The organism is Microbacterium sp. NPDC057659 (assembly GCF_042799915.1).
GTDB lineage: Bacteria > Actinomycetota > Actinomycetes > Actinomycetales > Microbacteriaceae > Microbacterium.
Map to the genome: position 1 here is coordinate 298904 of NZ_JBHVHU010000001.1, position 226401 is coordinate 525304.

A 226401-nucleotide genomic window follows, 5' to 3' on the forward strand; every position below is an offset into this window, starting at 1 on the left:
CGCGCGGGGGCTGCGGGGTGGTGTTTGGGGGCTGGGTGTTGGGGGGGGGTATTGCGGGGGTGCCGGGGGCGCCGGGCGCCCCCGGGGGGGGGGGCCGACCTCCTTCTGTTCCGGCTCAGCGAGCGGATGCCGCGCCCACGGACGCGGTGGGGGAGTCCTCCTCGACCGGTGCGGTGACGTCCGAGGTCTCCTCGAGGTCCGTCGCGTCGACGACGGGTGACTCCTGCTGCGCGGTCCAGTCGATCGGCTCGACGGTCTCGGGCTTCGGCTGAGGGATGAGGGCCTTGGCGGCGGCGAGGGCCAGAGCCAGCAGCAGGCCGATCACGCCTGCGCCGAGCACGACCGCGCCGAGCATGACCCAGCTCTGCCCGGCGTAGACCTCGACGCCCGTGGCGGTGCCGTCCAGCAGTGCGGAGGTCATCGCACCGATCTGGCGGGTGGACAGCCAGCCCCCGACGCCGATCCCGGCGAGCGAGAGCAGCACCAGAAGGAGATAGGGGACGGAACGGAACAGGCTTGTCTTCTTCATGTCCGGAACTCTTCCGGACCGCCTGATGCGCGGCTTATGCGCCGACTATGCGTGACCTGCGTGCTCGGCGAGGGTCGGGGTCTCGTAGGCCGAGGCCGGGCGCTTCAGCTTGAGCACGACCACGGTGTAGGCGGCTGCCGAGAGCGAGGCGAGCATCATGTGGATGCCGACCAGTACCGGCGGTAGGCCGTGCCGAGCCTGCAGCACGCCCACCAGAACCTGCACGAGCACGGCGGCGGCCAGCACGATCAGCCAGTTGCGCGGCGGCAGGCGCAGCACGAAGGCACTGATCAGGAGCACGACGATCAGTGCGGCGAGCAGGTAACCCGGCCAGGAGTGCACGTGCGCCAGCCAGGTGGCGTCGAACCCGTTGCGCTGGATGTTCGCGTCGCCGGAGTGCGGACCGGAGCCGGTGGTGAGCACGCCGAACAGGATGGTGAGGGCCAGGGCGAGCCCGGTGACGTGGGTGAGGACGGCGAACCAGCGCGGCACGGCCGCCTTCCGCGGCCCCGGAGTCGCGTTCATCCGCACGAGGAACGCGGCCGTGACGCACACGAGCAGCAGCGAGGAGGCGTAGTGGAAGCCGACGATGAAGGCGTTGAGCTCGGTCAGCACGGCGAACCCGCCGACGACGGCCTGGGCCATCACGCCCGCCAGGGTGATCCACGCCAGCAGCGCCAGATCGCGACGTCGCGCGGTGCGGCGCAGTGAGTCGATCGCGCCCGCGAGCACCGAGATCAGCAGTGCTGCGGACATCAGCGCCGCCGAGTAGACGACGCCGGCTCCCGCGGCGATCGCGTACACGGCGACGGCCAGCACCACTCCGCCGAGTGCGAACCAGAGCGCGCGGAAGACGAGCGAGCGCCCGCCGACGGCGTGCACGGTGAGCAGGACCACCGCCAGCGCGACCAGGCCGACGACACCCGTCATGGTCCTGTTGCCGAACTCGATGATGCCGTGGATGCCCTGCTCGGGCAGCGGGATCAGGGACTCGGGCGTGCACAGCGGCCAGTCGGAGCATCCGAGGCCTGAGCCGGTGAGACGCACCGCGCCACCGGTGCCGATGATGATCACCTCGGCCAGGAACGAGAGCCAGGCGAACACCCGCAGCGGGCGGGTGACGGCGACGACCCGCGTCTCGGCGGCAGACGTGACGGAACTGGCGTGCATGGCACCTCCGGCCCGCAGGCATCCGGGAAGAACGGCTCGGATGTCGGCGAAACCTGTAGAATCGGATTGTTGCGATGCGCGCGCGGAGCGCGAGACGCATCAGCAACAGTTTAGGCGCGATGAATGCGTCGCTGATGAGGGCCCCACAGCGGTATCCCAGTCCCCGTTCACTCGACGGGGGTCGGGCATGCCGGGGCGGATGACACCGTTTGCGGCCTGTAGAGGAGAGTGTGTATGTCGGATGTGCTGATCGACCGCCCCGAGCTCGATGGTCTGGGGGTGTACGAGTTCGGCTGGCACGATGAGGACGTCGCCGGCGCCAGCGCGAAGCGCGGCCTGAGCGAAGCCGTCGTGCGCGACATCTCCGGGCTCAAGAACGAGCCGGAGTGGATGCTGAAGACCCGTCTGAAGGGTCTCTCGCTGTTCGGTCGCAAGCCGATGCCGACCTGGGGCGCCGACCTCAGCGAGATCGACTTCGACAACATCAAGTACTTCGTCCGCTCCACCGAGAAGCAGGCGCAGTCGTGGGAGGAACTCCCCGACGACATCAAGAACACCTACGAGCGCCTCGGCATCCCCGAGGCCGAGCGCCAGCGCCTGGTCGCCGGTGTCGCCGCCCAGTACGAGTCCGAGGTCGTGTACCACCAGATCCGCGAGGACCTGGAGGAGCAGGGCGTCATCTTCATGGACACCGACACCGCGCTGCGCGAGCACCCGGAGTTCTTCGAGGAGTACTTCGGCACCGTCATCCCCCCTGGGGACAACAAGTTCGCCGCGCTGAACACCGCGGTGTGGTCCGGCGGCTCGTTCGTCTACGTCCCGAAGGGCGTGCACGTCGAGATCCCGCTGCAGGCCTACTTCCGGATCAACACCGAGAACATGGGCCAGTTCGAGCGCACGCTGATCATCGCCGACGAGGACAGCTACGTGCACTACATCGAGGGCTGCACCGCCCCGATCTACAAGTCCGACTCGCTGCACTCGGCCGTGGTCGAGATCATCGTGAAGAAGAACGCCCGCGTTCGCTACACGACGATCCAGAACTGGTCGAACAACGTCTACAACCTGGTCACCAAGCGCGCCGTGGCGCACGAGGGAGCGACCATGGAGTGGGTCGACGGCAACATCGGCTCCAAGGTGACGATGAAGTACCCGTCGATCTATCTGATGGGCGAGCACGCCAAGGGCGAGACCCTATCGGTCGCGTTCGCCGGCCCCGGCCAGCACCAGGACGCCGGCGCGAAGATGATCCACATGGCGCCGTACACGCAGTCGTCGATCGTCTCGAAGTCGATCGCCCGCGGCGGCGGCCGCGCCGGATACCGTGGCGAGGTGCGGGTGGACCCCGCCGCGCACCACTCCGCGAACACCGTGCGCTGCGACGCACTGCTGGTCGACACGCAGTCCCGCTCCGACACCTACCCGGCGATCGACATCCGCGTCGACGACGTGCAGCTCGGCCACGAGGCCACGGTCTCGAAGGTCAGCGAGGAGCAGCTGTTCTACCTGCAGTCCCGCGGCATGCCCGAGGACGAGGCGATGGCGATGGTCGTGCGCGGCTTCATCGAGCCGATCGCGCGTGAGCTGCCGATGGAGTACGCGATGGAGCTGAACAAGCTCATCGAGATGGGCATGGAAGGTTCGGTGGGCTGACCCGTGACAACCGCATACATCGAGGTCGAGCCTGCCTTCGTGCCGGTGCAGACCCGTTCAGAGCGGCCGCACTCGTTCGAGCCGGACGACTTCGGCGCTCCGAACGGCCGTGAGGTCAACTGGAAGCACACGCCCGTCGAGAAGCTGCGCGCCCTGTTCGAGGTCGCGGCGCAGAACGACGGCGTGACCTACGAGGTCAGCTCCGATGAGTACGTGGGCGCTCCGCTGGAGGCCGGCACCGCGCCGCGCGGCGAGTTCTTCCGTCCCGAGGACGTCGTCTCCGCCGTGGCCTGGAAGGGCTCGGCTGAGGCGCTGCACATCGACATCCCGCAGGATGCCGAGGTCGCCGAGCCGATCGTCGTGACCGTCACCGGTCAGGGCGCCGAGCGCCGTGCCGACGGTCACATCGTGATCGAGGCCGGCGTCAACAGCTCCGCCACCGTGCTGCTGCGTCACGTGGGTTCGGCCCAGTACGCGCAGAATGTCGAGATCCTGGTCCGCGACGGCGCGAAGCTCACCGTGGTCAGTGTGCAGCAGTGGCAGGACGACGCCGTGCACGCGGCGTCCCACCAGGTGCAGGTCGGCCGTGACGCGGCCCTCACCCACTCGATCGTCAGCTTCGGCGGCGGCCTGGTGCGCGTGAACCCGAACGTCGAGCTCGCCGGCAACGGCGCGCAGGGACGCCTGTACGGCCTGTCCTACGCCGACGCCGGGCAGCACCTGGAGTCGCAGGTGTACCTGTATCACAAGGGTGCGCACACCGTCGGCGACGTGCTCTACAAGGGTGCGCTGCAGGGCGAGAGCGCGCACAGCGTCTGGATCGGCGACGTGCTGATCGGTGCCGACGCCGTCGGCACCGACTCCTACGAGGCGAACCGCAACCTGGTGCTCACCGAGGGCGCACGCGCCGACTCGATCCCGAACCTCGAGATCGAGACCGGCGACATCGTCGGCGCGGGCCACGCCAGCGCCACCGGGCGCTTCGACGACGAGCAGCTGTTCTACCTGCAGGCGCGCGGCATCGATGAGGAGCAGGCGCGACGTCTGGTCGTGCTCGGCTTCCTCAGCGACATCGTCCAGCGTCTGGGCATCCCGTCGCTGGAGGAGGAGCTCATGGCCGCCATCGAGGCCGAACTCGCCGAGGTGAACGCGTGACCGCGGTGCGTGCCTGCGCACTCAGCGAGCTCGAGCAGGACACGCCGCTGCGCGTGGTGCTCGACGGCAAGCCGATGGCGGTGGTGCGCGACTCGAACGATGTCGTGCACGCGATCGGCGACACCTGCACCCACGGCGACATCTCGCTGTCCGAGGGCTTCGTCGAGGGTGAGACGCTGGAGTGCTGGGCCCACGGCTCGGCGTTCTCGCTCGTCACCGGCAAGCCTCTCAACCTCCCTGCTTTCGAGCCCGTCCCGGTCTACACCGTCACGATCGACGGAGACGACGTGCTCATCGACCCGAGTGCGACGGTCGCGGCCTGAGCCGCCCTCGCACGAGAAACGAAGGAAATCTGAATGTCTGTTCTTGAGATCCGCGACCTGCACGTGACGGTCGAGACGGATGCCGGAACCACCCCGATCCTCAACGGCATCGACCTGACCATCAAGACCGGCGAGACGCACGCCATCATGGGCCCGAACGGCTCTGGCAAGTCGACCCTCGCCTACACGATCGCCGGTCACCCGAAGTACACCGTCACTCAGGGCTCCATCACCTTCGACGGTGAGGACGTCCTCGCGATGAGCGTCGACGAGCGCGCCCGTGCCGGCCTGTTCCTGGCCATGCAGTACCCGGTCGAGATCCCCGGCGTCACCGTGACCAACTTCCTGCGCACGGCGAAGACCGCGCTCGACGGCGAGGCTCCTTCCATCCGACAGTGGACCAAGGACGTCAAGGCGTCGATGGCGAACCTGCGCATGGACCCGAAGTTCGCTCAGCGCAACGTCAACGAGGGCTTCTCCGGCGGCGAGAAGAAGCGCCACGAGATCCTGCAGCTCGAGGTGCTGAAGCCGAAGTTCGCCGTGCTCGACGAGACCGACTCCGGCCTCGACGTCGACGCGCTGAAGATCGTCTCGGAGGGCGTGAACCGCGCCAAGGAGCAGACGAACCTCGGCGTGCTGCTGATCACCCACTACACCCGCATCCTGCGCTACATCCGTCCGCAGTTCGTGCACGTGGTGGTCGCGGGCAAGATCGTCGAGGAGGGCGGCCCGGAGCTGGCCGACCGTCTCGAGGACGAGGGCTACGACCGGTTCCTCGACCCCTCCGCTCCCATCGAAGCGTAGGCTGAGGCCATGACCGCAACGCTGACCGACGAGAAGTACGACGAGGTCACCGAGGCTCTGAAGGACGTCATGGATCCCGAGCTCGGGATCAACGTCGTCGATCTGGGACTGATCTACGATCTCGCCTGGGACGACGAGAACGACGCGCTCGTCATCCACATGACCCTGACCAGCGCCGGATGCCCGCTCACCGACGTGCTCGAGGAGCAGACCGCGCAGGCGCTGGACAGCGTCGTCGACCGGTTCCGCATCAACTGGGTCTGGATGCCGCCGTGGGGTCCTGAGCGGATCACCGACGACGGACGCGACATGATGCGCGCCCTCGGCTTCGCGATCTGACACTCCTCCGAAAGTGCACGGCCGCATGACGGCCGTGCCCTTTCGCATCGGTTCCCGAGCCGGCGGGGCCGGACGCACGATCCCATCGATAGGCTCTTCCCATGACCGCCACCCCCCTTCGCGCCCTTCCTCTCGACGTCCTGCGCCGGCGGTCGAGTGAGAAGTGGCGGGAGTACCCGGCGGAGATCCTGCCGCTGTTCGTCGCAGAGACGGACTTCCCTCTCGCGCCGGCGATCAGTGCCGCGCTCGAGCGCGCCGTGCGCATCGGCGACACCGGCTACGTCGCCTCGCAGACGCCGCTTCCCGAGGCCTACGCGGCCTTCGCCGAGCGTCGGTTCGGCTGGCGGCCGGATCCCGCCCGCATCCGCACCACGGCGGACGTGAGCATGGGTGTGGTGGAGATCCTGCGTCGTGAGATCGCGCCGGGGGAGCGCGTCGTCGTGACACCGCCGGTGTACCCGCCGTTCTTCGATCTGGTCGACGAGGCGGGCGGGGTCGTCGAGCGCGTGCCGCTGCGCGACACCGGTTCGGGCTGGGAGCTCGACCTCGACGGCATCGAGGCCGCTCTCACCGCCGGCGCCCGCGCGGTGCTGCTGTGCAACCCGCACAACCCGACCGGCTCGGTGCACACCCTCGAATCGCTCGCGGGTCTCGCCGAGATCGCAGAGCGGCACGGCGCCGTCGTGGTCTCGGACGAGATCCACGCGCCGCTCGTGCAGCCGGATGCCGGGTTCACACCCTTCCTCGCGGCGTCGGATGCGGCGGCGCGCGTCGGCTTCGCCGTGACGAGCGCCAGCAAGGCGTTCAACCTCGCCGGCCTGAAGTGCGCACTGATGATCGCGGCCTCCGACGAGAAGACGGCGATCCTGCGCGGCCTGCCGGTCGAGGTGGAGTGGCGCACGGGTCAGTTCGGGGTGCTGGCGGCCGTCGCCGCCTTCTCTCCCGAGAGCGACGCGTGGCTGGACGGACTGCTCGCCGCCCTGGACGAGAACCGTCGCCTGCTGGGCGACCTGCTCACCGAACACCTGCCCGGATCCCGCTACCGGATGCCGGATGCCGGCTATCTCGCCTGGATCGATCTGAGCGATCTGGGCTGGGGCGACAACCCGGCGAAGCGCATCCTCCGCGAGGCGAAGGTGGCGCTGCACTTCGGCCCCGCGTTCGGTGCCGAGGGGCGCGGGCATGTGCGACTGAACTTCGGGACCAGTCCCGAGATCATCCGCGAGGCCGTGCAGCGGATCGTGCCGCTGGTCGGCGCGTGAGCGCCCCGGCATCCGCGCCGACGATCTGGGACGGACCGCGACTGGGCATCACCGTCGGCTCGGTCGTCCTGATCTTCCTGGCGGCGATCGAGGCGCTGGCGGTCACCACGGTGATGCCCCTCGTCGCCTCGGACCTGCACGGTGAGGCGCTGTACGCCGTCGCGTTCGCGGGTACCCTGGCGACCGGCGTGATCGGGATGGTCGCGGCAGGCGCCTGGAGCGATCGGGCGGGTCCGCGTGCGCCGCTGTACACCGCGATCGCCCTCTTCACGGTCGGGCTGCTGATCGCTGGGCTGGCTACCGATATGTACACCCTGGTGCTGGGACGCCTCATCCAGGGCCTCGGCGGCGGTGGGCAGACGGTCGCACTGTACGTCGTCGTGGCGCGGGTGTATCCGCCGCAGCTGCACGGAAGGATCTTCGCCGCCTATGCCGCAGCCTGGGTGGTGCCGTCGATGGTCGGCCCGTTCCTGGCCGGAGCGGTGGCGCAGTACCTGCACTGGCGGTGGGCGTTCCTCGGCGTCGCCGTGCTCACGGCACTCGCCTTCGTACTGGTCGCTGTGCGCCTGCGCGGGGTCGACCTGAACGCGCATCCGGGCGATGCCGGGACTCCTCCCGCCGAGGGGACGCCCGTCGGTGTCCGCATCGGCGTGCGCATCCTGCTCGCAGTGGTCGTCGCGATCGCAGCGGTGGCGGTCGGATTCACGGCGGATCTCGCGCCGGCGGCGGGGTGGCCGCTCGCCGCGGCATCCGTCGTCGTGATCGCGTTCGCGATCCGCGCACTGCTTCCGATGGGCACGCTGCGGGCCGCCCCGCGGCTGCCGAGCGTCGTGCTGATGCGCGGGTTGGCAGCCGGAGCGTTCTTCGCGGCCGAGGCCTACGTGCCCAAGATGCTCATGGAGCGGTTCGACTTCAGCCCGACGATCGCCGGCCTGGCGCTCACGGTCTCAGCACTGGCGTGGTCGGGCGGTTCGGCGGTACAGGGCAGATACGGCGAACGGCTCGGCAGCCGCCGGATGGTGGCGATCAGCACCGTGCTGATGCTGATCGGCTTCGGGGGCGTGCTGGCGGTCTCGCTGCTGCACGCAGCTCCGTGGGCGGTCGTCGTGCTCTGGGGATTCGCCGGCGGGGGCATGGGGCTGCTCTACCCGCGACTCACCGTGCTCACGCTCGCGTACTCGACGCCGGCTGACGAGGGGTTCAACTCCTCGGCGCTGTCGATCTCGGACTCCACCGGGTCGGCGGTGACTATCGCCGTCGCCGGACTGCTGTTCGTCAGCCTGCCCCTCGCCGGCTCCGGGTTCCCGGTGGTGTTCGCTCTGGCCGTGGCGGTCCTGCTGATCGCCGCGGTTCCCGGCTTCCGGGTCGGGGACGGCCCGGCTGCGCGGGCTGTCAGCTCCGCTGATCCGGCACAGCGCTGACCGCAGCGAACGCGCGGATGCCTGCCAGGAACACCGCGTCGAGATCCTCGGTCGGATCATGTGCGATATCCGTCGCGGCCCCGATGCTCTGCGCGTGCATGCGCTGCTGCACGAGGGTCGAGTGTCCGAGGATGAACTCGAACAGGGCGTCGGCGGACGCGCTGTCGCCGACCACCGTCTGCAGTGCGTCCTGCGCGCGACGTGCGCCCAGCCGCAGCGCATAGGTCGACATCACGACCTCTGCACCGTCGCGATAGGCGAGCAGCGCATCCCGGATGCCGACGGCGATCTCGGCGATGCCGGTGCCGGGCTCCGGCTGCGGGATGCGGGAGAGGATGCGGTCGGCGACGGCTGCCAGCAGCTCCTGCTTGTTGGCGAAGTGCCAGTACAGGGCGCTCGGCTGAACCTCGAGCTCGGCGGCGAGGCGCCGCATGGACAGGTCGGGCAGGCCCACGCGATCGAGGAGGTCGAGGGCGAGCGTCGTCACGGAGTCGCGGTCGTGTCGTCCGGATGCCATGACGTCAGTATACTGAACGACGTTCAGGTGAACAGTGTTCAGGAGGCTTTGATGTCCACTTCCACTCGTCCGCTCGGTGCCGACATCGCGCGCATCGCCGTCTTCGCGGCGCTCATCGTCGTGCTCGGCATGGTCGTCGTACCGCTGCCCGGGGGCGTGCCGATCACCGCCCAGACGCTGGGCGTGATGCTCGCAGGGCTCGTGCTCGGCGCGCGCCGAGGTGCGCTGTCGGTGCTGCTCGTGCTGGCCCTCGCCGCGATCGGGCTCCCCGTGCTGGCCGGCGGACGCGGGGGACTGGGGGTCTTCGTCGGACCGTCTGCGGGTTACCTGCTGGGCTGGGTGGTCGGCGCCGTAGTGATCGGATTCATCGCCCACCACGGTCGATTCACCTGGTGGCGGGCCGGTCTCGCCGCGGGGATCGGCGGCATCCTGGTCGTCTACCTGTTCGGCATCCCGGTACAGGCGCTGGTCACCGGCGTGCCGGTGGGTCCGACGGCACTGTCCAGCCTCGCGTTTCTGCCCGGTGACCTGCTGAAGGCCGTCGCCGCGACCGTGCTCGCCGTGGCCCTGCATCGGGCGTACCCGCGGGCGTTCGAGAACCGGGCACCGGCCGCGGTCCATGCGGCCTGAGACACCTGCGGCTGATGTGATCGCGTTCGATCGGGTCGGCGTCGAGGCGGAGGGCCGCCCGATCCTGTCGGACGTGAGCGTGCAGCTGACCGCACGACGCACCGCGGTGATCGGCGGCAACGGCACGGGCAAGTCCACTTTCGCCCGCCTGCTGAACGGTCTGCGGATGCCGAGCTCCGGTCGCATCAGCGTGCTCGGCCTCGACCCCGCTGTGGAGGCGAAGGAACTGCGGCGGAGGGTGGGCTTCGTCTTCACGAACCCGGAGGCGCAGATCCTGATGCCCACGGCGGCCGAGGACCTCGCGCTGTCGCTGCGCGGGGTGCCGCGGCACGAGATCCCTGCTCGTATCGAGCAGGTGCTCGCCGAGTACGGACTGGCGGGTCTCGGCAATGTCCCTGCATCGGGGCTCTCCGGGGGTCAGCGACAGCTGCTGGCTCTGGCAGCCGTGCTGGTGACAGGCCCCGAGCTCGTCGTCGCCGACGAGCCGACCACGCTGCTCGATCTGCGCAACGCGCGCCGCGTCGGCGACCTGCTCCTGGGACTGGAGTCGCGCTTGGTTCTGGTCACGCACGACCTCGAGCTCGCGGCGCGCTGCGACGAGGCGGTGCTGTTCGAGGGCGGGCGGGTGCGGGCGCAGGGCGAGTCCGCCGAGGTGATCGACGAATACCGGGTGAGTTGCTCGTGATCTCGCTCTACAGTCCCGGAGACGGGCTGCTGCACAGGGTGCCGGCGAGCGCGAAGCTCGCCGGACTCGTGCTCTGCGCGCTGGTGCTGTCGCTGTGGCGGCCGGTTCCGCTCGGAACGCTCGTCGTGCTTCTCGCGGTGTCGGCGGCGTATCCGCTGGCCGGCCTTCCGCCGACGATGCTCGGCGAGGCGTGGTGGCGGCTGCGCTGGGTGGTGCTGGTGCTCGGCGGGCTGCTCTGGTTGTTCGTCGGATGGGAGCCGGCCGTCGTGAACACCGGTCGCGTCGTCGCCCTTGTGCTCCTCGCCGACCTGGTGACCAGGACGACCAGGATGGGCGACCTGCTGGCCGTCCTGGAGGCGGCGCTCCGGCCGTTCCGCCGGCTAGGTGTCGATCCTGAGGCGGTCGCCCTCACGATCTCGCTCGCCATCGCGATGGTCCCGGTGATCGCCGGTCTCGCCGAGCAGGTGCGCGATGCGCAGCGCGCTCGTGGGGTGCGTCTCGGCATCCGCGCGGCGCTGCCGCTGCTAGTGCTGACGATGAAGCACGCGGATGACGTCGGCGACGCGCTGGTGGCTCGCGGCGTCGTCCGATGATCCTGGTCGGCGGGCGAACAGTGCGCGGTGCCGTCATCGATGCGCAGACGCGGTGTGCTCACTACCGCACGCCGCTGGACGTGGTCGCGATGCGGTTCCACTGCTGCGGGGAGTGGTATCCCTGCGTGCACTGCCACGATGACGCGGCGGACCACCCTCGTACGGTGTGGCCCGCCGCGCTCAGCACCGCGGAGGCTGCGCTATGCGGGGTGTGCGGCCGCGGCCTGAGCATCGAGCAGTACCGGGCGGCCGCCGAGTGCCCCGGATGCGGGGCGCCCTTCAATCCGCGCTGTGCGCTGCACCATCCGCTGTACTTCGAGTGACGGCACCGGTGTGACGATCGCCAGCGCGGCGGTCAGCGCGGTGAGTGCCGCGATCACCGTGGTCGTGGACGTCCCTCGTACCAGCAGAAGCACGACGGCCGCGGTGCCGAGCGTCGCGGCGAAGGCGACGGAGGCTGCGCGGGCGGTACGCCGCGGCAGACGGAGCGCCTCGATGCGCGACAGCGGGATGCTGATCAGGGCGGTGATCCCGAGGGCGAGTGCCAGCCAGACCGGGCGGCCCAGCCACCACTCGGGCGATGCCGGCGCGGGCAGGTCGAGCATTCCCGCCGTCGCCAGCAGCGCTGAACCGCCGGCGAGGACCAGCAGCACCGACATGTGCCAGAGGTAGATCGTCATCGCCCGCTGCGAGACGAATCCGGTGAAGGCGCGTGCGCGCTGTCGTTCGGCGAAGGCTGTGATCGGCGCGCGCAGCAGCGAGAACGCGGCGGTGTGCACGACGCCCACGAGGATCAGCGCCGCCGTCGGCGGATTGATGTTGGCGATGAGGTCCGGCGAGTAGATGCCGGTGATGAAGGTCGTGGCGAGCGCTACCAGGGCCGCGGAGCCGATCGTGACCCGCATGCGGCGTGACAGCGCGTCGATGCATCCATCGGCCAGCAGGAAGCCGAGTTGCTGCATGGTCAGCCAGACGAAGCCGAGATTCAGGAATCCGATCGCGTCGACGCCCGTCGCTGCGCGGACGATGTCGACGGTCACGGCACCTCCGGCGAGCGCGCCGAGAGCGACGAACGGCGCGGCGCGGTGCGCGCGGACAAGCAGAGGCAGCAGCGCCTGCGCCAGCAGGAACACGGCGAGGAACCACAGCGGCTGACCGAAACGGAAGCCGGCGACCTCGACGAGCTCCGCCGGCACCCCGGCCAGCGTGAGGGCGGCCAGACCGACCCCGGCGGTCCCGATCACGGCGACCGCCGGCAGAACGAGTCGATGCAGACGCCCGGTGACGAACGCGGTGGCCGAGCCCTCCGGCATCCGCTCGTACGCACGCAACCCGGCGAACCCGCCGATGACGAAGAACAGCGGCATCACCTGCAGCAGCCAGCTGACCGGTACGAGCCACCAGCCGGCATCACCGGCATTGGCGAACACGGGGCCGTCGGGTGTGACGGTGACGCCGACCATCAGGCTGTGCAGCACGACGACCGCTGTCACGCACAGGGCGCGGATCAGGTCGATCGCATGGTCGCGCCCGGTTCGGGCGGCGGGGGAGAGGGGCAGCGGAGCTTGCGGCGAACGTGGCATGTCCGGAGGCTATTTCCGGGGTATGCCGCGTCACATCGGTCCCTGGTCCCGGAATGCCCCCTACCGGGGTATCAGGCCGGCTCGACCAGCCCGTTGTCGTAGGCGTAGATGACGGCGTGCACGCGGTCGCGCAGCCCGAGCTTCGCGAACACCTTGCCGACATGCGTCTTCACGGTCTGCTCGGCGATGAACAGCTCCCCGGCGATCTCGGTGTTGGAGCGTCCCTGCGCGATCAGCACGAGCACCTCGCGCTCGCGATCGGTCAGTTCCGCGAAGGCCGGGTCGGCACGACGCGCATGCGGCCGGCGTGAGGAGAAGTGCTCGATCATGCGCCTGGTCACCCGCGGCGAGAGCAGGGCGTCGCCGGCGGCGATCACCCGCACGGCCTGTACGAGGTCGTCGGGCAGTGCGTCCTTGAGCAGGAAGCCGCTCGCTCCGGCCTCGAGCGCGTCGTAGACGTAGTCGTCGATGTCGAAGGTGGTCAGCATCAGGATGCGAGGCAGGTGGGCCGAGGGGTACGACGGGCCGAGGATGCGCCGCGTCGCGGCGATGCCGTCCAACTCCGGCATCCGCACGTCCATCAGGATGACGTCGGGATCGAGGCGCGCGGACAGCCGCACCGCCTCCTCGCCATCGGCGGCCTGACCTGCCACCGAGATGCCGTCCTGAGCTTCGAGCAGTGCCGCGAAACCCGCACGCACCATGCCCTGGTCGTCGGCCACGAGCACGCGGATCGTCATGCGGTTCCCTTCTCGGCGGCGCCGGATGCCGGATGCCGGGGCAGCCGTGCGGACACCACCCATCCTCCCGCGGCGTCGGGGCCCGCCTGCACCGAACCGCCGAGGAGCTCTGCGCGCTCCGTCATGCCGCGGACACCGTGGCCGCCGCCCCACGTGTGAGCGACCGGCTCGGTGGAGGTGCCGTTGGCGATCCACGCGGAGATGTGCTCCTCGGTGCTGGAGAGGGCCACGGAGATCGCCGCACCGGGGGCATGCCGGACCGCGTTGCTCAGCGCCTCCTGCGTGATGCGGTAAAGCGCGATCTGCGCGGAGGCATCGACGTCGCCCTTCACACGTCCGGAGAGCGACACGTCGGCACCGGCACGGCGGGTGGTCTCGACCAGCGCCGCGAGCTGGTCGATGCCGCGCTGCGGCGCGAGTTCCGCGGTGTGGTCCTCGGTGCGGAGCACACCGAGGATGCGGCGCATCTCGCCGAGAGAGGTGCGGGCGGTGGCGGCGATGGCGTCGAACTCGGATGCCGCGTCATCCGGTATGTCGGGAAGCCGGTATCGGGCCGTCGAGGCCTGGACCTGGATCAACGACATGCTGTGCGCGACCACGTCGTGCAGTTCCCGGGCGATGCGCGTGCGCTCCTCGATCAGCTCGCGGCGGGCCAGTTCCTGGGCCGACTGCGCGCGTTCCCTGACGAGTTCATCGGTGATGCGCAGCTGCCCGGCCACCAGAACGGCGATCAGATATGCGGCGGAGGCGACCGATGCCGTGACGATGAGGTCGGCGATCAGGCCGCCGGACGCCGAGATGTCCGGAATCACTCCGGCCGGCAGCATCACGAGCGCGATACCGGCGACCAGTACGAACAGGCCGTATCGCCAGCCGTGCTGCAGCGTGATCGCCATGAGGAACACGACGAAGGCGATGATCATCGGCACGGACCAGGGCCACGGCACAGCGATCGCAGCCTCGGGCAGGATCGCCATCCACGGGAGCAGCACCGCGGCGACGAGAAACAGCGCGACGGCTGTGCGCGGGCGGTGCCTGCTGATCAGCGGTGCGGTGACCGCTGCTGCGCCGAGGAACATCGCCACGGGCAGATAGGTCCCGTAGAGCTGCGCGTGCACCGGCACGAGGATCGGGTAGAGCGCGATGGCGATGACCGAGAGCACGACGACCTGAGCGGTCTGGCGGTCGCGCAGGCGCCGGAACATCACGATGATGCGAGAGGGATTCTCCCGCCGCGCGGCCCGCTTCTCGGCCTTCGCCGCCTTCCGCTGGGATGCCTCCTCGGCCTTCGCCGCCTTGGCAGCGGCGTCGCGCTCGGCCTTCTCCGCTCTGCGCGTGGATCTGCGCTTCGCCGTCCTCCGCATAGGTGTCATCCTGCCATCCGGGCGGGCTCCTGCTGTGCGTCGCATCCGGTCGCGGCGTCGTCGGCGGTGTCATCGCCGGCACTTGCGGCGCGACGACGCCGGCGAGCAGCGCCGATGCGGTCGACGACGATGCCGACGGAGACGGCGATGACCACACCGAGCACGGCGGCGAGGAACGGCTGGTTCGCGAGCCAGCTACCGGCGAGGATGCCGATCGCCGCTCCGTACAGTCCCCAGGTCGCTCCGGCGATGAGGCTGATCGGCAGGAAGCGGCGCCACGGGTAACCGAGCGCGCCGGCGGAGATGTTCACCGCGACGCGGCCGACCGGGATGTAGCGCGCGCCGATGATGAGCGTGGCGCCTCGGCGGGCGAGAGCCTGCTGCGCGTGCTCGAACGCCGCCTCGATGCGCGGCCGGCGCATCCAGCGGAACCTGCTCGTGCCGATCGCCCGGCCGAGCGCGTAGGCGAGGTTGTCACCGAGCATCGCGCCGAGCGCTGCGGCGACGACGAGGGCGAGGATCGTGGGCCACCCTCCGGACGAAGCCGCTGCGGCGGCGCCCGCGACCAGGACCGTCTCGCTCGGCACAGGCGGGAACACCGCGTCGACCGCGGCGACGGCGAACATGACGAGCAGCAGCCACGGTGATGCCGCTGCGGCGAGGATGAAGTCGTTGATGGCGTCCACGATCACAACGCTAGAAAGGCAGGGAGGGGCCGCACATCAACCCACGGGTGTAGTCGCGTCATACCTCGGTACCGTTCTCACTCAGGCGGGCCACGTATACTGATCAGCTGGCCATTCGGCCGTCTCCCTCACCCTTCGAAGATCGGATGCTGCTGTGCTCGCCGTGCACGACCTCGAGATCCGCGTCGGCGCCCGTGTGCTGATGTCGGGCGTGTCCTTCCGCGTCGCCGATGGCGACAAGATCGGACTGGTCGGCCGCAACGGCGCGGGCAAGACCACGCTGACGAAGGTGCTCGCCGGAGACCTGCTGCCCTCGGACGGCAAGGTGACGAAGTCGGGCGAGCTCGGCTACCTGCCGCAGGACCCGCGCTCGGGTGACCCGGAGATGCTCGCGCGCACCCGCATCCTGGACGCGCGCGGCCTGGGCACGCTGCAGCTCGGCATCGCGACCGCGTCGCACGAGATGGCCTCGGACGACCCGAAGGTCGCCGACAAGGCGATGCGACGGTTCGCGAACCTCACGGAGCGGTTCGAGGCGATGGGCGGCTACGCCGCCGAGGCCGAGGCCGCGTCGATCGCGCACAACCTGTCGCTGCCGGACCGCATCCTCGACCAGCCTCTGAAGACTCTCTCCGGCGGTCAGCGCCGGCGCATCGAGCTGGCCCGCATCCTGTTCTCGGATGCCGGCACCATGATCCTCGACGAGCCCACCAACCACCTCGACGCGGACAGCGTCGTGTGGCTGCGCGAGTTCCTGAAGGGCTACAAGGGCGGGCTGATCGTGATCAGCCACGATGTCGAGCTGGTCGGTGAGACCGTGAACCGGGTGTTCTACCTGGACGCCAATCGCCAGATCATCGACATCTACAACATGAACTGGAAGAACTACCAGCGTCAGCGGGTGGCCGACGAGGAGCGCCGCAAGAAGGAGCGCGCCAACGCCGAGAAGAAGGCCACCCAGCTGCAGCTGCAGGCGGCGCGCTTCGGTGCGAAGGCCTCGAAGGCCGCGGCCGCGCACCAGATGGTCGCGCGCGCCGAGAAGCTGCTCTCCGGGCTGGAGGAGGTGCGCCAGGTCGACCGCGTCGCCAAGCTGCGCTTCCCGAAGCCTGCGCCCTGCGGCAAGACGCCGCTCATGGCGACCGGCCTGTCGAAGTCCTACGGCTCGTTGGAGATCTTCACCGACGTCGACCTCGCCATCGACCGCGGTTCGAAGGTCGTCGTGCTGGGGCTCAACGGTGCCGGCAAGACGACGCTGCTGCGGATCCTCGCGGGTGTGGACAAGTCCGACACCGGGCAGCTCGAGCCGGGCCATGGCCTGAAGATCGGGTACTACGCGCAGGAGCACGAGAACCTCGATGTCGGTCGCTCGGTGCTGGAGAACATGATGTCGGCGGCGCCAGACATCAACGAGACCGAGGCGCGGAAGGTGCTCGGCTCGTTCCTGTTCACCGGTGACGACGTGCTCAAGCCGGCCGGCGTGCTCTCCGGTGGTGAGAAGACCCGCCTGTCGCTCGCGACCCTTGTGGTCTCGTCCGCGAACATGCTGCTGCTCGACGAGCCGACCAACAACCTCGACCCCGCCTCGCGCGAGGAGATCCTCGGTGCCCTTGCACACTACGAAGGTGCCGTGGTGCTGGTCTCGCACGACCCCGGCGCTGTCGAGTCGCTGAATCCCGAGCGCGTGCTGATCCTGCCCGACGGTGTCGAGGACATCTGGAGCAAGGAGTACCAGGACCTCATCGAGCTCGCGTAGGCCGTCGGAGGCTTCGGCACGGCAGGCTCCTGGGGCGCCCCGGGCATCCCCTCCCCGTAGTATGCCGGGGTGGGCATACGCGCGATCTGCTGGGACTGGAACGGGACGCTGCTCGACGATGCGGAGATCTGCCGCCAGGTGATGAACCGCGTGCTGACAGCCCACGACTGCGAGCCGTTCGCCGACCTTGCGGCCTACCGCGCGACGTTCCGCTTTCCGATCAGGGAGTTCTACGCGGATGTCGGGATCGGCGACGATCGCTTCCTGCACGCAGCAGAGCAGTATCTCGCATGGCTCGAGGAGCGCACCGGAGAGGCACCGCTGCACGCCCGCGCCGACCAGACACTGGCCGCGCTGACCGATGACGGCATGACTCAGGTACTCGCCTCCGCGACGCTGCCGGACCTGCTCGCGCGTCAACTCCAGCCGCACGGTGTCGGACACCGCTTCGATCAGGTCCTCTCGATCTCCGACGCCTACCACCCGTCGAAGCACGACGTGATCGCCGGCTGGCTGCAGACGTCGCCGTTCGCTGCCGACGAGGTGCTCATGATCGGCGACACGAACCACGACCGGGAGATCGCCGCCGACCTCGGTACCCGCTTCGTGCATTTCGACGGTGGCCATCAGGTCGCGCCGCCGGGCGTGCCCAGCATCCGCGCACTGGACCGGATCGTCGACCTGTTCTGAGGCGTGGGTCAGACCTGCGCGTCGAGCAGCGCGTCCTCGGTCTCGGCGTCCCTGTCCCGTCGGCGTCGGGGAGCGCGGGGCGGACGCCCCGCGGCGTCCTCCCTCGCCTTGGTGACCTCGGTGCGGATGATGTAGCCGATGAAGATGAAGCCCATCACGGCGAACAGGATCCACTGGATCGCGTAGGAAAGGTGCGGGCCCGGGTCTTCGGTCGGCTTCTCGAAGCCTCCCAGCGCCTCAGCAGACGGGTCCTCGGACACCAGCTGCCCGTAGGCCGAGGTGATCACGTCATCCAGCCCGGTCTGCTCGGCGATCAGAGCCAGGTTGATGGTGGGCACCTGCCCTTCCGGCGCGCCCCGCCCCGACGGCGGAACCTGTTCGCCCGGACGCAGCCGCGCGATCACGGTCACCTCACCGGACGGGGGAGCGGGGACCGCCGACGGGCTGGAGTCCTCCGCGGGCGGCACCCAGCCGCGGTCGACGATGAAGACGCGGCCGTCCTCATCACGGAACGGCACCAGCACCTCGAACGCACTCGTCCCGCCGTGAGGCCGGTTGCGGGCGAGCAGCTGCTGATCGGCGAGATAGGTGCCGCGCAGTTCGACGGGCAGCCATTCATCGGACGACGCGAGCTTGCCGTCCGTGCCGATCGCGTCCGCGAGCGGCACGGGGGCGGCGTCGTAGTTCTTTTCGACGAGGGCGATCTGCCGAGCCTTCTCCTCGTTCCTGTCGAACTGCCAGTGCGACAGGAAGACGCAGACCACGGCGAACAGCGCCGCCACCAGAACGTAGACGCCCCAGCGCACCAGACGATTGTTCACTCCGGAAGGCCCTCTCGTACTTCGACGGGGAACTCCCGCGACCGCAGGTACTCGCTCAGGAAGCCGACATGCTCATCACACGCCAGCCAGACCTTCGTGCGGTCCTCGGCATGGATGCGCGGATTGCGCCACAGGATGTGATGAGTGGCCGGCAGCCGGCATCCGGCCCGGGAGCACTCCAGGTCTTCGGTCACCGCGCGTCATCCCGCTTCTCGTCGATCGTGACGACGGTCGGATGCTCCGCAGCATCGTCCACGGGCGCGGCGGGCGCTTCGAGCTGCAGCTCGGGCGACTCGGCCAGCACTTCGTTGCTGTCGCTGCCCGCGTTGGCGAACACGACAGCGATGTACGGCAGGATCGCGGCGCCGACCCCGAACGCCCAGGTCCACCAGCCGTACGGCTGCACGAGCACCATCAGGACGAAGCACACCGTGCGGATGCCCATGGTGAGCGCGTATCGGCGCACACGGTGGCTCGCCTCGTCATTCGGCGCCTGCGGAAGAGAGGTGACTGAGGGTGCGGTTCGGGTGTGCTTCACGGTGCCTCCAGCCTACGCCGAGCACACGCTCTCGGATCGCGCGCCGGTCGATAGGATGGCCAGCGACCTCGAAGAACTGGAGCACCCATGAGCGCTGACCGCGTCGTCCTCGTCACCGGCGGAAACCGCGGCATCGGCCGCGCGATCGCCGAACGCTTCGTCCGTGACGGATACCGTGTCGCGGTGACCGCGCGCAGCGGCGAGGGCCCGGAGGGCACGCTCACCGTCCGCGCCGACGTGACCGATGCTGCGGCGGTCGACGCCGCGTTCACCGAGGTCGAGCAGAAGCTCGGTCCGATCGAGATCCTCGTGGCGAACGCCGGCATCACGAAGGACACCTTGCTCATGCGCATGAGCGAGGACGACTTCGACAGCGTGGTCTCCACCAATCTCGGCGGGACGTTCCGTGTCGTCAAGCGTGCGTCGAAGGGGATGCTGCGTGCCCGCTTCGGCCGGGTGGTCCTGATCTCCAGCGTCGTCGGCCTGCTCGGCTCCGCAGGGCAGGTCAACTACGCGGCTTCGAAGAGCGCCCTGGTCGGCTTCGCCCGCTCGCTCACCCGCGAGCTCGGTGCCCGTGGCATCACGACCAATGTGGTGGCCCCCGGCTTCATCGAGACCGACATGACCGCGGAATTGCCCGAGGAGACGCAGAAGCAGTACAAGGCCAGCATCCCGGCCGGTCGCTTCGCCACCGCAGACGAGGTCGCCGGCGTGGTCACGTGGCTCGCCTCGGACGATGCCGCCTACATCTCGGGCGCGGTCATCCCCGTCGACGGCGGCCTCGGCATGGGGCACTGAGCCTCAGCGTGATGAACGACGCGCTGAGCGGCGCGGCGGGCGGAACGGGCCGCACATCGGTACGAGAAGCCGATGCCGAAGACTTCGATGCGATCGTCGGCCTCTACCGGCAGCTGCAGCCGAACGACCCTGTGCTCGCGCACGGGGAGGACCGTGTCGTGTTCGACGCGATCCTCAGTGCGCCGTGGCTGACACTGTTCGTACTCGAACAGGACGGAGCCGTCCTCGCGACGACCTACCTGAATGTCGTGCCGAACCTGAGTCGTGGCGCCTCACCATACGCCGTGATCGAGAATGTGGTCGTCGATGAGGATCATCGGGGGACCGGCCTGGGCAAGGCCATCTTGACGGCGACGCTGGACGCCGCCTGGGCGGCCGGATGCTACAAGGCGATGCTCCTCACCAGCTCGAAGTCGGCTGCGACGCACGCCTTCTATCGCACCTGCGGCTTCTCACCCGACGAGAAGACCGCCTACCTGGCCCGTCCTCCGGCGCGTCCCTAAGCCGCGGCTGTCAGGGCTTAGGGACGCCCTCCCGATCAGCGGTCGACGGCGGCGACCAGGAGCTCGGAGAGACGCTCCGGCGCGGAGAACTGCGGCCAGTGCCCCGAGCCGATCTTCACGACCTCGGTGTCGGCGATCGACTTGTACTCCTCGCCGTACGGACCCCACTCGCCGATCTGAGCCTCGAACTCGTCCTGATCGAGGCCGCCCATCAGCAGCGTGACCGGCACGCCGTGCCTGCTCTCCCTGGTGAGATCGATCGGATCGGTCGGCACACGAGCAGGCACGCTCCGGGTGAGTGGTGCGGTGCGCGCCCTCGTCTCGGCGTCGAGGTCGTACACGTCCTCGTCCGGGAAGAAGTCCCAGCCCGGGAACGGCACGACGCCTTCGACGAGCGGGAACTCACTGATCGAGCCGCCAGGATACGGCGGCACGGTGTCGACGAAGACGACGCGGCGGACCCGCTCGGGGCGGGCGTCGGCAGCGCCCCACACGACGTTGCCGCCGCCGGAGTGGCCGACCAGCACGACGGGCTCCTCCGCCTCATCGATGCGGGCGACGACGGCGTCGACCCAGTCGGCCATGCCGATCTCCGAGGACTCGGATGCTGGGGCTCCGACACCGGGCATCGTCATGGCGAAGGGGCGATGGCCGGCGGTCTTCAGCGCGTGCAGCACCGGGTCCCATGAGGAGGCGTCGAGCCAGAGGCCGGGTACGAGGATGATGTCCATGACCCGACGCTAACGTCGACGACCGACATCGGCTAGGGGAGCAGCGGAATGACCTGCGACAGGTCCTGCGAGCCGACCACCAGCGAGGCTGCGGCACGCACCGCCGGCTTCGCATTGAACGCCAGACCGAGGCCCGCGACCGCCATCATCCGCAGATCGTTCGCACCGTCGCCGATCGCGACGGTGCGGGATGCCGGAACGCCGAGTTCGGCGGCCCAGGCGAGCAGGGACGAGGCCTTGGCCTCGGCGTCGACGATCTCGCCGTCGACCCCGCCGCTGAGCGCTCCGTCGGCGACGATCAGGCGGTTCGCCCGCCAGCGATCCACGCCAAGACCGGGGGCGACGCCATCCAGGATCTCGTGGAAGCCACCGGAGACGACGCCGACGACTCCGCCGCGCTCGTGCACGGCGGCCGTCAGCTCGCGCACACCGGGCGTGGGCCGCACCCGCGCCAGTACCCGGTCGAACGAGGTCGTGGGCACACCGGCCAGGGCCGCCACCCGCGAGCGCAGGCTGGTCGCGAAATCGACCTCGCCGCGCATCGCCGCCTCGGTCGCCGACTGCACCTCGGCGCGGCGACCGGCCTCCTCGGCGAGCAGCTCGATCACCTCATCCTGGATCAGGGTGGAATCGGCATCGAGGACGACGAGGAAGCGCGCAGCGGTCACCGTCCGAGCGTAGCGGTCAGCGGGGGATGCGAAGTCCCTTGCCGACGACGGTGAGACCGGACTCGGTGACGGTGAACCCGCGCTCGATGTCGCGCTCGCGGTCGACGCCGACGGTCGCACCGTCCTCGAGGACGACGTTCTTGTCCAGCACGGCACGGTGCACCCTGGCACCCTGCCCGACGTGCACGTTGTCGAACAGCACCGAATCGGTGATGGTCGATCCGCCGGAGGCGAGGGTCCCCGGTCCGACGACGCTGCGCTCCAGATGCGTGCCGGAGAGCACGGAACCCTGCGACACGATCGAATCGATCGCGTTGCCGATGCGACCCACCGCGTCACGCACGAACTTCGCAGGCGGGGCGTTCACCGACTGGGTGCGGATCGGCCACGCGGTGTTGTACAGGTTGAACACCGGCAGGGTCGAGATCAGATCCATGTGCGCGTCGAAGAACGAGTCGATCGTGCCCACGTCCCGCCAGTAGGCGCGGTCGCGCGGCGACGACCCGGGCACGTCGTTCTGCTTCATGTCGTAGTAGCCGGCCTCGCCCCGCGAGACGAAGTACGGCACGATGTCGCCGCCCATGTCGTGACCCGAGGTGGCCAGTTCGCCGTCGGCCTCGACCGCGGCCACCAGCGCGTCCGCGTCGAAGACGTAGTTGCCCATCGACGCGAGCACCTCGTTCGGCGAATCGTCCAGTCCCGTGGCATCCGTCGGCTTCTCGAGGAACTGCCGGATGCGCCCGGTCTCGGCGTCGGCGTCGATGACGCCGAACTGCGAGGCGAGTGCGAGCGGCTGACGGATGCCGGCGACCGTGGCGGCCGCACCTGAGGCGATGTGCGCGTCCACCATCTGCTGGAAGTCCATCCGGTAGACGTGGTCGGCGCCGATGACGACGACGATGTCGGGGCGCTCGTCGTTGATGAGATTCAGGCTCTGCAGGATCGCATCGGCCGAGCCGGAGAACCAGCGCTTGCCGAGCCGCTGCTGGGCGGGCACCGAGGTGATGTAGGAATCCAGCAGGGCGGACATCCGCCAGGTCTGGGTGATGTGCCGGTCGAGACTGTGCGACTTGTACTGCGTGAGCACGACGATCTGTCGCAGCCCGGAGTTGATGAGGTTCGAGACGGCGAAATCGATGAGTCGGTACTGTCCGCCGAAGGGCACCGCCGGTTTGGCGCGATCGGCCGTCAGAGGCATCAGCCGCTTGCCCTCGCCGCCGGCGAGGATGATCCCGAAAACCTTCTTGGGTGCCGACATGGCTCCACCATAGAGGGCGGAAGACGAGATGTACTAGCGTTCCGACTATGCGAGTCGATGTCGTGACGAAGGAGTACCCGCCGGAGATCTACGGGGGTGCAGGCGTGCATGTCGCGGAGCTCGTGGCGGCTCTCCGACGGAGCATCGACGTGGAGGTGCGGGCCTTCGGCGCGAACCGTGAGGAGCCGGGGACGACGGCATATCGGACGCCCGTCGAGCTGGCCGGCGCGAACCCCGCGCTGCAGACGCTCGGCACCGATCTGGCCATGGTCGGAGACATCGCGGGCGCCGACGTCGTGCACAGTCACACCTGGTACGCGAACTTCGCGGGACATCTCGCCTCGCAGCTGCACGGCATCCCGCACGTGCTCACCGCGCACAGCCTCGAGCCGCTGCGCCCGTGGAAGGCCGAGCAGCTCGGCGGCGGCTACGCCGTCTCGAGCGGCGTGGAGAAGCTCGCCTATGAGAACGCCGCCGCGATCATCGCGGTCAGCGCAGGAATGCGCAGCGACATCCTGCGGAGCTATCCGCAGGTCGACCCGGCGCGTGTCCGCGTGATCCACAACGGCATCGACGTGGAGCGATGGCGGCCGGTGGAGGACGACGCGTTCCTGCAGAGCGTCGGCATGGACGTGGCCCGCCCGTCGGTCGTGTTCGTCGGACGGATCACCAGGCAGAAGGGTCTGCCCTATCTGCTGCGCGCTGCTGCGGAGCTTCCGCCCGACGTGCAGCTCGTGCTGTGCGCGGGTGCACCGGACACCCCGGAGATCATGTCGGAGGTGCAGGATCTCGTCCGCCTGCTGCAGCACACGAGGGAGGGCGTCATCTGGATCGATCGGATGCTGCCCCGCGACGAGCTCTCGGCGATCCTCACCGCCGCGACCACCTTCGTGTGCCCGTCGATCTACGAGCCCCTCGGCATCGTGAACCTCGAAGCGATGGCGTGCGGCGCTGCGGTCGTCGGAACAGCGACCGGCGGCATCCCGGAAGTCGTCGACGACGGTGTCACCGGCCGGCTGGTGCCGATCGATCAGGCGCAGGACGGTACAGGCACGCCCGTGGATCCGGAGCGGTACGTCGCCGATCTCGCCGCCGTGCTCACGGAGGTCGTCTCCGATCCCGCACGCGCGCGCGAGTACGGCGAGGCAGGGCGCGAGCGCGCCCGCGCGCAGTTCAGTTGGGGTGCGATCGCCGACACGACCCGGGCGCTGTACGCGGAGCTGCTCGGCTGAGCCGATAGGCTGGCCCCATGCCGAGTGCTCTGGAATTCACCGATGTCGTCGTGCGCCGCGAAGGGCGCAACATCGTCGATCACGTGACCTGGGAGGTCTCGGACGATCAGCGCTGGGTGGTGCTCGGCCCGAACGGTGCCGGCAAGACCACCCTGCTGCAGCTCGCCGACACGCTGCTGCATCCGACTTCGGGCACCGTGGACATCCTGGGGGAGACCCTCGGACGCACGGACGTGTTCGAACTGCGCCCCAGGATCGGTTTCGCATCCAGCGCGATGGCTCGTCGCGTGCCCCGCGACGAGACCGTGCTGAACGCCGTGCTCACGGCCGCCTACTCGGTGCTCGGCCGCTGGAACGAGGAGTACGAGGACATCGACGAGCGCCAGGCGATGCGCGTGCTCGCCGAATGGCATCTCGACCACCTTGCCGACCGCCTGTTCGGCACTCTCAGCGATGGCGAGCAGAAGCGTGTCCAGATCGCTCGCGCGATCATGACCGACCCCGAGCTGCTGCTGCTCGACGAGCCGACCTCGAGCCTCGACCTCGGTTCGCGCGAGGAGCTGCTGGGCCTGCTCAGCGGCTACGCCTCATCGCCGACGACGCCGGCGATGATCATGGTCACCCACCACGTCGAGGAGATCCCGGTCGGATTCACCCACGTGCTGCTCCTGCGCGATGGCGGGGTCGTCGCCGCCGGACCGATCGCGGAGACCCTGACCGCGGAGAACCTCAGCACCGCATTCGGAATGCCGATCGTGCTGACGGCTGACGGCGGGCGATACGCCGCACGCGCAGCATCCTGACGGCCGTCTGCTAGAATCGATCCTTGGTGCATTCGCACCGCAGACTTCCCTCGCCCCTGGCAGAATCCAGGGCACCACGTAAGGAATCCCATGAAGACTGACATCCACCCCGACTACCAGGCCGTCGTGTTCCGCGACCTCGGCTCGGGCGAGACCTTCCTCACCCGCTCCACCGTCACCAGCGACAAGACCATCGAGCTCGACGGTGTGGAGTACCCGGTGATCGACGTCGAGATCTCCTCGGCCTCGCACCCCTTCTACACGGGCAAGCAGCGCATCATGGACTCGGCCGGTCGCGTCGAGAAGTTCAACCAGCGCTTCAAGAACTTCGGCGGTTCCGCCAAGTAAGGCGAATCTCCACGGAAGGCCCCGCCTCGGCGGGGCCTTCTTCGTATCCGGGCGCCGGTGGTCAGACGTCGATGCGGATGCGTCCGTCGCCGATCGTCCAGGGCGGGTCACCGGGCGCCGGTGCCGGCGCAGTGCGCTGGGTCTGACGGTCGCGCTCCATCCCCGCCTCGTAGGCGGTGGGGGAGAAGACGGCGTCGAGACCGCCGGCGAACCCGCCCCCACCGTTCTCGTACTTGTCCTCGACGGGCTTGGTCGAGAGGATCCAACGGAACGCCAGAGCGACTGCGACGACAGGCATCGTCAGCCACACTGCGATGACCGCCCAGCCGATCACGTCGTCCATCTGCCCAGGCTAGGCCTGCCAGGAGGCCTCGGACATCCCCCTTCAGGCGGACTTCTCGGCGTCGGCGGCCTCCCGCACGGGCCAGGTGCCGTCGAGCTTCTCCTCGGGTTCGATGCGGCCGATCTTCACGAAGTACTCCGTGAGACTCGCCGCCTGCGCACGGGCCCAGCCGATCTGCTGGGTGTGCAGCTCTCCGGCGGTCTCGGGCAGGGCGAACTCCCGTGCGAGCGCCTGGGCCACACGTCCTGCGGCGATCGCGTCGGCCGATGCCTCGTGCGCACCGTCCAGCGGCACGGCGTAGTGCGCGGCGACGACCTCGAGCGTGCGCTTGCCTGGACGGTACCGGTCGTAAGCCTTGTCGATCACGAGCGGGTCGATCACCGGTCCGGGCTGTTCGAGTGGCGAGATGCCGTGCCTTCGAGCCTCATGCGCGAGCAGGGAGAAGTCGTAGGAGGCGTTGTACGCGACCACCGGCACACCCTGCGCGAACAGCGACCGCAGCGCACGGGTGATCTGCTCGACCACCTCGGCGACGGGGCGGCCGTGCGCGCGGGCGTGCTCGGTCGTGATGCCGTGGACGGCGGTCGCGCCCTCGGGGATGAGGACTCCGGGATCGGCGAGCCAGGTGCGCGCTGCGATCTCGCGGCCTCGGGCGTCGAGGACGCCGACATGCGCGGTGACGATCCGATCGGACTCGACGTCGACACCGGTGGTCTCGAGGTCGAACACACCGACTCGGGTCAGCCACTGGGGGAGAAGCTGTTCGGGTGCCATGGCTCCACGGTAGGGAAGGGATCGGACATTCCCGGGACGGCATGCCCAGGAGCGGTGATGTCGGGCGGCCACCATAGACTCGAAGCATGCCCGCATCCCCATACGCCGCACGCCTGAGCAGCATCCCGGTCGAGCGCCGAGAGGCGCAGGTCGCCGGGGGCGCGACGGCGTACTGGGTGTACGGGCCGGAGCACGCGGCGACGACGATCATCGCCGTGCACGGCTTCCGCGGTGAGCACCATGGCCTCGAGCCCGTGGTCGCCTTCCTGCCCGACGTGCGGGTCATCTCGCCCGACCTGCCCGGCTTCGGCGAGACCGCGCCGCTCCCGGGAAAGGACCACGACCTGGGGGCGTACGCCGGCTGGCTGACCGAGTTCGCGAGGGCGGTCGCACCGGGCGCGGTCATCCTCGGGCACTCGTTCGGCTCGATCGTGGCGTCCGCAGCGGTGGCCGGCGGCCTGGAGACGCCGCGCCTGATCCTGATCAACCCGATCGGCGCGCCGGCCCTCGCCGGGCCCAAGGGCGTGATGACGCGCCTGGCCGTGATGTACTACGCGCTCGGCGCGAGGCTTCCGGAGCGCATCGGCACCGCGCTGCTGCGCAACGGCTTGATCGTGCGAGTGATGAGCCTGACCATGGCGAAGACATCGGATCCCGGACTTCGGCGCTTCATCCACGATCAGCACGACACCTACTTCTCGCGCTTCGCCGATCGCGACGTGCTGCACGACGCATTCGTCACGAGCGTCTCGCACGACGTCCGCGCGTTCGCGCCGGTCATCGAGGTGCCGACCCTCCTGGTCGCCGCGCAGCGCGATGACATCACGCCGATCGAGGACGAGCGTCGACTGGCGACGATGTTCCCCGACGCCGAGCTCGTCGAGATCGCCGAGGTCGGCCACCTGATCCACTACGAGACCCCGGCCGAGGCCGCCGGTGCGATCCGCAGGTTCCTGAGACTGCCCGCCGGATCGCGCGCCTGATCAGGCCTCCCGTCGCGCGAGCCCGATCAGCCCCGCCGCGCGGAACGGGATGACTTCGCCCATTGCGAGCGACGTCTCGGTGCGCTCGACTCCCTCGATCGACAAGATGCGCGCATCCGTGTCGAAGAGGTGGCGGGCGTCGCGGCACGCGACCCTGGCGAGCAGGTCGATCGATCCGCTCAGCCCGTGAGCCTGAACCACCTCTGGGATCCGTGCCAGTTCGGCCGTGATCCTCGGCAGCTCGGTCTGGCGCACGCCGATGCTGATGAAGGCCTGCAGGGGGAAGCCGAGCACCTCGGTCGAGAACGACCGCTCGTAGGACTGGAAGACGCCCGACTCGTCCAACCGCGCCATCCGCGCCTGGATGGTGTTGCGGGACAGACCGAGCTTCTCCGCGAGCGCCACGATGGTCACACGGGGGTCCTCCGCGAGGGCGGAGAGCAGATCGAGGTCGATTCGGTCGAGTCCAGGCATAGTGTCACACTATAGCAGGAACCTGACCGTGCTCATTGGGCAACATGCTCAGCGCCATCCAGAATGCTTGAGCGACGTGTGAAACGGACGTACCCTTCAGAAAGAGGCCGACACCGCCGTCGCGCCCCGTGAAAGCCCCACAAGGGCACCCACGTCAGGAGGACACCGATGTCATCGCACACCACGCCACTCGTCGAATCAGATCTTGATCTCGCCGAGCGCATCCTCGCTCCGGACGGTACTCGCGTGCCGAATCCGCAGCTCGACCCCTATGTCGCCGAGGTGGACGCCGCGCAGCTGCGCGCGCTGTATCGCGACATGATCGTCCTCCGCCGCGTCGACTCGGAAGGCGTGGCTCTGCAGCGCCAGGGACAGCTGGGTCTGTGGGCGCCCTGTCAGGGGCAGGAGGCCGCGCAGATCGGCACGGCCCGCGCGCTGGCCCCGCAGGACTTCGTGTTCCCCAGCTACCGCGAGCACGGCGTGCTGCTGGCCCGCGGCGCTCAGCCCGGCGACTACGTGCGCATGTGGCGGGGTGAGGAGGGGTCTGCCTTCGACCCGGCCGACCTGAACGTCGCTCCGCTGCAGATCATCATCGGCGCGCAGACCCTGCACGCCGTCGGCTACGCGCTCGGCATCCAGCACGACGGCACCGATGAGGTGGCGATCACCTACTTCGGGGACGGCGCGACCAGCCAAGGCGACGTGAACGAGGCGATGGTCTTCGCCGCGTCGTACCACGTGCCCGTCGTCTTCGTCTGCCAGAACAACCACTGGGCGATCTCCGAGCCGGTCGGGCTGCAGTCGCAGTTCCCGCTCGCCGGGCGCGCTCCGGGGTTCGGCATCCCCAGCATGCGGGTCGATGGCAATGACGTGCTGGCCTGCCTTGCGGCGATGCGCTGGGCGCTCGAGCACGCCCGCTCCGGCAAGGGGCCTGCGTACATCGAGACGGTGACCTACCGGATGGGTCCGCACACGACCGCCGACGACCCGAAGCGCTACCGTGACGATGCGGAACTGGAGAGCTGGCGCCGCCGCGACCCGATCACGCGCGTCGAGGCGCACCTGCGTGCAGCAGGCGAGCTCTCGGACGAGCAGGCCGCCGAGGCGCAGGCCGACGCCGACGTGCTCGCCCGGGACATGCGCGCTGCGTGCCTGGGCATGGTGACCCGTCCGGCGCTGTCCGTGTTCGACGGCGTGTACGCCGAGCCGCACACCGGCCTGGAGCGTGAGCGCGACGAGTACGCTGCGTACCTCGCGAGCTTCGAGGGGGCCTGAGATGTCGGAGATCACACTGGGCAAGGCGCTGAACGCCGGCCTGCGTCAGGCCATGAAGAACGATGAGAAGGTCGTCCTGCTCGGCGAGGACATCGGCACCCTTGGTGGCGTGTTCCGGATCACCGACGGACTGAAGGACGAGTTCGGCGCGAAGCGCGTGATCGACACCCCGCTCGCCGAGTCCGGCATCATCGGCACGGCTGTCGGGCTCGCCTTCCGCGGATACCGGCCTGTGGTCGAGATCCAGTTCGACGGCTTCGTGTACCCCGGCTTCGACCAGATCGTCTCGCAGGTCGCGAAGCTGCACTACCGCACCCAGGGCCGCGTGAAGATGCCGATCACGATCCGCATCCCGTGGGCCGGTGGTATCGGCGCTGCCGAGCACCACTCCGAGTCGCCCGAGGCGTACTTCGTGCACACGGCGGGACTGCGGGTTATCGCGGTCTCCAACCCTCAGGACGCCTATCGCTGCCTGCAGCAGGCGATCGCCAGCGACGATCCCGTCATCTTCTTCGAGCCGAAGCGGCTGTACCACCACAAGGGCGAGGTCGATCTGGAGGCTCCGATCGCGGACGCTCCGCCGATGGGCCTGGCGAAGGTGGTCCGGCCAGGCACGGATGCCACGATCATCACCTACGGTGCGATGGTGCAGACCGCGCTCGACGCTGCTGAGGCGGCTGCCGATGAGGGCACCTCTCTCGAGGTCATCGACCTGCGCGCGCTGTCGCCGATCGACTACGACACCGTGGATGCCGCCGTGCGGCGCACCGGCCGCGTGGTCGTCGCCCACGAGGCATCCCGCGAGGCGGGGCTGGCGGCCGAGGTGATCGCGAGCATCACCGAGCACTGCTTCGAGTACCTGGAGTCCGCCCCGCTGCGGGTCACCGGGCACGACATCCCCTACCCGCCCGCCAAGCTCGAGAAGTTCCACCTGCCAGACCTGGATCGCATCCTGGATGCGGTAGACCGGGTGATGGATCGTCCGAACAGCCTCACCGGAGCGATGGGGGAGCAGGCATGATCGCGGAGTTCCGTCTTCCCGACCTCGGTGAGGGGCTCACCGAGGCCGAAGTGGTGCAGTGGATGGTGCAGCCCGGGGACACCGTCGCGCTCAATCAGACGCTGGCTGAGGTCGAGACGGCCAAGGCCGTCGTCGAGCTGCCCTCGCCCTATGAGGGCACGGTGTCGTCGCTGCACGCAGACGCCGGCGAGACGATCGCCGTCGGTGCGCCCCTGATCGCCTTCGAGGTGGAGGGGGCCGAGGATGCCGCGCCCGAGGCGCCGTCCGAGGAGAAGGCGCAGCCGAACCTCGTCGGCTACGGGGCCGCTCCCGCGGCCTCCGGTCGCCCTGCGCGTCGGACACGTCGCTCCGGCGCTGTTCCCGCTGTCGTCGCCGATGCCGCGGTGATCGAAGCAGCGCCGCACGACGTGCTGCCCGAGGCGCCTTCGGAGCCGGTGGTGGGGGAGCGCCCGCGATCGACCCCGCCGGTCCGTGCGCACGCCAAGCGACTCGGCGTCGACCTGACGCTCGTTGCCGCGGAGCTCGGCGACAGGGTGATCACGCGCGCCGATGTGGATGCCTACGCTGAGCGCGTCGGCGCCGCGCCGGTCGCAACCACTGCGCCGGCCTCAGCCCCGTCCGCCGAGGCGTCGGCCCTCGCGGACGGCGCTCGCGAGACCCGCATCCCGATCCGCGGCGTGCGCAAGCACACGGCGGCGGCGATGGTGCAGAGCGCGTTCACGGCTCCGCACGTGACCTGCTTCCACACGGTGGACGTCACGGCGATGATGGACCTGATCGCCGAGCTGAAGGCCGACCGCAGCCTCTCGGACCACAGGATCGGCCCGCTGGTGCTGATCGCGAAGGCGGTCTGCCTTGCGCTGCAGCGCAACCCCTCGCTCAATGCGCATTGGGATGAGGCTGCCGGCGAGATCGTGCAGTACCACTACGTGGATCTCGGCATCGCAGCGGCCACCGAGCGGGGCCTGATCGTGCCGAACATCCGCAATGCGGAGCGTCTCGGGCTCGCGGGCATCGCCGATGCGCTGCAGGCGCTGACGGCGACCGCGCGCTCAGGGAAGACCAGCCCGGCGGAGCTCGCGGGCGGCACGTTCTCCATCACCAACATCGGCGTGTTCGGCATCGACGCGGGAACGCCGATCCTGCCTCCTGGCCAGTCCGGCATCCTCGCCGTCGGCGCCGTACGCCGGCAGCCGTGGGAGTACCGGGGTGAGATCGCGCTGCGTCAGATGATGACGCTGAGCGTGTCCTTCGACCATCGTCTGGTGGATGGCGCCGAGGGGGCGAGGTTCCTGAAGGACGTCGCGGACATCCTCGAGCAGCCCGGCCGCGCGATGCTCTACTGAGCGCGACGGTCAGTCGACGGTGCTGTCGGCGAGGAGTGCGGAGAGCGCCATCGCCGACAGCACCCGCGCCGTCTCGGCGTGCGCACGCGCGGACGACCGGGTCGAGTGCGGCGTGGAGTTGATCAGGCCGAAGCATGCCTGCACCCGCAGTCGCTGGTCCTCAGGGCTGCCCTCGCGCAACTGGGTGAGAGCGTCGATCCAGAGGTCGATGTAGGTGCGCTGCAGACGACGCACCTCGGCGCGGTCGGCATCGGCCAGGTGAGCGACGTCCCGATCCTGAACGCGGATGACGTCTGCGTTGCCGAGGGCGAACTCGACGTGGAAGCCGATGAGGGCACGCATCCGGCTCGGGGCGTCCGCGGCCTCTTCGGCGACACGGGTGCCGCCGCTGACGAGATCGGCGCTCACCTGTGTGAGAACCGCGCCCAGCAGCGCCTGCTTGCCCGGGAAGTGCCGGTACACGGCGGGCCCGGAGATGCCCACGGCCGCGCCGATCTCCTCCAGGCTCACGCCGGAGTAGCCGCGCGCCGCGAACAGCCTCGCCGCCGCCTCCAGGAGCGCATCCGTGCGCTCGGCCTTGGCGCGGTCACGCGCCGTGCTCGTGCTCGTCATCGCAGCAGGTCCTCGCAGTTCGGGTTAGTGAACACTAACCGAATTCGCGGGGCCGTCACGAGAATGTGACGGAGCCGTGATGCTCAGGCGGGCACGGCGTCGAGCAGACGCAGCCCTCCGCCATCCATCGCGAACGTGTACGCGGAGCCATTCGCGATCCGCTCGCCCGGGGCGGGCAGCGCCCCGCCGGAGGTGTGCTCGAGCAGAGCCCTGATCACTCCTCCGTGCGTGCAGACGAGCACCGACTCACCACGCGGAGCCGAGCGACGCCGGGCCGCACGGTCGATACGGGCGAGCGAGTCCAGCGCCCGAGTCGTGAGCTGCTGCGCCGTCTCGGCCCCGGGGATGTCGTCGCGACTGCCGGGAAAGCGCTCCTTGTACTGCTCCCAGAGCAGCCCTTCCGCCTCGCCGAACTCGTGCTCGCGCATGCCGCGGGTGAGCACCGGCGACGGCAGGCCCAGCTGTTCCGCGATGATCGAGGCGGTCTCCTGCGCGCGCGTCAGAGGGCTGGCGTAGACATGGTCGAAGCGCAGCCCCGAGAGTTGCGCGGCCGCGCGCCGTGCCTGTGCTCGCCCAGTGTCGTTCAGCGGGATGTCGGTGGACCCCTGAATGCGGCCCTCCAGGTTCCAGTCGGTCTGGCCGTGGCGCACAAGAGTCAGAAGGGTCACCCGGCGAGCCTAGCGGCGAGACCTGAGAGGACCTCGCTCGTGCCGCCGCGCACGACCGCGTCGGCCCAGGCATCCGCCCTCGTCGGCTCCTGGTTCACCAGGACGATCGGCAAGCCGCGCCGGCGGGCGCGCTCGATCACGCGGATGCCGGAGTTCACCGTGAGCGAGGTGCCCGCGACCAGGAGGGCATCCGATGCGTGCACGAGCGACTCCGAGATGCGGAATCGGTCGGCGGGTACGTACTCGCCGAAGAAGACGACATCGGGTTTCAGCATGCCTCCGCAGACCGTGCACGGCGGGATGACGAAGCCATCCGTGCTCTCCGGAGCGACGTCACCGTCAGGATTCATGACGATGTTCTCGGGAACCGTGATCCAGGGATTGAGCTCTTCGATGCGCATCCCGACATCGCGACGGTCGAAGATCTGACGGCAGTCCAGGCACAGCACGCGGCGCATCGTGCCGTGGATCTCGACCACGCGCGTGCTGCCCGCACCGAGGTGCAGGCCGTCGACGTTCTGCGTGACGACGCCGGTCACCGCGCCGGCGCGTTCCATCGTCGCGAGCGCGCGGTGCCCGGAGTTCGGCTGCACGGAGGTGAACGTGCGCCAGCCGAGGTGACCGCCCACCCAGTACCGGCGGCGAGCAGCCTCGTCGCCGAGGTAGGTCTGGATCGTCATCGGGTTCGCCCTCGTACGCGCCCCGGCCCCGCGATAGGCCGGGATGCCGGAATCCGTGGAGATCCCCGCTCCGGTGAGCACCGCGGTGCGGCGCCCCTCCAATACCGCTGCGGCCCCGTCTATCTGCTCTTCGCTCGCCCCCGTGTCCACTCAGCGAGTCTAGGGTCACGTCCCTGTGGCGGGAAGATGGTCGTATGCATCTCATCGCCGTCGACGACCCCGACGACCCGCGGCTCGACGACTACCGCTCCCTCACGGATGTCGCGCTACGGCGAGCGCAGGAGACCGAGCGCGGGCTCTACATGGCTGAATCGCCGAAGGTGATCGAGCGCGCGCTGGCGGCCGGGCACCGACCGCGATCGGTTCTGGTGCAGCAGAAATGGGTCGATCAGGTGCGCGTGATGGTTCCGGACGGGACCACGGTCTTCGTCGTTCCTGATGCCGTGTCGGAGGCTCTCACCGGGTTCGCGGTGCATCGCGGGGCGCTGGCGGCCATGCACAGGCCGGAACTGCCGTCCGTGTCTCGACTGGTCGAGGGTTTGCCGGTGCGTTCCCGCGTGGCCGTGCTGGAGGGGCTGACGGATCACGCCAACGTGAGGTATTCCAAAACACCACAAGCCAAGAATCGATCTCGCATCGCGATCTTGGAAGACGTGACCGATCATACGAACGTCGGGGCTCTGTTCAGATCTGCCGCTGCGCTGGGCGTGAATGCAGTCCTCGTCACGCCCGACTGCGCCGACCCCCTCTATCGCCGCTCCGTCCGGGTCTCGATGGGCACCGTGTTCCAGGTTCCATGGACGCGCATCCCTGAATGGCCCTCAGGCATGGACGTTCTCAAGGACGCCGGCTACGTGGTCGCCGGGATGACGTTGGGAGAGGGTGCGATCACGTTGGATGAGCTCGTCGCTGAGGACCACGAGAGGCTCGCTCTTGTGTTCGGCTCCGAGGGATTCGGGATCACCGCTCGCACCGATGCGCTGCTCGATCGCCGCGTGACGATTCCGATGATGGGCGGCGTGGACTCGCTGAACGTCGCGGCTGCTTCGGCTGTCACGTTCTATGCGACCAAGTGATTCCGACACGTCCACGAGTCAGTCCTGATCGATGCCCTGACCCGGCACTGGGACGTGGCGTCGTATGCGACGCGCTCAGAATGCTCTTCTCGCAGGACCTGAAGGAAGTGCATTGTCGACGCTTCTCATTCCGCGAGCTCCTTGACCCGCCTGTAGAGCTCCCGAAGGGCCGTGTCCGAGAGGTCGATGATCGGTTCGTACATGAACGAGTTCACGTGGATGTTCTCTGGGGTCATGAGCACCACGTCGTCGAGAGCGCGGAGAGAGTCCGCGGTGCCGTGCTCACGGCTCTTGAAAGCCTGGAACAAGGCGTGGGTCTGGTTCCCCGTGATTCCATCGGTGAAGGCGAGGTCCGCCAGCTCCTCCACCATGTGCTTCTCCGCAACCATGCGTGTGGCGATCGAGAGCACGATCTTGTTTTCGAAGTTGATGCCCTCCGCAGCGCCGAGCGCCGCTTCGGCCTGCTCGAGCAGAAGGTCGATCACCGGTCTGTCACCGGTATTCCACGACTTCTTCTCGCTCACCTGGAACGTCTCGTTGAAGATCCGGTCGAGCTCGGCGTTGTCGATGGACGCGGAATCTGCCTTCCAATGCAGCAGCGAGGTCAGCGTCAGGTAGTCGGGGTCGTCCTCGCCCCTCGTGTACTCGAGGATGTTGCGAACGAAAGGGATCGAGGCGATGCGCTGCATGCCGTCGTCGAAGAAATTCTGCTTGAAGCCGTTGATAAACGGGTTCCTAACGTGGCTGGCCTGGGCGAGCGTGACCTTACCCTCGCCCTTCTGCGCCATGAAACACTTGTTGTAACCGACGACGCCGCGGCTGAGCAGAGTGCGGAAGAAGTCGAAGTTGTGCGTCAGAAGAATCAGCTTGAAGTTGGCGTGATCAGACATCTCCTTCAAGTACTGGATGATGGCGTACTTGTTCTTGTAGTCGAAAGAGTCGGCGAGGTCGTCGATGACGAAGATTGTCTCTCGCCCCGACGCCTTGCGCGCCTCCATCTCGAAGAGAACGTTGAGGATGTAGAGCGCCTTCTTCTCCCCGTTGCTCAGCACTGATAGCAGTTCGTCCCGTTCGACGCCTGCGGATTCGTTGCCGTCGTTGAACTCGAAGACCAGCTTGAGCATGGTCTCCTGTCCGAGCGCGACGCGGTGCTTGTTCTCCGCCCGGAGGGTGAAGGGCACGAAAAATCGCTCGTTGAAGATCCGAATGACGTTGTCCCACTGGGTGCTCTCGGTCGCCGCCTGCCGCTCGATCTCCTTGCGGCGCACCTCTGTCTCCTTGTAGCACTCCACGACTCGCTTGAAGGCCTCTTCGTGTGCCTTGAGGTACGACTTCCACACGTCCTGGTGGAAGTTCTCGACGTTGGCGAACTCCGGAAGGAGATCTTCCCGATTGGCGATGAACTCGAAGAACTTCCTCGTGTCCTCGTTGCGCTGGACGGCGCGCTCGACGCCGTCCAGCTTCTTGCGCAGTGCGGCGTCGTCACTGATCCGCGCCTTTTCTTCCGTGATGAGCGCCTGCAGGTCGGCATCACTTGTGATCCGGCGCGGCTCGTCCTCGCCGTGCAGCAGCAACGAGTGCTGCGCCTGGAAGAAGCCGTTGGCTCCGAGGCTCTTGGTCACGTTGGTCGCGTTGTAGTACGAGAATGAAGTGCGGTTGAAAAAGGTCGACTCGTCCAATAGCTGATTGAGCCTGGTCACGTAGTCCGCGAGTTGCGCCTGAACACCGGCACCCTTGAGCGCCGTGGCCACCTTGTCGTTGAAGAGGAGGTCGTGCGGCAGATCGGCGAACCGCGCGTCATCGAGCTGTTCGATCTCGTACTCGACGCGAATGAGTGCGTCGAAGAATTTGTCCTCGTTCTGCGTGAAGACGCGGGAGACAGTCGCGATGACGTCCTGCTTCGTCCCCGCCTGGGTGGCCAGTGCAACTACCAGAGCGTCCCTGGCGTCGAGCAGAGACTCCTGGAGCGCCTCGTACTCCTTGCGCAGCGCCGGATTGACGAGCAGCGTCGACGTGGATTCCGTCGGCCCCAGTTCCTCGTCATAGGAGAGAACGACAGCAACGTCATCCGGGTCGGGCGACTGACCGTACTCATCGGTGATGGAGCGTGAGGATGCGCGGTCAGGGAACACATGGTCGACGGTTTCCTCGCCCTTGGCAAAGTCCTTGAAAGTACGGGCGAACGACGTCTTCATCGTGCCGTTGGGTGCGTAAATCGCAACCGCGTTCTTGCCGCCAAAGTCCAGCTTCGCGTCGAGCGATCGGATCCCGTGGCAGTTGGTCAGCTCAACCTTCAGCGTCTTCATGCCATCAGCGTATTGGCACTCACAGACTTCTTGCCGGATACGCCGGCTGTGTGAATGAAAGCAGCCAGCGACCTTACCGACAGGCTACGCGACAAGGCCCGCGGATCATGCGCGAGCACTGCCATGCCGCGTGGCGAACGGCGCTGTCGTCAGTCATCGGTACCTGCTCATCACCGGCACGCGCGACGGCCGTCACTACGTCGGCAAGGCCGACGGGGCCGAGAACATGCGCCAACGCTGGAACGCCTACGCGACAAACTGCCACGGCAGCAACGTCGAGTTACGTGGTCTTCGACGCATCGACGTTCCGCTTCTCGTCGCTGCTCTGAGAGAGCGTCATCCGTATGTTAGATGTCGTATTCCTTGCTCTGTGGTTCACCGTTCTCCATCCACTTCAGACGGACGCGTGGCACTCCGCCGCCCATGTGGAGCCAGTACGCTGCGGTCTGCTTCTGCCCGGCGTGCACTGTTCTTGGCTGCTCCCATCCCGGAAGCAGCATCCCGTCGCTCGCCGCTTCCATCACGACGTCGGTCACATCATCGGACCCTCGGTTTGTGATTTCGACCCAGCGGCGGGTTTCATACCGGACGCGGCCCTTGCCATCCACCTTGGGCTCACGTTCCCTCTGGCCCTGGATGAGGAACCGCTCACTTGGCGGAGCGGGCCGTGAGGGGGTCGTGTGGAGCGGCTGGATGATGTCTCGAAGGTCCATCTCGACCGCGCTCCAGACCTTCGTCAGGAGTTCGTCCTCGTTCTCGAAACTCCCGTACAGGCCCCTCTCCTGCAGCGCAGCGCGGAAGTCCCTCAGCGCCTGGAGCTGGGCCAGGTCGACATCGGCGGGATGGGGTGCTTCGGAGAAGTAGAGGTGCACTGGCTTCCCGTTCGCGACAGCGCCTTCGATCTCTTCGACGGTGCCGGAGATGCTGTTCGGCGTCTCGCTCCCGACGCGACTCCCGAAAAGTGCGATGACGATATCGGCTTTGGCGAGGAGCTGCTCATTGAGGATGGCTTGCGGGTGGTGCCCGAGCATCGGCACGGAGTCGGTCTCCCAGCGAAGTGGGTGCAGAACGAACCCGCGGCCAGGCGTGTTGGTGCTGTTCCAACTCCGTAGCGCCCGATCGACGGCGTCTCGTGCGGCGGGGATGTCCGATGGGGAGGCGATCATCACGTTCACGACAGTTGCGAGTTGGGTCACACAGACACTCTAGGAAGCGGTTCGGACATTGAACGTCGGAGGCACCGGCTAAGACGGAAGCATGGATGAGAAGGGCGACGCGGCACGGGAGTTCACAGTGACGCTTGAACATGTCGGAGAAAGCCAGGTGCTCAACTTGGCATTGGGTCTTCTGATTGACAGGTACAACCTTCTCGGCGAGATCGCGACCCAGATTCTTGCGTTGATGCCCGATCCCAGCCGCTGGCGACTGATTCTGACAGGCGATCTGAGCGCCACTGTAAACGCACTGGATCATCGATCTCAGCAGTTTGGGTACACGACGACCCGCGGCGCGGGTTACGTCGGCGGCCTCACATTGCCTCAGGGAGATGGAACCTTCCTTTTCATCCTCGACGCGAGCAACCTGGCCTTCCCGCCCATCGAGTCGGACTCACTTGAAGAGGTGGTCGAACATGCCCTTGCCACCGCAAGGCATCTCGGGCGACATGAAGCTGGTCACGCGCTTCTCATGACTCGAGGCGAGAACGCCGAGGTGTATCGTGAGCTCGCTGACCTCGACCCCTCAGCGGCGGGGTGGTCGCACATCGTGGCTCGCGACATCGATGATTTTCGCATTGAGCGACATGTGCGTCAGAACATCCTCTCGCCGTACTCTCATGTTGAAGGTCTGCCAGGCGCACTCGATCACCTGTCATCCGCGCTGGCGGCCGCAAGCAGAGGTTGGCGTGCAGACATTGCCAAACACGCGGAGGCGAGCGATCATGCCGTCAGCGCGTTCATACGGGTCATCGCGTACCTGTCTGCGGAAGTCGGGCTGGATGACGCCGCCGCTCCGGTGGTTCCTCGACTGGTTCCTGACAAGTGGGACCGATACCTGGCGGATCATTGGGCGAAATGGAGCGCGGCCTTTCATCGGTTGAGTCCAGTCGATCAACCCATGACGTTGGATCAGCTTGCGTCCACGACCGGCGAGCTCTGCGAGATCGCCGTCGGGTGGATGTCGGCTATCGGCTATCGAAGGGGCATTACGGATGCCGGCGAGCTGTATGCCTACTGGACTGCAGGCAGCTACTGACGTGGGTCGCCTCGCGGGCGAGCGACTCCTGAACTTCATCTACGGATCGATGCGTCCCCTGATTTGACGTTGACGCATGCGAAGGCGCGGTCTGAGGGCTGATTGAGGTCGGCGGAGCGTTGCCAACGTCTCTTCGCCCAAGTTGAAGGTTCGGGGCGTCGCGTTCCTGATGCGCTCCAGCTTCTCGCCCACGACCTGAATGTCTTTCCCGATGCGAATCAGCGGGTCCACCGGGAGCTCTATGCGCTTCTCGACGTCCAGATCCAAGATGAACGTGTCGTGGAAAGGTTTGTCCGATATCGTGCCGGTGTACTCCGCCTCGACGGTCCAGCGACGGGGAATGTGCGCAGATTCTTCGAAGAGCTCGGGTGCGCGTCCCAGGAACCAGATGTAAGAGTTCCCCGGGTTCAGCGTCGGAAAGGCAGTTTCGCCGTTGAACACCCGGTTCACTTCCTCGAAGTGCTGGCCCATCATTCCGGGCTTGAAGAAGGTCTCCAAGGACGTGAACGGAGGCGACACGCGCAGCTTCACGTTAATCGCGGGGCTCACGCCGATGTTGCGCACGGCGATGTACAGAGTCCCCGTGACGGGACCGCCTCGCTCTTTCAAGACGGTCCGGTCAGCGCGAAGCGCAACCTGAACGCGCGGTCTGACTGCTTCTACGTTCACGTGCTGGGAATGTTCGTTGGAGGCGATCAGGGCCTTGTTGGATTGATCGACCTGGCGGATCTGGTACCAAGCGAACCCGAGAGCGATCAGCGCGGTCGCGCCGAAGAGCGCCGACCATTCTTCGGCGGTTGGCATTCCTGGAAATCGCCACCAGGATCCCCATAGCAGCACGCTCATGCAGAAGAGAGCAAAGGCAACAATGGCAGCGATCACTGTCCATGCGGCTCGTCGGTTCACGATTCGATCCTAGGGAACGCTAGCGGTCGGCCAATCCTGAGTCCCGCCGAGCCGTGCTCGGCTATTCTGCCGGCCTCGGGTATTGGGATCCGGGAGTCGTGGACGACCGGTCGCGTGCTGCATCTGCATGAGTTGGCCGATGCTGAAATCGACGGCTTGTCCACCCTGGGAGGATGAAGGCATGACGAGCACCCGTGTGAGCCTCGGACCCATCCATGTCGCGCTCGTCGCGTCCCGTCGCGAGACCCGTGCGACGCTCCGCGTGTGGACTCTGCGCCGGGAACGTCGTCGCGGCGCGTGGCTGCTCGCTCGGCTGCGTCCGTTCCGGATCGCGGCAGGTCGGGATGCGACCGTCCAGCAGGTGGGCTGACTCTGATGTGAAGACATGCCCTGACGTGCTCGTCGCTAGGCATTGGCTACGACGGCGTGAACGGTGCCCACGGAGACGCCGACGTTCCGCGCGATCGAGCGAAGTGACGTTCCTTCGTGCCGATGGGACAGAATCGCCAACCGGACTTCCTCGTCCACAACTCGCGGACGGCCGATCACGGAGCCGCGCTGTCGAGCGTCCTCCATACCGCGCTTGATGTCGTCGCTCCGCATCTTCGCCTCCATCCGCGTGATCTCTCGCGCATTGGCGCTGAACTCAGATTCCGCCCTGTAACTGCCGGCGTCACTTCCCTCTAGCACTCGAACTGGCGTGCCTTGTCGAAGCAGGTCGAGCAGGACGCGCCACCCGTCGACGAAGTTCTGCGCGAGGTGCTTGACGCGCACGATCACGAGTACGTCGTCGGTCCCGAGTGCGCCCACAGCAGCTTGAAGCCCAGGGCGCGAACGGATCAGCAACCGCCTACTCGCCTCTTCCTCGAAGACCTGCGCGCAGACGGAAAACAGCGTCGCCCGCTGATGCTCGACCTCATCCGCGACGTTCGTCACTCGAACCAGGCCGACGAACCTCACCATCGAGAACAACTTGAAGAGTTGAAGAGGTCGCTGACGGCATACCCTTATTGAACACGTCTTCTCCGGCATCCCGATCACAGTCATTCGAAACGGGTCGCTGACCTGGGGAACGACCGACGAACGGTGGTCCTGCCAGCGCTTCGACCCCGAGTCGGTGCACCAATATTCGCGTTAGAACGAATTACGACCCTTCTCAACGTCGGGGCGCTGTTCCGGTCAGCGGCGGCACTCGGCATCGATGCTGTGCTGGTGTCGCCGGCGTGTGCGGATCCGCTGTACCGGCGGTCTGTGCGGGTCTCCATGGGGACGGTCTTCCAGGTGCCGTGGACCAGGGTCGACGACTGGGCGCGTGGCATCGAAGAGCTGAAGGATGCCGGATACCTGCTCGCGGGGATGACGCTGGGCGAGGGCGCGGTCCCCCTCGACGACCTGGTCGCCGAGGGACCGGCGCGGCTCGCGCTGATGTTCGGGAACGAGGGCGACGGACTCACCGGAGCGACCGAGGCGATGCTCGATCGGCGCGTCATCATCCCGATGATGAGCGGCGTGGACTCGCTGAACGTGGCCGCGGCATCCGCGGTCGCGTTCTACGCGACGCGCTGAGTCAGCGGTAACGGCCCGGTCGGATCCGTGCCGGGGATGCGATTCTCATGACTCGCGCGTCCTCTGCTTCGGCGACGGGAGCTGGCCGGCGAGCATCGCCGTGAGAGCGATCGCGAAGCCGAGCAGCTGGATCGGGGTGAGAGCTTCGCCGGCGATCACCGCGCCGAGCGTCGCCGCGACAAGCGGGGAGAGAAGCCCGAGCAGTGCGGTCGCGGTGACGGGGAGGCGGCGGATGCCGTTGAACCAGATCGTGTACGTCAGAAGGGCGCCGACGAGGCCGAGCCAGGCATAGCCGAGCCAAGCTGCGCCGTCGAGCTCGTCGGGCACGCCGTCGATGAGCAGGGCGGGCACCAGGAGCACCAGGCCGCCGGCGGTGAGCTGCCACCCCGCCAGCCCGACGGCTGACACGCCTTCGGGGCGGCCCCACTTCTTGGTGAGCACGACACCGGTGCCCATCGACATCGCTCCAGCGAGGCCCGCGAGGACGCCCAGCGGCGACAGAGCCGCATCGGGACCGAGTACGACGAAGGCGACGCCGACCATGCCGAGCACACCCCAGGCGACTCGCCAGCGCGAGAGCCTCTCGTGCAGGATCGCGACGGCGAGGAAGGCGATCACGATGGGCTGCGCCGCGCCGAGGGTGGCGGCGACGCCTCCGGGCAGCTGCTGGGCGGTCAGGAAGAGGAGCGGGAAGAACGCGCCCATGTTCAGGGTTCCGAGCACCAGGCTCTTCCACCACCACGACCCGCGCGGCAACTGACGTGCGATCAGCAGGGCGATGAGCCCTGCGGGGAGCGCGCGCATCATGGCGGCGAAGAGGGGGTGCCCCTCCGGCAGCAGGTGCGTGGTCACGATGTAGGTCGTGCCCCACACTGCGGGGGCCAGTGCGGTCAGCGCCGTCCAGCCCACCCGGTCGTGCGTCGTCGGGGTCTTGGCACCGAGAGGGACGAGGGAGGTGGTGGTTTCGGACATGACTCCATCGTCGGCTCGGGTGTGGGATGAGTCCAACACATTGTTGCGACCTTAGCTATGAATGGCAATCATGGATGTATGGAGTTCCAGCAGATGCGATATGTCATCGCTGTGGCCGAGGAGCGCAGCTTCACGAGGGCGGCGGAACGCTGCCTCGTGGTGCAGTCGGCATTGAGTCATCAGATCAAGGCGCTCGAGCGCGAGCTCGGCGTGCGGCTGTTCGCGCGCACCAGTCGCAGGGTCGAGATCACCGCAGCCGGGGAAGCGTTCCTCGTGCAGGCGCGCGCAAGCCTTGCCGCAGCCGAACGCGCGATGTCCGAGGCCGCGGCGGCCGGCGGGCGGATCAGCGGCACCCTGACTGTCGGCGTGATCCCCACGGTCACGGCCATCGACATCCCGTCCGTGCTGGGCCGATTCCACCGCGCTCACCCGGACGTTCGGATCAGACTCCGCGGCGGCGGAAGTGACGAATTCATCGCGGCGATCGTCGCAGGCAGCATGGATGTCGCCGTGCTCGGGCTCCCCGACAGCATCCCGCCGAAGGGCGTGAACGCCCGGGTGCTGGCGCGAGAGCAGTTGGTCGCCGTCGTCGCGGCAGAGCATCTGCTGGCGGGGCGACGCCGACTGAGTCTGGAGGAGCTGGCGGGGGAGGCGTTCGTGGACTTCCCCGAGGGGACGCCCGGTCGCGTCCAGTCCGACCTGGCGTTCGAAGCCGCCGGCGTCCATCGCGAGGTCATGTTCGAGGCCATGAACACCGATCTCATCCTGGACCTGATCCGGCAGGGACTCGTCATCTCGCTCCTCCCGCCCGCCCTGCTCTCTTCGGGGGTCGACGGTCTGCGAACCGTCCCGGTCGCGGACGGTCCGAGCCGTGTCGAATACCTCGCCTGGAGCAGCTTCAACCCGGCGCCCGCGGCACAGGCGTTCCTCGACGGGCTGGCATGACTTCGGAGACGCTGACGGGGCTAGAGTGTCCGGATGACCGACATTGCCGACCATCTCACTCGTCTTGGCCAGGCCATCAAGTGGACCGGTGCGGGTGCGGCGACTGCGCTGGCAGCACTCCTGGTCATGTTGGGGGCCTGGGGGCTGGAGGGATCCACCCCGCGCGCGGACAACGTCGGAGAGACGGGCATCGCCTTGGCCATGGGCATCTTCGGTCTCGTGCTCTCACTCGTCGTATCGATCCCCGCTGGACTGATCCTGGCGCGCGGAACGGAGCGCAAGGAATGGCTGCGCGCCCTGCCGCTGCTGGTCAGCGTGGCGTGGCTCGGGCTGGTGGTGCTGCTCCTCTACACCGGCGCGAGTTCCGCGATCGTTGAAGCCGCCTGGCGCTCGTCGGGGATCGGCGCCTTGTCGCCGTTGTTCGTGTTCTCCGTCTACACCGCAGGGGCGATCCCCATTGGCGTCGGGCTGCTCATCGCGTGGTTCGTGCTGGTCATCGTGCGTGCGTCGAAGAGGCCGGTCTCGCATTCGGAAGCTCCGCTTCCTCACATGAACGCCACCGGCAGTTCCGGCGTCCCGGTACGGGGAAGTGCCGCCGTGCTCACGCCCGGACCTCGGCGATCTGATCCAGCAGATCCCGTGTGACGCCGCGGATGCCGGGCATCCGCAGGAACGGCAGCGCGACGGAGAAGAGCCGCAGTGCCGTGTCGAGCAGCCGCTGCGTGCGGCGGTGGTCCTGGCGGTCGTCGTACGTCCAGCGCAGCACGAGGCCGAGGTAGAGCACGAAGAGAGCATCCGGCATCCGGCTCGCGATGTCATCGGGGATGCGATGCTCGGCGCCGTCGATCGCGCGCCGGATCAGGCCGACGGTCAGGTCGCGCGATGGCGAGGACTCCCTCGACAGCGGGTTGATGGGGGATTCCGGCGCGATCATCGCGCTGAGGAATCCCGGCGCAACCTTACGGTACGGCTCCAGGTCGGCCAGGCCCGTCTCGAACACGATGCGGAGCCGATCGATCAGTCCCGTTACCCCCTCGAGCTGCGGCACGGCGATGCGCGCGTGATCGCTCTGCACCTGTTCGTACAGTTCCTGCACCAGATGAGTCTTCGAGGGGAAGTAGTAATACGCGTTCCCGACCGACACACCGGCCTCGGTGGCGATCAGCCTGATCGTCGTGTCGGGATAGCCGCGCTCGATGAACGAGGCGATCGCCGCATCCCTGATCCTGCTTCGCGTCTGCTGCGCCTTCGGCGTGAGCTCGGAACTGAACATGTTCAAATACTAGCCCGCAAGAGCCGCCATCGATACCCCCGGCTCAGTTCAGCGCGTGCAGTGCGGCCGCGGCCTCCGGTGCGCGGTCCGTCGAGCGAAGCGCCTCGGCCATCAGATACCCGTCGGTGAGTGCGTCGCCGGTGATCATCACCCGCACGAGCTCGACACCGCAGGCATTCCGGATCTCGTCCGCGCAGGCGTCCAGCACGCGCGTGTTGACCTCGTCGTTGTGCGGCAGGTCCTCACCGTCGATCCGCCGGACGGCGTCGCGCAGTGCGGCGCTGACCAGGTTCGACGCGCGTTCTTTCACGTTCACGACATCGAGCTCGAAGACACGCAGATCGTGTCCCGAGGGGATCGGCCGCCACTCGAACGACGCATGCACCCGGTGCTGGTGCCCGTTCGCACCCGTGAGCTCGCGCACCGGGAGGTCGGTCGCGCGACAGCGCACGTCCACGAGCTTGTACCAGTAGAACAGCGGGAACGCGCCGTGGGAACCGGGCCGGAGCACCACGACCTCACCTGTGCCGTCCGGTGCGCCCTTCGGCTTGCGGATGATCGGCTTCCCGTTGCGCGTGCGGATCGCGGCCCACCCTTCCTCGACAGTCACGATGAAGAGCTTCAGCAGAGCCGGGACGACGAGCAGGACCGTCAGGAACATGGTGCCCGTCTTCAGCAGGCTCATCGTCCCCTTGGCGCTCATCATGGTCAGGAGCATGTCCATGCCCCCACTGTGCCCGTCGCCGCGGTCCCCGGAACGCAAAAGGTACCAGGATCGGGAGCTGTTCAGCCCGCGTTCTCCGAGAGTTCCGCCAGCGTCCGGGCGACAAGCTCGGTCACGGGTTCGAGCACCTTCGATTGTTCCTCTGGCACCAGCCCGACGCGTGATCGGCGGTCCAGCACATCATCCGCCGTGAGTGCCAGCTCGGTCCTAACGGCCGCGACCACGTCGCCCCGCGTCAGGGACAGCCCTTCCACCAGCGGCTCCGACGGCGCGACCGCGGCGTCCACCAGGCGAAGCGACGCCGTGCGACTCGGACGCTGCGGCAGGCCGCGCAGCTGCGCGACGAGATCCACCGCGTCCTCCGCCATCCGCCGGTACGTCGTCAGCTTGCCGCCGAGCACCGAGACGAAACCCGCTTCGGATGCCGCGACGAGATGCTTCCGCGAGACGTCGGCCGAGGAGCCTTCCCCACTGTCCACGAGCGGGCGGAGCCCTGCGAACGCACCGCGAACCCGGTCGCGCCCGATCGGCGCCGCGAGCACCCGGTTCACGCTCTCGAGCAGGAAGCCGATCTCGGCCTCGGTGGGCTCCGCCACCCGCGGCACCGGCCCCGGGGCGTCCTCGTCGGTCAGGCCCACGTAGACGCGACCGTTCGGCTGCGGCAGCGCGAAGACGTACCGGCTGATCGAGCCCGGATGCGGGATGGTCAGCGCGGCCGCGGGATGCCCGAGATCCGCGGCATCCAGCACGATGTGCGTTCCGCGGCTGGGACGCACGGTGATAGCAGGGTCGAGCGCGCCCGCCCACACTCCGGTGGCGTTGACCACGGCCCGGGCGCGGATCTCGAGCCGCTCGCCGGTGAGCACGTCCTCGAGGGTCGCTCCGTCGCCGCGCACCGTGACCGCACGCACGCGGGTGAGGATGCGTGCTCCGAGGCACGCCGCCGTGCGTGCGACGGTGACGACGAGGCGTGCGTCGTCGACGAGCTGACCGTCGTAGGAGAGCATGCCGCCGCGCAGGCCCCGGGTGGCGAGCGCGGGAACCAGCCGCTGCGCAGTGCGCGCCGACACCGCCCTCGGGCCGGGCAGGGTCTTCCGAGGCGTGTGCGCCCGCATCCGCAGCAGATCGCCCATCAGCATCCCCACGGCGCCCGCCGACCGTTGCGAGAACGTGACGCCGGGCGCGAACGGCAGCAACTGGGGGAGCGGATGGATCAGATGCGGCGCGATCGCGGTCATCAGCAGGTGCCGCTCGAGTGCGCTCTCCTTGGCCGTGGCGACGTCTCCGGTGGCGAGGTAGCGCAGGCCGCCGTGCACGAGCTTCGAGCTGAACCGGCTGGTGCCGAACGCGAGGTCCTCGGCCTCGACGAGAACGACGCTCAGACCTCGGGATGCGGCATCCAGCGCGGTGCCGACGCCGGTGATGCCGCCGCCGACGACGAGGACGTCGACCGTCTCCTCGGCCGCGCGTTCAAGATCGCTCCGGCGCCGCTCGGCGTTGAGATCGGCGGATGCGGCGGTCATGGTCGCAGCAGCCCGTCCAGTGCTGCGCGCAGCTCGCGCTCCCAGGCGTCCTCGTCGATGAGCTCGGCGACCGTGCCGTGTGAGAGCACGGCCGACTGGGCGATCAGCAGCAGCATCACCGCGACCTCCTGCGGAGGAGCCTCGCGCACTGTGCCGCCCCGCTGCGCGGCGGCGATCGCCTGCGCCAGCCAGCCGATGATCATGCGCTGGCTCGAACCGACCCGCTGCAGCGTGTAGCGCGTGAACGCCTCAGGCTCCTCGGCGAGGAGCTGTCCGTACACGTCGTCGCCGCGGAAGAGGCGGATGAAGCGCAGCACGTCCTCGACGACGTCATCGCGGTCGCGGTCGCGTGCGGGGAAACGGGCGAGGATGCCGGCGGTGCGACGCAGCAGCGCCGTGCGGACGACGTCGTCGGAATCGTTCCAGCTGCGATAGATCGTGGGGCGGCTGACCTCGGCGCGGCGAGCCAGCTCGGCGATGGTCACGTCGTGCACGCCGCGGCGCACCATGACCTCGTCGGCTGCGTCCAGGACTCTGCTCTGCGTGGCATCCCAGGTCGGCAACACCGCGGCCGGAGTGATCTCTTCGAGTTGACGTTCTTCCACAATGTGTCACACTGTAACGCATGATCGACGAAGACGGCAGAGTTGCCGAAGACGCGCCGATGCGCTGGAACGGCTGGGGCGACCCGGCCAAGGAGAAAGATCTCCCGCGCGCCGTGCGCACACTGCTGCCTCTGCTGCTGGGGCGGATCCGCCGTCCGGAGTCCGCTGTGCCGCTCCCGGAGGTCGTGCTTCCGGCATCCGGTCTCACGGCGGATGACCTCGCCGCCTTCAGTGCCGTCGTCGGCGCCGAGCATGTCGACGTCTCGCTCGAATCGCGCGTTCAGCACGCCGGCGGCAGATCGACCCCCGACCTGCTGCGCCGCCGGATGCCGCGCCAGGACGCTCCGGATGCGGTCGTGCGCGCCGGCAGCCACGCCGACGTCGTCGCCTGCCTGACCGTCGCCGCTGCGCACGACCTCGCCGTCATCCCGTTCGGTGGCGGCACCAGTGTCGTCGGCGCGCTCGACCCGGAGCGCGGACGCCACCGCGGCGTCGTCAGCCTCGATCTGCGGCGGATGTCGGGGCTGATCGCCCTGGACGAGATCAGCGGCGAGGCGACGCTGGCGGCCGGCACGACGGGTCCCGAGGCCGAGGCGCTTCTCGCCGCGCGCGGGTACGAGCTCGGACACTACCCGCAGAGCTTCCGCTACGCGACCGTCGGCGGCTTTGCGGCTGCGCGGTCGTCCGGGCAGAACTCGGCCGGCTACGGCCGGTTCGAGACCATGGTCACCGGCATCCGCGTCGCGACGCCCACCGGAGACATCGACCTCGGCCGGTCGCCGGGGTCGGCGGCCGGGCCTGATCTCGTGCGCGTCTTCCTCGGCTCCGAGGGCATCTTCGGCGTCATCACCGAGGTGCGCGTACGGGTCCATCCGGTGCCGAGCGAGCGAGTCTTCGAGGCGTGGACGTTCCGCGACTTCGCCTCCGGCGCCGACGGCCTGCGCCGCGTCGCTCAGCACGGCGGCGGCCCGACCGTCATCCGGCTCTCCGATGAGGCTGAGACCGCAGTGAGCCTGGCACAGGTGGGCAAGATCGGCAAGCTCCTCGCCAAGGGGGCGAGCGTCATCACCGTGTACGAGGGCGTCGACATCGCCGGCCGCCGTGCACGCACTGCGGAACTGCTCGCGCAGGCGGGCGGCACGTCGACCGGCCAGGGCGCAGCCGAGGACTGGCTCGAAGGCCGCTTCGACGGACCGTACCTGCGCGACTCCCTCCTCGACGCCGGCGTGTTCTGCGAGACGCTCGAGACGGCGACCACCTGGGCGAACCTGCAGAGCCTCCGCGATGCGGTCGAGAGCGCGCTGCGTGACAGGTTCGCCGCCGAGGGCGCGAAGAGCTACATCATGTGCCACGTCTCGCACATCTACCCGACCGGGGCGTCGCTGTACTTCACGGTGCTCGCCGGCCTGCGCACCGAGCCGTTGGAAGCCTGGCAGCGGGTGAAAGCCGCCGTGAACGACGCGATCATCGCCAGCGGCGGCACGATCAGCCATCACCACGCCGTCGGGCGCGATCACGCCCCCTGGCTCGAGCAGGAGATCGGCGAGACCGGGGTGCGCATCCTGCGCGCCATCAAGCGTGAGCTCGACCCCACCGGCATCCTCAACCCCGGAGCCGTGATCTCCGAGCGGGACGCCTGAGTTGGGCGACCACATCGCGCTGCTGGCCAATCCGGACTCCGGCAAGGGACGCGGGCGCGACACTGCGGATGCTGCGCTCGCGCACCTGCGCGCACGCGGTGCGGAGGTGCTGACCTATGCCGGGCGATCCGCGAGGGAGATGGCGGCGCTGGCCGCCCAGGCTGTCGCTGAGCAACCCCGTGTGCTGGTCGTGGTCGGTGGGGACGGTACGCTCTCCGGCATCCTCGACGCGGTTCGCGGCACGGATGTGCCGATCGCGCTCGTCCCGGCGGGCACGGGCAACGACCTGGCCCGCGCACTCGGCCTCCCACGACACGATGCGGCCGCCGCTGCCGAACTCGCGCTCACCGGCGTCGCGCGGAGGATCGACGTCGGCGAGATCCGCACACGCGCGCGCAGCGCCCCGTTCCTCACCGTCGCGGCGCTCGGCTTCGACGCCAAGGTCAGCGACCGCACCAATCAGCTGCGTTGGCCGCGCGGCAGACTGCGCTACTACCTCGCGATCATCGGCGAGCTGGTGCGGCTGCGGCCGATGGACTTCACGCTCTCCGCAGATGGCGAGGAGGCCGCGCGCCGTCCAGGGACGCTGATCGCCGTCGCGAACACGGCGAGCTACGGCGGCGGGATGCCGGTGGCCGCGGGCGCCGTGCCTGATGACGCGCTGCTGGATGTCGTGCACGTCGCGCCGCTCGGACGACTCCGGCTGGCGATGCTGTTCCCGCTGCTGCTCCGAGGACGGCATCTGGGGCGGCCGGAGGTGACGCATCGGCATGCGCGTTCGGTGAGCGTGCGCGCGCCGGGGCTCGTCGTCTACGCGGACGGCGAGAGGATCGGCGAGGACGAGTGCACGATCACCGTGCATCCGGCAGCGCTGACCGTGATGGTTCCTGGAGAGGAGAGGCATGGTTGACTTCGACGAGGATGTCGTCGTCATCGGATCGGGATTCGGCGGCTCCGTCGCCGCACTTCGACTGGCCGAGAAGGGCTACCGGGTGCGGGTCTACGAGGCGGGCCGCCGCTTCGAGGACGATGACTTCGCCAAGACGTCGTGGGACGTGCGCAGGTATCTGTGGGCGCCGGCGATCGGATGCCGCGGTGTGCAGCGCATCCACCGGCTGCCTGACGTGATGATCCTGGCCGGCGCCGGTGTCGGCGGCGGTTCGCTGAACTACGCGAACACCCTGTACCAGCCCGGCTCGCCGTTCTTCACCGACCGGCAATGGGCCGATATCACCGACTGGCAGACCGAACTCGAGCCGCACTACGCGACGGCGAAGCGGATGCTGGGCGTCGTCGAGCACTACCCGCACACCGGACCGGTGGAGCGGATCATGGCGGGAGCCGCGGAGGATCTCGGTGTGGGCGGCACGTTCCGGCGCGCGCCCGTCGGCGTCTTCCTCGGCACACCGGGCGTCCGCGTGCCCGATCCGTTCTTCGACGGCGAGGGACCGGAGCGCACCGGATGCACGCTGTGCGGCAACTGCATGGTCGGTTGCCGCGTGGGCGCGAAGAACACCCTCATGAAGAACTACCTCGCCCTGGCGGAACGACGCGGCGTGATCATCGAGGCGCTCCGGACTGTCACCGACGTGCGGGCGCTGCGCGGCGGTGGATTCGCCGTCACGACGCAGAACAGCGGCGCATGGCTGCGGCACGGCCGCCGCACGGTCACCGCGAAGCAGGTGGTGCTCGCCGCGGGCACCTGGGGCACGCAGCAGCTGCTGCACCGGATGAAGGCATCCGGTGCTCTGCCCCACCTGTCGGATGCTCTCGGTCGTCTCACCCGCACCAACTCCGAGGCGCTCGACGGCGCGATCGCCACGCGGGTTCCGGAGTCGCTGGAGTTCACCCGTGGTGTCGCGATCACGACCTCGTTCCATGTCGATGACCGCACCCACGTCGAGAACGTGCGCTACGGGCCAGGTTCCAACCTCATGGGCGCGCTGGCGACGATCCTCGTCCCCGGCGACGTGCCGTTGCACCGGCGTCTCGGCCATCTGATCGGCCGCGCACTGCGGCATCCGGTGCGGCAGCTGCGACTGGGCTCGCTGCGCCGCTGGAGCGACCGCGGGATCATCGCCCTGGTGATGCAGACCGCCGACAACTCCCTGACGCTGTCGCTGCGCCGTCGCTTCGGCCGCCTGGCGATGACGAGCAGGCAGGGACACGGCGAGCCCAACCCCAGCCACCTGCCGCAAGCGCACCGCGCCGCGGAGGCGATCGCCGCGCGAATCGAGCGTGACGGGGGAGTGCCGGCCGAGGCCAGGGGCTCCTGGCCCGAGGTGTTCGGCATCCCGCTGACCGCGCACTTCCTGGGCGGTGCCGTGGTCTCGCGGAGCCCGGAGGAAGGCGTCATCGACGAGTATCACCGCGTGTGGGGGCATCCGGATCTGCATGTGGTGGACGGCTCCGCGGTGCCGGCGAACCCCGGCGTGAACCCCTCGCTCACGATCACCGCACTCGCGGAGCGCGCACTGTCGTACTGGCCCTCGGTGGGAGAGACGGACACCAGGCCCACGCAGTAACCGGAACGACGAAGGGGCGGGAGAGGATGAACCTCTCCCGCCCCTTCGTCGTGCTCGGATCAGGCGATGCCGCGGATCACCGGGGTGTGGAAGGTGCCGCCGAAGACGCGCTCCGAGGCTCCCTCACGGTCCAGGTACGGCGACGCGCCACCGTCGATGAACGGCCAGCCCGCACCGAGGATCAGGCAGAGGTCGATGTCCTCGACCTCGGGCACGACACCCTCGTCCAGCATGAGACGGATCTCCTGCGCGAGGCCGTCCTGCACGCGCCGCAGGATCTCGTCGGCGGATGCCGGGGAGTTGCCCGCAGCCTGCTTGACGAGCTTGTCCGCAGCCTTGGTGAACCCGGTCACGCGACCGCCCTTGTCCTTCTCGACCACCTGGTCGAGGTCGGCGAGGGCGTGGAAGTTCTCGTTCGCGTAGAACCGCTCCGGGAAGTGCGCCACCATCGTGTCCTGCACGTGCGCGGCGACCTTCCAGCCGACCAGGTCGATCAGCTGGAACGGGCCCATCGGCAGTCCGAGCGGACCGAACGCCTTCTCCACCTCGGCCACCGGGGTGCCCTCGTAGACGGCGCGCGCGGCCTCGCCCATGACCTTGGCCAGCAGGCGGTTCACCACGAAGCCGGGGGCGTCGGCAGTGAGCACGGCGTTCTTGCCGAGGCCCTTCGCCACGACGAACGCGGTCGACAGTGCGGCCTCCGTGGTCGAGGAGGTCTTCACGATCTCGATCAGCGGCATGACGGCGACGGGGTTGAAGAAGTGGAAGCCGACCAGACGCTCGGGGTGCTCGAGCTTCGAGCCGATCTCCTCGACCGACAGCGAGGAGGTGTTGGTGGCGAGGATCGCGTCCTCGGCGATGATCTTCTCGATCTCACCGAAAACGGCCTGCTTGACACCGACCTCCTCGAACACGGCCTCGATCACGAAGTCGCAGTCCGCGTACAGCGACTTGTCGGTCGTGCCGGTCACCAGGCCGCGCAGCTTGTTGGCGGTGTCGCCGTCCAGGCGGCCCTTCGCCTCGAGCTTGCCGATCTCCTCGTGGATGTACGCGACGCCCTTGTCGACGCGCGCCTGGTCGAGGTCGGTGATCAGCACCGGAACCTGCAGCTTGCGCACGAACAGCAGCGCGAACTGGCTGGCCATCAGACCCGCACCGATGATGCCGACCTTGGTGACCTTCTTCGCCAGCGCCTTGTCGGGCGCGCCGACCGGACGCTTGGCGCGCTTCTGCACCAGGTCGAAGGCGTACATCGACGCAGCGAACTGATCACCGGTGACGAGCTCGGCGAGAGCCTCGTCCTCACGGGCGAACCCCTCGGCCTTGGTGCCGCTGCGCGCCTTGTCGAGCAGCTCGAGGGCCGCGTAGGGCGACTTCGGCACGGTGCCGATCTTCGACTCCAGCATCCCGCGGGCCATCTTGATCGCGACCGGCCACTTGACGGTGCGCTCGATCTTGCCCGGTGCGTTCTTCCGCTCGACCTTCTTGCCGCCGAGGACCTCGTCGGCCCAGCGCAGCGAGTTCTCGAGGAAGTTCGAGGCGGGGTAGATCTCGTCGAAGATGCCGAGCTCGTACGCCTGTTGCGGCTTGAGCATGCGGTTCTGCTTCAGCGGATTCGAGATGACCACCTCGAGGGCGTTCTCGATGCCGATCAGGTTCGGCAGCAGGTAGGCGCCGCCCCAGCCGGGGATGATGCCGAGGAACACCTCGGGCAGCGCGAGCGCCGCGGCCGAGGCATCCACCGTGCGGTAGGTGGAGTTCAGCGCGATCTCCATGCCGCCGCCCAGTGCGAGACCGTTCACGAAGGCGAAGCTGGGCACGCCGAGGTCGCTCAGCGAGCCGATCACCTTGTGGCCGAGCTGTGCGATGAGACGGGCGTTGTCCTTCGAGCCCACCTTGCTGATGTCGGACAGGTCGGCGCCGGCGGCGAGGATGTACTGCTTGCCGGTGATGCCGACCGCCTGGATCTCACCCGCGGCGGCGCGCGCCTTGAGGCCGGCGAGCGTCTCGCCGAGCTCGGTCAGCGTGGCGGGGCCGAGGGTGTTCGGACGGGTGTGGTCACGGCCGTTGTCGAGAGTGATCAGTGCGAGCACCTTGCCCGAGGCGAGGCGCACGTCGCGCACGGGGGAGTGCGTGATGACCTCGCCCTCGGTGAGGGCCATGATCGGCGAGAAATCGATGTCGTCGTAGTTCGTCATGGTGCGTGCCCTTACTTGCGCTTCTTCTTGCCGTCGAAGAACGGGTTCTCCCAGATGACGGAGCCGCCCTGGCCGAGGCCGACGCACATGGCGGTGAGGCCGTACTGCACGTCAGGACGCTCGGCGAACTGCGCCGCGAGCTGGATCATCAGCCGGACGCCGGTCGCGGCGAGCGGGTGGCCCACCGCGATCGCGCCGCCCCACTGGTTCACGCGCGGATCGTCGTCGGCGATGCCGAAGTGGTCGAGCAGCGAGATGACCTGGATGGCGAACGCCTCGTTCAGCTCGAACAGGCCGATGTCGTCGATCGTGAGACCGGCCTTCTTGAGGGCCTTCTCGGTCGAGGGGATCGGGCCGATGCCCATGATCTCGGGCTGCACGCCGGCGAACGCGAACGAGACCATCCGCATCTTCGGAGTGAGGCCGAACTCCTTGACCGCCCCGCCGCCGGCGAGCAGCGACATCGTCGCACCGTCGGTGAGCGGCGAAGAGGTGCCTGCAGTGACGCGCCCGTGCGGACGGAACGGCGTCTTCAGACTCGCGAGGTCCTCCATCGTGGTCTGCGGGCGGCGGCCCTCGTCCTCGGTGGCAAGGCCCCAGGCGCCGTCGGCGCCCTTGGTGGCGACGGTGACCAGGTCGGGCTGGATCTTTCCGGCGTCGTACGCGGCCTGCACCTTGTGCTGGCTGAGCATGCCGAAGCGGTCCGACCGCTCCTTGGTCAGGTGCGGGAAGCGGTCGAAGATGCGCTCCGCGGTCACCCCCATGTTCAGGGCACCGGGGTCGACCATCCGCTCCGCGACGAAGCGCGGGTTCGGGTCGGCGTTGCTGCCGATCGGGTGGTGACCCATGTGCTCGACGCCGCCGGCGAGGGCGAAGTCGTACATGCCGATGCCGATCGATGCGCCCATGGTGGTGACGCTGGTCATGGCGCCGGCGCACATGCGCTCGACCGCGAGACCGGGAACGGTGTGCGGGAGACCGGCCAGAATCGCGACGGAGCGTCCGAGGGTCAGGCCCTGGTCTCCGGTCTGGCTGGTCGCGGCGATGGCGACGTCGTCGATACGGTCCGCGGGGACGCCGGGATTGCGTTCCATCAGTCCGATGGTCGCCTTGACGGCGAGGTCATCCGCGCGGGTGTTCCAGTACATGCCCTTCTCGCCGGCGCGCCCGAAAGGTGTGCGCATTCCGTCGACGAAGAAGACGTCCGAGATCTCGGCCACTCTGCCTCCAGTGTTGTGGGATGTTCCCAGCCTAGGAAGGCGAGGCGAGCCGGCGGAATCGGTTGGATCGAATCTACGATTCCTCGGCCGCGGCCTCTTCCGCCGATTGCCCTGCTTCTACAAAGGCATCCGCGATCTTCTGTGCGGTCCGCTCAATCTGCCAGTTCCTGGCGCCGAGTGCGCCGAGCGCCGCGCCCACCTGTTCGGCGGTCGGCGTCGGTGCCGGCGGATGCCACGCCACGCGGCGCAGATAGTCCGGCGTCAGAAGGTTCTCGGTGGGCATGTGCAGCTCTTCCGCGGTCGCCTCCACCACAGGGCGGGCGGCTTTGAGCCTGGCATCCGCCTCGGGGTTGCGATCGGCCCACGCGCGCGGCGGGGGCAGCGCATCGCTGGGCACCCGCTCGCGCGGCAGATCGGTCGCAGCGCGGCCGCGCTCGATCGCGTTCCACCAGCGGTCGAGCTGCGTCCTGCTCGCGCGCCCGTTGAACTCCTTGAGGCCCGCCAGCGCCTGCTTGCTGGACGGGTTGGCCAGCAGCGCGGCGAGCAGTGCGCGGTCCGGCACCAGTCGGCCGGGGGAGACGTCGATCTCCTTCGCGTACTCCTCGCGGGCCGTCCACAGTTCGCGGGCGACGGCGAGGTTGCGGGCGCCGCGCACCTTGTGCAGGCCGCTGAGCCGACGCCAGGGGTCCTCACGCGGGGGTTTGGGTGCACGCGACAGCGTGGCGGCGAACTCCTCACCGGCGATCTCGGTCTTACCCGCTTCGGCGAGCTCGACCCGGAGCGCGTCCTCCACATCGATGAGGTGCAGCACGTCCAGCGCGGCGTACTCCAGCCACGGGTCGGGGAGCGGCCTGGTGGACCAGTCCGCAGCCGAGTGCTCCTTCTTCAGCGTGATCCCGAGAGTGTCCTCGACGACAGCGGCCAGGCCGACGCGCTCGTGGCCGAGCAGCCGCGAGGCGAGCTCGGTGTCGAAGACGGATGCCGGTTCCAGCTGCAGCTCGCGCAGCGACGGCAGGTCCTGGCTCGCGGCGTGGAAGACCCACTCCGCATCGCCGATCGCCTCCTGCAGCGGGGCGAAGTCGCCGATGGCCGGCGGGTCGAAGAGGAACACCCCGGCCTCCCTCCGGAAGACCTGCACCAGGTACGCGCGCTGGGAGTAGCGGAACCCGGACGCTCGTTCGACGTCGACAGCGACCGGTCCGTCCGCCTCGGCGAGCTGTGCCGCCGCCTTCTCGAAGGCCTTGCGATCGGAGATCACTTCATAGTCAGCCACGGCCGCCCTTTCTCGCGCCGAACACGGCGACGTTCTCAGAGCCGGGCGGCAACCCTGCAAGCATACCGACCAGCTCCGCCCAGGCCTCGGCGTGCGGTCGGACCGGTCCCTCAGGGGTCCAGGAGGCGCGCAGTTCGATCTGCGCGCCGTCTCCCTGCTCGGAGAGCCCTCCGAAGCCCTTCGAGAGGGTCTTCGTCGAGGTTCCGGATGCGGAGTGGTACACGGCGTCGCGGGACTCGAGCGCATCGACCAGCCATGACCAGGTGACGTCGGCGAGCAGCGGGTCGGTGCCGATCTCGGGCTCCAGCGGCGCCTGCGCGAAGGCGACGATGCGCCAGGGGCCGCCCCAGGCTGCCGGCTCCTCGGGATCGTGGAGCAGCACGAAGCGCCCTGTCCCGTAGATCGAGTCGCCGTGATCATCGGGTCGCACATCGGCGGCGAGGGCCAGCGAGAAGGGCGCGAGGCCCGTTGGCGAGGGGATCTCCCGGACGACGATGTCCGAGCGGAAAGCGATCTCGCGCAGCTGCGTCGCAGCGGCGTCGAAGAGCGCAGCGGATTCCGAGGGGGCGGTCACGGCAACAGGCTAGAGTCAGGAGGCGATGAAGAGTCTCAGGCACGCCGTAGCGGTCGCCGTACCCGCGCTCGTCGCGATCGCCGCGGCAGGAGCTGTCGCAACCGTGTTCGCCACCGCACGACGCGTCGTCACCCCCAGCGCCCGCAGCATGGACACCGAGATCCTCGCCGTCGACACCGGAGCGCAGACGATCGAGCTGCGCCGCACGCCCGACACGGAGCTGCCGGGGCGCTACGGCCTGTTCACGACCGGCACCTACGGGTATGTCAAGCTCGGCGCGGTGCTCAGCGCCGACCAGCGCAAGGTGCGGCGCAAGCTGCTCACCCAGATCGACATCGGAGCCAAGGTCGACCGCGGTGCCGCGTTCAGCGGCTGGTACTACTCGACCCCTGCCGAGCTGCACCTGCCCTATGAGACCGTGCTGATCGGCTCGCCCGCCGGTCCGTGCCCGGCATGGCTGTTCCCCGCAGCTCCGGATGCCGGAGCGTCCGACTCCCCGGCGGCCAAGACGTGGGTGATCCAGGTGCACGGCCGCGGGACCACGCGCGCGGAGTGCCTGCGCGCCGTGCCGGTGTTCCACTCGCTCGGCATGCCGACGCTCGTCGTCTCCTACCGCAACGACGGCGAGGCGCCGCGCAGCCGAGGCGGCTCGTACGCACTGGGGGCGTCCGAGTGGCTCGACGTCGACGCCGCCATCGGGCACGCGCTGCGGCACGGCGCGGAGCGCATCGTGCTGATGGGCTGGTCCATGGGCGGGGCGATCGTGCTGCAGGCATCCGTCAACTCGGCGCACCGCGACGCCATCGTCGGGATGGTGCTCGACTCACCTGTCGTGGACTGGCGCACCGTGCTGCGCTTCCAGGCGCGCGAGGCCGGTCTCCGCGAGCCGCTGCCCGCGCTCGCGATGGAGGCGCTGTCTACGCCGTGGTCGGCCCGTCTCGGCGGTGCCGAGCAGGCCATCCCCTTCGACAGTCTGGACATGGTCGCCCGGGCATCGGAACTGTCGGTGACGATCCTGATCCTGCACAGCGACGACGACGGGTTCGTGCCGTCCGACGCATCGCACGCCCTCGCCGCCGAGCGGCCAGACCTGGTCACCATGCCGACGTTCACCGTCGCACGGCACACCAAGCTGTGGAACTACGACCAGACGTCATGGACGACGGCCATCACCGACTGGATGTCAGAGCACATCAGCCGCTGAGCGCCCTTCGTCTCGGTCTCGCCAGCGCCCGAGGCGCAGGTCTCAGCGCTTCTGCGCGACCTGGTTCTTCGCGCGCATCAGCATGCCCGTCATCCCGCCGATGCGCAGCGGCGAGACCAGCTTGGTCAGGCCGAGGCTCTGCGGGTAGTCGTTCGGGATCGCGAGCACCTCGTCGGCCGTGAGCCCGTCGATGCCCTGCACCAGGATGCTGGCGAAGCCGCGCGTCGTCGGCGCCTCCCTCGGTGCGGTCGCGTGCATGTGCACGACGTCTTCCTTCACGTCGAGGTGGATGAACACGGGGGATTGGCACTCCGCGACGCGCTCGTACATCTCGGGGTGGTCGGCCAGTTCAGCGGGGACCTCCGGCAGTTCGTTCGCGAACTCGAGCAGCAGCGAGAGCCGGTCGCTCTCAGGCAGGTCGAGGAAGTCGTCGCGGAACTCGGCGAGGGTGTCAGGGACGTGCTCAGTCATCCCTGACATCCTCCCACGCTCAGAGCGAGCCGGGCTCGGCGCCGGTGGTGATCGGCACGCGCACGGCGCTGCCCCACTCGGTCCAGGAGCCGTCGTAATTGCGCACGTTCTCGAAGCCGAGCAGGTGCTGCAGCACGAACCAGGTGTGACTGGATCGCTCGCCGATGCGGCAGTAAGCGACGATCGCGTCGCCGTCCTTCAGCCCCGCGCCGTCGCGGTAGATCGCCTCGAGCTCGGCTCGGGTCTTGAAGCCGCCGTCCTCGGCGACGGCCTTGCCCCACGGCACGCTCTGCGCAGTGGGGATGTGGCCGGCGCGCAGCGCGCCCTCCTCCGGGTACGCGGGGGCAGAAGTGCGCTCACCGCTGTACTCCTCGGGCGAGCGAACGTCGATCAGCGGGCCCTGGCCGATGAAGGCGACGACGTCGTCCTTGTAGGCGCGCAGCACGGAGTCGTCGCGCTGCACCACCGGGTACTCGGTGCGCGCACGGTCGGCCGGGGCAGTGGTGATCTCGCGTCCCTCGGAGATCCAGCGGTCGCGGCCGCCGTCCAGCAGGCGCACGTCCTCGTGACCGAAGAGCGAGAAGACCCACAGTGCGTAGGCGGCCCACCAGTTGTTCTTGTCGCCGTAGATCACGACCGTGTCTTCGCGAGAGATGCCTTTGCGGCTGAGCAGTTCGGCGAAGCCGGCGCCGTCGACGTAATCGCGCACGACAGGGTCGTTGAGCTCGGTGTGCCAGTCCACCTTCACCGCTCCGGGGATGTGCCCTGTCTCGTACAGCAGCACGTCCTCGTCGGATTCGACGACCACGAGCCCGGGCTCGCCGAGGTGCGCTGCGAGCCAGTCCGTGGTGACGAGCCGGCCGGGCTCGGCGTACTCGGCGAACTTGGCGGAACTGGTGTCGAACTCGATGGGCACGGAGGTCTCCTGTGGTCGGGCGAACGGGTGGTTCGGGCAGACGGCGTAATGTGGAGCCGTCCCTTTGACGATAAGCCTCCCCGCGGCAGTGCGCATGCGGATTACGAAAGACGTCTACACGCGAATGACCCAGGCGACCAGCACCGGAATCGTCCACATCACCGATCGGATGCCGGTGGTCACCGGCAGCGAGATGCTGGCCAGCCTCGTGCCTCCGCCTCAGTTCGACGGGGCGACCTTCGAGAGCTACCGGGCCGATGCCGCCTACCCCTCGCAGGAGGAGTCCAAGGAGAAGCTGATGCGCTTCGCCGGAGGGGCTGCCCAGCCGGTGAAGCGGGGCGGACTGTTCCGCCGGGCGCCGAAGGAGCCCGAGACCAAGCCCGGCGTGTACCTCGACGGCGGCTTCGGCGTCGGCAAGACGCACCTGCTCGCCGCGATCTACCACGCGATGCCCGCACGCCGGAAGTACTTCGGATCGTTCATCGAGTACACCGCACTCGTCGGAGCCCTCGGCTACAAGAACACGGTGGAGCTGCTGCGCGGATCCGATCTGCTCTGCATCGACGAGTTCGAGCTCGACGATCCGGGCGACACCATGGTCATGACCAGGCTGCTCGGCGAGCTCGTGGCCTCCGGCACCAAACTGGCAGCCACCTCGAACACGCCGCCGAACGCCCTCGGCGAGGGGCGCTTCGCCGCGCAGGACTTCCTCCGTGAGATCCAGGCGATGTCCGACAGCTTCGAGACGCTGCGCATCGACGGCGTCGACTACCGTCAGCGCGCGATCGACGGGCACTCCGTCACGCTCGACGACGCGGCGTTCGCCGTCGCGATCGAGCAGGGGGCGGCCGGCGCCGTCGCATCCGACGACGAGTTCGGCGAGGTCATCAGGCATCTTGCCCAGGTGCATCCGTCCCGCTACATCCGCCTGATCGACGGGTTGAGCCTGATCGGCCTCCGCGACGTGCACGTGTTGACGGACCAGTCCGAGGCGCTGCGCTTCGTCGCCTTCGTCGATCGCGTCTACGACGCGCAGATCCCTGTCGTCGCCACCGGAACCCCTCTCGACGAGGTGTTCTCCGAGGAGATGCTCGGCGGCGGCTACCGCAAGAAGTACCTGCGGGCGATCTCGCGTCTGAACGCGCTCACCCACTCCGCCGCGTAACACGACGTTCACACGGGGGAGCAGCCCGTAACACGTCCGCAACACGGCGAACGATCAGCGGAAACGCGACAGTTCCACACTGAACCTCAACTTCTTCTCCCGAAAGTGAGGTTCGACATGGATGCACCGGGGAACATCTCCTGGGCCGTGACCGCGACGGCGCTGGTACTGCTGATGACGCCGGGCGTGGCGTTCTTCTACGGTGGTCTGGTCAAGGCGAAGAGCGTCATCAGCATGATGATGATGAGCTTCGGCGCGATCGGGCTCATCGCCGTGCTGTGGATGCTCTACGGCTACTCGATGAGCACCGTCGAGAACCCTCTGCAGTTCGCGGGCAACCCCTTCGCGGACTTCGGCCTCGCGGAGTCGGCGTCGGAGCCGGGCGCGAACGTCGGTCTGCTGAGCGTCGCCTATGGCGCGACGTTCGCGATCATCACCGTCGCGCTGATCTCCGGGGCGATCGCCGACCGGGCGAAGTTCGGGCCCTGGCTGATCTTCGTAGGCGTCTTCGGCACCATCGGCTACTTCCCGATCGCGGCCTGGGTCTGGGGCGGTGGCTGGATCATGAACCTCGGCTCGTGGCTGTTCGGTGAGGACAGCGGTATCGCGGTGATCGACTACGCGGGTGGCACCGCGGTGCACATCAACGCCGGTGCGGCCGCACTCGCGCTGTCGCTCGTGCTCGGCAAGCGCATCGGGTTCCACAAGGGCATGCAGAAGCCGCACAACGTGCCGCTGACCCTGCTCGGCGCCGCGCTGCTGTGGTTCGGCTGGTTCGGATTCAACGCCGGAGCGGAGTGGCTCGCCGAGGACATGGGCAAGGTCGGTCTGATCGCGATCAACACCATGGGCGCCGCCGCAGCGGGCATCCTGGGGTGGATCCTGATCGAGAAGATCAAGGACGGCAAGCCCACTTCCGTCGGCGCGGTCTCCGGCGCGGTGGCCGGCCTCGTCGCGATCACTCCCGCGTGCGCGAACCTCGCACCGGGGTGGGCGCTGCTGCTCGGCGCGCTGTCGGGCGTCGCCTGCGCCGTGGCGGTCGAGGTGAAGTACCGACTGGGCTTCGACGACTCGCTCGACGTGGTCGGACTGCACCTGGTCGGCGGCCTGCTGGGTACCGTCTACCTCGGGTTCTTCGCAACCGGTCAGGGACTGTTCACCGGAGGCGACCTGCGACTGCTGGCGGTGCAGGTGCTGGCATCCGGCGGCGTGATGATCTACTCCTTCGTCGTCGCCCTGGTGATCGGATTCGCGATCGAGAAGACGATCGGATTCCGGGTCACCAGCGACGAGGAGATCGCGGGCGTGGACCTCGCGGTGCACGGCGAAGCGGGCTACGCGCTGGACGAGCCGGTCGCCGCGCACTGAGCGGAGATGCGGAAGAGGCGGGGATCCCGGTGGATCCCCGCCTCTTCGCCGTGTCTGTGATGCTCAGGACTCCTCGGAGCCCTCTTCGCCCTCGGCGGCGTTCTCGGCGGACTCGTCCTCGTCGGACGCGTCCGCAGGAGCGGCATCCTCATCCGACGCCTCGACCTTGACCGCGGAGATCTCGAACTCGAGCGTGATCTTCTCGGAGACGAGCACACCGCCGGAGTCCAGGGGAGTGTTCCACTCCAGGCCGAAGTCGCGGCGGTTCAGACGGCGGGTGCCCTCGAAGCCGGCGCGGAGTTCGCCGTAGGCGCCGGTCTCGAGACCGATCAGCGCGAGCGGGATCATGACCTGCTTGGTGACGTCGCGGATGGTCAGATCGCCGGTCACCGAGAACGCACGGTCGTCGACCTCTTCGATGTGGGTGCTGACGAACGTGATCTCCGGCCACTTCTCGGCATCGAAGAAGTCGCTGCTGCGCAGGTGATCGTCGCGCTGCTGCACGCGGGTGTCGACGCTGCCGACCTGCATGGTGACCTTCGCCCAGGACTGGTCCGGGTTCTCGGTGTCGACGTGCAGGTGGCCGGTGATCTCGTTGAAGGCGCCGCGGACGGTGGTCACCATGGCGTGCTTGGCAGAGAACCCGATGCGGGTGTGCGTCGGGTCGAATTCCCAGTCGCCGTTGACTTTCTCGAGATCGATCACGCGTGTCTCCTATATTCGTTCTCGCTCGGGATGACGAGAGATCCGTCTGAGCATAGCAATCAGTCCTGTGCGCGATCCTCTGCCGCTCATCTATGTTGGGCGAGTGAGTTCGACCAACGGCATCCTGTCCACTCTGCTCGACATCCTGCAGAAGATCCTGCGCAAGGAGGCGACCGTCTCCCCGGTCGCACCGCGGCGTCCCGATCACTCCGGCATGGCGGAGGAGGCAGGTCGGATGCCGGGGAGCGAGACGATCCGTGTCGATCCCGACCGCATCCGAGATCTGCGCGTCTCCTATGCCCCGCAGCGCGACGGCGCCCCCGATGCGGGTGAGGTGATCTGGACGTGGGTGCCCTATGAGGAGAACGACGGACGCGGCAAGGACCGCCCCGTGCTGGTGATCGGCCGGCATTCGACGGATCGCGTCTACGCGGTGCGGATGACGAGCAAGCCGCACGATGGCGACCGCGACTACCTGTCCATCGGCTCCGGCGGATGGGACGGTCAGGGGCGCCAGTCGTGGGTCGACATCGAGCAGCTCTACAGCGTGCACGACCGCGGGATGCGTCGTGAGGCGGCGGTCCTCGACAGAGAGAGGTACAAGCACGTCGTGGCGGCGCTGATGCGCCGGTACGGCTGGGCTCGGGAGAGCTGACGCGACGGGCAGGGCGTGCGGATCCGCTGTCGGATCGCGCACGCCCTGTCGTCAGCGGCTACCGATCGCCGCCCTTGGAGGCGAAGCCGACCGACATGAGCACGCGCTGCTCGACCCCGTGGATCACGAGCCGGTTGCCCTTGAGAGTGAACGATCCTGCTCCCGAGAGCGTCACCCTCGCGTTCTGACTCTTGTACCCCTTGGACGGCTTCAGACGCAGGCTCAGATCGCCCTGCGCGTCCACGACGCCTTCAGCAGGGGTGACCGTTCCGTTCTCGGCTGTGACCGCATAGGTGTAGCGCCGGGGCTGCGACTCGAACGCGGCGACGGCCGACTTCAGTCCGTCGTACGCGGTGCGGATCTCGGCGCGAGTCGCGTCTGCGGTGGCGAGAGTCTCGTCACCCGTGGCGATGGCGGCCCTGAGCGTCTTCGAGAGACCGCTGTCGAAGACCCTCCCGTTCTCCGCCTCCACAGCGGACGAAGCCAGCAGTTCGTTCGCGTACTCGACGGCCCCGCTGAGCGACTCCCGAGGCCGTGACGTGTCTGAAGCCGCGAACAGGCTCGCGATCTCGTCGGGTGAGAGCGGGCTCGCCCACATCTTCAGGTCGTCCATGTCGAGGCCTGTCGGGTAGGAACGGCTGCCGTCGACACCGATGAGCATCTCCAGGCCGCTGGTGAGGCTGCCCACCGATGCGATGTCGCTCTCCTTCACGAGTGCGCCGTCGAAATACGTTCGTGCCGTGTCGGCGGTGCGGTCGATCGTGAAGCTCATCATGTGCCAGGAGCCGCGGTAGTTCGGCACGTCGCCGGTCACGTACACGCCCTTGGAATCGTCACCCAGAGTCAGCTCGAGCTTCCCCGTGTCGGCCCCTTCCGGTGCGAGATTGACACCCGAACGGTAGTAGTTCGACCAGTTCTTGTTGCTGATGATCGATCCGTACCCACCGACCGCAGTGAGCTTGGTCCAGAAGTTCACCGTCAGGTCCTTGTCTGTGCCGAGGTCGAACTCGGAGCGCCTGCCGAGCGAGACGTAGCTGCCGGGGTCCGCGCCGATGCGCACGGCCTTGCCCGCGGCGCCGGGACGGTCGTCGTCGACGAACGACACTGCTCCGGTCGCGGTCGCGGGGACCGCGCGGCCGGCCTCGTCGGCGAGGTCGCCCTCGAACTGCATGTCGAGGAACTCGTCGCCGGGGATCGGGGTGGTCCGGTCGGGGAAACCAGGGAACGTGAGCGTCCCCGCAGTGCGGAAGCTGCCCTCGAGAGCCGTCGACCTGTTCTGGAAGTCGTCGAAGGCGTAGACGCGGACGTTGTACGTCTTCGCCGGCTTGAGCCCGGCGATGTCGAAGGACATCGTGTTCGGCGTCATGAAGAATCGCGAGTACGCCTTGAAGGAGCCGGTGAACGACTTCGGCTTGTTCTTGCCGAAGTCCGGAACCTGGTTCGCCGTGAACGCGACAGGATCTCCTACCCTGTCGGTGATCTCCACCTGGTAGAAGTTCACCAGCTCGTCGTCGACCGCCTGGTCGAATCCGAGCGTGAGGGATGTCTCGGTGACCTTGTCGGTCGAGACGGCGGCGGCATCCCACCACGGGGCGGTCGTGCTGCGGTCAGCGTCCTCGTAGGCGAATCCGGTCCTGCCCTTCGCGGTGTCGACCACCCATGGCATACCCATCCACCGCTGGCGCGTCACGTCGAAGCGACGGATGATCGTGCGGCCGTCATCGAGCACGCTGATGAAGTTCGCGGCCTTCTGGTTCCAGCCGTTCGCCGGGTCGCCCTGGTTGCCCTCGAAGTACCCGCCGCCGAGGAAGTCTCCCGGCACGTCCTGGTAGATGTAGTTCATCGAGGCGTTCTCGTAGACCGTGAAGTCCCTCTGGTAGATGCTCGTCGCGGGGTTCGACGAGAAGTGGGTGTGCGCCGAACCGAGCATCGCTTGCGGGTACGCCGCCAGAATGGTCTGCAGATCGGGGCCGGCGAGGTCGTAGTCGCCGTGGAACGGGCCGCCGAGGGACGTGCCCGCGTATCCGCTGTGGATGTTGACGAAGATCGGCTTGGCGGGGTCGTAGTCGGGTGCGGCGCTGATCCCGGCGAGCGTGCTGCGGAGGAACTCCTGGTAGCCGGTCCGCTGTCCGCTGTAGCCGAACGTGCTCTTGCCGTTGTAGTCCAGACCGATGAAGTCGTATCCGTTGACCTTCCGGTGGAAGTTGCCGACGTACTCGTCGGCGGCCTTCGGGTAGGACCAGTCCGGATCACCGGCGTGCTTCTCGTCGAAGGTCTTCCCCATCAGATCGGCGATGTCGTGGTTGCCCTGCGTGAACATCTTCTGGGCGTCGGGGAAGTTCTCCGTCATGACTCGCTCGACCGCGCGGTACCAGCCGGCGGTCTTCTCACTCCTGCCGGCGAGGTGGTCGTTGTACTCGGGTTCGTTCGCGCCGACGACGTCGCCGTTGTCCACGACGGCTTCGACGGAGAAGCCGTTCTTGTCCGCCCAGGTGCGGATCCGCTCGAAACCCGCACGGGAGTTCTCATAGGCGACCTGCTCGGAGGTCTTGTCCGCGGTCGCGGCACCGCCGAGCTCGGTGTCGGACATCGTGATGAACTCGAGCCTCGTCCCGACCTCGTTGTACGCGTCGTTCGCCGCGTCTATGCGCTGCTGCGTCATCGCTTCGGGGGTGAGTGCTTCTGAGGCCTCGGCGCCGACGGCAAGGCCCGACAGCGCGATCGCGGAGACGACGGCCGCTGCGGTGATCACGCTGCTGCGGGCGAATCCTGTTGCTCGAAGGCGTCGGCACCGGGGCGACGACGATCCGTGGACGTTCTGCATCTCTGATCTCCAAGATCGGTGAGGGGAGGGGAGGGGAGATCGGAGACGGTAAGGCGGTCAGATGACCGAGACGTGGCGCGACGATGAACGCGGCGACGGGGAGGGCGCAGCGGGGTGGTGAACAACGGGTGTCGTCCTGCACTCCGCGGACACGAAGAAGCCCGGGATCGGAACGATCCCGGGCTTCTGACGTGGAGCGGATGACGAGACTCGAACTCGCGACCCTCACCTTGGCAAGGTGATGCGCTACCAACTGCGCTACATCCGCGTGGGCGATGCCGGACTCGAACCGACGACCTCTTCCGTGTGAAGGAAGCGCGCTACCAACTGCGCCAATCGCCCCTGTGTAGTTGTCGTGTGCATTGCGGCACGAATGAAAAGCATACCTGATGCCGGGGGCGCTTCAGGCATCGGGGCCCGCGCCGGGCGTGGCGTGTGCTCAGTGATCTTCTGGACACGCCCGGTGGCGTCATCCGGTTTGGTGAACCTCCGATCCTGAGCTAATGTATTTCGAGTGCCCGGTACGCCGGACAACATGAAAACTGAAGAGTATGCGGATGTAGCGCAGTTGGTAGCGCATCACCTTGCCAAGGTGAGGGTCGCGAGTTCGAGTCTCGTCATCCGCTCGAGTGCAGGTGCCCCAGCCAGGGGCGCTGGCATGTGGGTTCGAATCCACCTCGCGGTGGCGTGGCCGAGCGGCTAGGCACCGGCCTGCAAAGCCGTTTACACGGGTTCGAATCCCGTCGCCACCTCTCGTATAACTGAACAGCCCATTGGGCGCGATTGGCGCAGCGGTAGCGCGCTTCCCTGACACGGAAGAGGTCACTGGTTCGATCCCAGTATCGCGCACAACAGAAAACCCCCGGATTTCCGGGGGTTTTCGCATTTCCGACGCTCTTTGCGGGCTCCGGCGCCTCATCGGCCCGATTACCGTGGCATCATGACGACGTTCGTCCTCATCCACGGGGGCGGGGACACCGGCTCGTCCTTCGGCCTCGTGGCGAAGCAGCTCGAGGCTCGCGGGCACGAAGTGCTCGCCCCCGATCTTCCCGCCAGCGATGACGCGCTCAGGCTCGAGGACTATGCGGACGCCGTCGTCGCTCTCGTCGGCTCTCGGCGCGATGTGGTCGTTCTCGGCCACTCGTTCGGTGGATTCACCGCACCACTGGCTGCCGCACGGCTTCCCGCGACTGCTCTCGTGCTTCTCGCCGGGATGGTCCCGTTGCCGGGCGAGAGCCCGGAGCGATGGTGGGCAGCGACGGGGTACGCGGAGGCCGTGGCTGCGCAGGCGGCGCGCGACGGCGGACTCACCGGCAACGAGGATCCGTATGTGAGCTACTACCACGACGTGCCGCGGGCACTCGCGGCGGAGGCGCTGCGCCGCGAGCGAGACCATCCGTCGATGACCGCCTACGCCGAGCCCTGGCCGGCCGAGGCCTGGCCCGACGTGCCCACGCACTTCCTGCTCTGCACCGAGGACCGCATCTTTCCCCCCGATCTGTTCCGGCGCATCGTGCCGGAGCGGCTGGGCATCGTCCCGGATGAGATGCCCGGCGGCCACTGCGTCTTCCTCAGTCGCCCGGTTGAACTCGCGGATCGGCTGGTGCGCTACCTCGGGTGAGCGACACTGATCCCATGTCGTGGACGGGAGCGGCGATCATCATCCTCGCGCCCACGGCCGCGGCACGCACCGACTGAACCGGGTCACTCAGGTCAGCGCATCGAGTTGTGGCGCATCCAGTCGTCCCAGCTCATCGACGCTCCGACGTCCACCGGGTCGGTGATCGAGGCGCGCAGGCCGCGCAGGTAGTACTCGAGATGGCGCAGATTCAGCGCGCGGTCCTCATCAGGATCATCGGATGCCGACGGTCGCAGGTGCACGATCGCGGCCATGACATCTCCGGGGCCGAAGCCTTCGGGCACGAGTCCGCGCTCGGCGTCCAGAGCGACGAGCGCGCTCAGCGCATCGTGGAGTTCCTCGGAGAGTCGCTCGATCTCGGGGGTCATCGGCGTGCTGCGGTTCAGCAGCGTGGGGAGATGTCCGCCTGCCTGTCCGAGATGTGTGCGCAGGAAGAGCGCGACCGCGCCATCAGGCCCGCCATCCGTCGCACTGGAGCGTGCTGTCTGCACGATGTCCTCGAGTGAGCTGCGGCGCAGCTCGCGGATCAGATCGTCCTTGCTCGCGTACCGACGGTAGATGCCGCCGACGCCGATGCCGGCCCGCTCGGCGATCAGCGACATCGGGGCGTCGTAGCCACGTTCGGCGAACACGTCGCGCGCGGCGCGGAAGAGCGCGGCGTCGTTCGCACGGGCTTCGCGGACCCGCCCGGGAGCGGCTGCGGGATCGACGGGCATTTGGCCACGGTAGCAGAGGGGAGCTAGGATCAAGCGGCTGAACGGAACATTCCGTTCCGATTGGAGTTCCGATGACGACCGACTCGCTGCCCGTCGTGGCATCCGCTTCTCGAGACCGGGAGCCGAGGCCGCGCAGGTGGTTCGTGCTCGCCCTCGCAGTGGCGGTGCTGACCTACTCGATGATGCAGACGATGCTGCTGCCGGTGCTGCCCGCGCTGCAGGGCGCCCTGCACACCGACGGCATCGGCGTGAGCTGGATCCTCACCGCCTACCTGCTCAGCGGTGCCGTCGCCGCTCCTGTGCTCGGCTCCTTCGGCGATCGATTCGGGCACCGCAGGATGCTCCTCATCGCCATGGGCGTCTTCGTGGCAGGCAGCATCATCGCGGCGGTCGCGCCGAACCTCACCGTCATCCTTGTCGGTCGGGTGCTGCAGGGCGCATCGACGGCATCGTTCCCCCTGGCTCTCGCGATCGTCGGCACGCACCTGACCGACGGCACCAGGCGATCGGCCACGGGCTGGCTCAGCGGCACCGTCGGCCTCGGCGCGGGACTCGCGCTCGTCATCGGCGGCATCATCGCCAGCCTGGCTCCCTGGCAGGTGCTCTTCTGGGTGGGTGCGATCTTCGGCGTGGTGTCGATGCTCCTCGTCGCCGCGTCGGTGCCGGCGCACGCCGTGCACGGACAGGCGCGCGTCGACTTCGTCGGCATCGGGCTGCTCGCCGCGCTCCTCGTCGGCATCCTGCTCGTCGTCTCGCAGGCGTCCAGCTGGGGGATCACCTCGCCGGGCATCATCGCCTCGGCCGTCGTCGCCGTGCTGGCCGGTGTCGCGCTGCTGATCGTGGAGCGGCGGGTCGCGGCACCCCTGCTCGACCTCCCGGTGCTGTGGCGACCGACGATCGCGATCGGCAATGTGCTGGCCGTGCTGCTCGGCTTCGTGCCGTACCTCTTCTACGTGGGCATGCCGCTGCTGCTGCAGACTCCGCAGCCCGTGGGCGCAGGCATGGGCACGCAGGCCACCGGGTGGATCATGTTCCCCGGCACCATCGTCGCGTTCATCGGCGGAAGGTTCGCCTCGGTCCTCATGCGCTGGATGCGCTCTGCCTGGGTCTCGGCGATCGCGATGGCACTGATCGCCGTCGGGGCGGTCGGCATCGCGCTGTGGCCGCACGACCTCATCGCGAACATCGTCTTCTACGCGGTGATGGGCCTCGGCGCCGGCATCGGCACGACCGTCGTGGCGGATCTCATCGCGCAGGGGGCGGAGCCGCACGAGCTCGGTGGGCTGCTCGGCGTCAACGGCGTGCTCCGCACGGTCGGCTCGTCCTTCGGGGCCCCGATCGCGATGCTGATCATCGCCGGCGCGACGGGCGTCCACGGGTTCGTGGCACTGTTCCTGATCGCGGCTCTGGTCAGCGTGGTGGGCGTCGTGCTGTCGATGTGCCTGCGGTCCGGGGCGCGCACGCGGGGCGAGTAATCTGGGTACGACCCCTGGATGGAGATTGTCTGTGTCTGAGAACGCCCAGCCGAACGCCGAGAAGCGCGATGGCTTCGCCCTGTTCACCGACCGTTCTGTCGTCGCGATGCGCGTCAACGGTGTCCTGAAGGACCTCGCCGCGACGGTGACGGAGAGTGACGTCGTCGAGCCCGTCACCATCGACAGCCCGGCCGGCCTCGACATCCTGCGCCACTCCACGGCACACGTGCTCGCCCAGGCGGTGCAGCGCATCCGCCCCGAGGCGAACCTCGGCATCGGCCCGTTCATCACCGACGGCTTCTACTACGACTTCGGCGTCGAGACGCCGTTCACCCCCGAGGACGTCAAGGCGATCTCGAAGGAGATGCAGCGCATCGTCCGCGAGGGGCAGCGCTTCACCCGCCGCGTCGTCACCGAGGACGAGGCGCGCGCCGAGCTCGCGAACGAGCCGTTCAAGCTCGAGCTCATCGACCTGGCCGGCGGCCCCGGCTCCGGAGCGGATGCCGCAGAAGGAGCTTCCGTCGAGGTAGGCGCCGGCGAGCTGACGATCTACGACAACGTCACGAAGGACGGCGAGGTCGCCTGGAAGGACCTCTGCCGCGGGCCGCACCTGCCCAGCACACGCATGATCGGCAACGGCTGGGACCTCACCCGCATCGCCGCCGCCTACTGGCGCGGCAGTGAGAAGAACCCGCAGCTGCAGCGCATCTACGGCACCGCCTGGCCGACCAAGGACGAGCTGCGCGCGTACCAGGAGCGCCTCGCCGAGGCCGAGCGCCGCGATCACCGCAAGCTCGGCGTCGAGATGGACCTGTTCTCGTTCCCCGACGAGATCGGCTCGGGCCTCGCGGTCTTCCATCCCAAGGGCGGGATCATCCGCTACGAGATCGAGGAGAACCTGCGCAAGCACCTCCTGCGCAACGGATACGACCTCGTCAACAGCCCGCACATCACCAAGAAGGATCTGTTCCAGACCTCAGGGCACCTCCAGACCTACGCCGACGGCATGTTCCCCCCGATGCACCTCGACGAGATCGTCGACGACGAGGGCAACGTCACCCGGCAGGGCCAGGACTACTACCTGAAGCCCATGAACTGCCCGTTCCACAACCTGATCTTCCGCTCGCGCGGTCGCTCGTACCGAGAGCTGCCGCTGCGCCTCGCGGAGTTCGGCACCGTGTACAGGTACGAGAAGAGCGGCACGCTCTCGGGTCTGACCCGCGTGCGCGGGCTGACCCAGGACGACGCGCACATCTACGTCACCCAGGACCAGGTGCGCGAGGAGCTCACCACCAACCTGAACCTGGTGCTCGAGCTGCTGCGCGACTACGGCCTGAACGACTTCTACCTCGAGCTCTCCACCAACGAGGAGGGCAACCCGAAGTTCCTCGGAGAGCCCGAGCAGTGGAGCACCGCCATCGACACGCTCCGCGAGGTCGCGCTCGAGTCCGGCCTCGAACTGGTGGCCGACCCGGGCGGGGCGGCGTTCTACGGCCCGAAGATCTCGGTGCAGGCGCGCGACGCGATCGGCCGCACCTGGCAGATGTCCACCATCCAGCTGGACTTCAACCAGCCGGAGCGCTTCGAGCTGGAGTACACCGGCCCGGACGGGCAGAAGCACCGCCCGGTCATGGTGCACCGCGCGCTGCTCGGTTCGATCGAGCGCTTCTTCGCCATCCTGCTCGAGCACTACGCCGGTGACTTCCCGCTCTGGCTCGCGCCGGTGCAGGCGGTGGGCGTGCCCGTCGCCGAGGAGTACGCCGAGTATCTCGACGGCGTCATCGGCCAGCTGAAGGCCGAGGGGCTGCGCGCCGAGGTCGACCACTCGGACGACCGCATGCAGAAGAAGATCCGCAACCACACCACCGCGAAGGTGCCGCTCATCCTGATCGCGGGCGAGCAGGACCGCTCCGCGGGCACCGTCTCGTTCCGGTTCCGCGACGGCACGCAGGAGAACGGCGTGCCGGTGGCGGACGCCGTGAACCGCATCCGCGCGGCCGTCGCCGCGCACGCCAGGGTGATGGCGGCCGAGGACCTGGCGTGAACCTTCGTCACTTCGTCTCGCTGCGCTCGTTCAGTACGGCGCTCGCTTCGCTCGCTCAGGAGCCGGGCAATGACTGACGTCGAGGACGCCGCGCATCTCGCCGGGGTCCCCGACGAGTTCCAGCGGCTGTGGACTCCGCACCGCATGGCGTACATCCAGGCTGGGCCCGAGCCGCTGCGCGAGGAATGCCCGTTCTGCGAGGCCCCCAAGCATGCGGACGCCGACCGTCTGATCGTCGCCCGCGGCGAGACCGCGTACGTGCTGCTGAACCTCTTCCCGTACAACTCGGGCCACCTGCTGGTCTGCCCGTACCGGCACATCGCCACGTACGACCAGGCGACGCCCGAAGAGGTGGCCGAGATCGGTGCGCTCACGCAGACCGCGATGCGGGTGCTGCGTGAGGTCTCGAACTGCGACGGCTTCAACCTCGGCATGAACCAGGGCGCGGTCGCCGGGGCGGGCGTCGACGCCCACCTGCACCAGCACATCGTGCCGCGGTGGCGCTCCGATGCGAACTTCTTCCCGATCATCGCGAAGACCAAGGCGCTGCCGCAGCTGCTCGGCGAGGTCCGCGAAGCGGTCGCCCACGCCTGGCCTGTGGACAACTGATCTGCAGACTTTCCCGCCTGGCAGACTGAGGCGACACGTTCTCAGGGGGGAAACATGATCAGGACATCTGTGCGCGCCGGAGGCGCGATCGCCGCGTCACTCGTCGGGCTGCTGCTTCTGGCCGGGTGCTCCGGCGCGCCGGCCGCGCCCGACGCCGAGCGCAGTCAGAAGCCGTCGGCCTCCGCGAAGCCTTCGCCGAAGTCTTCGAGCGACCCGGCCGACGGCCTTCAGGACGCCTTCGCCGAGCGGGACGCGTTCTTCGCCGAGCAGAAGTTCCCCACCGACGGAACTCCGCCGCGTGCGACCACCCCGGCGCAGCAGGAGCTCGTCAAGAAGCAGAGCGACTGGGTCAAGAGCCAGGGCGGCACCTGGAGCGACAAGGACGAGAGCATCCTGCTGGCGATGGCCTCGGACACCTGTGAGACCGGCATCCTGAACGGTCACAAGATCGACGGGGCGCTGCTGAAGCAGACCATCGTCGGCTCGCCGATGCTGCCGAAGAACGGCACGCCGGAGCAGAAAGCCGCGCTCGAGAAGAACTTCGCCGACGTGTCGGTGTTCGGCGCGACCTATCTCTGCCCCGAGGACGGCAAGGCGTGGATCGCAGCCTTCGGCGAGGCCTACGGCAAGTGAGCGCTCAGCGCACCTGGTGCGCGGTGAACTGCAGCCGCGGGTTCGCGTAGTACTCCTGCGACTCCACCAGCTGCAGCTCGCGCTCGCCCGACTCGAGCGTCGCCTTGAGCAGGTCGAACACGCTGGACACGGTGCGCTCCAGCGCGACCTTCGCGTCGCCGGTCTCGACGTAGTGCGCGGTGAACAGCGCCGCCGTCACGTCGCCCGAGCCGTTCGCCTTCAACGGCAGATGCGGGGTGGCCACGAGCCAGGCGCCCTTGTCGTCGACGGCGAGCATCTCGATGGTGCCCTCCTCGCGATCCGGGCGCTCCACGCTGGTCACCAGCACGACGGACGGGCCCATCGCCCTGGCGAGGTCGACCGAGGCCAGCGTCTCGTCGAGTGTGGCCGGCTCGGTTCGCGTCAGGTAGCCGAGCTCGAACTGGTTCGGCGTGATGATGTCGGCGACCGGCACGACCCGTTCACGCAGCAGTTCGGGGATGGCCGGCGCCACGAAGCATCCGGACTTGGCGTTGCCCATCACGGGGTCGCACGCGTACACGGCGTCCGGCTTGGCGGCCTTCACCCGCGCGACGGCGTCGATGATCACGTCGCCGATGCCCTCGCCGCCCTGGTAGCCGCTGAGCACGGCGTCGATCTGCGGCAGCACGCCGCGCTCCTCGATGCCGGTGATGACCTCGCGCACGTCGGCGGGGTCGATCAGCGGTCCGCGCCACGCGCCGTAACCGGTGTGGTTCGAGAAGTTGACCGTGTAGACCGGCAGCACCTCGACCCCGATCCGCTGCAGCGGGAAGACGGCGGCTGAGTTGCCGACGTGACCGTAGGCGACAGCGGACTGGATCGAGAGGATCTTCATCCCGCCATCCTCTCACCCCGCCGGGGCGTCATCGGCGCACGGCGGCCGCGAGGTCGTCCAGCAGAGCCGTGGTCTCGTCCGCGTCGAGGTCGTGCACGGTCAGGCGCAGATGGTGCGAGGGCGCGGTCGCCTCGTCGGGACGGAACTCGTCACCGGTGCGGGCGAGCCAACCGCGGCGCATCAGGTGCTCGGCGGCGCTGCGTGCCGGCACCGGCAGCTCCACCCAGAGGTTCAGCCCGTCGCCCGGCTCGCACGGGATGCCGCGTGCGGTGAGCCCCTCGGCGAACGCACGGTTCCTGGTCGCGTAGTGCTCGGACGCCGCGTCGAACAGCGCCCGCACCGAGTCATCCTGCAGCTGTGCCAGTGCGAGGCGCTGCAGCAGGTGGCTCACCCAGGTCGTGCCGGGACTGAGCCGCATCGCGAGCCGCTCGGCCGTCATGGGATCGGTGGCTGCCACCGCCAGGCACATGTCCGGCCCCAGGAACTTGGACACCGAACGCACGAGTGCGAAGCGCCGGTGCTCCGGACCGATCAGTGACTCGTACGGACGGTGCGAGAGGACGGAGAAGTGATCGTCCTCGATGACCAGCACATAGGGATGCTCGACGAGAAGTTCGCGCAGAGCCGCAGCACGGGCGGGGGAGAGCGAGGTGCCGGTGGGGTTCTGTGCGCGCGGTGTGCACACGACCGCCCGGACGCCCGCATCCAGTGCTGCGCGCAGACCGTCGACGGTCATCCCCTCGGCATCCACCGGCACGGGGATCGTGCGGTAGCCGCCCAGGCGTGCGGTGTGGATGCTGGCGAGGAAGCACGGGTCCTCGAGGGCCACGGCGTCGTCGCGCATCAGCGCCTGAGCGAGGAGGCGCTCCACCGCATCCACCGCGCCGCTGGTGATCGTGATGCGCAGATCGTCGCGCCGCAGGTCGGTGGCGACCCATTCCCGGGCCCACGCGTCGAGCGCGGGGTCGATGACGGGCTCGCCGTAGAGCACCGGGCGCCCGACGATCCGCTGCAGTGCGGGTGTCGGGTCCGGGATGAACGCCGGGTCGGGATTGCCTGAGCCGATGTCGCGCAGCACGGTGTTCGCCGCGAGTCCCTCCTGCGCGACGGTCTCGCCTCCGGTGATGACTGTGCCCGCGCGACCGCGGGAGAGCACGAGGCCGGCCTGAGCGAGCTGCCGGTACGCGGAGACCGCGGTGTTCCGGTTGACGTTGAGCGACGCGGCCAGTTCACGCACCGGGGGAAGCGCGTCGCCGGGGGACAGGAGCCCGCGCTCGCGGAGCGCGCGGATGCTGTCGGCGATCTCGGCCGCGGTGGAACCCGTTATCTGGTGCATCGCTTCGAGTCTACGGTGCTATCGTTTGGCATAGGCCAATAGATGTCTTTGTCCCGAGAGGATCTCCATGTCTGAGCAGACCACCGGATCGGCCCGCGTCAAGCGCGGCCTCGCCGAGATGCTGAAGGGCGGCGTCATCATGGACGTCGTCACCGCCGAGCAGGCGAAGATCGCCGAGGATGCCGGCGCCGTCGCCGTCATGGCGCTCGAGCGCGTCCCCGCCGACATCCGCGCCCAGGGCGGCGTCTCCCGTATGAGCGACCCCGACATGATCGACAGCATCATCGATGCCGTCTCGATCCCGGTGATGGCGAAGGCCCGCATCGGTCACTTCGTCGAGGCGCAGGTACTGCAGGAGCTCGGGGTCGACTACATCGACGAGTCCGAGGTGCTCTCGCCGGCCGACTACGTGAACCACATCGACAAGTACGACTTCACCGTGCCGTTCGTCTGCGGCGCCACGAACCTCGGAGAGGCGCTGCGTCGCATCAATGAAGGGGCGGCGATGATCCGCTCCAAGGGTGAGGCCGGCACCGGCGACGTCTCCGAGGCGATGAAGCACATCCGCAAGATCCGCGGCGAGATCGCGGCCCTCGGCGCGCTGTCGAAGGATGAGCTGTACGTCGCGGCCAAGGAGCTGCAGGCGCCCTACGAGCTGGTCGCCGAGATCGCCGAGACCGGCACGCTCCCCGTCGTGCTCTTCGTCGCCGGCGGCGTCGCGACCCCGGCGGACGCCGCGATGATGATGCAGCTCGGAGCGGACGGCGTGTTCGTCGGCTCGGGCATCTTCAAGTCGGGCAATCCGGCCGAGCGCGCGAAGGCGATCGTCAAGGCCACGACCTTCTACGACGACCCGAAGGTGATCGCCGAGGTGTCCCGCGGTCTCGGCGAGGCGATGGTCGGCATCAACGTGTCCGACCTGCCCGCGCCGCACCGCCTCGCCGAGCGCGGATGGTGACCACTCCGCGGGTCGGCGTCCTCGCGCTGCAGGGCGACGTGCGCGAGCACGCCGCCCTGCTCGCGGATCTCGGTGCCGAGGTCGTGCTGGTGCGGCGACCTGAGGAGCTGGCCACGGTCGCGGGGCTCGTGATCCCCGGCGGCGAGTCGACCGTGATCGACAAGCTCTCGCGCATCTTCGGCCTGCAGGAGCCGATCCGCGCGGCCATCGCCGACGGGATGCCGGTGCTCGGCACCTGCGCCGGGCTCATCATGATCTCGAATGAGCTGGTGGACGGAATCGAAGGCCAGCAGACCTTCGGCGGCCTGGACGTGCGCACCCGCCGCAACGCCTTCGGCCGTCAGACCGAGTCCTTCGAGGCCGAGCTGCACGTGCCCGAGCTCGGCGATGCTCCTGTGCATGCCGCATTCATCCGCGGACCGGTGGTCGAGTCCGTCGGGCGCTCAGCCGCGACACTCGCCTCGCTGCCCGACGGACGTGTGGTGGCGGTCGAGCAGGGCAGCCTGCTCGGCATCAGCTTCCACCCCGAGATCTCCGGGGAGCCGCGCTTCCACCAGCGCTTCCTCGACCGGGTCGCTGCGCGCGGCTGAGCCCGCCAGGGTCAGAGCAGCTCATCGAGCCAGCGCAGGAGCGGGTCGGCCTGGGCACGCTGGAACGCCCGCAGCCCGGGCAGCTCGGGGATGTCCGGCTGCGCCTGGTTCCACCACAGGAACGACGTGAACGCGGAGATGACGGGCAGCAGCTCGGTCGCGTGCGGCGCGCCATGATCGCGAAGCACTCGCCAGGCCTCTGCGCAGGTCGGGCCGCCGGACGCCTCGATCGAGGGCACCAGCAGCGGCCCGTCCAGCCATGGCACGCCCCGTCGCGCGTGCGGCCAGTCGATGAAGCGCGCACGGTCGCCGTCGATGAGGATGTTGTCGGCGCGGAGGTCGCCGTGCGCGAGCGCGGTGCCCGCAAGCGCAGCCGGCAGGGACACCTGCAGGGTCAGCAGCTGCGGCATCCGTCTCTGCAGGCTGCGGGGCAGCGACGCCGCGAGCATCGTGTCGCCCGCGATCTGCTCCCAGCGTGCGAAGTGGGGGAGCATCGAGTGCTCCGCAGGCGGGATCGCATCTGCGGCGGTGACGGCGGTGAGCCGTGCGATCTCGGCGGCGATCGCGTGCAGCTGCGCGTCGGTCCACGGCTCGCCCGGATGCCTGCCGGGAACGACCTCGATGACCAGCGCTGTGCCGGCATCATCATCGATGTCGTGCAGCACACGCGGGGCGAGTCCGACGGGCGCAGCCCGCAGCATCCGGATCTCGCGACGCAGGAATGTGCGCGAGTCGGCATGACCGTCGGCGGCGATGGCCTTGACGAACACCGCACGGTCGGCGGAGCGGACGATCCCGGCGTAGCCGGCGCTGAAACCCCCGTGCGCGGGGGAGTCGGACGCGTGGCCACCACCGAGGACCGTCTCGACCTGCGCGCGCAGTGCGGGCGGCAGCGACGACCAGTCCGGTCGCAGTCGGTCGGCCCCCGCCTTCATGTCGACGAAGCTAGCAGTCGCGACGTGAGGTCATGCGGCGTCTTCTGCCGAAGGCTGACGGCGGAACGTTGACGATTCGTTAGAATGGACGATGCCCTGGAGGCGACTCCGGGAGACGAGACGAGCGGAGACTTATGTCCGGGCATTCCAAGTGGGCCACGACCAAGCACAAGAAGGCGGTCATCGACTCGCGCCGTGCCAAGTCGTGGGCCAAGCTCATCAAGAACATCGAGGTCGCGGCGAAGCTGGGCGGCCCCGACCTCGCAGGCAACCCGACGCTGTTCGACGCGGTGCAGAAGGCGAAGAAGACCTCTGTCCCCAAGGACAACATCGATCGCGCCGTCAAGCGCGGTGCCGGCATCGGCGGCGAGTCCGTCGAGTACTCCTCGATCATGTACGAGGGCTACGGCCCGAACGGCGTCGCGCTGATGATCGAGTGTCTGACCGACAACAAGAACCGTGCGGCGGCCGAGGTGCGCACCGCGCTGTCCCGCAACGGCGGTACTCTCGCCGACCCCGGTAGCGTGGCCTACAACTTCACCCGCAAGGGCGTGATCGTGGTCAGCTCCGAGGGCACCACCGAGGACGACGTCATGATGGCGGCGCTCGAGGCGGGTGCGGAGGAGATCGAGCCGCACGCTCAGGGCTTCGAGGTCATCACCGAGGCCACCGACCTTGTGGCAGTGCGTTCCGCACTGCAGGAGGCCGGTATCGACTACGAGTCGGCGGACGTGGAGTTCGTGCCGAACCTCAAGGTCGAGATCGACGCCGAAGCGGCACGCAAGATCTTCCGCCTCATCGACGCCCTCGAGGACAGCGACGACGTGCAGAACGTCTTCAGCAACTTCGACCTCCCCGCCGAGGTGCAGGCGGAGCTCGAGAACGACGACGAGTGACCTGAGCGACGCTGATCGACAGAACCCCCTGGCGCGCCTGCGTCCGGGGGTTCTTCGTCATAACTAGCCTGGGGGAGTGACCTCCCTGCGCGTGCTCGGCATCGATCCCGGCCTGACCCGGTGCGGCGTCGGCGTCGTCGACGTCGACCGCGCGCGCCGCGGCACGCTCGTGCACGTCGGGGTCATCCGCACGCCGATCGACGCACCGATCGGCGAGCGTCTCGCGGCCGTCGCCGCAGGCATCCGCGAGGTCCTCGAGACGCATAGGCCTGACGCCGTCGCGGTGGAGCGCGTGTTCGCGCAGCAGAACAGCCACACCGTCATGGGGACGGCGCAGGCGAGCGGCGTCGCCCTGCTGCTGGCGGCCGAGGCCGGCCTGCCGGCAGCGACGCACACGCCCAGCGAGGTGAAGGCCGCCGTGACGGGCTACGGCTCGGCGGACAAGAAGCAGGTGCAGTCGATGATCGCCCGCATCCTGCGTCTCGACGCGCCTCCGCAGCCCGCGGATGCTGCGGACGCGCTCGCGATCGCGCTCTGCCACGCCTGGCGACGGGATGCCGCGGACCCGGGATCCGGGGGCGGTCTGACGCCGGCACAGCGGGCCTGGGCCGATGCGGAGCGTGTCGCTCGAACATACGTACGATCAGCCCGATAGGGTGGACGCATGATCTCCTCCCTGCACGGCGTCGTCCTGCACGCCGACTCGGGCCACGTCGTCATCGAGACCGGGGGAGTCGGCTTCGCCGTCTTCGTCCCCGCCGACGTCGCGCACACCGCGGTGGCGGGGGAGCGGATGCTGCTGCACACCAGCCTCATCGTTAGGGAGGACGCCCTCACGCTGTACGGCTTCGCCGACCGCGACGAGCTGGAGATCTTCGGGCAGCTGATCAGCGTCACCGGAGTCGGCCCGAAGTCCGCGCTGGGCGTGCTCTCGCACCTGACCGTCGACCAGATCGCCGCGGCGGTCGGTGACGAGGACGACGCGCCGTTCCGGCGCGTGTCCGGGATCGGGCCGAAGACCGCGAAGCTCATCGTCGTGCAGCTCGCCGGCAAGGTGAGGCCGCGGGTGGCGGCCGCCCCTGCCGGCGTCGCTGCGCCCGGTGTCACCGACCAGGTCGCAGCCGCGCTGGTCGGACTCGGGTGGTCGGAGAAGGTCGCTGCGGAGGCGGCCGAGCAGACCGCGGCCGACGCCACCGACGCCGAGCGCGAGTCCGTCGCCGCGCTGCTGCGCCGCACGCTCGCCGCCCTCGGCCCCGGAGCAGGCCGTGGCTGAGCCCAGGGACGCCGCCGAGGCGCTCGACGAGACCGAGCTGGCGATCGAGGGGGCGCTGCGCCCGTCGAGCCTGGACGAGTTCGTCGGGCAGCCCAAGGTTCGAGGGCAGCTGCAGCTGCTGCTGCAGGCCGCGCGGATCCAGGAGCGCCCCGCCGACCACATTCTGCTTGCCGGCCCTCCCGGACTCGGCAAGACCACCCTCGCGATGATCGTCGCCCACGAGAGTGAGCGGCCGCTGCGCCTGTCCAGCGGACCTGCCATCCAGCACGCCGGCGATCTCGCGGCTCTGCTGAGCAGTCTCATGCCCGGTGAGGTCCTGTTCATCGACGAGATCCACCGCATGGCGCGCTCCGCGGAAGAGATGCTCTACCTCGCGATGGAGGACTTCCGGATCGACATCATGGTGGGCAAGGGCGCCGGCGCGACCAGCATCCCGCTGGAGCTCGCGCCGTTCACTCTCGTCGGCGCGACCACGCGCTCCGGCCTGCTGCCCAACCCGCTGCGCGACAGGTTCGGGTTCACCGGGCACCTGGAGTTCTACGGCGAGGACGAGCTCGAGCAGGTCATCGCGCGCTCGGCCGCGGTGCTCGGCGTGCGGCTGCCCGCGGACGCGCTCTCCGAGATCGCCCGGCGCTCGAGGGGCACGCCCCGCATCGCCAACCGGCTGCTGCGCCGCGTGCGCGACTACGCGCTGGTGCACGGCGAAGCCCACACCGCGTCGATCGGCGACGTGCGGGCCGCTCTCGAGCTGTACGACGTCGACGCGATCGGGCTGGACCGGCTGGACAGGGCCGTGCTCGACGCGCTCGTGCGCCGGTTCGGCGGGGGTCCCGTCGGCCTCAGCACGCTCGCCGTCGCAGTCGGAGAAGAGGCCGAGACCGTCGAGAGCGTGGTCGAGCCCTATCTCGTGCGCATCGGCTTCCTCGGCCGCACGCCCCGCGGCCGGATCGCGATGCCGGAGGCCTACGCGCACCTCGGCATGGCCCGCCCCGGCGGGGGCGCATTGTTCGATGACCTATAATCGCTGAAGACTTCGCATCCCCCTATAGCGCGCCCCATCGTCGGCGTGCGCGCGTCGGAAAGGCCCTACCCGTCATGGAAATCATCCTCTTCGGACTGCTTGCGCTTCTGCTCGTCTTCATGTTCTTCAACACGCGCAAGCGGCAGAAGCAGATGAAGGCCGAGCAGGAGGAGAAGGCGACCAAGACCGTCCCCGGCGCCAAGGTGCTCCTGCAGGGTGGCCTCTACGGCACGATCGTCTCCTTCGATCCGGAGAACCTCGACAAGCCCGCACAGGTCGAGATCGCCCCCGGAACCGTGATCGAGGTGCACAGCCAGGCGATCCTTCGCATCGTCGACCCGACCGAGGACGCACCGGCTGACGAGGTCGAGGCCGAGGAAGCTCCCGCCGTGGACACCGTCGCCGACTCCGAGCTCCCCGACCCGAACCACGTCGAGACCCCGGAGGAGACCCGCGCGCGCCTCGAGCGCAATGAGCGCGGCGACTCCGACAACTGACCCGCGGCTTCACAGCGCACGAGAAAGCGGCAATTCGTGGCATCCACCTCTCCGACCCGCCACGCGTGGCGGGTCCTCCTCGGTCTGCTCATCGTCACGGCGGTGCTGTTCAGCATCAACGCCGTCGGCGTGTTCCTCGGCAAGAGCTCGTGGGCTCCCGAGCTCGCGCTCGACCTGCAGGGCGGCACCCAGATCATCCTGAGCGCTCAGACCGCCGACGGCTCGGACCCGACGCAGGAGCAGCTCGACCAGGCAGCCGCCATCATCCGCCAGCGCGTCGATGCGTCGGGCGTCGGTGAGACCGACATCACGACCGAGGGCGGCCGCAACATCGTCGTCCAGATTCCCGGTGTCGCCGACGACGCGACCCGCGAGCGCATCGCCGCGAGCGCGCAGCTCGAGCTGCGCGCGGTGCTCGCGACGACCGACCCCGCGACCGACTTCGTCGGCGAGGACGGCAAGAGCACGCCGTACCCGACGCCGGATGCCACGATGAACGCGACGCCGACGGCCAAGCCGACCGACGGCAGCGATCTGTCCTGGATCACCGACAAGCTGAAGGCGGAGTTCCTCAGCTACGACTGCGCGAACCCGAAGAACGACCCGGCGACCGCGCCGAAGGACCAGCCGCTGATCGCGTGCAGCGTCGACGGCCAGGTCAAGTACCTGCTCGGCCCGACCGAGCTCACCGGCACGGCGATCACCGAGGCTCAGGCGGGCCGCGACCCGCAGTCCGGCCAGTGGCTCGTGCAGCTGGAGATGGACTCGAAGGGCACCAAGACCTTCGCCGACGTCAGCCAGCGCCTGAACCAGAACCGGATCGACAACCAGAGTCCGCGCGACCAGTTCGCGTTCGTCCTCGACGGCAAGGTCATCTCCGCCCCGCAGATGCAGGCGGTCATCGCCAACGGCAAGCCGTCGATCTCGGGCAGCTTCACGCAGGAGTCCGCGAAGACCCTCGCCGACCAGCTGCGCTACGGCGCGCTGCCGCTGAGCTTCAAGGTGGAGAGCAACCAGTCCATCTCGGCGACCCTGGGTTCCCAGCAGCTCCAGATCGGTCTGATCACCGGTCTCATCGGCCTCGGCCTGGTGGCGATCTACTCGCTGCTCAGTTACCGTGCGCTCGGCTGGGTGATCATGGCGTCCATCGGCGTGATGGGCGTGCTGACCTACATCATCATCTGCATCCTGGGCTGGCGAATGGGCTTCCGCCTGTCACTGGCCGGCGTCGCGGGTCTGATCGTGTCGATCGGATTCACCGCCGACTCGTTCATCGTCTACTTCGAGCGAATACGAGACGAGCTGCGAGACGGCAAGTCCATCACCGGCGCGGTGGAGGACGGCTGGGCCCGCGCGAAGCGCACGATCTACATCTCGAAGTCGATCAACATCCTCGCGGCCGTCGTGCTGTACATCCTGGCGGATGCCACGGTGAAGGGCTTCGCGTTCACGCTGGGTCTGACCACGCTGATCGACGTCTTCATCTTCGTGATCTTCACGCACCCGGTGATGCAGCTGCTCGCCCGCACGAAGTTCTTCGGCGGCGGACACCCGCTGTCCGGGCTCAACCCCGAGGAGCTCGGTGCGGTCTACCGCGACCGGACGGAGTTCCGTCAGGTGCAGACCGCCTCGAGCGGCAAGGCTGCCCGCACCAAGGCGTCGCGCGGCGAGGCCGAGCGTCGTCAGACCATCGCCGAACGCAAGCGCGCTGAGGCCGTCGCCGGAGCGCCCGACGGCGGAGCCTCCGCAGAGTCCGGAAAGGACGGGGACGCCTGATGTTCTCCTTCAACGAGTTCGGCAACAAGCTCTACTCCGGGAAGCTGTCCTTCCCGTTCGTCCAGAAGCGCAAGCTGTGGTTCATCATCGCCATCGTGCTGGTGGTCGGATCGATCCTGGTGCCGCTGTTCCGCCCGATCCAGTTCTCGATCGAGTTCACCGGCGGCTCGCAGTTCGTCGTGACGGCGCCCGCCAGCACGAATCAGGATCTCGCGACCGAAGCAGTGCAGTCGGTCGTGCCGGATGCCACGGCCAAGGTCGTGGTGGTCGACGGCAAGAACGTCCGTGTTCAGACCTCGCAGATGTCCGCGAAGGAGACCAATCACGTCGCCGACGCGCTGGCCGAGGCCTACGACGTGCCCGTCGACCAGGTGAGCAAGTCGTTCATCGGCCCGGCATGGGGTGAGGGTGTGACCCGCCAGTCCCTGTGGGGCCTCGCGATCTTCCTCGCGCTGACCTTCCTGATCCTCGGCATCTACTTCCGCACCTGGAAGATGTCGGCCGCGTCGATCGTGGGCCTGCTGGATGTGCTCATCATCACGGTGGGTGTCTACGCCCTTGCGGGCTTCCAGATCTCGCCCGCGGCGGTGATCGGATTCCTGACGATCCTCGCGTACTCGCTGTACGACACCACCGTCGTGTTCGACAAGGTGCGTGAGAACACGACGGAGGACGGCGAGACGCTGGCACGCACGTTCGGCGAGTCCGTGAACCTCGCAGTGAACCAGACTCTCGTGCGCTCGATCAACACCGCGATCATCGCCGCACTGCCGGTCGGTGCGATCCTGTTCATCGGTGCGTTCTGGCTCGGCGCCGAGACGCTGACCGACATCTCGCTGTCGATCTTCGTCGGCATCATCGTGGCCACGTACTCGACGCTGTTCGTCGCGGCCCCGCTGTATGCGTTCTTCCGCCAGAACGAGTCCGGCATCCTCGCCCATGACAAGAAGGTCATGAAGGCACGCGAGCGCGCCGTGCAGGCAGCCTGAGCATCGCCTCTCGAGTGACGGGGTCGCGGAGTCTCTCCGCGGTCCCGTCACGCGTAGGATGAACTGACCCGGAGGTGTGAGCGTATGGCCGATCCGCAGACGACGACGCAGACTTCGAGCCTGCGCAGGCTCGTGCCGCGGATCTTCTCGCGCGCTCCGCGGAACAACGACCTCGACAACCTCATCCGCACGGTGCGGGTCAACCATCCCCGCGGCGACCTGCCCATCATCGAGCGGGCGTACAACGTCGCGAAGGAGAAGCACGAGGGGCAGCTGCGGCAGAGCGGTGAGCCCTACATCACGCATCCGCTGGCCGTCGCGCAGATCCTCGCCGAACTCGGGCTCGGTCCGCGCGCGGTCGCAGCGGCCCTGCTGCACGACACGGTCGAGGACACCGGCTACCCGCTGAACGAGCTGCAGGAGACGTTCGGCGACGAGGTCGCCATGCTCGTCGACGGCGTGACGAAGCTCGACAAGGTCAAGTACGGCGAGAGCGCACAGGCCGAGACCGTTCGCAAGATGATCGTCGCGATGTCCAAGGACATCCGCGTGCTGCTCATCAAGCTCGCCGACCGGCTCCACAACGCGCGGACCTGGGGCTTCGTGCCGCCCGAGAAGGCGGCGAGGAAGGCGAAGGAAACCCTCGAGATCTACGCGCCGCTCGCGCACCGCCTGGGTATCCAGACGATCAAGAGCGAGCTGGAGGATCTCTCCTTCGCGGTACTGCATCCGAAGATCTACGCCGAGATCTCCAGCCTGATCGCGCAGCGCACCCCGCAGCGCGAGAAGTACCTGCAGCAGGTCATCGAAGCGATCGACGAGGATCTGCGCGACCTCCGCATCCGCGGCAAGGTCGTCGGCCGTCCGAAGCAGCTGTACTCCGTCTATCAGAAGATGGTCGTGCGGGGGCGCGAGTTCGACGACATCTACGACCTCATCGGCATCCGCGTGCTCGTCGGCTCGGTGCGCGACTGCTACGCCGTGCTCGGCGCCATCCACGCGCGCTGGACGCCGCTGCCCGGCCGCTTCAAGGACTACATCGCCACCCCGAAGTTCAACCTCTACCAGTCGCTGCACACCACGGTGATCGGCCCCAGCGGGCGCACGGTGGAGATCCAGATCCGCACGCATGAGATGCACCAGCAGGCGGAGTTCGGCGTCGCCGCGCACTGGATGTACAAGGAGCGGATGAACGGCGGCAGGGCCGATGGCAAGCCGATGGACACCGAGATGGCCTGGCTCGCCCACATCTCGGACTGGCAGGCCGAGACCGCCGACCCGAGCGAGTTCCTCGATTCGCTGCGGTTCGAGATCGGCGCCAAGGAGGTGTACGTCTTCACCCCGAAGGGACGGGTGATCGGCCTACCCGCCGGCGGCACCCCCGTGGACTTCGCGTACGCCGTGCACACCGAGATCGGCCACCGCACCATGGGCGCGAAGGTCAACGGCCGCCTGGTGCCGCTGGAGACCGAGCTGCACAGCGGCGACGTGGTCGAGGTGTTCACCTCGAAGAACCCGGATGCCGGGCCGAGCCAGGACTGGCTGACGTTCGTCAAGAGCACCCGGGCGCGCAACAAGATCCGCGGATGGTTCACGAAGGAGCGCCGCGAGGAGGCGATCGAACAGGGCAAGGAGGCCATCGCGCGTGCGATGCGGAAGCAGAACCTTCCGCTGCAGCGACTGATGAGCCAGGACTCCTTCGCCCAGGTCGCCCAGCAGCTGCGCTACGAGGATGTCTCAGCGCTGTACGCGGCCGTCGGCGAGGGGCACATCTCCACCCAGCACGTGCTGGAGAAGGTCACCGCCCTGGTCGGCCCGGAAGACACGTCGACCGGTGCGATCGATCTGCCGGGTCGAGTCGCGACGAAGGAGCCGCGCGGCGGCGACTCCGGCGTGCTGGTGCGCGGGGCCAACGACATCCTGGTGAAACTCGCCCGCTGCTGCACTCCGGTGCCCGGCGACCCGATCGTCGGCTTCGTCACGCGCGGGAGCGGTGTGTCCGTCCACCGCGCGGACTGCGTGAACGTGAAGGCGCTCAGCGCCGATCCTGCGCGGTTCGTCGACGTCGAGTGGGCGCCCACCACCAAGAGCGTGTTCCGGGTGCAGATCCAGGTCGAGGCGCTGGACCGGTCGGGGCTGCTGTCGGATGTCACCCGGGTGCTCAGCGAGCATCACGTGAACATCCTCTCGGCCACGGTGACGACCACCGATGAGCGCCTGGCGCTGAGCCGCTTCGTGTTCGAGATGGGTGACGCCGTGCATCTGGACCGGGTGCTGAACGCGGTCCGCCGCATCGACGCCGTGTACGACGTCTACCGCGTCACGACGTCCTGATCGACCAGTCGCCCCAGCAGCTCGACAGCGGCGCGCTTGCCCGGTGCGCGTGATCGTGCGCGGATGGTGTCACGGGTGCGAGCCGCCAGAGCGGGGAAGACCTCGAGGAGGGCGCGCAGCCAGCGCGCGCTCTCGTCATCCCGGCCGGCAGCGAACGCCAGCGACATCGCGACGACCTCGACCGTCGCCACCGGGACTCCTGCCACGCTGACGACCTGGTCCGGCTCCAGCGCCGCCTCGTGCGTCACGATCCGTGCCCCGGGCCGCAGTCGCCTGCCCGAGGGGTCCGCACGGCAGACGTGATGACGGGCCGGTGGCTGATCGCCTGCGCCGTGCACCCAGGCGGCGGTCGGCCCGCACAGTGCACCGCCCGGCGGGATCAGAGCCGTGAGCGACAGCGCACGCGCCTCGGGACCCTCGACGATGTCGGCGGGCAGGTACGCCTCGCCGACCTCCACCACGTGCCCGTCCAGGCGTGCGGCGCCCAGCTCGGTCAGGCTGAGCCGGTCACCGGGGGAGTAGATGAGGATCGGATGCACCCTGACAGTCTGATGCCGGCGCCCCCGTGGCGGGGACACCGGCATCAGACTGTGGATAAGCTCTGCGGGCTCAGCCGCCGAGGGCGTTCAGCCAGGCGCGACGGGCCTCGAGAGCGTCCTTCGCGTCCTTCGCCGCCTTGGCGTCGCCGGCCGCCTCTGCGGCGGCGAGCTCGGCCTCGAGCTTCTCGATCGCCTCGACGAGCTGCGAGCTCATGTCGTTGGCGCGAGCCTTCGTCTCGGGGTTGTTGCGCTTCCAGTCCACGTCCTCGCGGCCCTTGAGAGCCTGCTCGATGCTGCGCATCCTGTCGTCCAGCGCCCGCTCCTTGTCGCGCGGGAAGATCCGGCCGACCTCGTCCCACTGCCGCTGGATGCGGGTGAGCAGCGCACGCGCCTTCTTGATGTCGGATTCGTCGGCGACAGCCTTGGCCTCGACGAGCAGGGCCTCGCGCGCCTCGATCTTCGGAGCGGAGTCGGCCTCTTCGGCGGCGGCCTGCTCGGCACGCGCCTGGTACAGCGCGTCACCGGCGGCCTTGAACTTCGCCCAGAGGGCGTCGTCGGCCTTGCGGCCTGCGCGACCGGCGGCCTTCCACTCGTCGAGCAGCCCGCGGTACGCGGGAATGCCGTCGACGCCACGCGGGGCGAGAGCCTCAGCGCGCTCGACCAGACGGGTCTTGGCATCGCGAGCGGTGCGGTGCGTGTCATCCAGCTCGGAGAAGTAGGCGCGGCGGGCCTTGTCGACCGTGGAGCGAGCATCGCGGAATCGCTTCCAGAGCTGCTGGGCCGTGCCCTTCGGCAGCCGCGGACCGGTCTGCTGATGCGCCTGCCACTGGTCGAACAGCGCCGCCATGTCTGCGGTGATCTGCTTCCACTGCACCTTCGAGAGGTCGAGAGCGGCGATCCGCTCCGCCTCGTCGACGATGGCGGTGCGCTCGACGATCGCGGCGTCGACGGCCTCCTTGGCGGCCTGCGCCTCCTGCGCGGATGCCTCGGAGAGCGACTCGAGCAGAGCGTCGACACGGGCGCGGAGCCCGGCGAGATCGCCCACGGCCGCGGCATCCGTCAGCTCGCCGACGATGTGCTTCGCCTGCTTGGAGAGATCGGCTGCGGATGCCTCGCCGGTCTGCACGCGGTTCTCGAGCGTGGTCACCTTCACGGCGATGTCGTCGTACTTGCGTGCGAAGTAGGCGAGCGCCTCGTCGGCGGTGCCGTCGGGGTACTGGCCGACGGCGCGCCAGGTGTCGCCTTCACGCACCTCGACGGTGCCGTCCTCGACGACACGACCCCACTCGGCGGCATCGGACGAGACCGGTGCGGCGGGGGCGACGGGCTTCGCCACCAGCTTCGGCGGCGTCGGCATCGGGACGCGAGGGGGTGCGGGGACAGGGGGAGTCGGCTTCGACGGCTCGGACACGGTGATCTCCTTGCGCGGCTTCCCGCGGGAGTGGAAAAGGACGATGACCAGCCTAGTATGCGCGGTCACGGCGATCGCAGTCCTCCCTCGCGACCGCTCACATCGCCGTTACCGATTTGTGAGCGGAACGTTCGACGGGCGTAACGTGCGACCGCCTCCGCAGGAAACACCGCCGACCTACCGTCAGGACCATCGGACAGAGGAGGGGTCATGACGGATCGATCGGACATGCCGGCGGACCTGCTGCTGCCGCACGCGGAGCCGGCCATGGAGTCCACCGCGTGACGGCGTCGCGCGGGAACGACGCCGTGCTGCGCGGCTGCACCATCGTGGTCGCTGCGGATCGCCGCTCCGGAGATCTCGCGAGCACGCTCGCGAGCCACGGTGCGAGGGTCCTCCGCGCGCCGGCGGTGGCCATGCGCCCGAACGCCGAGGATGAACTCCTTATCGAGCACACGCGTCGCATCATCGCCCGCCCTCCGGACATAGTCGTCGTGACGACGGGGGTCGGGTTCCGTGGCTGGATGGATGCCGCGCATGAGAACGGACTCGCTGATGACCTCACGCGTGCGCTGCGTCGCGCGCGTTTCGTCGCTCGGGGGCCCAAGGCCCACGGCGCGATCCAGGAGGCGGGGTTCTCCGCGGACTGGGTGGCGAGGTCGGAGACGGCCTCGGAGGTGGGCGAGTACCTGGTGCGCAGTGGTGTGGCGGGTGCGCGAGTGGTCGTGCAGCATCACGGCACGGGCGATGACGGCCTCGATGCACTGGCCACCACCTACGGCGCCGACGCGCTGGGCATCACCGTGTATCGCTGCGGCCCTGCTCCTGATCCCGATCTCGTGGCCCGTACCGCGGTGCAGGCTGCCACAGGAGGCGCGGACGCCGTGCTCTTCACATCGGCCAGGGGAGCAGCGGAGTGGCTCAGGCTCGCGGAGCGGACCGGACGACTGCCGCTGATCGGGGAGCGGGCTTCGAAGGGCCGACTTCTGATCGCGGCGGTGGGGCCGAACACGGCGGCGCCGTTCGTGGAGGCCGGGATCCACACGAGGGTCGCCGCACGGAGCCGTCTCGGGTCCCTCGTGCACTGCGTCGTGGATCACTACGCCTCAGGTCGCCACGCGCGACTGCGCACTGCCGAGGGTGTTCTCGAGGTGCGCAGCGGCGGGGCGCTCCTGGATGGCGGGTTCATCCCGCTGTCGCGCGCATCGGCCGACGTGCTGGGCGCGCTGTTCGATGCCGGAGGAAACGTCCTGACGCGTGAGGAGCTGAGCCGAGTGCTCCCTCGGCCCGGACGGAACAGCCACGCCGCCGAGATGGCGATCGCCCGGCTGCGGGAGGCGCTGGGCGCGCCCGATCTGGTGAAGACCGTCATCAAGCGCGGCTACCGACTCGCGGTCTCCGAGTAGTAGGTGAAGCGTGAGGAGGGCGAGACGCTTTCGCCCTCCTCGCTGGATCACTCCGAGGGGGTCTGAGAGGCCGTCGGCGTAGGCGTGGGCGCCGGGGTGGACGTGCTCGTCGGCGTCGTCTTCGGCTTCGGCGCGGGAGCCTCGGCCTGCGCGAGCATCACCTGGCTGAACACCGCGCCGACGACGATCACTCCGCCGACCACCGACGCGACGATGTTGTCGCGGGTCCGGCGCCGTGCGCGGCCCTCGTGCCAGGCCGTCCGTGCGGCATAGCGGCGGGCGCGCTCCGCCTGCTGTCGTGCGTGCTGCGCGTCGTTCTTGCCGCGTCCGGCCATGCGGTCCTCCCGGGGATGAGAACAGGTCTGCAGCGAGCCTACCGGTGAGGCGACGGACGGCCGTGTCGGCCGCCCGCATTAGCCTGGAGGCATGAGTTCACCCGCATCCCTGATGTCCGGCCGGACGCCCCTGGCCGTGCGGATGCGGCCTGTGTCGCTCGACGAGGTCGCCGGCCAGCAGCATCTGCTGCGCCCGGGGTCGCCGATCGTCGCGCTGGCGGATCCGGATGCCGCGGCGCCCGGCGCCGTGTCGATCATCCTCTGGGGCCCGCCGGGCACCGGCAAGACCACTCTCGCGCAGGCGATCGCCCGTTCCTCCGGGCGCCGGTTCGTGGAGCTCTCCGCGATCACCGCGGGCGTCAAGGACGTCCGAGAGGTCATGCAGGAGGCCGTGACCCAGCGAGACCTCTACGGACAGACCACCATCCTGTTCCTCGACGAGATCCACCGCTTCACAAAGGCCCAGCAGGACGCCCTGCTCCCCGGAGTCGAGAACGGATGGGTGATCCTGATCGCGGCGACCACTGAGAACCCGTCGTTCTCGGTGATCTCGCCGCTGCTCTCGCGATCGCTGCTCCTCACACTGCAGCCCCTCACCGACGACGACATCGGCGTGCTGATCGACAGGGCGGTGACGGATGCCCGCGGCTTGAACGATGCGGTGGCGATGCAACCCGCCGCCCGTGCTGCTCTGATCCGGCTGGCATCCGGCGATGGCCGCCGAGCGCTCACCGGGCTCGAGGCGGCGTCCGCCGTTGCGCTGTCGAACGCCGATGAGAGTGTTGTTCCGGAGATCACCGACGACGACGTCGCGCAGGCGGTCGACAAGGCGCTGCTCCGCTACGACCGGCAGGGCGACGAGCACTACGACGTCATCAGTGCGTTCATCAAATCGATCCGCGGCTCGGACCCCGACGCCGCCCTGCACTATCTCGCCCGCATGATCGAGGCTGGGGAGGACCCCCGCTTCATCGCCCGGCGCCTGGTCATCTCGGCCGCCGAGGACGTCGGTCTCGCCGACCCGCAGGGGCTGGTGATCGCGACCGCGGCCGCCGATGCCGTCGCCTTCATCGGGATGCCGGAGGGACGCATCCCGCTCGCTGAAGCCACCGTCTACCTGGCGACGACGGCCAAGTCGAACGCGGCGTACCTCGGCATCGATCAGGCCATCGCCGACGTCCGCTCCGGCGGGTTCGGGCGCGTTCCGCTGCATCTGCGCGACGCGCACTACCCGGGCGCCAAGCGGCTCGGGCACGGCAAGGGCTACCGGTATCCGCACGACGCCGATGCCGGTGTGCTGCCGCAGCAGTACCTGCCGGACGAGCTGGACGGGCGCCGCTATTACGAGCCCAAGCCACTCGGGGCGGAGCGCGAGATCGCCGCCAGGCTGGAGCGCATCCGCCGCATCCTCGGCGACCGCTGACCGGCGCGGCGGCTGAAGTGGGCGATCCGGTCCCATCTGATACGATGGATCGGCTCGAAACCGAGTTTTCGGGCATCCCTCCGCTCCTGCATCACTCTCCGCTGCGCCCCGGCGTGCGCTCCGGTGAGGGGGAATCGAGGCGATACGTCCGCGGGCCGTGAAAGACACGGCCGCGTCATCGGAAGGAATGCTTCGTGGTCACGAAGTCCCAGGACCGCCGCAAGGTCCGTCTCAGCCGTGCGCTGGGAATCCCGCTCACCCCGAAGGCCGCCCGCTACCTCGAGAAGCGTCCCTACGCTCCGGGTGAGCACGGTCGCACCAAGCGCAAGGCCGACAGCGACTACGCCGTCCGTCTGCGTGAGAAGCAGCGTCTGCGCGAGCAGTACGGCATCCGCGAGAAGCAGCTGCGCATCGCGTTCAACGAGGCTCGCCGCAAGGACGGCCTGACCGGTGAGAACCTGGTCGAGCTGCTCGAGATGCGTCTCGACGCCCTCGTGCTGCGTGCCGGCTTCGCCCGCACCACCGCGCAGGCCCGTCAGCTGGTCGTGCACCGCCACATCCTGGTCGACGGCCAGATCGTGGACCGCCCGTCGTTCCGCGTGAAGCCGGGTCAGCTCATCCACGTCAAGGCCAAGTCCGAGGCTCTCGAGCCGTTCCAGGTCGCAGCCGCCGGCGGTCACGCCGAGGTCCTGCCCCCGGTTCCGGGCTACATCGAGGTCGAGCTCGACAAGCTGCAGGCGCGTCTCGTGCGCCGCCCGAAGCGTGCCGAGGTTCCCGTGACCTGTGAGGTCCAGCTGGTCGTCGAGTACTACGCGGCTCGCTGATACACAGCACACGTGCGAGAGGCGTCGGGGGATTCCCCGGCGCCTCTCGTCATAGGATGGCGGAATGAAGAATCTGCTGTGGCTCCTGATCGGCGTGATCGGCGGGTTCGTCGCTGCGCACTTCATGAACAAGGACCCGCGCGGCCACGACGTCCTCGCCGACCTCGACTCGCGCATCACCGAGTTCACCAACATCGTCGGCGACGCGTACCGCGCCGAGGCGGCCCGGCTCACCGAGCCCGGCGCGGACGCCTGACCCGACCCTTCCTGCGCGCCTGACGGGCGCGCGTCGTTCCCACGCAAGGACACCGAACACCCCCATGAAAACTGCGGAGATCGCGCAGCGCTACCTGAACTACTTCGAGAAGAACGACCACCTGATCGTTCCCTCGGCATCGCTGGTCAGCGAGGATCCCTCGCTGCTGTTCACGGTCGCCGGCATGGTGCCGATGATCCCGTACCTCACGGGAGTCGTCCCGGCGCCGCATCCCCGCATCGCCGATCTGCAGAAGTGCATCCGCACCAACGACATCGAAGAAGTCGGCCGCACCGCACGCCACGGCACCTTCTTCCAGATGCTCGGCAACTGGTCGTTCGGCGACTACTTCAAGGAAGGCGCGATCCGGTACGCCTGGGAGCTGCTGACCTCGTCCGAGGCCGACGGCGGTCTCGGATTCGACGAGAAGGACCTCTGGGTCACGGTCTACGAGACCGATGACGAGGCGGAGTCGATCTGGCGCGACATCATCGGTCTGAAGCCGGAGCGCATCCAGCGCCTCGGTCGCGCGGACAACTACTGGAACACCGGCCAGCCCGGCCCCGGCGGCCCCGACTCGGAGATCTTCTTCGACCGCGGTCCGGCGTACGGCAAGGACGGCGGCCCGGCGGTCGACGACTCGCGCTTCCTGGAGATCTGGAACCTCGTGTTCATGCAGGACTTCATCGAGAACATCCGCAGCAAGACCGAGTTCGACATCGTCGGCGAACTGCCGCAGAAGAACATCGACACCGGCATGGGCCTGGAGCGCGTCGCGTTCCTCAAGCAGGGCGTCGAGAACATGTACGAGACCGATCAGGTGCGTCCCGTGCTCGATCGCGCGGTGGAGCTGTCCGGTCGCACCTATGGCGCCGTGCACGAGGACGACGTCCGCTTCCGCGTCATCGCGGATCACGTGCGCTCGTCCCTGATGCTGCTCTCCGACGGCGTGCGTCCGTCGAACGAGGGCCGCGGCTACATCCTGCGCCGCCTGATGCGCCGCACCGTGCGTGCGATGCGCCTGCTGGGCGTGGACGCGCCGAGCTTCCCCGAACTGTTCGAGGTGTCGAAGGACGCCATGAAGTCGGCCTACCCGATTCTCGAGACCGACTGGTCGGTGCTGTCCTCGGCCGCCTTCGCCGAGGAGGAGACGTTCCGGCGCACGCTCGCCTCGGGATCCACCATCCTCGACCTCGCCCTGAGCGACACGAAGAAGGCCGGCGGGACGACCCTGAGCGGCTCCGAGGCGTTCCTGCTGCACGACACCTACGGGTTCCCGATCGACCTCACTCTCGAGGTCGCCGAGGAGGCCGGACTCGATGTCGACCGCCCCGCCTTCGACGAGCTCATGCAGGGCCAGCGCGACCGCGCCAAGGCCGACGCGCGCAACCGCAAGCGCCAGCTCGCCGACGTCTCGGTGTACCGCGAGTTCCGTGCCGCGGGCGAGACCGTGTTCGCGGGTTACACCGACCTCGAGACCGAGTCGCGCGTGCTCGGCATCATCGTCGACGGCGTGCCCGTGCCCTCGGCATCCGAGGGCCAGGTCGCCGAAGTGATCCTCGCCGAGACCGCGCTGTACGCGGAATCGGGCGGCCAGGTCGCCGACAAGGGCCTGATCGTCGGCCCCGGCTTCGAGCTGGACGTCCTCGACGTGCAGAAGCCGGTGCCCGGCCTGATCAGCCACACGGTGCAGGTCGACTCCGGCGTCGTCGCCGTCGACGACCGTGCACGCTCCGTGGTGGATGCCGCGAACCGTCGTGCCGCCCGCCAGGCGCACTCCGCGACGCACCTCGTGCACGCCGCGCTGCGCGACACGCTCGGCAAGACCGCCACGCAGGCCGGTTCGCTGAACCGCGCCGGATACATGCGCTTCGACTTCGCCTGGTCGCAGCCGCTGTCGCTCGAGACACGCTCCGAGATCGAGGAGATCACCAACCGTGCGGTCAATGACGCGCTCGAGGTGACCACCCGCATCGTCTCGCTCGACGAGGCGAAGGAGGCGGGCGCCATGGCGCTGTTCGGCGAGAAGTACGGCTCGGTCGTGCGGATGGTCGACATCGGCGGGCCCTGGTCGCGCGAGCTCTGCGCCGGCACACACGTGTCGTCCAGCTCCGAGATCGGTCTGGTCAGCGTGGTCGGCGAGTCGTCGGTCGGCGCATCCAACCGCCGCATCGAGGCCCTGGTCGGCCAGGACGCCTTCCGCGAACTGGCCGCCGAGCGCACCGTGGTCTCGCAGCTGTCGGCCGCGCTGAAGGCGCCGCGCGACCAGCTGTCCACGCGCATCGAGGAGCTGCAGGCGAACCTCAAGGCCGCCGAGAAGCGCATCGCCCAGTTCGAGGCCAAGGAGCGCGAGGGTCGCGTGCCCGCGCTGGCCGAGTCGGCCGCGCCTGCAGGTCCGCACCACGTCGTGGCTGCGTCGCTGGGTGAGGTCGGCTCCGCCGACGACGTGCGCACCCTCGCCCTGAGCGTGCGCGAGCGCCTCGGATCGGATGCCGCCGTCGTCGCCCTCGGTGGTGTAGCGAACGGCCGTCCGATCGTCGTGATCGCCACGAACGACGCCGCGCGCGCCGCGGGCGCCAAGGCCGGCGCACTCGTCCGCATCGCGGCCGGCGTCCTCGGGGGCGGCGGTGGCGGCAAGGACGACGTCGCACAGGGCGGCGGCACGGATGCGTCGGCACTGGACTCCGCACTGGACGCCGTGGTCACGGAGCTGAAGCGCGCGTGACCGGCTTCCGACGCGGCATCCGTCTCGGCATCGATGTCGGGAAAGCGCGGGTCGGTGTGGCGCGCTGCGATCCCGACGGGATGCTGGCGGTGCCGGTCGAGACCGTGCCGCGCTCCGAGACCTCGGTCGATCGGATCGCTGAGCTGTGCGCGGAATGGGAGCCGATCGAGCTGGTCGTCGGGCTGCCGGTGAACATGCGGGGCGAGGAGACCCTCTCCACGACGGATGCCAGGGAGTTCGCGGCCGCGCTGGGGGAGCGCACCGGACTGCCGGTGCGGATGGTCGACGAACGCCTCAGCACCGTGTCCGCACACTCCGCGCTGCGCTCCTCTGGAAGATCTCAGAAGAAGTCTCGTAGCATTGTGGATCAGGTCGCCGCAGTAGTGCTGCTGCAGCATGCGATCGACACCGAGAAGAGCACCGGTACCCCCGCCGGCGCGATCATCGACCCACCCGAGGAGCAATCCTGACCATGCCCGACCCTGGCAGGCAGAACGAGAGCCACCCCCCGAGGCTCAGCGATCTCTTCGACAATCTGCCGACCGCCGGTTCGCAGTTGCCGCAGCCCGATCGCACGCCACCACCCGCCGGCTCCCGCCGCGCTGCGCGTCAGGCGCGCCAGGCCTCGGGGGCGATCCCTGTCGTCTCCGAGCAGGCGGCGCAGGAGGCCGCGGCCCAGCAGGCTGCGCACCAGCAGTTCCTGGCGCAGCAAGAGGCTGCCGCCGCGCGGTTCGCTGAGCAGCAGCGGGCGGCCGCGGAACAGTTCGCTGCGCAGCAGCGCGCTGCGCAGGAGGCGGCGGCGCAGCTCGCCGCACAGCAGCAGGTAGCGCAGCAACAGCCGACATCGGCGCCGCAGCAGGCGGCACCGCAGCCGGCGGCGCCAGTGCCCGATAGCGCTGTGCAGCCACGCCCTGCGGCGGTCGAGCAGCCGCAGCCCGTCGTGCCGCTGTCCGCCTCCGAGCCCGCCCGGCGTGCGCCCGAGGCTCCGTCGATCACGGGCCCCTTCGCGATCACGGTGACGGGCTCGCAGGCCATCGTCGAACAGCAGACCGCGTCGTATCCGATCATGGCCGTACCCGCCTTCCAGGCCGCGGCAGCGTCCGACCCCGCACCCGAGCCCGAGCAGCAGCCGACCGCTCGGACCGCGGCGTTCGAGCCAGAACCCGCGCGGCGTCCGGCGCCGCAGGAGCGTGCTGCGCGGGCCCCGGACCCGGCGCCCGCGGAGAGCGATCCCTTCGGCGGCGGAGGCTCAGACGGTCCGAACGAGTTCGATTCGCTCTTCGCGGCCGAGGCGGATCACGAGCCTGCGAAGAAGAAGCGCGGCAAGGGCTGTCTGATCTCGCTGATCGTGCTGCTCGCGATCCTCGGCGGCATCGCCGGTGCGGGGGCCTGGGTCTACAACACTTATAGCGACAAGATCAACGAGGTCATGGGCTGGGGGCCGTCGAAGGACTACGAGCCGGGTCAGGCGACCGGCGAGGCGTTCGTGACGATCAAGGACGGCGACACCGGTCAGCCGATCTCGACGGCACTGAACGCGGCCGGCGTGACCAAGACTCCTTCGGTCTTCTACGACATGCTCGTCCAGAAGGGCGTCTCGCCCACGTTCTATCCCGGTGTCTACAAGCTGCAGAAGAAGATGACGGCGGATGCCGCGCTCAAGGCGCTCCAGGACGACGCCAACCGCATGGAGAACACCGCCTCGGTTCCGGAGGGCGGTCAGATCAAGAACTTCCTGCCGACGGTCGCAGAGTCGCTGGACATGCCGCTGGCCGATCTCCAGGCGGCCGTCAAGAACCCGGCGGACTACGGCGTGAAGGCGACGAGTCTCGAAGGCTGGCTGTTCCCCGCGGTCTACACGTTCGATCCGGGTTCGACGGCGAAGGACGTCATCCAGAAGATGGTCGACCGCACCCGCACGTCGCTCGCGGATGCCGGTGTCGCGGCCGGTGACGAGGAGCGCGTGCTCACGATCGCGTCGATCGTGCAGCGCGAGGGGCACACCGCGGACTTCGGGAAGGTGTCGCGAGTGATCGACAACCGGCTCCAGCCCGGCAACACCGAGACGCACGGCAAGCTCGAGATGGACTCGACGGCGCAGTACGGGTACGGCCTGACGCACGACGGAGCCGTGTCGTCCTGGCCGTGGAAGGCGGTCAAGGCCGACCAGAACCCGTGGAACACGTACGCGCACCAGGGACTTCCGTCCACGCCCATCTCGAGCCCGAACGATGCAGCGATCAAGGCGGCGCAGAACCCTGAGCCCGGCTCCTGGTACTACTTCGTCACGGTGAACCTGGACACCGGCGAGACCGTGTTCTCGTCGACGTACAAGGAGCAGCAGGCCGCGGAGGAGAAGTACAAGGCATGGTGCAAGGCCAATCCTGACGGCGGCTGCTACTGATGCCGGAGCGCACCAGGCTCGCCGTCTGGGGCGATCCGATCGACCACAGCCGTTCGCCGCAGCTGCACACCGCGGCGTACCGACGGCTCGGCCTGGACTGGACGTACGACCGCCGCCGGGTGGGCGCCGCCGGCTTCGCCGACGCGTTCGCCGGCCTGGATGCCACATGGCGTGGCCTGTCGCTCACGATGCCGCTCAAGGAGCAGGCGTTCCGCGCCGCAACCGTGCGCGATCGCCACGCCGAGCTCACCGGCGCGGTGAACACGCTGCTCCTCAGTGATGCGGTGCACGGGTTCAACACAGATGTCGGCGGACTCGTCGACGCGTTCACCGAGGCGGGCGTCACCGGAATCCGCCATGCGCGGATCCTCGGGGCGGGCGCGACGGCGGCATCTGCCCTCGTCGCCGCTGCGGAACTCGGTGCCGAGCGCATCGAGGTCCGTGCACGCCGGCCCGAGGCCGCGATGCACCTGGTCGCGCTCGGGGAGCGGGTCGGGGTGCCGACCTCGGTAGAGGCCTTCACCGAGCCGGCATCCGTCGTCGACCTCACGATAGCGACGCTGCCCAGTGGCACAGCGCTCGATGAATCGGTCGCCGACGCACTGGCGGCGACCGGCGGCGCACTGCTCGATGCGGCCTACGCGCCGTGGCCCTCGGCCCTGGCGTCCCGCTGGACCGGGCCGACGATCCTCTCCGGGCTGGAGATGCTGCTGCACCAGGCCGTGCGGCAGATCCGGATCTTCCGATCCGGCACCCAGGACACCGCTCTTCCGGACGAGACAGCGATCATCGGGGTAATGCGCGAAGCACTGTCCTGAAGGCATGGGAGACTGGAGCAATGCTCCGCGTGCTCACGGCCGGCGAATCGCACGGCCCCGAACTCATCGCCGTCATGGAGGGCCTTCCCTCCGGCGTGCCCATCTCGGCCGAGGGAATCCAGGCCGACCTGCAGCGACGCAAGCTCGGCTATGGCCGCGGCTCGCGGATGAAGTTCGAGCAGGACGAGCTCACGATCTCCGGCGGTGTGCGCCATGGCCTCTCGCTGGGCAGCCCCGTCGCGCTGCGCATCGGCAACACCGAGTGGCCGAAGTGGACCGAGGTCATGAACCCGGCTCCGGTCGACCTCACCGACATGTCGCGCGGCCGCGGCGCTGCGCTGACCCGCCCGCGCCCGGGACACGCCGATCTCGTGGGCATGCAGAAGTACGACTTCGACGAGGCTCGTCCGATCCTCGAGCGCGCCAGTGCCCGTGAGACCGCGGCGCGCGTGGCACTCGGCGCGATCGCGCGTGCCTTCCTCGCTGAGCTCGGCATCCGTCTGGTCAGTCACACGCTCTCGATCGGCCCCGTCCAGGTGCCGGAGGGCTCGGCGCTGCCGACGCCCGACGACGTGGACGCGCTCGACGCCGATCCACTGCGCTGCTTCGACGCCGCGACCTCCGCGCTGATGGTGGCCGAGGTCGACGCGGCCCGGAAGGACGGCGACACGCTGGGCGGCATCGTCGAGGTGCTCGCCTACGGACTGCCGCCGGGACTCGGCTCGCACGTGCACTGGGACCGCCGCCTGGACGGACGTCTCGCACAGGCGCTGATGAGCATCCAGGCCATCAAGGGCGTCGAGGTCGGCGACGGCTTCGAGACCACGCGCCGTCGCGGCTCGGCCGCGCATGACGAGCTCTTCGAGGCGGAGGACGGCATCACCCGCGGCTCCGACCGCGCAGGCGGAACCGAGGGTGGCATGTCCACGGGCACCGTGCTGCGCGTGCGCGCGGGGATGAAGCCGATCGCGACCGTGCCGCACGCGCTGCGCACGATCGACGTCGCCACCGGCGAGCAGGCCACAGCGCACCACCAGCGCTCCGATGTGTGCGCCGTGCCCGCGGCCGGCGTCGTCGCCGAGGCGATGGTCGCGATCGAGCTGGTGAACTCGGTGCTGGAGAAGTTCGGCGGCGACAGCGTCGGCGAGACCCGCCGCAACCTGAACTCGTACCTCGAGGCGATCCCGGAGTCGCTGCGCACGGCGCCGGCATCCGAGGCCGCGCTGATCGCGCAGGAAGAGGCCTGATCGGCGATGGCGGGCTCGGCTGAGCATCCGCTCACGCTGGTGGTGGTCGGACCGATGGCAGCGGGCAAGACCAGCGTCGGGCGTCGCGTGGCGCGCACGCTCGAGGTGCCGTTCATCGACACCGACAAGCGCATCGCCGCCGCGCACGGGCCGATCCCCGAACTGTTCGAGGCGCACGGCGAGGCGCATTTCCGTGAGCTGGAGCGCGAGGCGGTCGCCGGTGCGCTGGCCGAGGGTGGCGTCGTGTCGCTCGGTGGCGGAGCGGTGACGGATGCAGGAACCCGGACGCTGCTGTCCGGGCATCCGGTCGTGTACTTGACGGTGACCGCCGCGGCCGTGGCCGCGCGGATCACCGGCGGCGGGCGACCGCTGCTGGCAGGAGAAGACCCTGTCGCGCGCTGGGAGGAGATCTTCCAGGCGCGGCGCGGTCTGTACGAGGAGGTGGCCGACCTGACGGTCGACACCTCGAAGCGTCCGATGCGGAAGATCGCGGACGAGATCGCCCAATGGCGGAAGGAACAGGAATGAGCACGACCACGATCGGTGTCACGGGGCACGAGAACTACGAGATCACCGTGGGTCGCGACATCCTCGACCAGGTCGTCGAAGCGCTCGACCCCGCCGTCCGCAAGGTGCTCGTCGTGCACCCGCCGACGCTGTCGGCGCGAGCCGCGCAGCTGCGCGAGCGCCTGATGTCGAGCGGGTCGCTCGAGGTGCTGCTCGCCGAGATCCCGGACGCCGAGCAGGGCAAGCGCATCGAGGTCGCGGCGTTCTGCTGGCAGATCATGGGCCAGTCCGACTTCACCCGCACCGATGCGGTGATCGGCTACGGCGGCGGATCGGTGACGGATGTCGCCGGCTTCGTCGCCGCCACCTGGCTTCGCGGCGTGCAGGTCGTGCAGGTGCCGACGACGGTGCTCGGACTGGTGGATGCCGCGGTCGGCGGCAAGACCGGCATCAACACCAATGAGGGCAAGAACATGGTCGGCGCGTTCTGGGCTCCGCGCGCGGTGATCGGCGACCTCGACGAACTGACCAGCCTCAGCGCCAACGAGGCGACCGCCGGCTACGCCGAGGTCGTGAAGGCCGGTTTCATCTGGGCGCCGGAGATCCTCGACATCGTCGAGGCCGCGCCGGAGCGCGCGATCGACCCGGCGACAGACGAGTTCCGCCGCACGATCGAACTCGCCATCGACATGAAGGCCAAGGTCGTCTCGGACGACTTCCGTGAGGCAGGGCTCCGCGAGATCCTCAACTACGGACACACCCTCGGGCATGCGATCGAGCACGCAGAGCGCTACCAGTGGCGTCACGGCGCCGCGATCTCGGTCGGCATGATGTATGCCGCGGAGCTGTCGCGTCTGGCCGGGCGCCTGTCTGACGAGGCTGTAGACCGGCACCGGTCGATCCTGGAGACGCTGGGCCTGCCCACGACCTATCGCGCGGGCGCCTGGCCCCAGCTGCTCGCGACGATGCAGCGCGACAAGAAGGCGCGAGGCGGGATGCTGCGGTTCATCGTGCTCGACGACATCGCCAAGCCGACGGTGCTGCAGGCGCCGGACGAGTCGCTGATGTTCGCGGCGTATCAGGAGGTCGGTGCGTGAGCATCGAGATCCGGCGGATCGCGCCGGGGGAGTGGGAGCAGGTCAGGGCGCTGCGCCTTCGTGCGCTGGGCGATCCTGTCGCGCATCTCGCGTTCCTGGACACGGTCGAGCATGCATCGGCGCAGCCCGACGAGTTCTGGCGGGACCGGACCGAGAACGCCGCGGTCGGCGATCGGGCTGCGCAGTTCGTCGCGATCGCGGAGGACGGCGAGTGGTTCGGGTCGGCGACAGTGATCGAGAACCGCGATCACCCGGGCGCGGGGCTGGTCGTCGGCGTGTACGTCGCTGAGGGGCACCGCGGCACCGGCGCGATCGAGGCGCTCTTCGATGCGGCGGCATCCTGGGCGCGGCAGACCGGGCGGTCCGCGCTCTATCTCGAGGTGCACGTCGACAACCTGCGCGCGCAGCGCGCCTACGAGCGCTGGGGCTTCGTGCGCACCGGCGAGCTCACGCGCCAGCACAACGGCGACGAGTACGTCATGGTCCACGCGCTCGGCGCCGCTGATAGCGTGGGCGCGTGAACCAGCCCCGCCGTCTGCTGCTCGTGAACGGGCCGAACCTGAACTTGCTCGGCACCCGCGAGCCGGGGATCTACGGCACTGAGACACTCGCCGATGTCGAGCGGCTCGCCACGGACGCGGCGTCGGCCCTCGGCTACGAGATGCGTGCCGTGCAGAGCAATCACGAGGGCGTGCTGATCGATGCGATCCACGCGGCGCGGGCTGACTGCGCGGGCATCGTGATCAATCCCGGTGGCCTGACGCACACCTCGGTGTCGTTGCGCGACGCGCTCACCGGCATCGGCCTGCCGTTCGCCGAGGTGCACATCTCGGATGTCTACAAGCGCGAGGAGTTCCGGCACTTCTCGTACCTGTCGGATGTCGCCGCTGTGCGCGTCGTCGGCCACGGCGTGCAGGGCTACGCGGAGGCCGTGCGCGAGCTCGTGGCGCTGCTCTAGCCCGGCATACTTGACGGATGGACCTCCACGCCGAACTCGACCGCATCGTCGCCGCCCGGGCCCGGGACGACATGCAGCCCACGATCGACGCGCTGCTGCCGTATCTCGAGACCCACCCCGGCGATGCCAGGGTGCTGTACGAGGTCGGTGGCGCCTACGACACCGCGGGGGAGGAGGCCACAGCGCGCGGGTACTACGAGCGGGCGCTCGACGCCGGGCTGGAGGGCGACATCCTGCGTCGCTGCCACCTGCAGTACGGCTCCACGTTGAGGAACCTCGGCGAGCTGGAGCGGTCGCTCGAGGTCTTCGACGAGGGACTGCGCGCCTTCCCCGGCTCGCCGTCCCTGGCGGTGTTCCGGACGCTCACGCTCCACGCCGCAGGACGGAAGGACGCGGCGATGGCCGGCCTTCTGGAGGTCATCGCCGACGAGGCGGCATCGTCCGAGCTCGACCGCTACCGTCCCGCCATCCGTGGGAACGCCGAGTACCTCGGGTCGCTGGAAGGCTAGGTGGGGACGCCGGCGGCATCCAGCGCACGACCGATGATCTCGCGCAGGACCCGCTGCTTGCGTGCGTTGTACTCGTCGACGGTCTCGTGCGCGGTCGTCGCGGCGACAGCGGACTCGAGCTTGATCGCCGCATAGCGGTCGCGGTCGGCGGCGTCACCGCGCAGGTGGTCACGCAGAATGATGTGCCGCCACGGTTCGGGGGAGTCCGGGCCGAACACGTGCAGGTTCACGCGAGGCTCCACGAACTTCAGCATCCGATGCCCGTGCCACCAGGGCTCGCGCACGGTGTGCACCCAGCCGGAGCCGGTGAGGACGGGGACGTAGCGGGTCTCGTCACCGGGATCGGCGACGGTCAGATCGATGTCGATGATCGGCTTCGCGCTAAGACCGGGCACGGAGGTGGAGCCGACGTGCTCGACGCGCAGCGCACGCGGGCCGAGCACGTCGCGGATGCCGGTAGCGACACGCGCGAACAGCCTCGGCCAGGCATCGTCGTAGGGCACGACCGCGATCGGAGCGCGACTCGGAGGCACGAGGTAGGCGGACTCGCCTTCCGGAGGCGAGTCGTCGGAGAACGCGCGGAGATCGACGGCGGTGGGCATTCCGAGAGCTTATCGAGGGCCGATTTGCCCGCATCCCGTAGGATGGGTGGTCGGCCGCGTTCTGCGCGCATCCGCGCCCGGCCACTCACGTCAACACACGAACGGACTTCCACCAGCATGGCATCCACCGCAGACATCAAGAACGGCGTCGTCCTGTCGATCGACGGGCAGCTCTGGAGCGTCATCGAGTTCCAGCACGTCAAGCCGGGCAAGGGCGGTGCGTTCGTGCGCACCAAGCTGAAGAACGTCGTCAGCGGCAAGGTCGTCGACCGCACCTACAACGCCGGCGCGAAGATCGACATCGAGAACGTCGACCGCCGCGACTTCACGTACCTCTACACCGACGGAGACGGCTTCGTCTTCATGGACGTCGAGGACTACGACCAGATCACCGTCGGAGCGGCCACCGTCGGCGACGCGAAGAACTTCATGCTCGAGAACCAGCAGGTGCAGATCGCGCTGAACAACGGCAACCCGCTGTACATCGAGCTTCCCGCCTCTGTCGTGCTCGAGGTCACCTACACGGAGCCCGGCCTGCAGGGCGATCGCTCGTCGGCCGGCACCAAGCCCGCCACGGTCGAGACCGGCTACGAGCTTCAGGTGCCGCTGTTCCTCGAGACCGGAACCAAGATCAAGGTCGACACCCGCACCGGCGGCTACCTCGGCCGCATCAACGACTGACCTTGAGCGCACGGAGCAAGGCGCGCAAGCGCGCCCTAGACATCCTCTTCGCCGCCGACGTGCGCGGTGAGGACATCGCGACCACCCTCGCTTCCGAAGCCAAGCGCGCGGCCAGTGAGCCGGCCCGCGAGGCCTCCTGGCTGTACGCTCGCGAGATCGTCGACGGCGTCGTGGACCACCGCGACGACATCGACGAGCAGATCACGACCCACAGCCGCGACTGGAGGCTCGAGCGCATGCCGGCCGTCGACCGTGCCGTGCTGCGCATCGCCGCCTGGGAGATCCTGTACAACGACGAGGTGCCGACCGCCGTCGCCATCGACGAGGCTGTGGAGCTCGCCAAGGAGCTCTCCACCGACGAGTCCGGCGCGTTCGTGCACGGCGTGCTCGCACGCCTCGCCCGCGCCGCCTGACCCAGTCCTCCCGACGCGCCGCGCTGAATCAGCGCGGCGCGTCGTGCTGTACCGGGGGCTCCACGGGCGCGCCTTCGGGCGCCGTCTCCGCGACGGCCACCGGAACGGATGCCGCCCCGCGCCTCCGTACGAGCCACAGCACGACCAGGGCGATCACCGCGAGTACGACCAGCCAGGGCAGCAGGAACGCGAGCGCGATGCCCAGGGCCGACCAGAAGCCGACGAACGCCGTCCATCCGGCAGCCATGGCCTCCAGCGGATTCTGCGGCGCGTGCTGCGGCGGCACGTACACCGAGGCGAACGTCACGGTGACGGTGGCCATCGCGACCCGGTCGTCGAGATCACGCTTCTGGGCGGTGAGCGACTCCAGTTCGCCCTGACGCTCCGAGATCGCCTGCTCCAGTTCGATGAGGTCCGAGGTCTTCTGCGCGGTGCCGAGCCATTCGGTGTACCGCGCGATCGAGGTGCGCAGCGTCGTGATGCGGGCGTCCAGATCCCGCTGCGTCGCACCGACCTCCTCGGCCGAGAACGACGTCTCCTCCAGATCGCCGAGCTTCTTCAGGGCGACACGGGCGTCCTCCAGGTCGTCCGCGGGGATGCGCAGCACGATCTCGGCCCGAGCAGCGGCCCCGCTGCCGCCGGCGTCGTCGTTCCGCGAGTCGACCCGCCCGCCCGCGTCGACGGCGATCTTCGTCGCCTCATCCGCGGCGTCCAGCGGGTCGTCGGCCGTGAACAGCATCCGTCCGGTGGTCACCACCTCGGCGTCCTTCGCCTCTCCGCCGGATGCCTGCTCCGAGGTCGAGCCCCCCGCATCCTGCGCTGACTGCCCGTCGCTCCTCGCCGTGTCACCGGACGAACCACCCATCGCGGTGCACCCCGCGGCGCCCAGCATCAGCGCCGAGAGGAAGACGACCGCCACCAGACCTCGCCGCATCCTGTTCATAGCCACAGGCTAGGTGCGACTGCGTGAGCGTGGGATCACGATCCGGGAAGGTTTGGATAACGGCGCGGCAACGGGAGCGCGATCGGTGTCGACGGCGACTGGCAGGATTGCTCCATGCCCTTCCCGCACATCGACGACGTGACTCTCAACCGCCACGTCGGCACCATGACGCTGCAGCGGGCGAGGGACTACCTCAGAACCGGAATGGTGCTCTCCACGCGCTGGGACGAGGAGAGCTCGGTGCTCACGGCGACGGTCAGGGGCAGCAGCATCGGCGACTACGCGTGCGTCATCCGAGTGGATGCCACGGCCGAGGTGCCGCGCATCATGTCGTCCCGCTGCACCTGCCCGATGGCGTCGGCCTGCAAGCACGTCGCCGCCGCCGTGCTCAAGGCCGACCGCGACACCGTCGTGCGTGCGGCGGTCGCGGCCCCGGCGCCCGCCAAGGCGGAGCCGTGGCGGCGGCTCATCCCCGAGACGCGCATGCCGGTGAGGCGGACGCCGCTGGCACTCGGCTTCGAGCTCCGGGTGCACGAGCCGAATGCGAACCCCTGGTCCACCAAGCGCACCGCACCGGCCGATCCGCGAGCTCTGGCGAAGGGCGAGGCGGACGTGCGTCTCGCGATGCGGCCGTACACGGCGAGCCCGCGCACCGGTGCCTGGATCAAGGGCGAGGTCGGCTGGGAGTCGTTCCGGCGCGCATCGCCCTCGTATCCGGTCGGCCAGCACCGATGGTTCGGCGACCTGCTCGCGCTGGCGCGCGACTCGCTGCTCTCCGGCACGGCAGGCGAGTGGATCCTGGTCGACCACATCGAGTCCGACGTCTTCCTCGATCACCTGGCCAGGGCGGAGGCCGCGGGTGTGCCGCTCATCGCCGTGCACAAGCACACGGATCTGCGCCTGGCCCGCACCGCCTCCTCGCAGGTGCGCGTGGAGCGCGGCGAGCAGGGTCTCGATCTGAGGCTGGCCGCGCAGGTCGACGGCGCGGACGCCGAGAACGTACGCCCCATCGGGCGCTCGGGCTTCTACACGTGGAGTGTCGTGAATCGGCGGATCGAGGTCGTCATCGCCGCCAGCCCCCTGGACGAGCCGTCGCGGATGCTGCTCGCCGAGGGCGGCTCGCTGTCCGTGCCGGCCGCGGATGAAGAGGCGTTCTTCACCGAGGCGTATCCGTCGCTTCGCAGGACGACGACGCTGGAGGCCGGTGCGGGAGTCTCTCTGCCCGAGGTGCACCCGCCGACGCCGGTGCTGTCGATCACGTTCCGAGGCGGGCACACCGCCGACCATCGGCTCACCTGGCGCTACGGCGGTCGCGGCGGCTTCCCGGTGACGCCGACGGGCGACGCGATCCGAGATGCGGAGGACGAGATCACGGAGTTGCGGGCCTTCGAGAGTCTCTGGTCCTCCGCATCCGATCTGCCGTTCGCGGCGGCCGGAACGGTTCGCGAGCTCGACACGGCGCGACTGATGGGCGAGGTGGTGCCGGCATTGGAGGAAGCCGGGATCGAGGTGATCATCTCCGGTGATCGCCCCGTCTATCGGGAACTCGCCGGCGAACCGGAGATCACGGTCACCACGGTGGAGAGCACCGACCCCGACTGGTTCGACCTCGGCTTCCTGGTGAAGATCGACGGGCGCACGATCCCGTTCGAGCCGCTGTTCACCGCCTTGGCGCTTCGGCGGAAGAACCTGCTTCTCGTCGACGGCAGCTACTTCTCGCTCGCACACCCCGCGCTCGATCGGCTCCGCGAGCTGATCGACGAGGCCGCGACGCTGAACGAGTGGGAGACCGGCCCGCGGATCAGCCGCTATCAGACCGCCCTCTGGGACGACTTCGAAGACCTCGCGGACCAGTCCGAGTCGGCCGTCTCCTGGCGCGCGACCGTCGAGGCGCTCCGCAGCGAGAGCGGTGTGCCCGCGGTCCCGGCGCCGGCCGGGCTGCGCGCAGATCTCCGCCCCTACCAGCAGGCCGGGTTCGAGTGGTTGGCGTTCCTGCGCCAGCACCGGCTCGGCGGCATCCTCGCCGACGACATGGGCCTCGGCAAGACACTCCAGCTCCTCGCGCTCGTGCAGCACGCGCGCGAAGCGGGGGAGGCTCGCCCCTTCCTGGTGGTCGCGCCGACCAGCGTGCTCCCCGCCTGGCGCGACGAGGCGGCGCGGTTCACACCCGACCTGCGGGTGCGCGTCGTGGAGACGTCGAAGGCGTCCGACATCCGAGAGGCCGCTGCGTCCGCCGACCTCGTCGTCGCGTCCTACGCCGTCGTGCGTCTGGCCGAGCACACGTTCCGCGATCGGGAATGGGCAGGTCTCATTCTGGACGAGGCGCAGTTCGTGAAGAATCCGTCCTCGCAGCAGCACCAGGCGGTCGCCGCGATCACCGCCGACGTGACCTTTGCCGTGACGGGCACGCCGCTGGAGAACAGCCTGATGGATCTGTGGGCGCTGTTCCACCTGACCGCGCCGGGGCTGTTCCCGTCCAAGCGGCGGTTCCGCGAGGACTACGTGCAGCCCATCGAGAAGGGCAAGGTGCCCGAGAACGCCGAGGGCGCGGACTTCCGGGCCGGACGCATTGCGCGCCTGCGGCGCCGCATCCGGCCACTCATGCTGCGTCGCACCAAGGATCTGGTGGCGTCGGAACTGCCTCCCAAACAGGAGCAGATCCTGCACGTCGAGCCGAGCCCCGCGCACCGCGCCGTCTACGACACGGTGCTGCAGCGCGAGCGGCAGAAGATCCTCGGGCTGCTCAGGGACCTCGACAAGAACCGGTTCATCGTGTTCCGCTCGCTGACCATGCTGCGCATGCTCGCGCTCGCGCCCGGGCTCGTCGACCCCGAAGACACCGGTCTCGGCTCGCGGAAGCTCGACGCCCTCGTCGAGCGCGCCGAGGAGCTGCGCGCCGAGGGACACCGGACACTCGTGTTCAGTCAGTTCACCTCGTACCTCGACATGGCCGAGCAGCGGCTGAAGGATGCCGGTGTGGCGTACAGCCGCCTGGACGGCACGACCCGCAAGCGGGGCGAGGTCGTGGGCGACTTCCGCGACGGCGAGCAGACGGTGTTCCTGATCAGCCTCAAGGCCGGCGGCTTCGGCCTGACCCTCACCGAGGCCGACTACGTGTTCCTGCTGGATCCGTGGTGGAATCCGGCTGCCGAGGCGCAGGCGATCGACCGCACCCACCGGATCGGGCAGCGTGAGCAGGTGTTCGTCTACCGCATGATCTCGACCGGCACGATCGAGGAGAAGGTCCTCGCGCTGCAGCAGCGAAAGGCACGGCTGTTCACCGCGGTGATGGACGACGACGAGCTGTTCGCGAAGTCGCTCACCGCCGACGACATCCGTGCGCTCTTCGAGGATTGAGCGGAGACTGTCGGTATGACGCCCCACGTACTGACGAAGGACGAGGCGCGGCGGGTCATCGTGCGCGCCGCGCTGCTGGATGCGGACCGACCCGGTGACGTCGTCGAGGTGGCCGAGCAGATCGGTTACGTCAAGATCGACCCGACCGCGACGATCGCTCCTTGCGAGCACACGATGCTCTGGTCCAGGATCGGCTGGTCCTACGAGCCCGGGCAGCTGAAGAAGGCGACAGAGGACGACAGACAGCTGTTCGAATACAACGGCGCATTCCTGCCGATCTCGCTGCTCCCCGCGATGCTCCCCAGCATGACCGAGGCCTCGCTGCGCGGCAGCGCCAGATCCTGGCTTGCAGCGAACGAGGGGTTCCGGCGCGACGTGCTGGCGCGGCTGCGCACCGAAGGGCCGCTGCTGGCGAGCGAGATCCCCGACACCGCTCAGGTCACCAAGTCTCCGGACGGGTGGACCGGGTCGAACCAGGTGCCCATCATGCTCGACGTGCTCTCCCAGACGGCGGAAGTCGCCGTGGTCGGCCGTGAAGGGCGGTCCCGACGCTGGGACCTCGCGGAGTGCGTCTACCCGCAGGACGGCCCGGTGCTCTCCGAGGAAGAGGGCGCAGAGGTGTGGTCGTCCCGTCTGCTGCAGGCCGCCGGGCTCGCGCGGCCGTACAACTGGTGGAACGGCGTCTCGAAGACCGCCGGCGAAGCGGCATCCGTCGAGGGGAGCACCGTGCGCTTCCGCATCGATCCCGATGCCCTGGCGGCCCTCGAGGAGCCGGATCGCGGAGGGCGTGTCGCCTTCCTCAACCCGTACGACAGCCTCCTGTTCGACCGGAAGCGCCTTGAGGAGGTGTTCGGCTTCGCTTACGTGCTCGAGCAGTTCAAGCCGAAGGCGCAGCGCAGGTACGGGTACTTCGCGCATCCGATCCTGTTCGGCGACCGTTTCATCGGCATGCTCGACGCCGAGCACGACCGCGAGCGCGAGGTGCTCCGCGTGAACGCCGTGCACGAGTTCTTCGATTGGGACGCGGACGAGCACGAGATGGTGCGCGCCGAGATCCAGGAGCTCGCGGACTGGCTGGGCGTGCCGGTCATCGGGCTGGCCTGACCGGTTACCCACGGCTCGTCGGAACACGCCCCCAGGACCCCGCCGGTAGAATCGACGGGTCCAAGCAGGAGGAGAGACATGCGGATCACGGGACTCGGCCACGCCGGAATGCTCATCGAGACGGCGGGCGGGAACATCATCTGCGACCCGGTTCTCGGGCCCTCGTTCTTCGGCTCGTGGTTCCCGTTCCCCGACAACAGGGGGCTGGACTGGGAGGAGATCGGCAAGAAGGCCGACTTCCTGTACATCTCGCACCGGCATCGCGACCACTTCGACGGGCGCCTGCTGGAGAAGTACATTCGCAAGGACATCGAGGTGCTGCTGCCCGAGTACGTCACCGACGATCTCGAGGTCGACATCCGCGCCCTCGGTTACGACAACATCACGTACGCCCCGGCGGGCGGAGTGATCGAGCGCGGTGACCTGAAGATCATGATCACGCCGCTGCGCGCGCCCAGCGACGGCCCGATCGGCGACTCGTCGCTGAGCGTGGACGACGGCACCGCGTCGATCCTGAACCAGAACGACTCGCACCCTCTCGACCTCGAGAAGCTGCTCAGCTTCGGCAAGCCGGAGGCGTACTTCACGCAGGTCTCCGGTGCGATCTGGTGGCCGATGGTCTACGACCTGCCGCAGGACGCCAAGCAGAACTTCGCGAAGCTCAAGCGCGACGCGCAGAACAAGCGCGCGATGTACTACATCGAGAAGGTCGATGCTCCGCACGTCTTCCCGATGGCCGGCCCGCCGATGTTCCTGCGCGACGAGCTGTTCAAGTACAACGGCACCGGACAGGACGACGACTCGATCTTCACCGATCAGAAGGAGTTCCTCGCACACCTGAAGGAGCTCGCCCCGCAGTACGACGGGCAGCTCTTCATCCCCGGCACGGTCGTCGAGATGAACCACGGCGAGATGTCGGTGACCCAGAGTCTGTACTCCGAGGCGGAGATCGCGCACATCTTCGACGAGAAGTGGGACTACCTCGAGGAGCAGCGCGCCTCGCGTCAGCAGGAGATCCGTGACGAGGAGGCGCGACGCGCACCGGTGCTGTCTTCCGAGGAGATCCTCGCCGAGCTCAAGGTGTGGTGGGAGCCGCTGCTGAAGAAGTCGCGCACCATCCGCAACGGCGTCGGCGGCAACGTCCGCTTCCGGATCGGCGACCTCGACATGGTCGTCGACTTCCCGCGCGCGAAGGTGCGCGAGTACGCCGGCGAGGAGTGCATCTACTGGTACACGATCCCCGCGGACCTCGTCTCGACGAACATCCGGGACCACGAGATCGACTGGTCGAACTCGATCTTCCTGTCGATGCAGTTCTCGGTCGGTCGCAGCGGCAAGTTCAACGAGTTCCTCACGACGTTCCTGAAGTGCCTCTCGGTCGACCGCATCGAGTACGTCGAGAACTGGTACTCCGAGCAGACCGACCAGACCGAGGACGCCCAGATCGGCGACTGGGTCGTGCAGCGTCGCTGCCCGCACCTGCGCGCCGACCTGACGCGCACCGGCAAGATCGAGGACGGCGTGCTCACCTGCTCGATGCACGACTGGAAGTGGGACCTCAAGACCGGCAAGTGCCTCTCGACCGCCGGCCACGAGATCCGTGCCGAGCGCTGCCCGGTCACCGACGAGGCGCTCCGCGCGGGCTGAGAGGGAGATCGAGCTCGATCACCTCGGGAAATCGAAGCGCCGCCCAGAACTCGACGGCGGCATCACCCGGCTCGATCAGGCCCTGCGCGGTCATCCAGGCCGTGAGCGCCATGCCGTGGGTTCCGACGACCAGGTGTTCGGCGGAGTGCGCCATCAGTCCGTCGTGGAAGCGCTGCGAGACGGCATCCTGCGTCTCCCAGCCCGAGTGCCGCTCGTCGAGCGATCCTGAGACCCAGGCGCGGCGAGCGTCGCGGAAGTCGTCATGCACCGGCTCGTCGCGATCCACCTCGCGGAAGCGGGCGTCCTGGGCGACCGCTTCCGGCAGCACCCGGGTCGCGAGCGCCGTCGTCTGCAGCGCCTTCAGCTCGGGACTCGACACTGCTGCGCCCTCGAGGAGCAGGGCCGCTGCCGCCGCCGCACCGTCAGCGCTGAGCCGCCAGGAGCTCGGTGCTGACGACGCGTCGACCTCCGGCATCGCGTGGCGGAGGAGAGTGATCTTGCGCAGCACTCCGCCAGCGTAACCGCCCGTTGGTATACCACCGGCGGAGGGGCCGAATCGTTAGAATCGAACCATCACCCATCCTTTAACCCCGTCCTGTGAGGCGGAGAAGGGAGAGGCAGATGGCCGCACGCACCGTGCTGCAAGAAGCCGACATCGCGCGCGCTCTGACGCGCATCGCCCATGAGATCCTCGAGTCCAATCGGGGAGCGGACGGTCTCGTCCTGCTGGGCATCCCGACCCGCGGCGTGACCCTCGCCGAGCGGCTCGGCCCGATCATCTCCGAGATCGCCGACGCCGAGATCCCGGTCGGATCGCTGGACGTCACGCTCTTCCGCGACGACCTGGCGAAGCACCCGACCCGCACGCCGAAGCGCACCGAGATCCCTGACGAGGGCATCGACGGCAAGACCGTGGTCCTTGTCGACGATGTGCTGTTCTCCGGTCGCAGCATCCGCGCGGCGCTCGATGCGATCCAGTCGATCGGCCGCCCCTCCGTCATCCGGCTGGCGATCCTCGTCGACCGCGGCCACCGCGAGGTGCCGATCCGTCCCGACTTCGTCGGCAAGAACATCCCGTCCTCACGGCAGGAGCGCGTGAACGTGCACCTGCGTGAGCTGGACGGCTCCGACGAGGTGACGATCGAAGCATGAGGCACCTGCTCGACACCCGCACCCTCGATCGCGAGACAGCCCTGCGCATCCTCGACGTCGCTGAAGACATGGCCGAGACCCAGTCCCGCCAGGTCAAGAAGCTGCCGACGCTGCTCGGAAAGACCGTGGTCAACCTCTTCTTCGAGGACTCCACCCGCACCCGCATCTCGTTCGAGGCCGCCGCGAAGCGCCTGTCCGCGGACGTGATCAACTTCGCCGCCAAGGGCTCCAGCGTCTCGAAGGGCGAGAGCCTGAAGGACACCGCCCAGACCCTGCAGGCCATGGGTGCCGACGCGGTCGTCGTGCGGCACTCCGCCTCCGGCGCGCCGCAGACCCTCGCGACCAGCGGCTGGATCTCGGCCGGGGTCGTCAACGCCGGCGACGGCACGCACGAGCACCCGACCCAGGCGCTGCTCGACGCGTTCACGATCCGCAAGCGCCATTTCGGCGCCGACAGCCGCGGCCGCGACCTCAGCGGGCTGCGCATCGTCATCGTCGGCGACGTGCTGCACTCGCGCGTCGCCCGCTCGAACGTCTGGCTGCTGACGACGCTGGGAGCGCACGTGACCCTGGTCACGCCGCCCACGCTCATCCCGCAGAACGTCACGCTGTGGCCGGTCACGGTGCGCTACGACCTCGACCAGGCCCTCGCAGAGGGACCGGATGCCGTGATGATGCTGCGCATCCAGATGGAGCGCATGCACGCCGCGTTCTTCCCGAACGAGCGTGAGTACACCCGTCTCTGGGGCCTCGACGCCGTGCGTGTCGCAGGCCTCCCCGAGACGAGCATCGTGATGCATCCCGGTCCGATGAATCGGGGACTCGAGATCTCGAGCGAGGCCGCGGACTCCGCCGCCTCGACCGTGCTGGAACAGGTCGCCAACGGCGTGTCGATCAGAATGGCCGTGCTCTACCTGCTGCTGGCGGGGGAGCGCAACGACGAAGCAGGAGAAGCACTGTGAGCGAGACCATCGTCATCACCGGCGCCGCGCTGAACGGGGCGGATGCCGCGGACATCGTGATCGAGGACGGCCGCATCGCCGAGATCGGCAGCGGCCTGAGCCGCGCCGGCGCCCGAGTCGTGGACGCCGCCGGGCTGATCGCGCTGCCCGGACTCGTCGACCTGCACACCCACCTCCGCGAGCCCGGATTCGAGGCGTCCGAGACCGTGCTCACTGGTACGCGCGCCGCCGCGGCCGGAGGGTTCACCGCCGTCTTCGCGATGCCGAACACGTCGCCGGTCGCCGACACCGCAGGCGTGGTGGAGCAGGAGCTCGCCCTCGGCGAGGCTGCGGGCTACGCCACCGTGCAGCCGATCGGCGCCGTCACCGTCGGGCAGAAGGGCGAGCGACTCGCCGAGCTGGGCGCCATGGCCACCTCCCGAGCGAAGGTCCGTGTCTTCAGCGACGACGGCTTCTGCGTCTGGGACCCGCTGATCATGCGCCGCGCGCTGGAGTACGTGAAGTCGTTCGACGGCGTCATCGCGCAGCACGCCCAGGATCCGAGGCTCACCGAGGGCGCCCAGATGAACGAGGGCACCGTCTCCGCCGAGCTCGGCCTGGCCGGTTGGCCGGCCGTCGCCGAGGAGTCGATCATCGCCCGCGACATCCTGCTCGCCGAGCATGTCGGCTCGCGCCTGCACGTCTGCCACCTCTCCACGGCCGGTTCGGTCGATCTGATCCGGTGGGCGAAGAAGCGCGGCGTCGCGGTGACCGCCGAGGTCACTCCGCACCACCTGCTGCTCACCGACGAACTGGTGCGCGGCTACGACGCCCGATACAAGGTCAACCCCCCGCTGCGTCGTGAGGAGGACGTTCTTGCCGTGCGCGAGGGCCTCGCCGACGGCACCATCGACATCGTCGCGACCGACCACGCGCCGCATCCGTCCGAGAACAAGGCCTGCGAGTGGCAGGCCGCGGCGAACGGAATGGTCGGGCTGGAGAGCGCCCTGCGGGTCGTGCACCAGTCCATGGTCGAGACCGGCCTGCTCGACTGGGCGGACGTCGCCCGCGTGATGAGCAAGGCCCCGGCGACGATCGGGCAGCTGGACGGCTTCGGATCGCTCGAGGTCGGAGCGCCCGCGCACGTCACCCTCTACGATCCCCGGGTCGCAGGAGTCTTCACCGAGGCCGACCTGCACGGCCGCAGCCGCAACTCGCCGTATCTCGGTCGCGACCTGCCCGGGCAGGTGCAGTGGACGATCCACGGTGGCCGCGTCACGGTGGCCGACGGCGTGCTTGTGGAGGAGCTGAACGCATGACTCGCGATCTCGCGGTCCTCCTGACCGTCCTGCTCGCGATCGTCATCATCGCGGCGATCCTGTTCGCGTGGCGCGCACGACTGCGACGCGACTCCGGGATCACCGCACCCCTGGGCGTGCCCGAGCACGCCGAGGTGACCGAGCGGGTCGAGGTGCTGTACGTCGCCACCACGCGGCACGACCAGCCCCTCGAGCGTGTCGCGGTCAAACCACTGGAGTATCGCGCCCGCGGTGAACTGGTGCTCACCGATCGTGGTGCGGCCCTCAGCCTGGACGGTTCGCCCACGGTCTTCCTCGCCTCCGAGCGGCTCGTCGCCGCCGATCTCGCCACAGTCGCCATCGACCGCGTGGTGGAGCCGAACGGACTGGTCCGCGTCGTCTGGCGCGAGTCCTCCGGCATTCTTCTCGATTCCTTCCTGCGCGTCGCCAACGGCGGCCCGCAGCACGTCCTCACCGAGCTGCAGCGCCTGTGCGCCGCGCCGGAGACAGGAGCAACCTCGTGACCCTGAACACCGACCCCGCCGTCCTCGTCCTGGAGGACGGCTCCCGCTACCCGGGACGCGCCTACGGCGCCCGTGGCACCACCCTCGGGGAAGTCGTCTTCGCGACCGGCATGTCCGGCTACCAGGAGACGCTCACCGACCCCTCCTACGCGGGTCAGATCGTGCTGCAGACCGCGCCGCACATCGGCAACACCGGCATGAACGACGAGGACCCGGAGTCCCGCCGCATCTGGGTCGCCGGCTACATCGTGCGGGACCCCTCGCGCGTCGTCTCGAACTGGCGCGCGAACGCCTCGCTCGACGACATCCTCGTCCGCGACGGCATCGTCGGCATCAGCGGCATCGACACCCGCTCGATCACCCGCCACATCCGCTCGGCCGGCTCCATGCGCGGCGGCATCTTCTCCGGGGCGGACGCCGCGCTGGACGCCGACGAGCAGCTGCGCCGGGTCACCGAGGCGCCCGAGATGGCCGGACAGAACCTGTCCGCGGCCGTGTCGGTCACCCAGACGCAGGTGACGAAGGCGACGGGGGAGCGGATCGGCAATCTCGCCGTGCTCGACCTCGGCGTCAAGCAGGCCACCCTCGACAACCTCGCCGCGCGCGGATTCGACGTGCACGTGCTGCCGCAGTCCTCGACCTTCACCGACATCATGGCGATCGACCCCGTCGCGGTCTTCTACTCGAACGGACCCGGCGACCCCGCCGCATCCGACGGCCAGGTGGCCGTGCTGCGCGAAGTGCTCGACGCGAAGCTGCCCTACTTCGGCATCTGCTTCGGCAACCAGCTGTTCGGCCGAGCCCTCGGCCTCGGCACCTACAAGCTCACCTTCGGCCACCGCGGCATCAACCAGCCGGTGCTGGACAAGACCACGGGCCGGGTCGAGATCACCGCGCACAACCACGGCTTCGCCGTCGAAGCGCCGCTGGACGGCGCGTTCGAGAGCCCCAACGGCTACGGGCAGGTCGAGGTCAGCCACATCGGCCTGAACGATCAGGTCGTCGAGGGACTGAAGGCCCTCGACATCCCCGCGTTCTCGGTCCAGTACCATCCCGAGGCCGCGGCAGGCCCGCACGACGCCAACTACCTCTTCGACCGCTTCCGCGACCTGGTCGTCGCCAACCTGAACGGAACCAAGTAATGCCCAAGCGCGACGACATCAAGAGCGTCCTGGTCATCGGGTCCGGACCGATCATCATCGGCCAGGCCGTCGAGTTCGACTACTCGGGAACGCAGGCCTGCCGGGTGCTGCGCGAGGAGGGCGTCCGCGTCATCCTCGTCAACTCGAACCCCGCGACGATCATGACCGACCCCGACTTCGCCGACGCGACCTACATCGAGCCGATCACCCCCGAGGTCATCGAGACGATCATCGCCAAGGAGAAGCCCGACGCCATCCTGCCCACCCTGGGCGGCCAGACCGCACTGAACGCGGCCATGGCACTGCACGAGCGCGGCATCCTCGAGAAGTACGACGTCGAGCTCATCGGCGCCAAGGTGGACGCCATCCGCAAGGGCGAGGACCGGCAGATCTTCAAGCAGCTCGTGCTCGACGCCGGCGCGGATGTCGCGAAGTCGGTCATCTGCCACACGATGGACGAGCTCCTCGCCGGCGCCGAGCAGCTCGGCTACCCGCTCGTCGTGCGTCCCAGCTTCACCATGGGCGGGCTCGGCTCGGGCTTCGCCTACGACGAGGAGGACCTGCGCCGCATCGGCGGTGCCGGCCTGCACGACTCGCCCACCAACGAGGTGCTCCTGGAGGAGTCGATCCTCGGCTGGAAGGAGTACGAGCTCGAGCTCATGCGCGACACGGCCGACAACACGGTCGTGGTCTGCTCGATCGAGAACGTCGACCCGGTGGGCGTGCACACCGGCGACTCGATCACCGTCGCCCCTGCGCTCACGCTCACCGACCGCGAGTACCAGAAGCTCCGCGACATCTCGATCGACATCATCCGCGCCGTGGGCGTGGACACCGGAGGCTGCAACATCCAGTTCGCGGTGGACCCGACCAACGGGCGCATCATCGTCATCGAGATGAACCCGCGCGTCTCGCGCTCGTCGGCGCTGGCGTCGAAGGCGACCGGGTTCCCGATCGCGAAGCTGGCCGCGAAGCTCGCGCTCGGCTACCGTCTCGACGAGGTCCCCAACGACATCACCGGCGTGACCCCGGCGAGCTTCGAGCCCACGCTCGACTACATCGTGGTCAAGGTACCCCGGTTCGCGTTCGAGAAGTTCCCGGCCGCCGACGCCACCCTCACCACCACCATGAAGTCGGTGGGCGAGGCGATGGCGATCGGCCGCAACTTCACGACTGCCCTGCAGAAGTCGCTGCGGTCTCTCGAGAAGCGCGGCTCCAGCTTCCACTGGGGCGCCGAGGACCGCAGCGTCGAGGAGCTCCTGGAGATCTCGAAGACCCCGACCGACGGCCGCATCGTGGTGCTGCAGCAGGCGCTGCGCAAGGGCGCGACGATCGAGCAGGCCTTCGACGCCACGGCGATCGATCCCTGGTTCCTCGACCAGATCGTGCTCATCAACGAGGTGGCAGAGGCCGTCCGCACGGCGCCCGAGTTCGACGCAGACGCCATCCGGCACGCGAAGGAGCACGGCTTCTCGGACGCCCAGCTCGCCGAGCTGCGCGGCATCTCCGAGGCCGAGGTCCGCGGCATCCGCCACGGTCTCGGCGTCCGGCCGGTGTACAAGACGGTGGACACCTGCGCGGGCGAGTTCCCGGCGCTCACGCCGTACCACTACTCGAGCTACGACTTCGAGACCGAGGTCGCACCCTCGGATCGCACCAAGATCGTCATCATCGGCTCCGGCCCGAACCGCATCGGCCAGGGCGTCGAGTTCGACTACTCCTGCGTGCACGCGTCCTTCGCGCTGTCGGATGCCGGGTACGAGACCGTCATGGTCAACTGCAACCCCGAGACCGTGTCGACCGACTACGACACCTCCGACCGCCTGTACTTCGAGCCGCTGACGCTCGAGGACGTGCTGGAGGTGCTCGACGCCGAAGCGGCGAGCGGGACGATCCTCGGCGTGGTCTGCCAGCTCGGCGGCCAGACGCCGCTGGGCCTGGCGAAGGGCATCGAGGCAGCCGGCTACACCGTGCTCGGCACAAGCCCTGAGGCGATCGACCTCGCCGAGGAGCGCGAGCTGTTCTCGCAGCTGCTCGACCGCGCGGGGCTGGTCGCCCCGCGCAACGGCACCGCGATCGATGTCGAGGGCGCGGTGCAGATCGCCGAGGAGATCGGCTACCCGGTGCTGGTGCGCCCGAGCTTCGTGCTCGGTGGCCGCGGCATGGAGATCGTCTACAGCTCCGAGGACCTGCGGGACTACTTCGTGCGCACGGCAGGCGAGGTGATCATCGAGGAGGGCAAGCCTCTGCTGGTGGATCGCTTCCTCGACGACGCGATCGAGCTCGATGTCGACGCGCTCTACGACGGGACCGACCTGTTCATCGGCGGCGTCATGGAGCACCTCGAAGAGGCCGGCATCCACTCGGGCGACTCCAGCTGCACGCTTCCGCCGATCTCCCTCGGCCGCACCGAGATCGACCGGGTGCGCTCCGCGACCCTGGCGATCGCGGAGGGTGTGGGCGTCCGGGGCCTGCTCAACGTGCAGTTCGCCGTCAGCGCCGGGGTGCTCTACGTCATCGAGGCGAACCCGCGTGCGAGCCGCACGGTGCCGTTCGTCTCGAAGGCACTCGGGATCCCGCTCGCCAAGGCCGCCAGCCGCATCATGGCCGGCGCCACCATCGCCGAGCTGAAGGACGAGGGTCTGCTCCCCGAACAGGACGGCTCCCGCATCCCGCTGGACGCACCGGTCGCGGTCAAGGAGGCCGTGCTGCCGTTCAAGCGCTTCCGCACCAAGGAGGGTCGCACGGTCGATTCCGTGCTCGGCCCGGAGATGCGCTCGACCGGCGAGGTCATGGGCATCGACAAGGACTTCCCGACCGCCTTCGCGAAGAGCCAAGCCGCGGCATACGGCGGCACCCCGACCTCGGGCACCGTGTTCATCTCGGTCGCCGACTCGGACAAGCGTGCGGTGATCCTCCCGGCGCACCGGCTCAGCCAGCTGGGCTTCCGCATCCTCGCGACCGAGGGCACCGGCGAGATCCTCTCGCGCAACGGCATCCCAGTCGATGTCGTGCAGAAGGTCGGCGAGACGCAGCAGTCCGGTGCAACGAACATCGTCGACCTCATCAACGAGGGCGCTGTCGACATCGTGGTGAACGTGCCGGACGGGGGAGCGGCGCGTGCGGACGGGTACGAGATCCGCGCGGCGGCCGTGGCGGCCGACAAGGCGCTGTTCACCACCATCGCGACCCTGGGCGCCGCGGTGAGCGGCATGGATGCGACCGGCGACGGCTTCGACGTGCGCAGCCTCCAGGAGTACGCGCTCGACCGGAAGGTGTCGGCATGACCGAGTCGTTCGGTGCCCGGCTGCGGACCGCGCTCGATGCGCACGGCCCGCTCTGCGTCGGCATCGACCCCCATGCGTCGCTGCTCGACGCGTGGGGGCTCGGGCAGGATGCCGCAGGCGTGCGCGAGTTCGGCCTGCGCGTTGTGGATGCCGCGGCCGGCCGGGTCGGCGCACTGAAGCCGCAGGTGTCGTTCTTCGAGCGCTTCGGCTCGCGCGGCTTCGCCGCCCTCGAGGACGTGCTCGCCGCTGCCCGCGCCGCGGGCATGCTGGTGGTCGCCGACGCGAAGCGCGGCGACATCGGCTCCACGAACGAGGGATACGCGGATGCCTGGCTCCAGTCCGGCTCGCCTCTGGAAGCGGATGCGGTGACGCTGAGTCCCTACCTGGGCGTGGGCGCGCTCGGCGCGGTGCTCGACCGGGCCAGGAGCGCGGGCAAGGGCGTGTTCGTCCTCGCGGCGACGAGCAACCCCGAGGCGGCGGCTCTGCAGTCCGCGACCACCGGTGAGGGCGCCCGCGTGGCCGCGATGGTCGCGCAGGAGGCCACGACGGGCGACTCAGGCGCGGCGCTCGGATCGATCGGTCTCGTCATCGGCGCCACCGTGGACCGCGCAGAGTTCGGCCTGGACGACGACCTGCTGCGCACCGTGCCGGTGCTCGCCCCGGGCTTCGGCGCCCAGGGCGCCACGCCAGAGGACCTCACCGGACGCTTCGGGGCGCTCGCCCGCAACGTGCTCGCGAGCGAGAGTCGCAGCATCCTGGGTGCGGGACCGGACGGAATCGCTGTCAGAATGGAGGAGACCGCGCGACGCTACCAGGAGGTGCTGGGTGCCTGAAACCCGTTCGATGCCCGAGGTCGATCGGAGTGCGGCCGCACGCCGCGCCGTCGAACGACGCCGGGCACGTGCATCCTTGAAGCGTGATCTCGCCATGCGTGTGGTGACGCCGCAGGAGGTGCTGCGCCGTGCGCTGGACGATGCCGCATCCGTCGCAGGCTCGCTCCGGATCACCGACTTCCTGATCGCGCTGCCCGCCATCGGCGCAGGCAAGCGCGACCAGATCCTGGCAGACCTGCACATCGCGCCGGTCAAACGGCTCGGCGGGCTCGGCGTGCGTCAGGTCGCGGATCTCACCCGCTGGCTCGACGCCCGGTTCCCCGTGCACGTCCCGCGCGAGGGGCGCAGCAGACTGCTGGTGCTCGCGGGTCCCACGGCGGTGGGCAAGGGCACCGTGGCCGCGCACATCCGCGCCCACTATCCGCAGATCCACCTGTCGGTCTCTGCGACGACCCGAGCGCCGCGCCCGGGTGAGGTCGACGGGGTGCACTACTTCTTCGTCGACGATGCCGAGTTCGACCGGCTGATCGCCGAGGACCAGCTGCTGGAGCACGCCACGGTGCACAACAAGTACCGGTACGGGACTCCGCGCGGGCCGGTGGACGCGGCGCTGGCCGAGGGACGCACGGTGCTGCTCGAGATCGACCTGCAGGGTGCGCGCCAGGTGCGTGCCGCGGAGCCCTCGGCGACGCTGGTGTTCCTGTTGCCGCCGTCCTGGGACGAACTGGTGAACAGGCTGGTCGGTCGCGGCACCGAGGATGCCGAGGAGCGGGCGCGCCGGCTGCGTACTGCGAAGGCCGAACTGGCCGCCCAGAACGAGTTCGATTACCGCGTCGTGAACGAGGACGTCGCCACCGCGGCCCAGGAGGTCGTAGACTTGACTGCGGCATTCGCGCGCTGAGCGCTTGAGCGCGCCCGCCCATCAACTTCGCGACACGTCGCATCCACGACATCGTCGCCCGATCAGGAGGTCCCACCGTGGCCGGTAACAACCAGGGCATCATCGATCCCCCCATCGACAATCTGCTGGATCGTGTCGACTCCAAGTACGAGCTGGTCATCTACGCGTCCAAGCGTGCTCGCCAGATCAACGACTACTACTCCGACCTGCACGAGGGGAACCTGTTCGACAACGTCGGTCCGCTCGTCGACTCGTCGGTCGAGGACAAGCCCCTCACGATCGCGCTGCACGAGATCAACGAGGACAAGCTCCGCATCCGTCACGCCGAGTGAACTGACAGGAGAGCCGCCGTCATCCCGTCGTGGGGTGTCGGCGGCTCCCTGCATACTGGCCTGAAACCGCCGAAACCGTTGGAGCACCGATGAGCGCGCTGCGCCTGTTCACGTCCGAGTCCGTCACCGAGGGGCACCCCGACAAGATCTGCGATCAGATCTCGGACAGCATCCTCGACGGCCTGATCGCCGTCGACCGCGACTCGCGCGTCGCCGTCGAGACGTTGGTCACCACGGGTCTCGTGCACGTTGCCGGTGAGATCCGCACCGAGGGCTACGTCGACATCCCGACCATCGTGCGCGACGTGGTCAACGGCATCGGCTACACCTCGAGCGACACGGGCTTCGACGGCTCGTCCTGCGGGGTGAGCGTCTCCGTCGGCGAGCAGTCCACCGACATCGCCCACGGCGTCGACCAGGCCGCGGAGTCGCGCGACGGCGGCTCCGTCGACCCGCGCGACGCGCTCGGCGCCGGCGACCAGGGCATCATGTTCGGCTTCGCGACGAACGAGACCCCGCAGCTCATGCCGATGGCGGCATGGACCGCGCACCGCATCGCGGAGCGGCTGTCCGAGGTCCGCCGCTCTGGAGAGGTGCCCTTCCTGCGCCCCGACGGCAAGACCCAGGTCACGCTCGGCTACGAGGGCTTCACGCCGAAGACCGTCGACGCGGTGGTGCTCTCCACCCAGCACCTGCCCGGCATCACGCAGGACGAGCTCAAGGCCGCGGTGCGCGAGCAGGTCATCGACCCGGTCCTGGCGCAGACCGGGCTCGACCTCGCGACCGATCTGAAGTACTACATCAACCCGGCCGGACCGTTCGTCATCGGCGGACCGAAGGGCGATGCAGGACTCACCGGCCGCAAGATCATCATCGACACCTACGGCGGTGCGGCCAGGCACGGCGGCGGCGCCTTCAGCGGCAAGGACCCGTCAAAGGTCGACCGCTCGGCCGCCTACGCGATGCGCTGGGTGGCGAAGAACGCGGTGGCTGCCGGCCTCGCAGACCGCCTCGAGGTGCAGGTCGCCTATGCGATCGGGGTGGCACGCCCGGTGGGGCTGTACGTCGAGACGTTCGGCACCGGCAAGGTGTCGGACGACGCGATCACGCGCGCCATCACCGACGTGTTCGACCTGCGCCCGCAGGCGATCATCGAGGAGCTCGACCTGCTGCGTCCGATCTACGCGCAGACCGCAGCCTACGGCCACTTCGGCCGCGAACTGCCCGACTTCACCTGGGAGCGCACCGACCGCGCAGAAGCTCTGCGCCGCGCCGCCGGGCTCTGATGTCCCAGGCCGCGCGGCGCATCGCGCGGGTGCTGATCGACTCGCCGCTCCCGCAACTCGACCGGCTGTTCGACTACTCGCTGCCGGCCGAGTTCGGCGACGTGCCGATCGGCGTCCGGGTGAAGGTCCCGTTGCGGACGGCTGGCCGCGTGATGGACGGCTACATCGTCGAGCTGGGGGTGGAGCAGGACATCTCCCGCGCTCTCGCCGAGGTGGAGAGCGTCGTCTCCGAGGTGGTCGTGCTGCCGGAGCGGCTGCACCGGCTGGCGCGCCGCGTCGCGGATCGCGCCGCGGGTGCGGCATCCGATGTGCTTCGTCTCGCGATACCCAAGCGGCAGGTGCGGGTCGAGAAGGCGTGGGATGCCGATGTGTCCGCCCCGGAGGTCGCGGCGGAGGCGATCCAGCGCGCCGACACGGTGATCGCGCGGTACGACGGTCTCGACGAAGTGCTCGGCGGCGACAGCCGCGCCGCCGTCGAGGTGGTCGCAGAAATAGAGGGGATGCTGCCGCACTCTGCGCGCCTGCTCGCGGCCGTGGCGACCTCGGTTCTGGCATCCGGACGCTCGGCGATCCTGGTCGCACCCGACAAGCGCGACGAGGACCGCCTGCTCGAGGCTCTCGCCGAGCTGCTTCCCGAGGACGCCGTCGTGCGACTCGATGCGCGTCAGACGAACCCGGATCGGTACCGGGCCTTCCTCCGAACCCTCGCCGACGCGCCCTGTGTCGTGGTGGGCAACCGCTCGGCGGTGTATGCGCCGGTCCGTGCCGGTGTCGTCGTCATCTGGGACGACGGCGATCCGCTGCTCGCCGAGCCGCTCGCGCCGTACGCGCATGCCCGCGACGCCGCACTGGTGCGCCAGGAGCAGGAGGGCAGCGCCCTGCTGTTCGCCGGGCACACGCGCACCACCGACGTTGAGCGCCTCGTGCACGGCGGGTGGATGACCGAGGTGCGAGCGACCCGCCGCTCCTCACCGCGCGTGGTGCTGAGCCCCCCTCAGGAGCTCGAGCAGGGCGGCCAGCGCATGCCGTCCAGCGCGTTCCTCGCCGCGCGGACGGCGACGGCCGACGGCCCGGTGCTCGTGCAGGTCGCCCGTCCCGGCTTCGCGCCGTCGCTGGTCTGCGGTCAGTGCCGTGCACCCGCCCGCTGCGCGCACTGCGGTGGTCCGTTGGGCGCCCGGCGCCGGGGCGCGGTGCCGGTGTGCGGCTGGTGCGGCAGGTCCGCCAACGGCTGGCACTGCCCCGTGTGTCAGGCGACGCAGGTGCGCCTGGCGTCCTCCGGCAGCGAGCGCACCGCCGATGAGCTGGGCCGCGCCTTCCCCGGGGTGCAGGTCATCGTCTCCGACGGCACCCATCCTGTCGAGCGCGTGTCCGCGAAGCCCGCACTGGTCATCGCCACGCGCGGCGCGGAGCCGGTGGCCGACGGAGGCTACCGTGCGGTGGTGCTGCTGGACGGGTCGCGGATGCTGCAGGCGCCCGAGCTGCGGATCGGCGAGTCCTGCCTGCGCTGGTGGTCGAACGCCGCGGCTCTCGCCGCGCCGGGAGCACCGGTGCACCTGGTCGGCGTGGACGGCCCGGTGGCCCGAGCCCTCGCGACCTGGACCCAACCCGCCTACGCCCGCTCCGAACTCGAGGCACGCGCGCCGCTGCGGATGCCGCCGATGTATCGCGTCGCGCAGCTCGACGGTCTTCCGGCGGTCGTGCGTCCGGCACTCGAGCAGGTGCGAGCCCTGGGCCTGCCGGCCGATGCGGTGCTCGGCCCGGTCCCCGTCGGCGAAGACGGTCGGGTGCGCGCGCTGGTGCGATTCGGCTACGCGGCCGGCGCCGAGGTCGCCGTGACGCTCCGCGCCGCCGTGGTCGGCGATGCCACCCGCAATCGGAGGGCACGGGGCAAGGCCGGACTGAGCCTGCACCTCGATATCCTCGAACCAGACCTCTGACGCCCTCACCCTCCGGAGCACCTTCATGCGCCTCGTCTTCGCCGGCACCCCCGATGCGGCGGTCCCCACACTGCGGGCACTCGCACCGCTGCACGACATCCTGGCCGTCATCACGCGTCCCGACGCGCCTCTGGGCCGCAAGCGCGTGCTCACGCCGTCGCCGGTCGCGCAGGCGGCCGTCGAGCTCGGCATCCCCGTGATCAAAGCGGCCAGGCTCGACGCCGAAGCGACCGAGGCGATCACCGCGCTGCGTCCCGAGCTCGGCGTGATCGTCGCATACGGCGGCCTGGTCCGCGAGCCGCTGCTGTCCGCGCCCGACCACGGCTGGATCAACCTGCACTTCTCGCTGCTGCCGCTGTGGCGCGGCGCCGCACCCGTGCAGCGCGCGCTGCTCGCCGGCGACGCGCAGATCGGCGTGAGCGTGTTCCGCCTCGTCCCCGAGCTGGATGCCGGTGACGTCTACGCCATGCGGCCCGTGGATCTGCCCGCGGAGGCCACGGCGGCCACCGCGCTGGAGATCCTCGCTGTCGACGGCGCCGCGCTCACGGCGGATGTCGTCGAAGGGATCGCCGCGGGCACCGCTCAGGCCGTTCCGCAGACCGGAGAGCCGACCTTCGCGCCGAAGCTCGTCCTCGACGACGGCCTGCTGGACTGGTCGCTCCCGTGCGAGCACGTCTACGCGCGATTCCGGGGCGTCACCCCGGAGCCCGGTGCGCACACCGAGGTCGCCGGCGCCAGGCTCAAGGTGCTCGAGGCCGCACCTGCGCCCGACGCCGAGCAGCTCCAACCCGGCCGGATCGTGGGCGAGAAGCGACGCATCCTGATCGGGACCGGCACGACGCCGCTCGCCGTCACCCGGGTGCAGCCGGCCGGCAAGGGTGCCATGCCCGCCGCCGACTGGTGGCGTGGCCAGCGCGACGACACGCTGCGAGCGGGCGCATGAGCGGCCAGGAGCGCCGCCCCCAGCGGGGACGCCGACCGCAGCGGTCCAGCAGCGGCCGTGGACCGGATCGGGCCGTGCAGCCGGCCCGCGCCGTCGCCTACGGCGTGCTGAGGGCCGTCACCGAGGATGACGCCTATGCCAACCTCCTGCTGCCCGCCAGCATCGCCGAGGCAGGGCTCGACCAGAAGGACGCCGCCCTCGCCACCGAGCTCACCTACGGCACTCTGCGCAAGCGGGGCACCTATGACGCGATCGTCGCCGCGGCCGCAGGCCGACCGGCGTCCGAGATCGACCCGGCCGTGCTCGACGCCCTGCGTCTCGGCGCGCACCAGCTGCTGTCCACCCGGGTGGCCGGGCATGCGGCCGTGAACGAGTCGGTCAATCTCGTCGCGACGGCGCAGGGCAGGGGAGCGGCGGGCTTCGCCAACGCCGTGCTGCGACGCATCGGACGCGAGACACCCGGGGCCTGGCAGCGCACCATCGAGGAGGGCGCGCGCTCCGACGACGAGCGGCTCTCGCTGCGCACCGCGCATCCGGTGTGGATCATCCGCGCCATGCGTCGCGCGCTGGCCGCAGAGGGGCGTGAGGACGAGCTCGACGCGCTGCTGTCCGCCGACAACGCCTCGCCCGAGGTCACGCTCGTCGCCCTGCCCGGGCTCGCCGAGCCCGGCGAACCTCGCCGCCCGTATGCACCGACCGCGTTCGGGTCGCCCGGCGGGGACCCGCACCGCGTCGTGGCGGATGCCGCGGGCACGGTGCGCGTGCAGGACGAGGGTTCGCAGCTGGTGGCGCTGGCCCTGGCCGGAGTGCGCCCGATCGCTGGGGGCGAGCAGTGGCTCGACCTCTGCGCCGGCCCCGGTGGCAAGACCGCGCTGCTCGCCGCCATCGCCCGCGAGAACGGCGCGGTCCTGGAGGCGAACGAGGTGGTCCCCGCGCGTGCCGGACTGGTGCGCAACGCGCTGCGCGCGGTGCCGGGTGATGTGGTCGTGCACGAGGAGGACGGGCGTGCACTCGCGGCATCCCGCCCGGGCGCGTTCGATCGCATCCTCGTCGATGCGCCGTGTACCGGGCTGGGCGCGCTGCGCCGGCGGCCGGAGGCGCGCTGGCGGAAGACCCCGGCGGATGTCGCCGAGCTGGTCGCGCTGCAGACCGAGCTGCTCACCGCGGCGGTGGACGCCCTCGCGCCCGGCGGCGTCGTGGCGTACGTCACCTGCTCGCCGCACCTCGCGGAGACCACGGGGGTGGTCTCGGAGGTGCTCCGCGACAGGGACGACCTGACCGAGCTCGATGCCCGTGCCGTGCTGTCCGAGGTGGTGCGGTCGCCGATCGACCTCGCGGACGACGGCACCGGTCGGGTGCAGCTGTGGCCGCACCGGCACGGCACCGACGCCATGTTCCTCGCGCTGCTGCAGCGCGCTCCCGAAGGAGAGAAGTGATGAACCCGCGCATCAACCCCAGCATCCTCGCTGCCGACTTCGTGAACATGCAGGCCGAACTCGCCCGCATCGCCAGCGCGGACTTCGCGCACGTGGACGTCATGGACAACCACTTCGTGCCGAACCTCACGTTCGGTCCGCAGATGGTGGAGCGCATCCAGGCCACCAGCCCGATCCCGCTCGACGTGCATCTGATGATCACCGACCCGGACCGCTGGGCCCCGGGCTATGCGGAACTCGGTGCGGCGAGCGTCACCTTCCACCTCGAGGCGGCGTCCGACCCGGTGGCGCTCGCGCGCCGGCTGCGCGCCATCGGCGCCCGCGCCGGCGTCGCGATCAAGCCGGGCACGGCGGGCGAGCCACTGTACGACATCCTCGACGAGTTCGATCAGGTGCTCGTGATGACCGTCGAACCCGGCTTCGGCGGTCAGGGTTTCATGCCCGAGACGATGCCGAAGCTCCGTGCGCTGCGGGACGAGGCCCGCCGCCGAGGGGCCGACGTCTGGCTGCAGGTCGACGGCGGCATCTCCTTCGACACGATCGCGCAGGCCGCGGAAGCCGGTGCCGACACCTTCGTCGCCGGCTCGGCGGTCTACGGCGCGGAAGACGTCGAGGCGGCCGTCACAGGTCTTCGCGACCGCGCGCGAGCCGCTAGCCTTGAAGCGTGAAGACATTCGACGAGCTGTTCGCCGAGCTGACCGAGACGGCGAAGACCCGTCCTGACGGATCAGGGACGGTCGCGCAGCTCGACCGCGGCGTGCATGCGATCGGCAAGAAGGTCGTCGAAGAGGCGGCCGAGGTCTGGATGGCTGCCGAGTACGAGTCCAAGGACGAGGCGGCCGAGGAGATCTCGCAGCTGCTGTACCACCTGCAGGTCATGATGCTCGCGAAGGGCCTGAGCCTCGAGGATGTCTACCGACATCTCTGAGCGCGTCCCGTACAGACCGTTCGACTCGAAGGATCCCCATGCTCCGCATCGCCGTTCCGAACAAGGGCTCGCTGTCAGAGACAGCGGCCGAGATGCTCGCGGAGGCCGGCTACACCGGTCGTCGTGACCCCAAGACCCTGCACGTCATCGACGCCGACAGCGACGTCGAGTTCTTCTACCTGCGTCCGCGAGACATCGCCACCTATGTGGCATCCGGCGCCCTCGACGTGGGCATCACCGGACGCGACCTGCTGCGCGACGTGCGCCAGGAGGACGCCCGCGAGATCGAGCAGCTCGGATTCGCCCGCTCGACCTTCCGCTTCGCCGCGCCTCCTGGCAGGTACTCCACCATCCAGGACCTGGAGGGCGTCCGTGTGGCGTCCGCCTACCCGGGTCTCGTCGACGACTTCCTGCGCGAGAACGGCGTGAACGCCGTGCTGGTGCCGCTGGACGGTGCCGTCGAGTCGGCGGTGCGGCTCGGCGTCGCGGACGTGATCGCCGACGTCGTCGAGACCGGCACCACGCTGCGACAGGCCGGGCTGGAGATCTTCGGACCGGTCATCATCGAGTCGGAGGCCGTGCTCATCAGTCGCCCCGGCGACGCGGACGGCACCGACCGCCTGCTGCGGCGCCTTCGCGGCGTGATGGTGGCACGGCGCTACGTACTGCTGGACTACGACCTGCCGGCAGGGCTCGTAGACCAGGCCACGGCCATCGCCGGCGGCCGTGAGTCGCCGACGATCTCGCCGCTGCGCGATCCGGAGTGGGTGGCGGTGCGAGTGATGATCCCGCGCAAGGGCATGAACCAGGTGATGGACGACCTGTACGCCCTCGGTGCGCGCGCGATCCTGGTCACCGCGATCCACGCCGCGAGGCTCTGATGTCGCTCGCTTCGCGCGTCATCCCGTGCCTCGACGTGGCCGCCGGTCGCGTCGTGAAGGGCGTCAACTTCCAGAACCTGCGCGACATGGGCGATCCGGTCGAGCTGGCTGCGCACTACGCCGCGCAGGGCGCGGACGAGATCACCTTCCTCGACGTCACCGCAACGGTGGATGCCAGGGCCACGACCTACGACGTGGTGCAGCGAACCGCCGAGCAGGTCTTCGTGCCGCTCACCGTCGGGGGAGGGGTGCGCTCCACGGAGGACGTCGCGCGTCTGCTCGGCGTGGGCGCCGACAAGGTCGGCGTGAACTCCGCGGCGATCGCCCGCCCCGATCTGATCGACGAGATCGCGGACCGCTTCGGCGCGCAGGTGCTCGTGCTGTCGCTCGACGTGAAGCGCGCCGATGGCGTGCCGTCCGGATTCGTCGTCACCACGCATGGCGGTCGCACCGAGACGACACTGGATGCCGCGGTCTGGGCCCGTGAGGCCACGGAGCGAGGTGCGGGTGAGCTGCTCGTGAACTCGATCGACGCAGACGGAACCAAGGACGGCTTCGACCTGGAGCTGGTCCGGCTGATGCGTGAGGTCGCTTCGGTGCCGGTGATAGCCTCTGGCGGCGCCGGTCGCGTCTCAGATTTCCCGCCGGCGATCGCCGCGGGCGCGGATGCCGTGCTCGCGGCAAGCGTGTTCCACAGTGGCCAGCTCACCGTGGGTCAGGTCAAGGACGCGCTCCGCGAAGAGGGCGTGGTCGTCCGATGCGGTGTGCTGAGCGAGCGAAGCGAGTAGAAGTGAGCGTCGAAGAGCAGATCGCCGCGGTGGCGTGGAACGCCGACGGGCTCGCACCGGTCATCGTGCAGCAGTGGGACACCCGCGAGGTGCTGATGCTCGCATGGGTGGATGCCGAGGCGCTGCGCCGCACCCTGACCACGGGCCGGGCCACGTACTGGTCCCGATCCCGCCAGGAGTACTGGCGCAAGGGCGACACCTCCGGCAACATCCAGATCGTGCGCGGCGCGCAGCACGACTGCGACGGTGACACGATCCTGCTGCAGGTCGACCAGACCGGCGCGGCCTGCCACACCGGCACCCGGACCTGCTTCGACGGCAGGGATCTGGACGCCGTGATCGGGGACACGAACGAATGAGTGCCCGCGGTCGCCTCATCGCCGTGCTGGGCTTCCTGCTCGCCGGCGGCATCGGCGTGATCTCCGCCACCCAGACCTGGCTGACGGTCACCCGCCTCGACGGTTCGGAGCCGATCCTGGTCGCCGGATCGGATGCGGTCCCGCTGCTGGCACCGCTGTCGCTCGCGGCGCTCGCGCTCGGTGCCGCGCTCTCGATCACAGGACTGGTGCTGCGCTACATCTTCGCCGCGCTTGCGGCCGGTGCCGCTGTCGTCCTCGGTGTCGCCACCGCTCCGCTGGTGGCGGCACCTCCGCTGAGCGTGGTGGCGGGCGTCGTGGCCGAGAAGACCGGCCTCGCCGGCGATGCCGCGATGCATGAGATCGTCGCGGCGATCACGCCCACCGCGTGGCCCGTGATCGCGATGTGCTGCTGGGTGCTGATGCTCGCCGCCGCGGTGTTCACCGCGGTGACCGCGCGGGGCTGGAAGAGCGGCGGCCGACGCTATCGCACCGACGACGCCCACCACGACGCGCATCAGCGTCCCCTCGACGCCGTCGATTCCTGGGACGACCTGTCGCGTGGCACCGATCCGACCCGCTGATCCCGATAGACTGACCGTACGCCGACCACCCCGGAGGAAGAACATGAGCAACTCGATCGCAGACCCTGGACACGGACACTCGCCTGCCGCGTGGACCGCGGTCGTGATCATGCTGGCCGGCGTCGGATTGGCCACGCTGTTCTTCTGCCTCGAGCAGCCGCCCCTGGTGTGGGCGTCCGTCGTCGTCATCGTCATCGGACCCATCGTCGGCTGGATCATGGCGAAGGCCGGCTACGGGGTGAACGGCCCCAAGTACTCGCCGAAGGCTCACTGATGGTCCTCGCCGACCTCACGGCCGGCGCAGTCGAGGATGCTGAACGTCGCGCGCTGACCCGGTCGCTTGCCGAGGTGGAGCGCGATGCACTCGCGCGCCCCGCCGCTCGTGACGCGGTCGCCGCGCTGGCTCCCGCCGAGCGGGTCAAGATCATCGCAGAGGTCAAGCGCGCGAGCCCGTCCCGCGGTGCTCTCGCCGAGATCCCCGACCCCGCGCATCAAGCCGCGCTCTACGAGCAGGGCGGTGCATCCGCGATCAGCGTGCTGACCGAGGAGCGTCGCTTCGGCGGTTCCCTCGCCGACCTCGAGGCCGTCACGGCCCGAGTCTCGCTCCCGGTGCTGCGCAAGGACTTCATCGCCACGCCGTATCAGGTGCTCGAGGCCCGTGCCGCGGGCGCCGACCTGGCGCTGCTGATCGTCGCCGGCATCCCGGTGAAGACGCTGCACGAGCTCTACGCGCTGATCATCGAGTTGGGGATGACCCCGCTCGTCGAGACGCACGACGCGGATGAGCTCGAGGTGGCGATCGACCTCGGTGCGAAGCTGATCGGCATCAACGCCCGCAACCTGAAGACGCTCGAGCTCGATCGCGATCTGTTCGGTCGACTGGCCGACCGCATCCCGTCGACCTCGATCAAGATCGCCGAGTCCGCGGTGCTCGAGCCCGCCGACGTGGCGCGCTACCGTCAGGCCGGCGCCGACGTCGTGCTGATCGGCGAGGCTCTCGTCACCGGCGACCCCGTCGCCACCCTGAACAGCTTCCTGGAGGTCGGATGCGACGTACTGAGCGAGCGGAGCGAGACGAAGTGAGCCTGCGCGACCAGCCCGGTCCCTTCTTCGGGGACTTCGGCGGGCGGTACATGCCCGAGTCCCTGATCGCCGCGATCGACGAGCTGACCGAGGCGTACCACGCCGCGATCGTCGATCCGGAGTTCCGCGCCGAACTGGCTCAGCTCCTCGGCTCGTATGCCGGGCGTCCGTCCGCGCTCACCGAGGTGCCCCGCTTCGCGGAGCACGCCGGCGGTGCTCGGGTGTTCCTCAAGCGGGAAGACCTGAACCACACCGGTTCGCACAAGATCAACAACGTGCTCGGCCAGGCTCTGCTCACCAAGCGCCTCGGCAAGACCCGAGTGATCGCCGAGACCGGCGCCGGCCAGCACGGGGTCGCCACGGCGACCGCCGCCGCGTTGTTCGGCCTGGACTGCACGATCTACATGGGTGAGGTCGACACCGAGCGCCAGGCCCTCAACGTCGCCAGGATGCGACTGCTCGGCGCCGAGGTCGTCCCGGTGACCACGGGCTCCCGCACACTGAAGGACGCGATCAACGACGCGTACCGCGACTGGGTCGCGACCGTCGAGACCACCAACTACATCTTCGGCACGGCGGCCGGTCCGCATCCGTTCCCGGCGATGGTGCGCGACTTCCAGAAGATCATCGGCGAAGAGGCGCGGGAGCAGCTGCTGGCGGATGCCGGGCGGCTGCCCGACGCGGTCGTCGCCTGCGTCGGCGGTGGGTCGAACGCGATCGGCATGTTCGATGCTTTCCTCGACGACACGGACGTGAAGCTCTACGGCGTGGAGGCCGCCGGTGACGGCGTCGACACGGAGCAGCACGCGGCCTCGATCGAGCGAGGCCGCCCCGGCGTGCTGCACGGCGCGAAGACCTATGTGCTGCAGGACGAGGACGGGCAGACGATCGAGTCGCACTCGATCTCGGCAGGACTCGACTACCCGGGCGTCGGCCCCGAGCACGCCTGGCTCGCCGACATCGGTCGCGCGGAGTACATCCCCGCCACCGACGACGAGGCCATGCAGGCGCTGCGTCTGCTGAGCCGCACCGAGGGGATCATCCCCGCGATCGAGTCCGCGCACGCCCTCGCCGGTGCGATGCGCATCGGCCGGGAGCTCGGCCCTGACGGCATCGTCGCGATCTGCCTCTCCGGCCGCGGCGACAAGGACATGGACACTGCGGCGCGGTACTTCCACCTCTACGACGAAGGGGCCGCGGAATGAGCCGCGTCGAGGACGCCATCGCCAAAGCGCACAACGAGGGCCGCGGTGCCTTCGTGGGCTATCTGCCCGTCGGCTACCCCGACCTGCAGACCAGCATCCAGGCCGCGATCACTCTCGCGCGCAACGGGGTCGATGTGATCGAGCTCGGCCCGCCGTACAGCGACCCGGTCATGGACGGACTCGTGATCCAGGAGGCCACGCAGCATGCGCTGGCGGCCGGCTTCAAGATGCGCGACCTGTTCACCGCGGTGGGGGCCATCACGGCCGAGGTCGACGTTCCCGTGCTGGTGATGACGTACTGGAACCCCGTGCTGCAGTACGGCGTCGATCGCTACGCCGACGATCTGCTCGCCGCGGGCGGGGCGGGTCTGATCACCCCCGACATCACGCCGGAGGCGGCAGGGGAGTGGATCGCCGCGAGCGAGCGCACCGGCCTCGACCGCGTCTTCCTCGCCGCGCCGACCTCGACCGATGAGCGTCTGGACCTCGTCGTCTCATCCTCGACCGGTTTCGTGTACACCGTGTCGACCATGGGCATCACGGGTGAGCGCGCCGAGCTCGACCGCGCCGCGCGGGTGCTCGTCGAGCGTCTGAAGGCGCACGGCGTGGGCAATGCCTGCGTCGGCATCGGCATCTCCAACGCTGAGCAGGTGAACGGCGTCACCGAGTACGCCGACGGCGCCATCGTCGGCACGGCTCTGGTGCGTGCCCTCCGCGACGGCGGCCTCGACCGCCTCGCCGAGGTCACCCGCTCCCTCGTCGCGGGCACGCCGTCCGCACAGTTCTCGCTCGACAATTAGAATCGGTCTCATGTCCCTCAGCACCTTCTCCGGCGTGCTCGCCAGCATCCCGAGCCCTCCGAACAACTCCTTCACGCTCGGACCGCTCACGATCCACTACTACGCGCTGTGCATCATCGCGGGAATCGTCGCGGCGGTGCTGCTGACCAACTACCGCCTGACCAGGCGTGGTGCTGAGAAGTGGGTCGTCATCGACATCGCGATCCTCGCGGTGCCGCTCGCGATCATCGGCGCACGCATCTTCCACGTTCTCACCCACCCGAACTTCTACTTCGGCCCGGGCAAGAACACCTGGAACCCGTTCGAGCCCGGTTCGGTGTGGGCGATCTGGGAGGGCGGCATCGCCATCTTCGGTGCGCTCATCGGCGGCGCCGTCGGTGCTTACCTCGGCTGCAAGTGGACCGGGATCCGGTTCTGGACCTTCGCCGACGCCCTCGCGCCGGGCCTGCTGTTGGCGCAGGCCATGGGACGGTTCGGAAACTGGTTCAACCACGAGCTGTTCGGTCTGCCCACCGACCTGCCCTGGGGGCTGGAGATCGAGTCGACCAACCCCGCCTTCCCGCCGGGACTGGCCGACGGCACGCTGTTCCACCCCACGTTCCTCTACGAGGTGATCTGGAACGGTCTCGGCGTCATCTTCCTGCTGTGGGCGGGCAAGGCGCTGCGCCTGCAGTGGGGCAAGCTCTTCGCGGTCTACCTGATCTGGTACAGCGCCGGACGAATCCTCTGGGAGTCGATCCGGATCGACCCGAGCGAGATCATCCTCGGCCTGCGCAGCAACGTCTGGGCCGCGATCATCGGCGTCGTCGTCGGCACCGTGATCATCATCGTGCAGACCCGTCGCCACCCCGGCGTCGAGCCTTCGCCGTACCAGCCGGGGCGCGAGCCCAAGGCTGCGGTACAATCGGACAACCCCGATTCCTTCGTCGATGTGAGTGAGCCTCCCGCCGAAGCGATCACCAACGGAGCCACCGCCACCAGCACCGCTCCGAGCGTCGAAGAATCCGCCCGATAAGGCCGCTTCGCCCCAAGGGGAACATCGCACTGAAAGCGGGCCAACGTCGTCCCCGGTCTCATCCGAGAGCAGTGTCAACTGAGATACGAGGACGGTGACTGGTGTACTTCCAGCCTCCCTACGGCGCCTCCGGCGCTTACCCCCCGAAGCAGGGGATGTACGATCCGGCGTTCGAGAAGGACGCGTGCGGGCTGGCGATGGTGGCCACGCTGCGCGGAACACCGGGCCACGACATCATCGCCCTGGCGCTGGAAGCGCTGCGAAACCTGGAGCATCGCGGTGCGATCGGCTCCGACGCGGGAACCGGTGACGGCGCCGGAATCCTCACACAGATGCCCGACGCCTTCCTCCGCGCGGCCTGTGACTTCCCGCTCCCTCCGGTCGGCGAGTACGCCGCAGGCCTCGCGTTCCTCCCTCGGGAGTCGAGCGCCCGCCGCGAGCAGAAGGCCGGCATCGAGCGCATCGCTCGTGACGAGGGCCTGACCGTGCTCGGCTGGCGCGTGGTGCCCACCGCCAACGAGAACCTCGGCAAGCTGGCCGACGAGGCGCGTCCCGCCTTCGAGCAGCTCTTCGTCGCGGGCGCCGGGGTCTCCGGCATCGCCCTCGACCGGATCGCGTACCGGCTGCGCAAGCGGGCCGGGCACGAGCTCGGCGCCTACTTCGTGACTCTGTCCGCCCGCACGCTCGGGTACAAGGGCATGGTGACCACCCTGCAGCTCGAGCCGTTCTACCCCGATCTTCAGGACGAGCGGTTCGCCTCTGAGCTGGCGGTCGTGCACTCCCGCTACTCGACCAACACGTTCCCCTCGTGGCCGCTCGCGCAGCCCCTGCGGATGCTGGCCCACAACGGCGAGATCAACACCGTCGGCGGCAACCGCAACTGGATGCGGGCCAGGCAGTCTCAGCTCGAGTCCGAGCTGCTCGGCGACATCCGTCCGCTGCTGCCGATCTGCACCCCCGGCGCCAGCGACTCCGCCTCGTTCGACGAGGTCCTCGAGCTGCTGACGCTCACCGGGCGCAGCCTGCCGCACGCGATCATGATGATGGTGCCGGAGGCCTGGGAGAAGCAGCCGGGCCTCGACCCCGATCTGCGCGCGTTCTACGAGTACCACTCGCACCAGATGGAGCCATGGGACGGCCCGGCCGCGCTGATCTTCACCGACGGCACGCTGGTCGGCGCGACGCTGGATCGCAACGGTCTGCGCCCCGGGCGCTGGACCGAGACCACAGACGGCCTGGTCGTCATCGGCTCGGAGACCGGCGTGCTCGAGTTCGAGCCGGAGCGCATCAAGCGCCGCGGCCGGCTTCGCCCCGGCCGGATGTTCGTGGTCGACACTGCGCAGCATCGCATCGTCGAGGACGAGGAGATCAAGCACGATCTCGCCACCCTGCATCCGTGGCGCGAATGGCTGGACGACGGCGCCATCCGGCTGCCTGATCTGCCTGATCGCGAGCACATCATCCATCCGGCCGCCTCGATCGTGCGTCGTCAGCGCACCTTCGGGTACACCGAGGAGGAGGTGCGGATCCTGCTGACCCCGATGGGTCAGACCGGTGCCGAGCCGATCGGAGCGATGGGCTCCGACACCCCGATCGCCGTGCTCAGCGAGCGACCCCGGCTGCTGTTCGACTACTTCACGCAGCAGTTCGCGCAGGTCACGAACCCGCCGCTGGACGCGATCCGTGAAGAGGTCGTCACCAGTCTGCGCCTCGGCCTGGGCCGGGAGCGCAACCTGCTGACCTGGGGTCCGGAGCACGCGCAGAGCGTGACTCTCGACTTCCCGGTGATCGACAACGACGAGCTCGCCAAGATCCGCCACATCGACCGGGTCGTCCCCGGCCGCTGGACGGCGACGATCAAGGGTCTGTACCATTTCGACGCCGGCCCTCACGCTCTCGCCGAGCGTCTCGAGCAGATGTGCGCCGAGGCGGACGCCGCGATCGAGGCCGGTGCGGAGTTCCTGATCCTGTCGGATCGCGACTCGAACAAGGACCTCACCCCGGTGCCGTCCCTGCTGATGGTCGCGGCCGTGCACCACCACCTGATCCGGCGCGAGAACCGGATGAAAGTCGGACTGATCGTCGAGGCGGGTGACGTCCGCGAGGTGCACCACGTCGCCACGCTGATCGGCTACGGCGCATCCGCCGTGAACCCGTACCTCGCGATGGAGACGGTGGAGCATCTGGTGCGCACCGGCTTCATCACCGATCTCGAGCCCGAGCAGGCCGTGCACAACCTCATCCACGCCCTCGGCAAGGGCGTGCTGAAGATCATGTCCAAGATGGGCATCTCGACGGTGTCGTCCTATGCGGGCGCGCAGGTGTTCGAGGCGGTCGGTCTCAGCCAGGAGCTCGTGGACGCCTACTTCACAGGAACCACGACCCGCCTCGGCGGGATCGGCATTGAGGACGTGTTCGCCGAGAACCAGGCCCGTCACGACTACGCCTACCCGGAGGACGCGGCGGCCACCGCGCACGAGCGCCTCTGGACCGGTGGCGAGTACCAGTGGCGCCGGGACGGTTCGCCGCACCTGTTCAGCCCCGAGACCGTGTTCCGTCTGCAGCACTCGACGCGGACGCGCCGCTACGACGTCTTCCGCGAGTACACGCACCTGGTGGACGACCAGGCGAAGTCGCTGAAGACCCTGCGCGGCCTGTTCGAGCTGCGCACGGGGGAGCGGCCCCCGGTGCCGATCGACGAGGTCGAGCCGGTGTCCGAGATCGTCAAGCGCTTCTCCACCGGGGCGATGAGCTACGGCTCGATCTCCCGGGAGGCGCACGAGACCCTCGCGATCGCGATGAACCGCCTCGGCGGCAAGTCCAACACCGGTGAGGGCGGCGAGGATCCCGACCGGCTGGTCGACCCCGAGCGCCGCAGTGCGATCAAGCAGGTCGCGTCCGGCCGGTTCGGCGTCACGAGCCAGTACCTCACTCAGGCCGACGACATCCAGATCAAGCTCGCCCAGGGCGCCAAGCCCGGTGAGGGCGGACAGCTGCCGCCCGGCAAGGTGTACCCGTGGGTGGCGCGCACCCGCCACGCGACGCCCGGCGTCGGGCTGATCTCCCCGCCGCCGCACCACGACATCTACTCGATCGAGGATCTCAAGCAGCTGATCTTCGACCTGAAGCGGGCCAACCCGCAGGCGCGCATCCACACGAAGCTGGTCAGCCAGTCCGGCATCGGCGCGGTCGCGGCCGGCGTCGCGAAGGCGCTGAGCGATGTGGTGCTGGTCTCGGGTCACGACGGCGGCACGGGCGCGAGCCCGCTGAACTCGCTCAAGCACGCCGGCACGCCGTGGGAGCTGGGCCTCGCCGAGACCCAGCAGACGCTGATGCTGAACGGCATGCGCGATCGCGTCGTGGTGCAGGTCGACGGGCAGCTGAAGACCGGCCGCGACGTCGTCATCGGCGCGCTGCTCGGTGCGGAGGAGTTCGGCTTCGCCACGGCACCGCTCGTGGTGAGCGGCTGCATCATGATGCGGGTCTGCCACCTCGACACCTGCCCGGTGGGAGTGGCGACCCAGAACCCGGTGCTGCGCGAGCGCTTCACGGGCAAGCCGGAGTTCGTCGTCAACTTCATGGAGTTCATCGCGGAGGAGGTGCGCGAACTGCTCGCCGAGCTGGGCTTCCGCTCGATCGAGGAGATCGTCGGCCGCTCCGACCTGCTGCGCACGGATGCCGCCATCCGGCACTGGAAGGCCGACGGCCTCGACCTCGCGCCGATCCTGGAGGGTCCGGCGTTCCCGGCCGATGAGCCGCGCCGCAGCGGTCGCTCGCAGGATCACGAGCTGGCGAAGCACTTCGACGTCGAACTGATCCGGATGTCGCACGACGCCCTGCAGTACGGCGACCCCGTGCTCATCGAGCTGCCGATCCGCAACACCGAGCGCGCCGTCGGCACCATGCTCGGTCACGAGGTGACCAGCAGATACGGTGCCGCGGGCCTCGCGAAGGAGACCATCGACATCACCCTGCACGGAACAGCCGGACAGTCGCTCGGCGCGTTCCTGCCCGCAGGCATCGCGCTTCGCCTGGAGGGCGACGCGAACGACTACGTGGGCAAGGGCCTCTCTGGCGGTGACATCAGCATCCGTCCGCCGCGCGAAGCGCCCTTCGAGCCCGAGCACAACGTCATCGCCGGCAACGTGATCGGCTACGGCGCGACCGCCGGCGAGATGTTCATCTCGGGCGTGGTCGGGGAGCGGTTCCTGGTGCGCAACTCCGGAGCGACCGCCGTCGTCGAGGGCGTCGGCGACCACGCACTGGAATACATGACCGGCGGAACGGCCGTCATCCTCGGTCCCACGGGCCGCAACCTCGGCGCCGGAATGTCGGGGGGCGTGGCCTACGTGCACCGCCTGGACACGGCTCAGGTGAACGCGCAGTCGCTGCAGAGCGGCGAGCTGCGCCTCGAGCCGCTCGACCGCGCGGATCTGGAGCTGCTTCGCGGGCTTCTGGTGCAGCACGTGGAGCGCACGGCGTCGCCGATCGCGCAGCGCATCCTCGACGGCTTCGATGCCGCCGCGGATGACTTCATCAAGGTGCTTCCGCGCGACTTCGCGGCGGTGCAGAACGTACGCCAGGAGGCGGAGCAGTCGGGCATCGATCCTGACGGCGACGTCGTCTGGCACCGGATCCTGGAGGTGACCGGTGGCTGATCCCAAGGGCTTTCTCAAGGTGACCGAGCGGGAGCTGCCCGCGCGGCGCCCCGTCCCGGTGCGCATCATGGACTGGAAAGAGGTCTATGAGAAGGGTGACAGCGCCGTGCTGCGCCGGCAGGCGGGCCGCTGCATGGACTGCGGCGTGCCGTTCTGCCACTCGGGATGCCCGTTGGGCAACCTCATCCCGGAGTGGAACGACCTGACCTGGCGCGGCGAGGACCGCTCCGCGATCGAGCGGCTGCACGCGACGAACAACTTCCCGGAGTGGACGGGGCGACTCTGCCCCGCGCCCTGCGAGAGCGCCTGCGTGTTGGGCATCAACCAGCCCGCCGTGACGATCAAGCGAGTCGAGCAGTCCATCGCCGATCAGGCCTTCGACAGCGGCTGGGTGCACCCGCAGCCGCCGGAGCGCCTCACCGGGAAGACCGTCGCCGTGATCGGCTCCGGTCCCGCCGGGCTCGCCGCCGCACAGCAGCTCACCCGCGCCGGTCACACGGTCGTCGTGTACGAGCGAGACGATCGCATCGGCGGTCTGCTGCGCTACGGCATCCCGGACTTCAAGATGGAGAAGCAGCACGTCGACGCCCGTCTCCGTCAGATGGAGGAGGAGGGCACCCGGTTCCGCGCCGGTGTCGACGTCGGCACCGACATCGGATGGGACGAACTGCGCGCCCGCTACGACGCTGTGCTCGTCGCGACCGGCTCCACGGTGCCGCGCGACCTGCCGATCCCCGGGCGCGACGCCGACGGCGTGCACTTCGCGATGGACTACCTCGTGCAGTCGAACAAGGCGACCGCGGGGGATGAGGTCGCCGACCAGATCACCGCCGAGGGCAGGCATGTCATCGTCATCGGCGGCGGCGACACCGGTGCGGACTGCATCGGCACCGCGCACCGTCAGGGCGCGCTGAGCGTCACGAACCTCGCGATCGGGCGCCAGCCCGGGGAGGAGCGACCCGACCACCAGCCCTGGCCGATGATGCCGACGGTGTTCGAGGTCTCGTCCGCGCACGAGGAGGGCGGCGAGCGGGTGTTCCTCGCCTCGACCGTGGAGTTCCTCACGGACGACGAGGGCCGGGTGCGCGCGCTGCGCGTGGCGGAGACCGAGTACGTCGACGGCCGGCGCATCCCGCGAAGCGGCACGGAGCGGGAGATCCCCGCAGACCTGGTGCTCATCGCCATGGGCTTCACCGGACCCGAGACCGACACATTCGAGGGGGGTGCCTCGCCGGTGCAGACCGAACGCGGTACCCTTCGACGGGACGCCGACTACCAGTCGACCGTTCCCGGCGTGTTCGTCGCTGGAGACGCCGGACGCGGACAGTCGCTGATCGTCTGGGCCATCGCCGAGGGCCGCGCAGCGGCCGCGGCGATGGATCGTCATCTGATGGGCTCGACGGTGCTGCCCGCGCCGGTGGCGCCGACGGATGTCGCGATCGGTGTGCAGCCCGCGTAGGCTGGCGACGGCAACGTCGCCGAATCAGATACCCCCTCTACCCTGGAGATGCCGTTGAGACGCGCGAAGATCGTCGCCACACTGGGCCCCGCAACATCCACCTATGAGACCGTGCGCGCGCTGATCGACGCCGGTGTGGATGTCGCCCGGCTGAACCTCAGCCACGGTGACTACACCGTGCACGACGCGAACTACGCGAACGTCCGCCGTGCCGCCGAGGACTCCGGCCGTGCGGTCGCCGTGCTCGTCGACCTGCAGGGTCCGAAGATCCGCCTCGGCAGGTTCGAGGACGGCCCGTACGAGCTCGCGGTGGGCGACATCTTCAAGATCACCACCGAGGACATCGTCGGCAACCGCGAGATCTGCGGCACGACCTTCAAGGGCCTGCCGCAGGACGTCAAGCCCGGTGACTTCCTGCTGATCGACGACGGCAAGGTCCGTGTCGAGGTCGTCGAGACCGACGGCGTCACCGTGACCACGCGCGTCGTGGTCGCCGGTGCCGTGTCCAACAACAAGGGCATCAACCTGCCCGGCGTCGCCGTCAACGTCCCCGCGCTGAGCGAGAAGGACGAGGACGACCTGCGCTGGGGTCTGCGCACCGGGGCCGACATCATCGCGCTGTCGTTCGTGCGGGATGCCGCCGACGTGACCCGCGTGCACGAGATCATGGCCGAAGAGGGCGTCAAGGTCCCCGTCATCGCCAAGGTCGAGAAGCCGCAGGCCGTCGACAACCTCGAGGAGATCGTCGACGCGTTCGACGGAATCATGGTGGCGCGCGGTGACCTGGGCGTCGAGCTGCCGCTCGAGGCCGTGCCGATCGTGCAGAAGCGCGCGGTCGAGCTCGCACGAGCCATGGCCAAGCCGGTCATCGTCGCCACCCAGATGCTGGAGTCGATGATCTCGAGCCCGGTCCCGACCCGGGCCGAGACCTCGGATGTCGCCAACGCGGTGCTCGACGGTGCCGATGCAGTGATGCTCTCCGGCGAGACGAGCGTGGGGGATTACCCCGTCGTCGTCGTGGAGACCATGGCGCGCATCATCGAGTCGACCGAGGAGCACGGCCTGGAGCGCATCCAGCCGCTGCGCAACAAACCGCGCACCCAGGGTGGCATCATCACGCTGGCCGGCGAGGAGGTCGCGGAGTTCGTCGAGGCGAAGTTCATCTGCGTCTTCACGCAGTCCGGCGACTCGGCTCGTCGCATGTCGCGTCTGCGTCCGCGCATCCCCATGCTCGCGTTCACGCCCGAGCCCGGAATCCGCCGCCGCCTGGCGGTCTCCTGGGGCATCAGCGCAGCCCTCGTCGACGTCGTGGAGCACACCGACCTGATGTTCCACCAGGTCGACGAGTACCTGCTGGGCAACAAGCTCGCCGTCGAAGGCGACAAGGTCGTCGTGATCTCGGGTTCCCCTCCCGGGATCATCGGCTCGACCAACGACATCCGCGTCCACCAGGTCGGGGATGCGGTCGGCGGAGCGGCGCCGGTCTACAAGTCCAAGAACTGATCGCTCGAGAAGGGCGGGGCCGCCGGTCCCGCCCTTCTCCGTGCGATAAAGTCGGTCAGGGCCGGCGTGGCGGAATGGCAGACGCGGAGCACTCAAAATGCTTTGTCGAAAGACGTGTGGGTTCGAGTCCCACCGCCGGCACATGTGGGATCCGGGGCGCCCGGAGGGTGTCCCGGATCCCGCATACGAACAGCAGAGCGGGACTCGAACCAGCGGGCGAAGCCCGCGTGGGTTCCGGTTCCGCGTCGCGGGAGGCTCGGCGCAGCGCGAAGCGATGCGGTGAGTCGCGACGTGGCCCCACCGCCGGCACAAGTACAACAGATAGGATTTTCCCCGTGACTGAAGAGCAGCAGCCTGAGCAGCCCACGGCATCCGCCCCGCGACGCGTCGTCGTCGCCGAGGACGAGTCGCTGATCCGCCTCGACATCGTGGAAATCCTCCGCGACAACGGCTTCGACGTCGTCGGCGAGGCCGGCGACGGTGAGACCGCCGTGGCGCTGGCGACCGAACTGCGCCCCGACCTCGTGGTCATGGACGTCAAGATGCCCCAGCTCGACGGCATCAGCGCCGCCGAGAAGCTGCACAAGAACAACATCGCTCCCGTCGTGCTGCTGACCGCGTTCAGCCAGAAGGAGCTCGTCGAGCGCGCCAGCGAGGCCGGCGCCCTCGCCTACGTCGTCAAGCCGTTCACCCCGAACGACCTGCTGCCCGCGATCGAGATCGCGCTGGCCCGCCACGAGCAGATCATCACGCTCGAGGCCGAGGTCGCCGACATGGTCGAGCGCTTCGAGACCCGCAAGCTCGTCGACCGCGCCAAGGGCCTGCTGAACGAGAAGATGGGCCTGAGCGAGCCCGAGGCGTTCCGCTGGATCCAGAAGGCGTCCATGGACCGCCGCCTCACGATGCAGGACGTCGCCAAGGCGATCATCGAGCAGCTCGCTCCCAAGAAGTGAGGCGATGCCCGCCGGCGCGGCGCGTCAGGCGGGCAGATCCTTGATCATGTTCGTGATCCGGATCGTCGAGCACCGGCGACCCTGATCATCGCTGACGACGATCTCGTGCACGGTGATGCTGCGCCCCAGGTGGATCGGGGTGCACACGCCCGTCACGACACCGCTCGTCGCGGACCGCGTGTGCGTGGCGTTGATGTCCACGCCGACGGCCAGCTTCCCGGGGCCCGCGTGCAGATTCGCGGCCATCGAGCCGAGCGACTCGCCGAGTACCACGTAGGCCCCGCCGTGCACGAGCCCGACCGGCTGGGTGTTCCCCTCCACGGGCATGGTGCCGACGCTGCGCTCGACCGAGAACTCGGTGAACTCGATCCCCATCTTCTCGGCCAGCGCCCCCATGCCGCGCTGCGTGGCCCATGCCAGACCGTCGGTCGTGCTCGTGTCGCTCACTCGTCCTCCTCGGCGCATGTCCGTCGCCCTCGTTAGGCTGACAGGGTGACGGACTCCGCAAAGCCTACCCTCATGGTCGTCGACGGCCATTCGCTCGCCTACCGTGCGTTCTTCGCCCTTCCGGTCGAGAACTTCACCACTCGCGACAACCAGCACACGAACGCCATCTACGGCTTCCTGTCGATGTTCGTGAACCTGATCAAGGCCGAGCAGCCGACGCACCTGGCGGTCGCGTTCGACACCTCGCGCCATTCGTTCCGCACAGACGAGTACCCTGAGTACAAGGCCACGCGCTCCGAGACGCCGAGCGAGTTCCGCGGTCAGATCCCGCTGCTGCAGGACTGCCTCGCCGCGATGTCGGTGCCGGTGCTGACCAAGGAGGGCATCGAGGCCGACGACATCCTCGCAACGCTGTCCGCGCAGGGCTCCGCGCAGGGCTACGACGTGCTCGTCGTCTCCGGTGACCGCGACACGATCCAGCTGGTCAATGACGAGGTGACCCTGCTGTACCCGTCGGTGCAGGGCGTCTCGCAGCTCAAGCGCTACGACCCGGCCACCGTGCAGGAGCGTTACGGCGTGCGCCCCGAGCAGTACCCCGACATCGCGGCCCTGGTCGGCGAGACCAGCGACAACCTGCCCGGCGTGCCCAAGGTCGGTGAGAAGACCGCGGTCAAGTGGCTGACGCAGTTCGGCACCCTCGACGAGCTGCTGGAGCGCTCCGGCGAGATCAAGGGCGTGGTGGGCGGCAACCTGCGCGACCACATCGACGACGTGCGCCGCAACCGCAAGCTGAACCGCCTGCTCACCGACGTCGAGCTGCCGCTCGGCCCTGCCGACCTCGCGGTCGCACCGATCGACGCTCAGGCCGTGCGCGACATCTTCGCGCGCCTCGAGTTCCGCACCCTGCTGCCGCGCGTCTTCGACGCCGTCGGCGCGCACGACGAGGATGCCGAGACTGCGGCCACCGTCCAGCTGCCCGAGGCCGTGCAGGCGAGCGCATCCGAGATCGCGACCTGGCTGGCCGCGCAGGAGGGCGAGGTCGCAGTGACGCTCGTGCCCGGTGCGCGTCCGACCCGCATCGGCGTGGCGACGACGACCGAGCTGCGCGAGGGCGACTGGGACGACACTGCGGCCGCGGCGCTGCGCGAGTGGCTGGAGTCCGACGCTCCGAAGGCGCTGCACGACGCCAAGCCGCAGGTGAAGGCGCTGACCGCCGCCGGCATCCGTCTGGGCGGTCTCGCGTACGACACCAGCCTGGCGGGCTGGCTGCTGCGACCGAGCTTCCCCGACAAGACCCTCGGCGATCTCGTCGAGCGCTATCTCGGCGAGAAGCTGCCCGAGTCCGACCCCTCGCAGCTGGTGCCCGAGACCGACGGTGCGACCCCGTCGCAGGAGGCCTGGTTCACGCTGCGCACCGCGATCGCGCTGCGCGACGAACTGCCCGAGTCCGTCGCATCCGTCCTCACCGACCTCGAGCTGCCCACGCTGCTGACGCTGGCCGACATGGAGGTCGCGGGTGTCGCGGTCTCGCACGACGTGCTCTCCACGTTCTCGGCCGAGCTCGGCGCCCGCGCCGAAGGCATCGCACAGGACGCGTACGTCACGATCGGACGCGAGGTGAACCTCGGCTCTCCGAAGCAGCTGCAGGAGGTACTGTTCGAAGAGCTCCAGCTGCCGAAGACCCGCAAGACCAAGACCGGGTACTCGACGGATGCCGCGTCGCTGGCCGACATCCAGGAGAAGAACCCGCACATCTTCCTCGAGCAGCTCTCGCAGCACCGTGAGGCGACGAAGCTGCGGCAGATCATCGAGTCGCTCGACAGCGCGATCCGCGACGACCACCGCATCCACACCACCTACGTGCAGACCGGCAGCCAGACCGGCCGGCTGTCCAGCACCGACCCGAACCTGCAGAACATCCCGGTGCGCACCGAGGAGTCCCGCCGCATCCGCAGCGCGTTCCAGGTGGGCGAGGGGTACGAGACGCTGCTGACCGCCGACTACTCGCAGATCGAGATGCGCATCATGGCGCATCTCTCCGGCGACGAAGGACTGATCGAGGCCTTCAACTCCGGCGAGGACCTGCACCGCTTCGTCGGTGCGCGGGTGTTCGGCGTCGACCCGTCCGAGGTCACCTCGCAGATGCGCACCAAGGTGAAGGCGATGTCGTACGGACTGGTCTACGGGCTCAGCGCCTTCGGCCTGTCCAAGCAGCTGCGCATCGAGCAGTCTGAGGCCAAGGGACTGATGACCGAGTACTTCGCGCGCTTCGGCGCCGTGCGCGACTACCTGCGGGCGTCCGTGATGGCGGCCAAGGAGGTCGGCTACACCGAGACGATCTTCGGTCGGCGGCGTCCGTTCCCCGATCTGTCCAGCCCGAACCGCGTGCTGCGCGAGAACGCCGAGCGCGCCGCGCTGAACGCGCCGATCCAGGGCAGCGCAGCCGACATCATGAAGATCGCGCTGTTCCGCATCCACGACGACCTGCGCGAGCGGGAGCTGTCCTCCCGCGTGCTGCTGCAGATCCATGACGAACTGGTCGTCGAGGTGGCTCAGGGGGAGTGGGACGCGGTCGAGAGCATCGTCCGCGACCGGATGGGCGGCGCAGCCGACCTGTCCGTCCCGCTCGACGTGCAGGTCGGACGCGGCGGGGACTGGAACGAGGCCGCGCACTAGGCTCGAACGCATGACTGATTCACGCACGCCCTCGGCGATCGATCAGGTCGCCGAGGAATGGGTCGACGAACTCGTCGATCTGTCGCCGGTGCTGGCGACCTACATCGGCCGCAACGAGGCGAACGGCCGCCTGGACGATCTCAGCCCCGAGGGGCACGAGAAGAGCGTCGAGGCGACTCGCCGCACGCTGGCGGCACTGCAGAAGCTCGAGCCGGTCGACCACATCGACGAGGTCACCCAGGCCGACCTGTCCTCCCAGCTGGAGCTCGATCTCGAGCTGCACGATGCGCAATGGCATCTGCGCGACCTCAATGTGATCGCCTCGGCGGCGCAGGACTTCCGTCAGGCGTTCGACCTCATGCCCACGGCGACCGCCGATGACTGGTCCGTCGTCGCCGAGCGCCTCGCGGCGATCCCGCAGGCGCTGCGCGGCTACACCGCCACCCTGCGCGAGGGCATCGCGCAGGGCGTCGTCCCCGCACGCCGCCAGGTGGCCGAGGTCGCGACGCAGATCACTCGATACACCGCGGACGACGGGTTCTTCGCGTCGTTCGTCGCCGGTGCGGCGCCCGAGGACGGCCAGCTCCCGGCGTCGCTCGCCCGCACGCTGTCCGACAACGCCGGTGCTGCGCGCGTGGCGTACGACCAGCTCCGCGACTTCCTCGCGACCGAGCTCGCGCCGGTCGCCGGTGAGGACGACGCGGTGGGCCGCGAGCTCTACGCGCTGAACTCGCGCCGGTTCCTCGGTGCGACGATCGACCTCGACGAGACGTACGAATGGGGCCGCGAAGAGCTCGCCCGCATGATCTCCGAGCAGGAGTCGATCGCGAACGAGATCCTGCCCGGTGCGACCGTCGAAGAGGCGGTCGCGCACCTCGATGCCGACGCATCGCGCCGCCTGGTCGGCACCGACGCGCTCCAGCAGTGGATGCAGCAGACCAGCGACCGCGCGATCGCCGAGCTGGGAGCCACGCACTTCGACATCCCCGAGCAGATCCGTGAGCTCGAGTGCATGATCGCCCCCACGCAGGAGGGCGGGATCTATTACACCGGCCCGACGGACGACTTCTCCCGCCCCGGTCGGATGTGGTGGTCGGTGCCGGAGGGCGTCACCGAGTTCGACACATGGCGCGAGCTCACCACGGTCTACCACGAGGGCGTGCCCGGTCATCACCTGCAGATCGCGCAGGCGACCTACAACCGCGCCGAACTGAACAGCTGGCGCCGTCTGCTGGCCGGAACCTCCGGTCACGCCGAGGGCTGGGCCCTGTACGCGGAGCGGCTGATGGAGCAGCTCGGCTACCTCGACGACCCCGCCGATCGCCTCGGCATGCTCGACGGTCAGCGCATGCGCGCCGTGCGTGTGGTGCTCGACATCGGGGTGCACCTGCGCAAGCCGCGCCTGGACGGCGAGGGCGTCTGGGACCACGACTACGCGCTCGAGATGATGCGCCGAAACGTGAACATGTCCGACGAGTTCCGTCAGTTCGAAGTGAACCGCTATCTCGGCTGGCCCGGACAGGCGCCGTCGTACAAGGTCGGCCAGCGCATCTGGGAGCAGGTCCGCGACGCGTACCGTGCCGAGCGCGGAGCGGACTTCTCGATGAAGGAGTTCCACAAGCGCGCGCTCGACATGGGCGGCGTCGGCCTCGACACACTGCGCACCGCGCTGCTCGGCTGAGAGCCGCATCCTGATCCGCGGGGATCATCCGGGAATGCCCGGGTGGTCCCCGCGTTGCATTCGTGTGAATACGAAGGGGACTTCATGGACGTGGAATTCGGGCTCGGCACCTTCGGCGACATGTCGACGGCGCTCGACGGCACCCCGCTCAGCGGAGCACAGACCATCCGCAACGTCGTCGCGCAGGCGGAGCTTGCCGACCGGCTCGGCGTCGACTACTTCGCGGTGGGGGAGCACCATCGCCCCGAGTTCGCGATCTCGGCGCCCGAGATGGTGCTCGCCGCGATCGCCGGCCGCACCGAGAACATCAAGCTCGGCACCGCGGTGACCGTGCTCTCCTCGGATGACCCGGTGCGGGTGTACGAGCGATTCGCGACCCTCGATGCGGTCTCGAACGGCCGTGCCGAGCCGGTGCTCGGCCGCGGATCGTTCACCGAGTCCTTCCCGCTGTTCGGCTATGACCTGCGCGACTACGAGGCGCTGTTCGAGCAGAAGCTCGACCTGTTCGCCGAGCTCGTGAAGGAGCAGCCGGTGACCTGGTCGGGCACGATGCGTCCCGCACTCGAGAACGCCGATGTGTTCCCCAAGACCGAACACGGCCTGCGCCCCTGGGTGGGCGTGGGCGGCAGCCCCGAGTCGATCATCCGCGTCGCGCGGTACGGCTTCGGACTCACCCTCGCGATCATCGGGGGAGCAGCGTTCCGCTTCAAGCCCCTGGTGGATCTCTACCACCGCGCTGTCGACCAGTTCGGCACCGAGGTGCGCCCCATCTCCGCGCACTCGCCCGGTCACGTCGCGGACACCGACGACGAGGCCTGGGAGCAGGCGTACCCGGGCTTCGAGGCCATGAACCGCACGATCGGCCGCGAGCGCGGCTGGGCGGCGTACAGCAGGGCGCGGTTCCAGAACGACGTCGGTCCGATGGGCGCCACCTACGCGGGTTCGCCCGACCGGGTCGCGGCGAAGATGGCAGAGACGATCCGCACCCTCGGGCTCGGACGCTTCGAGCTCAAGTACGCCACCGGCACGATTCCTCATGAGCACCTGATGCGCAGCATCGAACTGTACGCCACCGAGGTGGTGCCGCGCGTCCGTAGGCTGCTCGCCGACGACTGAGCGGGACGGCTCGGAGGCGTCGTCCGTCCTAGGATGAGGGGATGCCCGACAACGTCGTCCCGAGCCGCCGCTCCCTGGCGTCGCGCCTCGACGCTCTTCCCCTCACGCGCCGTCACGCGCGGATCCTGGCCGGCTCCGGCATCGGCTGGGCGCTCGATGCGATGGATGTCGGACTGATCTCGTTCATCATCGCCGCGCTCGCCCAGCAGTGGGCGCTCACACCGACCCAGCTGGGTTGGATCGCCTCGGTCGGCTTCATCGGCATGGCCATCGGCGCGAGCGTCGGCGGGCTCCTCGCCGACCGCTACGGGCGTCGGCAGGTGTTCGCCCTCACCCTCCTCGTGTACGGCGTCGCCACCGGCGCCAGTGCTCTTGCGGCGGGCGTGACCGGTCTGCTCATCCTGCGCTTCGTCGTAGGGCTCGGTCTCGGTGCCGAGCTGCCTGTGGCCTCGACCTACGTGAGCGAGCTCGTGCCGGCGCGCATCCGAGGCCGCCTGATCGTGGTGCTCGAGGCGTTCTGGGCCGTCGGATGGACCGCGGCCGCGCTCATCGGCTTCTTCGTGATCCCGGCCTCCGAGAACGGCTGGCGCTGGGCCTTCGCCCTCGGTGCGATTCCCGCGCTCTACGCGGTGATCGTGCGCTGGGGGCTCCCGGAGTCTCCGCGCTGGCTCGCCGGCCGCGGGCGGATCACGCGCGCGCAGCGGATCGTCGAGACGTTCGAGAAGGATGCCGGGATCGTGCTGCCCCCGGCGATCAACAAGGAGCCCGACACGCGACCCGTCGCCGTGACGACGGCCGCTCGGCTCGCAACCCTGTGGAATCGGGAGTTCCGGCTGCGCACCGTCAGCATCTGGCTGGTGTGGTTCTGTGTGAACTTCGCCTACTACGGGGCGTTCATCTGGATCCCCAGCATCCTCGTCGCGGCCGGGTACGATCTGGTGCGCTCGTTCGGCTTCACGCTGATCATCACGCTGGCGCAGCTGCCCGGCTATGCGGTCGCGGCCTGGCTGATCGAGGTGTGGGGCCGCCGCACCACGCTGTCGGTGTTCCTGGTCGGGTCGGCGGCGTCGGCTGTGCTGTTCGGCACAGCCGGAAGCACTGCGATGATCATCGGCGCAGGCATGGCGCTGTCGTTCTTCAACCTCGGGGCCTGGGGCGCGCTGTACGCGGTCACGCCGGAGATCTACCCGACGTCCCTGCGCGGGACCGGCGCAGGATGGGCGGCCGGCGTCGGTCGGATCGCATCGATCTTCGCGCCGCTCCTGGTTCCGACGATGCTCGAGGCCGGTGGTACGCCGTTGGTGTTCACGGTGTTCTCCGCCTTCTTCGTCGTCGCAGCCATCGCCGCGTGGGGACTCGTCGACCGCCGCGGAGCCGGCCTCGACGATCGCTGAAGCATCGTCGAAGTCGCAATAGGCTGGATGGATGGCAGCAGTGCGTTTCGTGGCGATCGGTGACTCGTTCACCGAAGGTGTGGGCGATGAGCTCCCCGACGGTCGGGTTCGAGGCTGGGCCGACATCGCTGCGCAGGGCTGGGCCGACGCGTCGGGCGAGACGATCGAGTACGCGAATCTCGCCATCCGCGGCAAGCTCGCCTGGCCGATCGTGGAGCAGCAGCTCGAGCCGGCACTCGCACTGCGTCCCACGCATCTCTCGTTCAACGCCGGCGGCAACGACATGCTCCGCCCGAAGGCCGACATCGAGCACATCGCCGATTCGTTCAGCCGCGTGCTGCGCCGCTGTGACGAGCAGGGGGTGACGATGATCGTGCTCTCCGGAGCGAACCCCAGCGGGCAGCTGCCGCTCGGCAAGACGATCCAGGCCCGCGGCGACGAGCTGTCCGCGGCGGTCATGCGCAGGTTCGAGGATCGGCCCGACGTGCTCAGGGCGCTGAACTGGCCGGACGGCGAGCTGTCCACGCCGCCGTACTGGTCGGAGGATCGGCTGCACATGAACGCCGCCGGGCATCACCGGGTTGCAGCACGGGTGCTGCACGCGCTCGGCTACGAGCCGCCGGCACAGTGGTGGGCCGCTCCCGCTCACGGTACGGCAGGACCGACGGGCGTGCAGTACTACCGCGAGTTCGTCGGCCCCTGGATCAAGCGTCGTGTGACGCGGACGTCGTCCGGCGACGGGCGTGCGGCGAAGTACCCGACGTGGGTGGAACGGGCGCCACAGTGACGAGGAGCGCAAGAGGGCACCTGCCCAGGCGCATCCTGCAACTGGTCGGGGGTGTGCTCGTCGCGGGCATCGGGATCTCCTTCATGATTCGCGGCGGCATCGGTGCGGCGCCCTGGGACGTGCTCGCGCAGGGCATCGCGACGCGCGTGCCGCTGAGCTTCGGAACGGTCAGCGTGATCCTCTCGCTGCTGGTGCTCCTGGCGTGGATCCCGTTGCGCCAACGGCTCGGTGTCGGCACGATCGTCAACGCGCTGGGAGTGGGAATCGGCGCGGATGCCGGTTTCCTGTTCGTCCCCGACGTCGATGCGCTCTGGCTGCGAATCCTGTTCTTCGTGATGGGTCTCACGCTGTTCGCGGTGGGCTCGGGCCTGTACATCGGTGCCCGCTTCGGGCCGGGGCCGCGGGATGGTCTGATGACGGGGCTGCACTCCCGGTTCGGGTGGCCGCTGTGGCTGGCCCGCACGATCGTGGAGCTCTCCGCACTGGCGCTCGGATGGATCCTCGGTGGTGTGGTCGGCATCGGCACGGTCGCGTTCGCGCTGCTCATCGGGCCGATGGTCCAGTACTTCCTGCGCCTCTTCGCCGTACGCACGTCCTCGGGCGGGACCGCGGGCGATACGGTCCAGGGGCGGACCACGGGCCCTCGGACCGACGAGATCCCGATGGTCGGCTGAGCGGTGGACCTCTGGGAGATGCGCCGCCTCGACGGCGGCACGGTGACTCTGCACGACGCGCGGCGGAACGAGCGCCGGACGGTGCGACTCGAGCCGTTCGAGATCGGCGTCTTCGCCGTCACCCAGGAGCAGTTCGCGGAGGTGCTCGGCGTTCCCGCGACGCATCCGCGTCGCCCGGCATCCGATCTCAGCTGGCTGCGCGCGATCCGGTTCTGCAACGCGGCCTCGGAGTGGGAGGGGCTGGACGCCGCCTACTCGTTCGACGGCGAGGACGTCACCTGGCACGTCGACAGCGACGGATACCGGCTTCCCACCGAGGCGGAGTGGGAGTACGCCTGCCGCGCCGGGTCGACAGGCCCGCAGTACGGCCCGCTCCCGGTCATCGCGTGGACGGGGGCGGACGGGGTGCGCGCCCCGCAGGATGTCGGATTGCGGTTGCCCAACCTCAACGGGCTGTTCGACACGCTCGGCAACGTGTGGGAGTGGTGCTGGGATCTGCTGGACCCCGCCCGGTACGACGACTACCGGGTGTTCCGCGGTGGCGGATTCGACGACGATGCCTGGAGCGTTCGGGCATCCGTGCGCCGCGGCGGAGGGCCGCGGATGCACCACGACGACGTCGGCATGCGACTCGCGCGCGGCGGTTTCGATGCGGTGGATGCTGCGCAGGGCTGGTCCGCCCGCGTGGATGTGGAGCGCGGCGGCAGAGGGGGCGCACGACCGTTCGGCTGGACGCCGCGAGGCTGATGCCTCAGGCCACCGACCGGATCATGTAGCGGTTCGGATCCTCGGAAGGCGCGAAACCGTACTGCGCGTACAGTCCGTGTGCGTCGGCCGTGGCGAGCATGATGCGCTTGACGGTGGTCCGTTCGATGTCGGCGATGACCCCGTCGACGAGCATCTTGCCGACGCCGTTGCCGCGCTCGGCCGGGTCGACGAAAACATCGCAGAGCCACGCGAAGGTGACGGCATCCGTCACGACACGCGCGTAGGCGACTTGGCGGCCCTCGGGATCCAGGACGGCGTAGTTGCGGGAGCTGTCGATCGCGTCATCCTGCATCTCACGGGCCCGACCACGCGCCCAGTAGGACTGCTCGCTCAGCCACGTGTGCACGCGGTCGCGGTCGATGTCGGCGAGATCGGAGGAGAAGCGGTAGGCGGTGGTCACGCTTCATCCTAAGAGCCGGCGCATCCAGTGGGGCCCGTCACTGCCCGGGAGTGTCGATCAGGTGCCAGGCCGAGATCTCCAGCGCCGTGTCGGGCACGATGTCGAGCTGCACCGGCCAGGAGCCGCGGTCAAGCCCGGGCAGGATCGCGGCATACATCGTGCGGGCGACGAGAGCGCCGTTCGTCGAGTTCGCGTTCCAGCTCACCGACATCGACGCGTATCCCTTGGCGGGTATCTCGATCCGCGCGGGGCCCGGGTCGGAGGCCATGTAGGAGGAGCCCGGCTCGATCTTCACCGGCAGGTCGTGGCCGTTCTGGTCGGCGAAGGCGATGTCCGCGTATCCCTCGAGGACGCACGGGGTGTCGCTGGAGTTCATCAGCTGGACCTCCTGCACGCGGTGGCCGAGGCCGGCATCCGAAGCCCCGATCAGGAGCGTGGCGCGCTCGGCGGTGCACCAGTCGTCGTCCAGGACGGGGCTATTCACCCCGGGCGCGGCCGTCGGCGGCGGCGTGCCCGGCTTCTGCGGGTCGGGATACGCGCCGTCCGCGACCGAGAGTCCCTGTGCCTCGGCGCTCTTCTGAGCGACCTCCGAGCGCCACGCCGAGGTGCCCGCGACGCCGAGCACGGCGAACAGGATCAGTGCAGCGAGGAGCGCGGCGGCGGCCGTCGCGATGCCGGGACGCTCCGGCGCGCTGCCCCGCATCCACCGGGCGAGCGCCACCGCGGGGATCCAGCCCTGGACCACACCCCAGTACGCACCGCTGAGAGCTGCGTCGACACCGGCGCTGAGCAATGCGCGCCACCCGGACCTCGGCATGTCCGCGAGCACCGAGGTCGCATCGGTCGCCAGACCGAGGACGGTCCCTGCGATGATCACGGCGAACCAGATCGCCATACCGGGGCGTCGGCGTGCGCCGTCCAGGCGCAGCACGAAGAAGACCACGGTCACGATCACTGCCGCCGTGGTGAGGAGCGCCAGCACCGACCATGGCATCGGCCACGAGAATCGCGCGGAGCGCTGTGGCGCGACGGCCAGCAGGCTGAGCGCCCGGGAGACGTAGACGTTGGACGCCCCGATGACGTGCAGCCAGCCGCTCAGCATCCACAGCGCCGCCGCCAGCGCTCCAGCGCTGAGCGCGCCCCGCAGCCAGCGCGACGACGCATGCGCAGGAACGGCGTCCGCGCCGAGGCGCCCGTCTGTGATCGTCATCGTCGCGGACGCTCCGGGTCGAGTCCCATGCGGATGCGGGTGCGCTTGCGCTCGATGCTGATGAAGGTGATCCCGAGCGCCCAGAGCGGCAATTGCGTGGCGAACGCCCACCGGAACGCCTCCAGCGAGTACGTCGCCGGCGTACCGGCGCCCTGCAGGTCGAGGGTGAGGCCGATCAGGAAGATCGCGATGAGTGCGGCGAGGAAACCGCCGGAGTTGGTGAGTCCGGTCGCGGTGCTGAGCCGGTGCGCCGGGTTGTGCGTGCGGGCATGGTCGAACGCGATCATCGAGGCGGGGCCACCCGCGGCGAGCGCGACGACGAGCACGATCAGCAGCCACATCGGCGCGGGCCCCGACCACAGGATCACGGCGAGCCACGCGACGACCTGCACGAGGACGCTCGGGATCACGAGCGCGCGTGAGCGGCGCGTGGGGATGCGGCGGGACAGCTCACCGAGCAGGGGGCCGAGCGCCATCGCGACGACGACGTTGAGCGACAGCAGCGATGCGGCGGCGGCGTTGCTGAGCCCCTCGCCTGCGGTGAGGAACGGCATTCCCCAGAGCAGCAGGAACGCTGTCCCCGCGAACGGGGTGGTGAAGTGCGACCAGAACGCGAGGCGGGTGCCGGGGTGCGCCCATGCCGCGCGGATGCCCGTGCCCGTGTCGATCGCCGAGGTCACGACGCGGATCGCCCCGGTGTCGGTGTCCACCGAGACGTCGGCCTTCCGCTCCGGTGGGTGGTTGCGGATGATCGCCCAGACCAGGATCGCGAACAGCACTCCGAGGCCGGCGATGCTGCCGAAGGTGATCGACCACGACGTCGCGTGCAGCAGCGCCGCCAGCGGGATCAGCGCGAGCAGCTGTCCGCACTGGCCGACCAGTCCGGTCAGCTGCACCATGAGCGGCCCGCGCTGCGCGGGGAACCAGGTGGCGACCAGTCGCAGCACGGCGGGGAAGATCGCCGCGTCTCCGGCACCCAGGAGCATGCGGGCGATCAGGGCGACGCCGATGCTGGGAGAGACCGCCATGACGAACTGGCCTGCGGCCATCAGCAGCATCCCGACCGCCATGATCGGTCTGGACCCGTAGCGATCCAGCAGCACACCGATGGGGATCTGCATGCCGCCGTAGACGGCGAGCTGCACGACCGCGAACAGCGACAGCGTCGCGGCATCCGCGTTGAAGCGGTCAGCGGCGTCGACGCCCACGGCGCTCAGTGAGGCGCGGTTGGTGATGGCCAGCATGTACGCGGCGACGCCGACACCCCAGATCAACCAGGAACGCCAGCCGGGGGTGGAGACAGGGAGCGCGCGCGTCACGCGATCGACTCTAGTCCTGCAGGTCTGCGGGGATACGCGACCAGATGACCAGATCGACGCGTCCGTCATCGGTGAAGCCCGCGTTTCGGGCGGTGCCCTCTCGCCGGAAACCGGCCTTCTCCGCGGCGCGCAGCGATGCCGCATTCCCTGGTGCGATGCGCAGCTCGACGCGCTCGAAGCCGTGCTCGAGGATCAGCGCGCGGGAGAACGCCTCGACGGCCCTGGGCATCAGGCCCCGCCCGCGGAACGGAGCCGCCGTCCAGAACGACAGCTCGCAGGTCATCGCCCGCCAGTCCACGCGCTTCGCGTCGACGCTGCCGGCGAGCGCACCGTCGAACCGGATCGCGCGCACGATGCCGCCCCCGCTCTCGCGCATCTGCTCCGAGGTGACGGTGCACCACTGCTCGGCAGTCGCGAGCGGGTAGGGATCGGGCACGGGCAGCCAGCGACGCAGGGCGGCGTCCGTGAACGCCCCGACGAGCGCCGGTGCGTCGCGGAGGCTCAGCGCCTCGACTCGGATGCCGTCGTCCGTGGTCAGGGCGATGTCGGGGAAGGCGGGCACGGATTCAGTCTGCCGGATGCCGGGTCGGATACTCTCTGGGGAGTGAGCCTGTTCGCCTCGACCGCTGAGCACTACCGCCGTCACCGTTCGGGTGTACCCGGGGAAGTCGCCGAGATCCTGGCAACCGCGGCGCCACAGGGGTCGCCCCGTCGCCTGCTCGATGTCGGCACTGGTCCCGGTTTCGTGATCGACGCTCTGCTGCCGTGGTTCGACGAGGCGATCGGTGTCGATCTCGATGCTGATCTGCTCGCGGTCGCTCGCCAGGAGCTGCCCGGGGATCGCGTGCGCCTCGTGCAGGCGCCCGCGGAGTCCTTCGATCTTCCGGAGTCGTGGTCGGCCCACCTCGTGACGGTGTGCCGCGCGTTCCATTGGTTCGACCGTCCCGCGTTCCTTCGTCACGTCGCGGATCGGATGGCACCGGATGCCGTGCTGGCCGTGTTCGGCGACCAGAGCATCTGGGCGGGTGGTGAGGAGTGGAAGGACCGCACGCGAGAGGTCGTGCAGGAGATTCTAGGGGAGCGGCGTCGAGCCGGGGCCGGCACCTACGACCGGCCCGCAGGACGCTTCGAGGACGAGATCGCCGGGGCGGGGTTCCGCGCGGTCACCACGACGCGGGTGCCGGTGGTCCGGACCAGGACGGTCGACAGCGTGATCGGGCTGATGCACTCGATGTCGTTCGCGTCGCCTGCGGTGCTCGGGGATCTGGCGGAGGAGTTCGATCGCAGGCTGGGGGAGCGCCTGGCGCCCCTGACCGACGCGGACGGCCTGCTCGTCGATCACAACGAGTTCCACATCATCCTGGCCGCACGGCCGTGACGGTGTCGGTGCCGTCTGGCATGCTTCGACGATGAGCGCCGCAGCAGTCCTGGAACTGATCGTCCGACGGATCGACGACGCGCGCCTGGGCGCGTACGGCGTTCACGTGCTGGTCGGTGATGACGAGGCGCAGCACCGATGGCGCAGCGACGATCGGGTCAACATCTACTCGGACTCGAAGGGCGTCTGCGCGCTGGCGGTCGGCATGGCGATCGACGAAGGGGTGCTGACGCCGGGGACGCGCGTTCCGGAGCTGCTCCCCGACCTGGAGCTCGGCCCCGGTGTGGACCGGGTGACGATCCTCGACCTGCTCAGGATGACGAGCGGCATCGACTTCGAGTGGTTCGGCAGCCAGCCGGCACCGTGGCCCGACCTGGCTCAGGAGATCGCGCGGAGACCCGCGGAGCAGACCGGCTCGCGGTTCCAGTACAGCGACGCGAGCACCTACCTCGCGATGCGGATGCTCGGTGCCGCGGTCGGCGATGTGCGGGATTGGCTCATGCCACGGCTGTTCGATCCGCTCGAGATCCACAATCCGCAGTGGCACCGCTGCCCGAACGGCTGGATCATCGGGGGCACCGGCCTGGAGCTGCGCACGGAGGAGCTCGCCAGGATCGGCCGGCTGCTTCGCGACCGAGGGCGCTGGCGGGATCGCACCCTGGTAAGCCCTGCGTGGGTCGATCGGATGCACCGTGACTGGGTGCCGACGCCGCACTACAGCGACTACGGGATCGCCGTGTGGCAGGGACCGGGCGACTGCTGGCGCCTGGACGGTCTCTATGGACAGTACGTCGTCGTCGACGAAGCACGCGACGGTGTCGTGACGATCACCGCGCATGAGGAGACCCGCGATGCGCTGCTCGCCGAGATCGCGGCATCGGCCATGGCAGCCGCGGCACAGCCGTCGGGTACGCTCGCGACATGACGTGGGTGCAGGTCACAGCTCCGACGCGCCGAAGCGCGCTGATCGCCAGCGCGGTCGGGCGTGTGTTCGCAGCACGCGCCGCGGCCGAGCGCCGCGAGATCGACGTCCCCGAGATGGACAGCGGTGAGATCTGGCAGACGGATGACGGCGCCGTGACCGTCTGGGCGATGCCGCGCGCGGGGTCTGTCGTCCTCGCCGACGTCGACGGCACCGCCGTCTCCTGGCCGCAGCTCGACGCTCTCGCCGCAGTGGCGGGCTGGTCCGGAAGCTGGGAGTTCAGCTCGTTCGAGGGCGAACCCCGCATGGCTGCGCTCGCGACAGAGGCGGCTGCCCGCCGCGTCGCGACGAAGATGCGCGTCGACGTGGCAGGCGTGCCGGCCCCTGCCGGCATCCGCCTGGTGCCGATGACCGACGCGGACTTCGAGACCTATCGTGCAGTCGCCGATGAGGATTACGCGCAGGAGCGATTCGCATCGGGGTCGGAGTCGACGATCGAGGCGTCACGTCGCGTCGCCGCGGAGCAGATGGCCGAATATCTGCCCGACGGCCCGAGGACGGCCGGGCAGCGGCTCTGGACGGTCCGCGATGAGGCGGGTGAGGGGGCGGGCATCCTCTGGGTGGGCTTCGACGACCACGCAGGCTTCATCTACGACATCTCGCTGGACGAGGACCGGCGTGGGCAGGGGATGGGCACCCAGACGTTGCGGGCGGCGGCAGCCGAGACCGCGAGCGCAGGCCTCGCCGTGCTGGCGCTGAACGTCTTCGGGAGCAACGAGGGAGCGCGCCGGCTGTACGCGCGCGAGGGCTATCGCGAGACCGAGATCCTGTGGTCCGCCCCGATTGCCGGGTGACCGCGGTGTCGTCCCTGGACGAGCTCGAGACCGAGCGCCTCACACTGCGACGGCAATGTGAGGACGATGCCGGCGTGTTCCACCGGATGTGGACCGAACGCGATGAGCGCGTCCCTGCGCACCGGAGGATCGACGCCGACGGGCACCCGGATGTGCAGGACATCGCGGCGCACATCCGAGGCCAGGACACGTCGAGGCCGGGTCTGCTCACCGTCGTGCTGCGCGAGAGACGCGAGGTCATCGGCTACTGCGGCATCGTCTGGGACGGAGACCAGCCCGAGCTGGCCTTCGAGCTTCTGCGCGCCGCGCACAACCGCGGGTACGCGACCGAGGCTGGTCGCGCCGTGCTCGACTGGGCGCGTGCCGCAGGGTACTCGCAGCTCGGAGCATCCGTCTGGGACTGGAACCTCGCCTCTCGTCGTGCGCTCGAGAAGCTCGGCTTCCACGAGACGGGCGTCGTGACGAAGGAGAGCGTTCACGGACGGTCGCTGATGACCGTCCGTGAACTCTGACTCGGAGTCAGCCGCGCAGGTGCCGCGCGTAGAACGCGGCCGCGTGCGGCCCGGCGGATGCCGGAACCCCGGTGTGCCCGCCCATGTTGGCCAGCAGCGCCTTCTCCTCTGAGCCGAAGGCGTCGAAGAGATCCAGCGCCATCTGACGGTCGTTGCCCTCGTCATCCCACTGCAGCAGGACGTGCAGCGGGATCGTGACACCGCGGGCCTCGGCCATGATCGAGCGGGGCACGTAGCTGCCGGCGAACAGCCCGGCCGCGACGATCCGCGGTTCGACGACGGCGAGGCGGACGCCGATCGAGATGACGCCGCCGGAGTAGGCCACCGGCTCGCGGAACTCCGGCTCCGCGAGCAGCACCTCGAGCAGCGCCTGCAGTTCGGGGACGCCCTGATCGACGAGGGGCAGGATGAGCCGATCGACGATGTCGTCGGTGACCGGCTCTCCCGCAGCGAGTGCCTGCCGCAGGTCGGCGCGTGCCTGATCGACGGTCGGGATGCCGGGACGTTCCCCGGTGCCCGGCAGCTCGATGGTGGCGCATGCGAACCCCTGCACTGCCGATGCCTGGGCGCGGCCGCGCAGGCGCGGCCGCATGCGAGCGATGCCGCCGGGATGCCCGAGCAGGATGAGGGGAACCGGCTCATCGGCGGAGGCGACCGGGGGAGTCCAGAGGATGCCGGGGATGTCGCCCAGCAGGAAGTCGCGTTCGAGGACGTCGTCCTCGAGGAGGTTCTCTGAGGTGAAGTTCATGATCGTGCCTTTCGGGAGCTGAGATGGTGCTCCCGGACGACCTATCGCCCGACCGTGACCCCGGAGGGGAGCACCCATGTCGTCGTGTTCACGGATACCACCTCCTCGCTCTGTCGCACGGCTGCAAAAGACTAGCAGCACGCAGGCCCAGGTGGCAGATCACGGCAGCGCGCGGACGAGCACCAGCGACCCTTCGAAGACGGGCTGGGAGCGCAGCGCGCCGTGACGGCGGTCCCAGGCCCCCGAGGCGATCGCCGTCCGAAGCGCGCTGGTGTACTCCTCGTCCTGAGCGGGGGAGAGGAAGCTCCACGCCGAGCATGCGGCGCGGGCGGCGGGTTCGAGTAGAGCCTCGGGGCGGCCGTAGTAGGCCTCGTTGAATCCGTCCGTGCAGTCCCAGGGGATCGGCACCGGTTGCACGGAGACGTCACCGCCCAGCCCGTCCCGCAGCCGGTCCATCGCCGGGTATCGCCGTCGCTCGGTTTCGATCACTCCTGGCGCGTACTCGCCCAGCCACGACCGGTCGAGCAGATCGGGATCACAGGTCAAGACGACGACGGGGCCACGCGTCACCCGGCGGACCTCGGCGAGCCCCGCCTCGAGATCGCCCCACTGATGCACCGAGAACGTCGTCATGGCCGCGTCGAACGAGTCGTCCGGGAAGGGCAGCTGCTCCGCGACGGCGTCGATCGCGGCGCTCAGGTGCGATGGGCGCTGACTGCGCATGGTCGCGGAGGGTTCGACGGCCGTCACTTCGAGGTCGACAGGTTCGTAGTTGCCGGCGCCGGCCCCGATGTTGAGAATCGTGCGAGCGTCCCCGAGCGCCGTGCGGATCGCCTGTGCGATCCGTGGGTCAGGACGCCGGTACGCGTCGTATCCGTTGCCCAGAAGACCGTAGTCCGCGTCACCGGCGCTGCCGTCCCGCGTGCGTGTCCGATCGTCTGTCATGTTCCGATCCTCCCGTTCAGTCGAAAGTCGCCGGCATGCCGAGTTGCTCTCGGAGCCGCTGGGCGAAGGGGGCCCGTTCCTCAGAGGAAACCCATCGGGCCTCCTCCTGACGCTGGTAGAGGCGGTCATCCGTGTGACGCGGGAACACGTGCACGTGCAGATGCCATACGTCCTGGCCGCCGGCCGGCTCGTTGTGCTGCCGGATCGACGTGCCTTCGCATCCGTAGGACGAGCGGATCCCAACGGCGATCTGCTGCGTCAGTTCCCAGACGGCCTGTCCGTCGGCAGGGGAGAGGTCGTAGAGGTTCTCCACGTGAGCCCGGGGGATGACGAGGACGGCACCCGGGTTGCCCGGCCACCACTTCGGAGCGATGCGTGCGAACGCGCGCTCCGTGACGGCGATGATGTCGGACGGCAGGTTGCGATCGTTGAACAGTCCCCGCTGGATGCCGCAGAACGGGCACGTGTAGTCCATGGGCTCATGCGTGGTCGGGGGCACGTGGACTGCTCTCGTAGTTCGCTGGGGCACCGGGCCAGGCTAGCGGGGTGCGATCCAGTGCGCCGTGTAGCGCCAGAACAGCCGTCGGCGCATCCGCGCACCGGGCAGTTCTTCGACGAGGACTGCGCGGACCTCATCGAAGGTCTCGTCGGGCTCAGCGGTGGGCGCGCGCATGGCGGCCGGGGGAGCAGAGGCCAGACGCGGGTGTCGGACGAAGCCGATGATCGGATTGAGCACCAGCGAGGCGACGGAGCGAGGCAGATCGGCGCGCGTCTCGGCGGCGACGCCCACGATCACGACTCGGCCGCCCGGGCGCAGCGCCCGCTTCGCCTGCCGCAGGGTCGCTCGCAGCGGCATGTGGTGCAGGGACGCCACGAAGACGATCAGGTCGTATGCCGCATCCGGCTCGTCGCCGAACCTGCGCTCCTCGACGCGCACGAGGTCGGATGCTGCGAAGCGGGCTTTCGCCGTCGCTGCGGTGCCGGGGTCCGGTTCGAGCCCGATGACCTGGGGGAGCACCTCGGACAGTCGGACGACGAGGTTCCCCGTGCCGCATCCGACATCCAGTGCCGTTCGCCCGCCCGCGCGGCCGACCGCCCGGGCGTGTCGCAGGACGTACCGTGCGAAGGCGTCGTTGTGCGACCACGGATGCGCGGCGTTGAATCTGCCGACGGCGGCCAGGAGACGTCGCATGAGGTGAGAGACCGACGGCCGGGTCAGCGGGAGCCGCCCTCGAGCGCCAGACCGACTCCGAAGCCGATGATCGCGGTGCCGGCGACCCCGTCGATCGTCCGGGCCACGCGCCGCCGCTGAAGCCACTGCGTGAACCGCCTTGCCACGAGGACGAGCAGGGTCAGCCATACTGTGCCGAGCAGCACGTGCACGCCTGCGAGAGCGAGGCCCCACGACACATGCGGTGCGCTCTCAGGGATGAACTGGGGGAGGAGGGCGACGTAGAACGCCCCCATCTTGGGGTTCAGCACGTTGGTGAGCGCCCCCTGTGACCACCCGCGGATGAACGAGTCGTCGACGGCCGCGGGTGCCGCATCGGTCGCGATATCCCCGGAACCGCGGAACGCGGACCACAGCATTCGACCGCCCACCCACACCAGATACGCGGCCCCGACGAGTCGGACAGTCTCGTACACCTGTGCGGAGGCCAGCAGCAGTGCGCTGACCCCGACCGCCGCCAGGAGCCCCCACAGCAGCGTTCCCGCCTGGATCCCTGCGATGACGCCGAAGGCCCGTCGTGGGCCGGTCACAGCGGCGCTGCGCAGCACGAGGGCCGTGTCGAGACCAGGCGTCACGGTGAGCACCGCGACGACGAGGGAGAACGAGAACAACACGGCGACGGAAGGCAGCACAGACTGAGCCTAGTCGTGGCGTCGGCCGCCGCTGCCGTCGCCTCATCGCGCTACATTGACGGGATGACCGCCTTCGTGAAGTCAGTCACCTTCTACTGTGAAGAGCCGCTCGTCGTCGCAGCATTCTGGGCGGCGGCCCTGGGCTCCGATGTCGACGAGGACAGCACACCGGAGCGAGCATGGGTCGAGCCCGCAGGATGGGGAGGACCGAGTCTCTGGTCCCGCCGCGTCTCATCTCCGAAGACGGCGAAGAACCGACAGCATTTCGACCTCAGAGCGATCGGTGATCTCACCGACGAAGTCGAGCGTCTCCGACGGCTCGGCGCCACTCAGGTGCGCGTGTACGAGGATCACGTCGCCATGGCCGATCCCGAAGGGAACGAGTTCTGCGTCGAGGCCTGACCCGACGGTGCGGTGAGATCCTCCGGTGAGTGGTGCGGTGGCAGAGCGGCTCGGGGAGCGCTTCTCTCGCTCATTCTGACATAATGTGCATTATCGGACTTTCCGTGTTACTCAACCCTCGGCCCGTCCATTAGTCTGATTCCCAGTCACGGTGAGGACTGACAACCCTCAGCTCCGCAGGAGCAGCCGGGCTCGCGCGTCCGGCGTTCACCGACGAGAGGCCGACGGTACGTCGGCGAAGGTGTGGTGGCACCGCGATCTGGCCCCCGCCCGCACCTCCAGGGCTTCCGCATCCTGGAGGAATCATGAAACCACCCGTACCATCTCGGACTCTCGCTGCAGAGCTCACCCGCGCCGAGCCCGGCTCAGAGGTCCGGCTGCAGGGCCACGTGCACCGCAGACGCGAACTCGCCACCGTGAGCTTCCTGGTCATCCGTGACCGCTCAGGTCTCGCGCAGGTCGTCGTGCGCCCCGATGAGATCGCCGCGGCTGGTCTTCCGCCTGAGGAGACCGTCGTCGACATCGTCGGCATCGCCACCGCGAACGCGCATGCTCCCGGTGGAATCGAGGTCACCGCTCCGGTGGTGACACTGCTCACCGAGCCCGCTGCGACGCCACCGGTCGAACTGTGGCGTCCGGCTCTCACCGCCGGGCTGCCTACGCTGCTGGACAACGCCGCCGTGACCTGGCGTCACCCGGCTCAGCGCGCCAGATGGGAGATCGCCGCAGCGAGCCTGCAGGGTTTCCGCGCCACGCTCGACGCGGCTGGCTTCACCGAGATCCAGACGCCCAAGCTCGTGGCATCCGCCACTGAATCGGGCGCCAACGTCTTCCCCGTCGACTACTTCGGACGCCCGGCATTCCTCGCGCAGAGCCCGCAGTTCTACAAGCAGCAGCTCGTCGGCGTCTTCGAGCGCGTCTACGAGGTCGGACCGGTGTTCCGCGCCGAGCCGCACGACACGGTCCGGCACCTGTCCGAGTACGTCTCTCTCGACGTCGAGTTCGGCTTCATCCGCGACCATCACGACGTGCTCGCGATGCTCCGCACGGTCCTGGCGGGGATGTCGGACGCGATCCGCGTGCAGGCGTCGGACGCGGTCGAACTGCTGCAGGTCCGCCTTCCCTCGATCCCCGAGGAGATCCCGACGATCCACTTCTCCGAGGCGTTGAGGCGGGTCGGTGCTCCTGAAGACGAGCCAGACCTCGCCCCGGAGCACGAGCGGCTCCTGGGTGACTGGGCACTGCAGGAGTTCGGCAGCGACGTGCTCGCTGTCGAGGGATATCCGATGCGCAAGCGTCCGTTCTATACGCATCCGCAGTCCGACGACACCCGGTGGAGCAACAGCTTCGACCTCATCTTCCGCGGGCTCGAGCTCGTGACCGGTGGCCAGCGCCTGCACCGGTACGGCGACTACATCGCGGCACTCGCGGCACGGGGCGAATCGCCGGCGGCGTATGAGGAGTACCTGCAGGCGTTCGCGCACGGCATGCCTCCGCACGGCGGCTTCGCCATCGGGCTGGAGCGTTGGGTCGGACGACTGCTCGAGGCGCCGAACATCCGAGAGGTGACGCTCTTCCCGCGCGACGTGCACCGCCTGACGCCGTGAGATCGCTCTGGGCTGGGGACCGGCCTGGTCCTCAGTCCAGAGGACGCGCCACTCCCCTGTCCGGCGCTGAGGATCCTCGTCAGTCGCCATAATGAGACGGTGACCTCCGCCCTGACGCGTGTCCTTCTTGCAACCGCCTTCGTGAGCGCGCTCGCGGCGCTACCCGCCTGCTCCGCCTCGTCGGGTGATGCTCCGGCCCCGCACTCGTCGGACGCGGCGTCCACGCCATCGGCGCCGGCGTCCGCCGACGACCAGTCGCCGGAGCTCGCCTTCCGCACCTGGCTCGCGGCCAGTCGCGAACCGGATGCTGCCGTCGCCTGCAGCTACCTGACGGATGCCCTGGTCGACCGGATGCTCGCAGAGATGAAGGCGTCCGGCCTGCCGGCCGCCGACTGCGCGGAGATGATCGAGAGCACCGCGGCGATGTACAAGGCGACGGGGCAGTCCGCGGACGTCGAGATCGACACGGTGTCGGCGACAGCCGACACCGCGGAGCTGAGCGTCACCTACGTCAGCGGGTCCTGCGGCAGCGTCGTCATGGAACGCGCATCCGCGCAGTGGGTCATGAACGAGTACTCCGAAGAGGACTGCTGAGCAGGACGTGATGCCGGCTCTCGGCTCGGCCCTTCACACGCCCGCGCCGACACCGTGGATCCACTCGTTCGCTGCGGCCGGATAGAGCGGAACAGCGAGCTCGGTGTCGTCGAGTGGCCGCCATACGACCGGGACCACCGATCCGTCGGACTCCGTCAGCGTCCCGCCCTCGGGGCCCGGCGCGGGGTCCAGCGTCCCCCGGTACAGCGCGACGACCTCATGCCCGAGCTCGCCGTTGAGGCGGAAGATGTTCTCGACCATGCCCAGGAATGTGAGGTCGACGATGCGAGCGCCGAGCTCCTCATCCACCTCGCGGATGACCGCTTCGCGATGTGTCTCCCCCAGCTCCACACTGCCGCCGATCAGCCGGTGGAATCCCTCAGCGTTCTCGTCGGTCTTTCCGTTGACGCTCACGAGATGTTTCGTGCCGTCGGCGTTCGGGGCGACGAGCATGGCCTTCACACGGATGTAGGAGCGATCGATCGGCATGCTCCCATCATTCCGCGTTCGCGGCGTTCTGTTGATCCAGGCCGATGAACGCACGGAACTCCGCAACTCCGTGGACGGTGATCGGCTCCCCGCGCACGAAGTCGTCCGGATCCAGTACCAGGCGCTGATTGATCGCGGCCTCGCCACGGCGACTGAGACGCTGCCGACCGTCCGCTCGATAGCCCACCTTCCGGCTCACCGCGAGGGATGCCGGGTTGTCGGCGAACGCTGCCGAGGTGATCTCCTCAGCATCCAGATGATCGAAGGCGAACGCGCAGATCGCCTGCCGCATCCGCGTGCCGATGCCGCGGCCGTGGTGCGCGAGACCGAGCCAGGAGCCGGTCTCGCCCGTCCGCGTCACCAGATAGTCGTGCGTCGTGAACCCCTGTGTGCCGACGATCTCGCCGTCATACTCGACGGCGAGATCGAGCGCCCAGGCATCCGTCGACCACCTCGTCCGGGTCCCCCAGTGATACTGCACGAAGTTCGTCGGCAGCGTGTCCGCCGACGCGTCAGTCCACGGGTAGGAGAACGGCATCCGATCCGGATCGTGGACGCCTGCGGCGGCCACGTCGATCAGAGTCGGCAGCACCTCGTCGGTGATCGGCAGGAGCACGAGGGGGCCAGCCTCAATTCGCAGCCCGAATGGCGGGAACGCGCTTCTCAGATCCATGCGGACCACTCTGCCGCATCCGTTCCGGCTATTGCGCGCGGTACTCGGCGAGCAGGGTTGTCACGATGTCAGCCTTGGCCGCGGTCCCCCGTCATCGTTCGTCGAGATCTGCGGGCAGCTGGGTGGTCAGGATGTTCGTCGCCTCGTCCAACGTCGCGACGATCTCCGGAGCCACGGTCGAGTGGAGCTCTGGATAGTCGCGTTCGCCGCGGCTCGGATCGATCCGGTAGGCCAGACGCTCCTCGCCGAGTGAGAACCGCGCGTCGACATCCGCCTTGTTCCCTCGTGGATCCTGACGATGCCACGCTCCGTCGAGCCAGATCGCGACGAGTCCGTGCACCACGAAGCCGTCGTCGTCGCCCAGCCGCTGATAGCAGAGGCCGGCAGGGATGCCCTCTGCGCGAAGCAACGCGGCCAGAAGGACCGACTTCGCGTAGCAGAGGCCCACACCTTCGCGGAGGACTTCCGATGCGGCGAGCGTCACGCGCGGATCCTGTACGTCGTAGGAGTGAGCGATCCTGTCCCGCACCCACTCGAATGCAGCCTGCGCGAATGCGGGATCCGCGGGGTTGCGCGCGCGCAGCGAGGCAGCCAGCGCCGCCACCTCGACGTCATCGCTCTGCACCAGTGCGTCGTCTGCCAAGTACTGCGCCGGGTCGGATGCCCTCAGCGTGAGGCTCATCCCTGCAGCACCCGCGCTATTGCGAGCAGATGTGCGCTCTGGTCGCGGATGCCCGGTTCCGCGGACGCCGCACGGGCGATCGTCATCGCGGCGTCCTGAACCGCCTGGTCGAGGTCTCGAGCCATCTCGAGGAACAGGCCTGCCGGCCCCTCGACCCCGACGACCTCGAGCACCTCCAGCCCGGCCGCTTCGGCCTCACCCTGCAGTTCCTCGGCGGTGTGGAAGTGTCCGGCGGGGAATCGCAGCCCCGACACCGGCGTGCCGTCGGCGATCAGTGCGCTCCACTCCCCCGGGATCGGCGAAGGAACTTCCCGCCCCAAGGACGCGGCGCCGAACGCGACATATCGCGACAGCCCGGCCGCGAGAACCATCCCACCGGGGCGCACGACTCTGGCCGCCTCACGGATCGCGGTCAGCCGGTGCTCGAGAGACGCCAGGTGGTACAGCGGCCCGAGCATCAGCGCCGCATCGAACGAGTCGTCCTCGAAAGGCAGGTTCCGGGCATCCCCGATCCGCGCCTGCACGCCGGCCTCGAGCGCACTCTCGACGTGCCGTGGCACCGGCTCGATCAGCTCGACCTCATACCCGTCGCGCTGCAGCGCGACGGCGTGCGCTCCCGAGCCGCCGCCGATGTCGAGCACCCGCCCCGCTGGCACGTGCTCGCGAATGAGTTCTTGTGTGCGACGGAACTCCAGCGGCCCCTGCGCAGAGCGTGTGGTCAGCCGCACGCTCTCATCGAAGACGTCGCCGTAGTAGGTCTGGATCCGCGCGTCGATGTCCGTCTGCGAAGGCGTCATGAACGGATGTTAGCGAGTCGCACGCTGCCGCGCGGCCTCGTAGAGCATCAGCGTGGCCGCGTTCGATGCGTTCAGCGAGCTGGCCGAACCCCGCATCGGCACGCGGACGGTGACGTCCGCAGCCTCGCGCCAGCCGCGCGACAGCCCGACCGTCTCGTTCCCGATCAGCACCAGGGTCGGCTGCGTGAAGTCGTAGTCCCAGACATCGACGTCGCCGTGCTCATCGGTGGCGACGACCGACACGGGCACGCCGGCGGCCTTTACGTCGGTGATCCAGTCCAGCACCGGGCCCTGGGATGCCGCGCGCACCGCCGGCGTCGCGAACAGCGACCCCGTCGACGAGCGCACCGACTTCGGGTCGTACACGTCCGCGGCGTGGCCCGACACGACGAGCCCGTGTCCGCCGAAGGCGTCTAGCGACCGCAGGATCGCGCCGACGTTCCCGGGCTGCGTCGGCCGGTCGAAGACCATACCGAGGAAGTCCGCGGGCGTCGGGATGCGCGAGAAGTCATCCGCCGGCATCCGCACGATGGCGATGGCCTCAGCGTCTCCATCCTCCTTGCCGGAGAGCTCGGCGAGCAGATCCGGGCTCATCGCGATGCCCTCGCCGGCCTGCGCCACGACGTCCTTGGCCCAGGGCGACAGCTTCCGCTGCCCGTCGAACACAGCGGTCTCGATCGTCCAGCCGTGCGCGATCGCCTGGTTGATCGGGCGCACGCCCTGCACGATGAACAGGCCGTCGCGCAGTCGGCGGTTGCGGTTGTGCAGCAGCGCCTCGATCAGCTGGAAGCGGGCGTTCCGGGTGGAGATCTTGAGTGTCACCGATTCAGGATCCCACGTACTGGGCGAGATGCTGACCGGTCAGGGTGGACCCGTCGGCGATCAACTGCGCAGGAGTGCCCTCGAACACGACCTTCCCGCCGTCGTGCCCGGCGCCAGGGCCGAGGTCGATGATCCAGTCGGCGTGCGCCATCACGGCCTGATGATGCTCGATCACGATCACCGTCTTCCCGGAGTCGACGAGGCGGTCCAGCAGACCGAGCAGGTTCTCGACATCCGCGAGGTGCAGCCCCGTGGTCGGCTCGTCCAGCACGTAGACGTCGCCGCCTTCCGCCATCTGGATCGCCAGCTTGATGCGCTGCCGTTCACCTCCGGACAGCGTCGACAGGGGCTGGCCGAGCGTGAGGTACCCGAGGCCGACATCGGCCATCCGATCCAGCATCTTGACGACCGCGGGGATCTTGGCCTCTCCCCCGGCGAAGAACTCCTGCGCCTCGCGCACCGGCATCTCGAAGACCTCGACGATGTCCTTGCCGGCGAGCTTGTAGTCCAGCACGGCGGGCTGGAACCGCTTGCCGCCGCAGTCCTCGCACGGCGTCTCCACCGTGTCCATGAACCCCAGCTGCGTCACGATCACGCCCGACCCCTTGCACGACGGGCAGGCACCCTCGGAGTTCGCGCTGAACAGCGCGGGCTTCACGTCATTCGCCTTCGCGAAGGCCTTGCGGATCGGCTCGAGCATCCCGGTGTAGGTGGCGGGATTGCTGCGACGGGAGCCCTTGATCGCAGTCTGGTCGATCGACACGACGCCCTCGCGCCCTGCCACCGACCCGTGGATCAGCGAGCTCTTGCCCGACCCCGCTACGCCCGTGACGACCGTGAGCACCCCGAGCGGGATGTCGACGTCCACACTCTGCAGGTTGTTCTCGTCGGCGCCGCGCACCTCCATCGCGCCGTTCCCATCACGCACAGCATCCTTGACGGATGCCCGGTCGTCGAGGTGCCGCCCCGTCAGGGTGTCGCTGGAGCGCAGCCCCTCGACACTCCCCTCGAAGCAGATCTCCCCGCCGGCGGTGCCCGCACCCGGACCGAGGTCCACGATGTGATCGGCGATCGCGATCGTCTCGGGCTTGTGCTCCACGACCAGCACCGTGTTGCCTTTGTCGCGCAGCTGCCGCAGCAGCCCGTTCATCCTCTGGATGTCGTGCGGATGCAGGCCGATCGTCGGCTCATCGAAGACGTAGGTGACATCGGTGAGCGAGGACCCGAGGTGCCGCAGCATCTTGATCCGCTGCGCCTCTCCCCCGCTCAGGGTGCCGGATGGGCGGTCCAGGCTGAGATAGCCGAGACCGAGCATCACGAACGCGTCCAGGTTGGCGCTGAGCGCCGCCAGCAGAGGCCCCGCCCCCGGCCTGTTCAGATCGCGCACCCAGTCGGCGAGGTCCGTGATCTGCATCCGGCAGGCGTCTGCGATGCTGATGCCGTCGATCTTCGACGAGCGCGCACCCTCCGTCAGCCTGGTGCCGTCGCACTCCGGGCAGGTCGCGAACGCGGCCGCGCGCTCGACGAAACGACGGATGTGGGGCTGCAGTGCGTCGAGATCCTTCGAGAGCATCGACTTCGTGATCTTCGGGATCAGCCCTTCGTAGGTGATGTTGACCCCGCTGACCTTCACCTTGGTGATCTCGCCGTAGAGGAAGTTGTGCCGCTGCTTCTCGGTGAAGCTCGAGATCGGCTGATCCGCCGGATAGAACCCGGACTCGGCGAACTGACGCACCATCCATCCGTCCGCGGTGTAGCCCGGCACGAGGATGGCGCCGTCGTTCAGTGACAGACTCTCGTCGACGACCTGCGTGAGATCGAGGTCCGACACCGTCCCCCGCCCCTCGCAGCGTGGGCACATGCCGCCGAGGTAGATCGCATCCTTGACGATCTTCTTCTCACCCTTCGGGCCGGTCATCACGCCGCTCGCCTGCTGGGTGGGGATGTTGAAGGAGAATGCCGTCGGACCGCCGATGTACGGCTCGCCGAGCTTCGAGAACAGGATGCGCAGCATGGCGTTCGCATCCGTCACGGTGCCGACGGTCGAGCGGGGATTTGCGCCGAGGCGCTCCTGGTCGACGATGATCGCCGTGGTCAGCCCCTCGAGCACGTCCACGTCGGGGCGCGGCACCGACGGCATGAAGCCCTGCACGAACGCGCTGTAGGTCTCGTCGATCATGCGGCGCGACTCGGCGGCGATCGTGTCGAAGACCAGCGAGCTCTTCCCCGACCCGGACACTCCCGTGAAGACGGTGAGCCTCCGCTTGGGGAGGACGACGCTGACGTCCTTCAGATTGTTCTCACGGGCCCCCTCGACGCGGATGCTGTCGTGGGCGTCGGCGATGTTCGTCATCGTCGTCCTCTCGGGGTCAGGCGGCCTGCTGCAGACGCACCATATTGCCCGCCGGGTCGCGGAACGCGCAATCACGGATGCCGTAGGGCTGATCGATGGGCTCCTGCACCACATCGGCGCCCTTGGCCTCGATGGCGGCGAACGCCTCGTCGACGTCATCCGTCGAGAGCACGATCCCGCCGTAGCTGCCCTTGGCCATGAGTTCGAGGATCGTCGTACGCTCCGCGTCGTTGATTCCGGGATCGACGGCGGGCGGCGTCAGCACGATCGCCGTGTCGGGCTGACCGACCGGTCCGACCGTGATCCATCTCATCTGCTGGTAGCCGACGTCCTTGCGCACCTCGAAACCGAGCACGTCGCGGTAGAAGGCAAGGGATGCTTCGGCGTCGATGTGCGGGAGGAAGCTGGCATTGATCGTGATGTCCATGTCGTCGACGCTACGCATCCTCGACGGCATCCGCTTCTCGATTCCTGATCGGTCTTGTGGCCTGCTTCTCGACCCACGACGGGATGCCGGGCCCGAGACCCGGATCCTCCTTGTAGGCGCTCGGCGGCCTGCCGACAAGCTCGGAGAACCGGGTGCTGAAAGTGCCCAGCGAGGAGAAGCCGACCTCAAAGCACACGTCGGTGACCGACAGATCACCGCGGCGCAGCAGCGCCATCGCCCGTTCAATGCGTCGTGTCATCAGGTATGAGTACGGCGATTCGCCGAAAGTCTGCTTGAACCGCCGGCTGAGATGCCCGGCGGACATGTGCGCTCCCCTGGCCAGCGCCTCGACATCGAGCGGCTGGGCGTACTCGCGGTCGATTCTGTCGCGCACCCGGCGCAGCACGACCAGCTCGCGCAGGCGGGCGTCATCGGGCGTCACAGTCACCTCACGATCCTGGCACGGGCGCGCGGAGTTCCACGGTTTGGAAACCGCAGCCACTACGCTGTACTGAGCCTCACAGGAGGTTCCCAGAAAGGAAACATCATGTCTGATGCTCTCTCGGAAGCGAAGGGCTTCGTCAAGTCCGTCCGGGTCTTCCTCGCCGTCTCGGGCGCCATCGCGCTCATCTCCGGCCTCATCCTGCTCATCTGGCCCGGCAAGTCCGCCGTGATCGTGACCGCGATCATCGCCGCGTACCTGATCGTGGCCGGCCTCGTCTACATCGCGCTCGGCATCTTCTCCAAGGAGAAGGGCGGCTGGTCGCGCGTGGGCCACATCGTGCTGGGCCTCATCTACATCGTCGCAGGCGTAATCGCGTTCACGAACCTCGCCGCAGCGGCAGCGACGCTGGCCTTGGTGGTCGCCATCCTCATCGGTGTGAGCTGGATCATCGACGGCATCGTCTCGCTCAGCCTGCTGAGCAAGGCCGCGTCGAAGACGTGGACGGTCATCTACGCGATCCTCAGCATCATCGCCGGAATCGTCGTGCTGTTCTCCCCGATGTTCGCCGCCGTCGTGCTGTGGTGGATCCTGGGCATCGCCCTGGTCGTCCTCGGCATCGTGCAGATCGTCCGTGCGATCACGCTCGGCAAGGACGCCAAGGAGATCGAGGACACGCTGAAGAGCGACGCCTCGGTCTGAGCAGTCCGCTCATGAGAATGGCCCCGTCCGATCGGACGGGGCCATTCTCATGTCTGCGATGTGGTCACTCAGCCGCGAAGCCGGAGGTGTCGCCGACCAGGCGCGTGTTGTCGGCGGGCACCGGGTCGACAGCGGCCTGTGCGACCTCGGCGGCGAACTCCGACACGTTGTAGAGCTTGCCGGCCGACTCGCGACGCTCCGAGATCGCGCCGGGGTTCATGCGCTCCAGCAGCGTGGCGGTGATCGTGCCCTCGATCATGTCTCCGGAGACCACGGTGAACCCGACGCCCGCCTCGGCCAGGCCAGGGATGAGTTCGCGCAGCGCGTCCTCACCGGCACGCTTCGACTTCGCGACCGGCTCGTACTCGGGCATGGTCGGAGTGGTGCGGATGAAGTGCGCCTGGTGGCTGGTCACGAAGACGACCCGCGATCCGTCGCCCAGCAGCGGTCGCGCCTGGGTCAGCACGTCCACCTGCGCGTCGCGGTTGAGCTTGAGCGCGTAGTCCTCGGCCATGCCGGACTCCATGCCGCCGGACGCGTTCAGCACCAGGATGTCGAGCCGGCCGAACTCGCTCTCGACCTTCGCGAACATGTCGCCGACGGATGCCGGGTCGGTGAGGTCCGCGGCGACCACGAGGGCCCTGCGACCGAGTGCGCGCAGCTCAGTCGCGAGCTTCTCGGCACGGGGCGCCTTGTTGCGGTAGTTGATCACCACGTCGGCGCCGGCCTGTGCGAAGTAGCGGACGGTGTCGGCGCCGATGCCCCGCGACGATCCGGTGACCAGCGCCACCTTGCCGTCGAGGGATCCAGCGGGAAGAACGTCGGTCACTGGTGCTCCTTGGAATGCTGTGTTTCGCCGCGACCGCGACGATCTCAGCCTACCGCGGAGGGGCCCGCCGGCCCCGTCCTGGCCCGTGGTAGGTTCGCAGCAGAGGGAGGGCGAGCATGATCGAGATGTTCGAGCAGTGGGCGTGGATCGGCTGGCTGGTGCTGATCGCGTTGTTCCTCGTGATCGAGATGCTGAGCCTTGACTTCACCTTCCTGATGCTGGCCTTCGGTGGAGCCGTGGGCCTCGTCACCGACCTGATCGGCATGCCGCTCTGGCTGCAGGTGATCATCGCGGCGATCGCCGCAGCATTGTTCATCCTGTTCCTGCGTCCACCGCTGCTGCACAGGCTGCGGCGTGGCGAGGATCCGGTGAAGTCCAACGTCGACGCTCTTATCGGCCTGCGCGGCACAGCTCTGGCGGAGATCACCAGGGTCAGCGGTCAGGCCAAGCTCGGCAACGGCGACACCTGGACGGCTCGCAGCGCCTCCGACGCGCCGATCCCCCAGGGCGGGCGCATCGAAGTCGTCGAGATCACCGGGGCGACGGCCGTCGTCCGCCCCGTCAGCGAATAGGAGAATCGTGGACGATTCGTTCATCCCCACCGCGATCGGGTGGATACTCGCGATAGCCGTCATCATCCTGGTGATCGTCACGGTCGCCCGTGCCATCCGGATCATCCCGCAGGCCACCGCAGGCGTCGTCGAGCGGCTCGGTCGCTATCACAAGACCCTCGCGCCGGGACTGAACCTGCTGGTGCCGTTCATCGATCGTCTGCGCCCGCTCATCGACATGCGCGAGCAGGTCGTCTCGTTCCCGCCGCAGCCCGTCATCACCGAGGACAACCTCGTGGTCTCCATCGACACCGTCGTCTACTTCCAGGTGACGGACGCCAGGGCGGCGACCTACGAGATCGCGAACTACCTGGGCGCGGTCGAGCAGCTCACCACGACGACGCTGCGCAACGTGGTCGGCGGTCTGAACCTCGAAGAGGCATTGACCAGCCGCGATGAGATCAACGGGCAGCTGCGCGTGGTCCTCGATGAGGCGACCGGCAAGTGGGGCATCCGCGTCTCGCGCGTCGAGCTGAAGGCGATCGATCCGCCCGTCTCCATCCAGGACTCGATGGAGAAGCAGATGCGTGCCGAGCGTGACCGCCGTGCCGCGATCCTCACCGCTGAGGGCTCCAAGCAGTCCCAGATCCTCGAGGCCGAGGGTCAGCGTCAGGCGGCGATCCTGAAGGCCGAGGGCGACAAGCAGGCCGCGGTCCTCCGTGCGCAGGGTGAGGCCGAGGCGATCCAGAACGTGTTCTCCGCCATCCATATCGGCCAGCCGGACGACAAGCTGCTCGCCTACCAGTACCTGCAGATGCTGCCGAAGATCAGCGAGAGCCCGTCCAGCAAGCTGTGGATCATCCCGAGTGAGCTGACCGACGCGCTGAAGTCCTTCGGCACGGCGTTCGCTCCGAAGCCCGACGGCACTCCCCCGGCGCCGCCGAGGCTGCCCGGCGCGTGACGCACCCGTACTTCGACGGAGCCCGGCTCCCCCGAGTCCTCGCCCACCGCGGTCTCGCGACCCCTGAGGGCGAGGACTCATCCGTGTGGGAGAACTCTGCGGGCTCCTTCGCACAGGCCGTGACGACCGGCGTCGACTACGTCGAGAGCGACTGCCAGGTCACCGCCGACGGCGACGTCGTGCTCTTCCACGACGACACGCTGGAGCGCCTCACCGGCGACTCCCGCGCGATCTCGACCGTGCGAACTGCCGAGCTGCGCGACATCTTCGCCGAGCACGGCGGTCTGATGACGGTCGCCGAGGCTCTTGCCGCGTTCCCCGACACGCGCTTCAACATCGACGTCAAGACGGATGCTGCGGCCGAGCCGATCGGCCCTCTCATCGCTCCGCACAGCAGGCGTGTGCTGATCACGAGCTTCTCGGACGCCCGTCGACGCCGCGCACTCGACGCGATCCGACGAGCGGGTGCGGCCGAGCGTCCCGCGACCTCTGGGGGCAGTCGCACGATCGTGGCGCTGAGGGCGCTGTCCGCGCTGCGCCTCTCCCCCGTCGCTGTGCTGCGCGACATCGATGCGGTGCAGATCCCCGTCGCCCAGGGAGCGTTCCGAGTGCTGACGCCGTCGCTGCTTCGTGCCGCCCATCGGCACGGCGTGGAGGTGCATGTCTGGACCGTCAACGAGCCCGAGCAGATGCGCGAACTCGTCGCCTTCGGAGTCGACGGCATCATCAGCGACCACGCCGACGTCGCACTGCGCACCCTGAAGGAGTGACACTTCCTCCGACGTATATGCGCTGACCCCTGGGATTCCACTGTGAAAAGCTCTAGGATTCAGGCCCTGTGGATGATCCGCACAGACAGGTTCGTTATACCTGACAGCGACGAGAGGACCACACAATGGCAGATCGCAGCCTGCGCGGCATCCGACTCGGCGCCCAGAGCTTGCAGAGCGAAGAGGGCGTCGTCTTCATGGAACGGAGCGCCACCACCTATGCGTGCCCGGTTTGCGGGCACGAGACCACCCTGATGTTCGCCGCGGACGCGGAGCCCCCGCAGACGTGGGAGTGCCGTTCCTGCGGCGCTGACGCTCTGCTCGAGGTCGACGGCAAGCCCGTCACTCCGGTCGAGGAGGACGGCAAGGCCGCCCGTACCCATTGGGACATGCTGCTCGAGCGCCGTACCCGCGCCGAGCTCGAAGAGCTGCTCGAGGAGCGGCTCGCCTACATCCGCGCCCGTCGTGGCGCCGGCGACGACCCGACTCGCCAGAAGATCGGCGCCTGATCAGGCCCGACGCCGTCGGGCGAGCACGCCGCTGAGCACCAGCCCAGCGATGCCGCCCCACAGCAGGACCTGCTGAAGCCACGGTCCGACCACGACTCCAGCTGTGAGGCCGGTGCGAAGCTCGACGTCGTCGAGCAGCGCGCCGGCCTCATCCGCGTCCAGGGTCGACATCGTCGACCCGTCGGGACGGATTGTCTGGCTGGTGCCCACAGTGGAGATGTTCACCACGCTGCGACCGGTCTCGATGGCGCGCGTGCGCGCGAAGGCCAGCTGCTGCAGGTTCTCGTCGGTGCCACGGAAGTCGGCGTTGTTCGTCTGGAAGATCAGCACCTGTGCTCCCCCGGTGACTCCCTCGCGGATGACCTCGTCATAGATCACGTCGAAGCAGATGGCGAGCCCCACCGGAACTTCGCCGACGCGCATGAGCGGCGGGTTGGTGCCCGGGGTGTACTCGCGCTGCAGCAGGCCGATGAGGTCGGGCACGATCGCGTTGTAGAACTCGCGGTTCGGCACGTACTCGCCGAAGGGCACCGGATGCCGCTTGTCGTGGAGCTGGTCCGCCGTGCCGTCCGAGGTCCACAGGAACGACGTGTTGAAGATGTCCTTGCCACGCTCGGTGGCGGTGTTCGCGAGCAGAGGTGCGCCGGCCTCGGACACCACTCGGGTCAGCCGTCGTGCGGTTGCCGGGTCCTGGAACGGGTCGTAGCCTGCCGATCCCTCCGGCCAGACGACCAGGTCGACGTCCTCGCCGTACAGCGGCTCGGTCGCCGCCATCTGCGAGTCGATGATGGCGTAGGGCTCGCGGTGATCGAAGTACCCCGTCGGACCGTTGCCCTGCACCGCACCGATGCGCATGTCGCCGGCGGACGATGTCGGGAACAGCGGGGTGAGCAGCAGAACGAGCACGAGTGCGACCGGGGCGATGAGGCGCAGCGGCCGACGCCACGAGCCTGTGCGCACCAGCTCGATGACCAGAGCCGTCGTGGTGACGATCAGGAAGCTCAGCCCGCTGACCCCCAGCCACGAGGTCACGGCGCCGAGCGGACTCTCCGACTGTGTCATGCCCAGACGCGCCCACGGGAAGCCCCCGTACGGCCAGTTGCCCAGGAACAGCTCATGCCCCGTCCAGAGCGCACCGACGAGCACCGGGAGCGCGAACAGGCGGCCGCGCGGCCATGCCCGCGGCACCCAACGATAGGCGAGGGTGATCGGCAGCAGTGCGACGGCGGTGAGCGCGCCCTCGACGAAGGTGAGCGCGCCCCACGGGATGACGCCGAGGTACCGGGACGTCCACGACACGAGCAGCCCGAAGAACAGCAGTCCGTAGACGAGACCGACCAGGATCGCGCTCCACGCCCGGCGCCCGATCAGAGCGAGCAGCAGCAGCGCCACCCCGGGGAACACCAGCGGCCAGATGGCCGGCTCCGGGAAAGCCACCCGCATCAGAATCGCCGCCAGGGCTGCCGTGGGCAGAGCGAGCCAGAGCGGCAGCAGCGGCTGCGGCCGCTGTGCGCGGTCGGTGTCGGACATCCGGCTCCTACACTCCCGAATAGGCGACGATACCGCGGCGCACCCCGTCGAGCGCGCGTCGCGCGGTGCGCGCGAGATCCGCGTCCTCGGCGACGATGGAGAGCTGATCGAGCAGATCGATGGTCTGCTTCGCCCATCGGACGAAGTCGCCGGCGGCCATGTCGGCCTCGATGAGCACCCGGTCGAGCATGCCGCCGCGAGCCCACTCGTGCATGGCCGCTGCAAGCCCGGGCGCGAGCGCCTCGGTACCGGGCAGACGGTGATCCTGCTCGAGATCGTCCAGCTCGGCCCACAGCTCGGCGGTGCGATCGTACGCGATCCGGAACGCGCCACGGGGCATGCCCCGCTCCCCCGCGTTCTGCTCGTCGCGTCGGGGCTCGTAGACCAGGCTGCAGGCCATCGCGGCCAGCGAGGGCGCGTCCAGCTGCTTCCAGAGGCCCTGGCGCAGCGCCTCCGCGACCAGCAGGTCGCGCTCTCCATAGATGCGGCGCATCGTGCGCCCGGCATCCGTCAGGGCCAGGTCGTCGCCCTCGCCCGTGACGTAGCCGACGACCTCGAGCACCTCGAGGACGCGATCGAAGATCCGCGCCACCGTTCCGGTGCGGTTCTCGATCTGGCGGCGAGTGCGATCGGTCTCGCGCTTGAGCTTCCAGTACCGCTCCGCCCAGCGCGCGTGCGCCTCCCGGTCGGGGCACGCGTTGCACGGATGCCGCTGCATCCGGGTGCGCAGCTGCTGGATCTTGTGCAGCCGCTTGTCGCGCACGGCGCGCGGAGCGGCAGCGTCCTTGCGGTGCTTCTTCTCCAGATCGCTGAGCTCGCGTCGGATGCCCGCATACTCGGTGAAGTCGCCGTGCTCGCAGGTCATCGCCTCGACGTAGCCGGCCAGCGAGGTCTCGGCCTCCTTCACCTGACGGGCCAGGCCCACCACGGCGCGGTCGGCCTGGAACTGCGCGAACGACGACTCCAGGATCTCGCGTGCCCGAGCGCGGCCGAACCTGTCGATGAGGTTGACCGCCATGTTGTAGGTCGGTCGGAAACTGGAGTTGAGCGGATAGGTGCGGCGGGATGCCAGCGCGGCGACGGCCTGCGGATCCATGCCCTCGCTCCACTGCACGACGGCGTGTCCCTCGACATCGATGCCACGGCGACCCGCGCGCCCGGTGAGCTGGGTGTACTCCCCCGACGTGATCGCGACGCGCGCCTCGCCGTTGAACTTCTCCATCTTCTCCAGCACCACGGTGCGCGCCGGCATGTTGATGCCCAGCGCGAGCGTCTCGGTGGCGAAGACCGCCTTCAGGAGCCTGCGCTGGAAGAGTTCCTCGACCACCTCTTTGAATGCCGGCAGCAGACCGGCGTGGTGCGAGGCGATTCCCCGCTCCAGGTCATCGCGCCACTGCCAGAAGCCCAGCACGTCCAGATCCTCGTCGCGCAGCGCCCTGGTGCGGTCGTTCACGATCTCGCGGATCTCCGCCCGCTCCTCGGCGGTCGTCAGCCTGAGGCCGGAGCGCCGGACCTGCTGCACCGCCGCGTCGCAGCCGACCCTGCTGAAGATGAAGAAGATCGCCGGCAGCAGATTGGCATTGTCGAGCAGTCGCACGACGTCGGCGCGGTCCATCCGCTCGATGCGGCGGATGTTGGCGGAGCGCACCGGGCGCTTCCCGCCGCGCGGCGGCCGCTTGGCCTGGTTGCCGGCCTGCCGCGAGCTGCGGTACTCCTGCGCCCGCCTGTTGTCGTCGTACCGCGACCCGGTGAACGAGCGGATCCTCATGAGCTCCTGGTTCACCTGCGCGGTGGCGATACCGGCCCTGTCGTCGAACAGCGGCAGCAGGTCGTCGCGCACCAGCACGTGCTGCTCGAGCGGCACGGGCCTGGTCTCCGACACGATCACGTCGGTGTCGCCGCGCACTGTGTCGAGCCAGTCGCCGAACTCCTCGGCGTTCGACACCGTCGCACTGAGCGAGACCAGCCGCACCTGAGAGGGCAGGTGCAGGATGACCTCTTCCCAGACCGGACCGCGGAACCGGTCGGCGAGGTAGTGCACCTCGTCCATCACCACGTAACGCAGTCCGGTGAGCGCCGGGGAGTCGGCGTAGAGCATGTTCCGGAGCACTTCGGTGGTCATCACCACGACGCGCGCGTTGCCGTTGATGTTGGTGTCGCCCGTGAGCAGGCCCACCTCGTCCTCGCCGTACACGTCGACGAGCTCGCGGAACTTCTGATTCGACAGCGCCTTCATCGGCGTCGTGTAGAACGCCTTGTCGCCGGGCGTCTGCATCGCGAGGTGGATCGCGAACTCGCCGACGATCGTCTTGCCGGCGCCGGTCGGGGCCGCGACAAGGACGCTGCGGCCGGCTTCGAGCGACTGGCAGGCCGCCACCTGGAACGGATCCAGGCGGAAGCGCTGCTGCGCGGCGAACTCCGCCGTCTGAGGATGATCGCGTCGGTCGTTCGCCTCGGCGAACCGATCGGCGGCCGACGTCATGCGGGAAGGTCGGGGTCGAGCCCCATCGTGATCATGCGCTTGCGCTTGCGGCGGTCGAAGATCAGCGCCAATCCGCCGGCGGCGAAGTACAGCACCGTCAGGATGCCGGCGAGCAGGAACATGCTGACGATGTCGGCCGGCGGGGTCGCGATGGCCGCGAACACGATCGCGACGAGGATGGCCCAGCGCCATCCCTTGAAGATCGCCTTGCCCGAGATGATGCCGGCCAGGTTCAGGCCGATCATGAACACCGGTGTCACGAACGAGATGCCGACCACGATCATCAGCTTGAAGATGAAGTCGTAGTACTGCCGGGCGTCCATCACGTTGGTGCCGCCCTCGGGCGTGAACCCGACGAGCATCTCGATGACGTGAGGGCTGACGAGCATCGCCGTGTAGCACCCGGCGAAGAACAGCGGGATGGCAGCACCGACGAACCCGACCGTGTACCTGATCTCCTTGCGGGTCAGGCCCGGCATGATGAACGCCCAGATCTGCCACAGCCACACCGGAGCCGCGAGCGTCAACCCGATCGCGAAGGCGATGCGCATGCGCAGATCGAACGACGACGTCACCGTCGTGAAGTTCAGCGAGACGTACGTCGTGCCCTTCATCTCCTGCAGATCGATGATCGGCCGGGAGATGAAGTGGATGATCGGGTCGGTCACGAGGAACGCTACGATCATCGCGACGACGATCGTGATCGCCGCGATCGTCAGTCGCTTGCGGAGCTCGCGCAGGTGTGCGCCGAGCGACATCCGACGGTCGTGGCGAGGCTGTTCCTCGACAGGCGAGGAATCAGTCACTGCCACCGCCGTCAGCTGGTCTTGTCAGCGCTGGAAGGTGCGTCCTTCTGCGGTCCGGTCGAACCGCTCTCGGGCGCAGCCTCGGTCTGTGCGGCAGTCGTCGCGTCGTCGTCCTTCATCGCCTTCATCTCACCCTTGAACACACGGGCGGACTGTCCGACGCTCTTGGCCAGCGCAGGCAGCTTCGCCGCGCCGAAAAGAAGCAGGACAACGATGAGAATGGCGAGCAGGTGCCATCCGGTCAGGCCAGCCATAGAAGTCTCCTCATTGATGGGTAGTGGCGTTCAGTCTACCCGTGGTCGGGAGACATCGGGTCACGGTACAGCGCCAGTCCGGCATTCGCCCATTCCCGGGTGGCAGTCCGCGCCGCTGAGGGCTCCAGGACCTGCATCCGTCCGGCGAAACGTGCGGCGAAGCGCTTGATGCCGCGCGGGTCGGCCATGCGCAGCCGTAGGACCACCTCGCCGTCCGACCGGGAGATCTCCTCGGAGCGGAAGCCGCCCAGCAGCGGAGCGAGGCTCTCCGGGATCCGCACGGTCACAGCGCCCTCGTCCGGGCCGGTGCCGAAAGCGTCGGGAACCCGGTCGGCGCCATGCGTGATCGCGATCTCCGTCAGCCGTGCATCGCTCACCCGGTCGAGGTGGAAGGTGCGCATCGCCTGGCGAAGGTGGCACCAGCCCTGCAGATACCACTGGCCGTCGGTGATGAGGACCTGCACCGGGTCGACCGTGCGCACAGTGGGTGCGGCATCCGGCGCACGATAGGTGAACGAGACGGCGACGCCGTCGTTCAGCGCGCGGGAGACGACCTCCTGCACCTCGCTCACCCGGCTCGGCGCGATGACGACGTCGGCGGGCGCGTCGACCGCACCGCGAGCCAGTTTGGCGAGGAGCCCGGCGACGAGCCCGGAGTCGGAGACGGCAGGGACTGCGGCGACCATCTGCAGCCCCGCGAGCAGCGCTGCGGCCTCGCGGGCGGTGAAACGCGGCACACGTCGCAGCGCCACGTCGTTGGTGATCTCGATCACGTCGTGCTGGTCGAGAAGGTCCCAGTCGATGTCGAACATCTCCTGCGGCTGCTGCCAGAAGCCGTCCTCACCGGGGAGCCCGATCACCGTGAGCTTCTCGACCATGGCGCGCATCTCGGGCACGCCGACGCCGAACTCTGCCGCCGCCTCGGCCAGCGACACCTGGCCGCGCTCGAGCAGGTAGGGAACCAGTGTCAGGTAGACCCGCACGCGGTCGGCCGCGAGCAGGGGCTTCGGATCGCTCATGCGTGCTCCCCCTCGGTCGCGTGCGCCTCGAAGACGCCCTGCAGCCGTGCAACGACCGCGTCTCGGAGCTCGGCGGGCTCCACGACGCGCACCTCCGGTCCGTAGGACGCGAGTTCGTCGGCGAGGATGTCGCGGTCGACGTAGGGCAGGTGGATGCCCTGCACCGCCGGCGTGGCGCGCCGACCCAGCCTCAGGGCGGCCTCGGTGCCCGGCTCGACCTCCAGCAGCGCGGAGTGCGTTGCGGCGACCTCTTCCAGCCCGGCCAGCGCCCGCTCCCCCGCGCCCTCGCGCAGCGCCGGGTCGAAGGACTGCGCAGTGACCTTCACGGCGCCGACGATGCGGCTGAGCAGGAAGGTGCGCTCCGCGTCAGCGTCCACGTCGATGCCGTAGATGTGCCAGCGCGCCTCGTAGTCGAGAAGCGCCAGCGGACGCAGTCGCCGCCGCTGCGGACGCTCGTCACCGGGCTTGAGGTAGTCGAAGGTCACGACCCTGGTGCGCTCGATCGCATCCTGAAGCGGTGCGAACGCGGCATCCCGTCCGGTGATACGCGGGGCGAAGCCGATGATCGGCTCGTCGCCGTCGATGCCCATGGCGCGGATCTTGCGCACCCCGGCCTGCGCGTCGGCCGACGCGGACTCTGCGCTCCACACGCTGCCGGCGAGACGCAGCACCGCGAGCTCGGCCGGGCTGAACGCGATGTCGCCGGGAAGGTCGTACTCTTCCTGCGGGATGCGGTACCGAGCCTCTCGCAGATCGTTCGGGTCCGCTGCATCGCCGATCGTCTCGACACGCACGCCGAGGGCCCGCAGCTGATCCTTGTCGCGTTCGAACATCTTCTCGAGGGCATCGGTCTTCGCACCGGCCTCTGCGCGCTGACGGTATCCCGACACGTTGTCGAGGATCTGCTGCTTGGTCAGCCCGATCCGCGTGGCCATCAGCGCCACGATCAGGTTGGTGAGGCGCTCCTCCGCGGGGATCGTGGCGGCCATCACTTGCCCGAGGGCACCGAACCGAGGACGTCGACGACGTAGGCCACGGCCTGGGCATCGCCCTCGCCGGGGACGACGACGAGGATCTGGGAACCGACCTTCGCATCCTTCACGGCGTCCGCCACCTGCTTCGGCAGCTTGGAGAGGTCCGCCTCGGGCAGCGAGCCCCAGGTGCTCTCGGCCACCTTCTTGTCGTTCCAGCCGACAGCCGTGTAGGCGAAGAACGGCTGGTCGTCGCCGACCTTCGCACCGTCTCCGGCGATCAGCGTCTGCGTGACGGTCTTCGTCGGCGCCTTGCTGTCGGGGATGATGATGCCGGGGCGACCGTCCGAAGGATTGCGGACGACAGTCGGCACGCCGCGCGCGTTGTTGAACACATCGCCGCCCTCTGCGCGGGAGAGCATGGTGCTGTCGATGTCGAAGACCGCGATCACGCTGTCGCCTTTGTCTGTCGCGGGCGCGGCGACCACGACGCGGCTCCCGCCGGTGGCGCACTCCAGCGCCTCGTGGATCTTCACGTCCGGAAGCCCCTGCTCGATCGTGCTGATCGTGAACAACTGGCCCTGACCGTCGAAGCCGACGTTCTGGATCATCTGTCCGGTCTTGCCGTCGTACATCGCGAACCCGCCGACGAAGACCTGGTTCGGGTCGACCAGCGGCTCCCCGTCGCCGACCTCGGCGTCGAAGTACGACACCTTATCGACCTTCAGCGGTCCGACCAGCTCGAGCTTCGGCTGCTTGCCGACGTCACCGCTGACGGTGATGTCCTCGTCGATCCCGTTCACGGAACCGGTGCGATCACAGGTTGCTCCTGCGAACGACGGGGCAGCCGAGCATCCGGTCAGAGCGACAGCGGACAGGGCGAGGGCGGCGAGAGCAGCGGACGTTTTACGCACGCGCTCCAGTCTATTCCGAAGCCGGGTCCGATTCGCGCGCCGAGGCGGCGATGCGCGCGCCGTCGGCAGCCTTCTGCGCCTCGCGGACGCGCTTGCGCAGGTTCTTGTCGGTGATCTCGCGGTCGCCGACGGCACCGGGGGTCCACAGCTCGACGTCCTCGTCGGAGAAACTCGTCTTCGACGCGCGGCGGCGAACCTCGGGCGGGATCGCGCCCGGTGCGAGCCGCCGCGCGGTCAGCAGGAAGCCGGTGTGGGCGACCATGCGGTGGTCGGGGCGCACGGCGAGACCCTCGACATGCCAGCCTCGCACCATGGTCTCGGAGGCCTCCGGGTCGGTGAACAGGCCGGTGGCGCGGATATACTCCGCGACGCGCGACAACTGGGTCGCGGTCGCGATGTAGCAGATCACCACTCCGCCGGGCGTGAGCGCGTCGGCCACGGCGTCCATGCAGTCCCACGGAGCGAGCATGTCGAGCACGACCCGGTCGACGGTGCCGGGCTCGAACTCGGCCCCGAGCTGCTCGGCGAGGTCGCCGACGACGACACGCCAGGTGTCGGGCGTCTCGCCGAAGAAGGTCTCCACGTTGGCCATGGCCACCTCGGCGAAGTCCTCACGGCGCTCGAAGGAGGTCAGCGCGCCGTCCGGCCCGATCGCCCGCAGCAGGGCGAGTGACAGCGCGCCGGAGCCCACGCCCGCCTCGACGACCGTCGCGCCGGGGAAGATATCCGCCTGCACCACGATCTGTGCGGCATCCTTCGGATAGACGATGGCTGCACCGCGCGGCATCGACATCGCGAAGTCGCGCATCAGCGGGCGCAGCGCCAGATAGTCGTGGCCCGAGCTGTTCGTCACGACCGAGCCGTCCGGCAGTCCGATCAGGTCGGCGTGCCGGAGCACGCCGTGGTGGGTGTGCAGCTCGCCGTCGGGGCGCAGCGTGATCGTGTGCATCCGTGCCTTGGGCCCGGTCAGCTGGACCCGGTCGCCCTCGCGAAAAGGTCCGCTCGGCCGTGCCGCGGTCATCGTGCGACCTCCGTCGTGTGGCGGGTGTGCAGGGCGATCACGTCATCGGCCGTGCGGCCCTCCAGCGTCTCCCAGAGCTCGTGCGCGCCGAGCCCGTCGAGCGGGATGAGGTTCGGCACGCCGATCGTGACGGCACCGGATGCCACACCCGACGCGACGCCGGTGCGGGAGTCCTCGATCGCGATCGTGTCGGCGATCTCCACGCCCAGCAGCTCGGCCGCGCGCAGGTAGGGATCCGGATGCGGCTTCGGCCTCTCCACGTCGTCACCAGCGACCACGAGATCGAACGCCTCGAAGTCGATCAGGTCGACGACGTCGGTCGCCATCCGGCGCAGCGACATGGTCACGAGTGCGGTGCGGATGCCGGCGGCCCGCAGATCGGCGAGCAGCTCCCGCGCACCGGGACGGAACGGAACACCCTGCGTGCGGAGCGACGCGGAGACCCGGTCGGTCAGCCAGTCGACGATCGCCTGCGCCTCCATGTCGACACCCGCGGCCTGGAAGACCTTCGCGCTGTCGAGGAGTCCGCTGCCGATCAGCTGCAGCGCCTGCTCGTGCGTCCAGGTGCCGCCGTGGGACTCGACGAGCACCGTCTCGGCGGCCATCCAGTAGGGCTCGGTGTCGATCAGTGTGCCGTCCATGTCCCAGAGGACTGCGGCGGGCCGGGTGATGGCAGAGGGTGCGATGCTCACTGCACCAATGGTACCGGCGCACCGGCGCGCGCTCGTGCCCGCATCCGCTGCGGCGACTAGCCTTGAGGAATGGACGTCCTCGGCTCGCGCATCATCGTCGCCGCCTTCGACGGCTGGAACGACGCCGGCGAAGCGGCTACCGGCGCCCTCGCCACGCTCCGCGAGAGCGCCGAGTTCACCACGGTGCACAGCGCCGACCCCGAGCTGTACTTCGATTACCAGTACATCCGGCCTGCCACCCGCATGGATGCACAGGGGCGCCGCGAGCTGACCTGGCCCGAGGCGACGCTGTCCCGCCCGACCGTCGCGGCCGGCTCGCCCGAGGTCTGGCTGCTGACCGGTTCCGAGCCGGCGCGCACCTGGCAGGCGTTCGCCTCCGAATTCATCGACGTCGCGCTGCGCGATGACGTCACGGGCTTCGTCACCCTGGGCGCGATGCTCTCCGATGTGCCTCACACCCGTCCGATCTCGGTGTTCGCGTCGAGCCAGAACGAGCAGGTCCGCGAGGCTCACGGGCTGGAGCGCTCCACCTACGAGGGCCCGGTCGGCATCCTCAGCGTGCTGGAGCACTTCGCGGAGCGGGCCGGCATCCCCACCGCCAGCCTGTGGGCGAGCGTGCCGCACTACGTGGCGACCGCCGCCCCTTCGCCGAAGGCGACCCTCGCGCTGCTGGATCGGCTCGAGGAGCTCACGGCGATCGGCGTGCCGCGCGAGCACCTGCGCACAGAGGCCGCGGCCTGGGAGGCGTCGATCGACGCCGCCGCCGCGGACGACGACGACATGACCGAGTACATCCGGCAGCTGGAGCGCACCCGCGACACCTGGGACTCCCCCGATGCCTCCGGTGACGCGATCGCCCAGGCGTTCGAGCGTTATCTGCGCCGTCGCGGCGACGGTCCGGATCCGAAGCGCTGATCCGGACCGTCGTCACGTGCCTCAGCCCGAGATGACGCCGGTGGCCAGCAGCACGATCAGGACGCCGCCGAGCAGGATGCGGTAGATCACGAACGGCAGGAAGCTGTGCTTCGAGATCCAGTTCATGAAGAACGCGATCACTCCGAGCGCGACGACGAAGGCGATGCCGGTGGCTGCGAGGGTCTCGGGCATGGAGAAGTACTGGTCCGGAGCATCCCAGCTCTTGGCCAGCTGGAAGAAGCCGCTGCCGAACACCGCCGGGATGGCCAGCAGGAACGCGTAGCGGGCCGCAGCCGCGCGCTCGTAGCCGAGGAACAGGCCCATCGTGATCGTGCCGCCGGAGCGGGACACACCGGGGATCAGTGCAAGCGCCTGGGCGAAGCCGTAGGCGACGCCGTCGGGGTAGGTCAGCTGGTTCAGCGAGCGGCGCTTGGCGCCGACCTTGTCGGCGACGCCGAGCAGGATGCCGAACACGATCAGCATGATCGCGACGATCCACAGTGACCGCAGCACCGTTTCGATCTGGTCCTGGAACAGCAGGCCGAGCAGCACGATCGGGATGCTGCCGATGATGATCAGCCAGCCCATCCGGGCATCCGGGTCGTTCCGGGGCAGCCGACCGACGAGAGCGAGCGCCCAGCTCTTGATGATGCGGACGATGTCGCGCCAGAAGAACACGACGACAGCGGCCTCGGTGCCGATCTGCGTGATCGCGGTGAAGGCCGCGCCAGGATCCTCCCCAGACCCGAGCATGGTGCCCACGATGCGCAGGTGGGCGCTGGAGGAGATCGGCAGGAATTCAGTGAGTCCCTGGATGACGCCGAGGAGGAGTGCTTCGAGCAGGTGCATGCACGGGTCTTTCGTGACGGAGCGATCTGGGATGCAGCGCAGGCCGGATCAGCAGGTGCGGAACAGGTCGGCCAGCACGCGCTGACCGAAGCTCAGCGAGTCTACGGGCACGCGCTCGTCGACTCCGTGGAACATCCCTGTGAAGTCGAGCTCCGCGGGCAGCTGCAGCGGCGCGAAGCCGTAACCCGTGATGCCGATCGAGGCGAGCGCCTTGTTGTCCGTTCCGGCGCCGAGCAGGTACGGGATGACCGGCACTCCGGGGTCGTGCCTGCCGAGCGCACCCACCATCGCATCGACCAGGTCGCCGCGGAACGGCGTCTCCATGCCGATGTCGCGGACGACGATCTCGATCTCGATGTCGTCGCCCACGATGTGCTGGAGTTCGGCCAGCACGTCGTCCTCGGTTCCCGGCAGGGTTCGCACGTCGATCAGGGCTTCTGCGCGCTCGGGGATCACGTTGTGCTTGTAGCCGGCCTGCAGAACGGTGGGGTTAGCCGTGGTGCGGAAGGTCGATGCCAGGAACGCCTCCGCGGGACCGGCTGCCGCCGCCAGGGCATCCGGATCGTCTGCGCTGCGGCCCGTCAAGTCCGACAGTCCGGCGAGCAGCGCCTCCGTCGTGGGGGTGAGCCGGATGGGCCAGCGGGTCCGCCCGATGGCCGCGACCGCCTCGGACAGCTTCGTGAGAGCATTCTCAGGATGCAGCCGGCTGCCGTGCCCCGCGCGTCCCCGCGCGACGAGCCGGATCCAGATGAGGGCCTTCTCCCCCACCTGCAGCAGATAGGCGCGGCGTTCGTCCACGGTGATCGAGTAGCCGCCGACCTCGCTGATGGCCTCGGTCGCCCCGGCGAACCACTCCGGGCGATCCTTCACGACCAGAGCGGAGCCCTCCACGCCGCCGTTCTCCTCGTCGGCGAAGAAGGCGAGCACGAGATCGCGCTCCGGCTGCTCACCGGCGCGGAGCAGGTCACCCACGGACGCCAGGATCATGGCGTCCATGTTCTTCATGTCCACGGCACCGCGGCCCCAGAGCATCCCGTCGCGGATCTCGCCGGCGAAGGGGTCGACGCTCCAGTCGTCGGCCATCGCCGGAACGACGTCGAGGTGCCCGTGCACGACGAGCGCGGGACGGCTGCGATCGCGCCCGGGGACCCGGGCCATCACGTTGGTGCGGCGCGGGATCGGCTCGAAGTACTCCGGAGCCAGACCCAGCGACTCGAGGTGCGCGCCGACGTACTCGGCCGCCTCCCGCTCGCCGTTCGCCTTTCCACCACCCCAGTTCGAGGTGTCGATGCGGATCAGGTCGCGGGCGATGCGCACGACCTCGGGCAGCGAGCTCTCGGACATGAGTCAAGGCTATCGAAGACCGGAGGGCGCGCCCGGGGTGCAGGCTCGGTTCGTGCCGGCTCCAGGATCGTGCTAATCTCGATCTTCGGTTGGGAACAGCCGAAAACCCACCTTGCGCGGGTGGCGGAATAGGTAGACGCGCTAGCTTGAGGTGCTAGTGCCCGATAAGGGCGTGGGGGTTCAAGTCCCCCCTCGCGCACAGAAAGATGGCCCGGATCCGAGAGGATCCGGGCCATCTGCGTATCTGCCGTGCGTCACGACACGGTCACCCTTCCGGGATGACACTCTTCTGCCGGTGCGCCCCGCTCCGGCAGGATGGGCCTGTACCGGCGGAGGGCCGCCGGACTCAGGACACGGGAGGGTTCGACATGGCTGGCAAGGACGAGCTGGAGGATCTGCGCCGCCGCGTGGCGGAGCTCGAAGCCGAGAACGACGGGCTGCGGTCCGAAGCCCCCATCACGAGGAAGCGTCGCAACCCCACCCGCAGCATCCTCTCGGCCGTAGCTCTGGTGCTCGCCATCCTGCTCGCACCGATCGCCGTTCTGGGCACCTGGGCGCGCCTCGAACTCGTGGAGACCGACCGTTTCGTCGCCACATTCGCGCCCCTCGCAGACAGCCCCGAGGTCCAGTCCTACGTCTCGGACCAGATCGTGACCGCCATCGACGACAACGTCGACATCGACGGCATGGTCGCCGATCTGGCCGACGGCCTGAAGGGACTCGATCTGCCGCCGCGCGCACAGGACGCGATCGGGCTGCTGACCGCCCCGGCCGCGGACGGCATCCGTGGACTGATCGACTCCACCGTGGACAAGCTGGTCGCCTCCCCCGCTTTCGCCGATGTCTGGGAGCAGGCGCTGCGCCAGACCCACTCGCGGGCGATCGCGATCATCCAGGGGCAGGAGGGCACGGCGATCCAGCTCTCCGACGACGGCACCCTGTCGCTCGACCTGGATGTCGTGATCGAGAAGGTCAAAGCACAGCTGATCGAGAACGGGTTCGGCTTCGCCTCGTCCATCCCGGTCATCCACAAGTCCATCCCGCTGGTGACGGCGGATGCGTTCGTGCTGGTGCGCACGGTGTATCAGGTGGCGATCGCAGCGGGCTACTGGCTGCCGTGGGTCGCGCTCGCACTGGCTGCGGCCGGCATCGCGCTGGCCCGCATCCGCTCCCGAGCCCTGCTCTGGACGGGTGTGGGCCTCGTCGTCTCGTTCCTGCTCCTGGCCGCCGGGCTGGGCATCGGCAAGCTCTTCTTCATGGGCACGGTGAGTCCGTCGATCATGCCCTCCGCCACAGCCGAAGTGCTCTTCGACCAGATCACCGAGATGATGCACTCCGTCATCGCCGCTCTCGTGCTGCTGTCCGCCTTCGTCGTGATCGGCGCGTGGATCACCGGGCGCTCGCGCCCGGCGAAGGCCCTGCGCACATCCGGCAACGCCGCGTTCGCAAAGGCGCGGGAGAGCGCAGACCGCAACGGACTCAACACCAAGGGCTTCGGTGCCGCGCTTGATCGCTGGCGGTCCGCGATCATCGTGATCGTGATCGCGCTGGGCGTGTTCATCCTGTTCATGTCGCGCCCTGTCAGCGTCGGATCGGTGGTCTGGACCGTCGTCGGAATCCTCGTGGCGCTGCTGCTGCTCGAGGTTCTGCGCCGGCCCGCCGGAAGCACTCCCCCCGCGGCCACCGCTCACGCAGATGCTGCCGCTGAGGGCGATGACGTCGACGAGAACGGCCAGGAAGCGGAAGCCGTGCGGTGAGCCTCACGACCGCGGTCCGGCGCTGGCTCGGTCGCTTCGGCGACCGGAGCACCGTCGGCAGCGATGTCCGGGCCGGCGTGGCGCTCGGCGTGGAGAGTGTGCCGGACGGACTCGCCGCCGGCGTTCTCGCCGGCGTCAGCCCGCTGTTCGGACTGTACGGATACATGCTGGGCACCCTGGCGGGAGCGCTGACCACGGGCTCGCTGTTCATGTCGGTGCAGGCCACCGGGGCGATGGCCGTGATCATCAGCGATGTCCCGCAGGTGCGCGGTGACGACAGTGCCGGCGCCATGGCCATGCTGACGCTGATCGCAGGCGTGCTCATGCTCGGTCTGGGTATCGCCCGCCTGGGCAGCCTGGTGCGCTTCATCCCCACAGCCGTGCTGATCGGCTTCGTGAACGCGGTGGCGATCAACATCATCCTCGGGCAGCTGGACAACATCACCGGCTATGACAGCACCGGGTCCAACCGCATCGTGCGCCTGGTAGACACGCTGCTGTCCATCCCTCAGTTCAGCTGGCCGACCCTGCTGATCGGAGTAGTCACGATCGCCCTGATCCTGCTGCTCGAGCGCACGCCGCTGGGCGCGCTCGGAATGGTGGTCGCCGTGGTCGCCGGTTCGCTCCTGGCGCTGCTGATGCCCGACAAGAGTGTGGCCACGATCGGGGACATCGCGGAGGTGACCCGTTCGCTGCCGATGCCTGTGCTCCCCGATCTCAGCCTGATCGGAGCGCTGATCGTCCCCGGAGTGTCCATCGCCCTGGTCGGTCTCGTGCAGGGCGCGGCGATCTCCGGCGCGATCCCGAACCCGGACGGCACGTACCCCGATGCGTCTGCGGACTTCCGTGGCCAGGGCATCGCGAACATCGCATCCGGCCTGCTGCGCGGCATGCCTGTCGGCGGATCGATGTCGGCGACCTCGCTCGTGCGGGCCGCCGGCGCGAAGACCGCGCTGGCGAACCTGATCGCGGGGATCGTGATGATCCTGACCCTGCTCGCATTCGGCCCGCTCATCGAGTACATCGCGATGCCGGCACTGGCCGGACTACTGATCCTGGTGGGCGTGCGCACACTGAAGATCCACCAGGTCCTGATGGTGCTGCGAACCGGCCCGACTCAGGCGTCGGTGTTCACGGTCACGTTCGTCCTGACGCTCCTCATCCCGCTCCAGTACGCGGTGCTGGCCGGGGTGGGGCTCTCGATCGTGCTGCACATCGCGCGCCAGTCCAACCGCGTGCGCATCGTCCGCTGGCAGTTCGATGATCCGGGCGGGCATCCGCTCGAGGTCGCTCCCCCGGCCGTCGTGCCCCACGACGAGACCGTCATCCTGTCTCCCTACGGGAGCCTGTTCTTCGCCTCCGCACAGTCTTTCCGCGCCCAGCTGCCGACCCCCACCGACGCGTCGGCAGGGGCGACGGTCATCATCCGCCTACGAGGCTCCGAGGAACTCGGGGTGACCTTCCTGACGATGGTGCGCGACTACGCCGACGAGCTGGAAGCGCACGACGCCACGCTGATGCTGGTCGGCGTCGGGAAGCACCTGCAGGACCAGTTCGACGCCACCGGTGTCGGTGCGCGGGTCGGCGGGGGCAACATCATCCCCGTCCGACCGAGAGTGGGCGACTCGCTCGCCGAGGCTCTGGCGATCGTCGCGTCCAGGAAGGACCGTGGCGCCCGATAAAATCGGGGACGATGGTCCCCCCAGTCGCATCGTTGCGTGCCTACCGCTTCCGCCCGCCCTCCCCCCAGAGCGGACATCTTGCGCGCCCCCGGCTGGCGGCGATGCTGGACAGGATGACGGCGTCCCATCCGACGGCGATGGTGATCGCACCGAGCGGGTACGGCAAGACATCGGCGGTGGCGGAGTGGGCGGCCACGCACGACGGGAACGTCGCCTGGCTGACCCTCGGACCGTTCGACGCCGATGGCGGGACCCTCGGTGCGAGCGCCGTGCTCGCCCTGCAGGGGCTGGCGCGCTCCACAGCACGCCAGGATCTGACACGGCTGCTGTCATTCGATGTGGCGGACCTGGCGCCCGCGGCATCCTTCGACCTTCTCGCCGAGGCGCTGGTCGATGTCGAAGAACCGATCCACCTCGTGATCGACGATGCCCATCGTGCCGAGGACGAACTGGGCACAGGCCTGCTCGGTGCGCTTCTCGAGGGGGCCTGCGACGCGCTGCGCATCGTCGTGGTAGGCAACAGCTACGTCGAGATCGCCCTGAGCCGTCTCGTGCTGCAGTCCCCGGACGCTGTACTCCGCGCCCACGACCTCGCCTTCGACATGAGCGAGGTCGAGGGTCTTCAGGCGGAGCAGAGACATCCGTTCACGGCCGAGACGATCCTGGAGCAGACCGGCGGATGGCCGATCGCCGTGCGCGCCGTGCAGCTGGCGAAGGCGCGCCCGGATCACGTCGCACACAGTCAGGACGCCGTACTGCGTCGCTACATCGACGTGCACGTGCTCGGAGCCCTTCCCGATGAGATCGAGCAGTTCGCCCGCAGCGCGGCGCTGTGCTCGACACTCACTCCGGACCTCGCGGCGAGCATCACCGGCGAGCCCGGCGCCGGCGGACTGCTCGAGCGCTGTGTGCAGATGGGTCTCTTCCTGGATCGCTTCGAGACCGCGACAGGGCCGATGTATCGCTGGCATGACGTCTTCTCGAGTCAGTGCGAGCGGATTCTGGAGCAGCGCGATCCGGAGCGGCGTCGCACGATCCTCCGTGCGGCGGCGGCGCATCTGGCGGCCGAGGATCCGCTCGCGTCCGCGAGGTACTGGGTCCGGGCCGGAGACGCGGATGCCGCGGTGCGGACGGTCCTCGCCGGCTGGACCCGACTCGTCGTGGGCTCCCAGGCCGGTGCTCTCGATCGATGGTGCGCTTCGCTGCCGCTCCCGCACGCGGATGATCCGCGGATCCTCATGATCAGGGCATGCGCGCAGGACGTCATCGGACATCGCGACGTCGCGATGATGCTCGCGGCGCGCGCCGACGCTCGGGGCGCGCAGGAGGAAGTCCACGGATTCGAGGATGTGAGGGCCCGCGCCCGCCTGTTCCTCATCGACGACCGCACCGAACTCGCGTCCGCGATCGCCACGGTGCGTGCGCAGCTCGAGTCACCCGACCGCATCGATCTCGGAGACCGCGCCGCGCTGCAGTACCTGCTGGGCTGGAGCGAGTTGCGGCAGCGCACCGCACCCGGGCTGATGGTCCAGCTCTTCGCCACAGCGGCGACCGACGCCGCTGCCGTGGGTGACCACACCCTGGCGCGCCGTTCGCTCGGGCACCTCGCGCACGCGCTGGCCTGGGCGGGCCGGCTGCACGACGCCGATGAGGTGCTCGCCCAGCGCCTGGAGTTCATCGACGAAGGCTCCTGGTCGAGCTACGCGGGTGGGAGCGCGGCGACGGCGGCCGCATTCGCCGCCTACTGGCGAGATGACCAGCCGCAGGCGATCGCCGCCGCGCAACGGGCGATCCGGAGCGGAGGATCGGCGATCTCGTTCCCGGGTGCGGCGCGTCTGGTCTACGCCTTCGCCGCTGCGGCGTCCCGTGACGCACAGTCGTGTCAGCGTGCCGCGCGTGAGGTGCAGGGCCTCCCTACCGAGATGCTCCAGGGCGTGGAGTGGCAGGCGTTCCGGCACGCCTCGTTCGCCGCGCTGAACGAGGCCGCGGGTCGCCGCGAGCTCGCTCTGAAGATCGTCGCCCTGTACGAGAACGCGACGGATCTCCCGCTGATCACCGTCGTTCTCGCCGGGATCGCCTCCCGCTCCGGGAACTCACGCCAGGCGCTGCAGATGCTGCGCCGGATCGAGCCCTTCGAGTCGATCTCGTATGTTCGCGTCTCGAGGCTGCTCGCCGAGGCCGTCGTCGTGTGGCGGGAGGATCGCCGGGGCCAGGCCCGCGGGCTCGTCGAGCAGGCGCTCGAGATCGCCGCACCCGAGGATCTGCGGCGCCCGTTCTCAGCAGGCGGGCTCGATGCGCGACAGATGCTCGCCGAGCATCTGTCGTGGGGCACCCTGTACGAGGCGTTCCTCACCGCGAGCCTCGCGCCGCGCGAAGCAGACGGCCCGCTGCAGTCCCTGTCCGAGCGCGAGCGCGAGGTGTTCTCGAACCTGCGCAGCAGCCGGACGATGCAGGAGATCGCCGATGCGATGGGCGTCTCGATCAACACGGTCAAGACCCATCAGCGTGCCATCTACCGGAAGCTCGGAGTCGCCTCACGACGCGAGGCGGTCAGACTTTACGCCTGACCGCCTCGCGGTGGTGACTCGGCGGCCCGGGTCAGCCCAGGAGCTTCGCCTTCGCCGCTGCGAACTCGTCGTCCGAGAGCACACCCGCGCTGTGCAGATCGGCGAGCTTCAGCAGTTGCCCGGTGACGTCGACCGCAGGAGCGGCCGCAGCCGCGGCGACGGGGGCCGGCACCGGGGCTGCTGCTGCCTGCGCCGCCACGGCGGCCTGCGCGGCCTGATCCATCTGCCGCTGCTGGTGCGCGGCGGCTGCCTGCTGCTGCTCGGCGGCCGCGGCGCGCTTGTTCATCTGGCGGTTCTCCATGGCGTTCGCCGTGCCGGCGACGACCGCGGTCCGTGCTGCGAGTCCGACGAGTCCCGGGCGTCCCACACGTCTGATCATGATGCTGTTCCTCTCCCGGGTTAGTCGCCCGAGGCCATTCCCACGATGGTGTTCACGACGGGTGCGGGGATGCGCTCCGTCGCGATGACGACGCTGCCGTCCTCCGCGAGCTGCTCGGCGAGCTCGCGCGCCCAGAGCAGTTCGAAGGCGACGACCGCGGCTGCGCCACCGGCCGGGATCCCTTCGGCGAGCTCGGCGAGGTCATCCTCACCGGCCAGGCCGGGCAGGTGCACGACGAGATCGGCGAGTTCGTACGCCTCGACGTCGATCTCCTCGTACTTCACCTCGCCGCTCCCGCTCTTGGACACCACCACGAAGTCGAGCAGGCGCACGACGCCCGCACGGATCTGGGCGGCGAGGGCGTGCAGGAGCTCCGGTGAGGGAGACGGCGACGCCAGCGAGATCACATTCAGCTCGACGGGTCCGTACTGCTCCGGCGAGATGGAGCCTTGATTGGTCATCATGCGACCATGCTCACACCGGAAGGACGTCGTCAGCCCGGTACTCATCCCGGACGGGTGAGCCGCTCAGGCCGCTCCGACGCCGAACAGCAACCCGAGCACGTAGGTCACTGCGGCTGCACCGAATCCGATAGCCAGCTGGCGGAGGCCGCGACGCAGCGGTGGGCCGCCGGAGAGGATGCCGACCATCGCACCCGTACTGAGGAGCGCGATTCCCACGAGCACCAGGGCGACGACGACAGCCGTCGTACCCTGCAGTCCGAAGATCCACGGCAGCACCGGGATGATCGCGCCGGAGGCGAACAGCAGGAAGCTGGAGACGGCGGCGGTCCAGGCGCTGCCCACGATCTCATGGTCCTCGCCCGGCGAGTGCACCCCGATCGGTCCCGTCGCAGAGCGGCGGACGCCGGCCTGGGCGGCGCGCACGATGCGCTCCGCGCGCTGCAGCGCATCGTCCGAGTCCATGCCTCTGGCGCGGTACACCAGCGCCAGTTCGTTCGCGTCGATGTCGAGGTCGCCTGCCGTGGCATCCGCGTCGTCGTTGTCCTCGGTCGCGGCGAGCAGCTCGCGCTGCGAGCGCACGGAGACGAACTCCCCCGCGCCCATCGACAGCGCGCCGGCCAGCAGACCGGCGATGCCGCTGAACAGCACGAACCCGCCGCTGACGCCGGTCGCGCCGATGCCGAGGACCAGGGCGAGGTTGGACACCAGGCCGTCGTTGGCGCCGAAGACCGCCGCGCGGAACGAGCCGGACAGCCGGCGGCGGCCGCGTGCCGCCAGCCCCCGGACCACCTCGTGATGCACCTTCTCGTCTGCGCGCATGGCGGGAGTGGCGTACACCTCGGTGTCGTAGGGCGAGCGGGCCTCCGCGGACTGGGCCAGCGCCAGCACGAAGATCGACCCGAACCGCTTCGCCATCCAGCCGAGCATCCGGGAGCGGACTCCTGCGCGCGGCAGCTTCGCGGGCTCCTCCCCCAGCAGGTCGAGCCAGTGCTGCTCGTGCCGGCGCTCCGCTTCGGCGAGGGACAGCAGAATCTGCCGCTCCTCCCCGGTGCGACGGCCCGCGAGACCGAGGTACACGGCACCCTCCGCACGCTCCTCGACGAGGTAGCGCGCCCAGCGCTTCCTGTCAGCGGCTGTGGGCACGGGAGCGGGCGCGGTCATGGAACCTCCGGTCGAAAGGGAACACCCCACGCTATCCGTGGGGCGGCCGCAGAACCGCACGGATCCGCGGATTCAGAGCATTTCGGGCGCCCGAAGCGTCGTCCCGTCACTGGGCTCTGGGCTCAGGACCGGACCCGCTTGCGGAGCACTTCGATGCGTGCCTGCAGCTGCGTCACCGTGGCCTGGGCGACGGCAGGGCCGCCGCACACCCGGCGCAGCTCGGCGTGCACCGCGCCGTGCGGCTCGCCGCTCTGTCTGGCATACAGGCCGACCAGGCTGTTCAGGAGCTGCCGCTGCTCGCGCAGTGTGCGATGCAGCGGTGCGGGCAGCGTCGTGGTCGCCTCAGGGCCGGCCTGGGCTTCGCGGGCCTCGCGCAGCTTGGACTGGCGAGCACTCCGCTGCATGAGCAGCTCGTGCACGTGCTCGGGCTCCAGAAGGCCGGGAAGGCCGATGAACTCCTCCTCCTCGAGCGAACCCGGTTCGGCCAGCTGGCCGAAGTCCTTGCCCTCGAACACCACCCTGTCGAAGTGCGCGATGGAGGAGATCGCCTGATAGCTGAACTCCTGGGTGAGGGCGTCGGATGCCTCATCCTCGCGATTCGCACTCTCGAGCAGCGAGTCGTCGAGACCGTCGTCGTCCTTGTCCCGGCGGTCCAGTGCATGGTCGCGCTGACGCTCCATCTCGTTCGCGAGGGTCATCAGCACCGGCACATTGGGCAGGAACACGCTGGCGGCCTCGCCACGGCGCCGCGCGCGCACGAAGCGGCCGATCGCCTGCGCGAAGAACAGCGGTGTGGATGACGACGTCGCGTACACGCCGACCGCGAGCCGCGGCACGTCGACGCCTTCCGACACCATGCGCACTGCGACCATCCATCGGCGGTCGTTCTCGCTGAACTTCTCGATCCGCTCAGACGCCGAGGCGTCGTCCGAGAGCACGATCGTGGGCTGCTCGCCCGTGATGCTGTGCAGGATCTTCGCGTAGGCGCGTGCGACGGTCTGATCGGTCGCGAGCACCAGCCCACCGGCATCCGGCACGTGATGGCGGATCTCGGTCAGCCGGCGATCCGCGGCCGACAGCACCGCCGGCATCCACGCGCCCTCGGGGTCGAGCGCGGTGCGCCAGGCCTGCGAGGTGATGTCCTTGGTGTTGTCCTGCCCCAGATGCGCCTCGAGCTCGTCGCCGGCGCTGGTGCGCCAGGTCATCTTTCCGGAGTACATGTGGAACAGCACCGGGCGGACGACACCGTCGGCCAGCGCGCGGCCGTAGCCGTACCGGTAGTCGGTGACCGAGACGCGCGATCCGGACTCGTCCGGGTGATACTCCACGAACGGGATCGGTGCGGTGTCGCTGCGGAAGGGCGTTCCGGACAGCAGCAGCCGGCGCTTCGCGGGGCCGTAGGCGTCGCGGATGGCGTCGCCCCAACTCAGTGCGTCGCCGCCGTGGTGCACCTCGTCGAGGATCACGAGCGTCTTCGCATCCTCGGTGAGGTGCCGGTGCACGGAGGACTTCGCGGCGACCTGCGCATAGGTGACGACCACGCCGTGATAGTGCCGCGCGGGCGCCCAGTGGCTGTTGCGGAACCGCGGATCGAGGCGGATGTGCACACGGGCGGCGGCATCGGCCCACTGCGTCTTCAGGTGCTCCGTCGGGGCGACCACGATGACACGGTTCACCTCGCCCATCCGCAGCAGTTCCACCGCCAGCGTCAGCGCGAAGGTCGTCTTACCCGCGCCGGGGGTCGCCGCGACGAGATAATCACGCTGATCGCGCTGGAAGTAGTCCTCCAGCGCCTCACGCTGCCAGGCGCGCAGTTTGTCCGCCGTTCCCCACGGAGCACGCTGTGGGAATGACGGGGAGAGCATTCCCTCAACGATAGCCGAGCCTGCCGACATCGCCCGCGCACCCGGTAGGCTCGCATGCGGCGCGTCCGGCAGACCAGGGTGCGCTCTGCGCGAAGGAGAGTTCGATGGCCGACCAGGATTCGACCCGCACCCCGTTCATCGCCAACGAAGGCGCACATCCGTGGCACCGGTTCGTCGCCATCGGCGACTCGTTCACCGAGGGCATCGGCGATCCCGATCCGAACGTGCCAGGCGGACACCGCGGGTGGGCGGACCGCACTGCCGAAGTGCTCGCGCAGCAGGTCGACGACTTCGCCTACGCGAACCTCGCGGTGCGCGGCAAGCTCATCGCGCAGATCGTGGCCGACCAGATCGAGCCCGCTGTGGCGCTGAAGCCGGACCTCATCTCGATCTGTGCGGGCGGCAATGACGTGATCCGCCCCGGAACCGATCCCGATGACATCGCCAGTCAGCTCGACGGCGCAGTCGCCCGGCTCTCCGCGAGTGGCGCGGCCGTGGTGCTGTTCACCGGCATCGACACCGGCTTCACCCCGGTGTTCCGCCCGTTCCGCGGCAAGGTGGCGATCTACAACGAGAACGTCCGCGCGATCGCGGACCGGTACGACTGCATCGTCGCCGATCAGTGGGCGCTGAAAGTCGTGCAGGATCCTCGCTTCTTCGATGACGACCGCCTGCACTACAACGCGCTCGGCCACCATGAGATCGCGCGGATGGTGCTGCGCGCGCTGAACGTCCCCAACGATCTGCAGGCCATGCAGCCCGATCCCGTGCCGGCGCGCACCTGGCGCGCGGCCCGGGCCGAGGACATCGGCTGGGCGCGAGAGCATCTGGTGCCCTGGGTGCTCCGCCGGCTGCGGCACCAGTCCTCAGGCGACGACGTCGAGGCGAAGCGTCCCGAGCCCGCGCCCGTGAACCTGCCGAGCGACCCCGCCGCCTGAGCGGGGCGCCCCGCCTGTCTCAGCGCAGGTTCGGGTTCAGCGGCAGCTCGATCGCACCGGTCTCGCCGGTCTGGCGTGCCATCGGCACGCGCCGGCCGAGCACCTGCGCGACGACGTCGTGCGCGATCTTCGGCGCGGTGAGACCGGCGTCCTCGAGGATCTGCTCCCTCGAGGCGTGATCGATGTACGCATCCGGCACGCCGAGCTCGTCGACGGCGGTGTCCACGCCGGCCTCGCGCAGCACCTGACGCACACGCGTGCCGATGCCGCCGACGCGGATGCCGTCCTCCATGGTGATCACCAGACGGTGCCGAGCGGCGAGCTCGACGATCGACGGCTGCACCGGGATCGCCCAGCGCGGGTCGATCACGGTCGCGCCGATGCCCTGCGCCCGCAGTCGCTGTGCGACGTCCAGCGCCATCGACGCGAACGGGCCGATGCCGATCAGCAGCACGTCCTCTGTCTCGTCGCGGGCCAGGACGTCGACGCCGTCCTGCAGGCGCTCCAGAGCCGGGATGTCGTCCGGCGCGGCGCCCTTCGGGTATCGGATGACGGTGGGCGCGTCGTCGACGGCCACGGCCTCCTCCAGCACCTCCTGCAGCCGCGCGCCGTCGCGCGGCGCGGCGATGCGGATGCCGGGGACGATCTGCAGCATCGACAGATCCCAGATGCCGTGGTGGCTGGGACCGTCCGGACCGGTCACGCCCGCTCGGTCGAGCACGAACGTCACACCCGCCTTGTGCAGGCCGACGTCCATCAGCACCTGGTCGAGCGCGCGGCCCATGAACGTCGCGTAGATCGCGACCACCGGATGCAGGCCGCCGAAGGCGAGTCCGGCGGCGGATGCCACCGCGTGCTGCTCGGCGATGCCCACGTCGTAGACCCGGTCGGGGAAGCGCTCCGCGAAGGGAGCGAGTCCGGTCGGGCGCAGCATCGCCGCGGTCATCGCGATGACATCGTCGTGCCGGGAGCCGACATCGACCAGTGCATCGGCGAACACATCCGTCCACGCATGGCCGGACGACTTCGCCAGTGAGCCGCCCGTCTTCGGGTCGATGCGCCCCACGGAGTGGAACTGGTCGGCCTCGTCGTCGAGGGCGGGCTGATAGCCGCGCCCCTTCTCGGTGATGACGTGCACGATGACCGGTGCCCCGAAGCCCTTGGCGAGCTGCAGCGTCTCCTGCAGGGCCGCGATGTCGTGACCGTCCACCGGGCCGAGGTACTTGATGTCGAGGTTCGAGTACAGGGCCGCGTTGTTCGTGAACCGACTGAGGAAGCCGTGCGTGCCGCCGCGGACGCCGCGGAACAGCGCGCGCCCGAACGGGCCGAACGCGCGGAACAGGCGGTCCGACTTGTGGTGAAGGTCACGGTAGGCCGCGGCTGTGCGGACACGGTTCAGGTAGCGCGACATCCCGCCGATCGTCGGCGCGTAGGAGCGACCGTTGTCGTTGACGACGATGACCAGGTTCCGGTCGTTGTCGTCGGAGATGTTGTTCAGCGCCTCCCAGGTCATGCCCCCTGTGAGCGCGCCGTCGCCGACGACCGCGACGACGTGCCGGTCGGCTCGTCCCGTCGCGGTCAGCGCGCGTGAGACGCCGTCGGCCCAGCTCAGCGAGCTGGAGGCGTGCGAGGACTCCACCACGTCGTGCGGGCTCTCCGAGCGCTGCGGGTAGCCGGCCAGGCCCCCGCGCGAGCGCAGCTCGCTGAAGTCCTGGCGGCCGGTCAGCAGCTTGTGCACGTAGGACTGGTGCCCGGTGTCGAAGATGATCGGGTCGTCCGGCGACGAGAACACCCGGTGCAGGGCGATCGTCAGCTCGACGACGCCGAGGTTCGGGCCCAGATGCCCGCCGGTCCGCGCGACGTTCTCGATGAGGAACGTGCGGATCTCGGTGGCCAGCTGGTTCAGCTGCTCAGGCGAGAGCCGATCGAGATCTCGGGGTCCGGTGATGCTCGGCAGGATCGGCATCGACGCTCCTCTTCGACTCGGTGCGGCGTTCCGCGCGGTGGCGCGGACGCCTCATATTCTATCCGGCCACCTGGACGCCGGCAGGGACGGGACGGGGCCCGGACGGAGAACCGTCCGGGCCCCGCGACCGCGTGTGGATCAGACCAGCGAACGCAGCACGTACTGCAGGATGCCGCCGTTGCGGTAGTAGTCCGCCTCACCGGGGGTGTCGATGCGCACCACGGCGTCGAACTCGACGACCTGCTTGCCCTCGGGCGAGAACTCGCTCGGGGTGGCCGTGACCTTGACGGTCTTCGGCGTGGTGCCCTCGTTCAGCGCGGTCAGCCCCGTGATCGAGATGATCTCGGTGCCGTCAAGGCCGAGCGACTCCCAGGTCTCGCCCTGGGGGAACTGCAGCGGGACGACGCCCATTCCGATGAGGTTTGAGCGGTGGATGCGCTCGAAGCTCTCGGTGATGACCGCCTTGACGCCGAGCAGGTTCGTGCCCTTGGCCGCCCAGTCGCGCGACGAGCCGGAGCCGTACTCCTTGCCGCCGAGCACCACCAGCGGGGTCCCCTGCGCCTGGTAGTTCATGCATGCGTCGTAGATGAACGCCTGCGGGCCACCGGGCTGGGTGAAGTCGCGGGTGTAGCCGCCCTCGATCTGCTGACCGTCGTTGACGGCCTTGACCAGCGTGTTCTTCAGGCGGATGTTCGCGAAGGTGCCGCGGATCATCACCTCGTGGTTGCCACGACGCGAGCCGAAGGAGTTGAAGTCCTTGCGGTCCACACCGTGCTCGGTCAGGTACTGCGCTGCCGGCGTGCCCGGCTTGATCGCACCCGCGGGCGAGATGTGGTCGGTGGTGACCGAGTCGCCCAGGGCAGCCATCACCCGTGCGCCGGTGATGTCGGCGACCGGGGTGAGCTCCATGGTCATGCCGTCGAAGTACGGCGCCTTGCGCACGTAGGTCGAGTCGTCGTCCCACTCGAAGATCGGACCGGTCGGGGTCGGCAGGCTCGTCCAGCGCTCGTCGCCGTCGAAGACGGTGGCGTACTGGTTGATGAACTGCTCGCGCGAGATCGACGAGTCGATGATCTCCTGGACCTCTTCGGAGGTGGGCCAGATGTCCTTCAGGAAGACGTCGTTGCCCTCGGTGTCCTGACCGAGCGCGTCGTTGTCGAAGTCGAAGTGCATCGAGCCGGCCAGGGCGTAGGCGATGACCAGCGGCGGCGACGCCAGGTAGTTCATCTTCACGTCGGGGCTGATGCGCCCCTCGAAGTTGCGGTTGCCGGAGAGCACCGCGGTCACGGCCAGGTCGTGCTCGTTGACGGCGGCCGAGACCTCGTCGATCAGCGGACCCGAGTTGCCGATGCAGACCGTGCAGCCGTAGCCGACGGTGTAGAAGCCCAGACCCTCGAGGTCGGCGGTCAGGCCCGACTTCTCGTAGTAGTCGGTGACGACCTTCGACCCGGGAGCCAGGGTGGTCTTGACCCAGGGCTTCTGCTTCAGGCCCTTCTGCAGTGCCTTGCGGGCGACAAGACCGGCGGCGACCATCACCGACGGGTTGGACGTGTTGGTGCACGACGTGATCGCGGCCAGCGTGACGGCGCCGTTGTCCAGGATGTACTTGTCACCGGCGGGCGAGGTGACCGGGACCGGCTTCGACGCGTGCGCAGGAGCACCGCTGTTGATGTGCACCGGACGCGTGGTCGGCTCCTCGTCGCCGGGAGCGGCTCCGGGGTCCGATGCCGGGAACGAGTGCTTGGACTCGAGATCGACGATGTCCTCGCTGGTCGACGGCGTGGCGTAGTTCAGGATGTCCTTCTCGAACTGCTCCTTCGCCTCGGACAGCAGGATGCGGTCCTGCGGGCGCTTCGGGCCGGCGATCGAGGGCACCACGGTGCCCAGGTCCAGCTCGAGGTATTCGCTGAAGACCGGCTCGTTCGCGGCGTCGTGCCACAGGCCCTGAGCCTTGGAGTAGCTCTCGACCAGAGCGACGGCCTCCTCAGTGCGACCGGTGAGGCGCAGGTAGTCGAGCGTCACGTCGTCGACAGGGAAGATCGCGGCGGTCGAACCGAACTCGGGCGACATGTTGCCGATGGTCGCGCGGTTGGCGAGCGGCACGGATGCCACGCCGGCGCCGTAGAACTCGACGAACTTGCCGACCACACCGTGCTTGCGCAGCATGTCGGTGATGGTGAGCACGACGTCGGTCGCGGTCACGCCTGCAGGGATGTCGCCGGTGAGCTTGAAGCCCACCACGCGCGGGATCAGCATGGAGACGGGCTGGCCGAGCATCGCGGCCTCTGCCTCGATGCCGCCGACGCCCCAGCCCAGCACGCCGAGGCCGTTGACCATCGTGGTGTGCGAGTCGGTGCCGACGAGGGTGTCAGGGTAGGCGCGGAGCACGCCGCCGACGGTGCGGTCGTAGATGACCTTGGCAAGGTGCTCGATGTTCACCTGGTGCACGATGCCGGTGCCCGGCGGGACGACCTTGAAGTCGTCGAAGGCGGTCTGGCCCCAGCGCAGGAACTGGTAGCGCTCGCCGTTGCGCTCGTACTCGATCTCGACGTTGCGCTGCAGCGCGTTCTCGGAGCCGAACAGGTCGGCGATGACCGAGTGGTCGATGACCATCTCGGCGGGCGAGAGCGGGTTGATCCGGCTCGGGTCGCCGCCGAGGGCGGTGACGGCCTCGCGCATGGTCGCGAGGTCGACGATGCAGGGCACACCGGTGAAGTCCTGCATGAGCACGCGGGCGGGCGTGAACTGGATCTCGGTGTTGGGCTCGGCCGTGGCATCCCACGAACCGAGAGCCTCGATCTGCGCCTTCGTGACGTTCTTGCCGTCTTCGGTGCGGAGCAGGTTCTCGAGCAGCACCTTCAGGCTGAACGGGAGCTTCTCGTGCCCGGCGACGGTGTCGATCCGGAAGATCTCGTAGTCGGTGCTGCCGACTGTCAGGGTGCTCTTCGCACCGAAGCTGTTCACCGTGGACACGTATCCGTCTCCTTCTTATGGGATGGGAGCGACAGGCGACTCCATCTTGCTCGCCGTGCACATGCCATGGCTAGCAAGGCGGGCCTTACCAGTCTGCGCCGCCGCGCGCGTTGGCGGAAGCGTGAGATTTATCTTGATGTCAAGATAAATCTAGCACTATTCGGAGGCGGGATCCTCTGCCACGCCGGCCGCGCGGTTCTTCGGATACAAGGCACGGGCGACCAGCCAGGTGACGGCGACGAGCGGGGCGAACAACGGCAGCCCCATCACGATCTTGAGCGTGCCGAGGAGCGCGACGTCGCCGGCGAAGTAGAGCGGCAGCTGCACGGCGAGGCGCGCGAAGAACACCGCGGCCCATGCGATGCCGAGCCAGAAGAAGGTGCGCCGCTTCCGCCTGTCCCTGCGCCAGGCGACGCCGTCGCCCATCAGGTAGCCGACCAGCAGGCCGATGAGTGACCAGCCGACGAGGGCGGTGATCAGGTAGGCGGATCCGTACAGTGCGTTGGTGATGAAGCCCGGGACGAAGTTGTCCTGGCCTCGTCCGGTCCACAGCGCGAGGGCCGCGGCAGCGCCGGCGGCGATCAGGCCGCCGAATGCCGCACTCGAGGGCGAGCGCTGGATCAGCCGGATGGCCGTGAACACCGCGGCCAGGCCGACGGAGCTCACCAGTGAGATCCACAGCGGCTCGGGCCGCAGCGTGTAGACGATGACGAAGACGAGCCCAGGGAGCACCGACTCGATGACCCCGCGCCATCCGCCCATCGCGCGCCACACCACGTGGCCGGTGCTCGTGCTCTGGTCGGTGTCGAGGCCCATCCGCCGGGCCGCGTCCCCGAAGGCCGCGCCCAGCGCGTCGGAGGCGGGTGCGCCCTGCTCGGCGCCCTCCGGTTCGGTGCGGTCGCTCACACCGTGCCCGGTGTGGAGGGCATCCGCAGCGGGATGAGATCCCGCGGCGGCATCGGAGATGCGCCACGGACCACGACGATCGAGCGGAACAGGTCCTCGACCTGCTCGGCGGCCTGAGGGTCGGATGCCGCGGCTCCGCCGATCACACCGCGCAGGAACCAGCGCGGGCCGTCCACGCCGACGAAGCGCGCCAGGCGGAGGCCTGAGCCCTCCGCCGCGGTGCCGGGAACCTCCGCGAGAAGCTCTTTGCCGAGCGTGCCCTCGCGCTCCTCAGCGCGGCCGCCCTGCGAGCGGATCTGGTCGCGCAGCTGCACACGGGTCTCGTCCCACAGCCCGCGGGTGCGCGGCGCGGCGAACGGTTGCACCTGCAGCGAGGAGTCCGCGTAGTCGAGGCCGACGGCCACGATGCGCTTGGACTGCTCCTCGACCTCGAGGCGCAGGTTCAGACCCTCACGGGGCAGCACCTTGATGCCGCCGAGATCGATGTACGGGCGGACCGGGTTCGCCTCGGAATCGTCGAAGGGGCCGGCCGTCGCGCGGTCGGCGGGGGCGGACTTGAGTGCGTCCGCGCCGTTCTCGAGCTCGTTGTTGTCAGTCATCGTTCTCCCTGGGTGTACCCGGTCGAGCCGAAGCCGCCGTCTCCGCGGACGCTCTCGGGCAGTTCGTCCATCGGGATGAAGTTCGCGCGTGTCACGGGCATGACGATCAGCTGCGCGATGCGGTCTCCGACCGCCACATCGTACGCGCTCCGGCTGTCCGTGTTGAGCAGACTCACCTTGATCTCGCCCCGGTACCCGGCGTCGACCGTCCCCGGCGAGTTCACCACGGTGATCCCGTGCTTGGCTGCGAGGCCGCTGCGCGGCACGACGAAGGCGGCGTAGCCCTCCGGCAGCGCGATGCGCACGCCGGTGCCGATGAGGGCCCGCTCCCCCGGCTCCAGGCGGATGGCCTCGGCAGCGACGAGATCGGCTCCGGCATCACCCGGATGCGCGTAGCCGGGCGCCTGGGCGGCGATAATGGGGACGTCCACGGAATCGGTCACCTGACGAGGCTAATGCAGATGAACACCCCCGCCACACGTCCCCGCTATCGGGAGCGTCTCACGCCGAGCCTGTGGATGCTGATCACCATCGCGCTCGCCGGCCCCATGGTCGCTCTGGTGTTCGTGCCGATCGGTGCGACGCTCGCACTCGTGCTCGGCGGCGTCGTGTCGCTGCTGCTCGTGATCGCCAGCATCCTGCTCTCGCCCGTGATCGAGGTGGACGGCACGGTGCTGCGCGCCGGGCGCGCCCACATCGACGCGCGCTGGCTGGCGGATGCCGAGCAGCGCACCGGCGAGGACGCACGCCGCGCCAGGGGGCCCGAACTGCCCCGCGACGGATGGCACCTGCTGCGCGGAGGCATCGACGGTGTGGTCGTCGTGTCCCTCACGGATCCGGACGACCCGGTGCGCGCGTGGACGATCTCGTCACGCACGCCCGACCGGCTCGCGTCGGCCATCAGCGCGGCCCGTCGGGAAACAGAACGCGCCCCGATCTGACGATCGGGGCGCGAGGGGCGTGCTGCCGTCAGGCGGCGCATTCCTTGCAGATCGGGCCCTCGGGGCCCTCGTGGTCCAGCTGCGAGCGGTGCTTCACGAGGAAGCAGCTCATGCAGGTGAACTCGTCCTGCTGAGCGGGGAGCACGACGACGTCGAGCTCGACATCAGACAGGTCCGCACCGGGAAGCTCGAACCCGGTGGGGTTGTCCGAGTCCTCGTCGTTGCTGGAGCCGGCACGATTGTCCGGCACGCGCTCCTTCAGGGCTTCGATCGACTCGGAGTCGTCTTCGCTCTTGCGGGGCGCGTCGTAGTCGGTTGCCATGCGGGAAATCTCAACTTTCACAGTGGTGTGTGGGGTCACCGTCGGGTGTGCGGCGGCCATAGTTTGCACGACCTCGGATGATTTAGCAAATATCCGGGGACGCGACCGGGAAAACTCACGGCGCGCCCACCGTATTCCCAGGGCCTATGCGTGCGCCGTGACACCATGAACGCACACCCATCCTGAGGGGCATTCGCATGGAAAACGTCACCATCGTCGGCGCTGAGTCCGGCGTGCTCGTGCTCGCGACCGAGTCGGGCGAGCGCTTCGCGCTCCCCATCGACGACCTGCTTCATCGCGAGATCCGTCGTGCGTCGAGGGACGCCGACGCCGCGCCCGCACGCCTGGCGGCGAGCCCTCGCGATATCCAGACCCAGATCCGCGCCGGCCTCTCAGCCACCGAGGTCGCCGAGCTGCTCGGCGTGAGCGTCTCCGACGTGGAGCGCTTCGAGGGCCCCGTCCTCGCGGAGCGCGAGCACATCGTCGGCCAGGCGCTGGCGGTGCCCGTGCTGATCGGCAGCGAGGTCGAGCCCGATGCGCAGCCGACCTTCGGCTCCGCCATCCGGGCGAAGCTCGCGGACGCACGTGCCAGCGACGAGCGCTGGGCCAGCTGGAAGGAGGAGACCGGCTGGGTCGTCAAGCTCGCCTTCGTCTCGGAGGACGTGGAGCATGACGCGCGCTGGAGCTTCGATCCTCGCCGCAGCCTGCTCTCCCCGCTGAACGCCGACGCCACCCAGCTCTCCCGCCAGGGCTCCCTGCCTGAGGGACTCATCCCCCGCCTGCGCGCGGTCGAGAACGAGAAGACCTCGCCGTACAAGGACGACTCCCGCTTCGACTCCGGCGCATTCGGGCCGCGCCTGGTGCCGGCACCGGACATCGCCGAGATCGATGTCGAGGACGACGGCCCGGTGCGAGCGCCGGCAGCCGTTCAGGATGCCGCGGCGCGACACGCCCCCGCGGACTCCCAGACCAGCGCGGAGACCGCCGACCTGCTCGAGGCGCTGCGTCGCCGCCGCGGTCAGCGCGAAACCGCTCCCGCTCTCGACGACAGCGAGATCGAGGACCAGAACGAGACAGGACCCATCGCCCTGTTCGAACCCCTCGAGGACGAGGATGAGGCGCCCGCCGTTCCCGTCGAGCAGCCCGAGCCCGACCGCAGCGCGCGTCGCGGGCGCCGCGGAGCCATGCCGTCCTGGGACGAGATCGTCTTCGGCGCCCGCACCGACGAGTGATCAGGCGGCGTAGCCGCCGAACCTCAGGTACGGGACCTGCCACTCCTCCGGAGTGAGCGCGCCGTGCTGGCCGACCATGGTGCGTCCGCGCTGATCCTCCGCCGCGCCGTCGTAGAGCGCGCGGTTGCCACGTGCGATGGCGAGCACGTCGCCGATGCGCGCGCGGGCGGCTTCCGAGACCGCCGGCCCGAACAGCCCCGCGGTGATCGCCTCCTCGCGGGACAGGACATCCGCGAGACCCTCCAGATCGCGGCGCCACCGGCCGAGGACGTCGGAGTCATCCGCGTCGGGCTCGAGGTAGACGTGCATCATCCGCGGCTCTCCCCCGATGTGGCGCACGCCGTCGTGCCATCCGTCGTTCTCGTCCAGGACCACCTGGCGGTGCGCGGGGACGTCGACCATTCCGTGGTCGGCGGTGACCAGCACTCCGACGCCCGACGGGACCGCGGGGCGGAGCGCGGCGTCGACGTCCTCGAGGGCGGCGACCCATTCCGCGGAGTCCACACCGTGCTTGTGACCGGCCTTGTCGGTCTCGGGCAGATAGCAGTAGACCAGCGCACCCGGGTTCTGCTCTGCGAGATCCCAAGCGATCGCCACCCGCTCGGCGGGACGCCCCGCAGGCACGAAGGTCGCCCCGCGCAGCGTGGCGTGCGTGAATCCGCTGTGGGCGTGGCCGGCGAAGCCCACGGCGAACGCCGGGTGCCCCGCGGCGACGGCCCGTTCGAAGACGGTCGGCTGCGCCTGCCAGGTGAGCGGGTCGATCCCCGCGCTCTCCCACTGGGTGAGCTGGTTCACCAGCACGTCGCGATGCGGATCGCGCACGCGGTATCCGACCAGGCCGTGCGCGCCGGGCATCACGCCGGTGAGCAATGTCGTCAGCGCCGCAGCCGTCGTCGTGGGGAAGACCGATGCCGCGGCATCCCTCTTCCCCATCGCGGCGGTGAGTGTGCGCGCGTGCCCGGCATGCGCGCGCAGGGGAAGCGCCCCGAGACCGTCCACGACGATCAGCACGGTCGAGGTCACCGGACGCAGCACCTGGGACTCCCCCCTCAACGAGGCGAGCAGGTCGGGCGCCACCCCGGCGATGGTGCGCGACTGCGCGGGCCCGGCCGGTAGCATGAGAGTCATCGTCGCCAGTCTTTCACAGGCGACGGCGCTGAATTCGTTGCCCAGGAAGTCACAGCCGAAAACAACATGGCCCGATCCACTCCTCCCGAACCGGTCGACGAGCGCATTCAGGACATCGATCTCTCGCAGGAGATGCAGGGATCGTTCCTGGAGTACGCCTACTCGGTGATCTACTCCCGCGCTCTGCCCGACGCCCGCGACGGCATGAAGCCCGTCCAGCGACGCATCCTCTATCAGATGGCCGAGATGGGGCTGCGTCCCGACCGCGGCCACGTCAAGAGCGCGCGCGTCGTCGGCGAGGTGATGGGAAAGCTGCACCCGCACGGCGACTCGGCGATCTACGACGCCCTCGTCCGCCTCGCCCAGGACTTCGCGCTCCGGGTGCCGCTGGTCGACGGCCACGGCAACTTCGGATCGCTCGACGACGGCCCCGCCGCCTCGCGATACACCGAGGCGCGGCTCGCGGCATCCGCCCTGGCGATGACCGAGAGCCTCGACGAGGACGTCGTGGACTTCGTGCCGAACTACGACGGTCAGTTCCAGCAGCCGGCCGTGCTGCCCGCGGCGTTCCCGAACCTGCTCGTCAACGGCGCCAGCGGCATCGCCGTCGGCATGGCGACGAACATGGCGCCGCACAACCTCATCGAGGTCGTCGCGGCCGCGACCCACCTGCTCGAGAACCCGGATGCCTCGACCGAGGATCTGATGGAGTTCGTGCCCGGGCCGGACTTCCCGTCCGGCGCCATCCTGATGGGACTGGACGGGGTCAAGGAGGCGTACACGGACGGCCGTGGCGCGTTCAAGCTCCGCGCGAAGACCTCCATCGAGTCACTCGGTCCGCGCAAGACCGGCATCGTCGTCACCGAGCTGCCCTATCAGGTCGGTCCGGAGCGCGTGATCGCGAAGCTCAAGGACGCCGTAGGCGCGAAGAAGCTCCAGGGCATCAGCGACGTGCAGGACCTCACGGACCGCAAGCACGGTCTGCGTCTCGTCATCACGGTGAAGACCGGCTTCGACCCGGCCGCGGTGCTGGAGCAGCTGTTCCGGCTGACGCCGCTCGAGGACTCGTTCTCCATCAACAATGTCGCCCTGGTCGAGGGGCAGCCGCGCACGCTCGGCCTCAAGGAGCTGCTGCGCGTCTATCTCGCGCACCGCATCGAGGTCGTCACGCGTCGAAGCCAGTACCGCCTGGCCCGACGCAACGAGCGCCTGCACCTGGTGCGGGGGCTGCTGCTGGCGATCCTCGACATCGACGAGGTCATCCAGGTCATCCGGTCGTCCGACGACTCCGAGACCGCGCGCACGCGCCTGCAGCAGGTCTTCGAGCTCGACGAGATCCAAGCCGAGTACATCCTCGAACTGCGGCTTCGCCGCCTGACCAAGTTCTCCCGCCTCGAGCTCGAGACCGAGCGGGACAAGCTGCTGGCCGAGATCGCCGAGCTCGAGACGCTGCTCGGAGACCCCGCGCTGCTGCGTGCGCAGGTGGCGCAGGAGCTGGATGCCGTGGCCGAGACCTTCGGCACACCTCGGCGCACGCTGCTGCTGAACGCCGCACCGCCGAAGCAGCGCCAGACCAAGTCGGCGGCAGAGCTGCAGATCGCGGATGCCCCGACGACGGTGCTGCTGTCGACCACGGGCCGCGCCGTGCGGGTGGACCTGGAGCCGGGGACCGCGATCGCGACACCCGCTCGGCGCAGCAAGCACGACGGGATCATCGCGCGGCTCGAGACCACGACGCGCAGCGAGATCGGCGCCGTCACGAGCAGGGGCCGGGTCGTCCGGTTCACGCCGGTCGACATCCCCGCTGTGCCCGCGACATCCGTCGGACTGGGTGCCGGCGTGCGCATCGCCGACTATCTGGGCATCACGGATCGGTCCGAGCGCGTGCTCGCCCTGATCCGCTTCGACGATGAGACACCGCTCGCTCTCGGCACGAAGGACGGCGTGGTCAAGCGCATCGTCCCGTCGGCGATCCCCGTGCGGCCCGAGATCGAGATCATCGGCCTGAAGCCGAAGGACGTCGTGGTGGGCGCCGCACCTGCGACCGATGACGCAGAGCTGGTCCTCGTGACCTCCGATGCACAGCTGCTGCACTTCGCCGCCTCGAATGTGCGCCCGCAGGGCGCCCCCGCAGGCGGCATGGCCGGCATCAAGCTCGGCGGCGGTGCCGAGGTGATCTCGTTCAGCGTGGTGTCCTCGCCAGAGGATGCCGTGGTGATCACGGTCTCCGGCGCCGATTCCGTCCTGGCCGGCACCGACAACGGCCGCGCGAAGGTCTCGCTGTTCTCGGAGTTCCCCGGCAAGGGGCGTGCCACCGGTGGAGTCCGCGCGCACGCGTTCCTGAAGGGCGAGGACCGCCTGCGTCTGGCCTGGGTGGGCACGGATCCCCGTGCGCTCGGTGCTGACGGCGCCGCGCGTCAGCTGCCGGAGCCAGGTGCGAAGCGTGACGGTTCCGGGCAGCCCCTCGACGCCGTCATCGGCTCGGTGGGCACGGCGATCGGTTAGTCGGCGAGCTCGGCGCCGAGTGTTCCCAGGCCCTCGACGATCAGGTCCGCCAACAGCTGCGCGTGCACGCCGTCAGGATCGAGGTCCGGGTCGAAGCAGGTGATCGACGCGCCCCATGCTCGAGGCGCGAGCGCCGTGAGAACAGTGCGCAGCTCCTCCGGCGAGAGCCCGCCGGAGGACGGGCTGTCCACAGCGGGCATGTGCGCGAGGTCGAGGACGTCCGCGTCCAGATGCAGCCAGAACCCGCGCTCGAGTTCCACCGCGCTCAGCAGCCGCGCCACGGCCGGCCCAGTGCCGTCGCGGAGGACCTCGGCTGCGGGGACGGCGGCGGCGATCGTGTCGGCGACCTCCCGGACGTGCTCGTCGTCGTCCCTGCATCCGAGGTGGGCGGTGCGCCCGGGTTCGAAGTACGGGCCGAGCCCGTCGATGTCGCTGAGCTCGGGAGAGTGCAGGCCGATCGCGGCGGCGAGGTCCTCACCCGCGACCGCGCCGCACGCGGGATCGTTCCCCGGATGCCGGAAGTCGGTGTGCCCGTCCAGGTGGATCAGCCCTCCTCCCCCGAGTGCACGCGAGGCAAGGCCCGCTCCGAGGAGGATGCTGCAGTCTCCGCCGAGCACGAGAGGGACGCGCTGCTCGGCACGCAACGCCACCAGCCGCTGTGCGAGGCGGCGCGTGTGCACGACCATCGCCTCCAGGTTTCGTGGAGCTCCCGGTGCCCTGCCCTCGTCCTCGACGTAGCGGCCGGGCAGGACGACGCCCGCATCGACGGCGCCGGCCCGTTGCATCCGCTGATGCAGTCCGGCTTCACGCAGCGCCTCCGGTGCCTTCGCGGCGCCGGGCACTGCACCCCGCTCCGGGGGCCTGAGCCCGAGGTTGGACGGCGCCGAGACGAGTGCGATCATCGCCCCAGTCTGTCAGGGGAAGGAAGCTGCGGGCTCGGGCGAGGTCAGGCCCGCATCGCCCCGTCGAGTCGGCTCCCCAGGATGTCGATCGCCGGGCCGTCTCCCATCCGCAGCCCGGCCGCGATCTCCTGCCAGCCCTGCGCCGCGTAGAAACGTCGGGCGCCCTGCGCCGCGGCGTAGCATCCGAGCACCGCCGTCTCGTAGGTCAGGCCGGTGAGCACGTCGGCCATGAGCAGGCCGGCGAGCCCAGACCGGCGGTGCGCCGGATCCACAGCGAGCTCCTCCACCGAGAAGCACTTGTCGCCCAGCCATGTGTCGCGTGCGTGCGGATCGAGCACGCCGGCGATGCGGTCGCGCCACCAGTCGCCCTCGGCGATCCCGGCACCCATCACGAGTCCGACGACCCTCGCGCCCTCGAGGGCGAACAGCAGCCGGAAGTCCGGTTTGACGACCGAGTTCCGGGTCACGCGCTCCGCGAAAGATCGCCGGCTCTGGTCCGGGTCATCGCCGTAGGGCGGTTCGGCGAACACCCGACCGTACAGGTCCGCGGCCTGCCGGAGCAGTTCCTCCTGGCCCGCCCAGGCGGCGATACGGATGCGGCCGCTCGAGTCCGGGCCCGAAGGGTCTCGCCGCATCCACACGTCGACGCCGTCCTCGGCCTCGACGATGAAGCCATGGCGGGCGTAGAGCCGCTGGGCGGGCGAGCCGACCAGCACCTGCAGGCGCAGCGGCGCGCTCGTCTCAGCCAGCACCGTTCTCAGCACCTCGGTGCCGAGCCCGCGCCCCTGGTGGTGGTCGTCGAGATAGAACATCTCGAGCCAGACGTCCTCGCCCTCCGGCCGGAGGGTGATCGTGCCCGCGGTCGCGTCGCCGAGCAGGATCATCCAGCTGTGCTCCGGCGAGAAGTGCTCGACGACGCGCGCTCGAGACTTGTCCGGATCCCAGCCGAGCAGACGATCGAGGTCGGCGCGTAGGACGCGGGCCTTGAGCGCGATGACCTCCTCGAGATCGTCGGGGGTCGCCGGCCGCAGCCGCACCTCGCTCCGCGCCGGCGGGACGACCTCGCTCACGCGTCGATCGACTCGCGGCTCAGCCTGTCGCTGGAGCTCATGATGAACTCGCGCCGCGGCGCGACATCATTGCCCATCAGCAGTTCGAAGGTGCGCACCGCGGCATCCGCGGCCTCGGCGTCCTCGACGGTGACGCGGCGCAACAGCCGGCCGGATTTCTCCATCGTCGTGTTCGCGAGCTGATCGGCGTCCATCTCACCGAGGCCCTTGTACCGCTGGATCGGATCCTGCCAGCGCTTGCCCGACTTCTGCAGCTTGGTCAGCAGCGTGTGCAGCTCCGCCTCCGAGTAGGTGTAGATCGTCTCGTTCGGCTTGGAACCGGGGTTCATCACGATGACCCGGTGCAGCGGGGGCACGGCGGAGAACACGCGGCCGGCCTCGACGAGCGGACGCATGTAGCGGAAGAACAGCGTGAGCAGGAGGGTGCGGATGTGCGCGCCGTCCACGTCGGCGTCACTCATCAGGATGACTTTTCCGTACCGCGCCTGGCTGAGGTCGAAGGTACGCCCGGAGCCGGCGCCGATCGTCGTGATGATCGCCGCGCACTCGGCGTTGCCGAGCATGTCGCTCACCGACGCCTTCTGCACGTTGAGGATCTTGCCGCGGATGGGCAGCAGCGCCTGGAACTCGCTGTTGCGCGCATGCCTGGCTGTGCCCAGCGCCGAGTCGCCCTCGACGATGAACAATTCCGACTGGGTCACGTCACTGGAGCGGCAGTCCACCAACTTCGCCGGCAGCGACGACGACTCCAGCGCGCTCTTGCGGCGCTGCGTCTCCTTGTGCGCGCGTGCCGACACACGCGCCTTCATCTCGGCGACGACCTTGTCGAGCAGCTGAGAGGCCTGGCTCTTGTCATCGCGCTTGGTGGAGCTGAACCTCGCGGCGAGCTCCTTGCGGACAACCTGGGCGACGATCGAGCGCACGGCAGGTGTGCCGAGCACCTCCTTGGTCTGTCCCTCGAACTGCGGCTCGGGCAGGTTCACGGTGAGCACCGCGGTGAGCCCGGCCAGCACGTCGTCCTTCTCGAGCTTGTCGTTGCCCGCCTTCAGCCGGCGAGCGTTCTGCTCGACCTGGCTGCGGAGCGACTTCAGCAGCTCCTGTTCGAAGCCCTGCTGGTGGGTTCCGCCCTTCGGCGTGGCGATGATGTTCACGAAGGACCGGGTGGTCGTGTCGTAGCCGGTGCCCCAGCGCAGCGCGATGTCGACGGCGCAGACGCGCTCGACCTCGGTGGCGACCATGTGACCGTCGGCCTGCAGCACGGGCACGGTCTCCTTGAACGTGCCCTCGCCCTGGATACGCCAGGTGTCGGTCACCGGCGCGTCGGCGGCGAGGTACTCCACGAACTCCGAGATGCCGCCCTCGTAGTGGTACGAGGTCTCGTTCATCTCGTCGGCGCGGTCGTCGCGGACCACCAGTTCGAGTCCTGGGATGAGGAACGCGGTCTGACGCGCGCGATTCTCCAGCTCTCCGAGCTGGAACGCGGCATCCTTCGTGAAGATCTGCCGGTCGGCCCAATAGCGGATGCGGGTGCCGGTGGCGCCCTTGGGCGCCTTGCCGACGATGCGCAGTTCACTCTTCTCCTGGAACGGGGTGAACGGTGCGTCCGGGCGCTTCTCAGTCCCGGAGTCGGCGAAGATTCCGGGCTCCCCCCGACGGAACGACATGGCATAGGTCTTGCCGCCGCGGTCGACCTCGACGTCGAGTCGCTCGGAGAGAGCGTTCACGACGGAGGCGCCGACACCGTGCAGACCACCGGATGCCGCGTAGGAGCCGCCACCGAACTTGCCGCCGGCGTGCAGCTTGGTGAAGACCACCTCGACGCCGGTCAGACCGGTGCGCGGTTCGACATCGACGGGGATGCCGCGGCCTCGGTCGTGCACTTCGACGCTGCCGTCCGAGTGCAGGAAGATGTCGATCTTCGTGCCGTTGCCCGCGACCGCCTCGTCCACCGCGTTGTCGATGATCTCCCAGAGGCAGTGCATGAGGCCCGGCGAGCCGTTCGACCCGATGTACATGCCGGGGCGCTTGCGCACTGCTTCGAGCCCTTCGAGGACCTGCAGATGATGGGCGGAATACTCGGCGGTCACAATCCTCGATTCTATTCGCCGATCGACTCCTGACTCGGCCGACACTCCCCCACCGCCGAGCGCGGTAACGGTTCAGTACGCGCAGAGCGAAACACGCCGTCCTGCGGGCATTGCTCACAGGACGGCGTGGTTGTATTGAGCACGATCACACAGACGTCCGAGCCCGAGGAGGAACCGAGATGAACGCTACGACCGAACGTGACCCGTCCACCGTCGAGTACCGCCTGACGGCCATGGACCGGTGCGACTCCTGCGGTGCGCAGGCCTACATCGCCGCCGAGGTGAACGGCTCGGAACTGCTGTTCTGCGCTCACCACGGCCGCAAGTACGAAGAGAAGCTGCGCGCCGTCGCCACCAGCTGGCACGACGAGACCGCGCGCCTCGCCGACGCGGTCTGACCGCGTATCCGGCTGACCGCTCGACGGTCTGACAGCGGTCAGCCGACCTCGACCCGTCTGACGCGCGGCGTCAGACGCAGCAGGATCTCCTCGCCGACCGTGTCGATCCGCTCCGCCAGCGCCGTGGCATCCTGTTCGCCCTGCGATCCCCGGCCGAACAGAGTGACGGTGTCTCCCTCAGACGCACCGGGCCAGGCGTCCACGGTGCTGACCATCGGTCCGACCGCACGAAGCAGGCGCGGACCAGCAGGAGTGCCGACCTCTGCACCGGCGAGAACGGACGGCAGGCCGTCGAACGATCCGATGCCGATCTCGGCACCGCCATCGCGCACGGACAGCACCGGCGCGCGCAGCTCGGCCACCGGCTCCACTCCGGGGATCTGCGGCCCCTCCGCCGAGCGGATGCCGTAGCAGAACGCCCCGATGCGGCTCAGGGAGCCGCGCAGTTCCGATCGCCACCAGGACGCCGCGGATGCTGTGAGGTGAAGCACCTCGGGTTCTCCCCCTGCGTCGCGGAGCGATCGCACTGCGAGCCGGAACTCCGCGGCCGCGACGTCGTCTTCCGCGTCGCTCGCCTCGGCGAGATGACTCCACACGCCGACCACGGCGAGGATGCCGCGTCGCTCGGCATCGCGGGCCTCGGCGACGAAGCCGGCCCAGTCCTCGGGTCGCACACCGTTGCGATGCAGACCGGTGTCGATCTTCAGATGCACCCGTGCGGGCAGGCGCAGGCGTTCGGCCTGCGCGATGACGCGGCGCAGATAGGGCAGAGTGCCGACGCCGAGGTCGATGCCCGCCTCGATCGCCGCTGCCACCTCGGCATCCGCCGACGTCGCCCATGCATAGACGCGGGCATCGTCCCGACGGGCACGGATGCGCAGTGCGGAGTCGACGTCATAGGAGCCGAACCAGGTGACATCCGGCGCACCGTCCACGGTCCACTCGACACCGTGGCCGTAAGCGTCGTCCTTCATCACGAGCATGAGCTCGCTCGGGGCGATCTGTGCCCGCACCGCGGCGATGTTGCTCTGCAGCACCGCTCGCGAGATCTCCAGGACCGGAACGCTCATGCTCGCCACTCCCGTCGTGAGCTCATGCCTGCGACCGCGACGAGCTCACCGACGGTGAGGCCGGTGATGCGCGCCCAGTCCGCGAGTGTCTCCCGGGCCGGACCTGTACCGCCGAAGTAGGTGACCTCTGCGCCCTCAGCCGCATCCACGCCCTCCAGGTCGACGACGCAGACGTCCATCGCGACCCTTCCGATGATCGGGCGCAGAACGCCGTCGACCTCGGCGCGCGCGTGGTTGCCGAGGGCGCGCACGATGCCCTGGGCGTAGCCGCCCGTCACCAGCGCGACGGTGGTGTCCGACACCGCACGGTGCGTGTACCCGTACGACACCGCGTCGCCTGGCCGCAGCCGCTTCGTCGACATCACAGTGCCGACGAGGCGCATGACAGGGACCTTACCGGCGCCGGGCAACCCGAAGAGCATGCTCGGGTCGACATCCGGTGCTCCGCTGGCCACTGCGTCGATTCCGGCCTCGCGAAGGCTCAGCGCGGTCTCCTCGTCGTCGACGAGGATCTGCCGGATGCCGGAGCGCGTGACCGTGTGTGCGACCTCGGTCAGGCCGTGGCCCCAGGCATCCCTACGCAGATCGGCGCAGGCTCCGCCCGCGGCGGCCGCACCCCTGGCCGCGGCCGCAAGCGCGGCGCGGGAGAGAACGGCACGCGGCAGCGCGCTGTTCGTGGCGGAACTCACCGGATGCACGACTGGGTCACACCTTGATGGTCTTGAAGCCCTTGTCGCGGGTCGGGCGCATCAGGATCTTGGTGCGCGCGGCCTCGGCGTACTCGTCCAGATCGCTGTGCGTCGCCGGGGCGAGCGTGAGTCCTCGTCGCGCGGCGGCCGCGTCGACGAGGACGTCCGTCAATGCGGGGTTCAGCGGCAGCACCGGGCCCTGCACATTGCTCGCGAAGGCGTTGCCCACGCGAACGAACTCGCCACGACCCTCGCCTCGCACATAGCTGCCGTGTCCGTCGCGAACCGTGCCGTAGGCGGCACCGGCATCGGCGAGGGTCCATTCCGAGGCGTGGTCCTCGAAGCCGACCACGGGGCCGTCCGGGGTGTCGACGATGGTGTAACCGACGCGACGGTCGCTGACGCGCGCGACGCGGTAGGGCAGCACGCCGATCCCGGCGAGCTTCTCCCCCTCGGGCGCGTCCAGGCCCTGTCCGAGCAGCTCTGCGGAGCCTCCGACCGAGAACAGGACGCCGCCGTCGGCGACGAAGGCCGCGATGCGCTCCTTCCGACCCACCAGATCGGCGTGCACGCCGCGCAGTGCGGACAGCGGGGCGTTGCCGATCACGAGCACGTCGAGGTCCGTGGGAAGCTCCTCGCCGGGAGCGACCAGCACGGTCGAGGTCTCCACACCGCGCGCGGCGAACCGCCGCTCGATCGCGCGGACGTTACCGCGGTCGCCGGTGACACCGAGTTCGACCGGGTACAGCTGGGCGATGGTGACCTGAGTCATCGACGGGTCTCCTGCTCTTCACGGCCGAGGATGCGACGGCCAGTCATCATGAGCTCGTAGTTGACGAACCAGATCTGACGGCCGGCCGAGGTCTCGGGGAACGACCGCATGAGCTCCACCGCCTTCTCCATGTCGGGTTCGACCGCTCCGATCTCCACGCCGGCATAGGCGAGCGCGAGCGCGAGCTGATGGGCCTTCTCACCGGTGACCACATCGACTCTCGGCAGCGGGGCGAAGTCGACGTCGTAGAGCCAGGAGACGTCGGGCGTGCCGTCGTCGATCGCGATGAGAGCCCGCTCGGGAGTGCCGTCGAGGGCATCCAGATTCATCTGCAGGCTGGGTGCGTTCTTGAACATGACGAACTCGACCTGCTCGCCGTCGGGCTTCCCGCGCAGCGGGATGACCTCTCCGCGACCGTAGGCGGGCGCCATCGTCGCGAACCCGGCCGCCGCGCGGCCCGCGTCGAACTCGTCGCGCAGCACGCGGGCGGCGACGGTCAGCGCCGCCGCGGCGTCGGCCGCGTAGTGCAGCCCCCGCGCGGGCAGGGTGATGCGGGCATCCGCGCCGTCGACGTTCACGACGATCTCGCGGCCGGACACCTCGCGCACCTCGGCGAAGGCCGTGCGCGCGACCGTGCCGGCGGTGCCGCTGCGGGTGTCCGCGGCGTTGGACAGTCCGTGTGCGGACGCCGCGACGATCTCCTCGGAGATGCCGAAGAAGGACACCGGCGCCTTCATGGCCCCCTCGTCGATCTTCGACAGATACGGGTCATCGCGGTTCACCACGACATGACCGGAGGCCCTGGTCGAGGCGTCCAGCATCATGTCGGCCACGCGCTCGGTCTCGAAGAAGCGGAAGAGTTGGTCGACCTGCACGTTCAGCGACAGGATGACCGACGGCGAGAGCCGATCCGCGAGGTCGGCGGCGTAGCCCTCATCGATCTCGAGGACCGCGACGTCAGCCTTGATCCGGCCGGTGAGCGACGCATCGGCGAGCAGCGCGCTCGTCACGCCCTGCGGGAGGTTCGCTCCGGTCGGGTTGGTGAAGACCTTCAGGCCGTGCGCACGCAGCACCTCGCTGACCATGTGCGTGGTCGTGGTCTTGCCGTTCGAACCGAGCACGAAGATCACGCCGTAGCGGAACTGGTCGGCGAGCGTCGGCAGCAGGGTCGGCGCCATCCGGTTGGTGAGGTACCCCGGGAACGCCGAACCGCCGCCGCGCAGGCGCGTCGCGAAGCGCGCGAGCTTGCCCGCCAGAACCGGAACGATGTACCGGGGACCCGCCGACCGCGCCTGAGGGGCGGCCGCCATCATTCGAGGTAGTCCCGCAGCGACTGCGAACGACTCGGGTGGCGCAGCTTGGCCATCGTCTTCGACTCGATCTGGCGGATGCGCTCACGCGTGACGCCGAACGTGTCGCCGATCTGGTCGAGGGTCTTGGGCTGACCGTCGCCGAGACCGAAGCGCATGCGGATCACGCCCGCTTCGCGCTCGGAGAGCGAGTCGAGCAGCTGCTCGAGCTGACGCTGCAGCATGGTGAAGCCGACCGCGTCCGCCGGGACGACAGCCTCAGTGTCCTCGATGAGGTCACCGAACTCGCTGTCGCCGTCCTCGCCGAGCGGGGTGTGCAGCGAGATCGGCTCGCGGCCGTACTTCTGCACCTCGATGACCTTCTCGGGGGTCATGTCGAGCTCGCGGGACAGCTCCTCGGGCGTGGGCTCGCGGCCCAGGTCCTGCAGCATCTGGCGCTGCACGCGGGCCAGCTTGTTGATGACCTCGACCATGTGCACCGGGATGCGGATGGTGCGGGCCTGGTCGGCCATGGCGCGGGTGATCGCCTGACGGATCCACCAGGTGGCGTATGTCGAGAACTTGAAGCCCTTGGTGTAGTCGAACTTCTCCACCGCGCGGATGAGGCCGAGGTTGCCCTCCTGGATCAGGTCCAGGAACTGCATGCCGCGACCGGTGTAGCGCTTGGCGAGGCTGACCACGAGGCGCAGGTTGGCGCCGAGCAGGTGGCTCTTCGCGCGCTGACCGTCGCGGGCGACCCACTGCAGGTCGAGACCCAGCTGGCTGGTCTTCTCGGCCGCGGTCATCGCCGACAGCTTCTCCTCGGCGAACAGACCGGCCTCGATCCGCATCGCCAGCTCGACCTCTTCGGCCGCGTTCAGCAGCGCGACCTTTCCGATCTGCTTCAGGTAGTCCTTGACCGGGTCGGCGGTGGCGCCGGTGATCTGGGTGGAGTAGACGGGGACGTCGTCCTCGTCGTTCGAGGTGATGACGATGGCGCCGGTGGGCAGCGGCTCGGTGAAGGCGGGCTTCTTGTCGCCCTCCTCCTCGTCGTCGGCGCTGTCGTCGGCGTGGACGTCCTCGGCGGTGTCGTCGCCTTCGTCGTCGTCCTTCTTCTTGGTGCGCTTCGCCGCAGGCTTCTTCGCGGCTGCCTTCTTGGCGGGCGCTGCCCTCTTGGCCGCAGGCTTCGCAGCGGGCTCTGCGGCGTCGACCGCGTCGACCTCAGCGGGCTCGGCCTCGGCAGGCGTCGTCGTCTTGGTCGTCCGGCTCTTCTTGGTCGTGGCTTGAGTCACGTTTCGCCTTTCACGGGGCGGTGCGCACGCCCCGGGAGATTTCGGACACTAGTAAGACCCTTGTCAAGTCCGATCGCGAAAACGACGGTTGACAACGGGTCGAATGTCCATTATCACACACCCGAGGGCGTGTGGATGACAACGACGCAGAATTCGGTGCTCAGTTGCGCTTGCCGTCGTCCTCGCCGGTCGGACGAGAGGCGAGATACCTCTCCAGCTCCGCCGCGATCTCGTCGGCGCTGGGCAGGTCGCGCTCGTCGAAGCCGCCCTCATCGACGTCTTCCGGGTCGCGTCCCGCCATGTAGGCGTCGTAACGGCGCTCGAGCGTGTGCACCATCTGCATCAGCTCGTCGTTGCCCTGCACCTGCTCCTCGACCCGCGAGACATACGCCTCCCGACTCTCCTGCACCTCGTCCATCCGCAGCACCAGTCCGGTTGCCGCCATCAGCCGGTCGGCGGCCGTGATGACGGCATCCGGGTACTCGGTGTCGCCGAGGTAGTGCGGCACGAGCAGCACGAAGCCGACCACGCGATTCCCGCGCTGCGCGAAGCGGTACTCGAGCAGGTGGCCGGCTGTCGACGGCACCTGGGTACGCGGGCGCCACACCGAGTGCGCGCCGATCAGGTCGCGCCGGTTGCCGCTGACCGTCGTGCCGATCGGCCGCGTGTGCGGAACGGGCATGGCTATCGAGTGCACCCAGGACACTCCCGAAACCTCGAACTCGGTCGCGAGGTCCAGGACGGCGTCCGAGAACGCGTTCCAGGCGAAGTCCGGCTCGTAGCCGGCGAGCAGCAGGAACTGCTGCCCGAGCGCATCGTGGGCGAGCGAGAGTTCGAGACGCGCGGGACGGAACTCCGTGAGGTGGTCCTGATCGAAGGAGACGACAGGACGGCGGGCGCGGTAGTCCAGCAGCATGTCGTTGTCGAAGACGACGATCGGCTGCGGGCCGGCCGTCTCCTCGAGGTGGTCGATCAGACCGGACACCGCGTTGCCCGCATCGGTGAACCCGGTGAGCAGGATGACGAGCGGCAGTCCGGTCGGCACGACCGGGGCGTTCGCGACGCGTTCGTGGACGTCTCCGGTGAAGGGCATACATCCATGCTACGAGCCGGTCCTGCCGCTGGGGCCGTGGGTCTCATGCTGAGAGCGAACAGCACGGCGGTCGGCGGCGGACCATCCCTGAATAGGATGGAGGCATGACGCTACCCGCGCTCTCGCACACGACCGAAACGTTCCCCGAAAGCGCTGCAGACGCCGCAGTGCTCGTGATCCAGGATCCGGAGGTCGCGCCAGAAGCGCTCACGACCTTCCCGGGTCTCGCGGACTTCCTCTCCGGCGTCGGCTTCCGCGGTTCCGCAGGTGCTCATGTCCGCGTGCACCTGCCCGAGATCACCACGCTGCCGCTGACCGTGGTCAGCATCGGCAAGGAGCAGACCGCCGCCACCGTGCGCGACGCCGTCGCGACCGCCGTCCGCACGCTGACCGGCTTCAGCCGGGTGGCCATCGGGTTCGCCCCCGGTGCCGATGCGCACGCCGCAGCAGCAGCCGAGGGAGCTGTGCTCGGCGGCTACCGCTTCGACGACTACCGCAGTGACCGCGGCCCGTCGCGCGCTGACGAGCTCGTGCTGCACGCCGACCTCACTGACGCGGACGTCTCCCGTGCCGTTGCCGTCGCTGAGGCCGTCGCCCTGGTCAAGGACCTGGTGAACGTCCCCGCGGAATGGCAGAGCCCCGCGCAGCTCGCGGACAGCGCCGTCGACGCGGTCAGGGATCTGGCCGTCACGGTCGACGTGCTCGACGAGAAGCAGCTCGAGGAGCAGGGCTACGGCGGCATCCTCGGCGTGGGCCGCGGTTCCGACCGCCCGGCGCGCCTCGTGCGCCTGGACTACTCCCCCGCCGGCGCGGCGCGCCACATCGCTCTGGTCGGCAAGGGCATCACCTTCGACACCGGCGGGCTCTCGCTCAAGCCGGCCGCCAGCATGGTCGGTATGAAGTTCGACATGGCCGGCGCCGCCACGGCGCTCGCCGCCGTGCGCGCGATCGCGGCGCTCGGTCTTCCGGTGCGCGTGACCGCCTGGATGTGCATCGCCGACAACATGCCCTCCGGCCGCGCCACCCGCCCCGGTGACGTGCTGCGGATGCTGGACGGACAGACCGTCGAGGTGCTGAACACCGATGCCGAGGGACGCCTGGTCATGGCGGACGGCCTCGTGGCGGCGAGCCGTGAGAACCCGGACGTCATCATCGACGTCGCGACTCTCACCGGCGCGATCATCGTCGCGCTCGGCATGCGCCACACCGGAGTCATGGGCAGCGAGGAGGCGGTCGCAGAGTACATGTCCGCTGCGGAGAGTGCCGACGAGCTCGCCTGGCCGCTGCCCCTGCCCGATCACATGGAGGAGTCGCTCGACTCGCCGATCGCCGACATGGTCAACGCGAACATGGGCGACCGCTCCGGCGGATCGCTGTTCGCCGGCCTGTTCCTCCGTCGCTTCGTCGGCCGAACCTCCGACGAGGCCGACGCGCCGCGGATCCCGTGGATCCACCTCGACATCGCCGGCTCCGGCGAGCACAAGGGATCGGCGTACGGCTTCACCGAGAAGGGCCCGACCGGGGCCACCGTGCGCTCGCTGATCGCGTTCGCCGAAGCATCCGCCAAGGAGGCATGATGACCACC

General features: G+C 69.0%; 222 protein-coding genes, 7 tRNA genes and 1 pseudogene (1 of these 230 running past the window's edge). 132 read left to right on the top strand and 98 right to left on the bottom strand.

Features of this window, described 5'->3' with window-relative positions:
* Positions 1-115 precede the first annotated feature (115 nt).
* Together ACFVAE_RS01425 and ACFVAE_RS01430 are read right to left on the bottom strand one after the other, a co-directional pair.
* A complete protein-coding gene (locus ACFVAE_RS01425) occupies positions 116-529 on the bottom strand; it encodes a hypothetical protein (protein WP_378887176.1) in 414 nt (137 codons plus the stop codon).
* A 45-nt stretch (positions 530-574) separates the two neighbouring features.
* Positions 575-1699, bottom strand: coding sequence for a heme A synthase (locus ACFVAE_RS01430; protein WP_378887178.1), 1125 nt, complete (start codon positions 1697-1699; stop codon positions 575-577).
* Between the two features lie 234 nt (positions 1700-1933).
* Here ACFVAE_RS01430 and sufB point away from each other — a divergent pair, with 234 nt between their 5' ends.
* From sufB to ACFVAE_RS01465, 7 genes are all read left to right on the top strand, one after another.
* Complete coding sequence (gene sufB / locus ACFVAE_RS01435; protein ID WP_378887180.1) at positions 1934-3352, top strand: Fe-S cluster assembly protein SufB; 1419 nt, start codon at positions 1934-1936, stop codon at positions 3350-3352.
* Positions 3353-3355: 3 nt separating this feature from the next.
* The gene (gene sufD, locus ACFVAE_RS01440; protein WP_378887182.1) at positions 3356-4507 is read left to right on the top strand and encodes a Fe-S cluster assembly protein SufD; all 1152 of its coding nucleotides are present in this window, start codon (positions 3356-3358) and stop codon (positions 4505-4507) included.
* Entirely contained in the window at positions 4504-4830 is a 327-nt protein-coding gene (locus ACFVAE_RS01445; RefSeq protein ID WP_378887184.1) for a non-heme iron oxygenase ferredoxin subunit, read from the top strand. The genes sufD and ACFVAE_RS01445 overlap by 4 nt, the downstream gene beginning before the upstream one ends.
* Before the next feature lie 33 nt (positions 4831-4863).
* Positions 4864-5634, top strand: a complete 771-nt coding sequence (gene sufC, locus ACFVAE_RS01450; protein ID WP_378887186.1) for a Fe-S cluster assembly ATPase SufC — start codon at positions 4864-4866, stop codon at positions 5632-5634.
* A gap of 9 nt (positions 5635-5643) precedes the next feature.
* Positions 5644-5973: a metal-sulfur cluster assembly factor gene (locus tag ACFVAE_RS01455; protein WP_285630448.1), complete on the top strand. Its 330-nt coding sequence runs from the start codon at positions 5644-5646 to the stop codon at positions 5971-5973.
* A 101-nt stretch (positions 5974-6074) separates the two neighbouring features.
* On the top strand, positions 6075-7235 hold the full coding sequence (locus ACFVAE_RS01460; protein ID WP_378887189.1) for a MalY/PatB family protein: 1161 nt from the start codon (positions 6075-6077) through the stop codon (positions 7233-7235).
* Complete coding sequence (locus ACFVAE_RS01465) at positions 7232-8656, top strand: MFS transporter (RefSeq protein WP_378887191.1); 1425 nt, start codon at positions 7232-7234, stop codon at positions 8654-8656. Before ACFVAE_RS01460 ends, ACFVAE_RS01465 begins: the two co-directional genes overlap by 4 nt.
* Here ACFVAE_RS01465 and ACFVAE_RS01470 read toward each other — a convergent pair.
* Complete coding sequence (locus tag ACFVAE_RS01470) at positions 8628-9173, bottom strand: TetR family transcriptional regulator (RefSeq protein WP_378887193.1); 546 nt, start codon at positions 9171-9173, stop codon at positions 8628-8630. The genes ACFVAE_RS01465 and ACFVAE_RS01470 overlap by 29 nt on opposite strands.
* A 51-nt stretch (positions 9174-9224) precedes the next feature.
* Here ACFVAE_RS01470 and ACFVAE_RS01475 point away from each other — a divergent pair, with 51 nt between their 5' ends.
* From ACFVAE_RS01475 to ACFVAE_RS01490, 4 genes and pseudogenes are all read left to right on the top strand, one after another.
* Entirely contained in the window at positions 9225-9803 is a 579-nt protein-coding gene (locus ACFVAE_RS01475; RefSeq protein WP_378887195.1) for a biotin transporter BioY, read from the top strand.
* Positions 9804-9876: 73 nt separating this feature from the next.
* Positions 9877-10488 (top strand): energy-coupling factor ABC transporter ATP-binding protein, encoded by a 612-nt coding sequence (locus ACFVAE_RS01480; protein ID WP_378887197.1) that lies wholly within the window; start codon positions 9877-9879, stop codon positions 10486-10488.
* Positions 10485-11081 (top strand): energy-coupling factor transporter transmembrane component T family protein, encoded by a 597-nt coding sequence (locus ACFVAE_RS01485; RefSeq protein ID WP_378887199.1) that lies wholly within the window; start codon positions 10485-10487, stop codon positions 11079-11081. Before ACFVAE_RS01480 ends, ACFVAE_RS01485 begins: the two co-directional genes overlap by 4 nt.
* Before the next feature lie 89 nt (positions 11082-11170).
* A pseudogene (locus tag ACFVAE_RS01490) lies at positions 11171-11263 on the top strand (CHY zinc finger protein); the annotation flags it as partial.
* An 18-nt stretch (positions 11264-11281) separates the two neighbouring features.
* Here the strand turns inward: ACFVAE_RS01490 and ACFVAE_RS01495 are convergent.
* The 4 genes from ACFVAE_RS01495 to ACFVAE_RS01510 all read right to left on the bottom strand — a co-directional run bounded on the left by ACFVAE_RS01495 (position 11282) and on the right by ACFVAE_RS01510 (position 15454).
* A complete protein-coding gene (locus tag ACFVAE_RS01495) occupies positions 11282-12664 on the bottom strand; it encodes an acyltransferase (protein WP_378887201.1) in 1383 nt (460 codons plus the stop codon).
* 71 nt (positions 12665-12735) lie between these two features.
* Complete coding sequence (locus tag ACFVAE_RS01500) at positions 12736-13404, bottom strand: response regulator (RefSeq protein WP_378887203.1); 669 nt, start codon at positions 13402-13404, stop codon at positions 12736-12738.
* The gene (locus ACFVAE_RS01505; RefSeq protein WP_378887205.1) at positions 13401-14768 is read right to left on the bottom strand and encodes a sensor histidine kinase; all 1368 of its coding nucleotides are present in this window, start codon (positions 14766-14768) and stop codon (positions 13401-13403) included. Before ACFVAE_RS01505 ends, ACFVAE_RS01500 begins: the two co-directional genes overlap by 4 nt.
* Positions 14769-14773: 5 nt before the next feature.
* On the bottom strand, positions 14774-15454 hold the full coding sequence (locus ACFVAE_RS01510; RefSeq protein ID WP_378887207.1) for a DedA family protein: 681 nt from the start codon (positions 15452-15454) through the stop codon (positions 14774-14776).
* Positions 15455-15608: 154 nt separating this feature from the next.
* Between ACFVAE_RS01510 and ACFVAE_RS01515 the strand changes: the two genes are divergently transcribed.
* Together ACFVAE_RS01515 and ACFVAE_RS01520 are read left to right on the top strand one after the other, a co-directional pair.
* Complete coding sequence (locus ACFVAE_RS01515; protein ID WP_378887209.1) at positions 15609-17207, top strand: ABC-F family ATP-binding cassette domain-containing protein; 1599 nt, start codon at positions 15609-15611, stop codon at positions 17205-17207.
* A 69-nt stretch (positions 17208-17276) separates the two neighbouring features.
* On the top strand, positions 17277-17897 hold the full coding sequence (locus tag ACFVAE_RS01520; RefSeq protein WP_378887211.1) for an HAD family hydrolase: 621 nt from the start codon (positions 17277-17279) through the stop codon (positions 17895-17897).
* An 8-nt stretch (positions 17898-17905) separates the two neighbouring features.
* Here ACFVAE_RS01520 and ACFVAE_RS01525 read toward each other — a convergent pair whose 3' ends face one another.
* From ACFVAE_RS01525 to ACFVAE_RS01535, 3 genes are read right to left on the bottom strand one after another with little or no spacing between them, the layout of a single operon-like run.
* The gene (locus tag ACFVAE_RS01525) at positions 17906-18718 is read right to left on the bottom strand and encodes an SURF1 family protein (protein ID WP_378887213.1); all 813 of its coding nucleotides are present in this window, start codon (positions 18716-18718) and stop codon (positions 17906-17908) included.
* Positions 18715-18912, bottom strand: a complete 198-nt coding sequence (locus tag ACFVAE_RS01530) for a hypothetical protein (RefSeq protein WP_378887215.1) — start codon at positions 18910-18912, stop codon at positions 18715-18717. The genes ACFVAE_RS01525 and ACFVAE_RS01530 overlap by 4 nt, the downstream gene beginning before the upstream one ends.
* Positions 18909-19256, bottom strand: a complete 348-nt coding sequence (locus ACFVAE_RS01535) for a DUF3099 domain-containing protein (protein ID WP_378887217.1) — start codon at positions 19254-19256, stop codon at positions 18909-18911. The genes ACFVAE_RS01530 and ACFVAE_RS01535 overlap by 4 nt, the downstream gene beginning before the upstream one ends.
* A gap of 87 nt (positions 19257-19343) precedes the next feature.
* Between ACFVAE_RS01535 and fabG the strand changes: the two genes are divergently transcribed.
* Positions 19344-20054, top strand: a complete 711-nt coding sequence (gene fabG / locus ACFVAE_RS01540; RefSeq protein ID WP_378858927.1) for a 3-oxoacyl-ACP reductase FabG — start codon at positions 19344-19346, stop codon at positions 20052-20054.
* An 11-nt stretch (positions 20055-20065) separates the two neighbouring features.
* Positions 20066-20557 carry a GNAT family N-acetyltransferase gene (locus tag ACFVAE_RS01545; RefSeq protein WP_378887219.1) on the top strand — a complete coding sequence of 164 codons (492 nt, stop codon included), beginning with the start codon at positions 20066-20068 and terminating at the stop codon, positions 20555-20557.
* A gap of 35 nt (positions 20558-20592) precedes the next feature.
* On the opposite strand, the gene ACFVAE_RS01550 is transcribed toward ACFVAE_RS01545, so the two are convergent.
* The 3 genes from ACFVAE_RS01550 to glgC are packed head-to-tail and all read right to left on the bottom strand — an operon-like array spanning position 20593 to position 23214.
* Entirely contained in the window at positions 20593-21288 is a 696-nt protein-coding gene (locus tag ACFVAE_RS01550; RefSeq protein ID WP_378887221.1) for an alpha/beta fold hydrolase, read from the bottom strand.
* Positions 21289-21320: 32 nt separating this feature from the next.
* Positions 21321-21956, bottom strand: a complete 636-nt coding sequence (gene serB / locus ACFVAE_RS01555; protein ID WP_378887223.1) for a phosphoserine phosphatase SerB — start codon at positions 21954-21956, stop codon at positions 21321-21323.
* 16 nt (positions 21957-21972) lie between these two features.
* Positions 21973-23214, bottom strand: coding sequence for a glucose-1-phosphate adenylyltransferase (gene glgC, locus ACFVAE_RS01560; protein WP_378887225.1), 1242 nt, complete (start codon positions 23212-23214; stop codon positions 21973-21975).
* Positions 23215-23261: 47 nt separating this feature from the next.
* Between glgC and glgA the strand changes: the two genes are divergently transcribed.
* The 3 genes from glgA to ACFVAE_RS01575 all read left to right on the top strand — a co-directional run bounded on the left by glgA (position 23262) and on the right by ACFVAE_RS01575 (position 25597).
* Positions 23262-24446 (top strand): glycogen synthase, encoded by a 1185-nt coding sequence (gene glgA, locus ACFVAE_RS01565; RefSeq protein WP_378887227.1) that lies wholly within the window; start codon positions 23262-23264, stop codon positions 24444-24446.
* A gap of 17 nt (positions 24447-24463) precedes the next feature.
* Positions 24464-25249 (top strand): ABC transporter ATP-binding protein, encoded by a 786-nt coding sequence (locus ACFVAE_RS01570; protein WP_378887229.1) that lies wholly within the window; start codon positions 24464-24466, stop codon positions 25247-25249.
* 90 nt (positions 25250-25339) lie between these two features.
* On the top strand, positions 25340-25597 hold the full coding sequence (locus tag ACFVAE_RS01575; protein ID WP_157312653.1) for a type B 50S ribosomal protein L31: 258 nt from the start codon (positions 25340-25342) through the stop codon (positions 25595-25597).
* Between the two features lie 61 nt (positions 25598-25658).
* Here ACFVAE_RS01575 and ACFVAE_RS01580 read toward each other — a convergent pair whose 3' ends face one another.
* Together ACFVAE_RS01580 and ACFVAE_RS01585 are read right to left on the bottom strand one after the other, a co-directional pair.
* Positions 25659-25940 (bottom strand): hypothetical protein, encoded by a 282-nt coding sequence (locus ACFVAE_RS01580; RefSeq protein ID WP_378887231.1) that lies wholly within the window; start codon positions 25938-25940, stop codon positions 25659-25661.
* A gap of 42 nt (positions 25941-25982) precedes the next feature.
* On the bottom strand, positions 25983-26714 hold the full coding sequence (locus ACFVAE_RS01585) for a 3'-5' exonuclease (protein ID WP_378887233.1): 732 nt from the start codon (positions 26712-26714) through the stop codon (positions 25983-25985).
* 86 nt (positions 26715-26800) lie between these two features.
* Here ACFVAE_RS01585 and ACFVAE_RS01590 point away from each other — a divergent pair, with 86 nt between their 5' ends.
* The gene (locus tag ACFVAE_RS01590) at positions 26801-27697 is read left to right on the top strand and encodes an alpha/beta fold hydrolase (RefSeq protein WP_378887235.1); all 897 of its coding nucleotides are present in this window, start codon (positions 26801-26803) and stop codon (positions 27695-27697) included.
* Here the strand turns inward: ACFVAE_RS01590 and ACFVAE_RS01595 are convergent, their stop codons facing one another.
* Complete coding sequence (locus ACFVAE_RS01595) at positions 27698-28171, bottom strand: Lrp/AsnC family transcriptional regulator (protein WP_378858937.1); 474 nt, start codon at positions 28169-28171, stop codon at positions 27698-27700.
* Positions 28172-28339: 168 nt separating this feature from the next.
* On the opposite strand from ACFVAE_RS01595, the gene pdhA reads away from it, so the two are divergent.
* Genes pdhA through ACFVAE_RS01610 form a run of 3 tightly spaced genes read left to right on the top strand, consistent with a single transcriptional unit; the run spans position 28340 to position 31813 of the window.
* Positions 28340-29446, top strand: coding sequence for a pyruvate dehydrogenase (acetyl-transferring) E1 component subunit alpha (pdhA, locus tag ACFVAE_RS01600; RefSeq protein ID WP_378887237.1), 1107 nt, complete (start codon positions 28340-28342; stop codon positions 29444-29446).
* Between the two features lies 1 nt (position 29447).
* Positions 29448-30467, top strand: a complete 1020-nt coding sequence (locus ACFVAE_RS01605) for an alpha-ketoacid dehydrogenase subunit beta (protein ID WP_378887239.1) — start codon at positions 29448-29450, stop codon at positions 30465-30467.
* The gene (locus tag ACFVAE_RS01610; RefSeq protein ID WP_378887241.1) at positions 30464-31813 is read left to right on the top strand and encodes a dihydrolipoamide acetyltransferase family protein; all 1350 of its coding nucleotides are present in this window, start codon (positions 30464-30466) and stop codon (positions 31811-31813) included. Before ACFVAE_RS01605 ends, ACFVAE_RS01610 begins: the two co-directional genes overlap by 4 nt.
* Before the next feature lie 9 nt (positions 31814-31822).
* Here ACFVAE_RS01610 and ACFVAE_RS01615 read toward each other — a convergent pair whose 3' ends face one another.
* From ACFVAE_RS01615 to ACFVAE_RS01625, 3 genes are all read right to left on the bottom strand, one after another.
* Positions 31823-32425, bottom strand: a complete 603-nt coding sequence (locus tag ACFVAE_RS01615) for a TetR/AcrR family transcriptional regulator (RefSeq protein WP_378887243.1) — start codon at positions 32423-32425, stop codon at positions 31823-31825.
* A gap of 83 nt (positions 32426-32508) precedes the next feature.
* Positions 32509-33093, bottom strand: coding sequence for a histidine phosphatase family protein (locus ACFVAE_RS01620; RefSeq protein WP_378887245.1), 585 nt, complete (start codon positions 33091-33093; stop codon positions 32509-32511).
* Positions 33090-33923, bottom strand: coding sequence for a Sir2 family NAD-dependent protein deacetylase (locus ACFVAE_RS01625; RefSeq protein WP_378887247.1), 834 nt, complete (start codon positions 33921-33923; stop codon positions 33090-33092). The genes ACFVAE_RS01620 and ACFVAE_RS01625 overlap by 4 nt, the downstream gene beginning before the upstream one ends.
* A gap of 44 nt (positions 33924-33967) precedes the next feature.
* On the opposite strand from ACFVAE_RS01625, the gene ACFVAE_RS01630 reads away from it, so the two are divergent.
* Positions 33968-34849, top strand: coding sequence for a TrmH family RNA methyltransferase (locus ACFVAE_RS01630; RefSeq protein WP_378887249.1), 882 nt, complete (start codon positions 33968-33970; stop codon positions 34847-34849).
* A 125-nt stretch (positions 34850-34974) separates the two neighbouring features.
* Here the strand turns inward: ACFVAE_RS01630 and ACFVAE_RS01635 are convergent, their stop codons facing one another.
* Both ACFVAE_RS01635 and ACFVAE_RS01640 read right to left on the bottom strand, forming a co-directional pair.
* The gene (locus ACFVAE_RS01635; RefSeq protein ID WP_378887251.1) at positions 34975-37155 is read right to left on the bottom strand and encodes a hypothetical protein; all 2181 of its coding nucleotides are present in this window, start codon (positions 37153-37155) and stop codon (positions 34975-34977) included.
* Positions 37156-37502: 347 nt separating this feature from the next.
* The gene (locus ACFVAE_RS01640; RefSeq protein WP_378887253.1) at positions 37503-38351 is read right to left on the bottom strand and encodes a DUF4062 domain-containing protein; all 849 of its coding nucleotides are present in this window, start codon (positions 38349-38351) and stop codon (positions 37503-37505) included.
* Positions 38352-38412: 61 nt separating this feature from the next.
* On the opposite strand from ACFVAE_RS01640, the gene ACFVAE_RS01645 reads away from it, so the two are divergent.
* The gene (locus tag ACFVAE_RS01645) at positions 38413-39408 is read left to right on the top strand and encodes a hypothetical protein (RefSeq protein WP_378887254.1); all 996 of its coding nucleotides are present in this window, start codon (positions 38413-38415) and stop codon (positions 39406-39408) included.
* A gap of 39 nt (positions 39409-39447) precedes the next feature.
* Here ACFVAE_RS01645 and ACFVAE_RS01650 read toward each other — a convergent pair whose 3' ends face one another.
* Positions 39448-40314 (bottom strand): hypothetical protein, encoded by an 867-nt coding sequence (locus tag ACFVAE_RS01650; RefSeq protein ID WP_378887256.1) that lies wholly within the window; start codon positions 40312-40314, stop codon positions 39448-39450.
* Between the two features lie 181 nt (positions 40315-40495).
* Between ACFVAE_RS01650 and ACFVAE_RS01655 the strand changes: the two genes are divergently transcribed.
* The gene (locus ACFVAE_RS01655; RefSeq protein WP_378887258.1) at positions 40496-40684 is read left to right on the top strand and encodes a hypothetical protein; all 189 of its coding nucleotides are present in this window, start codon (positions 40496-40498) and stop codon (positions 40682-40684) included.
* Between the two features lie 35 nt (positions 40685-40719).
* Here the strand turns inward: ACFVAE_RS01655 and ACFVAE_RS01660 are convergent, their stop codons facing one another.
* The gene (locus tag ACFVAE_RS01660) at positions 40720-41277 is read right to left on the bottom strand and encodes a recombinase family protein (RefSeq protein WP_378887260.1); all 558 of its coding nucleotides are present in this window, start codon (positions 41275-41277) and stop codon (positions 40720-40722) included.
* Positions 41278-41400: 123 nt separating this feature from the next.
* Between ACFVAE_RS01660 and ACFVAE_RS01665 the strand changes: the two genes are divergently transcribed.
* Positions 41401-41880, top strand: coding sequence for a TrmH family RNA methyltransferase (locus ACFVAE_RS01665; RefSeq protein ID WP_378887262.1), 480 nt, complete (start codon positions 41401-41403; stop codon positions 41878-41880).
* Between the two features lie 45 nt (positions 41881-41925).
* On the opposite strand, the gene ACFVAE_RS01670 is transcribed toward ACFVAE_RS01665, so the two are convergent.
* Positions 41926-42852: an EamA family transporter gene (locus ACFVAE_RS01670; RefSeq protein WP_378887264.1), complete on the bottom strand. Its 927-nt coding sequence runs from the start codon at positions 42850-42852 to the stop codon at positions 41926-41928.
* A gap of 78 nt (positions 42853-42930) precedes the next feature.
* Between ACFVAE_RS01670 and ACFVAE_RS01675 the strand changes: the two genes are divergently transcribed.
* Both ACFVAE_RS01675 and ACFVAE_RS01680 read left to right on the top strand, forming a co-directional pair.
* On the top strand, positions 42931-43797 hold the full coding sequence (locus ACFVAE_RS01675) for a LysR family transcriptional regulator (RefSeq protein WP_378887266.1): 867 nt from the start codon (positions 42931-42933) through the stop codon (positions 43795-43797).
* A gap of 33 nt (positions 43798-43830) precedes the next feature.
* Positions 43831-44442 carry a hypothetical protein gene (locus tag ACFVAE_RS01680; RefSeq protein WP_378887268.1) on the top strand — a complete coding sequence of 204 codons (612 nt, stop codon included), beginning with the start codon at positions 43831-43833 and terminating at the stop codon, positions 44440-44442.
* Here the strand turns inward: ACFVAE_RS01680 and ACFVAE_RS01685 are convergent.
* From ACFVAE_RS01685 to ACFVAE_RS01700, 4 genes are all read right to left on the bottom strand, one after another.
* On the bottom strand, positions 44399-45070 hold the full coding sequence (locus tag ACFVAE_RS01685; RefSeq protein ID WP_378887270.1) for a TetR/AcrR family transcriptional regulator: 672 nt from the start codon (positions 45068-45070) through the stop codon (positions 44399-44401). The genes ACFVAE_RS01680 and ACFVAE_RS01685 overlap by 44 nt on opposite strands.
* A 43-nt stretch (positions 45071-45113) precedes the next feature.
* Positions 45114-45794, bottom strand: coding sequence for an SPFH domain-containing protein (locus ACFVAE_RS01690; RefSeq protein WP_378887272.1), 681 nt, complete (start codon positions 45792-45794; stop codon positions 45114-45116).
* 62 nt (positions 45795-45856) lie between these two features.
* Positions 45857-47317, bottom strand: a complete 1461-nt coding sequence (locus tag ACFVAE_RS01695; protein ID WP_378887274.1) for a glycerol-3-phosphate dehydrogenase/oxidase — start codon at positions 47315-47317, stop codon at positions 45857-45859.
* Positions 47314-47922, bottom strand: a complete 609-nt coding sequence (locus ACFVAE_RS01700) for a TetR/AcrR family transcriptional regulator (protein WP_378887276.1) — start codon at positions 47920-47922, stop codon at positions 47314-47316. The genes ACFVAE_RS01695 and ACFVAE_RS01700 overlap by 4 nt, the downstream gene beginning before the upstream one ends.
* A gap of 20 nt (positions 47923-47942) precedes the next feature.
* Between ACFVAE_RS01700 and ACFVAE_RS01705 the strand changes: the two genes are divergently transcribed.
* From ACFVAE_RS01705 to ACFVAE_RS01715, 3 genes are read left to right on the top strand one after another with little or no spacing between them, the layout of a single operon-like run.
* Positions 47943-49562 carry an FAD-binding oxidoreductase gene (locus tag ACFVAE_RS01705; protein WP_378887278.1) on the top strand — a complete coding sequence of 540 codons (1620 nt, stop codon included), beginning with the start codon at positions 47943-47945 and terminating at the stop codon, positions 49560-49562.
* Between the two features lies 1 nt (position 49563).
* Entirely contained in the window at positions 49564-50472 is a 909-nt protein-coding gene (locus tag ACFVAE_RS01710) for a diacylglycerol/lipid kinase family protein (protein ID WP_378887280.1), read from the top strand.
* Positions 50465-52087, top strand: a complete 1623-nt coding sequence (locus ACFVAE_RS01715; RefSeq protein WP_378887282.1) for a GMC oxidoreductase — start codon at positions 50465-50467, stop codon at positions 52085-52087. Before ACFVAE_RS01710 ends, ACFVAE_RS01715 begins: the two co-directional genes overlap by 8 nt.
* A 59-nt stretch (positions 52088-52146) precedes the next feature.
* Here ACFVAE_RS01715 and ACFVAE_RS01720 read toward each other — a convergent pair whose 3' ends face one another.
* From ACFVAE_RS01720 to ACFVAE_RS01735, 4 genes are all read right to left on the bottom strand, one after another.
* The gene (locus ACFVAE_RS01720; protein WP_378887284.1) at positions 52147-54285 is read right to left on the bottom strand and encodes a 3-hydroxyacyl-CoA dehydrogenase NAD-binding domain-containing protein; all 2139 of its coding nucleotides are present in this window, start codon (positions 54283-54285) and stop codon (positions 52147-52149) included.
* A gap of 11 nt (positions 54286-54296) precedes the next feature.
* A complete protein-coding gene (locus tag ACFVAE_RS01725) occupies positions 54297-55505 on the bottom strand; it encodes a thiolase family protein (protein WP_378887286.1) in 1209 nt (402 codons plus the stop codon).
* A 73-nt stretch (positions 55506-55578) separates the two neighbouring features.
* Complete coding sequence (locus ACFVAE_RS01730; RefSeq protein WP_378887288.1) at positions 55579-56778, bottom strand: ribonuclease D; 1200 nt, start codon at positions 56776-56778, stop codon at positions 55579-55581.
* Entirely contained in the window at positions 56771-57352 is a 582-nt protein-coding gene (locus tag ACFVAE_RS01735; protein WP_378887290.1) for a DUF3000 domain-containing protein, read from the bottom strand. The genes ACFVAE_RS01730 and ACFVAE_RS01735 overlap by 8 nt, the downstream gene beginning before the upstream one ends.
* A 25-nt stretch (positions 57353-57377) precedes the next feature.
* On the opposite strand from ACFVAE_RS01735, the gene ACFVAE_RS01740 reads away from it, so the two are divergent.
* Positions 57378-58556, top strand: coding sequence for an alpha/beta hydrolase family protein (locus ACFVAE_RS01740; protein ID WP_378887292.1), 1179 nt, complete (start codon positions 57378-57380; stop codon positions 58554-58556).
* A 42-nt stretch (positions 58557-58598) separates the two neighbouring features.
* Here the strand turns inward: ACFVAE_RS01740 and ACFVAE_RS01745 are convergent, their stop codons facing one another.
* On the bottom strand, positions 58599-59027 hold the full coding sequence (locus tag ACFVAE_RS01745) for a SufE family protein (protein WP_378887294.1): 429 nt from the start codon (positions 59025-59027) through the stop codon (positions 58599-58601).
* A gap of 19 nt (positions 59028-59046) precedes the next feature.
* Entirely contained in the window at positions 59047-59943 is an 897-nt protein-coding gene (locus ACFVAE_RS01750) for a sulfurtransferase (protein WP_378887296.1), read from the bottom strand.
* A gap of 124 nt (positions 59944-60067) precedes the next feature.
* Between ACFVAE_RS01750 and zapE the strand changes: the two genes are divergently transcribed.
* A complete protein-coding gene (gene zapE / locus ACFVAE_RS01755) occupies positions 60068-61108 on the top strand; it encodes a cell division protein ZapE (RefSeq protein WP_378887298.1) in 1041 nt (346 codons plus the stop codon).
* 117 nt (positions 61109-61225) lie between these two features.
* Complete coding sequence (locus ACFVAE_RS01760) at positions 61226-62476, top strand: ammonium transporter (protein WP_378887300.1); 1251 nt, start codon at positions 61226-61228, stop codon at positions 62474-62476.
* A gap of 63 nt (positions 62477-62539) precedes the next feature.
* Here ACFVAE_RS01760 and ACFVAE_RS01765 read toward each other — a convergent pair whose 3' ends face one another.
* A complete protein-coding gene (locus tag ACFVAE_RS01765) occupies positions 62540-63181 on the bottom strand; it encodes a YceI family protein (RefSeq protein WP_378887302.1) in 642 nt (213 codons plus the stop codon).
* A gap of 103 nt (positions 63182-63284) precedes the next feature.
* Between ACFVAE_RS01765 and ACFVAE_RS01770 the strand changes: the two genes are divergently transcribed.
* Positions 63285-63836 (top strand): type II toxin-antitoxin system PemK/MazF family toxin, encoded by a 552-nt coding sequence (locus tag ACFVAE_RS01770; RefSeq protein ID WP_378887304.1) that lies wholly within the window; start codon positions 63285-63287, stop codon positions 63834-63836.
* A gap of 58 nt (positions 63837-63894) precedes the next feature.
* On the opposite strand, the gene ACFVAE_RS01775 is transcribed toward ACFVAE_RS01770, so the two are convergent.
* From ACFVAE_RS01775 to ACFVAE_RS01785, 3 genes are all read right to left on the bottom strand, one after another.
* Positions 63895-66588, bottom strand: a complete 2694-nt coding sequence (locus ACFVAE_RS01775; RefSeq protein WP_378887306.1) for a LamG domain-containing protein — start codon at positions 66586-66588, stop codon at positions 63895-63897.
* A gap of 264 nt (positions 66589-66852) precedes the next feature.
* Positions 66853-66928 (bottom strand) — tRNA-Gly (locus ACFVAE_RS01780).
* A gap of 1 nt (position 66929) precedes the next feature.
* A tRNA-Val gene (locus ACFVAE_RS01785) sits at positions 66930-67002 on the bottom strand.
* Between the two features lie 211 nt (positions 67003-67213).
* Here ACFVAE_RS01785 and ACFVAE_RS01790 point away from each other — a divergent pair.
* From ACFVAE_RS01790 to ACFVAE_RS01805, 4 genes are all read left to right on the top strand, one after another.
* A tRNA-Gly gene (locus tag ACFVAE_RS01790) sits at positions 67214-67286 on the top strand.
* A 55-nt stretch (positions 67287-67341) separates the two neighbouring features.
* Positions 67342-67412, top strand: a tRNA-Cys gene (locus tag ACFVAE_RS01795).
* 25 nt (positions 67413-67437) lie between these two features.
* Positions 67438-67509, top strand: a tRNA-Val gene (locus ACFVAE_RS01800).
* A gap of 91 nt (positions 67510-67600) precedes the next feature.
* Positions 67601-68281 (top strand): alpha/beta fold hydrolase, encoded by a 681-nt coding sequence (locus tag ACFVAE_RS01805; RefSeq protein WP_378887308.1) that lies wholly within the window; start codon positions 67601-67603, stop codon positions 68279-68281.
* A gap of 92 nt (positions 68282-68373) precedes the next feature.
* Here ACFVAE_RS01805 and ACFVAE_RS01810 read toward each other — a convergent pair whose 3' ends face one another.
* On the bottom strand, positions 68374-69015 hold the full coding sequence (locus tag ACFVAE_RS01810) for a TetR/AcrR family transcriptional regulator (RefSeq protein ID WP_378887310.1): 642 nt from the start codon (positions 69013-69015) through the stop codon (positions 68374-68376).
* A 71-nt stretch (positions 69016-69086) separates the two neighbouring features.
* On the opposite strand from ACFVAE_RS01810, the gene ACFVAE_RS01815 reads away from it, so the two are divergent.
* From ACFVAE_RS01815 to ACFVAE_RS01830, 4 genes are all read left to right on the top strand, one after another.
* Positions 69087-70490, top strand: coding sequence for an MFS transporter (locus tag ACFVAE_RS01815; RefSeq protein WP_378887312.1), 1404 nt, complete (start codon positions 69087-69089; stop codon positions 70488-70490).
* A gap of 106 nt (positions 70491-70596) precedes the next feature.
* Positions 70597-72534 (top strand): threonine--tRNA ligase, encoded by a 1938-nt coding sequence (gene thrS, locus ACFVAE_RS01820; RefSeq protein WP_378890441.1) that lies wholly within the window; start codon positions 70597-70599, stop codon positions 72532-72534.
* A 69-nt stretch (positions 72535-72603) separates the two neighbouring features.
* Positions 72604-73143, top strand: coding sequence for an HIT family protein (locus tag ACFVAE_RS01825; RefSeq protein WP_378887314.1), 540 nt, complete (start codon positions 72604-72606; stop codon positions 73141-73143).
* A 54-nt stretch (positions 73144-73197) separates the two neighbouring features.
* Positions 73198-73776, top strand: coding sequence for a hypothetical protein (locus tag ACFVAE_RS01830; RefSeq protein WP_378887316.1), 579 nt, complete (start codon positions 73198-73200; stop codon positions 73774-73776).
* Positions 73777-73780: 4 nt separating this feature from the next.
* On the opposite strand, the gene pdxY is transcribed toward ACFVAE_RS01830, so the two are convergent.
* Together pdxY and ACFVAE_RS01840 are read right to left on the bottom strand one after the other, a co-directional pair.
* Positions 73781-74632 (bottom strand): pyridoxal kinase PdxY, encoded by an 852-nt coding sequence (gene pdxY / locus ACFVAE_RS01835; protein WP_378887318.1) that lies wholly within the window; start codon positions 74630-74632, stop codon positions 73781-73783.
* Between the two features lie 28 nt (positions 74633-74660).
* Positions 74661-75968: an aminotransferase class I/II-fold pyridoxal phosphate-dependent enzyme gene (locus ACFVAE_RS01840; protein WP_378887320.1), complete on the bottom strand. Its 1308-nt coding sequence runs from the start codon at positions 75966-75968 to the stop codon at positions 74661-74663.
* Positions 75969-76035: 67 nt separating this feature from the next.
* Here ACFVAE_RS01840 and pdxS point away from each other — a divergent pair, with 67 nt between their 5' ends.
* A complete protein-coding gene (pdxS, locus tag ACFVAE_RS01845) occupies positions 76036-76926 on the top strand; it encodes a pyridoxal 5'-phosphate synthase lyase subunit PdxS (RefSeq protein ID WP_157312608.1) in 891 nt (296 codons plus the stop codon).
* The gene (gene pdxT / locus ACFVAE_RS01850) at positions 76920-77516 is read left to right on the top strand and encodes a pyridoxal 5'-phosphate synthase glutaminase subunit PdxT (RefSeq protein ID WP_378887322.1); all 597 of its coding nucleotides are present in this window, start codon (positions 76920-76922) and stop codon (positions 77514-77516) included. Before pdxS ends, pdxT begins: the two co-directional genes overlap by 7 nt.
* An 11-nt stretch (positions 77517-77527) precedes the next feature.
* Here pdxT and ACFVAE_RS01855 read toward each other — a convergent pair whose 3' ends face one another.
* Entirely contained in the window at positions 77528-78451 is a 924-nt protein-coding gene (locus tag ACFVAE_RS01855; RefSeq protein WP_378887324.1) for a phosphotransferase, read from the bottom strand.
* Positions 78452-78585: 134 nt separating this feature from the next.
* On the opposite strand from ACFVAE_RS01855, the gene ACFVAE_RS01860 reads away from it, so the two are divergent.
* The 8 genes from ACFVAE_RS01860 to ACFVAE_RS01895 all read left to right on the top strand — a co-directional run bounded on the left by ACFVAE_RS01860 (position 78586) and on the right by ACFVAE_RS01895 (position 87237).
* Complete coding sequence (locus ACFVAE_RS01860) at positions 78586-79347, top strand: YebC/PmpR family DNA-binding transcriptional regulator (RefSeq protein ID WP_378887326.1); 762 nt, start codon at positions 78586-78588, stop codon at positions 79345-79347.
* A 76-nt stretch (positions 79348-79423) separates the two neighbouring features.
* The gene (gene ruvC / locus ACFVAE_RS01865; protein WP_378887328.1) at positions 79424-80002 is read left to right on the top strand and encodes a crossover junction endodeoxyribonuclease RuvC; all 579 of its coding nucleotides are present in this window, start codon (positions 79424-79426) and stop codon (positions 80000-80002) included.
* Positions 80003-80011: 9 nt separating this feature from the next.
* Positions 80012-80620, top strand: a complete 609-nt coding sequence (gene ruvA / locus ACFVAE_RS01870; RefSeq protein WP_378887330.1) for a Holliday junction branch migration protein RuvA — start codon at positions 80012-80014, stop codon at positions 80618-80620.
* Positions 80613-81641 (top strand): Holliday junction branch migration DNA helicase RuvB, encoded by a 1029-nt coding sequence (gene ruvB, locus ACFVAE_RS01875; RefSeq protein ID WP_378887332.1) that lies wholly within the window; start codon positions 80613-80615, stop codon positions 81639-81641. Before ruvA ends, ruvB begins: the two co-directional genes overlap by 8 nt.
* A gap of 74 nt (positions 81642-81715) precedes the next feature.
* A complete protein-coding gene (gene yajC / locus ACFVAE_RS01880) occupies positions 81716-82138 on the top strand; it encodes a preprotein translocase subunit YajC (RefSeq protein ID WP_378887334.1) in 423 nt (140 codons plus the stop codon).
* 36 nt (positions 82139-82174) lie between these two features.
* Complete coding sequence (secD, locus tag ACFVAE_RS01885; RefSeq protein WP_378887336.1) at positions 82175-83914, top strand: protein translocase subunit SecD; 1740 nt, start codon at positions 82175-82177, stop codon at positions 83912-83914.
* The gene (gene secF, locus ACFVAE_RS01890; RefSeq protein WP_378887338.1) at positions 83914-84903 is read left to right on the top strand and encodes a protein translocase subunit SecF; all 990 of its coding nucleotides are present in this window, start codon (positions 83914-83916) and stop codon (positions 84901-84903) included. The genes secD and secF overlap by 1 nt, the downstream gene beginning before the upstream one ends.
* An 84-nt stretch (positions 84904-84987) precedes the next feature.
* Positions 84988-87237, top strand: a complete 2250-nt coding sequence (locus tag ACFVAE_RS01895) for a RelA/SpoT family protein (protein ID WP_378887339.1) — start codon at positions 84988-84990, stop codon at positions 87235-87237.
* On the opposite strand, the gene ACFVAE_RS01900 is transcribed toward ACFVAE_RS01895, so the two are convergent.
* Together ACFVAE_RS01900 and ACFVAE_RS01905 are read right to left on the bottom strand one after the other, a co-directional pair.
* Positions 87216-87776, bottom strand: coding sequence for a hypothetical protein (locus ACFVAE_RS01900; protein ID WP_378887341.1), 561 nt, complete (start codon positions 87774-87776; stop codon positions 87216-87218). The genes ACFVAE_RS01895 and ACFVAE_RS01900 overlap by 22 nt on opposite strands.
* Positions 87777-87846: 70 nt before the next feature.
* On the bottom strand, positions 87847-89133 hold the full coding sequence (locus ACFVAE_RS01905; RefSeq protein WP_378890444.1) for a DUF349 domain-containing protein: 1287 nt from the start codon (positions 89131-89133) through the stop codon (positions 87847-87849).
* A 335-nt stretch (positions 89134-89468) separates the two neighbouring features.
* Here ACFVAE_RS01905 and ACFVAE_RS01910 point away from each other — a divergent pair, with 335 nt between their 5' ends.
* Positions 89469-90593 (top strand): uroporphyrinogen-III synthase, encoded by a 1125-nt coding sequence (locus ACFVAE_RS01910; protein WP_378887343.1) that lies wholly within the window; start codon positions 89469-89471, stop codon positions 90591-90593.
* A gap of 47 nt (positions 90594-90640) precedes the next feature.
* On the opposite strand, the gene ACFVAE_RS01915 is transcribed toward ACFVAE_RS01910, so the two are convergent.
* The gene (locus ACFVAE_RS01915) at positions 90641-90928 is read right to left on the bottom strand and encodes a hypothetical protein (protein ID WP_378887345.1); all 288 of its coding nucleotides are present in this window, start codon (positions 90926-90928) and stop codon (positions 90641-90643) included.
* A gap of 91 nt (positions 90929-91019) precedes the next feature.
* Between ACFVAE_RS01915 and ACFVAE_RS01920 the strand changes: the two genes are divergently transcribed.
* From ACFVAE_RS01920 to ACFVAE_RS01980, 13 genes are all read left to right on the top strand, one after another.
* Entirely contained in the window at positions 91020-92351 is a 1332-nt protein-coding gene (locus tag ACFVAE_RS01920; RefSeq protein WP_378887347.1) for a replication-associated recombination protein A, read from the top strand.
* Between the two features lie 194 nt (positions 92352-92545).
* Positions 92546-93175, top strand: coding sequence for a 30S ribosomal protein S4 (gene rpsD / locus ACFVAE_RS01925; RefSeq protein ID WP_236124724.1), 630 nt, complete (start codon positions 92546-92548; stop codon positions 93173-93175).
* A gap of 64 nt (positions 93176-93239) precedes the next feature.
* Positions 93240-93431: a hypothetical protein gene (locus ACFVAE_RS01930; protein ID WP_116242083.1), complete on the top strand. Its 192-nt coding sequence runs from the start codon at positions 93240-93242 to the stop codon at positions 93429-93431.
* 64 nt (positions 93432-93495) lie between these two features.
* Positions 93496-96156, top strand: coding sequence for an alanine--tRNA ligase (gene alaS / locus ACFVAE_RS01935; RefSeq protein WP_378887348.1), 2661 nt, complete (start codon positions 93496-93498; stop codon positions 96154-96156).
* Positions 96153-96626, top strand: coding sequence for a Holliday junction resolvase RuvX (gene ruvX, locus ACFVAE_RS01940; protein WP_378887350.1), 474 nt, complete (start codon positions 96153-96155; stop codon positions 96624-96626). Before alaS ends, ruvX begins: the two co-directional genes overlap by 4 nt.
* Positions 96627-96628: 2 nt before the next feature.
* Positions 96629-98560, top strand: coding sequence for an endolytic transglycosylase MltG (gene mltG / locus ACFVAE_RS01945; RefSeq protein WP_378887352.1), 1932 nt, complete (start codon positions 96629-96631; stop codon positions 98558-98560).
* Positions 98560-99378, top strand: coding sequence for a shikimate dehydrogenase family protein (locus tag ACFVAE_RS01950; protein ID WP_378887354.1), 819 nt, complete (start codon positions 98560-98562; stop codon positions 99376-99378). The genes mltG and ACFVAE_RS01950 overlap by 1 nt, the downstream gene beginning before the upstream one ends.
* A gap of 20 nt (positions 99379-99398) precedes the next feature.
* Entirely contained in the window at positions 99399-100625 is a 1227-nt protein-coding gene (gene aroC / locus ACFVAE_RS01955) for a chorismate synthase (RefSeq protein ID WP_378887356.1), read from the top strand.
* Positions 100626-100631: 6 nt separating this feature from the next.
* On the top strand, positions 100632-101153 hold the full coding sequence (locus ACFVAE_RS01960) for a shikimate kinase (RefSeq protein ID WP_378887358.1): 522 nt from the start codon (positions 100632-100634) through the stop codon (positions 101151-101153).
* A complete protein-coding gene (gene aroB, locus ACFVAE_RS01965) occupies positions 101150-102229 on the top strand; it encodes a 3-dehydroquinate synthase (RefSeq protein WP_378887360.1) in 1080 nt (359 codons plus the stop codon). Before ACFVAE_RS01960 ends, aroB begins: the two co-directional genes overlap by 4 nt.
* Positions 102226-102750, top strand: coding sequence for a GNAT family N-acetyltransferase (locus ACFVAE_RS01970; RefSeq protein ID WP_378887362.1), 525 nt, complete (start codon positions 102226-102228; stop codon positions 102748-102750). Before aroB ends, ACFVAE_RS01970 begins: the two co-directional genes overlap by 4 nt.
* Positions 102747-103187: a type II 3-dehydroquinate dehydratase gene (locus ACFVAE_RS01975; protein ID WP_378887364.1), complete on the top strand. Its 441-nt coding sequence runs from the start codon at positions 102747-102749 to the stop codon at positions 103185-103187. Before ACFVAE_RS01970 ends, ACFVAE_RS01975 begins: the two co-directional genes overlap by 4 nt.
* A gap of 17 nt (positions 103188-103204) precedes the next feature.
* Positions 103205-103696, top strand: a complete 492-nt coding sequence (locus ACFVAE_RS01980) for a tetratricopeptide repeat protein (RefSeq protein ID WP_378887366.1) — start codon at positions 103205-103207, stop codon at positions 103694-103696.
* Here ACFVAE_RS01980 and ACFVAE_RS01985 read toward each other — a convergent pair.
* Positions 103693-104298, bottom strand: coding sequence for a GrpB family protein (locus ACFVAE_RS01985; protein WP_378887367.1), 606 nt, complete (start codon positions 104296-104298; stop codon positions 103693-103695). The genes ACFVAE_RS01980 and ACFVAE_RS01985 overlap by 4 nt on opposite strands.
* A gap of 117 nt (positions 104299-104415) precedes the next feature.
* On the opposite strand from ACFVAE_RS01985, the gene efp reads away from it, so the two are divergent.
* Both efp and nusB read left to right on the top strand, forming a co-directional pair.
* The gene (efp, locus tag ACFVAE_RS01990; protein ID WP_116242093.1) at positions 104416-104979 is read left to right on the top strand and encodes an elongation factor P; all 564 of its coding nucleotides are present in this window, start codon (positions 104416-104418) and stop codon (positions 104977-104979) included.
* Positions 104980-104981: 2 nt separating this feature from the next.
* Entirely contained in the window at positions 104982-105392 is a 411-nt protein-coding gene (gene nusB, locus ACFVAE_RS01995; RefSeq protein ID WP_378887370.1) for a transcription antitermination factor NusB, read from the top strand.
* Positions 105393-105420: 28 nt separating this feature from the next.
* Here nusB and ACFVAE_RS02000 read toward each other — a convergent pair whose 3' ends face one another.
* A complete protein-coding gene (locus ACFVAE_RS02000) occupies positions 105421-106335 on the bottom strand; it encodes a DUF4349 domain-containing protein (protein ID WP_378887372.1) in 915 nt (304 codons plus the stop codon).
* Between the two features lie 114 nt (positions 106336-106449).
* Here ACFVAE_RS02000 and ACFVAE_RS02005 point away from each other — a divergent pair, with 114 nt between their 5' ends.
* The 3 genes from ACFVAE_RS02005 to ACFVAE_RS02015 all read left to right on the top strand — a co-directional run bounded on the left by ACFVAE_RS02005 (position 106450) and on the right by ACFVAE_RS02015 (position 112443).
* Positions 106450-109692, top strand: coding sequence for an SNF2-related protein (locus ACFVAE_RS02005; protein WP_378887374.1), 3243 nt, complete (start codon positions 106450-106452; stop codon positions 109690-109692).
* Between the two features lie 15 nt (positions 109693-109707).
* The gene (locus ACFVAE_RS02010) at positions 109708-110796 is read left to right on the top strand and encodes a DNA glycosylase AlkZ-like family protein (RefSeq protein WP_378887376.1); all 1089 of its coding nucleotides are present in this window, start codon (positions 109708-109710) and stop codon (positions 110794-110796) included.
* 78 nt (positions 110797-110874) lie between these two features.
* The gene (locus ACFVAE_RS02015) at positions 110875-112443 is read left to right on the top strand and encodes a Rieske 2Fe-2S domain-containing protein (RefSeq protein WP_378887378.1); all 1569 of its coding nucleotides are present in this window, start codon (positions 110875-110877) and stop codon (positions 112441-112443) included.
* On the opposite strand, the gene ACFVAE_RS02020 is transcribed toward ACFVAE_RS02015, so the two are convergent.
* The gene (locus tag ACFVAE_RS02020; RefSeq protein ID WP_378887380.1) at positions 112415-112951 is read right to left on the bottom strand and encodes a histidine phosphatase family protein; all 537 of its coding nucleotides are present in this window, start codon (positions 112949-112951) and stop codon (positions 112415-112417) included. The two genes, ACFVAE_RS02015 and ACFVAE_RS02020, sit on opposite strands and share 29 nt — an antisense overlap.
* A 113-nt stretch (positions 112952-113064) precedes the next feature.
* On the opposite strand from ACFVAE_RS02020, the gene pyrR reads away from it, so the two are divergent.
* The 29 genes from pyrR to ACFVAE_RS02165 all read left to right on the top strand — a co-directional run bounded on the left by pyrR (position 113065) and on the right by ACFVAE_RS02165 (position 144668).
* Positions 113065-113595: a bifunctional pyr operon transcriptional regulator/uracil phosphoribosyltransferase PyrR gene (pyrR, locus tag ACFVAE_RS02025; RefSeq protein ID WP_378887382.1), complete on the top strand. Its 531-nt coding sequence runs from the start codon at positions 113065-113067 to the stop codon at positions 113593-113595.
* On the top strand, positions 113592-114557 hold the full coding sequence (locus tag ACFVAE_RS02030; RefSeq protein ID WP_378887384.1) for an aspartate carbamoyltransferase catalytic subunit: 966 nt from the start codon (positions 113592-113594) through the stop codon (positions 114555-114557). Before pyrR ends, ACFVAE_RS02030 begins: the two co-directional genes overlap by 4 nt.
* Complete coding sequence (locus ACFVAE_RS02035) at positions 114554-115855, top strand: dihydroorotase (RefSeq protein WP_378887386.1); 1302 nt, start codon at positions 114554-114556, stop codon at positions 115853-115855. The genes ACFVAE_RS02030 and ACFVAE_RS02035 overlap by 4 nt, the downstream gene beginning before the upstream one ends.
* Positions 115852-116358: a hypothetical protein gene (locus ACFVAE_RS02040; protein WP_378887388.1), complete on the top strand. Its 507-nt coding sequence runs from the start codon at positions 115852-115854 to the stop codon at positions 116356-116358. The genes ACFVAE_RS02035 and ACFVAE_RS02040 overlap by 4 nt, the downstream gene beginning before the upstream one ends.
* Positions 116355-117500, top strand: coding sequence for a glutamine-hydrolyzing carbamoyl-phosphate synthase small subunit (carA, locus tag ACFVAE_RS02045; RefSeq protein WP_378887390.1), 1146 nt, complete (start codon positions 116355-116357; stop codon positions 117498-117500). Before ACFVAE_RS02040 ends, carA begins: the two co-directional genes overlap by 4 nt.
* Positions 117500-120787: a carbamoyl-phosphate synthase large subunit gene (gene carB, locus ACFVAE_RS02050; RefSeq protein ID WP_378887392.1), complete on the top strand. Its 3288-nt coding sequence runs from the start codon at positions 117500-117502 to the stop codon at positions 120785-120787. The genes carA and carB overlap by 1 nt, the downstream gene beginning before the upstream one ends.
* The gene (gene pyrF / locus ACFVAE_RS02055) at positions 120784-121620 is read left to right on the top strand and encodes an orotidine-5'-phosphate decarboxylase (RefSeq protein ID WP_378887394.1); all 837 of its coding nucleotides are present in this window, start codon (positions 120784-120786) and stop codon (positions 121618-121620) included. Before carB ends, pyrF begins: the two co-directional genes overlap by 4 nt.
* A 10-nt stretch (positions 121621-121630) precedes the next feature.
* A complete protein-coding gene (gmk, locus tag ACFVAE_RS02060) occupies positions 121631-122521 on the top strand; it encodes a guanylate kinase (RefSeq protein WP_378890447.1) in 891 nt (296 codons plus the stop codon).
* Positions 122522-122598: 77 nt separating this feature from the next.
* Positions 122599-122853 (top strand): DNA-directed RNA polymerase subunit omega, encoded by a 255-nt coding sequence (gene rpoZ, locus ACFVAE_RS02065; protein WP_116242108.1) that lies wholly within the window; start codon positions 122599-122601, stop codon positions 122851-122853.
* Positions 122854-122942: 89 nt separating this feature from the next.
* A complete protein-coding gene (gene metK, locus ACFVAE_RS02070) occupies positions 122943-124139 on the top strand; it encodes a methionine adenosyltransferase (protein ID WP_378887396.1) in 1197 nt (398 codons plus the stop codon).
* Positions 124139-126076, top strand: coding sequence for a primosomal protein N' (locus tag ACFVAE_RS02075; RefSeq protein ID WP_378887398.1), 1938 nt, complete (start codon positions 124139-124141; stop codon positions 126074-126076). The genes metK and ACFVAE_RS02075 overlap by 1 nt, the downstream gene beginning before the upstream one ends.
* 25 nt (positions 126077-126101) lie before the next feature.
* Positions 126102-127019 carry a methionyl-tRNA formyltransferase gene (fmt, locus tag ACFVAE_RS02080; RefSeq protein WP_378887400.1) on the top strand — a complete coding sequence of 306 codons (918 nt, stop codon included), beginning with the start codon at positions 126102-126104 and terminating at the stop codon, positions 127017-127019.
* A 74-nt stretch (positions 127020-127093) separates the two neighbouring features.
* Positions 127094-128455 (top strand): RsmB/NOP family class I SAM-dependent RNA methyltransferase, encoded by a 1362-nt coding sequence (locus ACFVAE_RS02085; protein ID WP_378887401.1) that lies wholly within the window; start codon positions 127094-127096, stop codon positions 128453-128455.
* Positions 128455-129123, top strand: coding sequence for a ribulose-phosphate 3-epimerase (gene rpe, locus ACFVAE_RS02090; protein WP_378887402.1), 669 nt, complete (start codon positions 128455-128457; stop codon positions 129121-129123). The genes ACFVAE_RS02085 and rpe overlap by 1 nt, the downstream gene beginning before the upstream one ends.
* Positions 129120-129383: a phosphoribosyl-ATP diphosphatase gene (locus ACFVAE_RS02095; protein ID WP_378887404.1), complete on the top strand. Its 264-nt coding sequence runs from the start codon at positions 129120-129122 to the stop codon at positions 129381-129383. Before rpe ends, ACFVAE_RS02095 begins: the two co-directional genes overlap by 4 nt.
* Positions 129384-129421: 38 nt before the next feature.
* On the top strand, positions 129422-130264 hold the full coding sequence (gene hisG / locus ACFVAE_RS02100; protein WP_378887406.1) for an ATP phosphoribosyltransferase: 843 nt from the start codon (positions 129422-129424) through the stop codon (positions 130262-130264).
* Positions 130264-131052, top strand: a complete 789-nt coding sequence (gene hisF, locus ACFVAE_RS02105) for an imidazole glycerol phosphate synthase subunit HisF (RefSeq protein ID WP_378887408.1) — start codon at positions 130264-130266, stop codon at positions 131050-131052. The genes hisG and hisF overlap by 1 nt, the downstream gene beginning before the upstream one ends.
* Positions 131022-131411: a phosphoribosyl-AMP cyclohydrolase gene (hisI, locus tag ACFVAE_RS02110; protein WP_378887410.1), complete on the top strand. Its 390-nt coding sequence runs from the start codon at positions 131022-131024 to the stop codon at positions 131409-131411. The genes hisF and hisI overlap by 31 nt, the downstream gene beginning before the upstream one ends.
* On the top strand, positions 131408-131992 hold the full coding sequence (locus ACFVAE_RS02115) for a Trp biosynthesis-associated membrane protein (protein WP_378887412.1): 585 nt from the start codon (positions 131408-131410) through the stop codon (positions 131990-131992). Before hisI ends, ACFVAE_RS02115 begins: the two co-directional genes overlap by 4 nt.
* Positions 131993-132035: 43 nt before the next feature.
* On the top strand, positions 132036-132266 hold the full coding sequence (locus ACFVAE_RS02120) for a DUF6704 family protein (RefSeq protein WP_378857202.1): 231 nt from the start codon (positions 132036-132038) through the stop codon (positions 132264-132266).
* A complete protein-coding gene (gene trpC, locus ACFVAE_RS02125) occupies positions 132266-133075 on the top strand; it encodes an indole-3-glycerol phosphate synthase TrpC (protein ID WP_378887414.1) in 810 nt (269 codons plus the stop codon). Before ACFVAE_RS02120 ends, trpC begins: the two co-directional genes overlap by 1 nt.
* Positions 133072-134280, top strand: a complete 1209-nt coding sequence (gene trpB, locus ACFVAE_RS02130) for a tryptophan synthase subunit beta (RefSeq protein WP_378887416.1) — start codon at positions 133072-133074, stop codon at positions 134278-134280. The genes trpC and trpB overlap by 4 nt, the downstream gene beginning before the upstream one ends.
* On the top strand, positions 134277-135080 hold the full coding sequence (gene trpA / locus ACFVAE_RS02135; protein ID WP_378887418.1) for a tryptophan synthase subunit alpha: 804 nt from the start codon (positions 134277-134279) through the stop codon (positions 135078-135080). Before trpB ends, trpA begins: the two co-directional genes overlap by 4 nt.
* Before the next feature lie 10 nt (positions 135081-135090).
* Complete coding sequence (gene lgt / locus ACFVAE_RS02140) at positions 135091-136095, top strand: prolipoprotein diacylglyceryl transferase (protein ID WP_378887420.1); 1005 nt, start codon at positions 135091-135093, stop codon at positions 136093-136095.
* 155 nt (positions 136096-136250) lie between these two features.
* Positions 136251-140753, top strand: coding sequence for a glutamate synthase large subunit (gltB, locus tag ACFVAE_RS02145; RefSeq protein ID WP_378890450.1), 4503 nt, complete (start codon positions 136251-136253; stop codon positions 140751-140753).
* On the top strand, positions 140746-142212 hold the full coding sequence (locus tag ACFVAE_RS02150) for a glutamate synthase subunit beta (RefSeq protein ID WP_378887422.1): 1467 nt from the start codon (positions 140746-140748) through the stop codon (positions 142210-142212). Before gltB ends, ACFVAE_RS02150 begins: the two co-directional genes overlap by 8 nt.
* A 54-nt stretch (positions 142213-142266) precedes the next feature.
* On the top strand, positions 142267-143715 hold the full coding sequence (pyk, locus tag ACFVAE_RS02155) for a pyruvate kinase (RefSeq protein WP_378887424.1): 1449 nt from the start codon (positions 142267-142269) through the stop codon (positions 143713-143715).
* A 60-nt stretch (positions 143716-143775) separates the two neighbouring features.
* Positions 143776-143856: transfer RNA gene (locus ACFVAE_RS02160), tRNA-Leu, on the top strand.
* Between the two features lie 194 nt (positions 143857-144050).
* Complete coding sequence (locus ACFVAE_RS02165; RefSeq protein ID WP_116242125.1) at positions 144051-144668, top strand: ANTAR domain-containing response regulator; 618 nt, start codon at positions 144051-144053, stop codon at positions 144666-144668.
* A gap of 24 nt (positions 144669-144692) precedes the next feature.
* Here the strand turns inward: ACFVAE_RS02165 and ACFVAE_RS02170 are convergent, their stop codons facing one another.
* Positions 144693-145133: a hotdog fold thioesterase gene (locus ACFVAE_RS02170; protein WP_378887426.1), complete on the bottom strand. Its 441-nt coding sequence runs from the start codon at positions 145131-145133 to the stop codon at positions 144693-144695.
* 27 nt (positions 145134-145160) lie between these two features.
* Here ACFVAE_RS02170 and polA point away from each other — a divergent pair, with 27 nt between their 5' ends.
* From polA to ACFVAE_RS02205, 7 genes are all read left to right on the top strand, one after another.
* The gene (gene polA, locus ACFVAE_RS02175) at positions 145161-147791 is read left to right on the top strand and encodes a DNA polymerase I (protein WP_378887428.1); all 2631 of its coding nucleotides are present in this window, start codon (positions 145161-145163) and stop codon (positions 147789-147791) included.
* Positions 147792-147801: 10 nt separating this feature from the next.
* On the top strand, positions 147802-149472 hold the full coding sequence (locus ACFVAE_RS02180) for a DUF885 domain-containing protein (RefSeq protein ID WP_378887430.1): 1671 nt from the start codon (positions 147802-147804) through the stop codon (positions 149470-149472).
* Between the two features lie 84 nt (positions 149473-149556).
* Positions 149557-150588: an LLM class flavin-dependent oxidoreductase gene (locus ACFVAE_RS02185; protein ID WP_378887432.1), complete on the top strand. Its 1032-nt coding sequence runs from the start codon at positions 149557-149559 to the stop codon at positions 150586-150588.
* A 41-nt stretch (positions 150589-150629) separates the two neighbouring features.
* Positions 150630-151982 (top strand): MFS transporter, encoded by a 1353-nt coding sequence (locus ACFVAE_RS02190; RefSeq protein WP_378887434.1) that lies wholly within the window; start codon positions 150630-150632, stop codon positions 151980-151982.
* 31 nt (positions 151983-152013) lie between these two features.
* Positions 152014-152769 carry an SGNH/GDSL hydrolase family protein gene (locus ACFVAE_RS02195; RefSeq protein ID WP_378887436.1) on the top strand — a complete coding sequence of 252 codons (756 nt, stop codon included), beginning with the start codon at positions 152014-152016 and terminating at the stop codon, positions 152767-152769.
* On the top strand, positions 152766-153443 hold the full coding sequence (locus ACFVAE_RS02200; RefSeq protein ID WP_378887438.1) for a YitT family protein: 678 nt from the start codon (positions 152766-152768) through the stop codon (positions 153441-153443). The genes ACFVAE_RS02195 and ACFVAE_RS02200 overlap by 4 nt, the downstream gene beginning before the upstream one ends.
* Before the next feature lie 18 nt (positions 153444-153461).
* Positions 153462-154190 carry a formylglycine-generating enzyme family protein gene (locus ACFVAE_RS02205; protein ID WP_378890453.1) on the top strand — a complete coding sequence of 243 codons (729 nt, stop codon included), beginning with the start codon at positions 153462-153464 and terminating at the stop codon, positions 154188-154190.
* A gap of 4 nt (positions 154191-154194) precedes the next feature.
* Here ACFVAE_RS02205 and ACFVAE_RS02210 read toward each other — a convergent pair whose 3' ends face one another.
* The 4 genes from ACFVAE_RS02210 to ACFVAE_RS02225 are packed head-to-tail and all read right to left on the bottom strand — an operon-like array spanning position 154195 to position 157702.
* Complete coding sequence (locus ACFVAE_RS02210) at positions 154195-154611, bottom strand: GNAT family N-acetyltransferase (RefSeq protein ID WP_378887440.1); 417 nt, start codon at positions 154609-154611, stop codon at positions 154195-154197.
* A 37-nt stretch (positions 154612-154648) separates the two neighbouring features.
* Positions 154649-155821: a DUF4232 domain-containing protein gene (locus tag ACFVAE_RS02215; protein WP_378887442.1), complete on the bottom strand. Its 1173-nt coding sequence runs from the start codon at positions 155819-155821 to the stop codon at positions 154649-154651.
* Positions 155818-157140 (bottom strand): nitrate/nitrite transporter, encoded by a 1323-nt coding sequence (locus ACFVAE_RS02220; RefSeq protein WP_378887444.1) that lies wholly within the window; start codon positions 157138-157140, stop codon positions 155818-155820. The genes ACFVAE_RS02215 and ACFVAE_RS02220 overlap by 4 nt, the downstream gene beginning before the upstream one ends.
* Before the next feature lie 10 nt (positions 157141-157150).
* Positions 157151-157702, bottom strand: coding sequence for a GNAT family N-acetyltransferase (locus ACFVAE_RS02225; protein WP_378887446.1), 552 nt, complete (start codon positions 157700-157702; stop codon positions 157151-157153).
* 42 nt (positions 157703-157744) lie between these two features.
* Here ACFVAE_RS02225 and ACFVAE_RS02230 point away from each other — a divergent pair, with 42 nt between their 5' ends.
* From ACFVAE_RS02230 to ACFVAE_RS02245, 4 genes are read left to right on the top strand one after another with little or no spacing between them, the layout of a single operon-like run.
* Positions 157745-158518, top strand: a complete 774-nt coding sequence (locus tag ACFVAE_RS02230; RefSeq protein ID WP_378887448.1) for a class I SAM-dependent methyltransferase — start codon at positions 157745-157747, stop codon at positions 158516-158518.
* A 31-nt stretch (positions 158519-158549) separates the two neighbouring features.
* Positions 158550-159443: a serine hydrolase domain-containing protein gene (locus ACFVAE_RS02235; RefSeq protein WP_378887449.1), complete on the top strand. Its 894-nt coding sequence runs from the start codon at positions 158550-158552 to the stop codon at positions 159441-159443.
* Positions 159440-160294, top strand: coding sequence for a GNAT family N-acetyltransferase (locus ACFVAE_RS02240; RefSeq protein WP_378887451.1), 855 nt, complete (start codon positions 159440-159442; stop codon positions 160292-160294). Before ACFVAE_RS02235 ends, ACFVAE_RS02240 begins: the two co-directional genes overlap by 4 nt.
* Entirely contained in the window at positions 160291-160806 is a 516-nt protein-coding gene (locus ACFVAE_RS02245; protein WP_378887453.1) for a GNAT family N-acetyltransferase, read from the top strand. Before ACFVAE_RS02240 ends, ACFVAE_RS02245 begins: the two co-directional genes overlap by 4 nt.
* A gap of 7 nt (positions 160807-160813) precedes the next feature.
* Here the strand turns inward: ACFVAE_RS02245 and ACFVAE_RS02250 are convergent, their stop codons facing one another.
* The 5 genes from ACFVAE_RS02250 to ACFVAE_RS02270 form a co-directional block, all read right to left on the bottom strand.
* On the bottom strand, positions 160814-161554 hold the full coding sequence (locus ACFVAE_RS02250; RefSeq protein ID WP_378887455.1) for an alpha/beta hydrolase: 741 nt from the start codon (positions 161552-161554) through the stop codon (positions 160814-160816).
* 159 nt (positions 161555-161713) lie between these two features.
* Positions 161714-162499 carry a class I SAM-dependent methyltransferase gene (locus ACFVAE_RS02255; protein ID WP_378887456.1) on the bottom strand — a complete coding sequence of 262 codons (786 nt, stop codon included), beginning with the start codon at positions 162497-162499 and terminating at the stop codon, positions 161714-161716.
* Between the two features lie 16 nt (positions 162500-162515).
* Positions 162516-163028: an HIT family protein gene (locus tag ACFVAE_RS02260; protein ID WP_378887458.1), complete on the bottom strand. Its 513-nt coding sequence runs from the start codon at positions 163026-163028 to the stop codon at positions 162516-162518.
* 9 nt (positions 163029-163037) lie between these two features.
* Positions 163038-163691 carry a class I SAM-dependent methyltransferase gene (locus tag ACFVAE_RS02265; protein WP_378887460.1) on the bottom strand — a complete coding sequence of 218 codons (654 nt, stop codon included), beginning with the start codon at positions 163689-163691 and terminating at the stop codon, positions 163038-163040.
* A gap of 23 nt (positions 163692-163714) precedes the next feature.
* Complete coding sequence (locus ACFVAE_RS02270; RefSeq protein ID WP_378887462.1) at positions 163715-164362, bottom strand: LysE family translocator; 648 nt, start codon at positions 164360-164362, stop codon at positions 163715-163717.
* Positions 164363-164425: 63 nt separating this feature from the next.
* Between ACFVAE_RS02270 and ACFVAE_RS02275 the strand changes: the two genes are divergently transcribed.
* The 3 genes from ACFVAE_RS02275 (at position 164426) to ACFVAE_RS02285 (ending at position 166965) form a co-directional block, all read left to right on the top strand.
* Positions 164426-164764: a VOC family protein gene (locus ACFVAE_RS02275; protein ID WP_378887464.1), complete on the top strand. Its 339-nt coding sequence runs from the start codon at positions 164426-164428 to the stop codon at positions 164762-164764.
* Between the two features lie 305 nt (positions 164765-165069).
* Entirely contained in the window at positions 165070-166371 is a 1302-nt protein-coding gene (gene aspS / locus ACFVAE_RS02280; protein WP_378887466.1) for an aspartate--tRNA(Asn) ligase, read from the top strand.
* A 99-nt stretch (positions 166372-166470) separates the two neighbouring features.
* Positions 166471-166965: a hypothetical protein gene (locus tag ACFVAE_RS02285; protein ID WP_378887468.1), complete on the top strand. Its 495-nt coding sequence runs from the start codon at positions 166471-166473 to the stop codon at positions 166963-166965.
* Positions 166966-166998: 33 nt separating this feature from the next.
* Here the strand turns inward: ACFVAE_RS02285 and ACFVAE_RS02290 are convergent, their stop codons facing one another.
* From ACFVAE_RS02290 to ACFVAE_RS02325, 8 genes are all read right to left on the bottom strand, one after another.
* Positions 166999-167454 carry an NUDIX domain-containing protein gene (locus ACFVAE_RS02290; protein WP_378887470.1) on the bottom strand — a complete coding sequence of 152 codons (456 nt, stop codon included), beginning with the start codon at positions 167452-167454 and terminating at the stop codon, positions 166999-167001.
* Positions 167455-167461: 7 nt separating this feature from the next.
* Entirely contained in the window at positions 167462-168070 is a 609-nt protein-coding gene (locus tag ACFVAE_RS02295; RefSeq protein ID WP_378887472.1) for a GNAT family N-acetyltransferase, read from the bottom strand.
* Positions 168071-168218: 148 nt separating this feature from the next.
* Positions 168219-168809, bottom strand: coding sequence for a transglutaminase family protein (locus tag ACFVAE_RS02300; protein ID WP_378887474.1), 591 nt, complete (start codon positions 168807-168809; stop codon positions 168219-168221).
* Positions 168806-169606, bottom strand: a complete 801-nt coding sequence (locus ACFVAE_RS02305) for a class I SAM-dependent methyltransferase (protein ID WP_378887476.1) — start codon at positions 169604-169606, stop codon at positions 168806-168808. Before ACFVAE_RS02305 ends, ACFVAE_RS02300 begins: the two co-directional genes overlap by 4 nt.
* Before the next feature lie 9 nt (positions 169607-169615).
* On the bottom strand, positions 169616-170428 hold the full coding sequence (locus ACFVAE_RS02310) for a TrmH family RNA methyltransferase (protein ID WP_378887478.1): 813 nt from the start codon (positions 170426-170428) through the stop codon (positions 169616-169618).
* 4 nt (positions 170429-170432) lie between these two features.
* Positions 170433-172781, bottom strand: coding sequence for an ATP-binding cassette domain-containing protein (locus tag ACFVAE_RS02315; RefSeq protein ID WP_378887480.1), 2349 nt, complete (start codon positions 172779-172781; stop codon positions 170433-170435).
* A gap of 16 nt (positions 172782-172797) precedes the next feature.
* Entirely contained in the window at positions 172798-173208 is a 411-nt protein-coding gene (locus ACFVAE_RS02320) for a VOC family protein (protein ID WP_378887482.1), read from the bottom strand.
* Positions 173209-173218: 10 nt separating this feature from the next.
* Complete coding sequence (locus tag ACFVAE_RS02325; RefSeq protein ID WP_378887484.1) at positions 173219-173656, bottom strand: helix-turn-helix transcriptional regulator; 438 nt, start codon at positions 173654-173656, stop codon at positions 173219-173221.
* 99 nt (positions 173657-173755) lie between these two features.
* Between ACFVAE_RS02325 and ACFVAE_RS02330 the strand changes: the two genes are divergently transcribed.
* Positions 173756-174352 (top strand): HdeD family acid-resistance protein, encoded by a 597-nt coding sequence (locus ACFVAE_RS02330; RefSeq protein ID WP_378887486.1) that lies wholly within the window; start codon positions 173756-173758, stop codon positions 174350-174352.
* Between the two features lie 64 nt (positions 174353-174416).
* Here ACFVAE_RS02330 and ACFVAE_RS02335 read toward each other — a convergent pair whose 3' ends face one another.
* Positions 174417-175181, bottom strand: coding sequence for an SDR family oxidoreductase (locus ACFVAE_RS02335; protein WP_378887488.1), 765 nt, complete (start codon positions 175179-175181; stop codon positions 174417-174419).
* Between the two features lie 116 nt (positions 175182-175297).
* On the opposite strand from ACFVAE_RS02335, the gene ACFVAE_RS02340 reads away from it, so the two are divergent.
* The 4 genes from ACFVAE_RS02340 (at position 175298) to ACFVAE_RS02355 (ending at position 177972) form a co-directional block, all read left to right on the top strand.
* Positions 175298-175753, top strand: coding sequence for an NfeD family protein (locus tag ACFVAE_RS02340; RefSeq protein ID WP_378887490.1), 456 nt, complete (start codon positions 175298-175300; stop codon positions 175751-175753).
* A 4-nt stretch (positions 175754-175757) separates the two neighbouring features.
* Positions 175758-176693, top strand: a complete 936-nt coding sequence (locus ACFVAE_RS02345; protein ID WP_378890456.1) for an SPFH domain-containing protein — start codon at positions 175758-175760, stop codon at positions 176691-176693.
* Positions 176690-177463, top strand: coding sequence for a glycerophosphodiester phosphodiesterase family protein (locus ACFVAE_RS02350; RefSeq protein ID WP_378887492.1), 774 nt, complete (start codon positions 176690-176692; stop codon positions 177461-177463). Before ACFVAE_RS02345 ends, ACFVAE_RS02350 begins: the two co-directional genes overlap by 4 nt.
* 125 nt (positions 177464-177588) lie before the next feature.
* A complete protein-coding gene (locus tag ACFVAE_RS02355; RefSeq protein ID WP_378887494.1) occupies positions 177589-177972 on the top strand; it encodes an RNA polymerase-binding protein RbpA in 384 nt (127 codons plus the stop codon).
* Here ACFVAE_RS02355 and lnt read toward each other — a convergent pair whose 3' ends face one another.
* From lnt to ACFVAE_RS02400, 9 genes are read right to left on the bottom strand one after another with little or no spacing between them, the layout of a single operon-like run.
* Positions 177973-179502, bottom strand: coding sequence for an apolipoprotein N-acyltransferase (lnt, locus tag ACFVAE_RS02360; RefSeq protein WP_378887496.1), 1530 nt, complete (start codon positions 179500-179502; stop codon positions 177973-177975).
* 7 nt (positions 179503-179509) lie between these two features.
* Positions 179510-181984 carry a DEAD/DEAH box helicase gene (locus ACFVAE_RS02365; protein WP_378887498.1) on the bottom strand — a complete coding sequence of 825 codons (2475 nt, stop codon included), beginning with the start codon at positions 181982-181984 and terminating at the stop codon, positions 179510-179512.
* Positions 181981-182742: a twin-arginine translocase subunit TatC gene (tatC, locus tag ACFVAE_RS02370; RefSeq protein ID WP_378887500.1), complete on the bottom strand. Its 762-nt coding sequence runs from the start codon at positions 182740-182742 to the stop codon at positions 181981-181983. The genes ACFVAE_RS02365 and tatC overlap by 4 nt, the downstream gene beginning before the upstream one ends.
* A 59-nt stretch (positions 182743-182801) precedes the next feature.
* The gene (gene tatA / locus ACFVAE_RS02375) at positions 182802-183044 is read right to left on the bottom strand and encodes a Sec-independent protein translocase subunit TatA (protein WP_378887502.1); all 243 of its coding nucleotides are present in this window, start codon (positions 183042-183044) and stop codon (positions 182802-182804) included.
* A 35-nt stretch (positions 183045-183079) separates the two neighbouring features.
* Positions 183080-184063 (bottom strand): helix-turn-helix transcriptional regulator, encoded by a 984-nt coding sequence (locus ACFVAE_RS02380; protein ID WP_378887504.1) that lies wholly within the window; start codon positions 184061-184063, stop codon positions 183080-183082.
* Positions 184060-185052 (bottom strand): helix-turn-helix transcriptional regulator, encoded by a 993-nt coding sequence (locus tag ACFVAE_RS02385; protein WP_378887506.1) that lies wholly within the window; start codon positions 185050-185052, stop codon positions 184060-184062. Before ACFVAE_RS02385 ends, ACFVAE_RS02380 begins: the two co-directional genes overlap by 4 nt.
* The gene (locus tag ACFVAE_RS02390; protein ID WP_378887508.1) at positions 185052-185948 is read right to left on the bottom strand and encodes a hypothetical protein; all 897 of its coding nucleotides are present in this window, start codon (positions 185946-185948) and stop codon (positions 185052-185054) included. The genes ACFVAE_RS02385 and ACFVAE_RS02390 overlap by 1 nt, the downstream gene beginning before the upstream one ends.
* Positions 185949-185958: 10 nt before the next feature.
* The gene (locus ACFVAE_RS02395) at positions 185959-186969 is read right to left on the bottom strand and encodes a tRNA (adenine-N1)-methyltransferase (RefSeq protein ID WP_378887509.1); all 1011 of its coding nucleotides are present in this window, start codon (positions 186967-186969) and stop codon (positions 185959-185961) included.
* Positions 186966-187661 (bottom strand): HAD family hydrolase, encoded by a 696-nt coding sequence (locus ACFVAE_RS02400; protein WP_378887511.1) that lies wholly within the window; start codon positions 187659-187661, stop codon positions 186966-186968. The genes ACFVAE_RS02395 and ACFVAE_RS02400 overlap by 4 nt, the downstream gene beginning before the upstream one ends.
* Positions 187662-187730: 69 nt before the next feature.
* On the opposite strand from ACFVAE_RS02400, the gene ACFVAE_RS02405 reads away from it, so the two are divergent.
* On the top strand, positions 187731-188576 hold the full coding sequence (locus ACFVAE_RS02405; RefSeq protein ID WP_378887514.1) for a PAC2 family protein: 846 nt from the start codon (positions 187731-187733) through the stop codon (positions 188574-188576).
* 21 nt (positions 188577-188597) lie between these two features.
* On the opposite strand, the gene ACFVAE_RS02410 is transcribed toward ACFVAE_RS02405, so the two are convergent.
* Together ACFVAE_RS02410 and ACFVAE_RS02415 are read right to left on the bottom strand one after the other, a co-directional pair.
* Positions 188598-189425 (bottom strand): undecaprenyl-diphosphate phosphatase, encoded by an 828-nt coding sequence (locus ACFVAE_RS02410; RefSeq protein WP_378887516.1) that lies wholly within the window; start codon positions 189423-189425, stop codon positions 188598-188600.
* A 48-nt stretch (positions 189426-189473) separates the two neighbouring features.
* Complete coding sequence (locus ACFVAE_RS02415) at positions 189474-190769, bottom strand: M20/M25/M40 family metallo-hydrolase (RefSeq protein WP_378887518.1); 1296 nt, start codon at positions 190767-190769, stop codon at positions 189474-189476.
* A 114-nt stretch (positions 190770-190883) separates the two neighbouring features.
* On the opposite strand from ACFVAE_RS02415, the gene ACFVAE_RS02420 reads away from it, so the two are divergent.
* The 4 genes from ACFVAE_RS02420 (at position 190884) to ACFVAE_RS02435 (ending at position 196775) form a co-directional block, all read left to right on the top strand.
* Positions 190884-190968, top strand: a tRNA-Leu gene (locus ACFVAE_RS02420).
* Positions 190969-191137: 169 nt separating this feature from the next.
* Positions 191138-192526 (top strand): hypothetical protein, encoded by a 1389-nt coding sequence (locus ACFVAE_RS02425; RefSeq protein ID WP_378887520.1) that lies wholly within the window; start codon positions 191138-191140, stop codon positions 192524-192526.
* A complete protein-coding gene (locus ACFVAE_RS02430; protein WP_378887522.1) occupies positions 192523-194208 on the top strand; it encodes a SulP family inorganic anion transporter in 1686 nt (561 codons plus the stop codon). Before ACFVAE_RS02425 ends, ACFVAE_RS02430 begins: the two co-directional genes overlap by 4 nt.
* Positions 194209-194321: 113 nt before the next feature.
* Entirely contained in the window at positions 194322-196775 is a 2454-nt protein-coding gene (locus ACFVAE_RS02435) for a LuxR C-terminal-related transcriptional regulator (RefSeq protein WP_378887524.1), read from the top strand.
* Between the two features lie 31 nt (positions 196776-196806).
* On the opposite strand, the gene ACFVAE_RS02440 is transcribed toward ACFVAE_RS02435, so the two are convergent.
* The 4 genes from ACFVAE_RS02440 to ACFVAE_RS02455 all read right to left on the bottom strand — a co-directional run bounded on the left by ACFVAE_RS02440 (position 196807) and on the right by ACFVAE_RS02455 (position 200674).
* Positions 196807-197154 carry an SHOCT domain-containing protein gene (locus ACFVAE_RS02440; protein ID WP_378887526.1) on the bottom strand — a complete coding sequence of 116 codons (348 nt, stop codon included), beginning with the start codon at positions 197152-197154 and terminating at the stop codon, positions 196807-196809.
* Between the two features lie 20 nt (positions 197155-197174).
* Entirely contained in the window at positions 197175-197618 is a 444-nt protein-coding gene (locus ACFVAE_RS02445; protein ID WP_378887528.1) for a DUF6325 family protein, read from the bottom strand.
* Positions 197619-197681: 63 nt separating this feature from the next.
* Positions 197682-198779 carry a VIT1/CCC1 family protein gene (locus tag ACFVAE_RS02450; protein WP_378887530.1) on the bottom strand — a complete coding sequence of 366 codons (1098 nt, stop codon included), beginning with the start codon at positions 198777-198779 and terminating at the stop codon, positions 197682-197684.
* A gap of 122 nt (positions 198780-198901) precedes the next feature.
* Complete coding sequence (locus ACFVAE_RS02455; RefSeq protein WP_378887532.1) at positions 198902-200674, bottom strand: DEAD/DEAH box helicase; 1773 nt, start codon at positions 200672-200674, stop codon at positions 198902-198904.
* A gap of 74 nt (positions 200675-200748) precedes the next feature.
* Here ACFVAE_RS02455 and ACFVAE_RS02460 point away from each other — a divergent pair, with 74 nt between their 5' ends.
* Positions 200749-201582 (top strand): SGNH/GDSL hydrolase family protein, encoded by an 834-nt coding sequence (locus ACFVAE_RS02460; RefSeq protein WP_378887534.1) that lies wholly within the window; start codon positions 200749-200751, stop codon positions 201580-201582.
* A gap of 19 nt (positions 201583-201601) precedes the next feature.
* Here ACFVAE_RS02460 and dxs read toward each other — a convergent pair whose 3' ends face one another.
* The 5 genes from dxs to dut form a co-directional block, all read right to left on the bottom strand.
* Entirely contained in the window at positions 201602-203548 is a 1947-nt protein-coding gene (gene dxs, locus ACFVAE_RS02465) for a 1-deoxy-D-xylulose-5-phosphate synthase (protein WP_378887536.1), read from the bottom strand.
* 138 nt (positions 203549-203686) lie between these two features.
* Entirely contained in the window at positions 203687-206521 is a 2835-nt protein-coding gene (locus ACFVAE_RS02470) for an aconitate hydratase (protein WP_378887538.1), read from the bottom strand.
* Between the two features lie 156 nt (positions 206522-206677).
* A complete protein-coding gene (locus tag ACFVAE_RS02475) occupies positions 206678-207427 on the bottom strand; it encodes a DUF3159 domain-containing protein (RefSeq protein WP_378887540.1) in 750 nt (249 codons plus the stop codon).
* The gene (locus ACFVAE_RS02480; protein ID WP_378887542.1) at positions 207424-208026 is read right to left on the bottom strand and encodes a DUF3710 domain-containing protein; all 603 of its coding nucleotides are present in this window, start codon (positions 208024-208026) and stop codon (positions 207424-207426) included. Before ACFVAE_RS02480 ends, ACFVAE_RS02475 begins: the two co-directional genes overlap by 4 nt.
* Positions 208023-208469 (bottom strand): dUTP diphosphatase, encoded by a 447-nt coding sequence (gene dut, locus ACFVAE_RS02485; protein WP_378887544.1) that lies wholly within the window; start codon positions 208467-208469, stop codon positions 208023-208025. The genes ACFVAE_RS02480 and dut overlap by 4 nt, the downstream gene beginning before the upstream one ends.
* An 18-nt stretch (positions 208470-208487) precedes the next feature.
* On the opposite strand from dut, the gene ACFVAE_RS02490 reads away from it, so the two are divergent.
* Complete coding sequence (locus tag ACFVAE_RS02490; RefSeq protein ID WP_378887546.1) at positions 208488-208967, top strand: DUF3093 domain-containing protein; 480 nt, start codon at positions 208488-208490, stop codon at positions 208965-208967.
* A gap of 28 nt (positions 208968-208995) precedes the next feature.
* Here the strand turns inward: ACFVAE_RS02490 and ACFVAE_RS02495 are convergent, their stop codons facing one another.
* On the bottom strand, positions 208996-209289 hold the full coding sequence (locus tag ACFVAE_RS02495; protein WP_378859659.1) for a DUF4193 domain-containing protein: 294 nt from the start codon (positions 209287-209289) through the stop codon (positions 208996-208998).
* Between the two features lie 197 nt (positions 209290-209486).
* Between ACFVAE_RS02495 and sepH the strand changes: the two genes are divergently transcribed.
* Positions 209487-210521: a septation protein SepH gene (sepH, locus tag ACFVAE_RS02500; RefSeq protein WP_378887548.1), complete on the top strand. Its 1035-nt coding sequence runs from the start codon at positions 209487-209489 to the stop codon at positions 210519-210521.
* Here sepH and ACFVAE_RS02505 read toward each other — a convergent pair whose 3' ends face one another.
* Positions 210522-211649, bottom strand: a complete 1128-nt coding sequence (locus ACFVAE_RS02505) for an alkaline phosphatase family protein (RefSeq protein WP_378887550.1) — start codon at positions 211647-211649, stop codon at positions 210522-210524. It lies immediately after the preceding gene.
* 66 nt (positions 211650-211715) lie between these two features.
* Between ACFVAE_RS02505 and ACFVAE_RS02510 the strand changes: the two genes are divergently transcribed.
* Entirely contained in the window at positions 211716-214154 is a 2439-nt protein-coding gene (locus ACFVAE_RS02510; RefSeq protein WP_378887552.1) for a DNA topoisomerase (ATP-hydrolyzing) subunit A, read from the top strand.
* On the opposite strand, the gene ACFVAE_RS02515 is transcribed toward ACFVAE_RS02510, so the two are convergent.
* From ACFVAE_RS02515 to ACFVAE_RS02525, 3 genes are read right to left on the bottom strand one after another with little or no spacing between them, the layout of a single operon-like run.
* Positions 214151-215056, bottom strand: a complete 906-nt coding sequence (locus ACFVAE_RS02515; RefSeq protein WP_378887554.1) for an arginase family protein — start codon at positions 215054-215056, stop codon at positions 214151-214153. The genes ACFVAE_RS02510 and ACFVAE_RS02515 overlap by 4 nt on opposite strands.
* A gap of 44 nt (positions 215057-215100) precedes the next feature.
* Positions 215101-216126, bottom strand: coding sequence for a GNAT family N-acetyltransferase (locus ACFVAE_RS02520; RefSeq protein WP_378887556.1), 1026 nt, complete (start codon positions 216124-216126; stop codon positions 215101-215103).
* Positions 216123-218213, bottom strand: a complete 2091-nt coding sequence (locus tag ACFVAE_RS02525) for a type IIA DNA topoisomerase subunit B (RefSeq protein WP_378887558.1) — start codon at positions 218211-218213, stop codon at positions 216123-216125. The genes ACFVAE_RS02520 and ACFVAE_RS02525 overlap by 4 nt, the downstream gene beginning before the upstream one ends.
* Positions 218214-218392: 179 nt before the next feature.
* Between ACFVAE_RS02525 and ACFVAE_RS02530 the strand changes: the two genes are divergently transcribed.
* Positions 218393-218611 carry a hypothetical protein gene (locus ACFVAE_RS02530; protein WP_378887560.1) on the top strand — a complete coding sequence of 73 codons (219 nt, stop codon included), beginning with the start codon at positions 218393-218395 and terminating at the stop codon, positions 218609-218611.
* Positions 218612-218649: 38 nt separating this feature from the next.
* Here ACFVAE_RS02530 and ACFVAE_RS02535 read toward each other — a convergent pair whose 3' ends face one another.
* The 6 genes from ACFVAE_RS02535 to ACFVAE_RS02560 form a co-directional block, all read right to left on the bottom strand.
* On the bottom strand, positions 218650-219681 hold the full coding sequence (locus tag ACFVAE_RS02535; RefSeq protein ID WP_378887562.1) for an alanine racemase: 1032 nt from the start codon (positions 219679-219681) through the stop codon (positions 218650-218652).
* Complete coding sequence (locus ACFVAE_RS02540; RefSeq protein WP_378887564.1) at positions 219678-220370, bottom strand: alanine racemase C-terminal domain-containing protein; 693 nt, start codon at positions 220368-220370, stop codon at positions 219678-219680. The genes ACFVAE_RS02535 and ACFVAE_RS02540 overlap by 4 nt, the downstream gene beginning before the upstream one ends.
* 16 nt (positions 220371-220386) lie before the next feature.
* Positions 220387-221142: a type 1 glutamine amidotransferase gene (locus tag ACFVAE_RS02545; RefSeq protein WP_378887566.1), complete on the bottom strand. Its 756-nt coding sequence runs from the start codon at positions 221140-221142 to the stop codon at positions 220387-220389.
* Complete coding sequence (locus ACFVAE_RS02550) at positions 221139-222452, bottom strand: MurT ligase domain-containing protein (RefSeq protein ID WP_378887568.1); 1314 nt, start codon at positions 222450-222452, stop codon at positions 221139-221141. Before ACFVAE_RS02550 ends, ACFVAE_RS02545 begins: the two co-directional genes overlap by 4 nt.
* Complete coding sequence (locus tag ACFVAE_RS02555; RefSeq protein WP_378887570.1) at positions 222452-223723, bottom strand: RNA polymerase sigma factor; 1272 nt, start codon at positions 223721-223723, stop codon at positions 222452-222454. Before ACFVAE_RS02555 ends, ACFVAE_RS02550 begins: the two co-directional genes overlap by 1 nt.
* 160 nt (positions 223724-223883) lie before the next feature.
* Positions 223884-224816 (bottom strand): proteasome assembly chaperone family protein, encoded by a 933-nt coding sequence (locus ACFVAE_RS02560; RefSeq protein WP_378887572.1) that lies wholly within the window; start codon positions 224814-224816, stop codon positions 223884-223886.
* A gap of 104 nt (positions 224817-224920) precedes the next feature.
* Here ACFVAE_RS02560 and ACFVAE_RS02565 point away from each other — a divergent pair, with 104 nt between their 5' ends.
* A complete protein-coding gene (locus tag ACFVAE_RS02565; protein ID WP_378887574.1) occupies positions 224921-226393 on the top strand; it encodes a leucyl aminopeptidase in 1473 nt (490 codons plus the stop codon).
* Positions 226393-226401, top strand: the 5' end (the start) of a protein-coding gene (gene lpdA / locus ACFVAE_RS02570; protein ID WP_378887576.1) for a dihydrolipoyl dehydrogenase. Its footprint extends 1365 nt past the window's final position; the window shows 9 of its 1374 coding nt (coding positions 1-9); it begins with the start codon at positions 226393-226395; the stop codon falls past the right edge of the window. Before ACFVAE_RS02565 ends, lpdA begins: the two co-directional genes overlap by 1 nt.

Bases quoted from the DNA above. Each gene is read 5' to 3' on its own strand.
- pyrF (WP_378887394.1), top strand. From the start codon at position 120,784: ATGACCGAGTCGTTCGGTGCCCGGCTGCGGACCGCGCTCGATGCGCAC.
- fmt (WP_378887400.1), top strand. From the start codon at position 126,102: ATGCGCCTCGTCTTCGCCGGCACCCCCGATGCGGCGGTCCCCACACTG.
- ACFVAE_RS01745 (WP_378887294.1), bottom strand. From the start codon at position 59,027: ATGACTGAGCACGTCCCTGACACCCTCGCCGAGTTCCGCGACGACTTC.
- ACFVAE_RS02495 (WP_378859659.1), bottom strand. From the start codon at position 209,289: ATGGCAACCGACTACGACGCGCCCCGCAAGAGCGAAGACGACTCCGAG.
- pyrR (WP_378887382.1), top strand. From the start codon at position 113,065: ATGGCCGCACGCACCGTGCTGCAAGAAGCCGACATCGCGCGCGCTCTG.
- ACFVAE_RS02565 (WP_378887574.1), top strand. From the start codon at position 224,921: ATGACGCTACCCGCGCTCTCGCACACGACCGAAACGTTCCCCGAAAGC.
- ACFVAE_RS01575 (WP_157312653.1), top strand. From the start codon at position 25,340: ATGAAGACTGACATCCACCCCGACTACCAGGCCGTCGTGTTCCGCGAC.
- glgC (WP_378887225.1), bottom strand. From the start codon at position 23,214: ATGTCGGCACCCAAGAAGGTTTTCGGGATCATCCTCGCCGGCGGCGAG.
- ACFVAE_RS01840 (WP_378887320.1), bottom strand. From the start codon at position 75,968: ATGCACCAGATAACGGGTTCCACCGCGGCCGAGATCGCCGACAGCATC.
- ACFVAE_RS02365 (WP_378887498.1), bottom strand. From the start codon at position 181,984: ATGACGTCGGCCGCCGATCGGTTCGCCGAGGCGAACGACCGACGCGAT.
- ACFVAE_RS01505 (WP_378887205.1), bottom strand. From the start codon at position 14,768: ATGCGGAGGACGGCGAAGCGCAGATCCACGCGCAGAGCGGAGAAGGCC.
- pdxY (WP_378887318.1), bottom strand. From the start codon at position 74,632: ATGAAGATCCTCTCGATCCAGTCCGCTGTCGCCTACGGTCACGTCGGC.
- ACFVAE_RS02415 (WP_378887518.1), bottom strand. From the start codon at position 190,769: ATGTCCGAGAGCTCGCTGCCCGAGGTCGTGCGCATCGCCCGCGACCTG.
- ACFVAE_RS01685 (WP_378887270.1), bottom strand. From the start codon at position 45,070: ATGTTCAGTTCCGAGCTCACGCCGAAGGCGCAGCAGACGCGAAGCAGG.
- ACFVAE_RS01805 (WP_378887308.1), top strand. From the start codon at position 67,601: ATGACGACGTTCGTCCTCATCCACGGGGGCGGGGACACCGGCTCGTCC.
- ACFVAE_RS02195 (WP_378887436.1), top strand. From the start codon at position 152,014: ATGGCAGCAGTGCGTTTCGTGGCGATCGGTGACTCGTTCACCGAAGGT.
- ACFVAE_RS02435 (WP_378887524.1), top strand. From the start codon at position 194,322: ATGACGGCGTCCCATCCGACGGCGATGGTGATCGCACCGAGCGGGTAC.
- yajC (WP_378887334.1), top strand. From the start codon at position 81,716: ATGGAAATCATCCTCTTCGGACTGCTTGCGCTTCTGCTCGTCTTCATG.
- ACFVAE_RS02460 (WP_378887534.1), top strand. From the start codon at position 200,749: ATGGCCGACCAGGATTCGACCCGCACCCCGTTCATCGCCAACGAAGGC.
- hisI (WP_378887410.1), top strand. From the start codon at position 131,022: ATGCGGTGTGCTGAGCGAGCGAAGCGAGTAGAAGTGAGCGTCGAAGAG.
- ACFVAE_RS01980 (WP_378887366.1), top strand. From the start codon at position 103,205: ATGGACCTCCACGCCGAACTCGACCGCATCGTCGCCGCCCGGGCCCGG.
- trpC (WP_378887414.1), top strand. From the start codon at position 132,266: ATGGTCCTCGCCGACCTCACGGCCGGCGCAGTCGAGGATGCTGAACGT.
- glgA (WP_378887227.1), top strand. From the start codon at position 23,262: ATGCGAGTCGATGTCGTGACGAAGGAGTACCCGCCGGAGATCTACGGG.
- ACFVAE_RS02440 (WP_378887526.1), bottom strand. From the start codon at position 197,154: ATGATCAGACGTGTGGGACGCCCGGGACTCGTCGGACTCGCAGCACGG.
- ACFVAE_RS02010 (WP_378887376.1), top strand. From the start codon at position 109,708: ATGACGCCCCACGTACTGACGAAGGACGAGGCGCGGCGGGTCATCGTG.
- ACFVAE_RS02215 (WP_378887442.1), bottom strand. From the start codon at position 155,821: ATGACGATCACAGACGGGCGCCTCGGCGCGGACGCCGTTCCTGCGCAT.
- ACFVAE_RS01715 (WP_378887282.1), top strand. From the start codon at position 50,465: ATGGTTGACTTCGACGAGGATGTCGTCGTCATCGGATCGGGATTCGGC.
- ACFVAE_RS02340 (WP_378887490.1), top strand. From the start codon at position 175,298: ATGATCGAGATGTTCGAGCAGTGGGCGTGGATCGGCTGGCTGGTGCTG.
- ACFVAE_RS01500 (WP_378887203.1), bottom strand. From the start codon at position 13,404: ATGACGATCCGCGTGCTCGTGGCCGACGACCAGGGCATGGTGCGTGCG.
- ACFVAE_RS01660 (WP_378887260.1), bottom strand. From the start codon at position 41,277: ATGGTGAGGTTCGTCGGCCTGGTTCGAGTGACGAACGTCGCGGATGAG.
- ACFVAE_RS01825 (WP_378887314.1), top strand. From the start codon at position 72,604: ATGACTGACGTCGAGGACGCCGCGCATCTCGCCGGGGTCCCCGACGAG.
- ACFVAE_RS01430 (WP_378887178.1), bottom strand. From the start codon at position 1,699: ATGCACGCCAGTTCCGTCACGTCTGCCGCCGAGACGCGGGTCGTCGCC.
- ACFVAE_RS01680 (WP_378887268.1), top strand. From the start codon at position 43,831: ATGACCGACATTGCCGACCATCTCACTCGTCTTGGCCAGGCCATCAAG.
- ACFVAE_RS02355 (WP_378887494.1), top strand. From the start codon at position 177,589: ATGGCAGATCGCAGCCTGCGCGGCATCCGACTCGGCGCCCAGAGCTTG.
- ACFVAE_RS01655 (WP_378887258.1), top strand. From the start codon at position 40,496: ATGACGAGCACCCGTGTGAGCCTCGGACCCATCCATGTCGCGCTCGTC.
- efp (WP_116242093.1), top strand. From the start codon at position 104,416: ATGGCATCCACCGCAGACATCAAGAACGGCGTCGTCCTGTCGATCGAC.
- ACFVAE_RS02385 (WP_378887506.1), bottom strand. From the start codon at position 185,052: ATGGCCGCCACGATCCCCGCGGAGGAGCGCCTCACCAACCTGATCGTG.
- ACFVAE_RS02305 (WP_378887476.1), bottom strand. From the start codon at position 169,606: ATGACGCCTTCGCAGACGGACATCGACGCGCGGATCCAGACCTACTAC.
- ACFVAE_RS01740 (WP_378887292.1), top strand. From the start codon at position 57,378: ATGAAGAGTCTCAGGCACGCCGTAGCGGTCGCCGTACCCGCGCTCGTC.
- ACFVAE_RS02510 (WP_378887552.1), top strand. From the start codon at position 211,716: ATGGCCCGATCCACTCCTCCCGAACCGGTCGACGAGCGCATTCAGGAC.
- aroC (WP_378887356.1), top strand. From the start codon at position 99,399: ATGCTCCGCGTGCTCACGGCCGGCGAATCGCACGGCCCCGAACTCATC.
- ACFVAE_RS01915 (WP_378887345.1), bottom strand. From the start codon at position 90,928: ATGGCCGGACGCGGCAAGAACGACGCGCAGCACGCACGACAGCAGGCG.
- ACFVAE_RS01705 (WP_378887278.1), top strand. From the start codon at position 47,943: ATGATCGACGAAGACGGCAGAGTTGCCGAAGACGCGCCGATGCGCTGG.
- ACFVAE_RS02000 (WP_378887372.1), bottom strand. From the start codon at position 106,335: ATGAACAGGATGCGGCGAGGTCTGGTGGCGGTCGTCTTCCTCTCGGCG.
- hisF (WP_378887408.1), top strand. From the start codon at position 130,264: ATGTCGCTCGCTTCGCGCGTCATCCCGTGCCTCGACGTGGCCGCCGGT.
- carB (WP_378887392.1), top strand. From the start codon at position 117,500: ATGCCCAAGCGCGACGACATCAAGAGCGTCCTGGTCATCGGGTCCGGA.
- sepH (WP_378887548.1), top strand. From the start codon at position 209,487: ATGGAAAACGTCACCATCGTCGGCGCTGAGTCCGGCGTGCTCGTGCTC.
- ACFVAE_RS01545 (WP_378887219.1), top strand. From the start codon at position 20,066: ATGAACGACGCGCTGAGCGGCGCGGCGGGCGGAACGGGCCGCACATCG.
- ACFVAE_RS01810 (WP_378887310.1), bottom strand. From the start codon at position 69,015: ATGCCCGTCGATCCCGCAGCCGCTCCCGGGCGGGTCCGCGAAGCCCGT.
- ACFVAE_RS02170 (WP_378887426.1), bottom strand. From the start codon at position 145,133: ATGCGCCGAGGAGGACGAGTGAGCGACACGAGCACGACCGACGGTCTG.
- ACFVAE_RS01460 (WP_378887189.1), top strand. From the start codon at position 6,075: ATGACCGCCACCCCCCTTCGCGCCCTTCCTCTCGACGTCCTGCGCCGG.
- ACFVAE_RS02205 (WP_378890453.1), top strand. From the start codon at position 153,462: ATGCGCCGCCTCGACGGCGGCACGGTGACTCTGCACGACGCGCGGCGG.
- ACFVAE_RS01960 (WP_378887358.1), top strand. From the start codon at position 100,632: ATGGCGGGCTCGGCTGAGCATCCGCTCACGCTGGTGGTGGTCGGACCG.
- pdhA (WP_378887237.1), top strand. From the start codon at position 28,340: ATGTCATCGCACACCACGCCACTCGTCGAATCAGATCTTGATCTCGCC.
- ACFVAE_RS01675 (WP_378887266.1), top strand. From the start codon at position 42,931: ATGGAGTTCCAGCAGATGCGATATGTCATCGCTGTGGCCGAGGAGCGC.
- lgt (WP_378887420.1), top strand. From the start codon at position 135,091: ATGTCCCTCAGCACCTTCTCCGGCGTGCTCGCCAGCATCCCGAGCCCT.
- ACFVAE_RS02505 (WP_378887550.1), bottom strand. From the start codon at position 211,649: ATGACTCTCATGCTACCGGCCGGGCCCGCGCAGTCGCGCACCATCGCC.
- ACFVAE_RS02235 (WP_378887449.1), top strand. From the start codon at position 158,550: ATGAGCGCCGCAGCAGTCCTGGAACTGATCGTCCGACGGATCGACGAC.
- ACFVAE_RS02330 (WP_378887486.1), top strand. From the start codon at position 173,756: ATGTCTGATGCTCTCTCGGAAGCGAAGGGCTTCGTCAAGTCCGTCCGG.
- sufB (WP_378887180.1), top strand. From the start codon at position 1,934: ATGTCGGATGTGCTGATCGACCGCCCCGAGCTCGATGGTCTGGGGGTG.
- gmk (WP_378890447.1), top strand. From the start codon at position 121,631: ATGCCCGAGGTCGATCGGAGTGCGGCCGCACGCCGCGCCGTCGAACGA.
- ACFVAE_RS02515 (WP_378887554.1), bottom strand. From the start codon at position 215,056: ATGATCGCACTCGTCTCGGCGCCGTCCAACCTCGGGCTCAGGCCCCCG.
- ACFVAE_RS01605 (WP_378887239.1), top strand. From the start codon at position 29,448: ATGTCGGAGATCACACTGGGCAAGGCGCTGAACGCCGGCCTGCGTCAG.
- lnt (WP_378887496.1), bottom strand. From the start codon at position 179,502: ATGTCCGACACCGACCGCGCACAGCGGCCGCAGCCGCTGCTGCCGCTC.
- ACFVAE_RS01855 (WP_378887324.1), bottom strand. From the start codon at position 78,451: ATGAAGGCGGGGGCCGACCGACTGCGACCGGACTGGTCGTCGCTGCCG.
- ACFVAE_RS02560 (WP_378887572.1), bottom strand. From the start codon at position 224,816: ATGCCCTTCACCGGAGACGTCCACGAACGCGTCGCGAACGCCCCGGTC.
- pdxS (WP_157312608.1), top strand. From the start codon at position 76,036: ATGTCTGAGCAGACCACCGGATCGGCCCGCGTCAAGCGCGGCCTCGCC.
- ACFVAE_RS01920 (WP_378887347.1), top strand. From the start codon at position 91,020: ATGAGTTCACCCGCATCCCTGATGTCCGGCCGGACGCCCCTGGCCGTG.
- ACFVAE_RS01690 (WP_378887272.1), bottom strand. From the start codon at position 45,794: ATGGACATGCTCCTGACCATGATGAGCGCCAAGGGGACGATGAGCCTG.
- ACFVAE_RS02290 (WP_378887470.1), bottom strand. From the start codon at position 167,454: ATGCCGATCGATCGCTCCTACATCCGTGTGAAGGCCATGCTCGTCGCC.
- ACFVAE_RS02450 (WP_378887530.1), bottom strand. From the start codon at position 198,779: ATGACCGCGCCCGCTCCCGTGCCCACAGCCGCTGACAGGAAGCGCTGG.
- ACFVAE_RS02320 (WP_378887482.1), bottom strand. From the start codon at position 173,208: ATGGACATCACGATCAATGCCAGCTTCCTCCCGCACATCGACGCCGAA.
- ACFVAE_RS02040 (WP_378887388.1), top strand. From the start codon at position 115,852: ATGACTCGCGATCTCGCGGTCCTCCTGACCGTCCTGCTCGCGATCGTC.
- ACFVAE_RS01830 (WP_378887316.1), top strand. From the start codon at position 73,198: ATGATCAGGACATCTGTGCGCGCCGGAGGCGCGATCGCCGCGTCACTC.
- ACFVAE_RS01580 (WP_378887231.1), bottom strand. From the start codon at position 25,940: ATGGACGACGTGATCGGCTGGGCGGTCATCGCAGTGTGGCTGACGATG.
- ACFVAE_RS02120 (WP_378857202.1), top strand. From the start codon at position 132,036: ATGAGCAACTCGATCGCAGACCCTGGACACGGACACTCGCCTGCCGCG.
- ACFVAE_RS02255 (WP_378887456.1), bottom strand. From the start codon at position 162,499: ATGACAGACGATCGGACACGCACGCGGGACGGCAGCGCCGGTGACGCG.
- ACFVAE_RS01570 (WP_378887229.1), top strand. From the start codon at position 24,464: ATGCCGAGTGCTCTGGAATTCACCGATGTCGTCGTGCGCCGCGAAGGG.
- ACFVAE_RS02250 (WP_378887455.1), bottom strand. From the start codon at position 161,554: ATGAACTTCACCTCAGAGAACCTCCTCGAGGACGACGTCCTCGAACGC.
- ACFVAE_RS02410 (WP_378887516.1), bottom strand. From the start codon at position 189,425: ATGCACCTGCTCGAAGCACTCCTCCTCGGCGTCATCCAGGGACTCACT.
- tatC (WP_378887500.1), bottom strand. From the start codon at position 182,742: ATGTCGCTCGGCGCACACCTGCGCGAGCTCCGCAAGCGACTGACGATC.
- ACFVAE_RS02030 (WP_378887384.1), top strand. From the start codon at position 113,592: ATGAGGCACCTGCTCGACACCCGCACCCTCGATCGCGAGACAGCCCTG.
- ACFVAE_RS02075 (WP_378887398.1), top strand. From the start codon at position 124,139: ATGTCCCAGGCCGCGCGGCGCATCGCGCGGGTGCTGATCGACTCGCCG.
- zapE (WP_378887298.1), top strand. From the start codon at position 60,068: ATGACCCAGGCGACCAGCACCGGAATCGTCCACATCACCGATCGGATG.
- ACFVAE_RS02190 (WP_378887434.1), top strand. From the start codon at position 150,630: ATGCCCGACAACGTCGTCCCGAGCCGCCGCTCCCTGGCGTCGCGCCTC.
- ACFVAE_RS02275 (WP_378887464.1), top strand. From the start codon at position 164,426: ATGACCGCCTTCGTGAAGTCAGTCACCTTCTACTGTGAAGAGCCGCTC.
- alaS (WP_378887348.1), top strand. From the start codon at position 93,496: ATGAAAACTGCGGAGATCGCGCAGCGCTACCTGAACTACTTCGAGAAG.
- fabG (WP_378858927.1), top strand. From the start codon at position 19,344: ATGAGCGCTGACCGCGTCGTCCTCGTCACCGGCGGAAACCGCGGCATC.
- trpA (WP_378887418.1), top strand. From the start codon at position 134,277: ATGAGCCGCGTCGAGGACGCCATCGCCAAAGCGCACAACGAGGGCCGC.
- mltG (WP_378887352.1), top strand. From the start codon at position 96,629: ATGCCCGACCCTGGCAGGCAGAACGAGAGCCACCCCCCGAGGCTCAGC.
- ACFVAE_RS02545 (WP_378887566.1), bottom strand. From the start codon at position 221,142: ATGACTCAGGTCACCATCGCCCAGCTGTACCCGGTCGAACTCGGTGTC.
- ACFVAE_RS01595 (WP_378858937.1), bottom strand. From the start codon at position 28,171: ATGCCTGGACTCGACCGAATCGACCTCGATCTGCTCTCCGCCCTCGCG.
- ACFVAE_RS02405 (WP_378887514.1), top strand. From the start codon at position 187,731: ATGGACGTCCTCGGCTCGCGCATCATCGTCGCCGCCTTCGACGGCTGG.
- ACFVAE_RS01815 (WP_378887312.1), top strand. From the start codon at position 69,087: ATGACGACCGACTCGCTGCCCGTCGTGGCATCCGCTTCTCGAGACCGG.
- metK (WP_378887396.1), top strand. From the start codon at position 122,943: ATGAGCGCGCTGCGCCTGTTCACGTCCGAGTCCGTCACCGAGGGGCAC.
- aspS (WP_378887466.1), top strand. From the start codon at position 165,070: ATGAAACCACCCGTACCATCTCGGACTCTCGCTGCAGAGCTCACCCGC.
- ACFVAE_RS01950 (WP_378887354.1), top strand. From the start codon at position 98,560: ATGCCGGAGCGCACCAGGCTCGCCGTCTGGGGCGATCCGATCGACCAC.
- tatA (WP_378887502.1), bottom strand. From the start codon at position 183,044: ATGGCTGGCCTGACCGGATGGCACCTGCTCGCCATTCTCATCGTTGTC.
- ruvA (WP_378887330.1), top strand. From the start codon at position 80,012: ATGATCTCCTCCCTGCACGGCGTCGTCCTGCACGCCGACTCGGGCCAC.
- ACFVAE_RS01455 (WP_285630448.1), top strand. From the start codon at position 5,644: ATGACCGCAACGCTGACCGACGAGAAGTACGACGAGGTCACCGAGGCT.
- ACFVAE_RS01550 (WP_378887221.1), bottom strand. From the start codon at position 21,288: ATGGACATCATCCTCGTACCCGGCCTCTGGCTCGACGCCTCCTCATGG.
- ACFVAE_RS01615 (WP_378887243.1), bottom strand. From the start codon at position 32,425: ATGACGAGCACGAGCACGGCGCGTGACCGCGCCAAGGCCGAGCGCACG.
- pdxT (WP_378887322.1), top strand. From the start codon at position 76,920: ATGGTGACCACTCCGCGGGTCGGCGTCCTCGCGCTGCAGGGCGACGTG.
- ACFVAE_RS02265 (WP_378887460.1), bottom strand. From the start codon at position 163,691: ATGCGACGTCTCCTGGCCGCCGTCGGCAGATTCAACGCCGCGCATCCG.
- ACFVAE_RS01635 (WP_378887251.1), bottom strand. From the start codon at position 37,155: ATGAAGACGCTGAAGGTTGAGCTGACCAACTGCCACGGGATCCGATCG.
- ACFVAE_RS01895 (WP_378887339.1), top strand. From the start codon at position 84,988: ATGGCCGATCCGCAGACGACGACGCAGACTTCGAGCCTGCGCAGGCTC.
- hisG (WP_378887406.1), top strand. From the start codon at position 129,422: ATGCTCCGCATCGCCGTTCCGAACAAGGGCTCGCTGTCAGAGACAGCG.
- ACFVAE_RS02300 (WP_378887474.1), bottom strand. From the start codon at position 168,809: ATGAGCCTCACGCTGAGGGCATCCGACCCGGCGCAGTACTTGGCAGAC.
- ACFVAE_RS01645 (WP_378887254.1), top strand. From the start codon at position 38,413: ATGGATGAGAAGGGCGACGCGGCACGGGAGTTCACAGTGACGCTTGAA.
- ACFVAE_RS01695 (WP_378887274.1), bottom strand. From the start codon at position 47,317: ATGACCGCCGCATCCGCCGATCTCAACGCCGAGCGGCGCCGGAGCGAT.
- ACFVAE_RS01630 (WP_378887249.1), top strand. From the start codon at position 33,968: ATGCATCTCATCGCCGTCGACGACCCCGACGACCCGCGGCTCGACGAC.
- ACFVAE_RS01475 (WP_378887195.1), top strand. From the start codon at position 9,225: ATGTCCACTTCCACTCGTCCGCTCGGTGCCGACATCGCGCGCATCGCC.
- ACFVAE_RS02115 (WP_378887412.1), top strand. From the start codon at position 131,408: ATGAGTGCCCGCGGTCGCCTCATCGCCGTGCTGGGCTTCCTGCTCGCC.
- ACFVAE_RS01720 (WP_378887284.1), bottom strand. From the start codon at position 54,285: ATGACGAACTACGACGACATCGATTTCTCGCCGATCATGGCCCTCACC.
- ACFVAE_RS02550 (WP_378887568.1), bottom strand. From the start codon at position 222,452: ATGGCGGCCGCCCCTCAGGCGCGGTCGGCGGGTCCCCGGTACATCGTT.
- ACFVAE_RS02240 (WP_378887451.1), top strand. From the start codon at position 159,440: ATGACGTGGGTGCAGGTCACAGCTCCGACGCGCCGAAGCGCGCTGATC.
- ACFVAE_RS02185 (WP_378887432.1), top strand. From the start codon at position 149,557: ATGGACGTGGAATTCGGGCTCGGCACCTTCGGCGACATGTCGACGGCG.
- rpe (WP_378887402.1), top strand. From the start codon at position 128,455: ATGAACCCGCGCATCAACCCCAGCATCCTCGCTGCCGACTTCGTGAAC.
- ACFVAE_RS02315 (WP_378887480.1), bottom strand. From the start codon at position 172,781: ATGACGAACATCGCCGACGCCCACGACAGCATCCGCGTCGAGGGGGCC.
- ACFVAE_RS02490 (WP_378887546.1), top strand. From the start codon at position 208,488: ATGAACACCCCCGCCACACGTCCCCGCTATCGGGAGCGTCTCACGCCG.
- ACFVAE_RS02480 (WP_378887542.1), bottom strand. From the start codon at position 208,026: ATGACTGACAACAACGAGCTCGAGAACGGCGCGGACGCACTCAAGTCC.
- ACFVAE_RS01585 (WP_378887233.1), bottom strand. From the start codon at position 26,714: ATGGCACCCGAACAGCTTCTCCCCCAGTGGCTGACCCGAGTCGGTGTG.
- ACFVAE_RS02535 (WP_378887562.1), bottom strand. From the start codon at position 219,681: ATGAGCGTTCCGGTCCTGGAGATCTCGCGAGCGGTGCTGCAGAGCAAC.
- ACFVAE_RS02005 (WP_378887374.1), top strand. From the start codon at position 106,450: ATGCCCTTCCCGCACATCGACGACGTGACTCTCAACCGCCACGTCGGC.
- ACFVAE_RS01425 (WP_378887176.1), bottom strand. From the start codon at position 529: ATGAAGAAGACAAGCCTGTTCCGTTCCGTCCCCTATCTCCTTCTGGTG.
- ACFVAE_RS01610 (WP_378887241.1), top strand. From the start codon at position 30,464: ATGATCGCGGAGTTCCGTCTTCCCGACCTCGGTGAGGGGCTCACCGAG.
- dxs (WP_378887536.1), bottom strand. From the start codon at position 203,548: ATGCCGATCCTGCCGAGCATCACCGGACCCCGAGATCTCGATCGGCTC.
- ACFVAE_RS02395 (WP_378887509.1), bottom strand. From the start codon at position 186,969: ATGACCGCGGCACGGCCGAGCGGACCTTTTCGCGAGGGCGACCGGGTC.
- ACFVAE_RS02425 (WP_378887520.1), top strand. From the start codon at position 191,138: ATGGCTGGCAAGGACGAGCTGGAGGATCTGCGCCGCCGCGTGGCGGAG.
- gltB (WP_378890450.1), top strand. From the start codon at position 136,251: ATGTACGATCCGGCGTTCGAGAAGGACGCGTGCGGGCTGGCGATGGTG.
- ACFVAE_RS01470 (WP_378887193.1), bottom strand. From the start codon at position 9,173: ATGGCATCCGGACGACACGACCGCGACTCCGTGACGACGCTCGCCCTC.
- thrS (WP_378890441.1), top strand. From the start codon at position 70,597: ATGCGCGTCAACGGTGTCCTGAAGGACCTCGCCGCGACGGTGACGGAG.
- ACFVAE_RS02380 (WP_378887504.1), bottom strand. From the start codon at position 184,063: ATGAGCGATCCGAAGCCCCTGCTCGCGGCCGACCGCGTGCGGGTCTAC.
- aroB (WP_378887360.1), top strand. From the start codon at position 101,150: ATGAGCACGACCACGATCGGTGTCACGGGGCACGAGAACTACGAGATC.
- sufC (WP_378887186.1), top strand. From the start codon at position 4,864: ATGTCTGTTCTTGAGATCCGCGACCTGCACGTGACGGTCGAGACGGAT.
- ACFVAE_RS02015 (WP_378887378.1), top strand. From the start codon at position 110,875: ATGCGGATCACGGGACTCGGCCACGCCGGAATGCTCATCGAGACGGCG.
- ACFVAE_RS01670 (WP_378887264.1), bottom strand. From the start codon at position 42,852: ATGTCCGAAACCACCACCTCCCTCGTCCCTCTCGGTGCCAAGACCCCG.
- ACFVAE_RS02530 (WP_378887560.1), top strand. From the start codon at position 218,393: ATGAACGCTACGACCGAACGTGACCCGTCCACCGTCGAGTACCGCCTG.
- ACFVAE_RS01905 (WP_378890444.1), bottom strand. From the start codon at position 89,133: ATGCCGACGCCGCCGAAGCTGGTGGCGAAGCCCGTCGCCCCCGCCGCA.
- ACFVAE_RS02180 (WP_378887430.1), top strand. From the start codon at position 147,802: ATGACTGATTCACGCACGCCCTCGGCGATCGATCAGGTCGCCGAGGAA.
- ACFVAE_RS01930 (WP_116242083.1), top strand. From the start codon at position 93,240: ATGAAGAATCTGCTGTGGCTCCTGATCGGCGTGATCGGCGGGTTCGTC.
- ACFVAE_RS01860 (WP_378887326.1), top strand. From the start codon at position 78,586: ATGTCCGGGCATTCCAAGTGGGCCACGACCAAGCACAAGAAGGCGGTC.
- secF (WP_378887338.1), top strand. From the start codon at position 83,914: ATGTTCTCCTTCAACGAGTTCGGCAACAAGCTCTACTCCGGGAAGCTG.
- ACFVAE_RS01985 (WP_378887367.1), bottom strand. From the start codon at position 104,298: ATGCCCACCGCCGTCGATCTCCGCGCGTTCTCCGACGACTCGCCTCCG.
- ACFVAE_RS01590 (WP_378887235.1), top strand. From the start codon at position 26,801: ATGCCCGCATCCCCATACGCCGCACGCCTGAGCAGCATCCCGGTCGAG.
- ACFVAE_RS02455 (WP_378887532.1), bottom strand. From the start codon at position 200,674: ATGTCGGCAGGCTCGGCTATCGTTGAGGGAATGCTCTCCCCGTCATTC.
- ACFVAE_RS01495 (WP_378887201.1), bottom strand. From the start codon at position 12,664: ATGCCACGTTCGCCGCAAGCTCCGCTGCCCCTCTCCCCCGCCGCCCGA.
- ACFVAE_RS01760 (WP_378887300.1), top strand. From the start codon at position 61,226: ATGGATGCACCGGGGAACATCTCCTGGGCCGTGACCGCGACGGCGCTG.
- ACFVAE_RS02445 (WP_378887528.1), bottom strand. From the start codon at position 197,618: ATGATGACCAATCAAGGCTCCATCTCGCCGGAGCAGTACGGACCCGTC.